Annotated in this window: 184 protein-coding genes, 2 tRNA genes, 1 pseudogene and 1 riboswitch (2 of these 188 running past the window's edge); of the genes and pseudogenes, 104 read left to right on the top strand and 83 right to left on the bottom strand. The window is 73.0% G+C overall.

The features are described from left to right. From ACFY0D_RS12050 to ACFY0D_RS12115, 14 genes are all read left to right on the top strand, one after another. On the top strand, positions 1–102 hold the end of the coding sequence (locus ACFY0D_RS12050) for a sugar phosphate nucleotidyltransferase (RefSeq protein WP_390798226.1). 651 nt of this gene lie to the left of the window's left edge; only the last 102 of its 753 coding nucleotides appear in the window; its start codon lies beyond the left edge, outside the window; its stop codon occupies positions 100–102. Further along, complete coding sequence (locus ACFY0D_RS12055) at positions 90–1,151, top strand: iron-containing alcohol dehydrogenase family protein (RefSeq protein ID WP_314246495.1); 1,062 nt, start codon at positions 90–92, stop codon at positions 1,149–1,151. The genes ACFY0D_RS12050 and ACFY0D_RS12055 overlap by 13 nt, the downstream gene beginning before the upstream one ends. Further along, positions 1,129–1,908, top strand: coding sequence for a CDP-alcohol phosphatidyltransferase family protein (locus tag ACFY0D_RS12060; RefSeq protein ID WP_390798227.1), 780 nt, complete (start codon positions 1,129–1,131; stop codon positions 1,906–1,908). Before ACFY0D_RS12055 ends, ACFY0D_RS12060 begins: the two co-directional genes overlap by 23 nt. Then, the gene (locus tag ACFY0D_RS12065; RefSeq protein WP_352040460.1) at positions 1,905–2,789 is read left to right on the top strand and encodes a glycosyltransferase; all 885 of its coding nucleotides are present in this window, start codon (positions 1,905–1,907) and stop codon (positions 2,787–2,789) included. The genes ACFY0D_RS12060 and ACFY0D_RS12065 overlap by 4 nt, the downstream gene beginning before the upstream one ends. 94 nt (positions 2,790–2,883) lie before the next feature. Then, the gene (locus ACFY0D_RS12070; RefSeq protein WP_390798228.1) at positions 2,884–3,813 is read left to right on the top strand and encodes an ABC transporter permease; all 930 of its coding nucleotides are present in this window, start codon (positions 2,884–2,886) and stop codon (positions 3,811–3,813) included. Further along, positions 3,806–4,588, top strand: a complete 783-nt coding sequence (locus ACFY0D_RS12075) for an ABC transporter ATP-binding protein (RefSeq protein ID WP_390798229.1) — start codon at positions 3,806–3,808, stop codon at positions 4,586–4,588. The genes ACFY0D_RS12070 and ACFY0D_RS12075 overlap by 8 nt, the downstream gene beginning before the upstream one ends. Before the next feature lie 409 nt (positions 4,589–4,997). Further along, the gene (gene hpnC, locus ACFY0D_RS12080) at positions 4,998–5,891 is read left to right on the top strand and encodes a squalene synthase HpnC (protein WP_390798230.1); all 894 of its coding nucleotides are present in this window, start codon (positions 4,998–5,000) and stop codon (positions 5,889–5,891) included. After that, a complete protein-coding gene (gene hpnD / locus ACFY0D_RS12085; RefSeq protein WP_390798231.1) occupies positions 5,888–6,850 on the top strand; it encodes a presqualene diphosphate synthase HpnD in 963 nt (320 codons plus the stop codon). The genes hpnC and hpnD overlap by 4 nt, the downstream gene beginning before the upstream one ends. 244 nt (positions 6,851–7,094) lie before the next feature. Then, a complete protein-coding gene (hpnE, locus tag ACFY0D_RS12090) occupies positions 7,095–8,474 on the top strand; it encodes a hydroxysqualene dehydroxylase HpnE (RefSeq protein WP_390798232.1) in 1,380 nt (459 codons plus the stop codon). After that, positions 8,471–9,637 carry a polyprenyl synthetase family protein gene (locus ACFY0D_RS12095; protein ID WP_301364800.1) on the top strand — a complete coding sequence of 389 codons (1,167 nt, stop codon included), beginning with the start codon at positions 8,471–8,473 and terminating at the stop codon, positions 9,635–9,637. The genes hpnE and ACFY0D_RS12095 overlap by 4 nt, the downstream gene beginning before the upstream one ends. Positions 9,638–9,997: 360 nt before the next feature. Further along, positions 9,998–12,004 (top strand): squalene--hopene cyclase, encoded by a 2,007-nt coding sequence (gene shc, locus ACFY0D_RS12100; protein WP_390798508.1) that lies wholly within the window; start codon positions 9,998–10,000, stop codon positions 12,002–12,004. Next, positions 12,004–12,669 carry a 1-hydroxy-2-methyl-2-butenyl 4-diphosphate reductase gene (locus ACFY0D_RS12105; protein WP_390798233.1) on the top strand — a complete coding sequence of 222 codons (666 nt, stop codon included), beginning with the start codon at positions 12,004–12,006 and terminating at the stop codon, positions 12,667–12,669. Before shc ends, ACFY0D_RS12105 begins: the two co-directional genes overlap by 1 nt. 5 nt (positions 12,670–12,674) lie before the next feature. Beyond that, a complete protein-coding gene (gene hpnH, locus ACFY0D_RS12110; protein ID WP_390798234.1) occupies positions 12,675–13,706 on the top strand; it encodes an adenosyl-hopene transferase HpnH in 1,032 nt (343 codons plus the stop codon). Then, the gene (locus ACFY0D_RS12115; protein ID WP_390798235.1) at positions 13,703–15,121 is read left to right on the top strand and encodes an aspartate aminotransferase family protein; all 1,419 of its coding nucleotides are present in this window, start codon (positions 13,703–13,705) and stop codon (positions 15,119–15,121) included. Before hpnH ends, ACFY0D_RS12115 begins: the two co-directional genes overlap by 4 nt. Before the next feature lie 63 nt (positions 15,122–15,184). Here ACFY0D_RS12115 and ACFY0D_RS12120 read toward each other — a convergent pair whose 3' ends face one another. Then, entirely contained in the window at positions 15,185–15,976 is a 792-nt protein-coding gene (locus ACFY0D_RS12120; RefSeq protein ID WP_390798236.1) for a tyrosine-protein phosphatase, read from the bottom strand. Between the two features lie 292 nt (positions 15,977–16,268). Then, positions 16,269–16,465: riboswitch (cyclic di-AMP (ydaO/yuaA leader) on the top strand. Between the two features lie 4 nt (positions 16,466–16,469). Between ACFY0D_RS12120 and ACFY0D_RS12125 the strand changes: the two genes are divergently transcribed. From ACFY0D_RS12125 to ACFY0D_RS12135, 3 genes are all read left to right on the top strand, one after another. Continuing rightward, positions 16,470–17,450: a LysM peptidoglycan-binding domain-containing M23 family metallopeptidase gene (locus ACFY0D_RS12125; RefSeq protein ID WP_390798237.1), complete on the top strand. Its 981-nt coding sequence runs from the start codon at positions 16,470–16,472 to the stop codon at positions 17,448–17,450. A gap of 163 nt (positions 17,451–17,613) precedes the next feature. Next, on the top strand, positions 17,614–18,399 hold the full coding sequence (locus tag ACFY0D_RS12130) for an SGNH/GDSL hydrolase family protein (protein WP_351148926.1): 786 nt from the start codon (positions 17,614–17,616) through the stop codon (positions 18,397–18,399). A 98-nt stretch (positions 18,400–18,497) separates the two neighbouring features. Further along, on the top strand, positions 18,498–19,739 hold the full coding sequence (locus ACFY0D_RS12135) for an MBL fold metallo-hydrolase (protein WP_390798238.1): 1,242 nt from the start codon (positions 18,498–18,500) through the stop codon (positions 19,737–19,739). Positions 19,740–19,978: 239 nt separating this feature from the next. Here the strand turns inward: ACFY0D_RS12135 and ACFY0D_RS12140 are convergent, their stop codons facing one another. Next, entirely contained in the window at positions 19,979–20,338 is a 360-nt protein-coding gene (locus tag ACFY0D_RS12140; protein ID WP_390798239.1) for a hypothetical protein, read from the bottom strand. A 547-nt stretch (positions 20,339–20,885) separates the two neighbouring features. Between ACFY0D_RS12140 and ACFY0D_RS12145 the strand changes: the two genes are divergently transcribed. The 7 genes from ACFY0D_RS12145 to ACFY0D_RS12175 all read left to right on the top strand — a co-directional run bounded on the left by ACFY0D_RS12145 (position 20,886) and on the right by ACFY0D_RS12175 (position 25,469). Then, a complete protein-coding gene (locus tag ACFY0D_RS12145; protein ID WP_390798240.1) occupies positions 20,886–22,802 on the top strand; it encodes an ATP-binding protein in 1,917 nt (638 codons plus the stop codon). Between the two features lie 38 nt (positions 22,803–22,840). Beyond that, a complete protein-coding gene (locus ACFY0D_RS12150; protein WP_314246967.1) occupies positions 22,841–23,275 on the top strand; it encodes a roadblock/LC7 domain-containing protein in 435 nt (144 codons plus the stop codon). After that, positions 23,272–23,685, top strand: a complete 414-nt coding sequence (locus ACFY0D_RS12155) for a DUF742 domain-containing protein (protein ID WP_390798241.1) — start codon at positions 23,272–23,274, stop codon at positions 23,683–23,685. The genes ACFY0D_RS12150 and ACFY0D_RS12155 overlap by 4 nt, the downstream gene beginning before the upstream one ends. After that, a complete protein-coding gene (locus ACFY0D_RS12160) occupies positions 23,663–24,307 on the top strand; it encodes an ATP/GTP-binding protein (protein WP_390798242.1) in 645 nt (214 codons plus the stop codon). The genes ACFY0D_RS12155 and ACFY0D_RS12160 overlap by 23 nt, the downstream gene beginning before the upstream one ends. Next, positions 24,304–24,849, top strand: coding sequence for a GAF domain-containing protein (locus tag ACFY0D_RS12165; RefSeq protein WP_390798243.1), 546 nt, complete (start codon positions 24,304–24,306; stop codon positions 24,847–24,849). The genes ACFY0D_RS12160 and ACFY0D_RS12165 overlap by 4 nt, the downstream gene beginning before the upstream one ends. A gap of 67 nt (positions 24,850–24,916) precedes the next feature. After that, positions 24,917–25,279 carry an MmcQ/YjbR family DNA-binding protein gene (locus tag ACFY0D_RS12170; protein WP_390798244.1) on the top strand — a complete coding sequence of 121 codons (363 nt, stop codon included), beginning with the start codon at positions 24,917–24,919 and terminating at the stop codon, positions 25,277–25,279. Positions 25,280–25,395: 116 nt separating this feature from the next. Continuing rightward, positions 25,396–25,469 (top strand) — tRNA-Pro (locus ACFY0D_RS12175). 118 nt (positions 25,470–25,587) lie between these two features. Here ACFY0D_RS12175 and ACFY0D_RS12180 read toward each other — a convergent pair. From ACFY0D_RS12180 to ACFY0D_RS12195, 4 genes are all read right to left on the bottom strand, one after another. Continuing rightward, entirely contained in the window at positions 25,588–25,740 is a 153-nt protein-coding gene (locus tag ACFY0D_RS12180; RefSeq protein ID WP_390798245.1) for a hypothetical protein, read from the bottom strand. Next, positions 25,741–25,869, bottom strand: a complete 129-nt coding sequence (locus ACFY0D_RS12185; protein WP_390798246.1) for a hypothetical protein — start codon at positions 25,867–25,869, stop codon at positions 25,741–25,743. It lies immediately after the preceding gene. A 318-nt stretch (positions 25,870–26,187) separates the two neighbouring features. After that, entirely contained in the window at positions 26,188–26,685 is a 498-nt protein-coding gene (locus tag ACFY0D_RS12190; protein ID WP_390798247.1) for an SLATT domain-containing protein, read from the bottom strand. A gap of 107 nt (positions 26,686–26,792) precedes the next feature. Further along, the gene (locus tag ACFY0D_RS12195) at positions 26,793–27,095 is read right to left on the bottom strand and encodes a hypothetical protein (RefSeq protein WP_390798248.1); all 303 of its coding nucleotides are present in this window, start codon (positions 27,093–27,095) and stop codon (positions 26,793–26,795) included. A gap of 946 nt (positions 27,096–28,041) precedes the next feature. On the opposite strand from ACFY0D_RS12195, the gene ACFY0D_RS12200 reads away from it, so the two are divergent. Next, positions 28,042–28,527 (top strand): hypothetical protein, encoded by a 486-nt coding sequence (locus ACFY0D_RS12200; protein WP_390798249.1) that lies wholly within the window; start codon positions 28,042–28,044, stop codon positions 28,525–28,527. On the opposite strand, the pseudogene ACFY0D_RS12205 reads toward ACFY0D_RS12200, so the two are convergent. The 3 genes and pseudogenes from ACFY0D_RS12205 to ACFY0D_RS12215 all read right to left on the bottom strand — a co-directional run bounded on the left by ACFY0D_RS12205 (position 28,520) and on the right by ACFY0D_RS12215 (position 30,996). Further along, positions 28,520–29,335: pseudogene (locus ACFY0D_RS12205) on the bottom strand (transposase). The gene ACFY0D_RS12200 and the pseudogene ACFY0D_RS12205 overlap by 8 nt on opposite strands. Positions 29,336–29,600: 265 nt before the next feature. Next, positions 29,601–30,047, bottom strand: coding sequence for a hypothetical protein (locus ACFY0D_RS12210; RefSeq protein ID WP_390798250.1), 447 nt, complete (start codon positions 30,045–30,047; stop codon positions 29,601–29,603). Positions 30,048–30,201: 154 nt separating this feature from the next. After that, positions 30,202–30,996: an IclR family transcriptional regulator gene (locus ACFY0D_RS12215; protein ID WP_390798251.1), complete on the bottom strand. Its 795-nt coding sequence runs from the start codon at positions 30,994–30,996 to the stop codon at positions 30,202–30,204. A 395-nt stretch (positions 30,997–31,391) separates the two neighbouring features. Between ACFY0D_RS12215 and ACFY0D_RS12220 the strand changes: the two genes are divergently transcribed. The 4 genes from ACFY0D_RS12220 to ACFY0D_RS12235 all read left to right on the top strand — a co-directional run bounded on the left by ACFY0D_RS12220 (position 31,392) and on the right by ACFY0D_RS12235 (position 36,999). Beyond that, entirely contained in the window at positions 31,392–32,807 is a 1,416-nt protein-coding gene (locus ACFY0D_RS12220) for a phenylacetate--CoA ligase family protein (protein ID WP_390798252.1), read from the top strand. After that, complete coding sequence (locus ACFY0D_RS12225; RefSeq protein WP_390798253.1) at positions 32,804–33,727, top strand: hypothetical protein; 924 nt, start codon at positions 32,804–32,806, stop codon at positions 33,725–33,727. Before ACFY0D_RS12220 ends, ACFY0D_RS12225 begins: the two co-directional genes overlap by 4 nt. An 84-nt stretch (positions 33,728–33,811) precedes the next feature. Beyond that, positions 33,812–35,410 carry a phospholipase D family protein gene (locus ACFY0D_RS12230; RefSeq protein WP_390798254.1) on the top strand — a complete coding sequence of 533 codons (1,599 nt, stop codon included), beginning with the start codon at positions 33,812–33,814 and terminating at the stop codon, positions 35,408–35,410. A 143-nt stretch (positions 35,411–35,553) separates the two neighbouring features. Then, the gene (locus tag ACFY0D_RS12235) at positions 35,554–36,999 is read left to right on the top strand and encodes a glyceraldehyde-3-phosphate dehydrogenase (protein WP_351148961.1); all 1,446 of its coding nucleotides are present in this window, start codon (positions 35,554–35,556) and stop codon (positions 36,997–36,999) included. 15 nt (positions 37,000–37,014) lie between these two features. On the opposite strand, the gene ACFY0D_RS12240 is transcribed toward ACFY0D_RS12235, so the two are convergent. Next, positions 37,015–38,277 (bottom strand): MFS transporter, encoded by a 1,263-nt coding sequence (locus ACFY0D_RS12240; RefSeq protein WP_390798509.1) that lies wholly within the window; start codon positions 38,275–38,277, stop codon positions 37,015–37,017. Positions 38,278–38,377: 100 nt separating this feature from the next. Between ACFY0D_RS12240 and ACFY0D_RS12245 the strand changes: the two genes are divergently transcribed. After that, the gene (locus ACFY0D_RS12245; RefSeq protein ID WP_390798255.1) at positions 38,378–39,376 is read left to right on the top strand and encodes an ArsR/SmtB family transcription factor; all 999 of its coding nucleotides are present in this window, start codon (positions 38,378–38,380) and stop codon (positions 39,374–39,376) included. Positions 39,377–39,421: 45 nt separating this feature from the next. On the opposite strand, the gene ACFY0D_RS12250 is transcribed toward ACFY0D_RS12245, so the two are convergent. The 3 genes from ACFY0D_RS12250 to ACFY0D_RS12260 form a co-directional block, all read right to left on the bottom strand. Next, positions 39,422–40,612: an MFS transporter gene (locus tag ACFY0D_RS12250; RefSeq protein WP_390798256.1), complete on the bottom strand. Its 1,191-nt coding sequence runs from the start codon at positions 40,610–40,612 to the stop codon at positions 39,422–39,424. Positions 40,613–40,669: 57 nt separating this feature from the next. Then, positions 40,670–41,674, bottom strand: coding sequence for an NUDIX domain-containing protein (locus ACFY0D_RS12255; RefSeq protein WP_390798257.1), 1,005 nt, complete (start codon positions 41,672–41,674; stop codon positions 40,670–40,672). Between the two features lie 122 nt (positions 41,675–41,796). Continuing rightward, positions 41,797–42,420 (bottom strand): LysE/ArgO family amino acid transporter, encoded by a 624-nt coding sequence (locus ACFY0D_RS12260; protein ID WP_390798258.1) that lies wholly within the window; start codon positions 42,418–42,420, stop codon positions 41,797–41,799. A gap of 69 nt (positions 42,421–42,489) precedes the next feature. Between ACFY0D_RS12260 and ACFY0D_RS12265 the strand changes: the two genes are divergently transcribed. The 7 genes from ACFY0D_RS12265 (at position 42,490) to ACFY0D_RS12295 (ending at position 50,176) form a co-directional block, all read left to right on the top strand. Then, complete coding sequence (locus ACFY0D_RS12265; protein WP_390798259.1) at positions 42,490–43,398, top strand: LysR family transcriptional regulator ArgP; 909 nt, start codon at positions 42,490–42,492, stop codon at positions 43,396–43,398. A gap of 67 nt (positions 43,399–43,465) precedes the next feature. Continuing rightward, positions 43,466–43,858: a molybdopterin-binding protein gene (locus ACFY0D_RS12270; protein ID WP_301364775.1), complete on the top strand. Its 393-nt coding sequence runs from the start codon at positions 43,466–43,468 to the stop codon at positions 43,856–43,858. Positions 43,859–43,961: 103 nt separating this feature from the next. After that, positions 43,962–45,044, top strand: a complete 1,083-nt coding sequence (gene corA, locus ACFY0D_RS12275; protein ID WP_351148980.1) for a magnesium/cobalt transporter CorA — start codon at positions 43,962–43,964, stop codon at positions 45,042–45,044. A 130-nt stretch (positions 45,045–45,174) separates the two neighbouring features. Beyond that, positions 45,175–45,990 carry a chitosanase gene (locus ACFY0D_RS12280; RefSeq protein WP_390798510.1) on the top strand — a complete coding sequence of 272 codons (816 nt, stop codon included), beginning with the start codon at positions 45,175–45,177 and terminating at the stop codon, positions 45,988–45,990. 413 nt (positions 45,991–46,403) lie between these two features. Continuing rightward, the gene (locus ACFY0D_RS12285; protein WP_390798260.1) at positions 46,404–46,757 is read left to right on the top strand and encodes a DUF805 domain-containing protein; all 354 of its coding nucleotides are present in this window, start codon (positions 46,404–46,406) and stop codon (positions 46,755–46,757) included. A 224-nt stretch (positions 46,758–46,981) separates the two neighbouring features. Next, positions 46,982–49,201 (top strand): NADP-dependent isocitrate dehydrogenase, encoded by a 2,220-nt coding sequence (locus ACFY0D_RS12290; RefSeq protein ID WP_390798261.1) that lies wholly within the window; start codon positions 46,982–46,984, stop codon positions 49,199–49,201. Positions 49,202–49,399: 198 nt separating this feature from the next. Beyond that, the gene (locus ACFY0D_RS12295; RefSeq protein WP_390798262.1) at positions 49,400–50,176 is read left to right on the top strand and encodes a hypothetical protein; all 777 of its coding nucleotides are present in this window, start codon (positions 49,400–49,402) and stop codon (positions 50,174–50,176) included. On the opposite strand, the gene ACFY0D_RS12300 is transcribed toward ACFY0D_RS12295, so the two are convergent. Next, positions 50,157–51,137: a formylglycine-generating enzyme family protein gene (locus ACFY0D_RS12300; RefSeq protein WP_390798263.1), complete on the bottom strand. Its 981-nt coding sequence runs from the start codon at positions 51,135–51,137 to the stop codon at positions 50,157–50,159. The genes ACFY0D_RS12295 and ACFY0D_RS12300 overlap by 20 nt on opposite strands. Positions 51,138–51,436: 299 nt before the next feature. Beyond that, positions 51,437–51,850 (bottom strand): hypothetical protein, encoded by a 414-nt coding sequence (locus ACFY0D_RS12305; RefSeq protein ID WP_390798264.1) that lies wholly within the window; start codon positions 51,848–51,850, stop codon positions 51,437–51,439. 469 nt (positions 51,851–52,319) lie between these two features. Here ACFY0D_RS12305 and ACFY0D_RS12310 point away from each other — a divergent pair, with 469 nt between their 5' ends. After that, on the top strand, positions 52,320–53,987 hold the full coding sequence (locus tag ACFY0D_RS12310; RefSeq protein ID WP_390798265.1) for a glycoside hydrolase family 71 protein: 1,668 nt from the start codon (positions 52,320–52,322) through the stop codon (positions 53,985–53,987). 15 nt (positions 53,988–54,002) lie between these two features. On the opposite strand, the gene ACFY0D_RS12315 is transcribed toward ACFY0D_RS12310, so the two are convergent. Then, a complete protein-coding gene (locus ACFY0D_RS12315) occupies positions 54,003–54,344 on the bottom strand; it encodes an SgcJ/EcaC family oxidoreductase (RefSeq protein ID WP_351149222.1) in 342 nt (113 codons plus the stop codon). 124 nt (positions 54,345–54,468) lie between these two features. Between ACFY0D_RS12315 and ACFY0D_RS12320 the strand changes: the two genes are divergently transcribed. Together ACFY0D_RS12320 and ACFY0D_RS12325 are read left to right on the top strand one after the other, a co-directional pair. Then, entirely contained in the window at positions 54,469–55,416 is a 948-nt protein-coding gene (locus tag ACFY0D_RS12320) for a LysR family transcriptional regulator (RefSeq protein ID WP_390798266.1), read from the top strand. Further along, positions 55,413–56,573, top strand: coding sequence for an aminotransferase class V-fold PLP-dependent enzyme (locus tag ACFY0D_RS12325; protein WP_390798267.1), 1,161 nt, complete (start codon positions 55,413–55,415; stop codon positions 56,571–56,573). Before ACFY0D_RS12320 ends, ACFY0D_RS12325 begins: the two co-directional genes overlap by 4 nt. On the opposite strand, the gene cobF is transcribed toward ACFY0D_RS12325, so the two are convergent. Continuing rightward, positions 56,560–57,312: a precorrin-6A synthase (deacetylating) gene (gene cobF, locus ACFY0D_RS12330; protein WP_301364766.1), complete on the bottom strand. Its 753-nt coding sequence runs from the start codon at positions 57,310–57,312 to the stop codon at positions 56,560–56,562. The genes ACFY0D_RS12325 and cobF overlap by 14 nt on opposite strands. 18 nt (positions 57,313–57,330) lie before the next feature. On the opposite strand from cobF, the gene ACFY0D_RS12335 reads away from it, so the two are divergent. Genes ACFY0D_RS12335 through ACFY0D_RS12350 form a run of 4 tightly spaced genes read left to right on the top strand, consistent with a single transcriptional unit; the run spans position 57,331 to position 60,602 of the window. After that, positions 57,331–58,086, top strand: coding sequence for a (Fe-S)-binding protein (locus tag ACFY0D_RS12335; protein WP_390798268.1), 756 nt, complete (start codon positions 57,331–57,333; stop codon positions 58,084–58,086). 17 nt (positions 58,087–58,103) lie between these two features. Beyond that, positions 58,104–59,576: a lactate utilization protein B gene (locus ACFY0D_RS12340; protein ID WP_390798511.1), complete on the top strand. Its 1,473-nt coding sequence runs from the start codon at positions 58,104–58,106 to the stop codon at positions 59,574–59,576. Continuing rightward, positions 59,573–60,205 carry a lactate utilization protein C gene (locus ACFY0D_RS12345; protein ID WP_390798269.1) on the top strand — a complete coding sequence of 211 codons (633 nt, stop codon included), beginning with the start codon at positions 59,573–59,575 and terminating at the stop codon, positions 60,203–60,205. Before ACFY0D_RS12340 ends, ACFY0D_RS12345 begins: the two co-directional genes overlap by 4 nt. 4 nt (positions 60,206–60,209) lie before the next feature. Continuing rightward, a complete protein-coding gene (locus ACFY0D_RS12350) occupies positions 60,210–60,602 on the top strand; it encodes a VOC family protein (RefSeq protein ID WP_314246601.1) in 393 nt (130 codons plus the stop codon). Here ACFY0D_RS12350 and ACFY0D_RS12355 read toward each other — a convergent pair. Then, positions 60,599–61,072, bottom strand: a complete 474-nt coding sequence (locus ACFY0D_RS12355) for a DUF309 domain-containing protein (RefSeq protein WP_390798270.1) — start codon at positions 61,070–61,072, stop codon at positions 60,599–60,601. The two genes, ACFY0D_RS12350 and ACFY0D_RS12355, sit on opposite strands and share 4 nt — an antisense overlap. A 108-nt stretch (positions 61,073–61,180) precedes the next feature. Here ACFY0D_RS12355 and ACFY0D_RS12360 point away from each other — a divergent pair. Together ACFY0D_RS12360 and ACFY0D_RS12365 are read left to right on the top strand one after the other, a co-directional pair. Further along, positions 61,181–61,254: transfer RNA gene (locus tag ACFY0D_RS12360), tRNA-Pro, on the top strand. A gap of 290 nt (positions 61,255–61,544) precedes the next feature. Then, entirely contained in the window at positions 61,545–61,880 is a 336-nt protein-coding gene (locus ACFY0D_RS12365) for a hypothetical protein (RefSeq protein WP_390798271.1), read from the top strand. Between the two features lie 181 nt (positions 61,881–62,061). On the opposite strand, the gene ACFY0D_RS12370 is transcribed toward ACFY0D_RS12365, so the two are convergent. Continuing rightward, on the bottom strand, positions 62,062–62,418 hold the full coding sequence (locus ACFY0D_RS12370) for a hypothetical protein (protein WP_390798272.1): 357 nt from the start codon (positions 62,416–62,418) through the stop codon (positions 62,062–62,064). Positions 62,419–62,637: 219 nt separating this feature from the next. Between ACFY0D_RS12370 and ACFY0D_RS12375 the strand changes: the two genes are divergently transcribed. The 6 genes from ACFY0D_RS12375 to ACFY0D_RS12400 all read left to right on the top strand — a co-directional run bounded on the left by ACFY0D_RS12375 (position 62,638) and on the right by ACFY0D_RS12400 (position 68,549). Continuing rightward, entirely contained in the window at positions 62,638–62,865 is a 228-nt protein-coding gene (locus ACFY0D_RS12375) for a hypothetical protein (RefSeq protein WP_390798273.1), read from the top strand. Between the two features lie 114 nt (positions 62,866–62,979). Continuing rightward, positions 62,980–63,981: a PucR family transcriptional regulator gene (locus ACFY0D_RS12380; protein ID WP_390798274.1), complete on the top strand. Its 1,002-nt coding sequence runs from the start codon at positions 62,980–62,982 to the stop codon at positions 63,979–63,981. A 133-nt stretch (positions 63,982–64,114) separates the two neighbouring features. Further along, a complete protein-coding gene (locus ACFY0D_RS12385) occupies positions 64,115–64,624 on the top strand; it encodes a hypothetical protein (RefSeq protein ID WP_390798275.1) in 510 nt (169 codons plus the stop codon). A 91-nt stretch (positions 64,625–64,715) separates the two neighbouring features. Next, entirely contained in the window at positions 64,716–66,239 is a 1,524-nt protein-coding gene (locus tag ACFY0D_RS12390) for a flotillin family protein (protein ID WP_390798276.1), read from the top strand. A gap of 266 nt (positions 66,240–66,505) precedes the next feature. Continuing rightward, on the top strand, positions 66,506–67,795 hold the full coding sequence (locus tag ACFY0D_RS12395; protein ID WP_390798277.1) for a DUF5933 domain-containing protein: 1,290 nt from the start codon (positions 66,506–66,508) through the stop codon (positions 67,793–67,795). 124 nt (positions 67,796–67,919) lie between these two features. Then, positions 67,920–68,549 (top strand): GNAT family N-acetyltransferase, encoded by a 630-nt coding sequence (locus tag ACFY0D_RS12400; RefSeq protein ID WP_390798278.1) that lies wholly within the window; start codon positions 67,920–67,922, stop codon positions 68,547–68,549. A 78-nt stretch (positions 68,550–68,627) separates the two neighbouring features. On the opposite strand, the gene ACFY0D_RS12405 is transcribed toward ACFY0D_RS12400, so the two are convergent. The 3 genes from ACFY0D_RS12405 to ACFY0D_RS12415 form a co-directional block, all read right to left on the bottom strand. Beyond that, positions 68,628–69,509 (bottom strand): DUF4436 family protein, encoded by an 882-nt coding sequence (locus ACFY0D_RS12405; RefSeq protein ID WP_390798279.1) that lies wholly within the window; start codon positions 69,507–69,509, stop codon positions 68,628–68,630. Between the two features lie 56 nt (positions 69,510–69,565). Next, positions 69,566–70,729 (bottom strand): agmatine deiminase family protein, encoded by a 1,164-nt coding sequence (locus ACFY0D_RS12410; RefSeq protein WP_390798280.1) that lies wholly within the window; start codon positions 70,727–70,729, stop codon positions 69,566–69,568. 184 nt (positions 70,730–70,913) lie between these two features. Further along, on the bottom strand, positions 70,914–71,519 hold the full coding sequence (locus ACFY0D_RS12415) for a TetR/AcrR family transcriptional regulator (RefSeq protein WP_390798281.1): 606 nt from the start codon (positions 71,517–71,519) through the stop codon (positions 70,914–70,916). Positions 71,520–71,634: 115 nt separating this feature from the next. Here ACFY0D_RS12415 and ACFY0D_RS12420 point away from each other — a divergent pair, with 115 nt between their 5' ends. The 11 genes from ACFY0D_RS12420 to ACFY0D_RS12470 all read left to right on the top strand — a co-directional run bounded on the left by ACFY0D_RS12420 (position 71,635) and on the right by ACFY0D_RS12470 (position 84,804). After that, positions 71,635–73,341 (top strand): serine/threonine-protein kinase, encoded by a 1,707-nt coding sequence (locus tag ACFY0D_RS12420; protein ID WP_390798282.1) that lies wholly within the window; start codon positions 71,635–71,637, stop codon positions 73,339–73,341. Positions 73,342–73,455: 114 nt separating this feature from the next. Then, on the top strand, positions 73,456–74,625 hold the full coding sequence (locus ACFY0D_RS12425) for an agmatine deiminase family protein (RefSeq protein WP_390798283.1): 1,170 nt from the start codon (positions 73,456–73,458) through the stop codon (positions 74,623–74,625). Between the two features lie 122 nt (positions 74,626–74,747). Then, the gene (locus tag ACFY0D_RS12430) at positions 74,748–75,329 is read left to right on the top strand and encodes a TetR/AcrR family transcriptional regulator (protein WP_202198696.1); all 582 of its coding nucleotides are present in this window, start codon (positions 74,748–74,750) and stop codon (positions 75,327–75,329) included. Positions 75,330–75,843: 514 nt separating this feature from the next. Continuing rightward, positions 75,844–76,557, top strand: coding sequence for an urease subunit gamma (gene ureA, locus ACFY0D_RS12435; RefSeq protein ID WP_390798284.1), 714 nt, complete (start codon positions 75,844–75,846; stop codon positions 76,555–76,557). 47 nt (positions 76,558–76,604) lie between these two features. Beyond that, a complete protein-coding gene (locus ACFY0D_RS12440; RefSeq protein ID WP_390798512.1) occupies positions 76,605–78,290 on the top strand; it encodes an urease subunit alpha in 1,686 nt (561 codons plus the stop codon). A gap of 108 nt (positions 78,291–78,398) precedes the next feature. After that, positions 78,399–79,412: an agmatine/peptidylarginine deiminase gene (locus ACFY0D_RS12445; protein WP_390798285.1), complete on the top strand. Its 1,014-nt coding sequence runs from the start codon at positions 78,399–78,401 to the stop codon at positions 79,410–79,412. Between the two features lie 87 nt (positions 79,413–79,499). After that, positions 79,500–81,173 (top strand): ABC transporter substrate-binding protein, encoded by a 1,674-nt coding sequence (locus ACFY0D_RS12450; RefSeq protein WP_390798286.1) that lies wholly within the window; start codon positions 79,500–79,502, stop codon positions 81,171–81,173. After that, positions 81,170–82,132, top strand: a complete 963-nt coding sequence (locus tag ACFY0D_RS12455; RefSeq protein ID WP_390798287.1) for an ABC transporter permease — start codon at positions 81,170–81,172, stop codon at positions 82,130–82,132. The genes ACFY0D_RS12450 and ACFY0D_RS12455 overlap by 4 nt, the downstream gene beginning before the upstream one ends. Further along, positions 82,129–82,983: an ABC transporter permease gene (locus ACFY0D_RS12460; protein ID WP_390798288.1), complete on the top strand. Its 855-nt coding sequence runs from the start codon at positions 82,129–82,131 to the stop codon at positions 82,981–82,983. Before ACFY0D_RS12455 ends, ACFY0D_RS12460 begins: the two co-directional genes overlap by 4 nt. Then, positions 82,980–83,996, top strand: coding sequence for an ABC transporter ATP-binding protein (locus tag ACFY0D_RS12465; protein WP_390798289.1), 1,017 nt, complete (start codon positions 82,980–82,982; stop codon positions 83,994–83,996). The genes ACFY0D_RS12460 and ACFY0D_RS12465 overlap by 4 nt, the downstream gene beginning before the upstream one ends. Beyond that, complete coding sequence (locus tag ACFY0D_RS12470; protein ID WP_390798290.1) at positions 83,986–84,804, top strand: ABC transporter ATP-binding protein; 819 nt, start codon at positions 83,986–83,988, stop codon at positions 84,802–84,804. Before ACFY0D_RS12465 ends, ACFY0D_RS12470 begins: the two co-directional genes overlap by 11 nt. 10 nt (positions 84,805–84,814) lie before the next feature. Here the strand turns inward: ACFY0D_RS12470 and ACFY0D_RS12475 are convergent, their stop codons facing one another. Next, on the bottom strand, positions 84,815–85,489 hold the full coding sequence (locus tag ACFY0D_RS12475; protein WP_390798291.1) for a TetR/AcrR family transcriptional regulator: 675 nt from the start codon (positions 85,487–85,489) through the stop codon (positions 84,815–84,817). Between the two features lie 157 nt (positions 85,490–85,646). On the opposite strand from ACFY0D_RS12475, the gene ACFY0D_RS12480 reads away from it, so the two are divergent. From ACFY0D_RS12480 to ACFY0D_RS12495, 4 genes are all read left to right on the top strand, one after another. After that, positions 85,647–86,804, top strand: coding sequence for an agmatine/peptidylarginine deiminase (locus ACFY0D_RS12480; RefSeq protein WP_390798292.1), 1,158 nt, complete (start codon positions 85,647–85,649; stop codon positions 86,802–86,804). Between the two features lie 200 nt (positions 86,805–87,004). Next, a complete protein-coding gene (locus ACFY0D_RS12485) occupies positions 87,005–88,822 on the top strand; it encodes an ABC transporter ATP-binding protein (protein ID WP_390798293.1) in 1,818 nt (605 codons plus the stop codon). A 302-nt stretch (positions 88,823–89,124) separates the two neighbouring features. Beyond that, positions 89,125–89,862: a carbonic anhydrase gene (locus ACFY0D_RS12490; RefSeq protein WP_390798294.1), complete on the top strand. Its 738-nt coding sequence runs from the start codon at positions 89,125–89,127 to the stop codon at positions 89,860–89,862. Positions 89,863–90,021: 159 nt separating this feature from the next. Beyond that, positions 90,022–91,983 carry a flavin monoamine oxidase family protein gene (locus tag ACFY0D_RS12495; protein ID WP_390798295.1) on the top strand — a complete coding sequence of 654 codons (1,962 nt, stop codon included), beginning with the start codon at positions 90,022–90,024 and terminating at the stop codon, positions 91,981–91,983. A 45-nt stretch (positions 91,984–92,028) separates the two neighbouring features. Here ACFY0D_RS12495 and ACFY0D_RS12500 read toward each other — a convergent pair whose 3' ends face one another. Both ACFY0D_RS12500 and ACFY0D_RS12505 read right to left on the bottom strand, forming a co-directional pair. Further along, positions 92,029–93,996: an NAD-binding lipoprotein gene (locus ACFY0D_RS12500; protein WP_390798296.1), complete on the bottom strand. Its 1,968-nt coding sequence runs from the start codon at positions 93,994–93,996 to the stop codon at positions 92,029–92,031. Positions 93,997–94,076: 80 nt separating this feature from the next. Continuing rightward, positions 94,077–94,658: a hydrolase gene (locus ACFY0D_RS12505; RefSeq protein ID WP_390798297.1), complete on the bottom strand. Its 582-nt coding sequence runs from the start codon at positions 94,656–94,658 to the stop codon at positions 94,077–94,079. 69 nt (positions 94,659–94,727) lie between these two features. Between ACFY0D_RS12505 and ACFY0D_RS12510 the strand changes: the two genes are divergently transcribed. Further along, positions 94,728–95,288, top strand: a complete 561-nt coding sequence (locus ACFY0D_RS12510) for a DUF6434 domain-containing protein (protein WP_390798298.1) — start codon at positions 94,728–94,730, stop codon at positions 95,286–95,288. A 21-nt stretch (positions 95,289–95,309) separates the two neighbouring features. On the opposite strand, the gene ACFY0D_RS12515 is transcribed toward ACFY0D_RS12510, so the two are convergent. Beyond that, on the bottom strand, positions 95,310–95,873 hold the full coding sequence (locus ACFY0D_RS12515; protein ID WP_390798299.1) for a dihydrofolate reductase family protein: 564 nt from the start codon (positions 95,871–95,873) through the stop codon (positions 95,310–95,312). Between ACFY0D_RS12515 and ACFY0D_RS12520 the strand changes: the two genes are divergently transcribed. Continuing rightward, positions 95,872–97,032, top strand: coding sequence for an enoyl-CoA hydratase/isomerase family protein (locus tag ACFY0D_RS12520; RefSeq protein WP_390798300.1), 1,161 nt, complete (start codon positions 95,872–95,874; stop codon positions 97,030–97,032). The genes ACFY0D_RS12515 and ACFY0D_RS12520 overlap by 2 nt on opposite strands. Here the strand turns inward: ACFY0D_RS12520 and ACFY0D_RS12525 are convergent. Beyond that, positions 97,019–97,660 carry a TetR/AcrR family transcriptional regulator gene (locus tag ACFY0D_RS12525; protein WP_390798301.1) on the bottom strand — a complete coding sequence of 214 codons (642 nt, stop codon included), beginning with the start codon at positions 97,658–97,660 and terminating at the stop codon, positions 97,019–97,021. The two genes, ACFY0D_RS12520 and ACFY0D_RS12525, sit on opposite strands and share 14 nt — an antisense overlap. 100 nt (positions 97,661–97,760) lie before the next feature. Further along, positions 97,761–100,022 (bottom strand): ATP-binding cassette domain-containing protein, encoded by a 2,262-nt coding sequence (locus ACFY0D_RS12530; protein ID WP_390798302.1) that lies wholly within the window; start codon positions 100,020–100,022, stop codon positions 97,761–97,763. A gap of 108 nt (positions 100,023–100,130) precedes the next feature. Between ACFY0D_RS12530 and ACFY0D_RS12535 the strand changes: the two genes are divergently transcribed. Beyond that, entirely contained in the window at positions 100,131–100,892 is a 762-nt protein-coding gene (locus tag ACFY0D_RS12535; RefSeq protein WP_390798303.1) for a TetR/AcrR family transcriptional regulator, read from the top strand. Between the two features lie 40 nt (positions 100,893–100,932). Next, positions 100,933–101,724, top strand: a complete 792-nt coding sequence (locus tag ACFY0D_RS12540; protein ID WP_390798304.1) for an ATP-grasp domain-containing protein — start codon at positions 100,933–100,935, stop codon at positions 101,722–101,724. Here ACFY0D_RS12540 and ACFY0D_RS12545 read toward each other — a convergent pair. From ACFY0D_RS12545 to ACFY0D_RS12590, 10 genes are all read right to left on the bottom strand, one after another. Further along, positions 101,715–102,638 carry an SDR family oxidoreductase gene (locus tag ACFY0D_RS12545; RefSeq protein ID WP_390798305.1) on the bottom strand — a complete coding sequence of 308 codons (924 nt, stop codon included), beginning with the start codon at positions 102,636–102,638 and terminating at the stop codon, positions 101,715–101,717. The two genes, ACFY0D_RS12540 and ACFY0D_RS12545, sit on opposite strands and share 10 nt — an antisense overlap. Next, positions 102,613–103,875, bottom strand: a complete 1,263-nt coding sequence (locus tag ACFY0D_RS12550; RefSeq protein WP_390798306.1) for an MFS transporter — start codon at positions 103,873–103,875, stop codon at positions 102,613–102,615. Before ACFY0D_RS12550 ends, ACFY0D_RS12545 begins: the two co-directional genes overlap by 26 nt. Before the next feature lie 25 nt (positions 103,876–103,900). Next, entirely contained in the window at positions 103,901–105,187 is a 1,287-nt protein-coding gene (locus ACFY0D_RS12555; RefSeq protein WP_390798307.1) for an alkaline phosphatase family protein, read from the bottom strand. 56 nt (positions 105,188–105,243) lie between these two features. Next, positions 105,244–106,158, bottom strand: a complete 915-nt coding sequence (locus tag ACFY0D_RS12560) for a galactokinase (protein WP_390798308.1) — start codon at positions 106,156–106,158, stop codon at positions 105,244–105,246. 158 nt (positions 106,159–106,316) lie between these two features. Further along, positions 106,317–108,182, bottom strand: a complete 1,866-nt coding sequence (locus ACFY0D_RS12565) for a methyltransferase domain-containing protein (RefSeq protein ID WP_390798309.1) — start codon at positions 108,180–108,182, stop codon at positions 106,317–106,319. Next, the gene (locus tag ACFY0D_RS12570; RefSeq protein WP_390798513.1) at positions 108,179–109,354 is read right to left on the bottom strand and encodes a glycosyltransferase; all 1,176 of its coding nucleotides are present in this window, start codon (positions 109,352–109,354) and stop codon (positions 108,179–108,181) included. Before ACFY0D_RS12570 ends, ACFY0D_RS12565 begins: the two co-directional genes overlap by 4 nt. A gap of 2 nt (positions 109,355–109,356) precedes the next feature. After that, on the bottom strand, positions 109,357–110,193 hold the full coding sequence (locus ACFY0D_RS12575; RefSeq protein WP_390798310.1) for an alpha/beta fold hydrolase: 837 nt from the start codon (positions 110,191–110,193) through the stop codon (positions 109,357–109,359). A gap of 7 nt (positions 110,194–110,200) precedes the next feature. Further along, positions 110,201–110,521: an acyl carrier protein gene (locus tag ACFY0D_RS12580; protein ID WP_386127622.1), complete on the bottom strand. Its 321-nt coding sequence runs from the start codon at positions 110,519–110,521 to the stop codon at positions 110,201–110,203. Then, positions 110,511–115,100: a beta-ketoacyl synthase N-terminal-like domain-containing protein gene (locus tag ACFY0D_RS12585; RefSeq protein ID WP_390798311.1), complete on the bottom strand. Its 4,590-nt coding sequence runs from the start codon at positions 115,098–115,100 to the stop codon at positions 110,511–110,513. The genes ACFY0D_RS12580 and ACFY0D_RS12585 overlap by 11 nt, the downstream gene beginning before the upstream one ends. Next, a complete protein-coding gene (locus tag ACFY0D_RS12590) occupies positions 115,093–121,920 on the bottom strand; it encodes an SDR family NAD(P)-dependent oxidoreductase (RefSeq protein ID WP_390798312.1) in 6,828 nt (2,275 codons plus the stop codon). The genes ACFY0D_RS12585 and ACFY0D_RS12590 overlap by 8 nt, the downstream gene beginning before the upstream one ends. A 561-nt stretch (positions 121,921–122,481) precedes the next feature. On the opposite strand from ACFY0D_RS12590, the gene ACFY0D_RS12595 reads away from it, so the two are divergent. The 3 genes from ACFY0D_RS12595 to ACFY0D_RS12605 all read left to right on the top strand — a co-directional run bounded on the left by ACFY0D_RS12595 (position 122,482) and on the right by ACFY0D_RS12605 (position 126,079). Then, positions 122,482–123,375, top strand: coding sequence for a LysR family transcriptional regulator (locus ACFY0D_RS12595; protein ID WP_390798313.1), 894 nt, complete (start codon positions 122,482–122,484; stop codon positions 123,373–123,375). A gap of 88 nt (positions 123,376–123,463) precedes the next feature. Further along, complete coding sequence (locus tag ACFY0D_RS12600) at positions 123,464–124,717, top strand: putative Ig domain-containing protein (RefSeq protein WP_390798314.1); 1,254 nt, start codon at positions 123,464–123,466, stop codon at positions 124,715–124,717. An 84-nt stretch (positions 124,718–124,801) separates the two neighbouring features. Beyond that, on the top strand, positions 124,802–126,079 hold the full coding sequence (locus ACFY0D_RS12605; protein WP_390798315.1) for a cytochrome P450: 1,278 nt from the start codon (positions 124,802–124,804) through the stop codon (positions 126,077–126,079). On the opposite strand, the gene ACFY0D_RS12610 is transcribed toward ACFY0D_RS12605, so the two are convergent. Further along, on the bottom strand, positions 126,041–127,660 hold the full coding sequence (locus ACFY0D_RS12610; RefSeq protein WP_390798316.1) for a molybdopterin-dependent oxidoreductase: 1,620 nt from the start codon (positions 127,658–127,660) through the stop codon (positions 126,041–126,043). The two genes, ACFY0D_RS12605 and ACFY0D_RS12610, sit on opposite strands and share 39 nt — an antisense overlap. A 186-nt stretch (positions 127,661–127,846) precedes the next feature. Between ACFY0D_RS12610 and ACFY0D_RS12615 the strand changes: the two genes are divergently transcribed. Then, positions 127,847–129,085: an MFS transporter gene (locus tag ACFY0D_RS12615; RefSeq protein WP_390798317.1), complete on the top strand. Its 1,239-nt coding sequence runs from the start codon at positions 127,847–127,849 to the stop codon at positions 129,083–129,085. 58 nt (positions 129,086–129,143) lie between these two features. Here the strand turns inward: ACFY0D_RS12615 and ACFY0D_RS12620 are convergent, their stop codons facing one another. Together ACFY0D_RS12620 and ACFY0D_RS12625 are read right to left on the bottom strand one after the other, a co-directional pair. Continuing rightward, complete coding sequence (locus ACFY0D_RS12620; protein WP_390798318.1) at positions 129,144–131,438, bottom strand: alpha-N-acetylglucosaminidase; 2,295 nt, start codon at positions 131,436–131,438, stop codon at positions 129,144–129,146. 15 nt (positions 131,439–131,453) lie between these two features. Next, a complete protein-coding gene (locus ACFY0D_RS12625) occupies positions 131,454–133,130 on the bottom strand; it encodes a ricin-type beta-trefoil lectin domain protein (protein ID WP_390798319.1) in 1,677 nt (558 codons plus the stop codon). 156 nt (positions 133,131–133,286) lie between these two features. On the opposite strand from ACFY0D_RS12625, the gene ACFY0D_RS12630 reads away from it, so the two are divergent. Further along, positions 133,287–133,970 carry a TetR/AcrR family transcriptional regulator gene (locus ACFY0D_RS12630; protein ID WP_390798320.1) on the top strand — a complete coding sequence of 228 codons (684 nt, stop codon included), beginning with the start codon at positions 133,287–133,289 and terminating at the stop codon, positions 133,968–133,970. 14 nt (positions 133,971–133,984) lie between these two features. After that, positions 133,985–134,932: a serine/threonine dehydratase gene (locus ACFY0D_RS12635; protein WP_390798321.1), complete on the top strand. Its 948-nt coding sequence runs from the start codon at positions 133,985–133,987 to the stop codon at positions 134,930–134,932. Between the two features lie 195 nt (positions 134,933–135,127). On the opposite strand, the gene ACFY0D_RS12640 is transcribed toward ACFY0D_RS12635, so the two are convergent. Further along, on the bottom strand, positions 135,128–135,328 hold the full coding sequence (locus ACFY0D_RS12640) for a hypothetical protein (RefSeq protein WP_390798322.1): 201 nt from the start codon (positions 135,326–135,328) through the stop codon (positions 135,128–135,130). A gap of 93 nt (positions 135,329–135,421) precedes the next feature. Beyond that, positions 135,422–136,057 carry a hypothetical protein gene (locus ACFY0D_RS12645; RefSeq protein ID WP_390798323.1) on the bottom strand — a complete coding sequence of 212 codons (636 nt, stop codon included), beginning with the start codon at positions 136,055–136,057 and terminating at the stop codon, positions 135,422–135,424. A 363-nt stretch (positions 136,058–136,420) separates the two neighbouring features. Here ACFY0D_RS12645 and ACFY0D_RS12650 point away from each other — a divergent pair, with 363 nt between their 5' ends. Together ACFY0D_RS12650 and ACFY0D_RS12655 are read left to right on the top strand one after the other, a co-directional pair. After that, a complete protein-coding gene (locus tag ACFY0D_RS12650) occupies positions 136,421–136,981 on the top strand; it encodes a hypothetical protein (RefSeq protein WP_390798324.1) in 561 nt (186 codons plus the stop codon). 340 nt (positions 136,982–137,321) lie between these two features. Next, positions 137,322–137,798, top strand: coding sequence for a hypothetical protein (locus tag ACFY0D_RS12655; protein ID WP_390798519.1), 477 nt, complete (start codon positions 137,322–137,324; stop codon positions 137,796–137,798). A gap of 278 nt (positions 137,799–138,076) precedes the next feature. Here the strand turns inward: ACFY0D_RS12655 and ACFY0D_RS12660 are convergent, their stop codons facing one another. Continuing rightward, positions 138,077–138,547, bottom strand: a complete 471-nt coding sequence (locus ACFY0D_RS12660) for a universal stress protein (RefSeq protein WP_390798325.1) — start codon at positions 138,545–138,547, stop codon at positions 138,077–138,079. A 189-nt stretch (positions 138,548–138,736) separates the two neighbouring features. Here ACFY0D_RS12660 and ACFY0D_RS12665 point away from each other — a divergent pair, with 189 nt between their 5' ends. Beyond that, complete coding sequence (locus ACFY0D_RS12665) at positions 138,737–139,102, top strand: hypothetical protein (RefSeq protein WP_390798326.1); 366 nt, start codon at positions 138,737–138,739, stop codon at positions 139,100–139,102. 82 nt (positions 139,103–139,184) lie between these two features. On the opposite strand, the gene ACFY0D_RS12670 is transcribed toward ACFY0D_RS12665, so the two are convergent. Next, entirely contained in the window at positions 139,185–140,249 is a 1,065-nt protein-coding gene (locus ACFY0D_RS12670) for an AraC family transcriptional regulator ligand-binding domain-containing protein (RefSeq protein ID WP_390798327.1), read from the bottom strand. A 256-nt stretch (positions 140,250–140,505) separates the two neighbouring features. Here ACFY0D_RS12670 and ACFY0D_RS12675 point away from each other — a divergent pair, with 256 nt between their 5' ends. Further along, the gene (locus ACFY0D_RS12675; protein ID WP_390798328.1) at positions 140,506–141,891 is read left to right on the top strand and encodes a serine hydrolase domain-containing protein; all 1,386 of its coding nucleotides are present in this window, start codon (positions 140,506–140,508) and stop codon (positions 141,889–141,891) included. Positions 141,892–142,110: 219 nt separating this feature from the next. Here the strand turns inward: ACFY0D_RS12675 and ACFY0D_RS12680 are convergent, their stop codons facing one another. Beyond that, the gene (locus ACFY0D_RS12680; protein WP_390798329.1) at positions 142,111–142,401 is read right to left on the bottom strand and encodes a hypothetical protein; all 291 of its coding nucleotides are present in this window, start codon (positions 142,399–142,401) and stop codon (positions 142,111–142,113) included. A 222-nt stretch (positions 142,402–142,623) separates the two neighbouring features. On the opposite strand from ACFY0D_RS12680, the gene ACFY0D_RS12685 reads away from it, so the two are divergent. Next, positions 142,624–143,412, top strand: a complete 789-nt coding sequence (locus ACFY0D_RS12685; protein ID WP_390798330.1) for a hypothetical protein — start codon at positions 142,624–142,626, stop codon at positions 143,410–143,412. On the opposite strand, the gene ACFY0D_RS12690 is transcribed toward ACFY0D_RS12685, so the two are convergent. Further along, entirely contained in the window at positions 143,391–143,648 is a 258-nt protein-coding gene (locus ACFY0D_RS12690) for a hypothetical protein (protein WP_390798331.1), read from the bottom strand. The genes ACFY0D_RS12685 and ACFY0D_RS12690 overlap by 22 nt on opposite strands. Positions 143,649–144,274: 626 nt before the next feature. On the opposite strand from ACFY0D_RS12690, the gene ACFY0D_RS12695 reads away from it, so the two are divergent. The 4 genes from ACFY0D_RS12695 to ACFY0D_RS12710 all read left to right on the top strand — a co-directional run bounded on the left by ACFY0D_RS12695 (position 144,275) and on the right by ACFY0D_RS12710 (position 150,573). Continuing rightward, a complete protein-coding gene (locus tag ACFY0D_RS12695) occupies positions 144,275–145,609 on the top strand; it encodes an ABC transporter substrate-binding protein (RefSeq protein WP_390798332.1) in 1,335 nt (444 codons plus the stop codon). A 92-nt stretch (positions 145,610–145,701) separates the two neighbouring features. Next, positions 145,702–146,595, top strand: coding sequence for a carbohydrate ABC transporter permease (locus ACFY0D_RS12700; protein ID WP_390798333.1), 894 nt, complete (start codon positions 145,702–145,704; stop codon positions 146,593–146,595). Beyond that, positions 146,592–147,470, top strand: coding sequence for a carbohydrate ABC transporter permease (locus ACFY0D_RS12705; RefSeq protein WP_390798334.1), 879 nt, complete (start codon positions 146,592–146,594; stop codon positions 147,468–147,470). Before ACFY0D_RS12700 ends, ACFY0D_RS12705 begins: the two co-directional genes overlap by 4 nt. 79 nt (positions 147,471–147,549) lie before the next feature. Next, entirely contained in the window at positions 147,550–150,573 is a 3,024-nt protein-coding gene (locus ACFY0D_RS12710) for an alpha-mannosidase (protein ID WP_390798335.1), read from the top strand. A gap of 36 nt (positions 150,574–150,609) precedes the next feature. Here ACFY0D_RS12710 and ACFY0D_RS12715 read toward each other — a convergent pair whose 3' ends face one another. Beyond that, the gene (locus tag ACFY0D_RS12715; RefSeq protein ID WP_390798336.1) at positions 150,610–151,944 is read right to left on the bottom strand and encodes an alpha/beta fold hydrolase; all 1,335 of its coding nucleotides are present in this window, start codon (positions 151,942–151,944) and stop codon (positions 150,610–150,612) included. A 218-nt stretch (positions 151,945–152,162) separates the two neighbouring features. Here ACFY0D_RS12715 and ACFY0D_RS12720 point away from each other — a divergent pair, with 218 nt between their 5' ends. Then, positions 152,163–154,187, top strand: coding sequence for an FAD-dependent oxidoreductase (locus tag ACFY0D_RS12720; RefSeq protein WP_390798337.1), 2,025 nt, complete (start codon positions 152,163–152,165; stop codon positions 154,185–154,187). Between the two features lie 46 nt (positions 154,188–154,233). After that, on the top strand, positions 154,234–154,647 hold the full coding sequence (locus ACFY0D_RS12725; protein ID WP_189741936.1) for a PaaI family thioesterase: 414 nt from the start codon (positions 154,234–154,236) through the stop codon (positions 154,645–154,647). Positions 154,648–154,696: 49 nt separating this feature from the next. Here the strand turns inward: ACFY0D_RS12725 and ACFY0D_RS12730 are convergent, their stop codons facing one another. After that, the gene (locus ACFY0D_RS12730) at positions 154,697–155,038 is read right to left on the bottom strand and encodes a hypothetical protein (RefSeq protein ID WP_390798338.1); all 342 of its coding nucleotides are present in this window, start codon (positions 155,036–155,038) and stop codon (positions 154,697–154,699) included. Positions 155,039–155,336: 298 nt separating this feature from the next. Between ACFY0D_RS12730 and ACFY0D_RS12735 the strand changes: the two genes are divergently transcribed. Further along, complete coding sequence (locus ACFY0D_RS12735) at positions 155,337–156,644, top strand: MFS transporter (RefSeq protein ID WP_390798339.1); 1,308 nt, start codon at positions 155,337–155,339, stop codon at positions 156,642–156,644. Positions 156,645–156,697: 53 nt separating this feature from the next. Beyond that, positions 156,698–157,150, top strand: a complete 453-nt coding sequence (locus ACFY0D_RS12740) for an SRPBCC family protein (protein WP_390798340.1) — start codon at positions 156,698–156,700, stop codon at positions 157,148–157,150. Between the two features lie 157 nt (positions 157,151–157,307). Here the strand turns inward: ACFY0D_RS12740 and ACFY0D_RS12745 are convergent, their stop codons facing one another. The 5 genes from ACFY0D_RS12745 to ACFY0D_RS12765 form a co-directional block, all read right to left on the bottom strand. Next, a complete protein-coding gene (locus ACFY0D_RS12745) occupies positions 157,308–158,882 on the bottom strand; it encodes an alpha/beta hydrolase (protein ID WP_390798341.1) in 1,575 nt (524 codons plus the stop codon). A 193-nt stretch (positions 158,883–159,075) separates the two neighbouring features. Then, positions 159,076–159,690 (bottom strand): hypothetical protein, encoded by a 615-nt coding sequence (locus tag ACFY0D_RS12750; RefSeq protein WP_390798342.1) that lies wholly within the window; start codon positions 159,688–159,690, stop codon positions 159,076–159,078. A gap of 102 nt (positions 159,691–159,792) precedes the next feature. After that, the gene (locus ACFY0D_RS12755; RefSeq protein WP_390798343.1) at positions 159,793–160,908 is read right to left on the bottom strand and encodes an SCO0930 family lipoprotein; all 1,116 of its coding nucleotides are present in this window, start codon (positions 160,906–160,908) and stop codon (positions 159,793–159,795) included. A gap of 4 nt (positions 160,909–160,912) precedes the next feature. Further along, entirely contained in the window at positions 160,913–162,364 is a 1,452-nt protein-coding gene (locus ACFY0D_RS12760; RefSeq protein ID WP_390798344.1) for an NADH-ubiquinone oxidoreductase-F iron-sulfur binding region domain-containing protein, read from the bottom strand. Continuing rightward, the gene (locus ACFY0D_RS12765; RefSeq protein ID WP_390798345.1) at positions 162,361–163,212 is read right to left on the bottom strand and encodes a hypothetical protein; all 852 of its coding nucleotides are present in this window, start codon (positions 163,210–163,212) and stop codon (positions 162,361–162,363) included. The genes ACFY0D_RS12760 and ACFY0D_RS12765 overlap by 4 nt, the downstream gene beginning before the upstream one ends. Before the next feature lie 600 nt (positions 163,213–163,812). On the opposite strand from ACFY0D_RS12765, the gene ACFY0D_RS12770 reads away from it, so the two are divergent. Continuing rightward, complete coding sequence (locus tag ACFY0D_RS12770; protein ID WP_390798346.1) at positions 163,813–165,168, top strand: PucR family transcriptional regulator; 1,356 nt, start codon at positions 163,813–163,815, stop codon at positions 165,166–165,168. Positions 165,169–165,636: 468 nt separating this feature from the next. Here ACFY0D_RS12770 and ACFY0D_RS12775 read toward each other — a convergent pair whose 3' ends face one another. From ACFY0D_RS12775 to ACFY0D_RS12820, 10 genes are all read right to left on the bottom strand, one after another. Beyond that, positions 165,637–167,013, bottom strand: coding sequence for a DUF1996 domain-containing protein (locus tag ACFY0D_RS12775; RefSeq protein ID WP_390798347.1), 1,377 nt, complete (start codon positions 167,011–167,013; stop codon positions 165,637–165,639). Between the two features lie 9 nt (positions 167,014–167,022). Further along, a complete protein-coding gene (locus ACFY0D_RS12780) occupies positions 167,023–167,664 on the bottom strand; it encodes a DUF4142 domain-containing protein (protein ID WP_390798348.1) in 642 nt (213 codons plus the stop codon). Positions 167,665–167,986: 322 nt separating this feature from the next. Next, on the bottom strand, positions 167,987–169,816 hold the full coding sequence (locus ACFY0D_RS12785; protein ID WP_390798349.1) for a hypothetical protein: 1,830 nt from the start codon (positions 169,814–169,816) through the stop codon (positions 167,987–167,989). Then, the gene (locus tag ACFY0D_RS12790) at positions 169,809–175,193 is read right to left on the bottom strand and encodes a hypothetical protein (RefSeq protein WP_390798350.1); all 5,385 of its coding nucleotides are present in this window, start codon (positions 175,191–175,193) and stop codon (positions 169,809–169,811) included. The genes ACFY0D_RS12785 and ACFY0D_RS12790 overlap by 8 nt, the downstream gene beginning before the upstream one ends. Then, a complete protein-coding gene (locus ACFY0D_RS12795; RefSeq protein WP_390798351.1) occupies positions 175,186–178,536 on the bottom strand; it encodes a hypothetical protein in 3,351 nt (1,116 codons plus the stop codon). Before ACFY0D_RS12795 ends, ACFY0D_RS12790 begins: the two co-directional genes overlap by 8 nt. Next, entirely contained in the window at positions 178,533–179,735 is a 1,203-nt protein-coding gene (locus tag ACFY0D_RS12800; protein ID WP_390798352.1) for a Kelch repeat-containing protein, read from the bottom strand. Before ACFY0D_RS12800 ends, ACFY0D_RS12795 begins: the two co-directional genes overlap by 4 nt. A gap of 23 nt (positions 179,736–179,758) precedes the next feature. Further along, positions 179,759–184,393, bottom strand: a complete 4,635-nt coding sequence (locus tag ACFY0D_RS12805; protein ID WP_390798353.1) for a DUF6603 domain-containing protein — start codon at positions 184,391–184,393, stop codon at positions 179,759–179,761. Position 184,394: 1 nt separating this feature from the next. After that, positions 184,395–187,031, bottom strand: coding sequence for a S8 family serine peptidase (locus ACFY0D_RS12810; protein ID WP_390798354.1), 2,637 nt, complete (start codon positions 187,029–187,031; stop codon positions 184,395–184,397). A 185-nt stretch (positions 187,032–187,216) separates the two neighbouring features. Next, positions 187,217–187,906, bottom strand: a complete 690-nt coding sequence (locus ACFY0D_RS12815) for a sigma-70 family RNA polymerase sigma factor (protein ID WP_390798355.1) — start codon at positions 187,904–187,906, stop codon at positions 187,217–187,219. Between the two features lie 149 nt (positions 187,907–188,055). Further along, complete coding sequence (locus ACFY0D_RS12820) at positions 188,056–188,814, bottom strand: hypothetical protein (RefSeq protein ID WP_390798356.1); 759 nt, start codon at positions 188,812–188,814, stop codon at positions 188,056–188,058. Positions 188,815–189,018: 204 nt separating this feature from the next. Here ACFY0D_RS12820 and ACFY0D_RS12825 point away from each other — a divergent pair, with 204 nt between their 5' ends. Together ACFY0D_RS12825 and ACFY0D_RS12830 are read left to right on the top strand one after the other, a co-directional pair. Continuing rightward, positions 189,019–190,224: an MFS transporter gene (locus ACFY0D_RS12825; RefSeq protein ID WP_390798357.1), complete on the top strand. Its 1,206-nt coding sequence runs from the start codon at positions 189,019–189,021 to the stop codon at positions 190,222–190,224. Continuing rightward, entirely contained in the window at positions 190,221–191,327 is a 1,107-nt protein-coding gene (locus ACFY0D_RS12830) for a sugar ABC transporter permease (protein ID WP_390798358.1), read from the top strand. The genes ACFY0D_RS12825 and ACFY0D_RS12830 overlap by 4 nt, the downstream gene beginning before the upstream one ends. 172 nt (positions 191,328–191,499) lie before the next feature. Here ACFY0D_RS12830 and ACFY0D_RS12835 read toward each other — a convergent pair whose 3' ends face one another. Continuing rightward, the gene (locus ACFY0D_RS12835) at positions 191,500–192,708 is read right to left on the bottom strand and encodes an acyl-CoA dehydrogenase family protein (protein ID WP_390798359.1); all 1,209 of its coding nucleotides are present in this window, start codon (positions 192,706–192,708) and stop codon (positions 191,500–191,502) included. A 144-nt stretch (positions 192,709–192,852) separates the two neighbouring features. Here ACFY0D_RS12835 and ACFY0D_RS12840 point away from each other — a divergent pair, with 144 nt between their 5' ends. Both ACFY0D_RS12840 and ACFY0D_RS12845 read left to right on the top strand, forming a co-directional pair. After that, positions 192,853–194,670, top strand: coding sequence for a CoA transferase (locus ACFY0D_RS12840; protein ID WP_390798360.1), 1,818 nt, complete (start codon positions 192,853–192,855; stop codon positions 194,668–194,670). Then, the gene (locus tag ACFY0D_RS12845; RefSeq protein ID WP_390798361.1) at positions 194,667–196,343 is read left to right on the top strand and encodes a class I adenylate-forming enzyme family protein; all 1,677 of its coding nucleotides are present in this window, start codon (positions 194,667–194,669) and stop codon (positions 196,341–196,343) included. Before ACFY0D_RS12840 ends, ACFY0D_RS12845 begins: the two co-directional genes overlap by 4 nt. Before the next feature lie 488 nt (positions 196,344–196,831). Here ACFY0D_RS12845 and ACFY0D_RS12850 read toward each other — a convergent pair whose 3' ends face one another. The 4 genes from ACFY0D_RS12850 to ACFY0D_RS12865 form a co-directional block, all read right to left on the bottom strand. Next, the gene (locus ACFY0D_RS12850) at positions 196,832–197,644 is read right to left on the bottom strand and encodes a metal ABC transporter solute-binding protein, Zn/Mn family (RefSeq protein WP_390798362.1); all 813 of its coding nucleotides are present in this window, start codon (positions 197,642–197,644) and stop codon (positions 196,832–196,834) included. Next, positions 197,602–198,468, bottom strand: a complete 867-nt coding sequence (locus tag ACFY0D_RS12855) for a metal ABC transporter permease (protein WP_390798363.1) — start codon at positions 198,466–198,468, stop codon at positions 197,602–197,604. The genes ACFY0D_RS12850 and ACFY0D_RS12855 overlap by 43 nt, the downstream gene beginning before the upstream one ends. After that, entirely contained in the window at positions 198,465–199,100 is a 636-nt protein-coding gene (locus ACFY0D_RS12860) for an ATP-binding cassette domain-containing protein (protein ID WP_390798364.1), read from the bottom strand. Before ACFY0D_RS12860 ends, ACFY0D_RS12855 begins: the two co-directional genes overlap by 4 nt. A 164-nt stretch (positions 199,101–199,264) precedes the next feature. Next, entirely contained in the window at positions 199,265–199,921 is a 657-nt protein-coding gene (locus tag ACFY0D_RS12865) for a DUF2278 family protein (protein ID WP_390798365.1), read from the bottom strand. Positions 199,922–200,073: 152 nt separating this feature from the next. Between ACFY0D_RS12865 and ACFY0D_RS12870 the strand changes: the two genes are divergently transcribed. Continuing rightward, on the top strand, positions 200,074–200,493 hold the full coding sequence (locus ACFY0D_RS12870; protein ID WP_390798366.1) for a molybdopterin-binding protein: 420 nt from the start codon (positions 200,074–200,076) through the stop codon (positions 200,491–200,493). A gap of 68 nt (positions 200,494–200,561) precedes the next feature. On the opposite strand, the gene ACFY0D_RS12875 is transcribed toward ACFY0D_RS12870, so the two are convergent. From ACFY0D_RS12875 to ACFY0D_RS12885, 3 genes are all read right to left on the bottom strand, one after another. Beyond that, positions 200,562–201,002 (bottom strand): molybdopterin-dependent oxidoreductase, encoded by a 441-nt coding sequence (locus tag ACFY0D_RS12875; RefSeq protein ID WP_390798367.1) that lies wholly within the window; start codon positions 201,000–201,002, stop codon positions 200,562–200,564. Positions 201,003–201,085: 83 nt separating this feature from the next. Beyond that, complete coding sequence (locus ACFY0D_RS12880) at positions 201,086–203,854, bottom strand: molybdopterin-dependent oxidoreductase (protein ID WP_390798368.1); 2,769 nt, start codon at positions 203,852–203,854, stop codon at positions 201,086–201,088. Continuing rightward, positions 203,851–204,675 carry an FAD binding domain-containing protein gene (locus tag ACFY0D_RS12885; RefSeq protein WP_390798369.1) on the bottom strand — a complete coding sequence of 275 codons (825 nt, stop codon included), beginning with the start codon at positions 204,673–204,675 and terminating at the stop codon, positions 203,851–203,853. Before ACFY0D_RS12885 ends, ACFY0D_RS12880 begins: the two co-directional genes overlap by 4 nt. Positions 204,676–204,955: 280 nt before the next feature. Here ACFY0D_RS12885 and ACFY0D_RS12890 point away from each other — a divergent pair, with 280 nt between their 5' ends. Then, positions 204,956–206,440 (top strand): PucR family transcriptional regulator, encoded by a 1,485-nt coding sequence (locus tag ACFY0D_RS12890; RefSeq protein WP_390798370.1) that lies wholly within the window; start codon positions 204,956–204,958, stop codon positions 206,438–206,440. Here ACFY0D_RS12890 and ACFY0D_RS12895 read toward each other — a convergent pair. The 3 genes from ACFY0D_RS12895 to ACFY0D_RS12905 form a co-directional block, all read right to left on the bottom strand. After that, a complete protein-coding gene (locus ACFY0D_RS12895) occupies positions 206,432–206,830 on the bottom strand; it encodes a molybdopterin-binding protein (RefSeq protein WP_390798371.1) in 399 nt (132 codons plus the stop codon). The two genes, ACFY0D_RS12890 and ACFY0D_RS12895, sit on opposite strands and share 9 nt — an antisense overlap. 163 nt (positions 206,831–206,993) lie before the next feature. Then, a complete protein-coding gene (locus ACFY0D_RS12900; RefSeq protein ID WP_390798372.1) occupies positions 206,994–208,793 on the bottom strand; it encodes an Ig-like domain-containing protein in 1,800 nt (599 codons plus the stop codon). Positions 208,794–208,843: 50 nt separating this feature from the next. Continuing rightward, positions 208,844–209,923 carry a hypothetical protein gene (locus ACFY0D_RS12905; protein ID WP_390798373.1) on the bottom strand — a complete coding sequence of 360 codons (1,080 nt, stop codon included), beginning with the start codon at positions 209,921–209,923 and terminating at the stop codon, positions 208,844–208,846. 396 nt (positions 209,924–210,319) lie between these two features. On the opposite strand from ACFY0D_RS12905, the gene ACFY0D_RS12910 reads away from it, so the two are divergent. The 4 genes from ACFY0D_RS12910 (at position 210,320) to ACFY0D_RS12925 (ending at position 212,868) form a co-directional block, all read left to right on the top strand. Next, positions 210,320–210,700: a hypothetical protein gene (locus ACFY0D_RS12910; protein ID WP_390798374.1), complete on the top strand. Its 381-nt coding sequence runs from the start codon at positions 210,320–210,322 to the stop codon at positions 210,698–210,700. 158 nt (positions 210,701–210,858) lie between these two features. Beyond that, the gene (locus ACFY0D_RS12915) at positions 210,859–211,278 is read left to right on the top strand and encodes an ATP-binding protein (RefSeq protein WP_390798375.1); all 420 of its coding nucleotides are present in this window, start codon (positions 210,859–210,861) and stop codon (positions 211,276–211,278) included. A 244-nt stretch (positions 211,279–211,522) separates the two neighbouring features. Beyond that, positions 211,523–212,119, top strand: coding sequence for an ECF RNA polymerase sigma factor SigK (gene sigK / locus ACFY0D_RS12920; protein WP_390798514.1), 597 nt, complete (start codon positions 211,523–211,525; stop codon positions 212,117–212,119). Next, positions 212,116–212,868: an anti-sigma factor domain-containing protein gene (locus ACFY0D_RS12925; protein ID WP_390798376.1), complete on the top strand. Its 753-nt coding sequence runs from the start codon at positions 212,116–212,118 to the stop codon at positions 212,866–212,868. Before sigK ends, ACFY0D_RS12925 begins: the two co-directional genes overlap by 4 nt. A 183-nt stretch (positions 212,869–213,051) precedes the next feature. Here ACFY0D_RS12925 and ACFY0D_RS12930 read toward each other — a convergent pair whose 3' ends face one another. Then, entirely contained in the window at positions 213,052–213,510 is a 459-nt protein-coding gene (locus ACFY0D_RS12930; protein WP_390798377.1) for a GNAT family N-acetyltransferase, read from the bottom strand. 588 nt (positions 213,511–214,098) lie between these two features. On the opposite strand from ACFY0D_RS12930, the gene ACFY0D_RS12935 reads away from it, so the two are divergent. Continuing rightward, a complete protein-coding gene (locus ACFY0D_RS12935; RefSeq protein WP_390798378.1) occupies positions 214,099–216,180 on the top strand; it encodes a SpoIIE family protein phosphatase in 2,082 nt (693 codons plus the stop codon). Between the two features lie 7 nt (positions 216,181–216,187). Here ACFY0D_RS12935 and ACFY0D_RS12940 read toward each other — a convergent pair whose 3' ends face one another. From ACFY0D_RS12940 to ACFY0D_RS12960, 5 genes are all read right to left on the bottom strand, one after another. Beyond that, positions 216,188–216,943, bottom strand: coding sequence for a DUF4118 domain-containing protein (locus ACFY0D_RS12940; protein ID WP_390798379.1), 756 nt, complete (start codon positions 216,941–216,943; stop codon positions 216,188–216,190). A 226-nt stretch (positions 216,944–217,169) separates the two neighbouring features. Further along, the gene (locus ACFY0D_RS12945) at positions 217,170–218,282 is read right to left on the bottom strand and encodes a mechanosensitive ion channel family protein (RefSeq protein ID WP_390798380.1); all 1,113 of its coding nucleotides are present in this window, start codon (positions 218,280–218,282) and stop codon (positions 217,170–217,172) included. A gap of 463 nt (positions 218,283–218,745) precedes the next feature. Continuing rightward, on the bottom strand, positions 218,746–220,020 hold the full coding sequence (locus ACFY0D_RS12950; RefSeq protein ID WP_390798381.1) for a pyroglutamyl peptidase: 1,275 nt from the start codon (positions 220,018–220,020) through the stop codon (positions 218,746–218,748). 139 nt (positions 220,021–220,159) lie between these two features. Beyond that, positions 220,160–221,575, bottom strand: a complete 1,416-nt coding sequence (locus ACFY0D_RS12955; RefSeq protein WP_390798382.1) for an amidase — start codon at positions 221,573–221,575, stop codon at positions 220,160–220,162. Further along, positions 221,562–221,771, bottom strand: coding sequence for a hypothetical protein (locus ACFY0D_RS12960; protein WP_390798383.1), 210 nt, complete (start codon positions 221,769–221,771; stop codon positions 221,562–221,564). The genes ACFY0D_RS12955 and ACFY0D_RS12960 overlap by 14 nt, the downstream gene beginning before the upstream one ends. Before the next feature lie 150 nt (positions 221,772–221,921). On the opposite strand from ACFY0D_RS12960, the gene ACFY0D_RS12965 reads away from it, so the two are divergent. Continuing rightward, entirely contained in the window at positions 221,922–222,851 is a 930-nt protein-coding gene (locus ACFY0D_RS12965; RefSeq protein ID WP_390798384.1) for an MBL fold metallo-hydrolase, read from the top strand. A 72-nt stretch (positions 222,852–222,923) separates the two neighbouring features. Here ACFY0D_RS12965 and ACFY0D_RS12970 read toward each other — a convergent pair whose 3' ends face one another. Together ACFY0D_RS12970 and ACFY0D_RS12975 are read right to left on the bottom strand one after the other, a co-directional pair. Beyond that, a complete protein-coding gene (locus ACFY0D_RS12970; protein ID WP_390798385.1) occupies positions 222,924–223,496 on the bottom strand; it encodes a TetR/AcrR family transcriptional regulator C-terminal ligand-binding domain-containing protein in 573 nt (190 codons plus the stop codon). A gap of 122 nt (positions 223,497–223,618) precedes the next feature. Next, positions 223,619–224,452: an alpha/beta fold hydrolase gene (locus tag ACFY0D_RS12975; protein ID WP_390798386.1), complete on the bottom strand. Its 834-nt coding sequence runs from the start codon at positions 224,450–224,452 to the stop codon at positions 223,619–223,621. A 246-nt stretch (positions 224,453–224,698) separates the two neighbouring features. Here ACFY0D_RS12975 and ACFY0D_RS12980 point away from each other — a divergent pair, with 246 nt between their 5' ends. Beyond that, positions 224,699–230,686: the 5' portion of an amino acid adenylation domain-containing protein gene (locus tag ACFY0D_RS12980; protein ID WP_390798387.1), read on the top strand. 1,371 nt of this gene lie beyond the right edge of the window; 5,988 of the gene's 7,359 nt are visible here — the first part of the coding sequence; its start codon is at positions 224,699–224,701; its stop codon lies off the right edge, out of view.

The following is a 230,686-nucleotide window of genomic DNA, read 5'->3' on the forward strand; positions in this document are numbered from 1 at the left end:
GGCTTCACCATCGACGTGGCCCCCATCGGCGACGTCAAGTGGGTCGAGATCGACAACCACGACGACCTCGCCAAGGGCCGGACGATCGCATGCCAGTACTGACGAGGCTCATCCCCTCGCCCGTCGTCGTCGACATCAGTCGCGGGGCGATGGACGACTTGGCCGGCCTCCTGGCCGACCAGCGGATCTCCGCCTCCGGCAAGCTGGCCATCGCGATCAGCGGCGGCTCCGGCGTGGCGCTGCGCGCCAAGCTGGAGCCGGTGCTGCCGCACGCCGACTGGTACGCGGTCGTCGACGGCACCATCGACTCCGCGGTCAAGCTGGCCGACGACATAAAGGGCCGCCGCTACGACGCCGTCGTGGGCCTGGGCGGCGGCAAGATCATCGACGTGGCCAAGTACGCCGCGGCGCGGGTCGGGCTGCCCATGGTGGCCGTCGCCACCAACCTCTCGCACGACGGCATCTGCTCGCCGGTGTCCATCCTGGACAACGACAACGGCCGCGGTTCCTACGGTGTGCCGACGCCGATCGCCATGGTGATCGACCTCGACGTGATCAAGGAAGCCCCGGTCCGGTTCATCCGCGCGGGCATCGGTGACGCGATCTCCAACATCTCGGCGATCGCCGACTGGGAGCTCTCGCACAAGATCAACGGTGAGCCCGTCGACGGCCTGGCCGCCGCCATGGCCCGTACCGCCGGCGAGTCCGTGCTGCGCCACCCCGGCGGATGCGGCGACGACGAGTTCCTCACCGTGCTCTCCGAAGCGCTGGTGCTCTCCGGCATCGCGATGTCGATCAGCGGGGACTCCCGCCCGTCGTCCGGCGCCTGCCACGAGATCAGCCACGCCTTCGACCTGCTCCACCCGGGACGCTCCGCGCTCCACGGCGAGCAGGTCGGCATCGGCGCAGCCTTCGCGATGCACCTGCGCGGGGCCGCCGAACAGTCGGGCCTCTTCGTCGAGGTGCTGCGCCGGCACGGCCTGCCGGTCGGACCCGAGGAGATCGGCTTCAGCGTCGACGAGTTCGTCGCGGCCGTCGAGTACGCCCCCCAGACCCGCCCGGGACGCTTCACGATCCTGGAGCACCTCAACCTGTCCGCCGCCGAGATCAGGGACGCTTACGCCGACTATGTCAAGACCATCCGTAGCTGAACTGAGGCCCGTCGTCCACCCTGCGGGCGTCAAGGACCGGGTCAGCGGCGAGCACTGGGGCGGGCGCCTCTACATGCGCGAGATCTCCCTGCGCATCACCCGCTTCCTGGTCACCACCAAGGTCACGCCGAACCAGCTGACCTACCTGATGACCCTGGCCGGCGTCCTCGCCCTCCCGGCCCTGCTGGTGCCGGGCATCTGGGGTGCCGTCCTCGGCGTGATCGCGGTCCAGATGTACCTGCTGCTCGACTGCGTCGACGGCGAGGTCGCCCGCTGGAAGAAGCAGTTCTCGCTCTCCGGCGTGTACCTGGACCGGGTCGGCGCCTACCTGTGCGACGCCGCGGTCCTGGTCGGCTTCGGCCTGCGCGCCGCCGACCTGTGGGGCCCCGGCGGCGCCGACTGGCTGTGGGCCTTCCTGGGCACCCTGGCCGCGCTCGGCGCCATCCTGATCAAGGCCGAGACCGACCTGGTCGGCGTCGCCCGCCACCAGGCCGGCAAGCCCGTGGTCAAGGACGCGGCCGCCGAGCCGCGCGCGAAGGGCATGGCGCTCGCCCGCCGGGCCGCCGCCGCGCTCAAGTTCCACCGCCTGATCCTCGGCATCGAGGCCTCGCTGCTCATCCTGGTGCTGGCCGTCGTGGACCAGCTGCAGGGCGACCTGTACTGGTCCCGGGTCGGGGTCGCCGTGCTGGCCGCCATCGCGATGCTCCAGACCGTGCTGCACCTGGTGTCCATCCTCGCCTCCAGCAGGCTCAAGTGAGTGCCCCGCTGCGGCTGGGCGCCGTGATCATCACCATGGGCAACCGGCCCGACGAGCTCAAGGCTCTCCTCGACTCGGTGGCCCGCCAGGACGGGGCCCCCGTCGACGTGGTCGTCGTGGGCCAGGGCGTGCAGGTCACCGGCCTGCCCGAGGGCGTCCGCAGCATCGACCTGCCCGAGAACCTGGGCATCCCGGGCGGGCGCAACGTCGGCATCGAGGCCTTCGGACCCGGCGGCGGCGACGTGGACGTGCTGCTCTTCCTGGACGACGACGGTCTGCTGGAGCGCACCGACACCGCCGAGCTGTGCCGGCAGGCCTTCGCCGAGGACCCCGCGCTCGGGATCATCAGCTTCCGGATCGCCGATCCGGAGACCGGTGTGACCCAGCGCCGGCACGTGCCGCGGCTGCGCGCCTCCGACCCGATGCGCTCCTCCCGCGTGACCACCTTCCTGGGCGGCGCCAACGCCGTCCGCACGACGGTGTTCGAGCAGGTCGGAGCGCTGCCGGGGGAGTTCTTCTACGCGCACGAGGAGACCGATCTGGCCTGGCGGGCGCTCGACGCAGGGTGGCTGATCGACTACCGGTCGGACATGGTGCTGCTGCACCCGACAACTGCCCCCTCCCGGCACGCGGTCTACCACCGTATGGTGGCTCGTAACCGGGTGTGGCTCGCCCGCCGCAACCTGCCCGCCCCGCTGGTCCCGGTCTACCTGGGCGTCTGGCTCCTGCTGACGCTCGTACGCAGGCCGTCGGCACCGGCGCTCAAGGCCTGGTTCGGCGGTTTCCGGGAGGGGTGGACCACTCCCTGCGGACCCCGCCGCCCGATGAGATGGCGAACGGTCTGGCGGTTGACCCGGCTGGGCCGACCTCCTGTCATCTGACCAGCCCGCGTCTGGGAACATGACGCGATCACGGGCCTCGAGCCACCAGCCTGATGCCCACCTGGCCGCATCTTGAAGACGAAAGTTTCAACTTGTGAGTGACACAACCCACGACGGCGCCCTCGCCACGAGCAGGCCGCTGTCCGACGACGCGGGGCTGAGCGCCGCGGAGCTCGCCAGGAAGTACGGCCTCTCGGTCAGCGGCGCCAGGCCCGGCCTGGGTGAGTACGTACGGCAGCTCTGGGGCCGGCGCCACTTCATCATGGCCTTCTCCAGGGCCAAGCTGGTCGCGCAGTACAGCCAGGCGAAGCTCGGCCAGGTCTGGCAGGTGGCGACCCCGCTGCTGAACGCGGTCGTCTACTGGCTGATCTTCGGCCTGATCCTCAAAGCGGGCCGGGAGATGCCGAAGGACGTCTACATCCCGTTCCTGGTGATGGGCATCTTCGTCTTCACCTTCACCCAGAGCTCGCTGATGGCGGGCGTCCGGGCGATCTCGGGCAACCTCGGGCTGGTCCGGGCGCTGCACTTCCCGCGCGCCGCCCTGCCGGTGTCCTTCTCGCTCCAGCAGCTCCAGCAGCTGCTGTACTCGATGATCGTCGTCTTCGTGATCGCCGTCTGCTTCGGCAACTATCCACAGCTCTCCTGGCTGCTGGTGATCCCGACCCTGGCGCTCCAGTTCGTCTTCAACACCGGCCTCGCCATGATCTTCGCGCGGGCGGGTTCCAAGACCCCCGACCTCGCGCAGCTGATGCCGTTCGTGATGCGTACCTGGATGTACGCCTCCGGCGTCATGTTCCCGATCGGGATCTACCTCAAGGAACAGCCCGAGTGGATCAGTGACCTGCTGCTGTGGAACCCGGTCGCGATCTACATGGACCTCATCCGGTTCGCGCTGATCGACGACTACGCGGCGAGCAACCTGCCTCCGCACGTGTGGGCCTTCGCGGTGGGCTGGGCCGCGGTGATCGGCATCGGTGGCTTCGTGTACTTCTGGAAGTCTGAGGAGCGTTACGGCCGTGGCTGACAACACTCAGGGGCGCGTCCCCACCGTGATCGCGGACGGCGTCCACATCGTCTACCGGGTCAACACCGGCAGCAGCGGCAAGGGTGCGGCCACCGCCGCGCTCAGCAAGATAGTCCGCCGGAAGAAGGTCGACGCCCCGGGCGTCCGGCGGGTCCACGCCGTGCGCGGCGTCTCCTTCACCGCCTACCGCGGCGAGGCCATCGGCCTCATCGGGTCCAACGGCTCCGGCAAGTCGACCCTGCTGCGCGCCATCGCGGGCCTGCTGCCCTGCGAGGAGGGCAAGGTCTACACCGACGGCCAGCCCTCGCTGCTGGGTGTCAACGCGGCCCTGATGAACGACCTCACCGGTGAGCGGAACGTCGTTCTCGGCGGCCTCGCGATGGGTATGAGCCGCGAGCAGATCAAGCAGCGTTACCAGAGCATCGTCGACTTCTCGGGCATCAACGAGAAGGGCGACTTCATCTCCCTGCCGATGCGTACCTATTCCTCCGGCATGGCGGCGCGTCTGCGCTTCTCCATCGCGGCGGCCAAGGACCACGACGTTCTGATGATCGACGAGGCCCTGGCCACCGGTGACCGCAGCTTCCAGGTGCGTTCGGAGGACCGGATCCGCGAACTGCGGCAGAAGGCCGGCACGGTCTTCCTGGTGAGCCACAACAACAAGTCCATCCGCGACACCTGTGACCGGGTGCTGTGGCTGGAGAAGGGTGAGCTCCTGATGGACGGGCCCACCGAGGAAGTCGTCTCGGCATACGAGAAGGCAACCAACGGCTGACCTCCGGGTCGCGCGGTGCCCTCTTCCGGCGCTTTTCCGCTTCACCCGAAGGCCCCCGCCGCTCAGCGCGGCGGGGGCCTCAATCGTGTTCTCGCATTTCGCGGCGACATTCGGTGGCGGAGCGAATACCCGAGAGGGCTCCGCGACGTTCTACAGCGTAAGCTGAGGCGGTCCTCAATCGCGGCAAGAGGGGACGATTCCCCGCAGTTGAAGGGCCTTGGGGCAGCCCGGGGAATCCCCCGGCGGCGTGTCCGAAATAGGATGTAATGGGTCGGCAGTGTAGAACGGGAGATGTGACGGCAATGGCTACGGGAATTCTCCGGCCCCCAGGCACGACGGCCGTCCCCGCCCCGGGCGGCGGGCGGTGAACCCGGGGCACGGCATCCGACCCCTGGCCGACACGGTCCACGTGAGCGCCACCCTCGACAAAGCGGCGGCGGAGAACTTCCCCGTCGCCCCCGTCTTCCTGCCCCGCGCCTGGCGCGACGGGCTGACGGCCGTCTACGGGTACGCCCGCCTCGTCGACGACATCGGCGACGGCGACCTCGCCCCCGGCGGACACGACGCCGTCCTCCTCGGTCTCGACCCCGCCGCGGCCGACGACCGGCCCGCCATGCTCGACGCCCTCGAAGCCGACCTGCACCGCGTCTTCAACGGTGCCGCCGGCCCCGCCGGCCCGCCGCGGCACCCGCTGCTGCAGGCTCTGCAGCCCGTCGTCCGCGCCCACGGCCTGACCCCCGAGCCGTTCCTCGCCCTGATCGAGGCCAACCGCCAGGACCAGCGGGTCGCGCGCTACGGGACGTACGCCGACCTGGTCGGTTACTGCGAGCTGTCCGCGAACCCGGTCGGCCGCCTCGTGCTCTCCCTCACCGGCACCAGCACCCCCGAACGGATCCGCCGCTCCGACGCCGTCTGCACCGCCCTGCAGATCGTCGAGCACATCCAGGACGTCGCCGAGGACCTCGGCCGCGACCGGATCTACCTGCCCGCCGAGGACCTGCGCCGCTTCCACGTGACCGAGGCGGAGCTCGCGGCCCCGTCGGCCGGCGCGGCCGTACGCTCCCTGGTCGCATTCGAAACCGAGCGCGCACGCGAACTGCTGAACGAAGGCACCCCGCTCGTGGGCAGCGTGCACGGCAGACTCCGGCTGCTGCTCGCGGGCTTCGTGGGAGGGGGGCGTGCGGCTCTGCGAGCCGTCACCGCCGCCGGTTTCGACGTACTCCCCGGCCCGCCCAAGCCCACCAAGAGCGGCCTGCTCCGCGAGGTGGCCGCCGTCCTGCGCACAGCGCCGAGAAAGGGGTGAGCCCGACCGTGGAGGGCCCCACACACGTGTCCGCACCGGTCCAGGCCGCCTACAGCTACTGCGAGGCCGTCACCGGTTCACAGGCGCGCAACTTCGCCTACGGCATCCGGCTGCTGCCGAACGACAAGCGGCAGGCGATGTCCGCGCTGTACGCCTTCTCGCGTCGGGTCGACGACATCGGCGACGGCACGCTGGCGCCCGAGGCCAAGTTCGCCCGGCTGGAGGAGACCCGCGCCCTGCTCGGGCGGATCCTCGCCGAGGAGGTCGACGAGGACGACACCGACCCGGTCGCCGTCGCCCTCACGCACGCCGCGCGCCGCTTCCCGATCCCGCTCGGCGGCCTCGACGAGCTCATCGACGGGGTCCTGATGGACGTCCGCGGCGAGACGTACGAGACCTGGGACGACCTCAAGATCTACTGCCGCTGCGTGGCCGGGGCCATCGGGCGGCTCTCGCTCGGCGTGTTCGGCACGGTGAACGGCTCGGGCCTCGCAGCGGACGACGCCGCGCGCGCCGGGGAGTACGCCGACACCCTCGGCCTTGCCCTGCAACTCACCAACATTCTCCGGGACGTCCGCGAGGACGCCGGCAACGGGCGTACCTACCTGCCCGCCGAGGACCTCGCCAAGTTCGGCTGCTCGGAAGGCTTCCACAGCGACCGGATGCCCGCCGGCGCCGACTTCGCCGGGCTCGTCCACCACGAAGTCCGGCGCGCCCGCGCCCTGTTCGCCGAGGGATACCGGCTGCTGCCGATGCTCGACCGGCGCAGCGGCGCCTGCGTGGCCGCCATGGCCGGCATCTACCGGCGCCTGCTGGACCGCATCGAGCGGGAGCCGGAGGCGGTGCTGCGGGGCCGCGTGTCGCTGCCGCCGCACGAGAAGGCGTACGTCGCCGTGCGCGGCCTGTCCGGACTCGACGCGCGGACCGTCACCCGCCAGAACACCCGGAGGCGAGCCTGATGACCGCGATCACCCCGCTTCCGGAGGCGGCAGCCGGTCCGGCCGCCGTCGCCGCGGCGCGCACACGCCCGCGCCCGTCGGGCCGTCCCGGCCGGGGCGCCGCCCGGGCAACCGCCCCGGCGGCGGGTGCGTCTCTTCCGGCGGACCGCGGCCACGCGGGCCGGGCCGCCGCACACCGGGCGGCCCCGCCCGCGCAGCACCGACCGGCCGGCCCGGAGGGCCACCGCACCACGGGGGAGGGCGCATGACCGGCTTCGAACAGCACGCCGTCGTCGTGGGCGGCGGACTCGCAGGGGTCACCACCGCCCTCGAACTCGCCGACGCCGGGCTCCGCGTCACCCTGCTGGAGGGCCGCCCCCGGCTCGGCGGGCTCGCCTTCTCCTTCAAGCGCGGCGACCTTGAGGTCGACAACGGCCAGCACGTCTACCTGCGCTGCTGCACCGCCTACCGGTGGTTCCTCGACCGCGTCGACGGCGCCGCCCTCGCGCCCCTGCAGGACCGGCTCGACGTACCCGTCCTGGACGTCGCCCACCCCGGCGGACCGCGCCTGGGCCGGCTGCGCCGCAGCGCCCTGCCCGTGCCCCTGCACCTGGCCGGATCGCTCGCCCGCTACCGGCACCTCTCCCTCGCCGAACGTCTGAGCGTCGGCCGCGCCGCCCTCGCGCTGCGCCGCCTGGACCCCACCGACCCGGCGCTGGACGGCCTGGACTTCGCGACCTGGCTCGGCCGCTACGGGCAGTCCGCCCGCACGATCGAGGCCCTGTGGGACCTGGTCGGCATCGCCACCCTGAACGCCACCGCCGAGCAGTCCTCGCTGGGCCTGGCCGCCATGGTCTTCAAGACCGGCCTGCTCTCCGAGAACGGCGCCGCCGACATCGGCTGGGCCCGGGTACCGCTGGGCGAACTGCACGACACCCTCGCCCGCAAGGCGCTCGACGCCGCCGGCGTACGGACCGAGCTGCGCACCCGCGTCACGGACATCTCCCGTATGTCCGAGGGGGCGTGGCGGATCGACACCGAGGAAGAGTCCCTGGAGGCGGGCACCGTCGTCCTCGCCGTCCCGCAGCGCGAGGCGCACGGACTGCTGCCCGCCGGCGCCCTTCCCGACCCCGACAAGCTCCTGGACATCGGCACCGCGCCCATCCTCAACGTCCACGTGGTCTACGACCGCAAGGTGCTCAAGCAGCCCTTCTTCGCCGCTCTCGGCTCCCCGGTGCAGTGGGTCTTCGACCGCACCGAATCCTCCGGACTCCCCGACGGCGGCCAGTACCTGGCCCTGTCCCAGTCCGTCGCCCAGGACGACATCGACGAGCCCGTCTCGGTCCTGCGCGCCAAGTACCTGCCCGAGCTGGAGCGGCTGCTGCCCGCCGCGCGCGGCGCCAAGGTACGGGACTTCTTCGTCACCCGGGAGCGGACGGCCACCTTCGCCCCCACCCCCGGCGTCGGCCGGCTGCGCCCCGGGGCGCGCACCGACACGCCGGGGCTCTACCTCGCCGGTGCGTGGACTGCCACGGGCTGGCCCGCGACCATGGAGAGCGCCGTCCGGAGCGGACTGAGCGCGGCCCACGCCGCACTCGCCGCGCTCGGCCGCCACCGCGAACACCCTCTGCAGGAGGCGGCATGACGAGCACCATCAGCAGCACCGGCACCACCAGCACCGCAAGTACAGGAACAAGAGGAGAGCCAGTGAACCCGGGGAACCCGGCTGTCGAGAACACGGATGCCAGTGTGGGCACAGCCGGAGGGGGCGTGGAGAAGGCGGACACGATCGCGCTCCTGGAACGCGGCCGTACGCTCTCGACCCCCGCGCTCCGCGCCGCCGTCGACCGGCTCGCGGCGCCCATGGACACCGTCGCCGCCTACCACTTCGGCTGGATCGACGCCCAGGGCAACGTGGCGGACGGCGACGGCGGCAAGGCCGTGCGCCCCGCGCTCGCGCTGCTCTCCGCCGAGGCGGCGGGCGCCGCGGCCGAGGTCGGCATCCCGGGCGCCGTCGCGGTCGAGCTCGTGCACAACTTCTCGCTGCTGCACGACGACCTGATGGACGGCGACGAGCAGCGCCGCCACCGCGACACGGTGTGGAAGGTGCACGGACCGGCCCTCGCGATCCTGGTCGGCGACGCCCTGTTCGCCCTCGCCAACGAGGTGCTGCTGGAGCTCGGCACCGTGGAGGCGGGCCGCGCGACCCGCCGGCTGACCACCGCCAGCCGCAAGCTCATCGACGGCCAGGCGCAGGACATCTCCTACGAGCACCGCGAGCGCGTCAGCGTCGAGGAGTGCCTGGAGATGGAGGGCAACAAGACCGGTGCGCTCCTCGCCTGCGCGGTCTCCATCGGCGCGGTGCTCGGCGGCGCGGACGACCGTACCGCCGACAAGCTGGAGGAGTACGGCTACCACCTGGGCCTCGCCTTCCAGGCCGTCGACGACCTGCTCGGCATCTGGGGCGACCCGGAGGCGACCGGCAAGCAGACCTGGAGCGACCTGCGCCAGCGCAAGAAGTCCCTGCCGGTGGTCGCCGCCCTCGCCGCCGGCGGGGAGGCCTCCGAGCAGCTCGCCGAACTTCTCGCCGCCGACGCCAAGAGCAGCGACTTCGAGAACTTCTCGGAGGAGGAGTTCGCGGCCCGCGCCGCCCTCATCGAGGAGGCCGGCGGCCGCCGGTGGACCGCCGACGAGGCGCGCCGCCAGCACGCCGTCGCGATCCGGGCCCTGGACGACGTCGACATGCCGCAGCGCGTGCGCGACCAGCTCGTGGCCCTCGCGGACTTCGTCGTCGTGCGCAAGAGGTGATCGCCACCCGACAGCGGATATGAATCGCGAGTCGCCGGCCGGCGCCGCCACCTGAGCGTGGCGCGCACCGGCCGACGGCAGACCCCAGCACAGCAGAGGACACTGTTCTAAGGGGAAGCCATGACAGCGACGACCGACGGCAGCGCCGAGAGCGCCGGCGCCGGCAGCGAATCCACCCCGGGCGCTCTGCCGCCCGGCCCCGCGGGCCGCACCGCGGGCCTGGCCGCCGGGCCCCCGGCGCCGCCCCCGGTCCCGCCGGCGCCGGCCCGGCCCGGCCGGGCGGGCCCGCGCGCCGAGTACGCCCCACCGGGCGTGCCCGGTCTGCTCGGCCGCCCCTCGCGCCCCGCGGCGGGGCGGGCCATGGACCGGGACCCGATCCGCGACACGGTCCGGGACACGGCGCGTGACACGGTCCGGACCACCGCGGACCTGCCCCGGCCGCCGGACGGCACCCGGCCGGGGGTGTACGAGGCCGCCGCGCGCGCCACCACGAACCTGCTGGACCGCCAGGACCCCGAGGGCTGGTGGAAGGGCGACCTGGAGACCAACGTCACCATGGACGCGGAGGACCTGCTGCTGCGGCAGTTCCTCGGGATCCGGGACGAGGCCACCACCCAGGCCACCGCCCTCTTCATCCGCGGCGAACAGCGCGAGGACGGCACCTGGGCCACCTTCCACGGCGGACCGCCCGAACTGTCCGCCACCATCGAGGCCTACGTCGCGCTGCGCCTCGCCGGGGACGCGCCGGACGCCCCGCACATGACCCGCGCCTCGGCGTGGATCCGGGCCCACGGAGGGATCGCCGCCGCCCGCGTCTTCACCCGGATCTGGCTGGCCCTCTTCGGCTGGTGGAACTGGGAACACCTGCCCGAACTCCCGCCCGAGCTGGTCTTCCTGCCGCCCTGGGTGCCCCTGAACATCTACGACTTCGGCTGCTGGGCCCGCCAGACCATCGTCCCGCTCACCGTGGTCTCCGCACTGCGCCCGGTCCGCCCGGCCCCCTTCGCCCTCGACGAGCTGCACGCCGACGCGCGCACGCCCAACCCCGCCCGCGGACTCGCCCCGCTGACCAGCTGGGACGGCGCCTTCCAGCGGATGGACAAAGCCCTGCACGTCTACCGCCGGTTCGCCCCGCGCCGGCTGCGCAAGGCGGCGATGGCCACCGCCGGCCGCTGGATCGTCGAACGCCAGGAGAACGACGGCTGCTGGGGCGGGATCCAGCCGCCCGCCGTGTACTCGGTCATCGCCCTGCACCTGCTCGGCTACGACCTCGGGCATCCGGTGATGCGTGCCGGACTGGAGTCCCTGGAGCGGTTCGCGGTGTGGCGCGCGGACGGCGCCCGGATGATCGAGGCCTGCCAGTCCCCGGTGTGGGACACCTGCCTCGCCGCGATCGCCCTGGCCGATGCGGGCCTGCGCCCCGACCACCCCGCACTGGTCAAGGCGGCCGACTGGATGCTCGGCGAGGAGATCGTCCGCACCGGCGACTGGGCCGTGCGCCGGCCCGGGCTCGCCCCCGGCGGCTGGGCGTTCGAGTTCCACAACGACACCTACCCCGACATCGACGACACGGCCGAGGTGGTCCTCGCCCTGCGCCGGATCAAGCACCCGGACCCGGCCCGGGTCGAGGCGGCCATCGCCCGCGGGGTGTCCTGGAACCTCGGCATGCAGTCGAGGAACGGGGCGTGGGGCGCCTTCGACGCCGACAACACCAGCCCTCTTCCGAACAAGCTGCCCTTCTGCGACTTCGGGGAGGTCATCGATCCGCCCTCGGCCGACGTCACCGCCCACGTGGTGGAGATGCTCGCCTTCGAGGGCCGCGGGGGAGACGCCCGGACCCGGCGCGGCATCGCCTGGCTGCTGGCCGAACAGGAGCCGAACGGAGGCTGGTTCGGCCGCTGGGGCACCAACTACGTCTACGGCACCGGCTCGGTGGTCCCGGCCCTCGCCGCCGCCGGGATCTCCCCGGGGCATCCCGCGATCCGGCGGGCCGTGCGCTGGCTGGAATCCGTACAGAACGAGGACGGCGGATGGGGCGAGGACCAGCGCTCCTACAAGGACCCGTCCTGGGCCGGGAAGGGCGCTTCCACCGCCTCGCAGACCGCCTGGGCGCTCATGGCCCTGCTGTCGGCCGGCGAGCGTGACGGCAAGGCCGTGGAGCGGGGCATCGCCCACCTGGTGGAGACCCAGAAGGAGGACGGCACCTGGGACGAGCCGTACTTCACCGGCACCGGCTTCCCCTGGGACTTCTCCATCAACTACCACCTGTACCGGCAGGTGTTCCCGCTCACCGCGCTCGGCCGCTACTTGTACGGGGAACCGTTCGTCCCGGCCGGAGCGCACCCGGCAGCGGCCGGGGAGGCGTGATGTCCGCCGCCGGCGGGGACCGGGCCCGCAGGCCCGGCCCGCTGCTGGTGGCCTGTGCGCTGCGGATCGAGCAGGCGGCACTGCGCAGCGCCTGCCGCGGCCCGGGACGCGGCCCGGCCGGCGGGCACGTCCTGCTGCGCACCGGGATGGGCCCGCGCGCGGCCGAGCGGGCCGTCGGCCGGGCACTGGACCGGCCGGGAATGGACCTCGCCGCCGTCCTCGCGACGGGGTTCTGCGCCGGGCTGGTCCCCGGCATGCACCCCGGAGACCTGGTCGTCGCCGAGGAGACCCGGGACCCGCAGGGAACCGTCACCTGCACCGGCAGCGCCCTGCTCGCCGAGGCACTGGCCCGGGCCGCCCCGGGCCGGACCGTGCACACCGGCGCCCTGACCGGATCCGACCACGTCGTCCGCGGCCAGGAGCGCGCGCAGCTGCGCGCCACCGGCGCCATCGCGGTCGACATGGAGTCCGCGGCCACCCTGTGGGCCGCCACCCGCGGCGGCGGCCGTCCGGTTGCGGCCGTCCGGGTGATCGTGGACGCTCCGGAGCACGAGCTCGTCCGTATCGGCACGGTTCGCGGGGGAATATCGGCCTTCCGTGTCCTGCGTGCCGTACTGCCCGCGTTTCATGAATGGCACCGTTCGTTGCTGCTCCCCAGGAGGTGAGCCAGATGGCCATGCCGCTGCGCCAGTCCATCAGGGTCGGGACGTATCTTCTCGAACAGAAGCTCCGCAAGCGCGAGAAGTTCCCCCTGATCGTCGAACTGGAACCGCTCTACGCCTGCAACCTGGCCTGTGAGGGGTGCGGGAAGATCCAGCACCCGGCCGGGGTGCTCAAGCAGCGCATGCCGGTCGCCCAGGCGGTCGGCGCCGTACTGGAGTCCGGTGCGCCCATGGTGTCCATCGCGGGCGGCGAGCCCTTGATGCACCCGCAGATCCACGAGATCGTCCGGCAGTTGGTGGCGAGGCGGAAGTACGTGTTCCTCTGCACCAACGCGATGCTGCTGCGCAAGAAGATCGAGAAGTTCACCCCTTCCCCCTATTTCGCCTTCGCCGTGCACATCGACGGTCTGCGCGAACGCCACGACGAGTCGGTGGCCAAGGAAGGCGTCTTCGACGAGGCGGTCGCCGCCATCAAGGAGGCGAAGAAGCGCGGGTTCCGGGTGACCACCAACTCCACCTTCTTCAACACCGACACCCCGCAGACGATCATCGAGGTACTCAACTACCTGAATGACGACCTCCAGGTCGACGAAATGATGATCTCGCCCGCCTATGCCTACGAAAAGGCTCCCGACCAGGAGCACTTCCTGGGCGTCGAACAGACCCGAGAACTCTTCAGGAAGGCCTTCGCGGGCGGCAACCGCCGACGCTGGCGGCTCAACCACTCCCCGCTCTTCCTGGACTTCCTGGAAGGGAAAGCCGATTTCCCCTGCACGGCCTGGGCCATTCCGAATTACTCCCTCTTCGGCTGGCAGCGCCCCTGCTATCTGATGAGCGACGGCTACGTACCGACGTACCGCGAGCTCATCAACGACACCGACTGGGACAAGTACGGCCGCGGAAAGGACCCGCGCTGCGCGAACTGCATGGCGCACTGCGGCTACGAGCCCACCGCCGTCCTCGCCACCATGGGCTCCCTCAAGGAATCCCTGCGCGCGGCCCGGGAAACGATCGCCAGCAACCGGGACAAGCCGGCATGACCGGGCGGCCACAGGAGGAAGGGGGCGGCCGGGGCAAGGGCTTCGACCTCGGCGCCCTGCTGGCCGAGCGCGGCGCGGAGCGGTACGAGCTGCACGCCCGGCACCTCAACCACCAGCTGCCCCGCATGCTGCACACCATCGGCTTCGACAAGGTCTACGAGCGGGCCGAGGGCGCCCACTTCTGGGACGCGGAGGGGAACGACTACCTGGACATGCTGGCCGGGTTCGGGGTGATGGGCCTGGGCCGGCACCACCCGGTCGTCCGCCGCGCCCTGCACGACGTCCTGGACGCCCAGCTCGCCGACCTGACCCGGTTCGACTGCCAGCCGCTGCCCGGGCTGCTGGCCGAGAAGCTGCTCTCGTACAGCCCGCACCTGGACCGGGTCTTCTTCGGCAACAGCGGCACCGAGGCGGTGGAGACGGCCCTGAAGTTCGCCCGGTACGCCACCGGGCGCCCCAGGATCCTCTACTGCGACCACGCCTTCCACGGGCTGACCACCGGCTCCCTCTCGGTGAACGGGGAGGGCGGCTTCCGCGACGGCTTCGCACCGCTGCTCCCCGACACGAAGATCGCGCTCGGGGACCTCGCAGCCCTGGAGCGGGAGCTGAAGCGCGGGGACGTGGCCGCCTTCGTCGTCGAGCCGATCCAGGGCAAGGGGGTCCTCGCCGCCCCGCCCGGATTCCTGCTCGCCGCGCAGGAGCTGCTGCACCGGCGGGGGGCGCTGCTGATCGCGGACGAGGTGCAGACCGGCCTCGGACGTACCGGGGACTTCTACGCGTACCAGCACGAGCCGGGCGTGGAACCGGATCTGGTGTGCGTGGCGAAGGCGCTGTCGGGCGGATACGTCCCGGTCGGCGCGACCCTGGGCAAGGACTGGATCTTCAAGAAGGTCTACTCGTCCATGGACCGGGTGCTCGTGCACTCCGCGAGCTTCGGTTCCAACGCCCAGGCCATGGCGGCGGGCCTCGCGGTCCTGTCCGTCATGGAGGACGAGGAGGTCGTGGCGAACGCCCGGGCCATGGGCGACCTGCTGCGCGGGCGGCTCGCCGCGCTGGTGGACGGGTACGAGCTGCTGCACGAGGTGCGGGGGCGCGGGCTGATGATCGGCATCGAGTTCGGCCGGCCGTCCTCGCTGGGCCTGCGCAGCCGGTGGACCATGCTGCAGGCGGCCCGCAAGGGGCTCTTCGCGCAGATGGTCGTGGTGCCGCTGCTGCAGAAGCACCGGATCCTCACCCAGGTCTCCGGGGACCACCTGGAGGTGATCAAGCTGATCCCGCCGCTGATCGTGGACGAGGCGGACGTGGACCGGTTCGTCGGGGCCTTCCGCGAGGTCATGGACGAGGCGCACGGCGGGTCCGGGCTGATCTGGGACTTCGGCCGGACGCTGGTGAAGCAGGCCGTCGCCACGCGCTGACGGCCCGCCCACCCCGTGGGGGAACCGGTCTCCACCCCGTGGGGGAACCGGTCCCCGCCCCGGTCAGGCGAGGAGCCGGTCCCGCAGCCGGTCGAGGGTCTCGGGCGTCAGCCCGAGGCCCTCCGCCAGGTAGCGGTCCACCCCGCCCCAGATCTCGCCGATGGTGTCGAAGGCGGCCACCAGGTACTCGGCGCGGGCGTCGAAGAGCGGCGCGAGCAGCTCCATCACCTCGGGGGAGCGGGCGCCCTCCGACTCGTCGGTGCGGCGCACGCGGTAGCGGCGGTGCGGGGCGTTCGACTCCAGGTAGTCCGCCACGATCGCCTCGCGCTCGACGCCCAGCGCGAGCAGGGTGACGGCGATCGACAGGCCGGCCCGGTCCTTGCCGGCCGCGCAGTGCATCAGCGCGGGGACGCTGTCCTCGGCGAGGGCGTGCACGACCCGGCTGTGCTCGGCGGTGCGCTGCCGGATGATCCCGCGGTACGAGTTCGACATCCGGGCCGCGGCCTTGCCGTCGCCCAGGAGCTCGCGCAGCTGGACGAGGTCGCCGTCGCGGACCAGCCGCCAGAACTCCCGGCCGTCGGCCGGGTCGGAGAGCGGGATGTTGACGTTCCGCACGCCCGGCAGCTCGACGTCCGGCCCCTCCAGCGCGTGGTCGGCGACGTTGCGGAAGTCGAAGATGGTGTGGAGGCCGAGCGAGGCGAGGAACTCTGCGTCGCTTTCGGTGGCATGCGCGAGATGTCCGCTTCGGAACAGTCGTCCCGTCCTGACCGTTCGGCCGTCAGAAGTCGGCAATCCGCCCACATCGCGGAAATTGCGCACTCCGGACAGCTCCGGCTCCTGTATCTGCTGGGTCAAAGCAACTCCTCCGCCACGTTGTGGGCCCTCTGTCCGAATTACACTACTTGGCGCCAACTTGCCATATCCGGAGGCGAGATCGGGCACGTCCCCGTGAGCCAGATCATACGGTGACCGTGAGTGCCTGATCGTTAAAGGCGAATGGCCGCGTCGGGGCGGCTGTTGGCGGTGCGGAATGGACGGAGTGTGACGGTAATTCCGTCGGTCCCTCATGCCTGTTATTCCGTCAGGGAATTCACGGCTTGTTCCGTGCCGCCGCAAGGGATTACCTTCGCGATCGATCCGGGTGGACCGCCAAATCCTGCCGCCTCCCGGAAACCGCACCCGACCTATTCGCGCGGCAGGAGCGGGGGAACCAGGTAAGCCGCCGGCCCGGAGATCCTTTCTCCGGGACGGCTCGGGGTGAAGCCGTCCATGTCCCGTACATGTACGGCCGGACATCTCCAGTCCGAACCCGACAGCTCACCTCGCAGGCGCCGGAGAGGAATTCGTCATGCCTGCAAAGGGTAAGCACCGCCGCCCCAAGTCCCTTTCCCTTTCCCGCGGTTTCGCCGTCGCCGGAACCGGTGGCGCGGCCCTCGCACTGCCGCTGATCGGCGCCGCCGGCGCCCACGCGGCCGGCGCCCCGGCCGCCGCGACCGCGGTGACCCCCGCCGTGGCGTCGCAGGCCCCCGTCGCCCTGCAGGCGGCACCCGTCGCCGCCGTGCAGGCCGCGCCGACCGTCTACACCGTCGTGCCGGGCGACTACCTCTCCAAGATCGCCGCCGAGCGCCACCTGTCCGGCGGCTGGGAGCAGCTGTACGCCGACAACCGCGAGGCCGTCGGTGGCAACCCGTCGCTGATCCACCCGGGCCTGAAGCTGAACCTCGGCGGCCTGGCCGAGGCGGCTCCGGCCGAGGCGGAGGCTGAGGCGGAGGCCGAGGCCGCCCCGGCCCCCGAGGCCGACGCGAAGCCGGCCGCGCAGGCCGCGCCGAAGCCGGTCCGCAAGCAGGCCGAGCAGGCCGCCCCGGCGCAGCGGGGAGGCGCCGAGTCCCAGGCCGAGGCACCCGCCGCCGCGCCGCAGTCGGCCGCCGGCTTCGTGGCCCCGGTCAGCGGCGGCATCTCCACCCAGTACAAGGTCGCGGGCAGCATGTGGTCCTCCGGCTACCACACCGGCGTCGACTTCATCGCGAGCTCCGGCACCACCGTCAAGGCCGTCGGCGCGGGCACCGTGGTCTCCGCCGGCTGGAGCGGCTCGTACGGCAACGAGGTCGTCATCCGGCACGCGGACGGCATGTACTCCCAGTACGCCCACCTGTCCCAGCTCTCCGTCTCCTCCGGCCAGAGCGTCACCGCCGGGCAGGCCATCGGCCTCTCCGGCTCCACCGGCAACTCGACCGGACCCCACCTCCACTTCGAGATCCGTACGACCCCGTCCTACGGCTCGGACATGGACCCGATCGCCTACCTCCGCTCCAAGGGCGCGAGCCTCTGACGGCACCCGCCGCCGGAGCACCGACACGCGTGAGGCCGGGACCCGAGGGGGGTCCCGGCCTCACGTGTACTTATTCCTTATCCCTCGCGTGGTATAGATCACGGTCCGTCAACCCCTCATTACGTTGGCGTAGGTTGGTTACGGGAGTGAAGGATGGGTTCTCGTGGCAGCGACGACGACGAAACTCAAGACCATCGGCTCGTACGCGGCGATCGGGGACAGCTTCACCGAGGGCGTGGGGGACCCGGGACCCGGGGATTCTTTTCTCGGCTGGGCGGACCGGCTCGCCGTGCTCCTGGCCGATCAGCGCGAAGAGCATGACTTCCGGTATGCGAATCTGGCGGTGCGGGGGAAGCTCCTCGACCAGATCGTGGCCGACCAGCTCCCGAGAGCCAAGGCCCTCGCACCGGACCTGGTGACCTTCTGTGCGGGCGGCAACGACATCATCCGGCCCGGCACCGACCCGGACGACGTGGCCGAGCGGTTCGAGGCGGCGGTGGCCGACCTCACCGGGTCCGTGGGCCAGGTCATGATCACCACGGGCTTCGACACCCGCGGCGTACCGGTGCTCAAGCACCTCCGCGGCAAGGTGGCGACGTACAGCGCGCACGTCCGCGCCATCGCCGACCGCTACGACTGCCCGGTGCTCGACCTCTGGTCGCTGAAGTCCGTACAGGACCGGCGGGCCTGGGACACGGACCGGCTGCACCTCTCGCCCGAAGGACACACGCGGGTCGCGCTGCGCGCCGCGCAGGTGCTCGGGCTGGACGTGCCGGCCGACCCCGACCAGCCGTGGCCCCCGCAGCGGCCGCGCGGCTCGGTGGACGTGACCCGGGACAACATCCAGTGGGCGCGCGAGCACCTCGCGCCGTGGATCGGCCGACGGCTGCGCGGGGAGTCCTCCGGGGACCACGTGGAGGCGAAGCGGCCGGACCTGCTGCCGCTCTAGCGGGCGCGGGAGCCGGAAGCGGAATCCTTCGGGGCCGGTGTGCGTTGGGATGGTCGTAGAGCGACGACCATCCTGACCCCATCCTCCCTGGAGGCGCTTTGACCGGCTCCCGTCCCCTGCGTCCGCGGCTGCGTGCCCTGCGGCCCGAAGCCTTCGGTGCGGACCCGTCCGGTGCCCGCCTGGAGCGGATCCGGCGCTCGCCGAACTTTGCCGACGGCGTCTTCCAGAACCCGGTCGGGGCCCGGAACAGGCCCTCGGGGTCGATGGCCGAGTTCGCCAAGATCTACTTCCACCGGGAGCAGCGGATGCGGCGCAGCCCCGCCGCGCCGATCCCGGTCCACCCGACGACCCTCGCGGACCTGGCGAAGCCGCCCGCGAGCGGCCTGCGGCTGACCTGGATGGGGCACTCCAGCGTGCTCGCGGAGATCGACGGGCGCCGCGTGCTGTTCGATCCGGTGTGGGGTGAGCGGTGCTCCCCCTTCCCCTTCGCCGGTCCCAAACGGCTGCACCCGGTACCGGTCCCGCTGGCCTCGCTGGGCACGGTCGACGTCGTGGTCATCTCGCACGACCACTACGACCACCTCGACCTGCCGACGATCAAGGCGCTGGCCGGTACGGACACGGTCTTCGCCGTCCCGCTGGGCGTCGGCGCGCACCTGGAACGCTGGGGCGTACCGGCCGACCGGCTGCGCGAGCTGGACTGGAACGAGAGCACCAAGATCGCCGGTCTCTCGCTCACGGCCACCCCCGCCCGGCACTTCTGCGGCCGCGGCCTGCGCAACCAGCAGCACACCCTGTGGGCGTCCTGGGTCGTCGCGGGCGACGAGCACCGGATCTACCACAGCGGGGACACCGGCTACTTCCCGGGCTTCGAGGAGATCGGCGCCGAGCACGGCCCCTTCGACGCCACCATGATCCAGATCGGCGCCTACTCGGAGTACTGGCCCGACATCCACATGACGCCCGAGGAGGGCATGCGCGCCCACCTCGACCTGCAGGGCGGCACCCCCCACGGAACGATGCTGCCGATCCACTGGGGCACCTTCAACCTGGCCCTGCACCCGTGGGACGAGCCCGGCGAGGGCACGCTGACCGCGTCGGAGAACGCGGACGCCGCCATCGCGCTCCCCATCCCGGGACAGCCCTTCGAGCCCGGCTCGGCGGACGCACCCACCGCACCGTGGTGGCGGCCGTTCGTCGGCGGAAAGGCGGCGGGCGGTCCTGCCGACGGCCGTCCGACCGTGCCGCAGCGCGAGGCGGGCGGAGCGCCGGCGACACCCGCCCGGGTGGCGTCGGCGGCTGTCGACGGACAGGAGAAGCCGGAGTCCGTCGGCTCGTAACGCACGGCATCGGGGCGGGAACGGGCCCTCCCGGCACATCGGGGCGGCCGACAGCCCACGAAAGGACCCCCACGGACGTACCCCAGGGGACGTACCCCACGGGGGTCCTTCGTGCTGCTCAGAGCCTGCGGCGCTCCCTGCCTCCCCGTCGGACGCGCCTGATCCAATCCTTGACGGCCTCGGACGTGGTCACCAGGCCGAACAGTGCGGAGGCCATGGCCGTCACGACGGCAACCCATTCATCCATCACGGCGTGCGGCCTCCTTCGCACAGATCCACGTGCTGCGTCCGGACGACACCAGAGCCGCGATGAAGAGACACAGGGACTGATACCCGACCACTGTCTTGAGTGCGTCGTTGCTGTCCGCGGTGGACGCCAGGAAGATCGCCGCGGCCAGGATGATGAGATTCATCAGGGACAGGTTGATCAGCTTGCCGTTGCCGCTCTTGCGCAGCTCCATCAGTGCCTGGACGAGGGCCTGGATCGTGACGCCGATGGAGACGAGGTACAGCTGGGCCTTGCTCGCCATCTCCAGGAACTCGGGCTGGACGTAGCCCGCCGTCTGCCGGCCGGCGAGGAACTGGATGAGCGTCGGCATCAGCGCGAACAGGACCGAGGAGACGAGCCAGCCCCGGAGCTGCGCCAGCGCCTCCTTCTTGGCGCGCTTCTAAGGCCGCCTCCGCGGCCACGGCCGCCGGATCAGGTGCGGCCGGAGCCGCGGCGGTCGTTCCCGCGGGGGCTGGTGCCGGGGTGACACCTTCGCCCGAAGGGGGAACCGTTGTGGTCATTCGTCATGCTCCAGGGTGTGGACCCAACTGCCGGCAGCCACAGTTCTACCCCAAGTCACCGACAGGGGGAGCCAGTTCCCGTCCGGCCTGTACGGAGCCCCGCGCGGGCCGTGGCGGCACCGACGTCCGGCCGGCCGGTGCTCCCGGCCGCCGTGGGGCGCCTCCGGGGCGGTCCGCAGGGCCCGACCGGCGCATTCGGGCTGCTGTACGAGCGCTCCACCGGGAGCGGGAAGCACCCCGGCGAAGTTCGCCAACTGGCGCTCCGGGGTGCAGCGATGGGGTCTAGCGTGGGTATTCGGTGATCAACACCGGGCCCCGGGAACGCTGGGGGCCGGGCCCCACGTACCGAGGACGCAGATGTCCGGACTCCGCGCCGCCCGCCATGCCCCGTCGAGACACGCCGTCACGGGTCCCGGCCGGCAGATACGCCCCCTGCTGGTGCGCGCCGCCGTACTGCCCACACTTGCCGCGGGGCTCAGCGGCGCGGCCGCGGTGATCTTCACCCTCCAGCTCGGCGGGGGAGCCGGCGACCGCGACGCCCGGCTGTGGCCGGTGCTCACCGGCTGCGCCCTCCTCGTGGTCGGCGCGCTCGCCGCGGCCCTGCTCGGCGCCCAGCGCGCCGCCAAGGCCGTACGGGACCGGTGCGAGGCGCTGCGCCGCTCCAGCGTGCGCGGCCGGGGCGAGCTGCGGACGGCCGCCGACCGGCTGGAACGGGGCGAGACCCCGCCCCGCCCGGTGCGCGGAGGGCCGAGCTCGCCGCTGTCCGGCGGGGATCCGGCCGGGGTGGACGAGTTCTGGCTGCTCTCCCAGGAGCTGCGGGGCGCCCGCGAAGAGGCGCACACGACCCTCCTGCGGCTGGCCGGACCGGCCGCCCCGACCGACAGCGAGCGCAAGGTCGAGGTCTTCGTCAACCTCGCGCGCCGGCTCCAGTCCCTCGTGCACCGCGAGATCTCGCTGCTGGACGATCTGGAGGACACGGTCGAGGACCCGGACCTGCTCAAGGAGCTCTTCCACGTCGACCACCTCGCCACCCGCATCCGCCGGCACGCCGAGAACCTCGCCGTGCTGGGCGGCGCCGCGTCCCGCCGCCAGTGGACCAGGCCCATCGACCTGAGCGAGGTGCTCCGCTCCTCGGTCGCGGAGGTCGAGCAGTACACCCGGGTCAAGGTCGTGCCCCCGGCCGGCGGCAGTGTCCGCGGGCACGCCGTCGCGGACGTGGTGCACCTGCTGGCCGAACTCGTCGAGAACGCCACGGTCTTCTCCGCCCCCGACACCGATGTGGTGCTGCGCGCCGAGCGGGTCACCGCCGGGATCGCGGTCGAGGTGGAGGACCGGGGACTCGGCATGCCGGCCGAGGAGCAGCACCGGATGAACGCCCTGCTCGGCGACCCCGACCAGATCAGCGTCCGGCACCTGCTGGCGGACGGCCGGATCGGCCTGTTCGTGGTGTCGGCGCTGGCCCGTCGGCACGGGATCGCCGTCGAGCTCAAGTCCAACATCTACGGCGGTGTGCTCGCCGTGCTGGTGCTGCCGCAGGAGCTGCTGGGCGCGGAGGCGCCCACCGCGGCCGACGCGGCGGGCGGCTCGCGGGCCACCTCGTGGGGGACCGGTCACGGGACGGCGATGCCGCCGCTGGAGCCGGCACGGATGCCCCTGCCGACGCCCATGCCGGAGGCCTGGCAGGGCGCCGGCGGCCGGGGCGCCGCGGCCCCGCACGACCCCGAGCCGCATCCCGCACCGCCTCCCGCTACAGCTCCCGGACCCACCTCCCCGTCCCACGCCCCGCCCGCCCCCGTGCCCGCGACGGGCACCGGCTCCCGGCCGGGTCCGGGAGCCGCGACCCCGTCGGAACCCGCGCCCCAGCCCGTGCCCCGGCCCCGGACGGAGCCCCGGCCCCAGCCCCGGCCCGCGCCTTTGCCCTCGCCCCGGTCCGGGGCGGCGACGGACGTGCCCGGTGCGGTGGCCTGGTCGGCGCCCGCGGCCGATCCCCGGGTCGGGCCCGCGCCGGGTGCGCCGGCCGGAGCGGTGGCCTGGTCGGCGCCCGCGCCCGCGCCCGAAACGGTGCCGGCGGCCGATCCCGTACCCGGCGCGCCCGCCGGGGGTGACCGGCCACGGCTGCCCCGGCGCCGCGCCCAGGAGCACCTCGCGCCCCAGCTGCGCGAGGCTCCCGCTCCCCGGCGAGCGGCGGACCCCGAGCAGCCGGTGCACGACCCGGGCCTGATGGCCGCCTTCCAACGGGGCTTCGGCCTGGCCCAGTCGGAGAACCAGGCATGACCCCGACCCCTCACCCCCTCAGCAAGGAGCGCACCCCCATGGGCGGCGAAGTGGCGACGAAGACCGGCGGCCGGCTCTCCGACCTCGACTGGCTGCTCAGCGGCCTGGTGCAGCGCGTGCCGTACACGCGAAGCGCCGTGATCCTCACCGCCGACGGGCTCGTGACCTGTGTGCACGGGCTGGACGCCGACAGCGCCGACCACCTGGCCGCGCTCGCCTCCGGGCTGTACTCCCTGGGCCGCAGCGCGGGCTCCCGCTTCGCGGACGGCGCCGAGGTGCGGCAGGTCGTGGTCGAACTCGACAGCGCGCTCGTCTTTGTCTCCGCGGCCGGATCCGGAACCTGCCTGGCCGTCCTCGCCGACCGGGAGGCCGACGCCGGGGTGCTCGGCTACGAGATGGCGATGCTGGTCAAGAGCGTACGTCCGTACCTCGCGGCCCCGCCGCGGCGGCCCGTCGCCGACGTGGAGCGATGAGGGCCCGCGGGACGGGGGCGTACGCGAAGGGGCGGGACACACCATGGCTCGACGACTCGGCGGGCCGCGTGATGCGCCCGTACACCGCCAGCGGGGGGCGGACCAGGCCGGGCTTCACGCTCGACCTGCTCTCGCTGGTGAGCGCGACCGGGGTGCGGCCGCACGTCCCGCTCGGGGCGGAGCACACGCTCGCACTGCGGATGTGCGCGGGCGCCACCACCGTCACCGTCGCCGAGGTGGCCGGGCAGCTGCGGCTGCCCGCCGTCGTGGTGAAGGTGCTGCTGTCCGATCTGATGGAACACGGGGCCGTCATGGCGCAGGCGCCGCGGTTCCCGGGCGGGTGCTCGTTCGCCGCCGACGACCGGTCCCTGCTCCTGGCGGTGCTCGATGGCCTGCGTAAACGACTGTGACGCCCCGGCTCCCGCCCCGGCCCCGGCCCCGGCTGTCGGAGCCCCGCCCGCGACCTTGAAGATCCTGGTCGCGGGCGGGTTCGGGGCGGGCAAGACCACCTTCGTGGGCGCGGTCAGCGAGATCGAACCGCTGAGCACGGAGGAACTCCTCAGCGGACTCGGCGCGGGCTCCGACCCGCTGAACGGCGTCGAGGAGAAGACCACGACGACCGTCGCGCTCGACTTCGGCCGGATCACCCTGGACGAGCGCCACGTGCTCTACCTCTTCGGCACCCCGGGTCAGCACCGCTTCTGGTTCCTCTGGGAGGAGCTCTGCGCGGGCGCGCTCGGGGCGGTGGTGCTCGCCGACACCCGCCGCCTGGCCGACTGCTTCCCCGCCGTGGACTTCTTCGAGCGGCGGCGGATCGCCTTCATCGTCGCCGTCAACGAGTTCGACGGCGGCCACCGCTACGGGCCCGAAGAGGTCCGCGAGGCGGTGGGGATCGGGCCCGAGGTGCCCGTCGTACGGTGCGACGCGCGCCTCGCGAGCTCCGGGACGGGGGCGCTGGCCGCCCTCGTCCGCCACCTGCTCTGCACGTCCACAGCCAGCTCTTCGTCTTCGGAGTCGGGGGAACCGCCATGACGTACTACGAATCGACCGGACACCTGCTGCTCACGCCGGTGGACCGGGAGGCACCCGCACGAGCCGTCCGGCTGCGCGAGCTGGGCCTGGGGGAGCGTACGGACGCCGAACTGGACGCCTTCGCGCGGCGCGTCGCCGACGTGCTCGGCGCACCCTACGCGGGGGTCAACTTCATCGGCGAGGAACGGCAGTTCTTCGCCGGGCTGCACCACGCCGCCGAGGCCCCGGCGAGCGGATACCCGGCGCGGGTGCTGGCCCGCGACCACGGCTACTGCCCGCACGTGGTGGTGCGGCGGCGGGCGCTGGTGCTGGAGGACGTACGGGACTTCGCGCGCTTCGCGGGCAACGCGGTGGTGGACGAGAGCGGGGTGCGGTCGTACATGGGCGCTCCGCTGACGGACCGGCGCGGCATCGTCCTGGGCACGGTGTGCGCCGTGGACGTGGTGCCCCGGCGCTGGGGGACGGAGGGACTCGCCACCGTGAAGGCGCTCGCGGCGGAACTGGTGGCGCTGGTGCACGAACGGGAGGACCGGCGGGGGTGAGCGGCACTGGACACCCCCTAGGGTCGTCGGACAAGGGTTCACCGGTGGCTGGAGAGGAGTCTCGGGGATGGCCACGACCGCGCAGGACGTCCGCTTGATCGCGCTGTCACTTCCGGACAGCAGTGAGAAGCTCGCTTGGGGCATGCCGACCTTCCGGGTGGGCGGGAAGATCTTCGTCTCGCTCGCCGACGACGACACCTCGATCGGGGTGAAGTGCCCCAAGGAGGACCGGGCCGAGCTGATCGCGGCGGAGCCCGGGAAGTTCTTCCTGCGGGCGGGCCACGACGACAACTACGCCTGGATCCGGGTCCGGCTCGCGGCCGTGCGCAACACGGCCGAGCTGCGCTCCATCCTCACCGATTCCTGGCTCCAGGCGGCCCCCAAGCGCCTGATCGCCGCGCATCCGGAGCTGACCGTGGACACGGGCTGACGGCGGCGACACGGCCGCGCGGACCCGAGACGGAAAAGGTGCGCGCAACCACCCCGCGAAGTGCGGTATCGTTCTCCTGCGCGTTCAACCAGGGGAAACCCCAGGTCAGCGCGCATCGGGACGTGGCGCAGCTTGGTAGCGCACTTGACTGGGGGTCAAGGGGTCGCAGGTTCAAATCCTGTCGTCCCGACTAGAGGTTCGCCTCGTAGTCGCAGTTCAGAGCCCTGTCTCACTTCGGTGAGGCAGGGCTCTTGTGCGTTCTCGTTCTCTGGAGCTGTCGTGTCACATTTCGTCACAGACGCTGACGATCACGCCGCACCGGCCAGCAGCTCGCTCAGCTTGTCCGAGCCGGCCTTGAGACTCTGAGGGTCAGGGTGAACGTAGACGCGCTTGGTGAATGACATGTCGCTCTGCCCCGCCCACGCGGAGACGACGGTGTCAGGGGCGCCGTTGTTGGCCATCTATGAGAGACACGCGTGGCGGGCGTCGTACAGACGCACCTTGCGCACGCCGGTCTCGGCCATCAGCCGGTGGGCCTCGCGACGCAGCTTGTCGGTCTTGAAGGGGCGGCCCAGTTCGTCAACGACCACGTAGCCGCTGGCTTCATACGCAGCCCGACGGCATGTGTGGCTGAGGACCCTTCAACACAACAGGTTTGATCCTGTAGTTGAGCACTGCCCCCCACTCCAGCGAATTCTGACACTTCGCCTGTTCTTTGCAGTTAGCCAGGATTCTGGGGGAGCGATCCTCCGAAGAGCTCGATCCTCGCGCTCTTGGTCGTAATGCGGGAGACGCCGGCCTCGGGGAAGGAATCGAGGCTCAGGAACGCCTTGTCCGATCGGACTTGGTCCAAGTTGGTGCCCCCAAAAAACCCTCCAGGGTCGACGCCAGGCCAGCGCTATTGTTCACTATGAGGACGCTTCGCGTGCAGCTGCTCTCTGCCTTGCACGCCTATTCTGAGCCCAGGGTTCGGTCATGGGTGAATTCTCTTCGAGTTCGGCTTTACGTGCCGTAAGATCGTCCAGCTTCGTGCGTGCTTCTTCGGCTGTTGGCGTAGTGAGATGCGCCAAGTCGTAATAGGCGGTGCGCAGAGTCCAGAATCCTGTCGCAGCGCGTCTGTGTGCCTCAGCTTGCGCCTTGAGCCCGAGCTGTGCGTCTAGGGCAATTGCGGCAGCGCCCAACGCGCCAAGCGCTCCAGCGACATAGGACCAAGCGGTTCCCGTTTCAGCCGCTGCCAGAAGAGTTCCGCCGGCAAGAGCACCGAAAACTGCTCCCAACCCAGTGAGAATTGCTGACCAGAATCGCCACCTGTGGTGCGAAAGCTGATGTTCGCGTGCTCTTTCCCCGCACCCGAGAACGTGCTGACGTGCGCGTTTTTGGTTTTCTTCAACGGCAGACTCGCTCATGGCGGCTCACCGGCCTTCTCGCTGACCATGGCTGGAACGGCTAGTGGCCGTACTGTAAGCCACGCGGCGGTGGCGTTCCTGGCTCGAATTGTACAGATTCGGCTCCATCACGCCTTTGACGGGTCGTCTGAGCCTAGAGTCTTGTCGCCGCGATCCTGGCCGTCATGGGAGATTGCGGATACAGCACTCTGCGCTGTATTCGCAGCAGCCCGAATGCCGAAGTATGCGGTAGTTATCGATGCGATAGCGGTGAACGCGCTGGTAAGAATGGCGACCGCCTCTGTGCCCAAATTGGTGCGCGTGGCTACAAGGATGGCGGCTACTGCAATTCCGAGATCGCCGATAAGGACTACTAGCAAACCAGCCCATGCCCGAGTCGTCTGAACAGCCTTGATGTCTTTGCTGAGCATTGGTTTCTCCCGTGCCCGCTGGAAACAGCCTTCATGGCTTCTTGGCTTCAGAGAACCCCCGCGAAGTTACGACGCGCCACTTCCAGGCTTGCACATCAAGGGACGAATCACATCTCGGCACAGGGTCATCGACCTAAAGTGTGGCGGATGCCTTTGATTGTTTGAAATAGCCACTAATCTTGCTGCCGGCCAGTACCGGCATGGAGTGTGCGGGACAGGCTCTAGTGCCCCAGTGGGGACGCAGTACGACGAGAGCCGCACTGCCCCGGGCGGCACGCATGGTCATCCTGGGCGCACCCTCGGCTGGCAGGAGGAAGGAGGGGTAGGAGGTCAGAGCGTCACCTGATACGGCTTCACTCTTGCCGATGAAGCAACTTCCGCATGGATTCCCATGTGCAGCGTCAAGCTCGCGCTGGGTCGCTGCACGCCCCCTAGCTGCTGCCTTGGCCGGCCACTGCTCGGCGTTGCCTTGCCCCTGCTTCTTGTATGACAGCCCAAGGGCATAGCAGGCATCTCCCGCGAGGAGGCCGTTGGAGTCCGCCATTACCTGGTGCAGCTGACGTGACTGCTCTTCGTCGCCACGGGCACTGTGCAGGGAGCCGCGGTTGAAGATCGCGGCAGGGTCGCCGGCGCGGCTGCCAGCCAATGCCAATGCTCTGCCTCATCGTGCCCGCCTTACGTCAACGCGAGGGACTCCCTCCTTCCAGTCGACGCCTTGGGCCGGTCAGACGTCAAAGGGCGGCCAGTCCGTCGGCGATGCTGCTGTGACATGCCTTACCTGGCGTCGTGTAGATCCACTAGGCAGGTGGTTGTCCCCCGCTGATCAACGATCCGGTTGCGGGGACGCGAAGCCTCCTGGAGGCTCTGGTGACGCGTGGGGGCCGCTGTCTCTTTGGCCAAGGGAAACGGGGCTGCGTCGGATCGGGTAGCCGGGCAGCATGGCGGTGTGGCTGATCTTCTGTGGGATGACGTGAGCTGTTTCTTCGACCCGGACCTGATGGGGTCGCTGCCGGACGTGCGCGTCCCGGATTGTTCGGTGGAGGGCTGGCAGGCGGTTCTCGATCTTGTCGAGGCGAGGGGCTGGAAGTGCCAGTACTCCGAAGGCGAGACGGTGCTGCCGGTGCCTCGGGCGAAGACCGTGCTGTCCGGCCCGGCGGACGCCGAGTGCCCGGAGCTGCGGGTCTGGCCGACTCCCGATGTTCTGGCGATCTTCCGTTTCAAGGACGACGAGGTCATCGACTTCGACGTTGACCTGCGGGAATTGCAGGGGCAGGAGCGACTTGATGTGTTCTGCGGTTTCTTCCGGGAGATCGGGCGATGCTTGGGCAGGCCGGTTCTGATGGATCCGGAGGGTGATTATGGCCATCCTGTGCTCGGCTTCGATGTCGAGGCCGATCGGGTCGTACTCCTGGCTGAGCCGCTTGTCATGTGACCGCGGCCGTAGGCCTGGATTCGTAGAAGGTTCCGTCGCGGAGCATCGCGAAGAGGACGTCTGCCCGACGTCTGGCGAGGCAGAGCAGGGCCTGGATGCGGGCTCCGGTCCTGACGCCGACTCCCGGCGTGGACGTCAGGACCTTCGAAAGAGGGTGAGCCTCCAGGAGTTCCTCGATTCGTCCGGCCAGGAGTTTGCGCCGGTCAAGGACTGCGGCCAGGGATCCGGCCAGGCTCGGGACGATCAGCGCTGCCGCCTCGGTGTCCGGAACGACGACGGTCTGCTCGTCCAGGGCGGTGAAGATCTCCTCGGCCAGCCGCTCAGCCATCCTCGGTGCCTTCGGCCGTAACCGCGTGACCAGCCGCCGCCGGCCTGCCTTGCGGATCTGGGCCGGTGCCCCGCACCGCTCCAGCAGCGTCAGGACGGCCGGGTGCTGTAACCGTGGCCCCAGCACCCGCTCCAACGACGGATGGATCTGCGTCAGCAGGCCGTGCAGCCGGTTGGCAACTCGGGTAGCTTCGCCGGCCAGGTCGTCGTCGAACCCGACGATCATCTGCAGCTCCGCGATGGTCTCGTCCTCGCCGTCGATGGCCCGCAGAGTGTGGGGCATCGCGCCCTCCGCGTCGTCAGCCCGGGAAGGTAGGCAACCGGGCAGCCCATGTCCCTCGCAACCGCCAGCGGCAGGGCGCCGATTGGGTAACCGTTTGTCGAAAGCCTTCTTGCCGGCCGGAGTGACGGCGGTGGCGTGGTGTTCGCCCTTGCCGACGTCCAGGCCGAGGAAGACGTCGATGTCGCCAGTGTCGATCACGTGCAGGCCCCTCCATCACGCTTTCGTCCGGCCTTGCCTCGGCACCGAGCTGCCACATCCACGCGCACATGCCGGGACACAGAACCCCTGACCTGGAACTCGACGGACAGGCAGGACTGGGCGTCAGCTTCCGGGCGTCAAGGGGTCGCAGGTTCAAATCCTGTCGTCCCGACTCGTGAGAGTCGTAGGTCGAAGGGCCGCTTCGGAGCAATCCGAAGCGGCCCTTCGCTCGTTTTCCGACCTTCCCGGGGTGTTGCGGCCGAGGTCAGGTGGTCATGCTCGCGTCGGCCTCCCGTTGCATGCCCGCGCACAGCGCCCAGACCACGAAGAGGTTGACGGCGATCAGGATCGCGGCCCACCACGGGTAGTACGGCAGCCACAGGAAATTGGCGATCGCGCCGAGACCGGCGATGGCCACGCCGAAGAAGCGCGCCCACAGGGCTCCGGTGAAAACGGCGCAGCCGCCGAGGACGAGGGCGATGCCCACGATCAGGTGAACCCAGCCCCAGCCCGTCACGCTGAACTCGAACACGTAGTGCCGCGTCACGACGAACAGGTCGTCCCTGGCGAGGGCCGCGATCCCTTCGAAGATCGCCATGGCACCCGCGAAGACCATCAGAGCACCTGCCGTGATGGTCGTACCCGATGTGGGCGCAGACCAGGCGCTGGGCTGCGATGGACTGGTCCGGGCCCTGCCGGCGTCACTGGCCATGTCGGTCTCCTCGGTGGCAGAGCCGATCCGGCGCACCGGAGTCGGCGTTCCCCCGATTCAGCGTGGCACGATCACCCTCCGTCGGCACTCCGGCCGCAGGAGGGGGCCGTTCCGGAGGAATCCGGAACGGCCGCCCTCGTCGCCCGGGGGCGCCCTAGCGCGGACCCGCCAGGGCGGGGTGCGCGGCCCGGGGGCCCGGAGGGAGGGCGGGCCACTCGCGCTGCGGCCGGGCACCGGTGGCCGGCCGTCGGGCCAGGTTTGCGCTGATCATCGCCGCCGCCCGGGCCACGGACCCGCCCAGCGGGGCGATCTGCCCGGCGTCCGGGCTGGTCGCCGCCACGGCGGCGACCACCTGCCCGGACGCGGAGAGTACCGGCGCCGACACGCACGAGAGCGAGCTCACGCACTCCCCGTACCGGAAGGCGAGCCCCTGCTCCCTGGCCTGGGCGACCTCACGGGCCCAGGAGGCCGCCGTCCGCCCCCCGGGCGGCTCCGCCACCGGGGCGGAAGCCGCCAGGATCAGCTCGGCCGCGCTCCCGGGCGGCAGCACGACGCCCGGTCTCAGCGCGAAGACCTCGTCCGCCTCGCCGCGCAGACCCGCGACGACGATCGTCTGTCCCGCCTCCGCGACCGACAGGCTGAGGGTCAGCCGGCCGTTCGCCGAGGCGAGCTCACGCAGCGGCCGGGCCGAGGCCGCGCGCAGAGCCCGCGCCGGGTGCCATGCCTGTCCCAGGCGGAAGGCCCTCGCCCCGAGCCGGTAGCGGCCGGAGCGGCTCTGCACCGCGCCCAGGGCCACCAGCTGGCCCAGCAGCCGGTGGGCGGTGGCCTTCGGCAGCTCCGCGTCCGTCGCCAGGCGGGTCAGCCCGACTTCCTCGCCCTCGGCGAGCACCTCCATCAACGCGAACGCACCTTCCAGTACGCCCCGCCCCTCTGCGCCGGATCTGGCCATGGGCGGTCCCCCTTTCACGCCTGGCCCCATCGGTCGGACGGAACCAGAACTCCCCGTTCGTACCGGCTCGTCGGAGGTATCGGTGGTGCCTTCCCCCGTTCACCGGTCCGTTGAATGGACCAGATCATTGCCCGTGCGATGCGATCGCGCCATTGTGTTCTCGTCCAAGTGACGGAACGTTACGGCGACTTCGGAGGAGCCTGAGGGACCGTCCGCCCGGAACGAACAAGGAGGATCCGATGAGCGCGATCAAGACGAGCGCCAAGCAGTTCAAGTACGTCATGGGCGCCATGACGGCGGTCTTCTTCGCCACCTGTTCCGCCAGCTGACGAAGAAGTGAGGGGTGGGAGCGGCGCGTCGCTCCCACCCCTCCGCCACGCCCCAGGGAGGTATGAGTGCTGGAGACCGGTGTCCGCCAGGTACGGGTGGCCATGGCGATGGTGTTCGGCCGGCGGCTGAACGTACGGGCCGTCGAGCGACTGGTCGCCGACGCCCTCCTCACCCTGGAGGAGTTCGGCTCGCTCGGCGACGACGTCGACGAACTGGCCGACGGACCGTTCGCGGATCCCGAGGAGCGCAGGGACCTGCAGGACCGTGCGCTCCGGCGGACCGTACGCAGGCTCGCCAGGCACTCCCCCTTCTACCGGGAGCGGCTCGCCGGCATCGACCTCGACGGCGTGAGCGCCGCGACGCTCACCGGGATCCCGGTGACCCGCAAGGCCGACCTCGTCGAACGCCCCGCCGACTTCCTGTGCGGTACCCCTTACCTCGCGACCCAGACGACCGGTACCACCGGCCGCCCCGTGCAGATCTGGCTCTCCCGCTACGAGATGGAACTGTGGCCCGCGCTGATCGCGCTGTCCCTGGTGCTGCGCGGCGATCTCGGGCCCGGCGACCGGATGCAGATCAACCTCAGCTCCAGGGCGACGGCCGCCGTGCAGGAGGACGTCGAGGTGTGCCGGCTCGCCAACGCCTCGTGCCACGTCGTGGGACAGATCCCGCCGGACGAGTCCGTCGAGCACCTGCTCACCGCGGTCGGTGGCACCCGGCCCACCATCCTCACCGGCAACCCCAGCTACCTCGGGCAGATGGTCACCGCCGCCCGGCAACGCGGCTGCGGACCCGGCGACTTCGCGCTGCGCGCGATCTACGCCGGCGGGGAGATGCTGTCGCGGAGCCTGTCGGACGCCCTGCGCGAGACCTTCGGCGCCCCGACCGTCGGCGACGCCTTCGGCATGACCGAACTGCTGCCGGTCGGCGGCCGCACCTGCAGCGCTCGGCACCTGCACATCGACCCCAACATGGGCTACACCGAGGTGCTCGACCTGGTGACCGGTGAGCCCGCCGGCCCCGGCCGGCTCGGCGAACTGACGGTCACCCCCTACTTCCCCTACCGGGAGTGCATGCCGGTCCTGCGGTACAACACCGGTGACGTGGTCCGCACCCTGGACGGCGAACCGGACTGCGAGCTGGCGGCCGTGCCCGCCGTCTCCCACATCCTCGGCAAGGCGGGCACACTGCACCGCACCGTCGACGGCATCGTGACCCCGCGCGACATCCTGGAGGCGCTGGACGGCACCCCCGGCCTGCCGTTCCCGCTGCGCCACCGGGCTGGGACCGGGGCCGACGGCCGGCTCCACGTGGAGGTCGCCTCCAAGGAGGTCACCGAGGCGGAGGTGACCGAGCGGCTGCGGGCCCGGGACATCGACGCCCGCGTCACGGTCCTGCCGGTGGACGCGGAGGAGGCCGCGCGCCTCTTCCCCCTCCGCTGCGACCTGTCGGAGCACACCTTCACCCGGAGCCACGCATGAGCGTCTTCTTCCAGCTCGCGGTCACCATCGCCCTGGCGGTCGGGGTGTGCGCCGGTGCGATCGCCTACTTCCGTGCCGTACGCACCCCGAGGCCGCCCGTCGGCGTCTTCAACGGCAGCGACATCTTCATGATGATGGGCTTCGTCCTGGCGCTGCCGTACATCTACCTGACGCTGCCCGGAGCGGTCCTCCCGGTGGTGCTCGCCCTCGTCTTCGCGGGCGGACTGTCCGTCGGCTACCAGCCCGTGATCGGGAACGGCCGGCTGCGCTGGGCGCTGATCGCCGTCCTGATCACGAGCGTCCTCGTCTCGCACCTGGCCTTCGGCGAGACCGCGCCGCCGTACTGGGTGGCGAACAGCGTCGTCGTCGCCCTGATCGTCGTCTCCGCCACGAACCTCAACGTGCAGGGCGGTATGCGGCTGAAGAACGTCGCGTGGTTCCTGCTCGCGCTCACCGCGTACGACGCCTTCTTCGCCTGGGTCGTACCGCTCACCCAGCAGCTGTCCGACGCCATCCAGGGGTATCCGTACGCCCCCGCCGCGGGCCTGCGCATCGGCGAGGACCTGGGGGCGGTGGTGGGCATGGGCGACCTGCTGGCGTACGCCCTGTTCACCACCACCGCCTACAAGGCGTACGGGAAGCCGGGGCTGCGGACCGGCATCGCGCTCGTCACCCTCTTCGGCGCGGTGGCCCCGGTCGCCACGCTGCACGTCCTCGCCGCGGTCACCGACCATGCGCCGGCCCTCATCCCGGCCCAGGTGTTCTTCGGACCGGCGGCCTTCCTCGGCTACCGCTACCTGCGCCGGAGCGGCCCCGAGCGGCGGATGGCCGACGTGGTCCTCCGCGGGACCGGCCGGCCCCGCGAGGCCGCCGCCCGGCCGGGCCCGGCCCGCGGGGCCGCGGCCGAACCCGTGCGCTGAGCGCGTCCCGGCCCGGGGGCCGTGCCCCGCGGATACGGCTAGCCTGGGACTGCGGTACTCCAGCGCGATCGGAGGGCCGGAGAGATGACGCGCGCCGACTGGCTTCTGGATTCCGGTGAACGGGGCAACCCGGCGACACGCCTGGACCGGCGCCGCCCGGACGGCGCGGCCTGGTCCCGGGGGAACCACGTACGGCCCCTGGTCCACGGAGCCGTGTACTTCGCGGAGCTCCTGGCGGCCGTCCGCGCGATGGGCCCGGGCGATCTGCTCCTGTTCACCGACTGGCGCGGTGATCCCGACGAGCGGCTCGACGGACCCGGCACGGAGGTCGGCTCCGTCCTGTGCCGGGCGGCCGAGCGAGGCGTCATCGTCAAGGGCCTGCTGTGGCGGTCCCACCTGGACAGCCTTCACTTCAGCGAAAAGGAGAACCTCCGCTTCGGCAAGGAACTTGCGCGGGCCGGCGGTGAGTGCCTGCTCGACATGAGGGTGCGGCCCGGCGGCTCCCACCACCAGAAACTGGTGGTGCTGCGCCACCCCGGCCGTCCGGAGTCGGACATCGCCTACGTCGGCGGGATCGACCTCTGTCACAACCGCAACGACGACGCCTCGCACCAGGGCGACCGCCAGTCGCTCTCCCTCGCCGCCGCCTACGGGCCACACCCGCCGTGGCACGACGTCCAGCTCGCCCTGCGCGGGCCGGTCGTGGGCGACGTCGAGGCCGTCTTCCGCGAGCGCTGGGAGGATCCGGCCCCGCTCAGCCGCAGCCCGCTCACCCGCCTGCGGGAGCTGATGCACCGCGAGGACGTCAGCGCGGACCGGCTGCCGCCGCAGACACCCGATCCGGCGTCCTGCGGCCCCCACACCGTCCAACTGCTGCGGACCTATCCGAACCGGCTGCTGTCCGGCTACCCCTTCGCCCCCGACGGCGAGCGCAGCATCGCCCGCGGGTACACCAAGGCCGTACGGCGGGCCCGGGCGCTGATCTACCTGGAGGACCAGTACCTGTGGTCGCCCAAGGTGGTGGACCGCTTCGCCCGGGCACTGGGCGATCACCCGGGGCTGCGGCTGATCGGGGTCGTCCCCACCGTCCCGGAGGAGGACGGCCCGCTCACCGGGCCGATGAACCTGATCGGGCGGATCACGGCCCTGGACGAGCTGCGCCGGGCCGGCGGCGACCGGGTCGCGGTGTACGGCCTGGAGAACCGGGCGGGAACACCGGTCTACGTCCACGCCAAGGTGTGCGTGATCGACGACGTGTGGGCCTCGGTCGGCTCCGACAACATCAACCTCCGTTCGTGGACGCACGATTCCGAGCTGGGCTGCGCCGTGTACGACGAGCGGCCGGACCCGCGGCCGCCGGCCGATCCGGGAGGGCTGGGGGACGGCGCGCGGGCCTTCGCCCGCGAGCTGCGCCTGGAGCTCATGTGCGAGCACACCGAGGCCGGGGCGGCGGACGAGCTGTGCGACCCGGTGTCCGCTTTCGATGCCTTCGCCGCGAGCGCGGCAGCTCTGGACGCCTGGTACGCGGGCGGCCGGCCCGGTCCGCGGCCGCCCGGACGGCTGCGCCGCTACGTGTCCCCGGACCTGCCCGCGACCCGGCGGATGCTCGCGACCCCGCTGCACCACCTGCTCGTCGACCCGGACGGCCGCCCGCTCGGCATGAGGCTCCGCGGCAGGTTCTGAGGCACGTTCCGGCGGCAAACCATTGAAAAAACGTACAAATTCATGTCACATAGTGCCCGTTCCCGGCACGGTGGGTACCGCTTAAGTGACCAAAATGGCGGCGGGTTAGCATATGAGCACCGCCTAGCTCGAAAGATAATCCTGTGACTGTCAATGAGGACTCGTTCACCAGCTGGAAGAACCGCGAGGAGATCGCGGAGTCGATGATCCCGATCATCGGGAAGCTGCACCGGGAGCGGGACGTCACGATCCTGCTCCACAGCCGTTCCCTGGTGAACAAGTCGGTGGTCAGCATCCTCAAGACCCACCGATTCGCCCGGCAGATCGACGGTGAGGAGCTCTCGGTCACCGAGACGCTGCCGTTCCTGCAGGTGCTCACCACCCTCGATCTCGGCCCGTCCCAGATCGACATCGGCATGCTCGCCGCGGAGTACAAGAGCGACGACCGCGGCCTCTCGGTGGCCGAGTTCACCGCCGAGGCCGTCGCCGGCGCCACCGGCGCGAACAAGATCGAGCGTGGCGACGGCCGCGACGTCGTCCTGTACGGCTTCGGCCGTATCGGCCGCCTCGTCGCCCGCCTGCTGATCGAGAAGGCCGGCTCCGGCAACGGTCTGCGCCTGCGCGCCATCGTCGTCCGCCAGGGCGGCGACCAGGACATCGTCAAGCGCGCCTCGCTGCTGCGCCGCGACTCGATCCACGGCCAGTTCCAGGGCACGATCACCGTCGACGAGGCGAACAGCACGATCATCGCCAACGGCAACGCCATCAAGGTGATCTACGCGAACGACCCGTCCGAGGTGGACTACACCGAGCACGGCATCAAGGACGCCATCCTCATCGACAACACGGGCAAGTGGCGCGACCGCGAGGGTCTGTCCAAGCACCTGCGCCCCGGCATCGACAAGGTCGTGCTGACCGCCCCGGGCAAGGGCGACGTCCCGAACATCGTCCACGGCGTCAACCACGACACCATCAAGCCGGACGAGCAGATCCTGTCCTGCGCCTCCTGCACCACCAACGCGATCGTCCCGCCGCTCAAGGCCATGGACGACGAGTACGGTGTCCTGCGCGGTCACGTGGAGACCGTCCACTCGTTCACGAACGACCAGAACCTGCTGGACAACTACCACAAGGCCGACCGTCGTGGCCGCTCCGCGCCGCTGAACATGGTCATCACCGAGACCGGTGCCGCCTCCGCCGTCGCCAAGGCGCTGCCGGACCTCAAGGCGCCGATCACCGGCAGCTCGATCCGCGTCCCCGTCCCGGACGTCTCGATCGCCATCCTGAGCCTGCGCCTGGGCCGTGAGACCACCCGCGAAGAGGTCCTCGACTACCTCCGCGACGTCTCGCTGCACTCGCCGCTCAAGCGCCAGATCGACTTCACCACGGCTCCCGACGCGGTCTCCATGGACTTCGTCGGTTCGCGCCACTCCTCGATCGTCGACGCGGGCGCCACCAAGGTGGACGGCGACAACGCCATCCTCTACCTCTGGTACGACAACGAGTTCGGCTACTCCTGCCAGGTCATCCGTGTGGTCCAGCACGTGTCCGGCGTCGAGTACCCGACCTACCCGGTTCCGGCGGTCTGATCCGTCGCACCACCGTCACACCGTTCGACCGGCTGATCCGACAGGCGGGGCGGCGGTGGGCGGGCCACCGATGCCGACCGGCACCGAGAGGCCCCGCCCATCGCCCCCCGCCTGTCGTGCGCTCGGCGGCGCCGCGAGATGCCGGGCCAGGGCGATCACGGCGAGCAGGGCCACGAGCGCGCACACGCCCTGCCAGCCGGCCCGGCCGTAGATCCGCACGCCCAGCCAGGACCCGCCGCTGCCGCCCAGGTACGCGCAGGTCATGTACGCGGTGTTGAGCCGGCTGCGGGCACCGGGCCGAACGGCGTACACCCGGGCCAGGTTGGCGACCGTGCCGGACTGCATCGAGACGTCGAGCAGCAGCGTGCCGCCCGCCAGCGCGGCCAGTCCCGCCGCCCCGCCGCCGGCGCCCGCCGCGAGGACCGCGGCCGAGACGAGGACCCCGAGCAGGCAGCCGAGATTCACCCGGTCCGCTCCCGTGCGGTCCACCAGACGCCCTGCGTACGGGGTGCACAGCATGGTCACCGCGCCCACCAGGGCGAGCATCCCCACCGCGTCGGCGCCCAGGCCGTAGGCCGGGCCGGTGAGCAGCAGCGCCAGGCACGTCCAGACCGCCGAGAAGGCGCCGAAGACCGCCGCCTGGTAGAGGCAGGAGCGGCGCAGTTCCGGCTCGGTGCGCAGCAGGCGCAGCGGCTCGGCCAGCAGCGCCGCGTACGGCCGGCGCGAGGTCGGGGTCGTGACCGGCAGGGCACGGGCCAGGACGACAGCCAGCAGCAGGGCCACGGCCCCGGCCGCCAGGTAGGGGGCCCGCCACCCCAGCCGTTCACCGAGCGTCCCGCCGAAGGTGCGGGCCAGCAGCATGCCGCCGGTCGAACCGCTCAGCAAGGTGCCCAGTACGGCTCCCCGGCGGTCGGCGGCCACCAGCCCGGCCGCCAGCGGACCGATGACCTGCGCGGCCACGGTCGTCACACCGACGACGGCCGAGGCGGCCAGGAGCGGTGCCAGCCCCGGCGCGCAGCCCGCGGCCAGCAGGCCGGCGCCGGTCAGGGCGAGCAGGGAGACGAGGAACGGGCGGTGCGGGAGCCGGTCGCCGAGCGGCACCAGCAGGAAGATCCCGGCCGTGTAGCCGATCTGGACCACGGTCACCACGAGGCCGGCGGAGCCGGGCGACACGTGCAGGGCCGTGACGACCAGCGGGCTGACCGCCTGCGGGAAGTAGACGGTGCCCACGCCGACGGCGCAGGTCAGGGTGAGGAGCAGGAGCAGCCGGCGGCTCATCCCGGACCCCCGGTGAACGGCGTCCGTCATGCGGGGAGTTGTCATGAGGGGAGTTCACGGCACGTCACCGCCCGCGACAATCGATGTAGCGTATGCCTTGATGATCAGCTTCGAGCTCGGCGTCGAGGACCTCGCCGACACCCGGTTCGCGCTCTCCCCCCTGTACGAGACCGTGCTCAGCCTGCGCGTGCTGCGCGAGCCGGGGCTCTCCGCCCTGCACCTCCCGTGGCGCAGGTCCGTCCTCGGCGCACTGGACGCACTCGACGGGCTCGACACCGAGCTGCTGATGTCCGTGGTCGCGGTACGGCGCACCCTGCCCGACTTCCTCACCCCGCGGCCCGCGAGCTTCGCCCCCTCCTTCGAGGAGGAACTGGCCACCGTCGGCCGGACGCCCCCCGGCCTGGTCCGCCGCGACCTCCTGGCCGCGCACGCCCCGGACCCGCTCCCCGCCCCGCTGCTCGCCGCCCTCGCCCCCGACGACGGGCCCGTCGTCGCACTCCGCGACGACCTCTGCGCGCTGCTGCGCCGGTACTGGGAGGCCGCCGTCCGGCCGATGTGGCCGCGGATGCGCCTCCTGCTGGAGGCCGACATGACCTACCGCGCGCGGCAGCTGGCCATGGGCGGAGCCCGCCTCCTCTTCGCCGACATCCACCCGAACCTGCGGTGGCACGACGGCGTGCTGCACATCGGACAGATGGTCAGCCGGCACCGCGTCGTGGCGTCCGGCCGCGGGCTGCTCCTCGTACCGTCGGTGTTCGCGCACAAGCCCGCACCCCCGGTCAGTCCCGAGGAGGCGCCGACGCTGGCGTACCCGAGCCGCGGCGTGGCGACCCTCTGGGTGCGCGAGCCCGTCGCCGGGACGGCCGCTTTGGTGTCCCTGCTGGGCGCGCCCAAGGCGAGACTGCTCGGCCTGCTCGACGAGCCACTGCCCACCGTCGAGCTGGCCCGCCGTCTCGGGGTCACCGCGAGCGCCGTGTCCCAGCACCTGGGCGTGCTGTACGCCACCGGCCTCGTCTCCCGCGCGCGCGACGGGCGGCAGGTCCTCTACCGCCGCAGCCCGCTCGGCGACGAGCTGAGCGGCCGGGGCCGGCCGGGGTGACGCGCGGCGGTCGCCGTACGGGGCCCCGCGTACGCGGGTACGCGCTCAGGCGCTCGCCCGCGCGGGCCTGCGCAGCAGATAGCCGGCCGCGGCCGTGACCAGGACGGCCATGCAGGCGATGAACACCAGCCCGGCACCCTCCAGACCGATCGGGCCCACCAGCAGCCCCACCCCGATCACCGGCAGCGAGATGCCCGTGTACGCCACCACGAACAGCATCGAGATCACCGCCGCGCGCCGGTCCGGCGGCGAGGCCGCGGCCACCGTGGCCAGCGCCCCGCGGAACGCCAGCCCCTGCCCGACCCCGCCGACGACGGCGCTCGCCACCACCAGCGCCAGCAGGTCCCACCACAGCGCGCCCGCGAGCAGCGCCAGCCCGGCGAGCAGCCCCGCGCAGCCCAGCGGCAGCGACCGGCTCACCCCCACCCGGCCGACCGCCAGTTGCCCGGCGGTCGAGGCGAAGAAGGCCAGCGCGACGATCAGCCCGCTCACCGCGCGGTTGTGCACGTCCAGGGACTGCGCGAGGAAGGCCGGGCTGACCGAGGTGAACACCCCGAACAGCGCGAAGCCCACGAACGAGGCGATCGCCGCGGGCGCGAACACCGACCGCACCTGCGCGGGCAGGCCGGGCCGCTGCGGTCGCACCGCACTCAGCGGCTGCCGGTCGCGCACGGTCTCGGGGAGCCGCGCCAGGACGACGGCCGAGACCGCCACCAGCGCGAGGTGCACGGCGAACGGCAGGTACAGCGGCCAGGCGGCGTACTGCGCGAGCACCCCGGCGAGCAGCGGGCCGCAGCCCAGCCCGCCCATGTTGGCGGCCGTCGCCACGAACGTGGCCCGCGAGGCACCGCCGCCCGGCGCCAGTTCCATCACGTAGGCCGTGGCGGCCCCGGTGAACAGTCCGGCGGACAGTCCCGACAGCAGCCGGCCCGCGTACAGCCAGCCCATGCCGGTGGCGCACAGGAAACAGACGGCGCTCGCCGCCGAGAAGGCCAGGCCGGCCAGCAGTACGGGCCGCCTGCCGACGGTGTCCGAGGCGTTGCCCGCCAGCAGCAGTACGCCGATCACCCCGAAGGCGTACACGGCGTACACGACGGTCACCACCAGCTCGGAGAACCCGAACTTCTCCTGGTAGAGCCCGTACAGGGGGGTGGGCAGCGTGGTGCCCGCCATGCACACGGCGAACACCGCCCCGCCGAGCAAGCACTGGCGCCACCGTCGGCGATCACCGTCCATGCCGCCGACGGTAACCCCGCCGCCGCGGCCCGGCGCGGCGGCGTCCGGGCCCGCGGTTCAGGGGCGGCCCGCGTGGAGTTCCAGCGGGCCGGTGCCCGCGGCGCGGGCGGCCAGGCAGGCGGTGATCTGGCGCCGCAGGGCGGGTTTGACCAGGCCGGGGAGTTCTGCGGAGGTGACGGTGCGCCACTGGAGCAGCTCGGCCCGGTCCAGCCGGATCCGGGCGAGGGCGGGGGCGTCGAGGACGCCGCCGTCGTAGAGGAACCGGATACGGGCCGGACGGCCGGGCTTGTGGGACCAGTTCACGGCGAGCAGCCGGCCCGGGGCGAGGTCGAGGCCGAGCTCCTCGTGGACCTCCCGCCGGGCGGCGGCGCGCGGGATCTCGCCGAGGTCGCTGTCGATGCCGCCGCCGGGCAGGTTCCAGCGGTCGGATCTGCCGTACGCGGGCTGCACCAGCAGGATCCGGCCGTCGGAGCCGGTGAACAGCACGCTCGCCGCGGTCACCGCCTTGGGACGGCTGGCCCGGTGGCTGGCCGGGTCGAGGGTGCCCGCGTGCTCCAGGGCCACCCGCCGGGCCGGGTCCAGACCGGCCGGGGAGCCCGGCTGGGGCACCCCGTCGACCAGGTGGGCGAAGGAGCCGGTGTGCAGGGCGGCCAGTGCGGCGCGCAGCCGGGGCGCGGTACGGGCGGGCAACAGCGCACAGGCCGCCTCCGGCGGGAGCCAGCGGGCCTCGGTCGTCGCCCCGGCGGGGAAGGAGATCGCCGCGGCCTCCGACGGCGGGAGCGGGCCGACGAGGTGGACGTGCACGACCAGGGAGCGGCCGGGCGGGCCGGCCGGGCCCGGCGGCCGGGAGTCCACCGCCAGCAGCCGCCCGGCCGGCCGGGCGAGGCCCAGCCCTTCCCGCAGCGCGCGGGCCAGCCCTTCCTCCGGGGTCTCCGTGTCCTGGACCGCGCCGCCCGGAAGCTCCGGGTCCGTCCGGCCCGGGGCGGTCAGTACGAGGACCCGCCCACGCGTGTCCAGGACGACCCCGGTGGCGGACACGAGCGGGGAGGGACGGTCGGGCACGGCGGTCTCCAGGGGATCGGGTCGGCGGCACCAGCACTATGCCCGGGCCGCGGCGGGTGCCCGGCGCCGACATGCGAGCCGGGGGGCGTCCTGCCGATCCGGCCCGACCGACAAGACAGCCCTCAGGCGCGGGCCAGGAGCAGGCCGCCCATGGTGACCATGGTCGCAGCGACGAGCCCGTCCAGAACCCGCCAGGCGGCCGGGCGGGCGAGCAGGCCGCTCAGCAGCCGGGCCCCGTAGCCCAGACCGGCGAACCAGGTCAGGCTGGCCAGCACGGCCCCGATGGCGAAGGCCCACCGCAGGTCGCCGCGGTCGGCGGCGAGGGAACCGAGGAGCAGCACGGTGTCCAGGTAGACGTGCGGGTTGAGCCAGGTCATGGCCAGAGCGGTCAGCACGGCCCGGCGGGCGGACCCGCTCGTCGCCCCCTCCGTGGTGAGGGCGGCGCCGGGGGTGGGCCGCAGCACCCGGCGGGCGGCCAGGACTCCGTAGCAGATCAGGAACCCGCCTCCGGCCAGCCCGACCACCGTCAGCGCGGTCGGCCAGGCGGTGACGAAGGCGCCGACGCCGGCGACGCCGAGGGAGATGAGGACCGCGTCGGACACGGCGCAGATGGCGACCACGGCGAGGACCGCGTGGCGGCGCGCGCCCTGGCGGAGGACGAAGGCGTTCTGCGCGCCGATGGCGACGATGAGGGAGAGTCCGCTGCCGAAGCCGGCCAGGGCCGCGGTGACGATGCCGTAGTTCATGACCCCGACGGTAGGCAGGCAGGCCGATTCAGTACAGCTAAAGATTTTTACGTACCCTTAGCGATTGTGATGGACGAGCTTCCGCTGGACCAGGTACGCACGCTGCTCGCCGTGGTGGACGAGGGCACCTTCGACGCGGCGGCGGCCGCCCTGCACGTGACCCCCTCCGCCGTCAGCCAACGGGTCAAGGCGCTGGAGCAGCGGACCGGGCGGGTGCTGCTGATGCGGACGAAGCCGGTGCGGGCGACCGAATCCGGGGAGGTGGTGATCCGCTTCGCCCGGCAGCTGGCGCGCCTGGAGCGCGACGCGCGCGCCGAGCTGGGGATGTCCGACGGGACGGGCCCGGTGCGGCTGCCGATCGCGGTGAACGCGGACTCCCTCGCCACCTGGTTCCTGCCCGCGCTCGCGCGGGTGCCGCAGGATCCGCCGGTCTGCATCGAGCTCCACCGCGAGGACGAGTCCCATACGACGGCGCTGCTGCGGGAGGGTCAGGTGATGGCGGCGGTGACCTCCTCGCCCGACCCGGTGGCCGGGTGCAGCGTACGGATGCTGGGACTGGTCCGGTACCTGCCGACGGCGAGCCCCGCGTTCGCGGCCCGGTACCTGACGGGGGAGCCGGAGCGGGACCTGCGCGAGGCGCCGACGATCGTGTTCGACCGGAAGGACGACCTCCAGGACGCCTTCGTCCGCGCGCTGACGGGGGACCCGGCGGCCGGGGCAGGGCCGGTACGGCACTACATACCGACATCGGAGGGGTTCCGGGACGCGGTGGTCGCGGGGCTGGGGTGGGGGCTGGTGCCGGAGCAGCAGTCGAGACCGCTGGTGCGGACGGGACAGCTGGTGCTGCTGGAGCCGTTGCGGCCGATGGACGTCCCCCTCTACTGGCAACAGTGGAGGCTCGACTCGCCCGCGCTGTCGACGGTCGCGGAAGTGATCGCGGCGGCGGCCCGCGAGTCGCTCCGCCACCCGGCCGCGTGACCCGCCCCTGTGGCCCGGCCCGGCCCGATCCGTAATGATCCGCAACACACCCCCTAAGCTGCGGCCCATGGAGTCCTACACGATCGGCCAGGCGGCCCGGCTGCTCGGCGTCAGCGTCGACACGGCCCGGCGCTGGGCGGATGCCGACCGGTTCCCGACCCACCGCGAGGGCACACGGCGGATGGTGGACGGGCCCGACCTGGCCGCCTTCTGCGTCGAGGCCGCACAGGAGGGCGCCGAGGGCGAGGAGGCCCCGTACACCTCGGCCCGCAACGCCTTCCCCGGCATCGTCACCGGGGTGAAGCTCGGCACGGTCGACGCGCAGGTGGAGATCCAGGCGGGACCTCACCGGATCGTGTCACTGCTGACGCGCGAGGCGGTGGAGGAGCTCGGGCTGGAAGTGGGCGCGCGGGCCACGGCGCGGGTGAAGTCGACGAGCGTGTTCATCGACAAGGTCTGACGCGGACGGCGGAGTTCCCCCGGGGCGGTGAGCCCGGACGCAGGCGTTCCGGTGGCGATGGCAGACTGGCCGCTGATCCGCCGAAGGGGAGTACGCCTTGTCCATGTTCAGCAACCTGCGCCGGGTCGTGCGGCGCAGCTACCGGCGGGCCGTCGACCTCAGCCACCCGGCCCGCTCCCCGCTCGGCAGTGCGGTGGTCAACTGCGTGATCTACCGGGACGGTGTCCGGCAGGAGGACTGCGCGGAGGTCGAGGAGGCGCTGCGCCGGGTCCGCAAGACGGGTGACGGTTTCGTCTGGATCGGCCTGCACGAGCCGGCGCGGTCGGAGCTGGCCGGGCTCGCCGAGCTGTTCGGCCTGCACCCCCTCGCGGTCGAGGACGCCGTGAACGCGCACCAGCGCCCCAAAGTGGAGCGCTACGACGACACCCTGTTCTCCGTCTTCAAGACCGTGCGCTACGTGGAGCACGAGGAGCTGACCGCGACCAGCGAGGTGGTGGAGACCGGCGAGCTGATGGCCTTCACCGGCCAGGACTTCATCATCACCATCCGGCACGGCGGCCGTGGCACGCTGGGCCCGGTCCGCGAGGAGCTGGAGGCCGCCCCGGACCAACTGGCCAACGGGCCCGCGGCCGTTCTGCACGCCATGGCCGACCATGTGGTCGACGACTACGTCGCCGTGACGGACGCGGTGCAGAACGACATCGACGCCGTCGAGACCGCGGTGTTCAGCGAGGACGGCGGCCGCGGCGACGCGGGGCGGATCTACCAGCTCAAGCGCGAACTCCTCGAACTCAGGCGGGCGGTGGCACCGCTGAGCCGCCCGCTCCAGCAGCTGGCCACGCAGCCGATACCGGTCATCCCGCCGGAGACCCGCGCGTACTTCCGGAACGTGGCGGACCACCTGACCCGGGCCACGGAGCAGATCGGCGCCTACGACAACCTCCTCGACTCCATCCTGCAGGCCCACTTGGCGCAGGTGACCGTCGCCCAGAACGAGGACATGCGCAAGATCACGGCATGGGCGGCGATCGTCGCCGTCCCGACCATGGTCTGCGGCGTGTACGGCATGAACTTCGACCACATGCCCGAACTGCACTGGACGTACGGCTACCCGCTGGTCCTCGGCGTCATGGTGCTCGCCTGCTTCGTCATCCACCGGGGCTTCAGGCGTAACGGCTGGCTCTGACCGGACGGGGCCATTCCCTGGGGTGCGCCCGGGTATTGAGCTGCCGTCAGCTCTGGTAGTAAAGTTTCCTAACGAAACTGGGACGCCTCAACTACCAGATGGAGGCCTTGTGTTCACCCCCCGCCGCAAGATGCTGGCGATCGGCGCACTGCTCGGCAGTGCGCTGATCGCCGTCCCCGTCACCGCCCACGCCACCGCGGCCCCCGCCCCCACGGCGGAAACCGCGGCGGCGGCAGCCGCAGGACTCGACGATCCGGCGAAGAAGGAGATCGCCATGAAGATCGTCTCCAGTGCGGAGAACTCCTCGCTGGACTGGAAGGCGCAGTACAAGTACATAGAGGACATAGACGACGGCCGCGGCTACACGGCCGGCATCATCGGATTCTGTTCCGGCACCGGCGACATGCTCGACCTCGTCGAGTACTACACGCAGATCAAGCCGGGCAACGTCCTCGCCAAGTACCTCCCCGCCCTGCGCAAGGTCGACGGCAGCGACTCGCACGCCGGCCTCGATCCGAACTTCACCAAGGACTGGGCGAAGGCGGCCCAGGACGCCGACTTCAGGAAGGCCCAGGACCGAGAGCGCGACCGGGTCTACTTCAACCCGTCGGTGAACCAGGGCAAGGCCGACGGGATCGGCGTGCTGGGCCAGTTCATCTACTACGACGCCATCGTCATGCACGGCGACGGCGGTGACTCCACCAGCTTCCGCAACATCCGCAAGCGGGCCCTGTCCAAGGCCAAGCCCCCGTCCCAGGGCGGCAACGAGACCACGTACCTGAACGCCTTCCTCGACGCCCGGGTCTGGGCGATGAAGCAGGAGGAGGCGCACAGCGACACCAGCCGGGTCGACACCGCGCAGCGGGTCTTCCTGAAGAAGGGCAATCTGAACCTCAATACGCCGCTCGACTGGAAGGTCTACGGGGACTCCTTCCACATCGGCTGACGGTGTGCGCCGCCGCGACCCGGGGATGGAATCCTCCTTTCCGCCCCGGTTCGCGTCGGCTCAGGCTGCAGGAAGGTAACGATCTGTGAGCCGACCTGGCCGCCTCCCGTGCCACAGGTCCGTGAACACCCCGGACATTGCGGGCTTCTTGCCGCCTGTGAGTGGCCCTGCACCCCAGGACGGGACTTCCGTCCCTCCCGAACACGGCCCATTTCGTCACGCCTTGTGGTCAATGACGCTCCGTGGGTGTCAAGTGAAGCCAGGTACCAGCGCGTTTGGCCGGAGAAGCGAAGGAAAGTTCCCATTATGGCGTCTTGTGAACTCGCTTGACCGCGCCGTAAAGGGGGCATAAGTTCTGCCCCGGCTTGCTCCAGCAGGACGGGCCGAACACACCGTCCTCTGGGGGGACCCTCATGAACCACTACACCGACGTCCTGAAGAAGTACGCCGTCTTCTCCGGCCGCGCGCGCCGCCAGGAGTACTGGATGTTCGCCCTCTTCCAGGTGGCCGCCGTGATCGTCCTCGCGATCCTGGACGCCGTCATCGGCGCCGGCATGATCATCGTGGCCCTGTACATCCTCGGTACCATCGTCCCGACGCTGGCGGTCACCGTCCGTCGTCTGCACGACCTCGGCAAGTCCGGTGCCTGGTACTTCATCATGTTCGTCCCCTTCATCGGTGGCATCTGGCTGCTCGTCCTGACCGCCACCGCCGGTCAGCCGCAGCCGAACCAGTACGGCCCGGACCCGAAGGCCTACGCCGCCTGATCTGCCGTACGGGCCTGATCAAGGCCTGAATGCCTGAGCGCCGCCCCTGGCCGGGAACAAGCCGGGGGCGGCGCTTTCGCCTTTTCCCGGGCCCGCCGGAGCCCGCGTGACATGCGTCTCCCGGACTGGCGGCAGGGGGCTGTCCAGAGCGGCCCGATCACGAGATATCTTGATGTCGAGCAATGTTGCAGACGAGAGACGCAGACTGTGGAGCGGAGCATCCGGTGACTGACTCGACCATCATCTACACGCACACTGACGAGGCCCCGGCCCTCGCGACGTATTCCTTCCTGCCTGTGATCCAGGCATACGCGTCGACGGCCGGTGTGAATGTCGAGACCCGTGACATCTCCCTGGCCGGTCGGATCATCGCCGTCTTCCCGGAGTACCTCCAGGAGAGCCAGCGGATCGCCGACGCCCTCGCCGAGCTCGGCGAGCTGGCGAAGACCCCGGAAGCCAACATCATCAAGCTTCCGAACATCTCGGCCTCGATCCCGCAGCTCAAGGCCGCGGTCGCCGAGCTCCAGGGCCAGGGCTACGCCCTCCCGGACTACCCGGACGACCCGAAGACCGACGAGGAGCGCGACATCCGCGCCCGCTACGACAAGGTCAAGGGCAGCGCCGTCAACCCGGTCCTGCGCGAGGGCAACTCCGACCGCCGCGCCCCCGCCTCGGTCAAGAACTACGCCAAGACGCACCCGCACCGCATGGGCGCCTGGACCACCGAGTCGAAGACGAACGTCGCCACCATGGGCGAGAACGACTTCCGCTCCACCGAGAAGTCCACCGTCATCGCCGAGGCCGGCACCCTGCGCATCGAGCACGTCGCCGCCGACGGCGCCACCACGGTGCTGCGCGAGTCCGTACCGGTTCTCGCCGGTGAGGTCGTGGACGCGTCCGTCCTGCACGTCGACGCGCTGCGCACCTTCCTGAACGACCAGATCGAGCGCGCCAAGGCCGAGGGCGTGCTGTTCTCCGTGCACCTCAAGGCCACGATGATGAAGGTCTCCGACCCGATCGTCTTCGGCCACGTGGTCCGCGCCTTCCTCCCGAAGACCTTCGCCCGCTACGGCGAGACCCTGGCCGCCGCCGGCCTGTCGCCCAACGACGGTCTGGGCGCCATCCTGAACGGCCTGGGCGCGCTGCCCGACGGCGACGCGATCAAGGCCTCGATCGACGCCGAGATCGCCGAGGGCCCGGCCCTCGCGATGGTCGACTCCGACAAGGGCATCACCAACCTGCACGTGCCGTCCGACGTCATTGTCGACGCCTCGATGCCGGCCATGATCCGCACCTCCGGCCACATGTGGGGCCCGGACGGCGCCGAGGCCGACACCCTCGCCGTCCTCCCGGACAGCAGCTACGCCGGCGTCTACCAGGTCGTCGTCGACGACTGCCGCACCCACGGCGCCTTCGACCCGTCCACCATGGGCTCGGTCCCGAACGTCGGCCTCATGGCGCAGAAGGCCGAGGAGTACGGCAGCCACGACAAGACCTTCGAGATCGCCACCGCGGGCACCGTCCGCCTGGTCGACGCCGCGGGCAACACGGTCCTGGAGCAGGACGTCGCCGCCGGCGACATCTTCCGCGCCTGCCAGACCAAGGACCTGCCGATCCAGGACTGGGTCAAGCTCGCCGTCACCCGCGCCCGCGCCACCGGCGTCCCGGCCGTCTTCTGGCTGGACGAGACCCGCGCCCACGACGCGCAGCTGATCACCAAGGTCAAGACCTACCTCGCCGAGCACGACACCGAGGGCCTGACCATCAAGATCCTCTCCCCGGTCGAGGCCACCGCCTTCTCCCTGGAGCGCATCCGCCGCGGCGAGGACACCATCTCGGTGACCGGCAACGTGCTGCGCGACTACCTGACCGACCTCTTCCCCATCCTGGAGCTGGGCACCAGCGCCAAGATGCTGTCGGTCGTCCCGCTGATGAACGGCGGCGGCCTCTTCGAGACCGGCGCCGGCGGCTCCGCCCCGAAGCACGTCCAGCAGCTGGTCAAGGAGAACTACCTGCGCTGGGACAGCCTGGGCGAGTTCTTCGCGCTGGCCGCCAGCTTCGAGCACCTCGCGACCACCACCGGCAACGCCCGCGCCCAGGTGCTGGCCGACACCCTGGACCGCGCGACCGGCACCTTCCTCAACGAGGACAAGTCGCCGAGCCGCAAGCTGGGCGGCATCGACAACCGCGGCAGCCACTTCTACCTCGCCACCTACTGGGCGCAGGAGCTGGCCAGGCAGACCGACGACGCCGAGCTGGCCACGGCCTTCGAGCCGGTCGCCAAGACGCTGTCGGAGCAGGAGGAGACCATCGTCGCCGAGCTCGTCGCGGTGCAGGGCTCCCCGGCCGACATCGGCGGCTACTACCAGCCCGACGCCACGAAGGCCGCGGCGATCATGCGCCCGTCCGCGACCCTCAACCAGGCACTCGCCCTCCTGGGCTGATGCCGACAGCCGTACCCACGCGTCTCTGACGACGTGACCCGCTCCGCCCCGGCCGGCCCCGTGCCCGCCGGGGCGGAGCCGTGTCCGGCGCCTTCGGGGACGAGGTCGTCATGGGACTCCTGGCCGAGGAGTGGGCCCTGCGCTAGCGTTCGGGGTCGGTGCCCCGGGGGGCTTCACCGCAAAGGCTCTGGGGGTTCTGTGGCACGTCGTTCCGACACGTCCTGCGGCGGTATCGGCTGCCTGGCGCTCCTGCTCGTGCTGTTCGTCCTGCCCACCGTCGGCTATCTGCTGGCGGTGCCGCTTGCGCTGCCCGATCTGCTCGCCGAGCAGTCACCGCCGCAGCAGCTCCACGGCTTCGGCCAGTACCTCGTCGTCTACGCCATCCCGGCCGCCGTGGCCCTGCTGCTGGCCCTGTTCGCGTCGCGCCGACGGACCGGCGGCTGGTGGCTGGTACCGGTCCGGGCGGCGGCGCTGCTCGCGCTCGTCGCCGGGGTGCTGTGGTGGACGGAGAGCAGGGTCGGGGAGTACCCGGTGTGGAACGTCCGGGCCACGGCCGAGAGCATGGCCGCGGGACTGGTGGCGCTCGCCTTCGTCGTGGTGGTCCGCCGGTGGGACGCCTCGCGGGGCGGCCCGCGCGTCGCCGCCGGCACCCGCCGGCCGGCGCCGGGGGAGATCTGGCTGGCCATGGTGCCGCTGCGCGAGGACCCGGCGCGGCAGCTGCGGCACTACTGCGTGGTGCTGGCCGTCCATCCCGGCCACGTGGAGGTCGCCCAGATCACCACCAAGGACAAGGACGGGCGCGCCGACCACATCCGGATGCCCAACGACGGCTGGGACAAGGCCTCCGGCCGTGCGCACTGGGTGGAGTTCGGCCGTCCGCCGCGCGTGGTCGACTACGGGATGTTCCTCAAGTCCCGGCCGCAGGGGCGCTGCCCGGCCCCGGTGTGGCGGCAGCTCAGCCGACAGCTCGGCTGATGGCGGCGGCCCCGTCCGGAGCCACGTTCGGGCCCACGTCCGCGACCACCCGGAAGCCGATGTTCCCAGCGGAGCTGTCCGGGGTGTTGCGGGTGCGCGCCGCGACCCGGTAGCGGTTGCAGTACGAGTCGTGGCACATGTGGGAGCCGCCGCGCATGGTCCGTTCCGGGCCGGCGGGCGAGAAGCGGTCGGCGGACCACTCCCACACGTTGCCGACCGTCTGGTAGAGGCCGTATCCGTTGGGCCGGAAGGCCTTCGCCGGGGCCGTACCCGCGTACCCGTCGGCCCGGGTGTTGTGGACCGGGAAGTCACCGTTCCAGATGTTGCACATGTACCGCCCGCCGGGGCGCAGTTCGTCCCCCCACGGGTAGCGCTTCCGCTCCAGCCCGCCGCGCGCGGCGAACTCCCACTCCGGCTCCGTGGGCAGCCGGGTCCCGGACCAGGCGCAGTACGCCCGGGCATCGTGCCAGGAGACGTGGACCACGGGGTGGTTCTGGCGGTCGGCGAAGGAGGAGCCGGGTCCCTCCGGACGGCGCCAGTCGGCCCCGGAGACGGCCCGCCACCACGGGGTCCCGGCCACCGCGGGCGAGGCGGCCGCGAGTTCACCGGTCAGGAAGCCCGCGAAGACGAAGCTGAAGCCGAAGGACTCCGCCTCCGTGACATGGCCGGTGGCCTTCACGAAGGAGGCGAACTGCGCGTTGGTGACGGTGGTCGGGGCGATGCGGAACGCCCCGACCGCCTCCTGGCGTACCGGACCCTCGCCGTCCGCCGGAAACCCGTCCGGGTCCTCCGTCCCCATCAGGAACCGGCCGCCCGCGAGGCCGACGAGGTCGCGTACGGCCCGGGCCGCCGCCGGGTCCGCCGCCGGGGCCCCCACGGGCGCGGGTTCCGGCCGCCGGGCGAGGGTCAGGACCTCGGCGGCGGGCTCGCGTGCGGGGGTGCAGCAGGGCTCGGGCGGCATGGATCTCTCCTGGGGGACGGTGCGGGGCGCGTTCCGGGGCGTGCTGGTGTGCTCGCTCAGAAGGGTCTCCTGTACGTGCGGGGACGGGAACGTACGCACGGGGGTTCGCGGCGCTGCGCGCGCACCGTCGAACCCGCAGGTCAGACCCTAGAACCGGGGTGTGGCAGCACCGTGGCAGGGCTGTGGCGGCTCCATGGCGGCGCTGTGCCGCGCGCGTAACGGGGCTCGGCGGAGCCGAAGCCGGAGCCGGTGGAGCCCGAAGCCGGTGGAGCCGAAGCCGGCGGATCAGGGACGGTGGATCAGAGCCGGTGGATCCGCTCCTGCTCGAAGGCCAGCGGGGACCGCCCGGCCGCCAGGATCCGCAGTCCCGGCGCCACGGCCAGCAGGTTCCGCAGCCAGGCCAGGGCGTCCGGGCCGAGCTGCTCCGCGCCGTCCAGGACGAGCAGCATGTCCCGTTCGGCCAGCCACGAGGTGGTGTTGGCCGTCCCGCAGGCCGGGGCGGGCATGCCGGGTACGGAGCCCAGTTCGGCCGTCAGCTCGCGGACTCCGTAGCCACCGTGCTGCGGATTCATGGCGACGACGGCGACCCCGTCGTAGAAGTTGGACGAGATCCGCCGCGCGATCTCCCGTACCAGCAGGCTCCGCGGCTCGCGGAAGGCTCCCGCCACGGTCAGCACGCGCCCCCGCCGGACGGCGGTGAGCAGCCGGGACATTTCGGCGGACGTCGCCGGCAGCGTTCCGGATAAGCCGTTTTCCCTCATCGACCCGGCTTCCCCCATGGCCCCGGATTCCCTCATCGGCACGATGCCCCCCGTTGCATGCGTGACCAAGTGCGGCAAGAGGGTTTGTTCGAGCCGCGTGTCGACGATTATGCGCCACTTGCGCCGTAAGGCTAGGGGAATGTCGCATTCCGAAGGACGCGTTCGCTGCGGCCCAGGTGGGGACATCGTCCGCGCGCCGGACGGGCGGCGTAGTTCCCGTGGTCCGTGTGACGTACGTACCCGAACTCCGGCTCCTGGGAACGGTTGTCCGGAAGCCGGGATTGGGCTCTACTGCTGTGCAGCCCCTGCGAGGGGCATATTCGCGGGAGGGACCAGAATGACAGCGGACCGGCGAACGGACCGGCGAGCACAGCATCGTGCGGGCCGGCGGGCACCACGCGCGGGCCGGGCGGCCGGACCCGTGTCGCACCGGCGCCGGCCGGCCTTCCGGGGCCGCAGGCCGCTGCTCGCCACGCTGCTCTCCGCCTTCTTCCTGGTCGGTGTCTGCGCGGCCACGGGAATCGCCTGGGACCCCCGCGACGCGGCTTCCGTACAGGAGGCCGCCGCCCGCGGAGGCGGACTCCCGGCCGCCACCGGGACCGGCGGCGCGACCGGCACTCCCGGCGAGGCCACCCCGTCCCCCACCGAGCCCCCGGAGCCCACCAAGGACGCGGCCGCCAAGGGCAACCCCAAGGGCGCGGTGGACTCCGGAGCCGAACGCCCCACCGGAGCACTGCCCTTCGACATGCCCTCGCCGGCCGCCCTGCGCTCCGGCGGCGCGGGCAAGAAGCTGGTGTTCGCCCACTACTTCACCCCCTACCCGCTCTCCCTCGACAACGCGGCCGCGGACCGGGACTACTACACCCGCAACTACCTCGATCCCGACGGCGAGAGCGGGAAGCACGGCCGGTACGGCGGCCTGCTGCGCGACCGGCCGCTGCCCGTGGCCCCCAAGAGCGGTGACTGGGAGTACGCCAACCTCCAGCAGGAGGTGCGCACGGCCCGTGCGGCGGGCATCGACGGCTTCACCCTCGACCTGCTCTCCCTCTCCGGCAGGAACTGGGACCGCTGCAACCTGCTGATGGCGGCCGCCCGCTCGGTGGACCCGACCTTCAAGATCATGCTGATGCCGGACATGACCTCGCTGAAGACCGACGACCCCGGCGTACTCGCCGGCGCGATCGCCACGCTCGCCGACGCCTCCGCCGCACACCGGCTCCCCGACGGCCGCCTCGTCGTCTCGCCCTTCAAGGCGGAGGAGAAGAGCGTCGCCTGGTGGACCGAGGTCATCGCCCTCCTGAAGTCCGAGCACGACATCCGCACCGCCTTCGTCCCGCTCTTCCTCGACTTCGGCGCCCACAGCGGCGAGTTCGCCCCGATCAGCCACGGCTTCTCCGAGTGGGGCAGTCGCAGCTACGTCGGCCAGGAGAGCTCCACGCGCGACGTCCGGCGGGCCCACGACATGGGCAAGATCTGGATGCAGCCGGTGTCGGTCCAGGACGCGCGCCCCAACCAGGGCATCTACGACGAGGCGGGCAACACCGCGACCCTGCGCTCGACCTGGACGCACGCCATCGAGGACGGCGCCGACTGGGTGCAGCTCACCACCTGGAACGACTACTCGGAGGGCAGCCAGTTCGCCCCCTCCCTGCACAACGGCTACGCGTACCTGGACCTGACCTCGTACTACCTGACCAAGTTCAAGACGGGCAGCTGGCCGAAGATCGTCCGGGACACCCTCTACCTCTCCGCGCGCACACAGTTCGCGGACGCCGACCCGACGGGCGACCAGTCGCTGGTGATGTCGCTCCGCAAGGGGAGCGCCCCGGCCCGGGACAGGGTGGAGGTGCTCAGCTTCCTCACCGGGGCCGGAGCGGTCCGGACGAGCGTCGGCACCACGGACGGCAGTTACGAGGCCCCCGCCGGGATCCACTCGCAGCTGCTCCCGCTGAAGGCGGGCACCAGCTCGGCGCAGGTCGTCCGGGACGGCAAGGCCGGAGTGAGGGTCGACCTGCCGTACCGGGTGGACCACAAGGTGGAGGTGCAGGACCTCCAGTACTACGCGGCGACCAGCGGCCGCGATGCGTAGGGAGCGTCCTGCCGATCAGGCCGGAGGGGTGAATTCCGGCTGGTCGAGCAGGCGCAGCCAGCTGCCGTCGCTCTGGCGCCGTACGACCTGCGCACGAGCCCCGGAGCCGTCCTTCGGCGGGGTCGAGGTGAGCGCGATGTCACCGCTGACCAGCGTCGGCAGCGGGGCCTCCGGCTCGAAGACCGGGCGGTGGGCCAGCACCTTCTCCCACAGTGCCCGGATCGCCTCGCGGCCCACCGTCCGCTCCCCGGGCGGGTACGCCATCACCGCGTCCTCCTCGTAGAGCGCGGCGACCCCCGCCGCGTCCCCGGCGTTGGAACGCTCGACGAACAGGCGGGTGATGTCCTCGGGCCGCATCGCCTTCTCGTACACGACTTCCTCCCTGGGGTGTGCGCGTCCGCCGCGCTTCGTACCTCCAGCCTGATCTCCCCGCGACCAGAAGTCCAACAGATGGATCTTCTGGCAACTAGAATCCCCAGTCATGGAACTGAGGCAGCTCGCCTACTTCGTCGCCGTCGCCGAGGAACAGAACTTCACCCGGGCGGCCGAGCGGGTGCACATCAGCCAGTCCGGGGTCAGCGCCCAGATCCGCCAACTGGAACGGGAGCTCGGCGCCGAGCTGTTCGACCGCTCGGCCCGCACCGCCACCCTGACCGCGGCCGGAGCGGCCGCGCTCGCACCCGCCCGGGCCGCGCTCGCCGCCGCCGAGGCGGTCGGCCAGGCGGTGGGGGACGTGGCCGGCGTGATCCGGGGCCGGATCACGGTCGGCATGGTCGTCGGCTGCACCGTCACCCCGCTGTTCGACGCCCTCGCCGCCTTCCACCGGGCCCACCCCGGCGTGGAGATCGCCCTGCTGGAGGACAACTCCGACCGGCTCGTCCAAGGGGTCCGCGCCGGCACGGTCGACGTGGCCCTCATCGGGACCGCGGCCGCCGCACCGGCCGGACTGGAAGCCCTCACGCTCGTCAGCGAGCGGCTCGTCGCCGCCGTCCCGCCCGATCACCCGCTGGCCCACCGGCGCCGGGTCACCCTGCGCGACCTCGCCCACCACCCGGTCATCTGCATGCCCGCCGGCACCGGCCTGCGCACGGTCTTCGACCAGGCCTGCGCCGCACAGCGGGTCCGGCCCGTGATCGCCCTGCAGGCCGGGGCCGCGGACGCCATGGCCGACCTCGCCGCCCGCGGCCTGGGCGTCGCCGTCCTCAGCGAGTCCATGGCCGAGAGCTACCGCGACCGGCTCAGCGCCCGCGTCCTCGACGACGCCGACATCCCCGCCCTGCTCTGCCTGGTCTGGCGCCCCGCGCACGGCCCCGCCGTGCGCGAGCTGCTCGCGTACGGGCGCCGGGCCTTCGGCGGCGGTCTACCGGAGCCGGCGGCCGCGGGAGATGATCCGCAGGACAGCCGCGCCGCATCCCCGGAGGAGCAGTGACCGAGCCGATACGTCCCGCCGGGTCCGCCCACGCGTTCCCCGGCGGACCCGCCCTGTTCCGCCTCGACCCCCGCGTCGCCCACCTCAACCACGGATCCTTCGGCGCGGTGCCCGTCCCCGTCCAGGAGGCCCAGGCCGCGCTCCGCGCCGAGGTCCACGCCGACCCCGACGCCTTCTTCATCGCCGTCCCGGACCGCCTCGCCGAGGCCCGCACCCGGATCGCCGCCCACCTCGGCGCCGACCCCGACGGGATCGCCTTCATCGCCAACGCCACCGAGGGCGCCAACCTCGCCCTGGACGCCGTCCCGCTCGCCGACGGCGACGAGATCCTGGTCACCGACCACGGCTACGGCACCGTCGTCGCGGCCGCCGCCCGCCGCGCCCCGGTCACCACCGTGGCCCTGGACCCCCACCTGCCCGACGAGGACGCCGTACGCGAGAGCGTGCTGGCCGCGCTGACACCCCGAACGAGGGTGGCCGTACTCGACCACGTCAGCTCGCCCACCGCCCGGATCATCGCCTCCCCCCGGCTCCTCGCGGACCTGCGCGAACGCGGGGTCACCACCGTCGTCGACGGCGCCCACGCCCTGGGCATGCTCCCCGACCCCCTCGCGGGCGGCGCCGACTTCTGGTTCGGCAACCTGCACAAATGGGGCTACGCCCCCTCCGGCAGCGCGGTCCTGGCCGTCGCCCCGCAGCACCGCCGCCGGATCAGGGCCCTCGTACCGTCCTGGGAGGACCAGCACGGATTCCCGCGGTCCGTCGAGAACCGCGCCACCGCCGACTACACCGGCTGGCTCGCCGCCCCCGAGGGGCTGGACCTGCTCGAACGCCTCGACGCGGCCAAGGTCCGGGCCCACAACAGCGCACTGGCCGCCCACGGAGCGGCCCTGCTCGCCGAGCTCCCCGGGCTCACCCCGCTCCCGCACGGCGAGGCCCTCGCCATGCGCACCCTGCGCCTGCCGGCCGGGGTCGCCGACACACCGGACCGGGCCCGCGCGCTGCGCGAGCGGATCGCGGCCGAGCAGGGCATCCGGGTGCTGATCTGGCCCTGGCCGGGCGGCGGCGGCATCCGCGTCTGCGGCCAGATCTACAACCGGCCCGAGGAGTACGAACGCCTCGCCGCGGTCCTCCCGTCCTACCTCAGCCGCGCCTGAGCAGGTACGTGTCCATGATCCACCCCTTGCGGGCGCGGGCCTCGGTGCGCAGCTCCTCGATCCGCCCGGCGACCTCCGCGAGCTTGCCCGAGACCAGGATCTCGTCCGGGGTGCCCACGTAGGCCCCCCAGTAGATGAAGAGGTCCTGGTCCAGGTGGGCGGTGAAGGCGTGCCGAGCGTCCAGCATCACCACCACGTCGTCCACGTCGTCCGGCCAGCCCTCGGCCAGCCTGCGGCCGGTGGTGATCTGGACCGGGCGCCCGACCCGGTTCAGGTTCGTCCGGTGCCGTGCCAGCAGCGCCGAGATGCTGCTGATGCCGGGCACGACCTCGTGCTCGAAGGTCACCCGGCCGCGCTCCAGCACCTCGTCGAGGATCGCGAGCGTGGAGTCGTAGAGGGAGGGATCGCCCCAGACCAGGAACGCCCCGGTCTCGCCGTCCGCCAGATCCTCCGCGATGAAGCGCTCGAAGAGCCCGGCCCGCGCGCTGCGCCAGCCGTCCACCGTCGGGGTGTAGTCGGCGGGCGTCCGGTCCCGGTCCGGGTCGCGGCCCTCCACCAGCCGGTGGCCCGGACGGGCGTGGGCGTCGAGCATCGCGCGCCGCAGCCCGGTCAGATCCGCCTTCTCCTCGCCCTTCTCCAGGATGAGGAATGCGTCCGCCGCGCCGATCGCCCTGACCGCCTGGAGGGTCAGATGGTCCGGGTCGCCCGCGCCTATGCCGATCACTGAGAACTTCTTCACCGGGCTATTGTGCCCATCATGCGAGCCGCCCTGTTCGTCACCTGCGTCAATGACGCGCTCTACCCGCGGACCGGCATCGCCGTCGTACGCCTCCTGGAGCGGCTCGGGGTCGGCGTGGACTTCCCGGCGGCCCAGAGCTGCTGCGGGCAGCCGCAGTACAACACCGGCTACCGGTACGAGAGCGAACCGCTGATGCGGCGCACCGCGCGGGCCTTCGCGGGACACCCGTACGTGGTCACCCCCTCCGGATCCTGCGCCGCCATGATCCGCGAGCACTACCCGCGCATCGGCCGGAAGGCGGAGGCCGAGGGGCGAGGCAGCGAGCTCGCCGAGGCGGCCGCCGCGCTCGCGCCGCGCGTGTACGAGCTGACCGAGTTCCTGGTCGACGTGCTCGGGGTGACCGACGTCGGCGCGTACTTCCCGCACACCGTCACCTACCACCCCTCCTGTCACGGCCTGCGCGGCCTGGGCCTCGGAGACCGGCCGCGGCGGCTGCTGTCCGCCGTCAAAGGCCTGAACCTGGTCGAGCTGCCGGGCGCCGAGGAGTGCTGCGGCTTCGGCGGCACCTTCGCCGTCAAGAACCCGGACGTCTCGACCGCCATGGGCACCGACAAGATCACGGCAGCGGCCGGCACCGGCGCCCGGGTGCTGTGCGGTGCCGACAACTCCTGCCTCGCCCACCTGGACGGCCTGCTGCGCCGCGCGGACAGCCCGCTGCGGACCCTGCACCTCGCCGAGATCCTGGCCGCGACCGAGGAGGAACCGCCGTCGTGACCCGTACCCACCTGGGCATGCCCGCCTTTCCCGCCTTCCCCGCTGCCGCCCGCGAGGCCGTCCGGGACGGGGTGCTGCGCGCCAACCTCCGGCACGCCACGCACACCATCCGCGACAAACGCGCGCGGGCCGTCGCCGAACTCGCCGACTGGGACCGGCTGCGCGCCGCGGGCAAGGCCGTCAAGGACCACACCCTCCGCCATCTCGACCGCTACCTGCTGCAGTTGGAGGAAGCCGTCACGGCCGCCGGCGGCACCGTCCACTGGGCCGCCGACGCGGACGAGGCCAACCGGATCGTCACGGAACTGGTCCGCGCGACCGGCGAGCGCGAGGTCGTCAAGGTCAAGTCCATGGCCACCCAGGAGATCGGGCTCAACGAGGCCCTGGAGGCCGCCGGGATCGCCGCGTACGAGACCGACCTCGCCGAACTCATCGTGCAGCTCGGCCACGACCGCCCCTCCCACATCCTGGTCCCGGCCATCCACCGCAACCGGGCCGAGATCCGCGACATCTTCCGCGCCGAGATGGGCGGCTGGGGCCGGCCGGCGCCCGAACCGCTCGGCGACGACCCGCGGGAACTGGCCGAGGCGGCCCGCCTGCACCTGCGCGAAAAGTTCCTGCGCGCCAAGGTCGCCGTGTCCGGGGCCAACTTCATGGTCGCCGAGACCGGCACGATGGTCGTCCTGGAGTCCGAGGGGAACGGCCGGATGTGCCTGACCCTGCCCGAGACCCTCATCTCCGTCGTCGGCATCGAGAAGGTCGTCCCGACCTTCCGAGACCTGGAGATCTTCCTCCAGACGCTGCCGCGCTCCTCGACGGCCGAGCGGATGAACCCGTACACGACGATGTGGACCGGCCTGGGCCCTTCAAGAGGGGCGGACGGCGACGGGCCCGCCGCCTTCCACCTCGTCCTCCTCGACAACGGCCGCACCGACACCCTCGCCGACGAGACCGGCCGCCAGGCCCTGCGCTGCATCCGCTGCTCCGCCTGCCTCAACGTCTGCCCGGTCTACGAGCGCGCCGGCGGCCACGCCTACGGCTCCGTCTACCCGGGCCCCATCGGCGCGATCCTCAGCCCCCAACTCCGCGGCACCGGCGGCGCGATCGACGCCTCGCTGCCCTACGCGTCCACCCTGTGCGGAGCCTGCTACGAGGTCTGCCCGGTCGCCATCGACATCCCCGAGGTCCTCGTCCACCTCCGCGAACGCGTCGCCCAAGGCGGCCCGGTGACCCGCGACGGCGTCCGCGTCACCCTCCGCCCCGCCGACGGGCACACCGCCGAACGGGCCGCCATGCGCGCCGCCCGGCTGCTCCTGGACCACCCGGGCGCCCTGCGCGCGGGGGAGCGCCTGCTGGCCAGGGCCCGGCGGCTGGCCCCCCGCCGGCTTCCCGGAGCCGGGCGGGCCTGGACCGACAGCCGCGAACTGCCCACCGTGGCGGCGCAGTCCTTCCGCGACTGGTGGGCCCGGGAACGGAGCAACCCGCAATGAGCAGCAAGGACCGCATCCTGGGCCGGATCCGCCGGGCGCTGCGCGACGACGCGCCCGCGGTGGAGATCCCCCGCGACTACCTCCCCGTCCACGGCGCCCGGACCCCGGCGGAGCGGGTGGACCTGCTCGCCGCCCACCTCGCCGAGTACCGGGCCGTGGTCCACCGCACGGACGAGGAGGCGCTGCCCGCGCTGCTGACGCGGCTCCTCGACGCGCGGGGCGCCAGGTCGGTGCTCGTCCCGCCCGGCCTGCCTCCGCACTGGCTCCCGGCCGGGGGCCCCACCCGGGTACCCGACCGGGCGGCCTCCACCCCGTACGAACTGGACCGGGTCGACAGCGTGGTCACCGGCTGCGCGCTGGCCGTCGCCGAGACGGGCACGATCGTCCTCGACGGCGGCCCCGACCAGGGCCGGCGGCGGATCACCCTGGTCCCGGACCACCACATCTGCGTGGTCCGGGTCCCGGACCAGGTGGTGGACTCCGTCCCGCAGGCCCTGCCGCTCCTCGACCCGGCCCGCCCCCTGACCTGGATCTCCGGCCCCTCCGCCACCAGCGACATCGAACTCGACCGGGTGGAGGGCGTCCACGGCCCCCGCACCCTGGAAGTGGTCCTCGTAGGCACACAATGAGGGCATGCCCTCGCACATCGCCCTCACGGCCCTCCTCGTCCACGACTACGACGAGGCCATCGACTTCTACACCCGCGCCCTCGGCTTCGACCTCGCCGAGGACACCGCCCGCCCGGACGGCTCCCGCTGGGTCGTGGTCCGCCCGCCCGGCGCCACCGAATCCGCGCTCCTCCTGGCCCGGGCCAAGGACGAGGCCCAGCGCTCCCGCGTCGGCGACCAGACCGGCGGCCGAGTGGGCCACTTCCTGTACACCGACGACTTCACCCGCGACCACGCCCGGATGACCGCCGAGGGCGTCCGTTTCCTGGAGGAGCCGCGCCACGAGCCGTACGGCTCCGTCGCCGTGTTCGAAGACCTGTACGGCAACCGCTGGGACCTCCTCCAGCCCGCGGCCTAGCCGCCCAGCCTCGGCGCCTCCCGTGCCGCATCGACGGCCGGGCCACCGTCCCCCACCCGGTCGGCCAGGTCCCCGGCCCACCGGACCAGGCCCGGCACGTCGACCCCGTACGGGCTCCCGTCCAGCCCCTCGATCCCGGCGGCCCCGCGCAGCAGCAGCCGCGCCCCGCCCACCGCGTTGCCGCGCGCGGCGTGCGTCAACCCGACGGCGAGCTGCGCGAGTCCCCGCCAGAGCGGGGCCGCAGCCGCGGGCCCGGACTTCCAGGCATCCTCGAACACCTCGTGCGCGTGGAACGGCATCCCGGCGTCCAGGAGCCGCTGCGCCTCCCGCACGGTCTCCCCGGGGGAGCGCACCACGCCCTCGGGCTGCCGCTCCACCCCGGACACCCCGTAGGCGAGCGGCCGCCCCAGCCCATCCCTCGGCCGCGCACTGCGCGCCCGCCCGTCGACGTCCCGATCCCGTGCGTTCACCACCCCATCCTCCCCTTCGCCGATTACCCGTGCATGCACACCCCTCGGCGTGGGGTAATGTTCTGCATGTGCCGCCGGGCAGGGGGAAACCCCAGATCACAGGCACAACGGGACGTGGCGCAGCTTGGTAGCGCACTTGACTGGGGGTCAAGGGGTCGCAGGTTCAAATCCTGTCGTCCCGACTAGAGGTTCGCCTCGTAGTCGTAGTTCGGAGCCTTGTCTCACTTCGGTGAGGCAGGGCTCTTGTGCATTCTCCGGGGCCGGCTGGTCGCATTTCGCCGAAGACCTGGTGGCTCTTCCTCGGCCGGCGAGCAGTTCCCCGCGTTCGTCCTTAGCGCAGTCCGAAGACTTCCACACGATATGCGCAGCCATATGAATGAACGCCTCCCCTCCGATTGTGGCAGCGGGTAAACGCGCCGATACTGAATGCGCTGTGTGAACTGTCACGCAATGAGGCGTCGAGGGAGTCCGCATGTCCAAGTCTGCAAACGGCTTCGCCTGTGAAGCTCAGGGTGGAGACTTCACCGCTACGGCGTACCAGAACAGCAAGGGTGAACGCCGGGTCACGGTGGAGGGCACGTGCGCATGCAACACCGAGGGCTTCGAGCTGACGTTGGAACTCGCGTCCCCACCGATTGTTCCGGTTCCTGAAGAACTTCATCTGGAACTGGTGGAACACGCCCCCGGCGGGCGAGTTGCTCAAGTCATCACGACGACGCCGGTCAAGGAAGAGTTCCTCATCGACGGAAAAGTGGAACGAGTGGTGATCCGCAACAGGAACATCACCGTACCGATCAAAAAGGAATGAAAGCCGCGGTTCATTCGCTAGGCGCCGGGGCGAGGGAAACATTCCAGAATTCGGCGTAACGGCCGCCACGGCGCATCAGCGCGTCGTGGCGGCCTTCCTCCACGATCCGCCCGCGGTCCGGGAAGACGATGCGATCGGCTCGTTCCTCAGCAGCGCTCGCGCGATCGAGACGCGCCGGCGTTCACCGCCCGGCAGCCTTGCGCCGCCCTCGCCGACATCCGTCGCCCATTCCGTCGGGCAGCCGCTCGATCACCTCGTCGAGCCGCGCCGCAGTGGCTGCCGCCCGCACCTCGGCTTCGTCGGCGTCGGGGCGGCCGAGCCGTATGTTCTCCTCGATCGTGCCGTCGACGAGGCAGACGTCCTGGAAGGCGATGGCGATCTCGGCCGGTTCCGGCAGCGGCTCGGTGCGCAATTCGGTGCGCAATACCGCGTGGAGCCGCGCCAGTTCGTACCGTGCGCCGCGGAGCCGGCCGCCGATGTCCGACAGCGCCGGCAGCGCCGACAGCGGATCCGCGCAGCGGGCGGCCAGGACGAGCATCGCCAGGACCTCGGCCGCACCGATGCTCCCGTCGAGCGCGAGGCAGGCGCAGGGCCGACACGACGGTGGACACCGTCTGCACCGTGAGTGCCAGACCGGCCACGCCGGGCAGTGCCGTCAGGGCGGTCCGGCGGGAGGCGCGCAACACCGGCTGGGCCTGCAGGTATTCGACGACTCGCCCGGCGGCCTCGTGGTCCGCGTTCGTGGCGTTCGGCGTCCGTGGCGGTCATCGAGCGTCCCGGCCATGTCCGGATCGCCGCCACCGCGATGCACGACGCCCTCGCGGCCTGGCCCTGGGCCGCGGAGGTTCTCCCGGCCGACGGTTTCGTCGGCCTCTTCCGCAGCACCGGTCCTACGCCGTGGGCGAGGTCCTCGTCCGCGCCCACTCCGCCCGCCGGAGCGGAGGCCGCGCGGACACCCGCAGGTCCTGGTGCCGGCGCGCCCTGATGCACATGTCACCCTGGTCCCCAGTCAAGGACGGGTGAGGGTGCGCGTCGGGATCGGGGGAGGAACGTGGGGGACCGGGAAGCGCCGGAGGATCGTCTCGGCGGGTATGTCGGCATGCTGCGGGACGCGTGTGCCACGGGGCGTCGCCTCACCCGTGCCGAGGTCGAGTCCCGCCGTGCCGAGGGGCAGCGGGCGGCGGAAGCTGGTCTGCCGCTGCGCGGGCTCATACGGAACCACCTGGCCGCCGCCCAGAGCGTCCTGACGCGATCTCCGGCGCCGCTGCTGGCCGCTGTCGAGCAGGCGGTGGACGCCTTCGTCGAGGGGTACGAGCGGTCCCAGCGCCAGGCGGTCCGTCAGGAGGAGGCGGCCCGGCGCGAGTTCATCGACGACCTGCTGCACGGGCGCAGTGGGCTGGGCCTGCTGGCGGAGCGGGCCGAACGGTTCGGGCTGCGCCTGTCACAGGACCACGCCGTGGCCGTGGCGGCCGGCCCCGAACCCTACGGCGACGGCTACCCCGTGGCGCGCCGTATCGAGGAGGCGGTCCTCGGCCGATTCGGAAAGCGGCAGATCCTGCTGGCCACCAAGGACGGCAGCCTCATCTGCGTGGCGCCCGGCGATCAGCCCGATGTCCTGGCCTACTTCGCCAAGCAGGCGCACGCGGTGACGGATGGCGGGCGGGTCGCCGTCGGCCGCTCCCACCCGGGCCCGGGCGGGGTCGTCCACTCGTACGAAGAGGCCCTCAACGCCCTGGACATCGCTGAGCGGATGGGGCTGGAGGGGCCGCTGCTGTACGCCTCCGACCTTCTGGTCTACCCGGTCCTCAGCCGCGACCGGCAGGCCATGGCCGACCTCGTGGAGAGTGTCCTGGGCCCGCTCCGCCAGGCGCGCGGCGGCCCTCAGCCCCTGCTGGACACCCTCACCGCCTATTTCGACAGCGGCTGCGTGGCGACGGAGACCGCCCGGCGCCTGTCGCTGAGCGTGCGCGCCCTGACGTACCGGCTGGGGCGCATCCACACCCTCACCGGTTCGGACCCGGCGGACCCGGCCGACCGCTACACACTCCAGACCGCGGTGATCGGATCACGGCTGCTGGACTGGCCCGGCGCCACGGCGTGACCCGGGGCACCCTGCCGTACTCCTGCGTCAAGAAGTCGTAAAGATTGCCGAAGGCGGGCAATGTACGGCACGTTCGCGCGCTGGCACGATGCCGTTGTCCGGCGGAAACACCGGCCGATCGGGGGAGGTGCTCATGGACTTGTTTCTGGGTCTCGGCATCGGGGGAATCGTCCTGCTGGCCGGCTCGCTGGTGTTCGACGGGGTCCTCGAAGGTGTCTTCGACGGTGCCCTGGACGGATTGTTCGACGGGTGGCTGTCGCTTCCGGTGGTCGCGGGCTTCGTCTCGATGCTCGGCTTCACGGGGGCGATCGTGCTCGGGACCACGGGTCTCGGGCCGGGAGCGGCAGCCGCCGCCGGTGCCGCGGCCGGTGCCGTGGCCGGCTGGTCCACGTACCGGCTGAGCCGGGCCCTCGCCCGGGACACCGGCGGGGCCGCCCCGCGCCACGGCGAGCTCCTCGGGTCGGCCGGGACCGTGGTCACCGCCATTCCGGCGGACGGGTACGGCGAGGTCCTGCTGAGGCTGGGCGGCCAGCCGGTCAAGTACGCAGCGACCGCCGACGGCCCGGTGGCCCTCGGCGCCGAGGTGTGGGTGACGGCGACGCCCTCATCCACGTCGGTCGGCGTGCGCGCCGTCGAACGCTGACCCGGGCGCCGACCCGAACGCCGACCCGGGCGCTTCACCTTCTCATCCATCACCGATCTGCCCCCGCGAGAGCGGGCAGGGGGGATCCGCCATGAGTTCAGTCGTCGTTCCGGTCGTGGGAGTGGTCGTACTCCTCGTGCTGCTCGCACTGGTCGTCGTCACCCGATACAAGGTCGCCGGTCCCAGTGAGGCGTTCCTCATCACCGGCCGGCGCGGCAAGAAGTCCACCGATCCGGCCACCGGACAGGTCTTCACCGACACCAGCGGCCAGAAGGTCGTGGTCGGCGGCGGAGTGTTCGTCGTGCCCTTCGTCCAGCAGCGCTACACCCTCGACCTGTCCAGCCGGCACATCCCCATAGCCGTCCGCGGAGCGGTCACCCTGCGCGGCATCAAGGCGAACCTCGAAGGCGTGGCGATCGTCAAGGTCGGCGGCAACGAGGACGCCATCCGGGCCGCCGCCCAGCGCTTCCTCCAGCAGCAGGAGGGCATCGTCGGCTTCACCCAGGAGGTGCTGTCCGGCGCGCTGCGGGCCATCGTCGGCCGGATGTCGGTCGAGGACATCATCCGCGACCGGGCCGCCTTCGCCGGGCAGGTCGCGGAGGAGGCCGAGGCCAGCCTCTCCGGCCAGGGCCTCGTCCTGGACGCCTTCCAGATCCAGGACATCACCACCGAGGGCTCCTACCTGGAGGATCTCGGCCGCCCCGAGGCCGCCCGCGCCAAGCAGGAGGCCGACATCGCCGAAGCCAACGCCCGCCGGGCCGCCGAACAGGCACGGCTGAAGGCCGAGGAGGAGATCGCGGTCGCGCAGCGCACCCTGTACCTGCGCCAGGCCGAGATCAAGGCCGAGACCGACGCCGCCGCCGCCCAGGCGAACGCCGCCGGACCGCTGGCCGACGCCGACCGGCAGCAGCAGATCCTGGCCGAGCAGGAAAAGGTGGCCGAGCGGCAGGCCGCGCTGACCGACCGACAGCTCGACACCGAGGTCCGCAAGCCCGCCGATGCCCGCCGCTACCAGGCGGAGCAGGAGGCCGAGGCGCTGCGGGTGGCCCGGGTCAAGCAGGCCGAGGCCGAGCGCCTTGCCGCCATCGCCGCCGCGCAGGGGGAGGCCGAGCGGGCCCGCCTGACGGGTGAGGGCGAGAAGCAGCGCCGCTCCGCCCTCGCCGAGGCCGAGGCCATCGAGGGAGCCAAGCGCGGTGAGGCGGAGCTCGCCCGCCGTGCGGCCGTCGCCGACGCGGTGCGCCTGGAGGGCGAGGCGGAAGCGGCGGCGATCGCCGTCAAGGGCGCGGCCGAGGCCGAGGCGATGCAGAAGAAGGCCGACGCCTTCGAGAGCTACGGCGATGCGGCGATGGTCCAGATGCTGGTCGAGGTGCTCCCGCAGGTGGTCGCCAAGGCGGCCGAACCGCTCAGCGCCATCGACAAGATGACCGTCATCTCCACCGACGGCGCGAACAAGCTGTCCCGCACCGTCGCCGAGAACGTCGCCCAGGGCATGGAGCTGCTCGGCTCCACCACGGGAGTCGACCTCGCCCAGCTCCTCAAGGGCCTCACCGCGACCCGGTCGGCGACGCCCCCCGAAGCCGTCCCGGTCAACGGCAAGATCGCGATCACCGACTGAGCTCCGGTGCCGTCCCCGCCGGTTCGCTTCGGCATCCGGCGGGGCCGAATTTTCCGGTCAGGCCATTCCGGCCACGGCAGGCAGCCGGGTGAACCGTTCGGTACACCCACGCTCAATCAAACCTGCCCACTCCGTTAACATGTTCGACCTGACAATGTTCACGTTGGACCACGATAAGCGGCCGGAAATTGACATCTACGATATCGCGGGTTCTTTCTCGAATAGGCGACGGCGCCAGGTCCGCCGCGCGGCCCCGACCCCGGGTCGTGCTGTGGGCCGCGGTGGGTGTCATCGGCCTCGGATTCCTCGTCGCACTGGAGCTGGCCGCGCGCCGGTACGGCGTGCCGGGTCCGATCACCGTCCAGACGCGAGAGGTGCTCTTCGCCCCCCAGTCGGGGACGGTGCTGTACGCCAGCATGGCACTGATGATGGTGGTGCTCACCTGGCGGCAGCGCTTCATCGGGCTCGCCGCCGCGATCGGCATCGACCTCGTCTTCTGGCTCGTGCGCTGGCTGGTCGGCGCCGAGATGATGTTCGGCAACGGCGCGTTGCTGGTGACCTTGGCCTGGGCCGTCATCGCCGTCACGCGCCGCACCGGCCGTGAGCGTCTCCTGCTGCTGAAGGGCGTGGGACTTGCGCTGCTGCTGGTGGCCGGCCGCAAGACCGGCTACACCTGGCTGCTGATCACCTCGAAATCCCGCCCGATGGTGCTCGACCAGTACGTGGCGACCGCCGATCACGCGCTGGGCAACCCGTCGTGGGTGGCGGGCCGGATCGTCGAGGCCACCGGCACGGTCGGCTTCCGCGTTCTCGAATTCGTCTACATCCAGCTCGCGGTGGCCGCGGTCGCCGTCGCGCTGTACCAGCTGCGCCACGTGGCGGCCCTGCGCCGCTTCCCGAGCCACCACCTGGTGCGCACCTTCCTGGTCATCGGTCTCCTCGGACCGGGCATCTACATGATCTTCCCGGTGGTCGGCCCGATCTTCGCCTACGGCGCGGACGGCGCGCACTGGGCGGTGGCCGACCTGTGGCCGAACACGTCGCCGCCGGTCGGTGCCCCCGGCCCGATGCCCTTCGACGAGTTCACCCCGCGCAACTGCATGCCCAGCCTGCACACGGCGTGGGCCACCGCGATCTTCATCCATTCCCGTAAGGCCCCGCGGGCGCTGCGCTACGCGGGCACCTTCTGGCTGATCGCCACGCTCGGCGCCACGCTGGGCTTCGGCTACCACTACGGCGCGGACATCATCGCCGGCGTGGTGTTCACGGTCACGATCGAGACGGGGCTGCGTTCGCTCGCCCGCGGCTGGGACCGGCCGGGCGTCCTGCTGACCGCCTATGGCGCGACGGTATTCGTCGCGTACCTGGCCTCGTACCGCTATCTGTCGATGCAGCTGGCGACGTACCCGTGGGTGTTCGGGCCGCTGCTCCTCCTCGCGATGGGCTCGGTGATCTACGGCTACGTACGGATCACCAGGACGTGGGAACGGGAAACCGCGGCGACAGCGGTGCGGGTGCCGGAACAGCGACGCGAACCGCAGCCCGAACTGGTGTGAGTGCGCCCGGTGCCGTGGCCGCCCGACCGCGCCGCCCCGGCGGGCGAAATCCGGTGGGGCCGATGATCGGCGCCGCGTAGGGTCGCCCTGTCGTGACGGACGCGGGGGGACGGGCAGGTCGGGCATGGAACAGGCGAAGGCGTCGGCAGCGGCGGAGCCGGCGGTACTCGTGGGGGAGCGGGTCCGGCTGGAGCCGCTGGAGCCGCGGCACCACGACGGGCTGTGCGCGGCGGTTCGCGACGGCAGCCTGTGGGAGCTCGCCGTGACGCTCGTACCGCACCCGGATGACGTCCGCGGTTTCATCGAAGAGGCGATGGCGGCCCGTGCCGAGGGTACGCAGATCCCGTACGCGACGGTGGACGCGGCGACGGGGCAGGTCCTCGGCTCGACCCGGCTGATGGTGATCAACACCGTGCAGCGGCGGCTGGAGATCGGCTGGACCTTCCTCGCGGAGTCCCGTCAGCGGACCGGTGTGAACACCGAGGCGAAGCTGCTGATGCTGACGCATGCCTTCGAGGCCCTGGGGATGAACCGGGTCGAGCTGCTGACGGACGTACGGAACACCAAGTCACGGGCGGCGATCGCCGGGCTGGGCGCGACGCACGAAGGCGTGCTGCGCCACCACATGGTGATGCGGGACGGCTGGATCCGCGACACGGCGGTGTACAGCATCACCCGGCCGGAATGGCCGGAGGCGAAGCGCGCGCTGGAGGCACGCCGGGCCGGCCGCCCCGCGGCGCGCTCCGGAGGATGAGCGCCGGAGAGTGAGCCGCCGGGGAGCGGGCCGCCGGTGGGTGACCGTGACGACGTCCGTGCGGGACTTCGCGGACCCCTACGGCGCGTCCGCGGGCGCAGTGGCCGGGGGTTCGGCGCGGATGCCCGTGATGACCACCGTGATGAGGCAGAAGGCGATGACCGTCTCCGCCCAGAGGAAGGCGATGTAGTCGAGCAGGCAGCCGATCGGCGGGGAGCCCGGGGCCGTGTTGCGGAAGGCGGCCAGCGCGAAGAGGGTCGCGGCCATCCAGCCGAGGGCGGGCCACGTCAGGCCCTTGCGGCGGGTGACCAGGTACCAGCCGCCGATCAGGACCGAGACGGCGAGCGCCCACATGGCGAGCATCATGAAGATCGCGAAGATGAAGACGCTGTTGGACCGGGCCAGGTCGATGCCGAGGACCGCGATGCCCTGCGTCGTCGAGGCGTCGACCGTCGCCGAGAAGAGGACGTCGTTGTTGGAGAGCGTCACGCGGACGGGGACCTGCTCGCCGCCGAGCACCGCACCGAATTCGACGTCCGCCCCGTAGGCGTCGAACGGGTAGTCCGTGATCGAGCCGCCCGTCAGGGCCACGGGGACGTCCATCGTGGCGATGCGCTGGTGCGCCTTGAAGGTCAGGTCGCCCCGGGTGGCCGTCGAAGTCTGGACGGTGAGGTCCTCGGTGGGGGAGACCCCGTCGGCCTCCGCCAGGGCGCCCCGGGGGGTGACCAGGACGCGCAGGGTCATCTCGCGGCCCGCGGCGTCGACGCGCTGGATCGTGGCGCTCACGTCGATGCGGTCCCGGTCGGCGCGCCCCGCCGTGTACACCGTGTCCAGGGCCTGGCGTTCCCCGAACTGCAGCCACGCCCCCACGGTGACCGCCGCGACGATGGCGATCAGGACCAGGCCCGGCAGCAGCGGGACGCGGCGCGCGGGTCGTGCGGGGCGGGGGGAGTTCGACACGGTGGCTCCGGTGGTGCGGGGTGCAGGTGCAGGGTGCGGGGCGTGCGCGGGGTGGATCAGGCGGCGGGCTTGCCGGGCTGGTCGTGGGTCGAGCAGTGGATGCCGCCGCCGCCCGAGGCGATGGTGTCGATCTTCACCATGACGACGTCCCGCTTGGGGAAGTGCTCCCGCAGGATGCCGCGTGCACGGTCGTCCGCCTTGCGGTCCCCGAACTGGGGCATGAACACCGAGTCGTTGGCGACGTAGAAGTTGGCGTAGGTGGAGACGAAGTCGTCCCCCTCGCCCGTGATCCGGTTCAGGTCGGGCTGCGGCAGGTCGATGACCTCGAAACGGCGGCCGCGGGCGTCCGTCGCCTTCGACAGGACGGACTTCGCCTGGTCGGCGGAGCGGGACCAGGAGTCCGGCGGGGTGCCGGCGTGGGCTCGGTCCAACAGGACCACACCGGGGGCGGTGAAGCGTACGAGGCTGTCCACGTGCGCGTCGGTGATGTCCTCGCCGCGTACGCCGGCCAGCCAGATGACCTTCTGGACGCCCAGGGTCTGCTTGAGCTCGGCCTCGATGGTGTCCCGGGACTTCCCCTTGTTGCGGTTGTCGTTGACGATCGAGCTCTCGGTGACCATCAGGGTGCCCTCGCCGTCGGTCTCGAAGGAACCGCCCTCGGCGACGAGCGGGGCCTGGACCCTGGGGATCCGGTACTTCTGCAGCAGCAGGCGCCCGACCTGGGCGTCGTTCGTGTGCTCCTGCTTGTTGCCCCAGCCGTTGAAGTTGAAGTCGACGCCGACGACCTCGGCGCCCTCCTCGACGAACACCGGGACGGTGTCGCGGGCCCACAGGTCGTCGACGGCCAGGGGGATCACCTCGACCTGGGAGCCGCAGGCCTTCTGGGCCGCGTCCGCCTGGTCGGGCCGGGCCATCATGACCACTTCTTCGTAGCCGCCGACGGCCCGGGCGATCCGCGCGATGTCCTCGCGCACGTAGGGCAGGTCCCGCTCCCAGACCGAGGCGAGGGCCGGCCAGGACATGAACGTGCGGGTGTGGCTCTCCCACTCGGCACCGAACCGGCGCTTTCCGTCCGCGGTGGGCTGAGGGGAGCCCGAGCCCGCGGCGCCTGGCCGGGTGCCGGACTCGGCGGGACCACAGGCCGCCGCACCGAAGACGGCGGCGCCGATCCCGGCGAAGGTACGGAGGACGGACCGGCGGGTGGGGGGAGTGAACGACACGGGGGACTCCGATCGTGTGCTGGCGGAGCGAGGGGCGTCCGGCCAGGGCGCGGGCACGGGAGGCGTGGCACAGGCCATCGGGCCGGGCCCTATCCACAGGGTGCACGCTTTGCACCGAGAACATCCGGTACGCACGGGAATATGGTGCGGCCGGATGTCGTCCACTGTTGCACTGACTGGAATTTCAGTCAATTTTCGTGGCGAGGGAACCGAGCCGACCGATCTCGACCCCGATCGCCCCGCGCATCAGGTCACGGGCGTGCCCCACGGGCAGCAGGCCGCTCAGCCAGCGGCTGCTCAGGCCCTCCAGGAGGGCGGTCAGCCGCTCGGCGGCGGCGGTGACGGCGGCACCCGGCGCGGCCGGACATACGGCGGCCAGCAGGCCGGCGACCTCCTCCACCCAGGCCGCGCCGGCCGCGGTGAGCTCGTCGCGCAGTTCCGGGTCGAAGATCGTATGGGCCCGCAGCTCCCCCCAGGCCGTACTGTTCTCGCGCACCTCGGGCAGGTCCTGGAATTCGAGCAGCAGGATCCGCTCCAGGAGCCGGCGCGGGTCCGCGGCGGGAGGTGCGGCGCCCACCTCGTCGGCGGCCCCCGTATAGCGGTCGGCCCGGTCGCTGATGAAGGCCAGGGCGTGCCGCAGGATGCCGGTCCGGTCCTTGAAGTGGTAGTAGATCAAGGCCGTCGACACGCCGGCCTCGGCCGCCAGGTCGCTCACCCGCAGCCCGCGGACCCCGCGCCTGGCGATGACCCGCGCGGCGCCCTCCAGGATGGCCCTTCTTCGATCCGACACCGGGTGATCCTCCCTTCTGGCGGTGTGCGTCTCGCATTGTCACACATTGACTGAAACTTTAGTTAGCGGCACGATGCGCCCCAGGTCATTGCCGCATCGTTGAAAGAGCCACCGCATGTTCGCTCAGCTTCCCGGCGTACAGTCCGCCCTCACGGCCCTGTCCGCCGACGACCCCCACGAGATCGGTGGCTACCGCCTCCACGCCCGGCTCGGCTCCGGCGGCATGGGGGTGGTCTACCTGGCGTACACGCCGGGCGGCCGGCCCATCGCACTGAAGGCCGTCCGGCGGGAGTTCGCCGCGGACCCGGAGTTCCGCGAGCGCTTCGCCCAGGAGGTGGCGAGCGCCCGCCGGATCCACGGCCTCTTCACGGCGCAGGTCGTCGACTCCGGTGAGGACGACCACACCCCGTGGCTGGCCACGGCCTACGTGCCCGGCCCCTCGCTGCACCAGGTCGTGCAGCGGCACGGACCGCTGCCGGTCCGTACGGTGCTGCTGCTCGTCGCCGGCATCGCCGAGGCCCTCCAGGAGATCCACCGGGTGGGCGTCGTCCACCGGGACCTCAAACCGGCGAACGTGCTCGTCGCGGGGGACGGGCCGCGGGTGATCGACTTCGGTATCGCGCGCGCCGCCGACGCCGCCGCCCTGACCGGCGTCGGCCTGCGGATCGGCACCGCCGCCTTCATGGCGCCGGAGCAGGCGCTGGGCCACCCGGTGACGCCGGCGACCGATGTGTTCGCGCTCGGGGCGCTCGCCGGGTTCGTGGCGGGCGGGGTCCCGCCCTTCGGGAACGGGCCGGAGTCCGGCGCCCTGTACCGGGTGGTCCACGAGCAGCCGGACCTGGTCCGGATCCCCCGCGAGCTGCACGACCTGCTGTCGTGGTGCCTGGCAAAGTCTCCGCGGGACCGTCCCACGACCGCCGACCTGATCACGGCCGTCCACGCGCACCCGCTCGTGGGTCCGCGGCCGGAGTTCACCGACGGCTGGCTGCCCCGGCCGGTGCTGGAGGAGGTCGGGGGCCGGACGGACGCCGGGCCGGCCGGGGACCCCGCGGGCTCCCCGGCCGGCCCGTCCGCGGGTTCCGGCCGACCGGGGCCGCCCGTACCGGAGCACCTCCAGGCGACCATGGCGGCGGCCGCGTACCCCGCCCCCGGGCCGGGCGGGACCATGCCGTACGCCCCGAGCCCGAGCCCGAGCCCGAGCCCCGACGCGGCGCCGGCTCCGGACCCGACTCCGATCCCGGCCCCGGCGGCCCCCGTGCCCCCGGCGGCCCCCGTGCCCCCGGCGCGCCGTGACCGGCGGCGCGACCGGAGCCGGCTGCCCGTGGTCGCCCTGGCCGCCGCGGCCCTGCTGGCCTGCGGAGGCGGTGCCTACTGGTTCGGCCTCCCCCCGGAGGAGGGCGAGACCCCCGCCGCGGAACCGACCGCCGGCCCGCCCCGGTCGACGGCATCCGCGTACGTGCCGGGATACTCCCAGGCCGAGCTCACCGCCCCGGATTCCGGTTACGAGTTCGACCTGCGCGCCGGGAAGGTGGTTCCCGTCGAGACGGCCGCCTGGTACCTCGCCCGCGGCTCCGACGCCTTCCTGCTCTCGGAGGAGTCCGACGCGTTCGTCGCCGACGGAAGCGGAGAGCTGACCCCGGACGACTGCGCGCGGGGCATCGAGACCCGGCCCGTGACGACCCTGCCCTTCAAGACGCTCACGAACGAGCGCCCCTTCTGCGTGCGAAGCCCTGACCAGCGGGAAGTCGCGATCGTACGGCTCGTCGAGGCGACCTCCGCAGGGGCCGTGACGATCGCCGTCGACCACTTCCGCAGCAGCTGACCCCCGGAAGCGGAACCGGTCCCGCGCGCCGGGGTGACACGCGCAAAGGTTGACTGAATTTTCAGTTAAGGCGAGGATGCCGTCCATCCCGCCCCTCCTCATCAGGGAGTCACCATGGATATGAACCCCCGCACCTCTCGCCGCCGAGTGCTCCAGTTCGGCGCGGCGGCCCTGCCGCTGGCAGCCCTCGGCTCCGCCCTCCCCTCGCTGGTGCAGACGGCCTCGGCCGCCCCGAACGGCTCCGGCACGCTCCGCATGCCCGCCGAGACCGACCGGCACATCCGTACGTACATGGCCTGGCCGGCCCTCTCCTCGGTGTGGGGCGGCGGCCTCGGAGCGGTGCGCAGGGACATCGCCGAGGTGGCCCACGCGATATCGCGCTACGAGCCGGTCGTGGTGCTGGCCCGCCCCGGCCAGGCCGCCGAGGCCCGCTACCAGTGCGGACTGGGCGCCTACTACGGCATCCAGGTCCTCGACATCCCCAACGACGACCTCTGGATCCGCGACTTCGGCCCCACTTTCGTCGTCGCCCCGGGTGCCGTCGCCGGTGTGGACACCAACTTCAACGGCTGGGGCAAAGCCGGTACGAAGTACGCACAGCCCTTCGCCAACGACGCGGCGGCGGCCCGCACGCTCCTCGCCGAGTACGAGGTGAACCGGATCCGGGCCGGCTTCGTCGGGGAGGGCGGCTCGCTGGAGACCGACGGCGACGGAACCCTGCTGGCCACGGTCAGTTCGATGGTGAACGCCAACCGGAACCCGGGCATGAGCCAGGCCCAGGTCGAGCAGGCCATGAAGACGGCGCTCGGCATCGACAAGGTGATCTGGGTGCCGGGCCTCGCCGGCGAGGACATCACCGACTGCCACATCGACTGTCTGGCCCGCTTCATCGCTCCCGGCCGCGTCATCCTCGACAAGCCCGGCCCCGTCGCGGACAAGAAGTGGGTGGCCGTCTACGAGGAGACCAAGCGGGCCCTGCAGAGCGCCACCGACGCCCGGGGCCGCCGCCTCGCCATCACCGAGCTGCCCGGCCCGGACCGGCGCGAGATCAGCGGCCGGGGCGACGAGTTCCTGTCCAGCTACACCAACTACTACACGGCGAACGGCGCGGTGATCGCGCCGCAGTTCGGCGACGGCCATGCCGACGGCGTCGCCTACGCCATCCTCCAGGCCGCCTACCCGGGTTACCGCGTCGAGCAGCTCCGGATCGACGGCATCGCCTCCGGCGGCGGCGGAATCCACTGCGCCACCCAGTCCCACCCGGCCGTGCCGCCGGCCGCCTGATGGCCGGGCCGCCCCGGCCGGCGCGGACGGCCCCGCCCGCCGGGGCGGCCCGCGCGCCGTCCGGCACTCCTGGTGACGGGCCGCGTACGTACGCACCCGATCATCCCGGTAGGGTGCGGAGCATGTCGTCTCGTAGTACTCAGATCCTCGAAGCCGCCGCCCGGGTGATCGCCCGGCGCGGTGTGCGCGGGCTGCGCGTGGAGGAACTCGCGGCCGAGGCCGGCGTCTCCACCGCCCTGATCTACTACCACTTCAAGGACCGTACGGGCGTCCTGCGCCAGACGCTGGAGTTCATCAACGACCGCGCCGAGCGCTACACCACCGACCGCGATCCGGACGACCCGCCGCTGACCCCGCGCGAAGAGCTGGAGGAGACCCTCCTGCTGGAGCTCCAGGACACCGTGGAGGTACGCGAGAACAGCTCGGCCTGGGGCGAACTGCGGGCGAGCGCCGTCTTCGACGAGGTCCTGCGCGAGGACCTGGCGCGGGCGACCCTGGTGTGGGTCCAGGAGGTGGCCGCGCTGCTGGGCCAGGTCCAGCCCATGGTGCCGGCCTCCGCGCTCGCCGCGGCCGCGGAGCGGCTCACCGCCCTGCTGGAGGGGCTGAGCATGCGCTGGCTGAGCGGCGGCATCAAGATCGGCCACGCCCGCGAGCTGATGCGGGGCGCCATCGACGCCGAGCTTTCGGGGCTCGGGCAGGGCTGACGTCCGTCGGCCGGGGCCGTTCCGCGACCCCGGCCCGCCCCGGAAACGCCCTGATACCGCCCCCGCCCTACCCCTGGCCGTGGGCCCCGCGTGCCTCCCGCGGGGCTCCCACCGGTCTCCCACCGGTCTTCCGCTCGCCTTCCCCTCGACTCCTGCCCGACTCCCGTGATTCCTTGCGGACCCGGGTCTGTTCAGCCTCTTGACTGAATTTTCAGTCAATGCCAGAGTGAGGATTCCGAGCAGGGCGGACCGAACCTCCCGCCTCTTCGGACCGCCGGCCGGCCCGTGCAACCTCACGCGCCCGCGCCCGGCCCGTACTCCTCGACGTACTCCTCGACGCACCCCTTGAGGCGTCCCCCGGCGCGCCACCGGCCCTCGGCCGCCGCCTCGCGCACCACACATCCGGACGGCGATGTCCCGGCCCCGGCCGTACCCTCGCCCGCCTTCCGGAGGAAGGAATGATCATGATGGTTTCGACCGGCTCCGACGCCGGGCGGGACGACCGGGGGACGTCATGCCCCTGACCCCCACCGAACGTGACCGGCTGCTGCTCTTCACCGCCGCCGAACTGGCCCGCGCCCGGCACGCCCGAGGCCTGCGGCTCAACGTCCCCGAGGCGACCGCGCTGATCGCGGACACGGTCTGCGAGGCGGCGCGCGACGGGCTGCGCCTGGCCGACGCCCTCAAGCGGGGCCGTAGCGTCCTCGGCCCGGACGACGTGCTCCCCGGGGTCGTCGACATCGTCACCGAGATCCAGGTCGAGGCCGTCTTCGAGGACGGCACCCGGCTGGCCGCGATCAGCGAGCCGTTCGGCGCGCAGGAGCGCGACGACTGCGCCCCGGGCGCGGTCCTGCCCGCCTCGGACACGGTGGCCGCGCCGGATCCGGCAGTGACCCTCACCGTCCGCAACACCGCGGCCGTGCCGGTGAGCGTGACCTCGCACTTCCACTTCTTCGAGGCGAACCCGCGGCTCGACTTCGACCGGGCCGCGGCCTACGGGATGCGGCTGGCGGTGGCCGCCGGTTCCTCCACCCGGTTCGACTCGGGCGCCACCGTCGAGGTCGGCCTGGTCCCCGTGGGCGGGGACCGGATCGCGATCGGCTTCGCGGGCCTGGTCGACGGGCCCCTGGACGCACCCGGGGCCAAGGCGCTCGCGCTGGCGAAGGCGGCGGCCTGCGGGTATCTGGGCGCGGCCGCCGCCGAACACGAGGACGGAGACCGGGCGTGAGCAAGAAGATCCCGCACAGTGACCACTGCGCGCCGGGCAGCCGGCACATCGATCCGCACGAGTACGCGTCGGTTTTCGGTCCGAGGGCCGGGGACCGGGTGCGGCTCGGTGACTCCGGGCTGACGGTCCGGGTGGAATTCGACGCGCAGAAGCCGGGCGACGAGTTCCTGGCGGGTTTCGGCAAGACGGCCCGTGACGGTCTGCATCTGAAGGCCGCCGCCGTCCGGGAGACGTGCGACGTGGTGATCAGCAATGTGCTGGTCATCGATGCCGTTCTCGGTATCCGCAAGGTGTCGATCGGTATCCGCGAGGGCCGGATCCATTCGATCGGCCGGGCCGGCAACCCCGACACCCTCGACGGCGTCGACGTGGTCGTCGGCACGGGGACGACGATCGTGTCGGGGGAGGGGCTGATCGCCACCGCCGGAGCGGTCGACACCCACGTCCACCTGCTCTCCCCGCGGATCATGGAAGCCTCGCTCGCGAGCGGCGTGACCACGATCATCGGCCAGGAGATCGGGCCGAGCTGGGGCGTCGGCGTCAACTCGCCCTGGGCCCTCAATCACGGGTTCAGTGCCTTCGACGCCTGGCCGGTCAACATCGGCTTCCTCGCCCGAGGCTCGTCCTCGAACGACGCTCCCCTCGTGGAGGCGCTCGCGGAGGGCGGCGCCTGCGGGTTCAAGGTGCACGAGGACCTCGGGGCCCATACCCGGGCCCTGGACACGGCGCTGCGGGTGGCCGAGGAGCATGACGTGCAGGTGGCTCTGCACAGTGACGGCCTGAACGAGTGTCTTTCCGTCGAGGACACCCTGCGGGTCCTGGACGGGCGGACCATCCACGCCTTCCACATCGAGGGCTGTGGCGGCGGACACGTCCCCAACGTCCTGAAGATGGCGGGCGTGCCGAACGTCATCGGCTCCTCCACCAATCCCACGCTGCCCTTCGGCCGGGACGCGGTGGCCGAGCACTACGGCATGATCGTCTCCGTCCACGACCTCAAGCCCGACCTGCCCGGCGACGCCGCCATGGCCCGCGACCGCATCCGGGCCGGGACGATGGGGGCCGAAGACGTCCTCCACGACCTCGGCGCGATCGGCATCACCTCCTCCGACGCCCAGGGCATGGGCCGGGCCGGCGAGACCATCCGCCGGACCTTCGCCATGGCCGCCAAGATGAAGGGCGAGCTCGGCCCGATGGACGGCGACGGCGAGGGCGACGACAACGCCCGCGTCCTGCGCTACATCGCCAAACTCACCATCAACCCGGCCATCGCCCACGGACTCGCCCACGAGATCGGCTCCATCGAAGTCGGCAAACTCGCCGACATCGTCCTGTGGCGTCCCCCGTTCTTCGGTGCCAAGCCGCAGATGGTGCTGAAGTCCGGCTTCCCCGCCTACGGCGTCACCGGCGACCCGAACGCCGCCACCGACACCTGCGAGCCGCTGGTCCTCGGCCCCCTGTTCGGCGCCCACGGCGCGGCGCCCGCAGACCTCTCGGTCGCCTTCGTCAGCCGCGCCGCCGCCGAGTCGGGCTCCTCCGGGGGCCTGACCACCCGGCGCCGCCGGGTCGCCGTACGCGGCACGCGCGGTATCGGGCCGAAGGACATGGTCGGCAACGCCCGCCTCGGCGATGTCGACGTGAACGCCCGGACCGGGCTCGTGACGCTCGACGGCGAGCCCCTGCACTCCGAGCCGGCCCAGCAGGTCTCCCTGAACCGCCTCTACTTCCTCTAGTCGCTTCCTCCAGTCCTCCCGCGCTCCCTTCCTTGCCTCACACCTTCACTCTTGACTGAATTTTCAGTCGAGTGGAAGACTCCACCCACGCAAGAAATGAGACACCTGATGACCGAATTCCGTATGCCCGCCGAGTGGTCCCAGCACGACGGCTGTCTGATGGCCTGGCCCACCCGCGAGGAGCTGTGGGGCAGCGTGCTCGCCGAGGTGAAGGAGGAGTACGCGAACGTCGCCCGCGCCATCGCCGCGTTCGAGCCCGTCACGATGGTTGCCCCGCCCGGCTTCGGCGAGGACGCCCGTGCGCTGTGCGGCGAGGGCGTCACCGTCATCGAGCTGCCGCTCGACGACTCCTGGTTCCGCGACTCCGCCCCGCTCTTCGTCCTCGACGGCGACGGCAACCGCGCCGGAGTGGACTTCCGCTTCAACGCCTGGGGCCGCAAGCACCACCCGTTCGACGCCGACGACCGGATCAGCGGCCTGCTGCTGGAGCACCTCGGGGTCGACCGCATCCCCTCCGGCATGATCCTCGAAGGCGGAGCCATCACCGTCGACGGCGAGGGCACGCTGATCACCACCGAGCAGTGCCTCCTGCACCCCAACCGCAACCCCGGCATGAACCGCGACCAGATCGAGGCCGAGCTGAAGTCCCGGCTCGGTGTCACCAAGGTCATCTGGCTCCCGTACGGCGGCCTGCTCGACACCGAGACCGACGGTCACGTCGACGGCGTCTGCGCGTTCGCCGCCCCCGGCACGGTCGTCATCTCCCTGCCCTCCGACCCGGACCACCCCGACCACGCCCGGATGCGCGCCAACCGCGCCGTGCTGGAGGCCACCACCGACGCCCGCGGCCGCCGCCTGGAGATCATCGAGGTGCCGCAGACCGCCTTCGCCGATGTGGCCGACGGCGAGATCGAGGTGTCGTACCTCAACTACTACGTCGCCAACGGCGGCGTCGTCGTCCCGGTGGCCGGCGTGCCCCAGGACGAGGAGGCCCTCTCCGTGATCGCCACGGCCTACCCGGGCCGCAAGGTCGTCGGGGTACGGGCGCTCGCCATCGCGTTCGGCGGCGGCGGCGTCCACTGCATCACCCAGCAGATCCCCGCAGCGCGGACCACCGTCTGACCCGGGAAACCGGCCGCTCCCGGCGGACCGCTCCGGCGGTCCGCCCGCTCCTCCCCCCGCATCCCTCACGGAATAGAGAGCGCGACGATGACCACCACCCCGCCCCGTACCGGCAGACGCTTCCGCGGCCGGCGCGGCCGGCTCAGCCCCGTTGCCGCGGCCGCGACCGCCGCCCTGACGGCCGTCTCCCTGCTCGCGGCCTGCTCCGGCCCGCCGAAGGAGAAGGCCGGCGGTGTCACCGACGTCAGGCTGTCGGTCTCCACACCCGAGGCACGCGGCGAGATCGACTCCTTCACCTGGGCCGTCTACGCCGAACCGCCCACCCTCGACTACACGGTGGCCTTCGACTACCCGCAGAACACCGTCCTGTCCAATGTGTGCGAGAGCCTGATGCGCTGGACCCCGGGCCTCACCACGGAGCCCGGTCTCGCCCAGAAGGCATCCAACCCGGACCCCACCACCTGGGTCTACGACCTGCGCCCCGGCGTGCGCTTCCACGACGGCAAGGAGATGACAGCCGACGACGTGGTCTTCAGCCTCGGCCGCCAGACGGACCCCGACAACGCCGCCGCCTGGGCCCAGGTGTTCCAGAACGTCGCCTCGATCACCAAGAGCGGCCCGCTGCAGGTCACCGTCAAGCTCAACAAGCCCGACTCGCAGTTCCCCCAGTACATGGCCACCGCCGCCGGAGTGGTCGCCTCCAAGGCCGCCGTCGAGGCGGCCGGCAAGGACTACGGCACCACGGGCGGCCTCGGCTGCAGCGGCCCCTTCAAGCTCGGCACGTGGAACAAGGGCCAGTCGATCGAGCTGGAGCGCTTCGACAACTACTGGGGCACCAAGGCCAAGTCGAAGAAGGCCGTCTTCCGCGTCCTGACCGATCCCTCCGCCCGGACGAACGCCATGCTCAGCGGGGAGGCCGACGGCGGTTACCTGATCCCCACCGAGAGCTACGCCCGCCTGAAGAACAGCGGCACCGGCACCCTCTACTTCGGCGAGGGCCTGAGCACGGTCAACGTCAACGTCACCAACATGCAGGGCCCCCTCGGTGACATCCGCGTCCGCCGGGCGCTGTCCCTGGCGCTGGACCGCTCCGGCTTCGTCAAGGCCGGCCTCGGCGGGGCGGGCACCGTCACCAACTCCCTCACCACGCGCGCCGCCTGGGCCGCCGCCCCCGAGCGCACCCTGAAGACCGCCTTCGACAGCCTGCCGCCCACCGGCCAGGACATCGAGAAGGCCAAGGCCCTGGTCAAGGAGGCCGGCGCCACCGGCAAGACGCTGACCGTGGCCACCAGCTCCATAGGCCAGGACGTCTCCCTCCTCGCCACCGCCGTCCAGGCGGCCGGCACTCGGATCGGCCTGGACATCCAGCTGAAGACGATCGCCCCGAACGCCTTCACCGCGCTGTTCACCGACCCCCAGGCGCGCGAGGGCATCGACATGTTCCCGCTCACCTACTACGACTCGATCACCGACCCGCTCGACCTGCTGCAGAACTTCAAGACCGGCGCGTACATGAACTTCGCCGGCTACAGCGACCCCGGGTACGACAAGCTCGTCGACCAGGCGAGCGCCGTCTACCCGGTCGAGCAGCGGATGGACATCGAGGCGAAGCTCCAGCACCACGCCTCGGAACAACTGCTCTGGATCCCGGTCGCCGAGTGGCCCACCGCGCTGTTCATGAACAAGCGCATCACCGGCGCCCCCACCACCATCTCGTACATGTACTACCCGTGGGCCGCCGACGTGGGGGCCGCGCAGTGAGTTTCGTCAGATTCGCGCTCCGGCGGGTGGCGGAGATGGCCGCCACCCTCCTGACCGCCTCGTTCGTGGTCTTCGGGGCCATGTACCTGGCACCGGGCAACCCGGCGAGCTTCCTGCTCGCCGGCCGCTCGGCCTCCCCGGAGGCCCTCGCCTCGATCAACGCCCAGTACCACCTGGACGACCCCTTCCTCATGCGGTACTTCCGGTGGCTGGGCGACGTGCTGCAGGGCGACTTCGGGCGGTCGATCACCTACCGCACCGATGTCTCGCGGCTGCTGGCGGACCGCCTGCCCACCACCCTGCTGCTCATCGTGATGTCGCTCGTCGTGGTCGTCGCCGTCGGCCTCTTCCTCGGCCGGATCGCCGCCGTCCGCGGCGGGGCCACCGACTCCGCCATCCTCGTCACCACGACGTTCGCCGTCGGCACCCCGTCCTTCGTCGCGGCGGTCCTGCTCCAGGGCCTCTTCGCCGTCAACCTCGGCTGGTTTCCCAGCAGCGGGGCGGGGGACGGCGGCCTCGGCGACATGCTCTGGCACCTCACGCTCCCCGCCATCGCCCTCGCGCTCTACCTGATCGGCATGCTCGCCCGGGTCACCCGCTCCGCCATGCTCGAAGCCCTCGACAGCGACCACGTCACCGTCGCCCGCAGCCGGGGCGTCCCCGAACGCCAGGTCATCAAGCGCCACGTGTTCCGCAACTCGCTCGGCACCGTCCTGACCACCGGCGGCCTCATCGTCTCCACGCTGCTGGTGTGCACCATCCTGGTGGAGACGGCCTTCAGCATCGGCGGCATCGGCCAGCTCCTCGAACTGTCCACCACCACCAAGGACTTCCCGACCGTCCAGGCGATCTCCCTGATCATCGTCGCCCTCTTCATGATCGTGAACCTGATCGTGGACCTGCTGCTGCCCCTGGTCGACCCCAGGGTCACCCTCGGATCGAGGAGCGCCGCCGTATGACCGCCGTCCTCACCCGCCGGCCCGGCCTCTCCCGGATCCGCGCCGCCGGCTCCCCGCTCCACCTGGTCTGCCTGGTGCTCGTCGCCGTCGTCGTCCTGGCCGCCCTGCTCGCACCCTGGGTCGTACCCCACGACCCCAACGCCGTCGACCTCGGCAACGCGCTGGCCGCACCGTCGGCCGCGCACCCGTTCGGCGTGGACGCGGCCGGCCGTGACACCCTCTCCCGGCTGCTGCTCGGCGCCCGCACCTCGCTGCTCGGACCGCTCGGCGTCGTCGCCTTCTCCACCGTCGCCGGCATCGCCATCGGCACGGCGGCGGCCTGGCGGGGCGGCTGGATCGACTCCGTGCTCTCCCGCAGCACCGAGCTCGTCTTCGCCTTCCCCGGCATGCTGCTGGCCATCCTGATCATCTCGGTCTACGGAGAGGGCCTGCTCGCCCCGGTCATCGCCCTCGCCGTGGCCTACCTGCCCTACGTCAGCCGCCTCACCCGCTCCCTGGTCCTGGCCGAACGGGTCCGCCCGTACGTCAGCGCCTACCAGGTCCAGGGCCACTCGGCGCTGCAGATCTGCCTGCGCCACATCCTGCCCAACATCGCCCCCGTCGTCCTCGCCCAGTCCACCATCAACTTCGGCTACGCCCTGATGGACCTGGCCGGACTGTCCTTCCTCGGGCTCGGCGTTCCCGCCCTCACCCCCGACTGGGGCCGCATGGTCTTCGACGGCCAGACCGCCATCCAGCACGGCTACCCGCTGTCCGCGATCCTGCCCTGCGCCTTCATCGTGCTGACCGTGGTCGCCTTCAACGTGGTCGGCGAACGCTGGGCCGACCGTACCGCCAGGAGGGCCCGATGAGACCGCCGCAACCACCGCACCCCACGCCACCGGTGCACACCCTCGACATCCAGGGGCTGCGGATCACCCTGCCCGGCACCGCCCGGCCCGTCCTCGACGGCGTCGACCTCACCGTCTCCACCGGTGAGACCGTCGCCCTCGTCGGTGAGTCCGGCTCCGGCAAGAGCCTCACCTCGCGCAGCGCGCTGAACCTGCTGCCACCCGGCGCCGTCGTCGAAGGAGCCGTACGGGTCGGCGGGGAGGACGTCCTCACCATGACCGCCGACCGGCTGCGCACGGTACGCGCCTCCGCCGTGGCCATGGTCTTCCAGGACCCGCGCGCCGCCGTCAACCCGCTGCGCCGCATCGGGGACTTCCTCACCGAGAGCGCCACCCTGACCCGGGCCATGAGCCGGGCCGAGGCGACCGCGCGCGCCACCGAGCTCCTGGAGGCCGTGGGCCTGGACCCGGCGGTGCTGCGCAAGTACCCCGGCCAGGTCTCCGGCGGCATGCTCCAGCGCGTGGTGATCGCGGCAGCCCTCATGGGGGACCCCTCCCTCCTGCTGGCCGACGAGCCCACCACCGCGCTGGACGTCACCTCCCAGGCCGAGGTCATCTCCCTGCTGGCCGCGCTCCGCGCCCGCTTCGGCACCGGCCTGCTGTTCGTCACGCACGACCTCGACCTCGCCGCGGCCATCAGCGACCGCGTCTACGTCATGTACGCCGGCCGGATCGCCGAGAGCGGGCCCGCCGAGGCCCTCTTCGCGCGCCCCCGGCACCCGTACACGGCCGCCCTGCTGGCCTCCACCCCGCGGATGGACGGCCCGCGCGGCCGGCTCGCCGCCATCGAGGGCCAGCCGCCGGACCTGCGCCAGGCCCTCCACGGCTGTGCCTTCGCCGCCCGCTGCCCGCTCGCCACGGAGGTCTGCGACCAGCAGGTGCCCCTGCCGGTGGCCGCCCCGGGCCGGCCGGGGCACCTGGCCGCCTGCCACCACAGCGACCGGCTCGAAGGGAGCACCGTCGATGCCCGATAGCGGACTTCCCGACAACGTCCTGGAGGTCACGGGGCTGCACCGCTCCTACGGAGCCGTGCGCGCCGTGGACGACGTGTCCTTCGTGCTCCCCGAGGGCGGTTCGCTGGGGATCGTGGGGGAGTCCGGCTCCGGCAAGACCACCACCGCGCGGATCATCGTCGGACTGGAGCGTGCCGACGAGGGCGAGGTCCTGGTCGGCGGCCGGAACCGGACCGCGCGCGGCGAGGGCCGCGGCCGTGCGCGGCGCCTGGCCCGCGCCCGCGAGGTCCAGATGGTCTTCCAGGACCCGTACCTCTCCCTCGATCCCCGGACCAGTGTGGAGGCGGCTCTGCGCGAGACCCTGCGCCTGCACTTCCCGGGCCGGGACCACGCGGGCCGGATACGGGAGTTGCTCGATCAGGTGGGTCTGGGCACCCGGGCCGCCGACGCCCTGCCGCGCCAGCTGTCCGGCGGCCAGCGTCAGCGCGTCGCCATCGCCCGGGCCCTGGCCGTCGAGCCGTCCGTCCTCGTCCTGGACGAGGCGGTCGCCGCGCTCGACGTCTCCGTACAGGCGCAGATCCTCAACCTGCTCGCGGACATCAGGGAACAGACCCGTATCGGGTACCTCTTCATCACCCACGACCTGGGCGTCGTACGGTGCGTCACCGACGAGATCGTCGTGATGCGCCGCGGCCGGATCGTGGAGGCGGGCGCCACGGCCGAGGTGCTGGCCGCGCCCCGGCACCCCTACACCCGGCTGCTCCTGGAGTCGGTGCCCCGCCCGGGGTGGGACCCGGAGGCGATCGCCGCGGCCCGCCGGGCGCTGTAGCCCGTGCCGGTCACGGCCCGGATCCGGCTCCCGATCCGGCTCCCGCTCCCGCTCCCGCGGCGAGGGTACGGATCAAGGTCCGCAGGACCGGCCCCGTACCGCCGTCGGCGCCCAGGGAGTCCATGGCCGCCAGGCCGTCCACGGCGGCGGCCACGGCCAGTCCCAGGGGGCGCGGGTCGAGGTTCCCGCCGCGTTCGTCGGCCAGGACCTGGAAGAGGGCGACGAAGCAGGCGCGCCAGCGCCGGTACTCGGCTTCCAGGCTCTCCCGGACCCGGGCGTCGTTCAACGCCTGCCAGTGCAGGGCGGAATGGAGGTGGGAGAGCTCGGCGCCCTCGGGCCGGCCGAGCAGCTCGACGACCCGTTCGGCGCGCTCTGCGAAGGGTCCGGGGCCGGACACCGCCGCTTCCAGCGGCGTGATCCATTCCGGGCGGATGTCCTCGATGACCGCGAGGACGAGATCCGTCCGGTCCTGGAAGTGGTAGTGGCACATTCCGTGCGAAACGCCCGACAGTGCGGCGACGTTGCGGGTGGTGAAGCCCTCGCTCATCTCGCCCGCGAGCAGGGTCCGCGCGGCGGCGATCAGTCGCGCCCGCGTCTGTTCGCCCTTCGCCGAGGCCCGAGGCCGGCCGGCCCTTGCAGGGGGAGCGGCCGGCCGGCCCCCGGAGTCCTTCGCGACAGCTGCCATGGCGTCACTCTAACCAGCCTTCGGTCCGCGACCTGGGGCTTTCCGTGATCCACCGGAATGACCTCGTCCAAACTATTGACCGAGCGCTTGGCCAGTTTTAGCTTTCCGGTCAACCCCGCTGTCCCCGCGGGGAGTTGATCCATCGGAGGACCCCCACATGAACGATCACGCAGTGAACCGGCCCGCAGGCGAGGGCATGGGCAGACGCAGGTTCCTGGCAGCGGCGGGACTCACCGCCGCCGCGGCCGCACTGGCGGCGACCGAAGGGCGGGCCGGGGCCGCGTCCGCGCTCCGTCCGGCCGCGGCGGGCGCCTTCCGCGTGCCCGTCGAGGACGTCCGGCACACCCGCACCTGGATGGCCTGGCCGGACTCCACCTCCATCTGGGGCAACACGCTCGGCGGCGTCCAGCAGGACATCGCGCTGATCGCACGCACCATCGCCAAGTACGAGCCGGTCTACATCTGTGCCAACTCCGCCGGCGCGGCCAAGGCCCGCTCGATGTGCGGCTCCACCGTCACCGTCATCAGCACCATCCCCGTCGACGACTGCTGGATGCGCGACACGGGGCCCGTCTTCCGCACGAACGGATCCGGCGGCCTGGACGCCGTCGGCCTCAACTTCAACGGCTGGGGCAAGAAGCAGGCCCACTCGCGGGACAACCTGGTCGCCGGCCGGATCGCCTCCTACGTCGGGGTCCCCTTCACCGCCGCCGCCCTGGTCGGCGAGGGCGGCGCGGTCGAACAGGACGGCGCCGGCACCCTGATGGCCACCCGCAGCAGCCTGATCAACAAGAACCGCAACCCCAACAAGTCGCAGGCGCAGATCGAATCCGCCCTGCTCGCCGCCTACGGCGCCACCAAGGTCATCTGGTTCGACGGGGTCAAGGGCCAGGACATCACCGACGACCACGTCGACGCGACCTCGCGCTTCCTCGCCCCCGGCAGGGCCGCCGTCCAGATGCCCCTGGCCTCGGACAACGACGTGTACGCCAAGGACGCCCGCCAGCAGTACCAGATCCTCTCCGCGGCCACCGCCGCCGACGGCACGCGCATGACGGTCGACCAGATCCAGGGCCCCGACTACAACAAGATCCGCTCCTCCAACCCGGACTTCCTCGCCTCCTACGCCAACTACTACCTGTGCAACGGCGCCGTCATCAGCGCCCACTTCGGCGACACCCGCGCCGACACCGCGGCGAAGGCCACCCTGGCCCGGCTCTACCCCGGCCGCACCATCGAGCAGCTCAACATCGACCGGCTCGGCACCGGCGGCGGCGGCATCCACTGCGTCACCCAGCAGCAGCCCGTCCCGTAACCGACACCCACCCCACACCCACCGCAGAGCGCCAAGGACCACGGGGCCGTTCCGGAGCGATCCGGAACGGCCCTCCACCGTTTCCGGGCACGAACAGGTACGAGATACCGCCATCCGGGAAAATCCTTGGACCACGCGGACACCGCCACGGGACACTTCGGTTCCCGCAAGCCGTCCGCACACGAACGCACAGGGTTGTCATGGGAACGCCTGAACCACCCGAAAAACGACCGGGCAAGGGCCCGGTACTCCTCGCACTTCGCTACTACGGACGGGAGTTGGCCCGCCTCAAACGGCTGACCGCACCCGCGATGCTGCTCCCGGCGCTGGGCAACATCGGCATCAACTACATCGCTCCGCTGATCGTCGCCAAGCTCGTCGGCCGCATCGCCGGAGGCGGCAGCGCCACCGTCGACGCGATGCTGCCGTACGTCCTCTCCTTCGCCGGGGTCCTGCTCCTCGCGGAGGCGCTGTGGCGCCTCGGCCTGCACTGCCTCAACCGCCTCGACGCCCGCGGCATCGAGCACCTGTACGTGGTCGGCATGGACGAACTGTTCGCCAAGGACGCCGCGTTCTTCCACGACAACTTCGCCGGGTCGCTGACCAAGAGGGTGCTGAGCTTCGCCTCCCGCTTCGAGGAGTTCGTCGACACCCTCACCTTCTCCGTCATGGGCAGCTTCGTACCGCTGGTGTTCGCCTCCGTGGTGCTGTGGCAGTACGACCCGCTGCTCGTGGCCGGACTCCTGGTCCTGATCGCCGTGACGGCGCTGGGCGTGGCGCCGCTGATCCGGCGCCGCCAAGGCCTCGTCGCCCAGCGCGAGGAGGCGATCGCCCGGGTGTCGGGCCACGTCGCCGACAGCCTGATGAACATGGACACCGTCCGGGCCTTCGCCGCCGAGGACCGCGAGGCGGCCGAACACCGCTCGCGCGTCGCCGAGTCGCGCCGGCTCACCCTGCGCTCCTGGGACTACGGCAACCTGCGCATCGACACGCTGGTCGCACCGATGTCCGTACTGACCAACGCGCTGGGCCTGCTGCTCGCCGTCACGCTCGGCGGGGGAGAGCACGGCGTGGAGGCGATCATCGTCGCCTTCACCTACTACGCCAGCGCGACGCGGATCATGTTCGAGTTCAACCAGATCTACCGCCGGCTGGAGAGCTCCATGACGGAGGCCGCGCAGTTCACCGAACTGCTGCTCACGCCGCCGACCGTACTCGACCCGGCCGTCCCCGAGCCGCTGCGGCCCGGTTCCTCCGACGTCCGCTTCGAGCGGGTCACCTTCGCCCACGGCGGTGGCAAGCCGCTCTTCGACGGCCTCGACCTGAACGTGCCCGGCGGGACGAAGATCGGCCTCGTCGGCCGGTCCGGGGGCGGCAAGACCACGCTCACCCGGCTGCTGATGCGGATGACGGACATCGAATCCGGCCGGATCCTGATCGGCGGCCAGGACATCACCCGGCTGCGCCAGGCCGACCTGCGCAGCCTGATCGCCTACGTCCCGCAGGACCCGGCGATGTTCCACCGCACCCTGCGGGAGAACATCGCCTTCGCCCGGCCGGACGCCACCGAGGCCGAGATCCGCCGTGCGGCCGAGGCGGCGCACGTCACGGAGTTCACCGACGCGCTGCCCGACGGCTTCGACACGATGGTCGGCGAGCGCGGCGTCAAGCTGTCCGGCGGGCAGCGCCAGCGCGTCGCGCTCGCCCGGGCGATCCTGCGCGACGCGCCGATCCTGCTCCTCGACGAGGCGACCAGTGCCCTGGACTCGGAGAGCGAGGTCCTCGTCCAGGAGGCGCTGTGGCGGCTCATGGAGGGCCGGACTGCCCTCGTGGTGGCGCACAGGCTGAGTACGGTCGCGAACATGGACCGGCTCGTCGTCCTCGACCGCGGACGCATCGTCGAGCACGGCACGCACCAGGAACTGCTCACCTCGGAGGGCGCCTACGCGAAGCTGTGGCAGCACCAGTCGGGGGGCTTCCTCGACGACACCTCCGCCGCGCGCTCCGACCTGCACTGACCGCGGGCCCGGCCTGCCGGCCCGCCCCGTGATCCGCCGTCCTCGTCGCGCGGCGGGTCACGGGGCGGGTCACGGGGCGGGTCAACGCGGCCGCCGCCGGCCGGGGGCGGGGCGCGGAGGCCACGCTGCGGACGGTGCCGGGCTACACCGGCGCGGACGGGGTCATCACCGACGAAGGGGTGCGCGAGCGGCCCGGCACGGTGCTCGCACGGCTGCCGGCGCCCCGCTGAGAGGTCCCACCCGGGTCCCGCCCGAGAGCGGCACCCACCCTTCGGGGGTGGATATGCGTATTTTGTCCTGATATGAGCATCCCTGCTGAAAGCCGCGGCGTCCCGGGGCGGCGCCGGCTGCTCCGGGTGGTACTGACCGGCACGGTGGCCCTGGGAGCCGGCCTGGTGGCCGGTTCCCCCCGCACTCCCGAGGCCCCCGTCACCGGGGGCCCCGGAAGGGTCCGGCCCGCCACCCCCGCGTCCGCGCTGCGGGAGCTGGAGACGGGCAACGCGCGCTGGCGGACCCTGCACGAGCGGCACCCCGACGAGACGCGGACCGTGCGCCAGACGCTGGTCGGCGGCCAGCACCCCTTCGCCGTCGTCCTCGGCTGCGTCGACTCCCGCGTCCCCCCGGAGCTGGTCTTCGACCAGGGCCTGGGCGATCTGCTGACCGTACGGTCGGCGGGCGAGGTCCTGGACGAGGCGGTGCTCGGCAGCATCGCCTACGGAGTCCTCGAACTGGGGATCCCGCTGGTCGTCGTCCTGGGCCACCAGTCGTGCGGGGCGGTCGCCGCGGCCGTCCGGGCCGACGAGGGCGGGGCCCCGCTGCCGGGTCACATGCAGTACCTGGTCGACCAGATCCACCCGGCGATCGACCGCACGCTGCGCGGGGCCGCGCGGATCGACGCGGCGATCACCGCGAACGTACGGCTGGTGCAGGCGCGGCTCGCCGCGGAACCGGAGCTCGCCGCCAAGGTCACGGCCGGGCACCTGGCCGTCGTCGGAGCCCGGTACGAACTCACCAGCCAGCGGGTGCGCCGGATCGGCTGACCCGCCGGGGCCGGCGGATCCGGCGGGACGGTCCGGTCCGGCGCGGTACGAATCCCAGTTCGTCAGCGCCGGGAGGCCCGCACCGCACGTGCGGGTGATTGTTTCCCGTCCGGGTGCCTTTGGGCGCTCAAGGCGCCTGGGGGCCGGGAGAGTTGATACATGATCATCGAACCCGTGCCCGCGCCCGATCCCACGCCCGGCCCCTCCGGCGAGCCCGCGCCGGCGCCCTCCCGCCGCCCCTCCCGCCGTACCGTCATCGGCGGTGCGGCCGCCGTCGCGGGAGTCGGCGCCCTGTCGGTCGCCGCCGCCTCCGCCGGGACCCCGCAGGCCCCGTCCGGCTCGGCGCGCCCCGACTGGGAGACCTGCCTCACCATCGCCCGGGCCGTCCTCGTACGCGATGACGACGACGAGCCCCTGGTGCCCCGTTACTCCGACATCCTGCTGAAGAACGGCCTGCCCCGGTCCCGTACCCGCAAGAAGGTACTGATCGTCGGCGCCGGGCCCGCCGGCCTCGCCGCCGCCCACCTGCTGCGCGAGGCCGGACACCAGGTCACCGTCATCGAGGCCAACGGCAACCGGGTGGGCGGCCGGATCAAGACCTTCCGTGCCGGCGGCCACGAGAAGTCCGCCGCCCCCTTCGCCGACCCGAAGCAGTACGCCGAGGCCGGCGCGATGCGGATTCCCGACAGCCACCCCCTGGTCACCGGGCTGATCGACAGTCTCGGCCTGAAGCGGCGGCGCTTCCACCTGGTCGATGTCGACGGGTCCGGCCGCCCCGCCTACCGTACGTGGATCTTCGTCAACGGCATCCGCGTCCGCCGCGCCGACTACGCGCGCAGCCCGCAGGCCCTCAACAAGTCCTTCGGGGTCCCGGCGGCCTATGAGGCCCTGCCCGCCGCGCAGATCGTCCGCAACGCCTTCGCCCCCGTGCGCAAGGAGATCGAGGGCAAGAAGGACAAGCAGCTCGTCGAGGGCTGGGCCCGCGTGATCCAGCGCTACGGCCACATGTCGATGTACCGCTACCTGACCGAGGAGGCGAAGCTCGACGAGCGGACGATCGACCTGATCGGCACCGTCGAGAACCTCACCTCCCGCCTGCACCTCGCCTTCGTGCACAGCTTCATCGGAGCCTCGCTGATCAGCCCGGACACCGCCTTCTTCGAACTGCCCGGCGGCACCGCCACCCTGGCCGACGCCCTCTACGCCCGCGTCGACGACCTCGTCCGGCTCGACCGCCGCGCCACCCGGATCACCCACGGGGAGGGCGGGGTCAGCATCGAGACCGTCTCCGAGGGCCGCGGCGGCAGCCCCGTGCGGCGCGAGACCTTCACCGGCGACACCGCGATCATCACCGTGCCCTTCTCCGGGCTGCGCCACATCCCGGTCGCGCCCGCGCTCTCGTACGGCAAGCGGCGCGCGATCACCGAGCTGCACTACGACGCGGCGACCAAGGTCCTGCTCGAATTCAGCCGCCGCTGGTGGGAGTTCGACGAGGCCGACTGGAAGCGCGAGCTGGAGGCGGTCCAGCCCGGCCTGTACCGCAAGTACCAGCTCGGGCAGACCCCGGCGGACGGCACCCTGCTCGGCGCGCACGCGTCCGTGTCCGACCGCGGCATCTCCAGCGGGCAGCGGGCGCACTACGCGGCCTGCCGAGCGGTCACGCGGGACCAGCCCGAGGCGGCCCACGTCATCGGCGGCGGCTCGGCCACCGACAACCCCAACCGCTTCATGTTCCAGCCCTCCTACCCCGTCGAGGGCAGCGCGGGCGGCGTCGTGCTCGCCTCCTACAGCTGGTCGGACGACGCCCTGAAGTGGGACTCCCTGGACGACGAGGAGCGCTACCCGCGCGCGCTCGCCGGGGTGCAGGAGGTGTTCGGGCAGCGGATCGAGGTGTTCTACACCGGCGTCGGGCGCACCCAGTCCTGGATGCGTGACCCGTACGCCTACGGCGAGGCCTCCGTGCTGCTGCCCGGCCAGCACACCGAACTCTTCCCCCACGTCCGCAAGGCCGAAGGGAACCTGCACTTCGCCGGGTGCCACACCTCCATCAAGCCGGCGTGGATCGAGGGAGCCCTGGAGTCCGCGGTACGCACCGCCCTGGAGGTCCACTCGACCCTCTGACGGCCACGGCCACGGCCACGGCCACGGCCACGGCCGGCGGCCGTCTCAGCTCTCGGCGAGCACGATCAGCCAGTCGTGCTCGCCGAAGCGGACCCGCTGCCCCTTGTCCGGATTGAGCCGCACCCCGTACGCGGGGCCCACGGCGGCCTCGGCGCGCAGCCGGTAGCCGACCGCGCATTCGCGGCGCCGGCGGGCCGACTCGACGAGGGTCGCGAACGCCACCTCGCGATCGGTGCGCACATAGTCCGCGACCGGCTTCAGGTGGAGTTCGTTCCCCTCCGCCTCGAACAACTCCTCGAAGACGTCGGCGAGATAGGGGCTCTCCGAGATCTGGGTCATGAGGAGACTGATCAGCCGGCCGCTGACGATGAAATCGGCACCCTCCCGGGCGGGCGCCAGCAGCCGGTTGCCGTCGTCGGACATCTCCGTGGTGAGCGACAGCTCCCGCCCCGCCGCCTCCCCGATGGCCCGCAGATGCAGCAGGGTGACCAGGGTCCGGTCGTCCGTCTGCGCCCCGGTCTCCGGAGCGAGGCCGAGGTCGATCGCGCGGGCGGGCGCCAGCGCCGCCGCGTGGGGCACGGGCTCGTGGCCCGTCTCGCCGATGACGATCACGCTGTCGTAGGAGGGCACGTCCAGCTTGGCCAGCAGCTCGGGATCGGTGATGTCCCCGCTGCGGAAGGACACTTCGAGGCGGCTGCGCGCCCCCGCGACGCCGGCGGCGGCGCGCGTTCTCACGTCGTCGGCGAGCGATACGACGTCCAGCGTGGTCCCGGGGCCGACGAACTGGTCGAGCTGCTCCACGAGGAGCGGCGCGCGGCGGTTCCAGCCGAGGAGGAGCAGCCGTTCGGCCTCGGGCGTCCCGGGGCGGGCCGTGACGATCGCGTCCTCGTCGACCCACGCGGACGCGTCCGCCGGTACGGCCGTGTCGTCGTCCTCGGAGATGAGGACGATCCGGTCTCCCGCGCCGATCACCGTACCGGGGTCCGGATTGAGCGCGGCGCGGCCGTCGGCGTGCAGCAGACCGACCACCGAGGAGGTGGTGAACGCCAGCAGGGCCTCGCCGAAGGTGCGTCCGGCGAGGTCCTGGGCGGCGGCGGTGTAGAACTCGTCGCCCGCGAAGTCGAGGAGTTCCTGGTAGACGAGCGACAGACCGGGCTCGCGGGCGGTCTGGACGAGGAGCCGGGCGATGATGTCGTCGACGCACAGGACGTGCCCGCCGGGTCCGGCGGCCAGGCGGGCGGTGAGATGGTTGCGGGTGTCGCGCACGGCGGCGACCACCACCGCCCCGCCGGGCTCGGGGACCGCGGCGCCGAGGGCGAGCAGTGTCTTCACCACCTGGGCGTCACCGGTGTCCCCCTCGGGGGGCAGGACGAGCACGGCCTTGGCGGTCCGCGGACTCACCCGGGCCAGCTCCGTGGGGTCGGTGGTGCGGCCGTTGCGGCAGATGATCCGCGTCGTGCCGGTACGGGTGCCGGTGCCCGCGACGGAGGTGGAGATCTCCTCCTCCATCTCCACCTTGTCCTTCGGAGCGAGGACGGCGACGGCCGACCTGCGCCGGTTGGCGTTCGCGGCCACCAGTTCCCCGACCACCGGGAAGATCTGGTCCGACCAGCCCAGCAGGACGGTGTGCCCGGATTCCAGCACGGTGGAGTGGCCGCGGCGCAGCAGCATGATGCGCCGGTTGATGCCGGTGGTGATCAGACCGACCAGCGTGGACACGAACAGCAGGGCGGTCAGGGCGAGGGCCACGGAGGCCGTGACGTAGAGGGGGGACCCGACCGCGCCCCCGATCTTGAGCGTCTGCCCGACACTGACCCAGACGGCGGTGAGCCGGCCGGAGAGGGTCGCCGGGGCGGCCCGGTCGGCCCAGACGAGCACCGTGCTCGCCGGGACCACGACGGCGAGACAGGCCAGGGCGAACCAGCCGATGAGCGCGGTGGTCCCCCCTGCGACCAGATGGTCGAACCGGTACCGAAGACGCAGCCGTAAGGACGTCGTGTGCCGCTGCGCCATGAGAACTCCCTCGCCTTCCGCGCTGCTAACCCGCGGGCGCCCGCCCGGTTACGGGTGAACCGCCCCCGGAGCGCGCCCGGTCAGGAGTCCAGGGCCGCGATGATCTCGTCCGTGGTGCTGACCTTGCCGATGCGGGGGAAGATCTTGCCGAAGGTATGGGCGTGCGAGTCGGGGTCGACGTCGGCGGTCGCGTCCTCCGCGAAGACCAGGTCGTAGCTGAGCTCCCACGCCGTACGGGCCGTGGACTCGACGCCGACGCTGGTGGAGATGCCGGCCAGCACGATGCGGTGGATCCCGCGGCGGCGCAGCTGGAGGTCGAGTTCGGTACCGGTGAAGGCGCCCCAGTGGCGTTTGGTGACGACCACGTCCCCGAGGGCCGCCAGCTCGGCCGGGATCTTGGAGAAGGCTGCGGGCGGGGCGGCGGCCGGGCCGGGGCGGTCCACGTTCGCAGTGGGCAGGTCACCGCCGTCCGGGGACCACGCCACCTTGACCAGGACCACGGGCAGCCGGTGGGCGCGGAACGCCTCGGCGAGCGCGATCCCCTTCCCCAGGATCTCGGGGGCGGGCTTGGCGGCGGGCCGGTCGAGGATGCCCGTCTGGAGGTCGATGAGGACGAGGGCGGTGTCCCCGCCGAGGGCGAGGCGGTGGGGTTCTGCGGTCATGGGTTCTCTCCTCGGGAGGCGGTGGGGGAGTACGGGCCGGCGGGTCGGCGCCGCACATAGAATAGGAACATGAGTACGAATACGGGGGAATCCCGGCCCGCCCCGACGGCCGCGCTGACCGGGGCCGAGCTGCTGCGCTGGTACTGGACGCTGGCCGAACTGAGCGCGCTCGCACGGGAGACGGGGATCCCGGCCGGCGGCGGCAAGGCGGCCGTCACCGCGCGGCTCGCCGCCGCCCTCGACGGACTTCCCGCGCCCGCCGCCCCGGCGGCCCCCGCACCCCGCCGCGCCGGGCGCCAGCTGGCCGCCCCCGTCACCGGCGCGACCGTGATCCCGCCGGGCCAGCGCTGCAGCCAGGTGCTGCGCGCGTACTTCGTCCACGAGATCGGACCCGGCTTCCACTTCGACGGCTTCATGCGCGACTACGTCGCCGGGCACGCGGGGCACACCCTCGCCGAGGCCGTCGCCCACTGGCACGCGACCCGCGCGCGGGCGGCCGAACCCCAGGAGGTGGGCGCGCAGTTCGAGTTCAACCGGTTCCTGCGCGCCTGGCACGCCCGGCACCCGGACGGCACCCGTGCGGAGGCCCTGGCCGCGTGGCAGGCCCACCGGGCCCGCCCCCGCGACTGAGCCAGGACACGCCCCGGCACGTCACGCGCGCTCGTAGCGCAGCAGGACGACGCCGTTGCCGAAGGTGTGGGTGTCCGTGTGCCGCAGGGCCGCCGGAGCGTAGTCGAGGGTGGGGAAGAGCGGCGTGCCGCGCCCGATCCGCATCGGGTGCACGTAGATCCGGTACGCGTCCACGAGGTCCCGGCGCAGGAAGGAGGCGGCCAGATCCGCCCCGCTCAGCGTCAGGTCGCCGCCCGGAGCCGCCTTGAGCGCGGCTACCTCCTCGGGCACGACGTCCCGCACGACCGTGGTGTTCCACTCGGCCGACCGCAGGGTGCGCGAGTACACGTACTTGGGCATGGACCGCCAGATCTCGGCGAACTCGGCCACCGTGCCGGCGTTCGCGGGATCGGCGTCGGCGGTCGGCCAGTAGTCCGCCATCAGCTCGTGCGTGACGCGTCCGCTGAGGAAACCGCCCATCGGGCGGAGTACGTCGTTCATGTGCTGGTGCAGCTCGTCGTCGACGCAGTGCCAGTCGATCTGCCGCTCCGGCCCCTCGATGTACCCGTCGAGCGACACCCCTGCCATCAGCACGATCTTCCGCATGACAGCCCACGGTACGCCCCGGGAGCGCCCGGCGGCGGGAGCGGCGCGGGCCGCGGTGATACTGGCCGGTGTGAAGACCGAAGACGTGAAGCCGGAAGACGCGGACACCGTGCTGTTCCACACCGACGGCAGGACCGGGGTGGTCACCCTCAACCGCCCCAGGGCCCTCAACGCCCTCACCCACCCCATGGTGATCCGCATCGACGAAACCCTCGCCGCATGGGCGTCCGACCCCGCCGTCCAGCAGGTGCTGATCCGCGGCGCCGGTGAACGCGGCCTGTGCGCGGGCGGGGACATCCGGGCCATCCACGACGACGCCAAGGCCGGGAACACCGCCTCCGCCGGCTTCTGGCGCGACGAGTACCGGCTCAACGCCCGCATCGCCCGCTACCCCAAGCCGTACGTCGCCCTCATGGACGGCATCACCATGGGCGGCGGAGTCGGCGTCTCCGCCCACGGCTCGGTCCGGGTCGTCACCGAGCGCTCCCGCGTCGCCATGCCCGAGACCGGCATCGGCTTCGTCCCCGACGTCGGCGGCACTTACCTGCTCGGCCGCGCGCCCGGCCACCTCGGCACCCACCTCGCCCTCACCGGCACCGCGGTCGGCGCCGCCGACGCGCTGCTGTGCGGGCTCGCCGACCACTTCGTACCGGCCGAGCGGCTCCCGGAGCTGGCCGCCGCCCTCGCCGGCGCACCCGCCCACGAGGTGTTGCCGCGGTACGCAGGCACCCCCGGGCCCGGGGAACTCGCCGACCGGCGCGGCTGGATCGACCGCTGCTACGCGGCCGACACGGTCGAGGAGATCGTGGAGCGGCTGCTCGGCCAGGGGGAACCCGCCGCCAAGGAGGCCGCCGAGACGATCCTCGCCAAGTCCCCGACCGCCCTCAAGGTCACCCTCGCCGCGCTGCGCCGGGCCGCAGAGCTCGGCCCGCTGGAGCGGGTGCTGGCCCAGGAGTTCCGGGTCTCCTGCAACGGGCTGACCGCGCCCGACCTGGTCGAGGGAATCCGGGCGCAGGTCGTCGACAAGGACCGCACCCCGCGCTGGTCCCCGGCGACCCTGGCCGAGGTGACCGACGCGGACGTGGAGCGCTTCTTCGCCCCGCTCGGGGAGGACCGCGAACTGCGCCTGCCGCCGCCGGACGGCCTCAGCCGCGGCTGAGCCGCATCTCCAGGCCGTCCAGGACCCGCTGGAGTCCGTAGTCGAAGTTCTCCTCGCGCAGCTTCCGCGGGTCCCGGCCCTCCACCCACTCCTGCTCGCTGCGCCCGCTGCGGGCGAGCCGCGAGAGGTGGGCGGCCTCGCCGGACATGGCGCCGACCACGTAGGAGACGACCGCCTTCATGGCCCGGTCCGCCTCGTCCGCCGGGAAGCCGGCCGTCCGGAAGAGCGCCAGCATCCGCTCCCCCACGCGCATCAGGTTCGGGCCGAGGTGCGCCGGCCCCACCCGGCCGAGCACGGAAGCCACCCAGGGGTGGCGCAGGGCCATCGCGCGCAGGCCGTGGCCGCCGCGCGAGACGGCATCACGCCACTCGGCGGGGCTCGCCGCGCCGGGCACCTCCAGCTCGCCGTAGACCTCGTCCACGACCAGCCCGATCAGCTCGTCCTTGCCGGTCACGTGCCGGTACAGGGAGGTGGCGGCGGCGCCCATCCCCGTGCCGAGCCTGCGCATGCTCAGCGCGTCGATGCCCTCGGCGTCGAGCAGCCGGACGGCCGCCGCGACGATCTGGGCCCGGCTGAGCGCGGGCTGCTCGTCCTTGCGGCGCGGGCGCGTCCGCTCGTCTGCTGACATGGCGCCAGCCTAGTGCTGTGACCGGCAAGGTTTGCCGGTCACAGCACCGGCCGACGGTGCGAACGCCGTACGCGGCCCGCGTACGGCGTCCGGCGCCGTGCTACGAGCCCAGGTACTCGCGCAGGTGACGGGCGGTCAGGGTGTCCGCCCCGGCCACCAGGTCCGCCGGAGTTCCCTCGAAGACGACCTCGCCGCCCGCGTGGCCGCCGCCCGGGCCGATGTCGATCAGCCAGTCGGCGTGCGCCATCACCGCCTGGTGGTGCTCGATGACGATCACCGAGTTCCCGTCGTCGACGAGCCGGTCCAGCAGGGCCAGCAGCTTGTCCACATCGGCCATGTGCAGGCCGGTCGTCGGCTCGTCCAGGATGTACGTCGAGGACTTCTCGGCCATGCTGATGGCGAGCTTGAGGCGCTGCCGCTCACCGCCCGACAGGGTGTTGAGCGGCTGCCCGAGCCGCAGGTACGAGAGGCCGACGTCGGCCAGCCGACCGAGCACCGCGCGCGCCTGCCCGGTGGGGAAGAACGCGTGAGCCTCCGCGACCGGCATGTTCAGCACCTCGCTGATGTTCTTGCCGCGCAGCCGGTACGTCAGCACCTCGGGCGTGAACCGCCGGCCCTCGCACTCCTCGCAGACCGAGGCCACCGCGGCCATCATCGCCAGGTCCGTGTAGACCAGCCCGAGGCCGTTGCACTTCGGGCAGGCACCCTCCGAATTCGCGCTGAACAGGGCCGCTTTGACCCCGTTGGCCTTGGCGAACGCCGTCCGGATCGGCCCCAGCAGCCCGGTGTAGGTTGCCGGATTGGACCGGCGCGAGCCGCGGATCGGCGACTGGTCGGCCACCACCACCCCGTCCCGCCGGGCCAGGTACCCGTGGATCAGCGAGCTCTTGCCCGACCCGGCGACCCCGGTCACCACCGTCAGCACCCCCAGTGGCACCTCCACGCTGACGTCCTTCAGGTTGTGCAGATCGGCGTCCTTGACCGACAGGTGCCCGCGCGGGGTGCGCACCGACTCCCGCAGCCGTGCCCGGTGTCCGAGATGGCGCCCGGTGAGGGTGTCGCAGGCGCGCAGCCCGGCCACGTCTCCGGTGTAGCACAGCCGCCCGCCGGCCGTGCCCGCGCCGGGGCCGAGATCGACGACGTGGTCGGCGATCGCGATGACCTCGGGCTTGTGCTCCACCACCAGCACGGTGTTGCCCTTGTCGCGCAGCTGCAGCAGGAGGTCGTTCATGCGCCGGATGTCGTGCGGGTGCAGACCGGTGGTCGGCTCGTCGAAGACGTAGGTGACGTCCGTGAGCGAGGAGCCCAGGTGCCGCACCATCTTGACCCGCTGGGCCTCGCCGCCGGACAGGGTTCCGGAGGGCCGGTCCAGGCTGAGGTATCCCAGGCCGATCTCCACGAGGGAGTCGAGCAGGTCCCGCAGGCCGGCGAGCAGCGGGGCGACGCCCGGGTCCTCGATCCGGCGGACGAACGAGGCCAGGTCGCTGATCTGCATCGCCGAGCACTCGGCGATGTTCACCCCGTCGATGCGCGAGGACAGCGCCGCCGCTGACAGGCGCGTGCCGCCGCAGTCGGGGCAGTCGGTGAACACCACGGCGCGGTCGACGAAGGCCCTGATGTGGGGCTGCATCCCCTCGCGGTCCTTGGACAGGTACGTCCGCTGGATCTTCGCGATCAGACCCTCGTAGGTGAAGTTGTTGGAGCCGGACTTCACCTTCACCGGGCTCATGTGCAGGAAGTCGGCCCACTCCCGCTCCGTGAAGTCCTTGAGTCTGGTGTCGGCGGAGTAGAAGCCGGAGTTGGCCATGATCTGCCAGTACCAGGTGTCGACGGCGAAGCCGGGGACGGTGATCGCGCCCTCGTTGATCGAGAGCTCGCGGTCCACCAGCTGGTCCACGTCGATGTCGGAGACCTGCCCTATGCCCTCGCAGTGCGGGCACATGCCGTCCGGGGCGTTGAAGCTGAAGGCGCCGGCCGCGCCGATCTGCGGGACGCCGAGGCGGGAGAAGACGATCCGCAGCATGGTCGAGGCGTCCGTGGCGGTACCGACCGTGGAGCGGGAGTTCGCGCCCATCCGCTCCTGGTCGACGACGATGGCGGCGCTCAGGTTGTGCAGCCCGTCCACGTCGGGCCGGCCCGAACTCGGCATGAAGGACTGGAGGAACGCCGTGTACGTCTCGTTGATCATCCGCTGCGACTCGGCGGCGATGGTGCCGAAGACGAGCGAGGACTTGCCGGAGCCGGAGACACCGGTGAAGACGGTGAGCCGGCGCTTGGGGATGTCGAGGGAGATGTCCGCCAGGTTGTTCTCCCGCGCTCCGCGGACCTGGATGACCTGATGACTGTCGGCGGCGATCTGCACGGAACTCCTCGCGGTTGCGGTGGTGCGATAGCGGCGTTTCGAGCTTACTTTATACGCTGTATTCTGTACGGTGTAGTGAATTATTGGCACGCACTCGGAGGACCGGACATGGCGAAGGACCGCAGTGGGGCGGGCGACCCCGCCCGCACGCTGGAGCTGCTGTGGCGCGGGTCCGGACAGCCCGCCCCGCCCGGCCGGCGCGGCCCGCGGCAGGGCCTCACCGTCGACGCCGTGGTCCGGGCCGCGACCGAACTCGCCGACGAGGCCGGACTGGCCGCGCTCACCATGCGCGCCCTGGCCCAGCGCCTGGGCGTGACCCCGATGACCCTCTACACGTACGTCCCCGGCAAGGCCGAACTCCTCGACCTCATGCTGGACGAGGCCTACGGACGCATGGAACGCCCGGCACCGGCCGCGGGGGAGCCCTGGCGGACCAGGGTCGCCCGCGTGGCCGAGGACAACCGGGACCTGCTCACCCGGCACCCCTGGATCGCGGATCTGCCCGTCACCCGCCCGCCGCTGGGCCCGGGAGTGATCGGGAAGTACGAGTACGAACTGGCCGCCTTCGAGGGCATCGGCCTCACCGACACCGAGATGGACGCGGCCCTGACCCATCTCCTCGGCTTCGTCCACGCGAACGCCCTGGCCGCCGCCGACGACGCCGCGCACAACAGCCGCCAGAGCCAGGACGAGTGGTGGGCCGTGACGGCCCCGCTGCTGGAGCAGGCCCTGGACCCCGAGCGCTACCCGCTCGCCGGCCGCGTAGGCAGCGCGGTCGGCGGCTACCACCCGCAGGCCCTCTGGACCTTCGGCCTCCGGTGCGTCCTGGACGGCCTGGCCCACCTGATCGACTCCCGTCCCGCGCGGTAATCCGATAGGCCGTCCGCGCGGTCCGGGGCATCATGGCCGCATGACCGGTGATCGTGTTCTGCTCTTCGCCCCCCGCGCCTCCGACACGCGGCTCCGCCTCGCCGAGGCGGCCACGGGGCGCGGGCTGCGTGCGGTGACGGCGGAGGGCTGGAGCTCGCCCGACGGCGCACAGGGCGCCGGGCGCACCCACCTCTACGGCGGGCCGCTGCTGGCCGACAAGGTGGCCCGCGAACTGGACGTCACCGCGCTGGAACCGCCCGCCGACTGGCTCGCACGGCTGCCGCTCGCGCTGACCGGGCGCAGGATCGAGGCGGTCACCCTGGCCGAGGCCCGGCGACTGCGCCGGCCGGCCTTCGTCAAACCGCCGACCGACAAGTTCTTCCCGGCCCGGATCTACCCGGACGGCTCGCGGCTGCCCGGCCCGGACGCCTTCGACGACGACCTGCCGGTGCTGGTCAGCGACATCGTCCGGTTCGACCGCGAGTACCGGCTGTTCGTCCTGGACGCAGCCGTGCACGACGGCAGCCGCTACGCGGTGGGGCCCAGGCTCGACCCGGCGCCGCTCGCCCTGGACCCGTACGCGGCGGAGGTCCGCGCCTTCGCCGCCGACCTGCTCGCGGCGGCCGACGGCTCACTGCCGTCGGCCGCGGTGGTGGACGTCGGCCTGCCGGACGGCGGCGGATGGGCGGTCATCGAGGCCAACCCGGCCTGGTCCAGCGGAGGGTACGCCTGCGACCCCGAGCGGGTGCTCGACGTCGTACTGCGGGCCGCCGGACCCACGGCCGAAACCGCCCCGGCGGACCTGCCGTTCGCCCGGTCCGCTCAGCGGTAGCCCGTGGTGTCCGCGGGGCGGTCCGGGTCCTGGACCTCGACCATGTAGCGCCAGGCGTCCGGGCGGCTCCCGTCGAGGTCCGTGAAGCCGTACTCCCGGGCCAGCTGCCCGCTGGAGAGGGACCGGCCGTTCCAGCGGGCCACCTCCGGGTCCGCGGCGAGGGCCGCGACCGCCCGGCCCACGTACGACGGGGTCTCGGAGATCCCGAAGTGCGGGACCTTGGCCAGCGCGTCCCGCCAGTTCGCCTCCGTCACCCCGAAGGTGTCGAGCATCATCTCCGAGCGCAGCCAGCCCGGCGTCAGCGCCACCGCCGTCGCCCCCCGCGGCCCCAGCTCGTGCCCCAGCGCGAACGCCATCCGCAGCACCGAGGACTTGGCGATGTCGTAGAAGAAGGACACCCGGTAGCGGCTCGCGTTGTACTCGGCGGTTCCGTCCGTCATCTCCACCACCAGAGCGCCCGGCTCACGCAGCAGCAACGGCACCGCGAAATGGCTGGTGATGGCATGGGTCTCCACGGCCAGCCGCATCAGCCGCAACCCCTTGTCCAGGTCGTGCTCCCAGACCGTGCTGTCCCACTCGAAGAGCAGCTCCCCGCCCCAGATGTCGTTGACCAGGACGTCCAGGCGGCCCTGTTCCGCGTCGATCCGACCGACCAGGGCCTCGACCTCCGCCGGCACCAGATGGTCGGCGACCACCGGGATCCCCCGCCCGCCCGCCGCGGTGACCAGCTCTGCCGTCTCCTCGATCGTCTCGGGCCGGTCGTACTCCGACCGCCTGCCCCGGGTGCTGCGCCCCGACACGTACACGGTCGCACCCTGCGCGCCCAGCTGGACGGCGATGCCCCGGCCCGCGCCGCGCGTCGCCCCGGCCACCAGGGCCACCCTGCCCTCAAGAGTTCGCTGTGTTTCCGGCATGCCCCGACCCTACGACGGCGACCGCCGCCAGCGACAGCAACAGCCCGGCCGCCGCCAGAGCGAGCGCCGGGCCCGGCCCCCACAGCGTCCAGACCGCCCCGAACAGCAGGGAACCCGCGAACCGGGCCAGCGCCTGGGCCGTCTGGAGCACCGCGAGCCCGGTCGTACGCAGCTCGGCGGGCAGCAGCGGCCCGGCGGCCGCCATCAGCACCCCGTCGGTGGCCGCGTAGAACAGGCCGAGCGGCGCGAGCACACCGACGACCAGCAGCGCCCCGGCCGGCAGCGGGGCCAGGAGCAGCAGGCAGGCACCGAGCAGCAGCACGTGCCCGCCGAGGAAGACCCGGCGCCGGCCCAGCCGGTCGGCGAGCCGGCCCACGGGCAGCGCGGCCAGCAGGAAGACGGCCGCCGTGCCGACGGGCAGCAGCGGGAAGTACGCGGCCGACAGGTCGAGCCGGCGCTGGAGCAGCAGGTAGAGGAAGGCATCGCCGACGGTGAACAGGCCGAGCACGACGGCGGTCAGGCAGAGCCCCCGCAGGCCGGGCAGGCGCAGCAGGGTGCGTACCGGGGGCAGCGGAGGACGGGCCCGGGCCGGCACGGGAATCCGCGCCGGTGCCTCCCGGACGAAGAGCGCGAGCAGCACCACGCCCAGGACGGCGACGCAGCAGCTCACGGTGAACACGGCCTCGTACCCGTCCACCGCCACCCACAGCACCCCGAACGCGGCCAGCGGCCCCAGCAGGGCGCCCGCCGTGTCCAGCGCGCGGTGCACCCCGAAGGCGCGGCCCTGCTCCCCGGGCGGAACGGACAGCGAGATCAGCGCATCGCGCGGCGCGGTGCGCAGCCCCTTGCCGGTCCGGTCGGCGGCGAGCACCGCCGCCACCGACCAGGGGGTGGCGACGGCGAGCAGGGCCGCCTTGCAGGCGGCGGAGAGCGCGTAGCCGGTGCCCGCGACGAGCTTGTGGCGCCGGGTGCGGTCGGCGATCCGCCCGCCCGCGAGGCGCAGGACCGCGGTGGCGCCCTGGTGCAGACCGTCCAGGGCGCCGAACGCGAGCGGGGACATGCCGAGTCCGGCCATCAGGTACAACGGCAGGACGGCGGTGACCATTTCCGCGGAGACGTCCGTGACCAGGCTGACCAGCCCGAGCGCGAACACCGTGCCGGGGACGGCCCGCAGGGGGCCCTTGGGGGCCGGGGTGTCCCCGGCGATGTCCGAGGCCCGGCTGGTCGACAGGTACACGGATGCCTCCAGAACAGACCGGGGTCTAGAACCAGTTGACGGTGAGCGGGAACGCGGCGGTGACGGTGGTGCCCGTGGAGTCGGTGGCGGTCGCGGTGATCTGGACCGTGCCGCTGCCCCACGGTTTGCCGCTGATCCGGCCGGAGCCGGCGTCGACGGTCAGCCCCCAGGGCAGGCCGGTGGCCGCGTACCGGACCGGAGGTCTGCCGCCGGTGGCGCTCAGCTGGATGGTGCAGGACTGGTTGAACTTGCAGGTCTGGGGGCCCGGGTTGGCCAGTTGCAGGCCGCCCGAGGTGGGCGTCGGGGTCGGGGTCGGAGTCGGCGTGGACGTCGGAGTGGGCGTGGGGGTGGGTGTCGGTGTGGGTGTCGGGTTCGTGGAGGTGTCGAACACCTCGGTGATCGGCTGGACGCTGGCCGCGTTGCCCGCATGCGTCGCCGTGCCGAAGAGATCCTCGAACGTCCGCAGCAGATGGTGGTGGTTGAAGGCCGTGGCGTACTTGCCCGTCTTGACCTTCGCGCCGTAGAAGACGGTGGCGATCTGGTTCGAGCCCAGATAGTTGTCCTCGTCCCAGGTCAGGACCAGGAGGCTGTTGTTGGCCTTCGCCCACTGCGCGTAGGCGTCGATGTTGTTCCTGGTCCAGGTGTCTCCCGTGCCGACCGAGCACGAGTGCATGTCGTTGCACTGGTTGGGGACCACGAAGGACAGGCTCGGCAGCGCCGCGAAGTTGTTCTGCGGGAACTGCGCCCAGGTCTTGCCCGTGTTCAGCGGCACGTTCTTGAAGGCGAACCACGGGTTGTGCTTCTGCGCGTACTGGCCGTTCGTGCAGGCCGTGGACCCCTCGCTCGGCAGGTCCTCGTTGTACGTCGCGAAGGTCCTGCCGGCCGCGATCAGCTCCTGGCCGAGGTTCGCCGCCGTCATCGACTGCGGGGTGTAGCAGCCGTCGCCCGTGATGCCCTGCGTGGCGCCGGAGAAGAGGTTGAAGTAGTTCGGCTGGCTGGGGTGGGTCAGCGCCTTCATACCGGTCAGGCTCGCGCCGCCGTTCGCCAGCTGGTTGACGTACGGGGCGTTCGCGCTGCCGATGATCTCCCCGTACTGCTTGTTCTCGTACACGACGACCACCACGTGGTCGTACGCCGGCAGCGCGGCGGCCGCGGCCGCCGCGGAGACGGAGGCCGAACCGGGCACGGCGGCCTCGGAGTTGGCCACGGTGAACGCGCCCAGCAGGCCGAGCGCGCCGATCCCGGCCACGAGCGCCGGCCATCGGGCCCCGCGTCTCGCGCGCGCCGTCGGTGAGGGTCGAAGGGTGGGCATGGGTGTTCTCCTCCTCGGTGTCGCCCGGGTCCGGCCCCGGGTCGTGGTCGTTGCGGTCATTCCTCGCGCCGGGCCGCACCGGCCACGGCGATGTTCAGGAACCGCGGTACGGGCCGCCCCCGGTCGCGGAAGTCCTCCGCCACCGCGGCCCGCACCGCCGCCAGACGCGCCTGGGGCAGCAGCACCAGTACGCTCCGCCCCGGCTCCCGCCCCTGCCCGGGCGGCCAGGCGCTCAGTGCTCCGGCCCGGCGGGCGCAGGCCACGGCCCGCGCCAGCTCCCGCGGCCGGTCCGCGGCCTCCCCGCGGACGGCGACCAGCACCAGCCGCGCCCCCGACGCCGCCGGGTCGAAGGCGACGTAGCGACGGCACCGCCGGGGCTCCGCGCTCAGCAGCAGGGCTCTGCCCGACCGGGCGAACAGCACCGCCCGGCGCAGTCCGTCGTCCCCGTCCGGCAGCGCCCCGGCCAGCAGCCGGGCCAGCTGCTCACGGTCCGGCCCCTCACCCGCCCCCGTGTGGACGTCGGCCACCGCCAGCGCCACCGCGCACTCCGCGGGCTCCGCCGTGGCCAGCCCGGCGGCCCCCGTGAGCGAGCCCTGGACGTGCAGGTCGGTCCCGCCGGCGCCGTATCCGGCCCGGGCCAGCGCCCGCAGCACGGCGTACGGCCGGGCCGCCCAGGCGGGGGCGGCGGGCGGCGGCCCGGACAGGGTCAGCGGCAGATCGCAGCTGTCCGCGGGATGACCGAGGGAGCTGAGCCGCACCAGGCCGTCGGCGCGCGGGGCCGCCGCCGCGGCCGTCGGCCAGCCGGCCGCCGCGACCAGCCCGGGGGAGCCCAGGTGGAAGGCGTACGGGGCGCTCCACACGGCGGCCGGGGGCCGACCGTGCGCGGCCTCCAGGGCGTAGGCGACGAGCCGGAACAGCGGATCGGCCGTCGCCCGCCGGGCCAGGTCGCCCCCGGCACGGTCAGCGGTCACGGCGGCGCCGGCCGTGGCGGCGGACCCCTGGGGCGGTACCGCGGCGGGGGACCCCTGGGGCGGTTCCGCGGCGGCGGACGCTCCTGCCGTGTCGCGGCGGGCCGCCGCAGAAGAGGACCGCTTTCCCGTGTGCGCTCCGACGTGGCCGGCCGCGCCCGTCACGGCGTGTCCTTGCGGGCCAGCATCCGGTAGGCGTTCCCGCCGTCCGTGCGCCGGGCCGCCACCGTGCGCAGCGTGTCGAGCACCGCCGCGGCGGCGAAGCACGGCAGCGCCACCCCCCGTACGGCGTGGGCGAGGAGCCGGGCGCGCGGCGTGGGCCCCGGGCCCCACGGCCGGTCCGGATCCGGGGCCAGCCGCGTCGCCGCGAGGGCCACCGCACCGAAGAAGTCATTGCCCTGATGGGCCGGTCCGTGCTCCTCGGCCACGACGGTGAACCCCCGGTCGGCCAGCGCCTCGCGCAGATTGGCGGCGGGCATCAGGTGCTGGTGCTGGGGCTGGAACCACGGCAGCCAGAGGGGGCCGAGGAGCCGGGCCATCCGCGACTGAGGGTCGGGCAGCTCGATGGCCAGGAACCCGCCGGGGGCGAGCACGGTGGCCGCCGCGTCCAGCTCGGCGAGCGGCTCCCGGGTGTGCTCCAGGTAGTGGTACATGCTGACCACCTCGTACTGGCCCGCCAGCTTCGCGGCGAACTCCGGGAACTGGCCCAGGTATCCGGTCTCCACCCAGCCGCGGCGCTCGGCCTCGCGCACCCCGTCACCCATGTCGAGCCCGTCGAACCGGGTCCGCGGCCAGACGTCCCGCGCCGCGTTGCAGAAGTGGCCGTGCCCGGTTCCGACATCGAGCCAGGACGCCGGGTCGGCGTGCGGGAGGAGCATCTCCGCGCGACCCCGGTAGGCGGCGCCCAGCCTGCCGAAGACCGTGCCCGCGCCCTCGCCGCCGCGCCCGTCGTAGAAGTCCCGGTAGTAGAACTCCAGCCCCTCCGCGGTCAGCCGGGGGTTCTGGAAGACGTGCCGGCACTCCCCGCACCGCTCCAGGGTGAAACGGCCCGGCTTGCCCTGGAGCAGGTCGGGCACTTGGACCTGGACCGTGAGCCGGCCGGAGCCGCACCACGGGCAGGCCGTGCGGCGCGGTTCGAGGAACCGCCCCGTCCCCGCCGCCAGGTCCTCCCGGTACGCGGCGGCCCGCGCGGCCTCCGCCGCGCCGTCCGCCGGGGTGTCCCGGCCGGCCGCCGCGGCCGTACGCAGGCCCGCGCCGAGGGAGCGCACCGGCCGGGCCGCCGTGGCCCGGCCCAGACCGGCGGGGCGCAGCGCGGAGCCCGGCCCGCCGAGGACCAGGTACGGCTGGAGCCAGTACAGCCCGGCCGCGGCCGCGCCCCACCGGCCCTGGCGTACGGCGACCCCCGCGAGCAGCGCCAGCCCGCCGAGCTGTGCGGCGGCCAGCGCCCCCGGCGGCAGCCCCTGGGCCCGCAGCTCGGCGGCCCGCGTCGGCCCGCCGGGCTCCCCGGCCCCGCCGCAGCGCAGTCCGGGGGCGATGGCCAGCCCCGTGGCGTCGGCGGCGTACTCCTTCAACCGGCGGGTCAGCGCGAGGAGTTCCGCCGGATCCCGGCGCGGCCCGCCCGGATCCACCCCGGCCCGGGCCAGCACCTCCTCGGTGACGAGCACGGCGAACCCGGCCCCGCGGCCCTCGCCGAGCCGGTCCTGCCGGTACCGGACCGGGTCGACCAGGCGCAGCAGCCCCAGCGCCCGCTCGGCGGCCAGGTCCACGGGCAGCAGGTCCAGGACCCGCAGGCCCTCCCCTTCGGCGTACGCGCAGGCCGCGAGGAAGGTGGCCGGATCCGGCTCGACCCCCCGGGCGGTGAGCAGCCGCCACCCGGCGGCGCGCGGCACCCCGGCCGCCGAGGGCGGGGTCACCGGCAGCACCGGGATCGCCCGCAGCCGGCGCCTGGCGCGTACGGTGCCCGCGCCGAGGGCGGCCAGCAACAGGGCGGAGGTCCACGGGACCCGGGAGAGCGGAGGTGGCGTCATAGCAGTTTCTCCAACCGGTCGGCCGCGGCGGCGGCCCCGCCCGCCGCGGCGAATGAGGCCTGGATCCGCCGGGCGGCCCGGCGGGGGCCGGGGTCGTCCAGCACGGCGGTGAGCGCGTCACGCAGTTCCTCGGCCCGGGTCCGGCCGAACCGCACCCGGACGCCGGCCCCGGCCAGGGCCACCTGCCGGGCCACGATCGGCTGGTCGTCCCGGATCGGGGCGACGACCAGCGGCAGCCCGTGCGCGAGGGCCTCGCAGACGGTGTTGTGGCCCGCGTGGCAGACCACCGCGTCCAGGTGCGGCAGCAGCTCCAGTTGCGGGACGCTCTCCTGGAGCAGCAGGTGATCCGGCGCCGCCCCGATCAGGGCGGAGGGCGCCGCCAGGACGAACTGGACCTCCCCGGCGAGCCGTTCGGCGGCGCCCAGCACCGCACCGTAGAACCGGGCCCCGGCCGCCTGATTGAGGGTGCCCAGGGACACCAGCACCCGCCGCCGCGCCGGGTCCAGCCGCTGCCAGGGGAATCCGGGCGCCGGCGGACGGGCCCCGAAGGCCGGCCCCACGAAGGCGTAATGGGGCGGGAAGTCCTGCCCCGCGCCGACGAGTTCGGGGGTGGAGAAGACCAGCACCAGCCGCTCGGAGAACCGCGGGTCCCAGTCCGCGCGGCCCCCCGCGTCCCGCGCCGCGCCGAACTCCGCGAGCAGGCCCGAGATCTGCCCGGACACCCACTCCCCGACCTTCGGGAAGTCCGCGAAGGGCCGGGTCAGCTCGGCCGAGGTACTGGCCGACGTCACCCACGGGACCCCGAGCCGCCGGGCCACCAGCGGCCCGGCCAGGGCCTGCTGGTCCGCCACCAGCACATCCGGCCCGAAGGCGCGCACGGCCCGGGCCACCCCCGGAACCATCGCCCGGGCCAGCGGCACCAGCGCCTCCTCCCACAGGAACCGCAGCGCACCGACCCCGCGCAGATCGCGCCAGCTCTCGTGCAGCGCCGCGTACCCGCCGGCGCCCAGTTCCTCCCCGGCGGGCAGGATCCGGGCCTGCGCGGGCAGCAGCCGGGCCAGCGCCGAGGCCGGTCCCGTCCAGGCGATCTCGTGCCCCCGGGCGGCCAGTTCGGCCCCGACGGCCACGGTCGGATTGACGTGCCCCGCCAGCGGCGGCACGGTGAACAGCACCCTCACGGGACCAGCGCTCCCACCCGCGGCCCCGCCGCCGTCGCAGCGTCGGCCGTCGCGTCGATATGGGCGAGCACGGTCTCCCGCAGGACCCCGCTGCTCTCCTTCAGGACGTCGTGCCCCAGATCCGGCAGGATCCGCAGGGCCCCCTGCGGGGCGTGGCGCGCCAGCTCCCTCCCGCCCGCGAGCAGTTCGGAATGCTCGCCGCAGACCACCAGGACCGGGCAGCGCAGCCGGGCGTGGTCCGCCGGGGTGAACACGCGGCTCGCCGCGATGTCGTCGATGAGCGTGGTGCGGTTGAGGAGGGCGTCGGCGATGGCCGTCAGGTTGGCGGCCTTGCGCAGGCGCAGGGCGGCCAGCTCGGTGGGGACCGTGCTGTCCTCCAGGCTCAGCGCGGCGGCCGACAGGGTGTCCACCATGTTCTCCACCCAGGCGCCGCCGAGCGGCGGTTCGAGGAGGGTGAGCCCGGTGACCAGGTCCGGCCGGGCCAGGGCGGCGTGCAGGGCGAGGGTCCCGCCGTAGCTGTTGCCGACCAGGTGGACCGGGCGCTGCCCGAGGTCCAGTGCGCCGAGCAGGGCGAAGAGGTCCCGTACGGCGGTGCGGCTGTCGTATCCGGAACCCGGACGCTCGGTGCGGCCGTGGCCGCGCAGGTCGTAGAGCACGGCCTCGTGGCCGGCCCGGGCCACGGGCAGGGCCAGGGGGCAGTAGAAGGAGGACAGGTTGTCGACGACCAGCCCGTGCAGGAACACCACGACGGGCCGGTCGGGGGCGTCGGCGCCGGCGGTGGCCGGGAGCCGCTGGACGTGAAAGCGCAGGGAGCCCGCGCGGACGAAGGCCATGGCCGGCTCAGCCGGCCGACGCGGGGGAGGACCCCGCCGCGGCCCGGGCCAGGGAGGAGTGGGTGATCCGGCCGATGTGGGTGACGAGCTCGCCGACGGACATGGCCAGGATGGCGTCCATGTCCTTCTCGGCCAGGAAGCCCATCAGGTCCACGTCGGCCCCGTAGCGGTGGTGGAGCAGCTCCGCGAGGGCGACGAACTCGATGCTCTCCAGAGCGAGATCCTCGTTGAAGGTCGTCTTCATCGTGACCTCCTCGGCGAGCAGGTACTCGTCGCCGACGATCTCCACGAGCATGCCGGTGATCTCGGCGAGGATGTCAGTTGCCATGACGGGCCTCCGTGAGGGGAAAGGGGACGGGTACGGGGGAGGGCGCCGCGAGGTGCGCGGTCCAGGCGACGACGTGGTCGGGCACGGTGTCGGTGAGCGGTGTGGTGCGGATCGGGTACGGGTCCCCCTCGGGGGAGGTCACGAGCAGCGCGCCGGAATCCGGGTCCCCGGCCACCCGCCAGTCCCGCGGCCGGCCGCCCAGCCCGCCCCCGGCCGCCTTGGCCGCCGCCTCCTTGGCGCACCACAGGGCGGTGAGCGCGGCGGGCAGACCGGTGCCCTCGCGGGCGGCCAGCCCCTCGGCGAGGCGGAGTTCGGCCGGCCCGAGGGCGATCCGGATCAGCGCGTCCGGGTCCGCGGTCACCTGCTCCACATCGATGCCGACCGGCCGGGCCGGGTGGGCCAGGGCGACGGCGATCCGGTCCTTGTGGGCGATCGACAGCCGGTAGCCGCGGGTCAGCGGGGACCCGGCCACCGGCCGGCCCGCCGCGTCGTTGCCGATCGGCACCTCCGCGGGGAACACCGGCCCGGCCCCGCCGTCCCACAAAAGCTGCCGCAGGGCGTCCTTGGCCGCGATCCGGCCCAGCAGCCAGGGCGCCCGGGCGCGCGGCGACAGCCGCTCGTAGGCCGCCCGTTCGGCGGCACCGAGGTAGCGGCGCATCACCAGTTCCTGCGAGGCCGGATCGTTCCAGCGGCGCCGGGCCAGGCACCAGCCCTCGGGCCGGGGTTCGCCGATCCCGCACACCTCCGGGGTGAACTTCATCGGCCAGACCCGCTCGTCGGCGCCGAACCGGCGGTACGTCCACCCCTCGATCCGGGCCCAGACCCCGCCGCCCGGCCCGCGCAGCTCGATGTCACCGCGCACGGTCACGTCCTGCACCGCGCGGATCCGGGCCGTGGCGCTCACCAGCTCCCCCGGAGCGGGCGGGGGCCCGTAGAACCGGATGCGGTCCACGGTGGCCGGGAACACCAGCCGGTCGACCGGCAGGCGCAGCTGCATCCAGTGCCCGAAGAGCTGCCCGGCGGCGTCGAGCAGCGCGCCCGGGTCGGGCAGTGCCCGCAGGACCCCCTGGATGCCGTCCGGGCCGACCGACCGCACCTCGTGCACCCCGGCGAAGCGCGGGCCGTGGAACATCCACCGGTCCCGGTACAGGGCCTCGGCGCTGACCGGGGCCGGTCCGGGGTCGCGCAGGGGCGTGCCGTCGGGCGCGGGCGGCTCCCCGTACCGCTCGCCGAACAGCACGACCACCGAGGCGTACTCCCCGAGGCCGACCCGCATCCGGCCCGGCCCGTCACCGCGGACCGTGACCTCGACGTCGACGGGCGGCTCGACCGCCAGCCACCGCAGGGCCCGTACGTCCTCGTAGCCGATGACGGCGAGGCCGGGCGGGGCGTGCCGCCGGGCGGCCTCGGCCGCCAGCTCCAGCATGGTGGTCATGGGGACGACGGGGAACCGGTCGGAGTCCTCCGGCCAGCCGTCGGGCTGGAGGTACACGCAGTGGTCCCGTACGTAGGGGAGCGCGGCCAGGGACAGCCGCAGGAGCTGCTTCCCCGCGGCCCTTCCCGAACCGTCGGTGTCCGGCGCCGGTGCCGGCGCCTTCGGCGGTCCTACGGCAGACCAGGCCTCGGTGACGGCCCGGGCGGCCGAGCCCGCGTCGGCCAGCACCGCGTCCAGGGCGGACAGCAGCACCGGGCGGGCCGCTCCGGCCGCCGCGGACAAGGGCGCCTGGGCCGGAACGGCGGCCGGGGCCGGGGTGAGGAGGCCGCTCAGGGAGGTGCGGGCCGTCTCGCTCAGGCGGACCAGCGGGGACCCCAGGTGCAGGGGCACGCGGAGTTCCGGTCCGGCGGGTGCCGGCTGCGGCGCGGCCGGGCCGGGCCGCAGCGCCGAACCGGCCGCCGGGGCCGCCTCGCCCAGGAGCTCCCACCGGGGCGCGTACCCCTCCGTCCAGAGCGCCGCGCAAGTGCGGCGCAGGGCCGCCAGGCCCGGCAGGCGCGGCGAGGAGGTGGAGACCGACAGATGCGGGCGCTCGCGCAGGGTGTCCTCCACGAAGCCCGGCAGGCTGCCCGGGCCCAGCGTGACGAAGCCGCGCACCCCCTCGTCCTCGTACAGCCGCAGGGTCAGCTCGCGGAAGCGGACCGGCTCCAGAAGGTGCCGTACGACCAGGCCGCGTACGTCCTGCGGTGCGGACGGGAACGGCGCGCACGTGGTGGCCGACCACACCGGCAGCCTCCCGGGCAGCAGCGGCAGCCGGTCGAAGGCGGCCCGGACCTGCCCGAGGTACGGCTCCCACATCGGTGTGTGGAAACCCGAACGGAACGGCAGCTCCTGACCGAGCACCCCGTCACCGCGCAACCGCGCCACGGCGGCCGCCACCTGCTCCGGATCCCCGCAGATCACCGACTGGTGCGGGCAGTTGTCGTGGCTGACCACCACCCGGTCCAGGTCGTGGAGCGCGGCCCGGGCCCGCGCCGCGCCGCAGCCCAGCGCCGCGTACACGAGGTCCGGGACCCGGAGATCACCCGGGCGCAGTGAGCCGAGGAAGGTGTCGGCCGCCTCCCGCGGGTACATGCCGGCGGCCACCATCGCCGCCCACTCGCCCAGGCTGTGACCCGCCAGCACATCGGCCTCGACGCCCAGTCCGGGCAGGACGCGGGCGAAGAACCGGCCCGTCGCGATCGCGTCGAGGGCCCGCTCCACCAGGGACTCGCCGCGGGTCAGCCGGGGCGCCGGCAGCGCGAACCGCTCCGCCACGTCGTCCACCACCGGGGCGAACTCCGGCTCCAGGCCCGGGAACAGGAACGCCAACCGGCCGCCCAGCGGCTCCGGGGCGAACCACACGTCCCCGCGCCCCCGCCACGGCCGGCCGCGCGCCACCACCTTGGCGGCCAGCGCGAGCCGCTGGGGCGTGGGCCCGACCACCGCGACCCGGCAGGGGCCGTCGCCGCCGGACACCGGGACGGCGGCCGCCAGCCGGGCCGACAGCTGCGCCGGAGTGTCGGCGCCGAGGAGGAGTACGTCGCCTCCCGCGGCCGGCCCCACCGGCGCGGCCGGGGCGTCCAGCGGCAGGAAGCGGCGCACCGGAGCCACCCGGGCCGGGCCGGGGACCACTGCGGGAGCCGCTGCGGGAGCCGGGCGCGAGGCCGTCGGAGCCTCCTCCAGCACCACATGGGCGTTGATCCCGCCGAAGCCGAACGCGTTGACCCCGGCCCGGCGCGGCTGCGGCCCGCGCTCCCACGGCTCTGCCGCGCTCACCGGCCGCATCCGCGTCCGGGTCAGGTCCGGGTGCGGCTCCTCGATGTGCAGCGTCGGCGGCAGCACCCCCTCGTACACGGCGAGCGCGGCCTTGATCAGCCCGGCCATGCCCGAGGCCTGCATGGTGTGCCCGAGCATCGACTTGACCGAGCCGAAGCCGATCCCGCGTCCGTTCCCCGGCTCCGGCGGGCCGAACACCTGAGCCAGGGTGTCCAGTTCGGCCGCGTCCCCGACCGGGGTGCCCGTGCCGTGCGCCTCCAGCAGCCCCAGCGCACCCGGCGCCCGCGGATCCAGCCCGGCCTCCCGCCAGGCCCGCTCCAGAGCCTGCACCTGGCCCGCGACCAGCGGGCTCATCAGGCTCGCGGCACGGCCGTCCCCGGCCACGCCCGTGCCGCGGATCACCGCGTACACGCGGTCACCGTCGCGCTCCGCGTCCGCCAGCCGCTTCAGCAGCACCACCCCGGTGCCCTCGGACAGCAGGGTTCCGTCGGCCCGGCGGTCGAAGGGCCGGATCCGCTCGCTCGGGCTGAGCGCCCGCAGCTGCGTGAACACGCTCCACAGCGTCGCGATGTGACAGTGGTGGACCGCCCCCGCGACCACCGCGTCGCAGCGCCCGGCGGCCAGCAGCCCCACCGCCTGGTCCACCGCCAGCAGGGAGGAGGCGCACGCCGCGTCCAGGGTGTAGGCGGGCCCGCGGAAGTCCAGCCGGTTCGCGGTCCGGGCGGCGGTGAAACTCGGCACCAGGCCGATCGACGCGTCCGGCCGCTCCGGCCCCAGCGCATCCTGGAACGCGGAGCGCACCGCCGCGATCCGCCGCTCACCCAGCTCCGGCGCCAGCTCCCGCAGGGTCTGCGCCAACTGGTGTGCCGTACGAACCCGTTGGTCGAGCCGGGCGGTCGCCACCCCCATGAACCCGCCGCGCCCGAGCACCACCCCGATCCGCGACCGGTCGGCGGGCAGCCGGGCCTCGCCGCCCGCGTCGGCGATCGCCTCGGCCGTCGCGTGCAGGGCCAGCATCTGGTCCGGCTCGGCCCCCTCCACGGCGGCCGGCATGATCCCGAACCGGGTCGGGTCGAAGGCGGCGAGACCGTCGACGAAGCCGCCCCGCCGACAGTAGAAACGGTCGCCCGCCACCGGTCCGGTCGCGGCCCGCGGGTCGTAGTACACCTCGGGGTCCCAGCGCTCCGGCGGGACCTCGCCGATGCAGTCCGTACCGGCGAGCAGATTGCGCCGGTACGCGGCCAGATCGGCGGCCCCCGGGAACACCGCACCCATCCCGACGATCGCGGCATCGGCCGGGCGCGGGCCGCGCCGCTCTCCGTCACGCATCGCCCCGGCCCTCCTCCGCCATCAGGACCACCTGTACGTCGCTCCCGTACGCCAGTTCGTCGAGGAACGCGGCGGTCCCCGCCTCCGGCGCGATGAGCGGGATCCCGCGCCGGACGTACGCACGCTCCAGCTCGGGGCTGACCATCCCGCCCGCCTCCGCCGCCCAGGGGCCCCAGTCGACGGACAGCACCCGGCCCGGGAAGGACTCCGCCCAGGTGTGCGCGAGGCCGTCGAGGGCGTCGTTGGCCGCCGCGTAGTCGCACTGGCCGCGGTTGCCGTACACCCCGGCGACGCTGCCGAACAGCGCCAGGAATCGGGGTGCGGGCCAGGACCCGTGCTCGGCCGCCGCGGCGGCCAGGTGGCGGGCCCCGTCGACCTTGGTGGTGAACACCGCGGCGAAGTCGCCCGGTTGTTTGTCCCGCAGCAGCCCGTCCCGCAGCACCCCGGCGCCGTGCACGATGCCGTCGAGGCGGCCGTGGCGTTCCCGTATGCCGGTCACGACCGCCCGGACGGCCCGCTCGTCGGTGACGTCCGCGCAGTGGTAGCGGACGGAAGCGGCCGCCGCGTCGAGGGCGGCCAGGGTGGCCCGCACCTCGCGCTCGGCGAGGATCCGCGAGGCCGCCGCCTCGATCTCCGCCGGCGTGCGCAGCCCTGCCGCGATCAGTGCGGCGCGCAGCGCGACCCGGTCCTGTGCCTGGGCGAATTCGTCGGGGGCGGCGGCGGGTTCGGGGGTGCGGCCGACGAGTTCCACGTGGCATCCGGTGGCGCGGGCCAGCGCGAGCGCGGTCCGGGCGGTGATGCCACGGGCCCCGCCGGTGAGCAGGACCACGGCGTTCCGGTCCAGGAGAGGGGGGCCGTCGGGGCCGGCCGGCAGGGGGGCGGGCACCGGGAGGCGGGCCACTCGGGCGCCCTCGGCCGTGTAGCCGACGGAGGTGCCGCTGCCGCTGCCGCTGCCGCTTCCGCCGTCGCCGTCGCTGCTGAGTTCCGCGACCAGTTGGGTCGCGATGCGTTCCGGGTCCTCCTTGGGGTGGATGTGCACGGCGCGCACCAGCGCGTCGGGGTATTCGAGGGCCGCGCTGCGGGCGAAGCCGTGCAGGCCGGCGCCGGGGGTGCCGGGCCCGGTGACGAGCAGCAGCCGTGGAGTGCCGGTGGTCAGGGCCTCCCGCAGCCCCGGGAAGGCGTCGGGCAGTACGGGGTCGGCGGTGGTGCGCAGCGCGGAGAGGTCGACGAGGCCGTCGAAGCCGGGCTGGGCCGAGGGCAGGACGGTCGGCACGGCGCCGTGCGCGTCCAGGGCCGCGACGAGTGCGGGCGCGATGGCCTGGCCGTCCTCGACGACGCCGATGCGCAGGCCGCGCAGGCTCTCGGGGCCGCCGTCGGCCGCCGGCACGGGCAGCAGGTCCACCCGGAGCCGGCTGACGGGGGGTGCCACGCGTCCGCCGCCGGGCGTGGCGGCCGTGGCGGCCGTGGCGGGTCCGGTGGGTGCTGCTGGTGTGCGGGAGGTGATCCAGGCGACGATGCCGCGCAGGGTCTTGATCCGGGACAGCTCCTCGACCGCGGACTCGGCGGAGCCGCCGCCCGGGTCCTGGGGGAGTCCGATCCGGTCGGCGAGGGCGCCGATGATCTCCACCCGCTTGATGGAGTCGATGGAGAGGTCCGCCTCCAGGTCCAGTTCGGGGTCGAGCATGTCCCGGGGGTATCCGGTCCGGGTGTGGACGATCTCCAGGACGAGGTCCATGACCTCCTCGGCGGTGCGGGGACCCGGCTGTGCGGGGGCGGGGTCGGCGGGGTGGGCGGTTCCGGCGGGGCCGGGCGCGCGCCGGGGCGTCTCCTCGGGCGCCGAACGTGGCGAGGGGTCGCAAGGCGCGGCGGCAGTGCGTTCGGCGCCCTGCGGGGATCGCCCCGGCACACTCCCGGCCCCACCGGCCCCGCCCTGGGGGTCCGCCGGCACGGAGCCGAGGTAGCTGAGGAGGACGTTCCGTTGGGCCTCGACCAGTTCGCGGGTGCCTCGGAGGTACTCCAGCACTGCCTCCTCCCGCCGGTCGGATCCGGAGACCGCCGCCGTGTCCGCCGGAGCCACCCGGCGGGCCGGGCGGAGGCCGCCCGGGACCGGTGCGCCGTCCGCGGTGCGGACCAGATGGCCGTCGACCAGCCAGCCCGGTCGCCGCGGGGCGTGCTCCGGGAGGCGGGAGGTGCGGCCGCGGAAGAGGGCTTGTGGTGTCACCGCAACGCCTGCCGCCATGAGTTCGGCCACCGCCGTGACCAGCCTGAGCAGGCCGTGCTCGCCGGGGACGTCCAGCGGGACCACCGTGTGCGGCCGGCCGTGGAGGATCCGGCCGACCAGACCGGAGAGGACCCGGCCGGGCCCCGCTTCCACGAACGTCCGGACACCGGCCGCGTACATGGCCTCCACCTGCTCGACGAACCGGACCGGCTCCGCGACCTGGCGTGCGGCAAGGCTTCGTATGTCTTCGGGTGTTGCCGGATACCGGTCGGCCGTTGTGTTCGACCAGACCGGGGTGTGGGGACTCGACACCGGTGTCGTCGTCAGTTCCGCTGCGAGGGTCCCGGCTGCCTCGGCGACCACGGAGCTGTGGAACGCGCAGGCCACGGGGAGGGGTTCGGCCGACAGACCGGCCTCGCGCAGGGCCGTCAGCGCCCTGGACACGGCCGGCGTCGGGCCCGAGATCACGCACTGCCGGGGCGCGTTGTGGTTCGCCACCACGCATCCGGCGCGGGCCGCGATCTCCCGTACCTCCTGCGGCGCGGCCGACACCGCCGCCATCGATCCCGGATCCGCGCCGGCGGCCGCCACGATCGCCTCGGCCCGGCGTGCGCTCAGCCGCAGCAGGCTCTCCGTGTCATAGGCCCCGGCTGCCCACAGCGCGGTGAGCTCCCCGTACGAGTGCCCGGCCACACAGTCCGGCCGTACGCCGAGCTCGCCGAGCAGCAGGTGCGCCGCCGCCCCGGCGAGGCCGAGGGCCGGCTGCGCCACGCGGGTGTCGGTGACCGCCGCCCGCTGCGCGGCCCGCCCCTGCGCGGTGAACGCCGCCGGCGGGAACATCGTCGACACCACCGGGGCCGGGGCCGAGTCCAGCAGGGCGCGCAGGGCGGGGAACGCCGTGAAGAGGTCGGCGAGCATGCGCGGGCGCTGGCTGCCCTGGCCGGGGAAGAGGAACGCCACCTTGCCCGGATCGGCCGTCTCCTCCCGTACGTGGACCCCCGCGCCCGGGGTGAAGGCGCGGGCCTGCTCCAGGCGGGCCGCGAGTTCGTCCAGACCGGTTGCCACCACCGACACCATGACCGGGCCGGGGGCTGCGGCGGAGGTCTCCGCCGCGAGGTCCCGCAGGGCCCAGGGCCGCCCGGCCGCGTCGTTCTCCTCCAGCCGCGCCGCGAGCCGGGCCATCGCCCGGCCCGCCGCCCGCCGGTCCTCGCCGCGGAAGCAGAACAGCTCCGCCGGCCATTCCTCCAGCCCGTGCCGGGGCTCCGCCGAACCCCCGTGACCGGCCAGCACGGCGTGGTAGTTGGTGCCGCCGAAGCCGAAGGCGCTGACCCCGGCGAACCGCTGTTCCGCGGGCACCGGCCAGGGCCGGGCCTCGCTGTCGAAGGAGAACGGGCTGGTCTCCGCCCGCCAGGCCGGGTTGGGCGTGTCGATGTGCAGGGTCGGGGGCCGCACGCCCGTATGGACCGCCCGGGCCGCCTTGATCAGGCCGGCCAGCCCGGCCGCGCACTTCGTGTGCCCGAGCTGCGATTTCACGGAGCCCAGCGCGCAGGACCCGGGCTCGGCCCCGGAGGCGGTGAACAGCTCGGTCAGCACGGCGAGTTCGGTGCTGTCCCCGACGACCGTGCCCGTGCCGTGCGCCTCGATCAGGCCCACCTCGTCCGCCGCGATGCCGGCCCGGGCGTACGCCCGCTCCAGGGCCCGCCGCTGTCCTTCCGGCCGGGGCGCGGTCAGGCCGAGGGAGCGGCCGTCGCTGGCGGCGCCCACCGCCTTGATCACGGCGTACACGCGGTCGCCGTCGCGTTCCGCGTCCGCGAGCCGCTTCAGGACGAGCGCGCCGACGCCCTCGCCGAGCGCGATCCCGTCGGCGGCCGCGTCGAAGGGCCGGCAGCGGCCGCCGGGCGACAGCGCGCGGACGGAGGCGAACATCAGGTAGTCGTTGATGCCGTTGTGCACATCGGCGCCACCGCACAGCACCATGTCGCTGTCGTGGTCGCGCAGTTGGCGGCAGGCGAGGTCCAGCGCGGCGAGCGAGGAGGCGCAGGCGGCGTCGACCGTGCAGTTCGCGCCGCCCAGGTCGAGGCGGTTGGCGACCCGCCCGGCGATGACGTTGGCGAGGATCCCGGGGAAGGAGTCCTCGGTGAGGCGCGGCAGCTGCTCGTCCAGCTCGGCCGGGAGCTCCCCCAGGTAGGCGGGGTGCAGGGCGCGCAGCCCGTAGGCGCCGGCGAGTTCCGTGCCGGCCTCCGCGCCGAAGACCACCGAGGTACGGGACCGGTCGAAGGTGCGGTCCTTGCCGTAGCCCGCGTCCCCGAGGGCCCGCGCCGAGATCTCCAGGGCCAGCAGCTGCACCGGCTCGATCCCGGCGAGCGAGGCGGGCGGGATGCCGTGCGCGAGGGCGTCGAAGGGCACCGGGCCGAGGAAGCCGCCCCAGCGGGAGGGGGTGCGCTCACCGGCCCGCGCCGGGTCGGCGTCGTAGTAGAGCGCCGGGTCCCAGCGTTCGGCAGGCACCTCGGTGACGGCGTCGGTCCCGGCGAGGACCATGGCCCAGTAGGCGGCGAGGTCGGGGGCGCCCGGGTAGGCGCAGGCCATTCCGACGATGGCGATGTCGAGCGGGTCGGCCGCCTGCGGCGCCCGCTCCGCGGACGGCCCGGAGGCGGCGAGTTCGCGGGCCCGCCGTTCCAGCAGGGCGGTGGCCCCGTCGGTGACCTGCGCGTGCAGCGCGGCGATCGTGGTGGTGCCCGTGCGCAGGGCGGCGGCCTGGCCCAGCATGAACAGGCCGTCGGTCTGCTGCTGTTCCTCGGTGACCGGTTCGAGGCCGGTTCCGTCGGGGTTTCGGCGCAGGCCCTTGCTGGCGATCCGCAGCCGCCCCAGGTTCAGCCGCTCCAGCTCCTCCCACATCGTGCGCGGCTCGATGCCGCTCTCCGCGAGCCGGTGGCGGGTCGCCTCGAAGGTCGCGGCGTACGGGGTGGCCGCGCACCGGGTGGCGTGGCCGGGCGCGGTGCGCAGCAGGACGGTGTCCGCGCACTCCACCGCCGCCCGCTGGAAGCCCGGCCGGATGGCGCCCGCCGCCACGGCCTCCTCGGTGAACAGGTAGGCGGTGCCCATGAGTACGCCGATGCGGGCGCCCCGCGCGGCCAGCGGGGCGGCGGCGGCCACCGCCATCGCGGCGGACCGTTCGTCGTGGATGCCGCCCGCGAACAGCACGTCCAGGGCCTCGGGTTCGGGGCAGGAGAGCAGGCGTTCGATCTGCTCCTCCCACAGCGGGAAGGAAGCGCGCGGCCCGACGTGTCCGCCGCATTCCAGCCCCTCGAAGACGAACCGCCGCGCTCCCTCGGCGAGGTACCGCTCCAGCAGGCCGGGGGAGGGCACGTGGAGGTGGGTGCGGATGCCGGCGGCCTCCAGCGGGGCCGCCTGCGCCGGGGTGCCGCCGGCGATGATCGCGTAGGGCGGGGCCGCCTCGTTCACGGCTGCCAGCTGCTCCCGGCGCAGCTCGGGCGGGGCGAAGCCGAGCAGGCCCACGCCCCAGGGGAGGTCCCCGAGCCGCTCGGCCGTCTCCGCCAGCAGCCGGCGTACGTCGGGGCCCTCCATCACCGCGAGCGCGAGGTACGGGACCCCGCCCGCCGCGGCCACCGCCGCGGCGAAGGCCGCCTGGTCGCTCACCCGGGTCATAGGCCCCTGCGCGACGGGGAGCGGCCGCCCCAGGGGCCGGGCCCGTACGGCGGCCTCCAGATGCCCGGCGACGGCCGCCCGCACGGCCTGCAGGACGCCGCCCGTGGTCCGGTACCGAGCGGCCAGCCGGGCCGCCGAGGCGCCGTCCTGCCCGACCGGCAGCAGCTGGGTCCGCAGGTCGCGGGCGCCGAGCAGGGTGGGTACGAGCCCGTCGGGCGGGGTCAGGTCGGGCCGTGCGAACACGCGGTGCCCGTCGGCCGTCCGGGTCTCGGAGCCGTCCATCGCCCGTAGCGCGGCGGCGACTTCCTCCGGGAGCCCGGCCTCGCCCTCCGTGGTCAGGGCCAGTTGTACGTCGAGCAGTACCCCGGCGGCTCCGCCCGCGACGGCCGCGGCCGCCGTGTGCGGACCGATCCCGCCGAATGCCCGTACGGGTACCCGGACCGCGGGGTCGCCGAGGAGCTGCTGGAGCAGGACGAAGGTGGTGGCCGGGCCCACCCGGCCGCCTCCCTCGTGGCCCTTGGCCACCAGCGCCTCCACCCCGGCGGCCACGGCCGTCCTGGCCTCGGCCGCGCCGGTGACCTCGGCCCACACCCGGGGCCGCCCGGCCGCCGCGGCCCACGCGGCCACCCGCTCGGGGGTGTGCGAGGCGGGGTCGGCGAGCAGCACGGTGTCCACCGCGGCGGGCAGCTCCCCGGGGCCGAGCGGGCAGCCGGCCGGCACCCGCACCCCGTACCGGGCGCCCGCGCCGAGCCGGCGGCCCAGCTCCGCGACACCGCGCCGCGCGGCGTCGGCGTCCCGGCCGAGGTCGAGCAGGCCGAGGGCCCCGGCGCGTTGGGCGGCGATCACGACGGCCGGGTGGGGTTCCTCGAAGGGGGTGACCGCGACGACCAGGTCGCGGGTGGTGGCGGCGGGCTGCGGGTGATGGGGGGTCACGGGCGCTCCTCTTCCAATGCTGTGTGACATGGCGCAGTGCGGGACGGAAGGAAGGACGAACGACGGGCGGGCGAACCGACGTTCCGACGTACCGGCGAGCTGGCGTACCGACGTGCCGACGAGCCGTGCAACGGCAGTGCGGGGCAGGGCGGAAGAAGGGGGAGCGCGGCGGTCACGCGCACACCGGCCGGGGCACCCGCCGCGGGTACGGCGGGATTGAACCGTGGTCAAACACCCGCATGCCGCGATGCATCGTGCGGGGGCCGCCCTGCACTGTCAACAGCCATGCGGAATACGGTGCTTCGCTCCATCGGCATACACGTGCCACCCGGATTCCCGCCCGGGGGGACCCACGACACGCCCCGGCCGAGCCGGTGGCCTGCGGCGTTCTCCGCCAGGCGGGGCCGCCCCCGCCGCGCGGGCCGGCATGCCCGCGTCCTCGCGGGCATGCCGCGCCGGCATGCCTACTCACCGACCGGGCATGACCGTCACGCCGGACCCGGTCAGTTGTTCACCCGACGAGCCCTTACAGGTACAGCCTCACGCGGTTACCGTCCGGTCATGACCCCCACCCTCGCGCAGCTCCGCTACCTCGTCGCCGTCGCCGACTGCAGGTCCATCACCGGGGCCGCCGCCTCGGTCTTCGTCGCCCAGTCCGCGCTCTCCCGGGCCGTGCAGGCCATGGAGCGCGATCTCGGCGTCGAGCTCCTGGCCCGCCGGGGAAGGGGGGTGGACCTCACGCCGGAGGGGGCCCGGGTCGTCCGGCTGGCCCGGACCGTGCTCAACGCGGTGGAGGCCATCGACGACATCGGGACCCCACACGGCGGGGGCGCCGGGGCGGTCCTGACCCTGGTCACCACCCCCACCCTCGCCCTCGACCTGGCCACCGACCTGATCGCGGCCTTCACCGGACGGCACCCGGCCGTCGACGTCCGGCTCCAGCAGCACGACAGCAGGGAGGCCCTGGTCGAGGAGGTGACCCAGGGGCGCTCGGAACTGGCCCTGGTCGACCTGCCCGTCGACAAGGAGCTCTCCACCCACTTCATCCAGGAGCGGGAGGTGGTGCTGATATCGCCGCCGGGCTCCCGGCTGCCCCACCCGATGCCCCTGCGCATGCTCGACGGGCTGCCGATGGTGCTGCCCACACCGGGGACCGGCCGCCGCACCGAGATGGAGGCCATGTTCAGCTGCCTCGGAGTGCGGCCCGTCCCCACCCTGGAGGTCGACGAACGGCTCGCGTGGGTGACGGGTGTGACGGACGGCCGGGGTTCCCTCATCTGGTACCGGGACGTGGTGCTGAGGGCCTTCGGGAGCCGGGCGGAGATCCGCTCCTTCACACCCCCGCTGCTGCGCCCGGTGGGCATCGCCCATGCCCGGCGGCCGCTCAGCCGGGCGGCCCGCGCGTTCATCGCGCAGGCCGGGCACAAGGCACCCGTCCGGGAGCCGGTGCGCTGACCGGACATGCCGCCGCGGCATTGAACGATGCTCGAACGGGAGGGGGTGGGGTCTGGCACCGCGACTGATGGCCCCTCACATTGTGCGCATGTCCCGACTCCTGACACCCCCACGGACCGCCGCCCTCGCGACCGCGGCCCTCGCCACGATCCTGCCCGCGCTGGCCTGGATGGCCACGGCCACCGCCTCCACCCTCTCCACCGGCTCCGCCGCCCCGCCGGCCGCAGCCGTGGCCCTGGCGCCGGAGAAGAAGTGCACCCTCCCCGACGGCCTCGCCGAGCTCAGCGGCCTCGCCATGAGCCGCAGACATCCCGGGGTCTTCTACGCCGTCAACGACAGCGGGAACACCAACCAGGTCTTCGCCGTCGACTGCAACAGCGCCACCGGCCGGCTGCTGGCCACCCTCACCGTCGCCGGCGTCGGCAACACCGACTGGGAAGGCCTCGCGCTCGGCACGGACGCGGGCGGCGGCCCGGCGATCCTGGTCGGCGACATCGGGGACAACCTCAGCGGGCGCGCGGAGATCACCGTGCACCGGTTCGCCGAGCCCGATCAGCTCACGAACGCCACGGTCACGCCCGTGACCTACCGCTTCGCCTACGCCGACGGCAAGCACGATGCCGAGTCCCTGCTCGCCGATCCCGTGACCGGCCGGCTCTACGTCGCCAGCAAGCTCATCGGCGCCGCCGGCCGGCTGTACCAGGCCCCGCTGCCGCCGGTGACCGGTCAGGTCAACACCCTCACCGCGGTCCGGCCCGGCCCCGTGTTCGCCACCGACGGCGCCTTCTCGCCGACGGGTGCCTCGTACACCCTGCGCAGTGGCGGGCCGCTGGGCGCCAACACGGCCTCCGTGTACGACACGGCCGGGGTCAAGCTCGCGGACGTCGCCCTCCCGGCACAGTCGCAGGGGGAGACGGTGACGTACGCCGACTGCGCGAACCTGCTCGTCGGTTCGGAGAACGACACGCAGATCTGGCGGGTCCCGCTGCCACCGGAGGCCGCCCCGGGCTGCGGCGCCACTCCTACCCCCACCCCCACACCCACCCCGACGCCCACACCGACCCCCACTCCCACCCCCGGCGGGCTGAAGTTCACCGACCCCGGTCCGCAGACGTGCAAGTTCAACCAGTCCTGCACCGTCCAGCTCACCACCACCGGGGCGAAGCCCCCCGTCCGGTACGCCGCCACCGGCCTGCCCTGGGGCCTCACCCTCGACAGTGCCTCCGGCCGGATCACCGGCAAGCCCTGGGGCAGCGGCGTCTTCCAGGTCACCGCCACCGCGAGCGATGCCACCGGAGCCACCGCCGGCACCACCTTCACCCTGACCCTCAACTGGTTCTGAGACAGGACGGGAACGGGCTTGTCCAACCCGCCCCCGAGGCCGCACTGTTGTCCGAGTTTCGTCCATCAGGTCAGGAGAACCGGCTTGTCGTCCCACATCTCACCCGTCCCGCAGGGCCCGGCCGCCCCGCACGTGATCGACCCCGCCGGAGGCTGCCCGCACGCCCTCAACGCCCGGCTGCGCGCCGAGCACGGCGCGGTGGCGGAGGTCGTGCTCCCCGGTGGGGTCCCCGGGGCGGTCGTCCTGGGGCACGACGCGCTGAAGGAGTTCCTCGCCCACCCCGACGTCGCCAAGGGCGCCCGGCACTTCCCCGCCCTGCACGACGGCACCATCCCCGCCGACTGGCCGCTGCGGGTCTTCGCCAACGCCCAGGGCATGCACACCGCGGACGACGCCGACCACCGCCGCCTGCGCGCGCTGGTCGGCAAGGCCTTCACCATCCGCCAGGTGGAACGGCTGCGGCCGCGCATCGAGGAGCTGACCGCCGAGCTCCTCGACGACCTCGGGCGGGCCGCGGCCGGGTCCCCCGACGGGACCGCCGACCTGTACGAGCACTTCGCCCTCCCGCTCCCGATGAACGTCATCTGCGAGCTGCTCGGCGTGGACCCCGAACACCGGGGCCGACTGCACGAACTGACCAACACGGTCGTCATCGCCACCGACATCACCCCGGCCGAGAAGATGGCCGCCCTGCAGGAACTCATGGCCCTGACCGGCACGATCGCGGCCGCCCGCGCCGCGAACCCCGGCGAGGACCTCACCAGCGCCCTGATAGCGGCCCGCGAGGACGACGGGGACCGGCTCACCGAGGCCGAACTCATCGGCACCATGCGGCTGATGCTCGTCGCCGGCCACGAGACCACCCTCAACCTCATCGTCAACGCGGTCCGCGCGCTGTGCGCCCACCGCGACCAGCTCGCACTGGTCCTGGAGGCCAAGGCCACCTGGTCGGACGTGGTGGACGAGACCCTGCGCTGGGACACCCCGGTCAGCTGGTTCCCGTTCCGCTACCCCACCCGCGACCTGACCGTCGACGGGACCGTGATCCCGCAGGGCACCCCGGTGCTCGCCGGATACAGCGCGGCGGGCCGCGACGAGTCCTTCCACGGTCCGGACGCCGACCGCTTCGACCTCACCCGCCCCACCGCCGCCCGCAGCCTCGCCTTCGGTCACGGTGCCCACTACTGCACCGGAGCCCCGCTCGCCCGGCTGGAGGCGACGATCGCCCTGGAGCGCCTCTTCACCCGCTTCCCCGACCTCGACCTCGCGGTCCCGGACGCCGACCTCCCGTACCAGAACAGCTTCATCAGCAACAACGTCCGCTCACTCCCGGTCCGCCCCGGCCGGCAGGCCACTTCCTAGAGCCCGGACGCGTACGTTCACCGTGTGCCACCCCGTCGCCCCGTCCGGCACGGTCCCGGTGCGGACCCCCGTCTGCACCGCGCCCGTGCCGTCCGTGGCGCGGACCTCCAGGGTGTGCGGCCCGGGGGTCGCCTCCCATGGCCAGACCCACTGGCGCCAGGTGTCGACGCCGTCCGCCGCCCCGAGCCGCGCCTCCTGCCAGGGGCCGCCGTCCACCCGTACCTGGACCCGGTCGATCCCGCGGTGCTGGGCCCACGCCACCCCGGCGACCGGCACCCGGCCCGGTGCGAGGTCGGCGTACGGGCGCGGGGTGTCGATCCGCGACTGCGTCTTGACCGTGGCCTGCTGGGCCCAGGACCGGCGCACCCAGTAGGCGTCGTAGGCGGCGAAGGTGGTCAGCCGCAGCTCGGTGAGCCACTTGCAGGCGGAGACGTACCCGTACAGGCCCGGTACGACCATCCGCACCGGGAACCCGTGGGCGAAGGGCAGCGGCCGGCCGTTCATGCCGACGGCCAGCAGCGCCGCCCGGCCGTCCATGACGGCCTCGACCGGCGTCCCGATGGTCATGCCGTCCACCGAACGCGCCACCAGCTGGTCGGCGGGACCGCCCTCGGACGGCGGCCTCACCCCCGCCTCCCGGAGCAGGTCCCCGAGACGTACGCCGAGCCAGCGGGCGTTGCCCGCGTACGGGCCGCCGACCTCGTTGGACACGCAGGTGAGGGTGATGTCCTCCTCGACCACCGGGCGGGCGAGGAGCCGGCGCAGATCCAGGGTCAGGGGCCGGGCCACCCCCTCCCCGTGGATGCGCAGCCGCCAGGTGTCCGCGTCCACGCGCGGGACGACCAGCGCGGTGTCCACCCGGTAGAAGTCCTGGTTCGGCGTGAGGAACGGGCCGAGCCCGGGCACCCGCAGGTCCGCCCCGGCGGGCACCGGCGGCGCGGGCACGGTGGGCCGGGGGAGGACGAAGCGGGCCCGGGAGGCGGTGGCGTCGGCGCTGCCGTGCGCCCCCAGACGCCGTGCCCCGAGTCCGACGCCGGCCGACGCCGCCAGGACGGCGACCACCAGCCGGCCGAAGCGACGCCGGTCCATCGCCCCGGCCCCGCCCTGCGAGGCGCCGGCCGGGCGGGTCCGTCTCCCGGCCGTGACCAGCAGGTACAGCACCCCGGCCGAGACCAGGGCGCCCACCAGCGAGGGCAGCGCGTCCCGCCAGGAAGCCTCCGGCCGGCTGAGCGCGGCCAGCGCCCCCACCAGCCCGAATCCGCCCGTGACGGCGATCGCGGCCGGGAGGTGGCGGACGGCGAGCAGCCCGGTGCCGACGGCGACCGCGGCCAGGACGGCGAGGATGCCGAGACCCAGCACCAGCTTGTCGGAGGTGCCGAACAGCCGGATGGCCCATTCCCGGACGGCCACCGGCGTCAGGTCGATCACGGCCCCGCCGACGGCCGTGACCGGCGAGGCCTCGGGACGGCCGGCCGCCGCGGCCAGCTGCGCGGACGCCAGTCCGGCCACGGCCGCGACGATCCCGCTGACGGCACCCGTCGTGCGCCGCAGCCGCACGGAACGGCTCGGGTCTGACTCCACACGGCCAGTGTCCCGCGCCCGGGCACTCCCGTGGCGGCGCCGTGCCGCCGCACCGGCCCCGCACCGGCCCGCGTCCTGCGCCCAGGGCGAAAGGAGCACGCCCCGAGTGAACGGACGTGGCGACGGCGGGGTGCGTGGCAACGATGACGGCATGATCTCCTTTCCCTCCACGCAAGCGTGGATACCGTGCCCCTGAAACCCGCGCGGATCCTCCGCACCTCGCCCTACCGGCCCGTCCTCACCCACTCGACGCTGCGCCGCCTGTTACCGGGGTTTGCCGTCTCCTCCCTCGGCGACGGCATGGCCGTGGTCGCCGTGAGCTGGCTGACGATCGAGATCGCACCGGCGGCTGAGCGCGCCCTGTGGGTCGCGCTGGCGGCCGCTGCCCACACCCTCTCGGGCGCCGTGGGCGCGGTCCTCCTCGGACCGCTCCTGCGACACCGTTCCCCGGCCCGGCTGGTCGCCTGCGACGCCCTGCTGCGCGCCGCCGCCCTCGGCGCGATCCCCGTGTGTCACGCGCTCGGGACCCTGAGCATCGAGCTGTACGTGGTGCTGCTCGCCGCCTCCTCCGTCCTCCACTCGTGGGGCCGGGCCGGCATCCACACCCTCCTGGCCCGCCTGCTGCCGGAACGCGACCACCTGGCCGGCAACGCCGTCCTGTCCGGCATCGGCTCGCTCTCCACCGTCTTCGGCCCGCCGCTCGCCGGAGCCCTGATCCTGTGGGGCGGCGCCGCCACCGTGATCGCCGTCGACGCGGCGACCTTCCTCGTCCTGGCCGCCACCTTCCTCTTCGGCGTGCCGCACGACGACGCGCCCGTGCCCGGGGAGGGCGGCTCCCGTGCGGCGGGCTTCGCCGTCATCCGGCACGCCCCCGCCCTGCAGGGCCTGCTCGCCCTGAGCTTCGCCTTCTTCTGCCTCTTCGGTCCCGTGTACGTGGCGCTGCCGCTGTACGTGTCGGACGGGCCGGGCGCTCCCGCCGCTGTGCTGGCCGCCTTCTACACGGCGTTCGGCGTCGGCGCGGTCCTCGGCTCCGTGCTGACCGGATACCTGGGCCGGCTGCCGATCCGGCCGGCCATGACCGGCATCGTCGTCGCCTTCGGCGTCTGCATGCTGCCGACGGGCCTGGGAGCGCCGACGGCCGTCGCCGTCGCCGGGTTCGCGGCCGCCGGGCTGCTCTGGCCCCCGTACGCCTCGCTCTCCACGACCCTCTTCCAGCGTTCGGCCCCGCGGGACCTCCTTCCCCAGACCCTCGCCGCGAGCTCCGCGGTCCAGGTGCTCGCGGTGCCGCTCGGCACCGCGCTGGGCGGCCCGCTGGTGGCCGGGCTCGGCGCCCGGGGGACCCTGCTGGCCTCGGCCGTCTCGATCGCCGTCCTCGGTCTGGTGGCCGCCGCAGCCGCACGGGCGGGGCGGAAACGGGGTACGTGACCCCGCACCACGGGCCTGCCCGTGGTCCGGGCAGGCCCGTGGTGCGGGTCAGCGGGCCCTACGGCAGGGCCGCCGCGATCTCGGCGGCCAGCCGGTACGGGTCGCCGTTCGGCCGGTCCGGATGGCGGGTGGTGCGCTCCGCCCACTCCGCCTCGAAGGCGTGCCAGTCGATCTCCCGCGGCGCGGCCTTCTTCACCAGCGCCTCGTCCAGCGAAGCGAAGTAGCGCGCCCACCGGGGTGCGTACAACTCCGAGATCAGGCCGCTCCATTCACGGTTCGCGTAGTCGTGCAGGAAACCGCCCTCGCTGGTGCTGCGGCGGCCCCACACGCTCAGCAGCGAGCGGGCGTCGTACTCGTACCGGTCCTGCTCGGCCCGGTCCGCGCCCCAGGAGCGCGCCGCGGAGAGCCGGCTGCCGAGGAGGAAGGCCGGGTCGGATCCGGTCACCGCCTCCAGCTTCCGCTCCCCGTCCTGCCATTCGGCCGTCAGAGCCCGGAAGCGGGCCAGGTCCTTGGCCTCGTAGGCCGCCTTGAGCTTCGGCAGCAGCACCCGCGAGTGGTTGGCGAGGGCCTGCCGGGCGGTGTCCACCAGGTCGAAGCGGTAGGCGCTGGAGCCGCGCAGCGCCGGATCCACCCTCAGCAGGTGGTCCAGGGCCCTGCGCACCGAACCGGCCGGATAGCGCATGGACCTGGGGCTCCAGTAGGCCGCCCCCGCCGCGGTCAGGCTCGGCCGGGCGGTGAACAGGCTGTCCTGCGACTCCGACCACAGACCCGAGGAGGTGCTGTACGGCCCCTTGCGGAGCTCCTCCCAGGCGGCGGCGGCCGCGGCGTCCGGGCGGCCGTAGCGGCGGGCCGCGAAGTCGGCGAACCACGTGCGCTGGTCGACCGGCCCGCGCTCCCACGCCAGATCGGTGAAGAGGTCGAAGGCGGCCGGGTTGGTACCCGTGGCCTCCGGCAGGTAGGCGATCCCGGCGAGCGCGCTGTTCGCCTTGTCCCGCCAGGGGCCGAACCGCTCGATCCACACGGAGCTGTTCGCGCCGACCGTGGTGTGCCCGCCGAAGTTGTAGATGGTGCCCATCGCGTACGGGGCCCCGCCCCAACGGGACTCGCGGTCGAGCCGGTTGTACCGGTCGGACAGCCCGTCCAGGATCAGCAGCTTCGAGGTGTCCACCCCGGCCAGCAGCTCCGGGGTGGGGTCGTCCTGCCAGCCCAGCACCGCCCACAGCGCACCCGGGCGGGCGGCGTGCAGGGCGCCCTGGATGGCGCCCGCGGCGGCGCCGACGTCGACGGAGCCGGTCTGGCCGCCCTCGTGCAGCGGGCTCATCCGGTACATCGTGCTGTCCCCGAACACCTCGCGCTGCTCGGCGTAGTACGCGGCGGCCAGCCTCCCGAACACGGGCGAGGCGGGGTCCAGCCAGTCCGGGCGGTCGAAGCCCGCCCAGTCGCCCTGCGCCACCGTCGCCGCCCCCGGGTTGCGCGCGGCGAACCCGGGCGGCACGGTGCCGAAGTAGCCCGGCAGCACCGGGGTCATGCCGAGCCCGCGCAGCTGCTCGGCGATCCGCCCGCCCAGCTCGGCACGCTCGCCCATCAGCCGCTCGGTGACCGGGCCGCCGAATCCGCTCAGGTTCTGCAGCAGCCACCAGCTCTGGTGGCCGGGGCCGGGGATCCACTCCCGCAGCTCCCCGGCGGAGTAGCCGAACCCCTGGAGCGCCCGGTAGTACGGGTACTCGGCGCCGACCTGCACGAACACCTCGTTGATGCCGTGCAGGGCGAGCAGGTCGATCTGCCGCTGGTGCTCCTCGAAGGAGCGGTACGGGCCGGAGTACCCGTCGTCGGTGTCGTTCAGCGCGTACCGGTGCGGGACCTGTGCGCTGCGGGTGACCGGTGCGGGAACCGCCGGCAGCCGACCGGGCAGCATGCCGATGCTGTCGCCGGGCCAGCCGATGTCGACCCCGGCGACGTGCTGGAGGTACCAGCCGACGCCGGTGAGCAAGGTGGCCCCGGTACTGCCGCGCACGGTGATCGCGCCGGCGGTGCCGGACACGGTGAAGGTGTCGGACGCGGCGGTGGTGTCGGGCACCAGGGTGAACTGCCCCCAGTGGCGCGGAAGCAGCCGCCGCAGGGCGGCCCGCGCGGGTGCGACGTCGAAGGTGCGGGCCCGGCCCGGACTCCGGGCGGCGCCCGGGTGCGCGTCCGCCGTCACGTCGGCACGTGCGGGCGCCCCCGCGCCCGGGGCGGTGGCCCCGGGCGCGGGGCCCGCGCAGATCAGCGCCAGCAGCGCCGCGGGAAGAGCGGCGAGGGCGAGCGGGCGCCGGGTCTTCGGCCTGCGCCCGCTGCGATGCGTCGGGTTCCTCATCCGTTCGACCGGCCGTCAGACCGGCAGGGCCCAGGCCTGGTCGACCCGGTGGTCGCCGCAGTCGGTCAGCCGCAGCCGCTCGGCCGGGGCGGCGGCCGCGGGAGCCGTCAGACACATCCCGCTGACCTCCTCCACGAGGGCTCCGTCGCGGCGCTGCGACCAGCTCTGGCCGGGCTGCTCCTCGGGACGGTTCGAGCAGTCGGCCAGTTCCACGATGCGGTCCTGACCCGCAGACAGGCACTCGCCGGCCAGCCGCAGGGTCGCGTCCTTGCCCACGGTCCAGCGCTGGTCGGGGGCTCCGGTGCAGGCGGCCATCACCACGGCGCCGACGCCGGTGGTGTTGGCACCGTCGGCGCAACGGGCACCGTCACCGACGATCTGCCCGGTCGGCACGGCCTCGGCGCAGCCGCGCGGGCTGAGCCGCCAGACCCCGGTGTCGTGCCCGGCCACCTTGCCGGTCAGCGTCTCGGTGACGTCGCGGCTCGTGCCGGTCCACAGGTCCTGGGCACCGGCGGTGCAGTCGCTCAGGCCGATCTCGTCGAGCGGCACGTTGATGTCCCGGGCGGCGGCGGAGCGGTTGAGCACGGCCACCGCGCGGTCGCCGTTCGCGAGCGGCCGCACCAGGATCTCGAAGGTGGCGTTGGAGGAGACCACGGAGCCCTGCCGGCCCATCGGGTCCTGGTCCAGTGCGATCATCCGCGTGTTGCCGAGGGCCGTGAGGCCCGCCGGGGTCAGCTTCGAGACGTCGGACGACAGGATGAAGGGGGACGCCATCATGGCCCACAGGGCGACCTGGCTGCGGCTCTCGGTGGCGGTGAGCCCGGGGGCGCCCGCGATCAGGAAGTCGGGGTCGTTCCAGTTGCCGGGGCCCGCGTACCGCCCGAGCCAGCGGTTGTAGCCGTAGTTGCCCAGCACCGCGCTCCACCGCGAGGTGGCGGGTGCGGCCGGGTTGTAGACCTTGATGTCCTTGCCCTCGCGCCACAGCTGGCCGGTCTCGCCGACCCAGCCGAGGACCTTGTGCCAGTCGGAGCCGCCCCACTCGCCCTGCTGGAAGTAGGCGGGCGCGGAGGCCGACAGGACCATGTCCCGGCCGCTCTCCCGCAGGGCCTTCGCGACGGCGTTGTAGGCGTCGCGGTACGCCTCCTCCTTGGACACGCCCTCCGGGACCCAGAGGTTGCAGCCGTCCATCTTGACGTAGTCCACCTCCCAGGAGGCGAACTGGCGGGCGTCCTGCGCGTAGTGGTCCGCGCCGCCGCCCTGGGGGGCGCCGCTGCCCGGGTACTTCTCGCAGGTGAGGGAGCCCGCGTCCTGGTAGATGCCGAACTTCAGGCCCTTGGCGTGCAGATACTCGCCGAGCCAGGCCATGCCGTGCGGGAACTTCGCCGTGTCGACGACCAGACTGCCCTGCGCGTCACGGCTCTTGGTCATCCAGCAGTCGTCGACGGTCACCGTGTCGTAGCCCTTGGCGGCGAGCCCGGTGGACACGAGCGCGTCGGCGTTGGCCACCACCTTGGCCTCGTTGATGTCGCACATGTAGTGCGCCCAGTTGTTCCAGCCCATGGGAGGGGTGAGCGCGAGCGGGGTGTCCGAGGTCGCCCGGGGCTCGGCCGCCACCGGGGCGGGGGAGAGCGCGAGGGCGAACAGGGCGGCCGCGGTCAGGCAGGGGAGCGTTGCACGCAGGCGAGGCGGCACGGAGTCTCCTTGACGTGGGGGCAGTCGTGCGCCCAGTGCAGCGAGGTGACTACCCACTGTCAACACAAGTCGCTGATTGTCGGCCGATGACCAGCAATATGGCTGCAATCGGTGTCACACGAAAGTGAAGATACATCGTATGTTACGGTGTATCTCATGCCGCGAAGATCAGCCGCCCTGGACCGTGCGACCCCGGAGGCCATCGCCGTCGCCGCCCTGCGGATCCTCGACGAGCAAGGGCCCGGCCAGTTGAGCTTCCGCACCCTCGCCGACCGGCTGGAGGTCTCCCACGCCACCGTGCAGCGCCGCTGCACCGACCTCGCCGGCCTGCTCGACCTCTGCACCGAACACCTCGCCGGGCAGCTCCCCGAGATCCCCGCCGGCACGGACTGGGCGCAGGCCACCGAACAGCGGTTCCGCGCCCTGTACCTGCTGCTCACCGCCCACCCCGGACTGCTGGTGCTGCGCGGCAGCCGGCCCTGGCTCGGGCGTCAGCTGCTGGCCCGGCTCGTCGAGCCCGCCCTCGCCGACAGCGTGGCCGCCGGGATGACCGCCGCCGAGGCCATGACCGTCTACCGCCGCATGTACCTGCTCACCCTGGGCAGCGCGGCCTTCGTCGACCACCGGGATCCGGCCGCGGCCACCGCCGCCTCGCGGGCGGCTCTGGCCGCGCTGGATCCAGGGGAGTTCCCCGTGCTCGCGGGCGGGCTGCCCGACGTACTGCCCGCCCTGACGGACCACGAGGTCTACTACGGGGCCCTGCGCCAGCTGATCGAAGCCGCGCGGCCCCCGCGGCCCGCCCGGTCCACCCGGCCCGCCCGGTCCACCACCCGCACCTGATGGGGAGACAGCCCATGCACGCAGCACCGGCCCAGCAGCTCGACCACGCGGCCGTCCGCGCCGCCGCCGCCCGGATCGCGGGCGGGATACGCCCCGTCACGGTGGCGCCCGCGGCCGAACCGGGGGTCTGGTACGCGCTGGAGTACCTCCAGCACACCGGCTCCTTCAAGGCGCGCGGCGCCCGCAACTTCCTCGCCGCCCACCACGAGGCCGGCGCCCTCCCGGACGCCGGAGTCACCATCGCCTCCGGCGGCAACGCCGGGCTCGCCTGCGCCTGGGCGGCCCGCGCGCTGTCCGTGCCCGCGACCGTGTTCCTGCCCGCCAACGCCCCGCGGGTGAAGGTGGAACGGCTGCGCGGGTACGGGGCCGAGGTGCGGCTCGTCGGCGACCGGTACGCCCAGGCGCTGGCCGCCTGCGAGGAGTTCGCCGCCGAGAGCGGGGCGCTGAGCAGCCACGCCTACGACCACCCGCTCATCGCGGCGGGCGCCGGAACCCTGCTGGAGGAGATCCGGTCCGCCCTGCCCGGGCTGGACACGGTGGTCGTCGCGGTCGGCGGCGGCGGACTGTTCGCCGGGGTCGCCACGGCCGCGCGCGAACACGGCGTACGGGTGGTCGCGGTCGAGCCGGAGAACTGCCGGGCCCTGAACGCGGCCCTGGAGGCGGGCCGGGTCGTGGACGTGGCCGTGGAATCCGTCGCCGCCGATTCCCTGGGGGCCACCCGGGTCTCGGCGGACGCGCTGGCCGCCGCGCAGGAGAAGAACGTGACGTCGGTCCTCGTGTCCGACACGGAGATCACGGCCGCCCGGCGCGCGCTCTGGGAGGAGCACCGGATCGTGGTCGAGGCGGGCGCGGCCACCGCCGCGGCGGCCCTGCGCGCTGCGCCCCGGCCGCTGGGCGACCGCGTCGCCGTCATCCTCTGCGGCGCCAACACGGACCCCCGGGACCTGGTGGAACAGGCATAACAGCCGCTGTCGGCGGCGGTCTGATCGAATCAGGGGTATGACGACCACCGAGCTGATCCCCGTCGCCGGCGGCAGCCACATCCGGGCCGGGAGGGCCGGGGACGGCCTGCCGTCCTGCGACGCCGGTCCACGAATGGGCCGCGAGTCCTGCCGCCCCCTCCCGTGGTCGGTGACAGCTACAGGTGGAACGCGTCCTCAGAGCTCGATTCGCTCTCTCGCCACGTTGCCAGCAGGCTCCCCGTATCGCAGCACGACGTGCGCCGGCATGGTCCGCTCGGCTTCACAGACCAGCGACCACTGGTCAGGTTCGCCGAGGTCGTCACCGCCCAGCCTGCAGCGGGCCAGCACAGCGTGCTCCGGGTCTGGCTCCGGCAAGTGAAAGAGTGCGTCCTGCATGGCAGCACCATCCCACTCGGCTCTGACACTCAGGCCTCTCGACCGGGTGACGGGTGTGCATGCCTGAGGAGACACCCGCTTCGGCCCACGAGGTCAGCGCGGGGATTCGACCAGGCCCGTCGCGATGAGTTCCCTGGTCCGGGCGACCGCCTCCGAAATCTCGGTATGCCGGCCGGCAGGCGGGAAGAAGTCGACCGCGCCGACCGCACCGTGGTTCGCCCACAGGCAGGTGGTCATGGGGAAGGTCTCCCAGACGTTCTGCTGACAGGTGATCGCGGCCGTCTTGGTGGTGACCGTCACCGCCTCGCCGACCAGGGTGCGTTCGTCTTCCTCAGCCAAGGACTCGCTGTACACGGACTTGACGGTCTTGAGCGGATCCGGAACGGCCCCGTAGAGGTCGTACTCGGCCGCGATGTGCGGTACCGCCACCGTCCGCCCTTCGACGGCGACACTGATCCGGTCCGGCCCGTGGCAGACGTAGTCCTCGGAGTCGTTCTCCCCTTCGTGCTCGGGCAGGGAATCGTCCTTGTGGACGCTGAGCCCGTACCGGATCGAGCCGCGCTTGCGGTCACAGGCCATGTTCCGGACCGTCGGCACCCGGGACTTGTCGTACCGGATCCCGGTGTCCTTGCCGAGCAGCTCCGACTCTGGCTCCGAAGCGTCACCGCCGCACCCCGCAAGCAGCAGAGCCAGTCCGACGGCCCACACGGCGCCCTTCAATCCGCGCACGTTCGCGCCCCCTTGCTGCTCACACCATCTGATGATCGACTTCAAACCATAGGCGAGCAACGCCGATGGTCCGGCATCCGGTAGGGGCGGTCGGAGCGTCTGCCCGGAGCCGGGTCGGCGGCCGGAAGGGGACATCTGCTGTGCAGGGCTCGCCCGAAAGCCGGGCTCGACCGGCCCTGCCATCCATGGACGTCGGCCACTGCCCATGCGCGGCCTGTGCACCCGTGCCCTCCTGCCGCCCTCTTGCACGTCCCACCCAGCGCCCTCACCGTGGCCAGGATGAGCTCGCGTTCTTACAACGCAGGGGGAGGGCTACACAGAGTGACTTCAGTGACGCCTTGGGCCGTAGAGACCTTCGGAGCCGTGGCAAGCCGACTGGCCAAGACGATCCCGGCCTGCCTCGTGGAAGCCCATGCCAGGGCTCGCCACGCTCATGAGCAGGTCCGCACGCAGACCAAAGAAGCGTACGGCCATGGTCTCCACGCGGCCCAGTACGAGACGCTTGCCGCCGGCCTGGCACCATTCGACGGCTCGTCCTCCCGACGCGTACAGGGCAGGACGGTGATGGTCATCGGTATCCATGCCATCCTGCCGATTCTCTACGCGAAGAGGGATGTCCCGGTCACTGCCGCGCGCCTCGCCAAGGCCTACGGCCCCCGGGCGGACCTGATCCGGCGTCACGGCCCGGAGCCGATGCAACTGAAACTCGACCTCGGCTTGGAGGAGCTCGACGAGCAGCACATCCATCCGGACGTGGCGCTCCTCCCACCAGAGCTGCGGCTGGTCATCGTGGCGTACGCCTGCTCGGTCGAACAGGGCGTGATGCGGGTCGAATGGGGCTCGGCAGAACTGCGTGACGACCGCTACCTCGTTTGGCACCACCACGAATCACTCCTCCCGCCGGCCAGGCCACGCGCTGCCTGATCGCTTGGGTCGGAGCACCCCCGGCTGGGGCCCCGGAGGTCCTCCTCGGTCGGTACGCCACGTGTCTGAGGAACTGCTCCGCGAGTACGAGGGAGAGCGGAGCGAGCCGCTGCGGTCCGAGGCCCTCGGGAGAATCCCGGGAGCCTTCGCATTTGCCGGGGTTGACCTGCGGTGTCCTGGCGGTGCCTGGGCCGCGAACAGGCCGCGCGGTCTGTCATACGGCTGCACAGCACGGCAGTCGGCTGCGCACACGGCTCCGAAAGCCCCCTGCGTCTCACCTGTGTGCGCGAGGTCTGGGATTTGAGGGTCGCGTGCACCCGGCCGTGGATACCGTCGGACCATGCAGTGGGTCACCCTGATCAGCACCGTAGTCGGTGCTGCGATTGCTACTGGTTCTGCCATGCTGCTCGACAGGCGCCGATGGCAGCGCGAGCGGATGGACCGTGAAACGCAGACGCGGCGCACCTTGTACGGGGAATACCTGGCATGCCTCTCCGAGGCGCGACACACCTCTGGCAACGTGGCTCGGGATCCGGACATGCCGATACCTGTACGACGAGCCACCGCCCGAGCGGCGTTCGGACCGTGCATCGGGTTGCGGTACCAGATGACCATCACGGCACCTACCCGGGTCGTAGATGCCTCCGAAGACGCGTTCCGTCAGCTGCGTGACCTCCGCGACCTCGTGATGGAGGGCGTATCGGTCACCGAGCCGGCCTACATGGCGGGGCGCCGCGGCCACGACGATGCCCTCGCCGTACTGCGCCTCCGCATGCGTGAAGACCTCCGTAGCGGTGGAGGTGGCACTGCGCCCTGAGTTTGGTGGTGTGGCGCCGTCTGTGACTGCCGACGCCCTCGGTTCCCCGCCGCGACGGGCTCGACCAGGAGATCATCGGGGCAGAGCTCGTAGTGGTCGCCCCACCATCGCCGCCCCTTGTTGTCCCAGATGCGGTAACCCCCAGGTACGCCCCTGGCTACGTACCGCCTCCTGCTCACGCTGCTCCCCCTCCTGTCGCGATGGCCTCCGGCACGGTACATCGCCGGTGGCAATGAGCAGCCGGAGGCAGGAGGCAGGAGGCAGGAGGCCGGCGGCCGTCAGTCGTTCTCGTCCGCGCCCTCGCGGACGATCACGACCGTGCCGGCGGAGTACTGCACGACCTGCTGGCTCACCGACCCCAGCAGCGCGCCCTTGAAGCCCCCGTACCCGCGGGTGCCGACCACCGTCAGGTCCGCCTCCTTCGAGGCGTCGACCAGGACCTGCGCCGGGGACCCCTGCTCGACGCGCCGGAACACCGGTACGCCGGGCGAGGTGCCGACGGCCGCGGCGACCGTGTCCGCCAGCTTCCGGCGGGCGGCCTCCTCGGCCGTCACCGCCTCCGCGTCGGCGGTCTCGGAGGCCATCGGGTTGATGGCGAACGGGTTGCGGTTCCACTCCCAGGCCATGACGGCGTGCACCCGGCCGCTCGTCATCGCGGCCTGCGCGACCGCCCAGCGCAGCGCCTCCTTGGAATGGTTCGACCCGTCCACGCCGACGACGATCAGCGGCTCGATGGTGGGCTCGCTCACGGTGGTTCCTCTCGCTTCGTCCGGATGGTCGATCTCCTCCCTGTATACACGCAGCAGTGGGTCCGACCTCGAACGACGATCGTTGCGAGGACCGACGACTTTCGAGGACAGCCCGCGGCCCCCGCCCCTTGCGAGGGTGTGAGTGTCCAGGCGACCGCCGCCGGACACGAACGGCATGGAGGAACGGGCGTGGCTCAGCGCAAGGGTTGTCTGATCGGGTGCGGGGTGGCGCTGGTGCTCGGCGTGGGCCTCCTCATGGCACTGGTCTTCGGCATGGGGAAGGTCCTTGAGATGGCCGACAAGACCTTGGTCGACCCCGCGGTCTACGAGGCGGTGAAGACCGGGGACGCGGAGAGCGAGGTCCGCGACAAGCTCCCGTCCGGCGACAGCTTCGTCAAGAGCGCCCTCAAGGAGGGCGGACCGGCCGAGCCCGAGGGCAGCACCTGCTCCTGGTACATATCCAGCGGCGAGGCCAAGAACGGCGAAGAGACCGTGCTCCGCTTCTGCTTCAAGGACGGCAAGCTCGCGGAGAAGACCCAGTACCCCATGAAGTGACCGGACCGGCCGTCGAGGCGGGCCGTCGAGGCGGTCCGCCGACGCGGGCCGTCGACGCGGGCCGTCGGGCGCCGGGCGCGGGTCAGTTGCCCGCGTCGGCGCCCATCGGCGCTGCCGCGACGCCCGCTTCGTTGCGGATGTCGCGCGGGGCCCGCCCCTCCCACCGGCGCACCGCCCGGCGCAGCGCGCGCATATCGCTGTACCCGACCCGGGCCGCGACCGAGCGGAGCGGCAGATCGGTGGCGCGCAGGAGCTCCATGGTGTGCTCCTGGCGCACGGCCTCGACCTCCTCGCGCCAGGTCGTGCCGTGCTCGCCCAGGCGTCGCTGGAGGGTGCGCGGGCTCATCGCCAGCCGCTGCGCCACATGCTCCAGGCTCACGGTGTCCTCCCGGAAGGCGGAGTCGAGGACCATGCGGAAGCGGTCCTGCCAGAGCAGGGCCGGCTGCGCGGACGCGATCGTCAGCGCCGCTTGCTGCGCCAGGATGCGGTCCAGCCCCGGCTGCGCCTTGGGCAGTGGTGCGCGCACGTCGTCGTCGTGGAAGGTGATCGAGTTGTACGCGGCGCCGAAGTCGATGCGGGTGGTCCCGAAGAAGTCCGCCAGCTGCCGGAAGCGGCCGGACGCGCCGTGCGTCACGGAGACGCGCAGCGGTACGACGGGCCGCCCGGTGGCGGCCCGGGCCCGGGTCAGGAACACGCCCAGGGCGAAGAAGTCGATCGCCTCCACCACGTCGGGACCCCAACTGCCCGTCGCATGACGGATGGTGAGGGACCGTCCGTCCTCCTCGACGAGGAGCTTCTCCTGGGCCGCGTCACCGATGACGGCGTTGTACTCCACCGCCCGCTTCAGGGTCTCCCGAAGACTGGGCCCGGTGGTCACCAGGTAGTCCCACAGGCCGAACGTACCGATCGGCGCCTCGGCGGTGATCAGCGCGCCGATGGCCGTACCCGGCTCCGCGAGCGTCAGCTGCTCCCACACGGCGAGCGCGGACGCGGTCGAGACCCGGGCCAGATCGTTGCCCAGCACCTCGGGTCCGAGGTCGGGTAACCGGGCGACCCTGCCCAGGCCCACGCCCGATCGGTGCAAGGCGTCGACGACGAACCGCGCGAGGTGGACGGAGACGGTGCCGTCGGTGCCAGGAGAGCGCATAGGACGGACGACGCTACCAGCCGATCTCTCGAACTGGCGTGTCAAGTTCCCTCTTCGGCGCGTCGGGTCCCCTGGTGGCGCGAACGTTTCCCTCCCGGTGCGGCGGTGTTCCCCGGTGGCGCCGGGAGTCCCCTCGTTGGCGCGTGCGGGTCCTTATCAACGCCTTGGGGACCGGCCTACGTTGGCGTGGATCCCGGTATGTGGATCAAGGAGCGTGCGGCGATCCGTACGGGACCACCGAGTCGAAGGAACCGATGTGACGTTCTCCCCGGCCCACTGGCAGAGCCGCCTCGACGCACTGCGCGCCGCCCATCACGTTCCCGGCGCCACCCTCGCCGTGTTCGCCGACGGGCGGATCCATGAGCTGGCGAGCGGCATCCTGCACCGTGGCACCGGGGTGGAGGCGACCACCGATTCGGTGTTCCAGCTCGGATCGATAGCGAAGCTCTACACGGCGACCCTGGTCATGCAGCTCGCCGCCGCGGGCGAACTGGACCTCGACGCGCCCGTGATCGAGGTGCTCCCGGAGTTCTCCGTCGCCGACCCGGAGGCCGCCAAGACGATCACCACCCGCCAACTCCTCAGCCACACCGGCGGTCTGACGTGTGACTTCACCTACGACAGCGGCCGCGGGGACGACTGTCTGGCCAAGTACGTGGCGGCCGCCCGGAACGTGGCACTGGACTGCCCGCCCGGCACCGCGGTCTCCTACAGCAGCATCGGCTACAACGTCCTCGGCCGCGTCGTCGAGGTCCTCACCGGACGCACCTGGGACCAGGCCCTCAAGGAGCGGCTCGTCGCCCCCCTGAGCCTGACCCACACCATGACCCTGCCCGAGGAGGCGCTGGCCTTCCGTACCGCGATGGGGCACCTTCCGGGCGAGGGGCCGGACCCGGAGCCGGCGCCGGTCTGGGACATGATGCCCCGTTCGGCCGGGCCGTACGGACGCGTCCTGGCCACCGCCGCGGACGTGCTCCGGCTGGCCAAGCTGCACCTCGACGGCGGCTCCGCCCCGGACGGCACCCAGATCCTCGGCGCCCGGGCCGTCGCGGAGATGCAGCGGTGGGCGGTCGACGTACCCGACAAGTGGACGGTGAGCGCGGACGGCTGGGGGCTGGGCTGGTCGCTCTACGACTGGAACGGGGTCCCCGGGTACGGCCACGACGGCGCCTCGATCGGCCAGTACGGCTACGTGCGCGTGGTTCCCGGCGCCGATCTCATCGTCGTCCTGCTCACCAACGGGGGCGCCTCCCGCTTCCTCTACGCCGACCTGATGCGGGAACTGCTCCGCGACCTCGGCGGGGTCCACATGCCGCCCGCCTTCGCGCCGCCCGCGCGGGCCCCGGTCGTCGACATGGTCCCGCTGGTCGGCACCTACCGCCGGGAAGGGGTGGTCATCACCGTCAGCGTGCGGCCCGACGGCGTCCCCCACCTGCTGTACGAGTTCGCCGACGGAATGCGGGACTTCTCGCCGCCGCTGGAGATGGATCTGACGCCGCTCAGCGCCACGGTCTTCGCCGCCTCCGGCGCGGGCCCCTCCTTCAGCGGGGACTGGATGCCCGTCGTGTTCGCCACCCTCGTGGACGGCACCCCCTGCTGCTACATCGGCATGCGCTGCGCACCCAAGGTGGACGCCGGCTGACTCGGCACCCCCGTACGGGTACGTGGGCATGCCCGCCGCCCCGAAAGCCGTCTGACGTCCGACCAGGGTCAGGCGGAACGGGCGCCCGGCCGGGTCGGTGACGACCCGCTACCTGTCACCGCCCGGCCGCCGGCCGCCGGCCGCCGGCCGGTACTCCGGCCTGCCCGCGTCGAGGGTGATCGTGGTGCGCCTCAGCAGAAGGGGGACGGCAACAACTCCTCACTTCCCCTTGAGCAGTTGGTCGACCCGGGGCACGGACAGGCCTATCAGTTCCGACACTTCCCTGAGGGTGCGCCCCTGGCGCAGCTCGCCCACGGCGGCGGTGCGGATGTCCTTGACCGTCTTCGCCACAGCGGGCAGCAGCTGATCGGTGAACAGCCGTGCGGCCCGTTCCCGCGCGACGGGAGTCTCGATGCCGGCCAGGCGCGCCCGGACCGCGGTCAGGTACTCGACGGTCAGGATGCGCAGGTCATCGTGCACGTGCTGGTCGGCAGGGATGGTGTCGGTCATGAGGACAGCGTACGCAGACGTGGTAGGAATTTAAGATGACCTTCCCTGTCGGCGCGTGTCGCGCCGGACGGGAGGAGGCCCAAGTGGGCGCCCAGGGCAAGGCGTTCGGGCTGTCGCGCATCACCGCGGCCGTCAAGTGCCCCAGGCGGTCACTGCGTTGCGAGGAGCGGGTCGAGGAGGACGACCGCCGGCCCGCAGTCATCACACACCAGGAGCGCCAGCATGATCCTCGAACTCGCCGTGATCTACACGACCCGGCTCGACGCCTGCCGCGACTTCTACCGGGGTATCGGCCTCGACCTCGTGCACGAGCGGCACGGCAACGGGCCGGAGCACTACGCGGCGACGCTCGCCGACGGCGGCGTCCTGGAGCTCTACCCTGCCACGGGCCGCCCGGAGACCGGGTACCTGCGCCTCGGCCTCACCGCCCCGCCGAACGGCGCCGGGTTCCTGCCGCCGGGCCGGCACACGCTGACCGACCCGGACGGCCGTACGGTCGTCCTCACCGTCGGGGAGGATCGCTCGGGCCGGGTCCCGCCGGAGCCGCACACCGGCGAGCGGACCCGGTCGGCCGGTGGAACCTCCCGCACGCCGAACGGTGGCCCCGTACCTCCCGAGGGCCGCACGGGAGTCACGTACACGGAGATAGCCCAGCACTACGGCATGAGCGCCCGCTACCTGTCGGAGAATCCCCGGTGGGGACGGCACCCAGGGTGGCCGGCCGCCATCGGCAAGCGCGGCAGGACCATCGAGTTCGACCCGGAGGCCATCGCCCGGTTCTTCGGCGAGCACCACACCCGGGAAGCCACCGCGCTCGAACCGTCCCGCCGTTACACCGTCGTCGAGATCGCCGAGGCGTCCGGCCTGCAGCCGGACAGCATCCGGTCGGACATCAGCCGCGGCCGGTGGCCCGCCCCGGACGAGATGGACGGCGACCGGAAGCTGTGGCGGGGCGAGACGGTCGCCACGCACCTGGCCGGCCGCCGCATCTACCGCAACAAGCCCAAGTAGCGGCCCTTTGCGGGACGGCGGCGAACGCGCCTTGGCCCGCGCCGTCCCCAGCCGCCCTGCGGGGCGATGCGCGCCGCGGTGACCACCGCCCGTACCGGCGCCGGGACGACGGTTCCGGCGGGCAGCCCGGACGTCCCGGCCTCCTCGGCGGTCACCGGGCCGGTCAGCGGTCCGGCGTCCTCCAGCCCCCGGCTCACATCGAAGGGGGCGAGCCGGCGCAGTACGAGGGCGGCCACGGCGTGGTGCGGGGGCCGGTCCGCCTGCCGGGCCGGCCGCGCTTGGCGGCCATCGCGGCGACGGCATGGCGCAGCGGTCCGGCGAGGCGGGGGGACAGTTCGCGCCCGGCGACCCGGTCCTCCAGCGCGCGGCGCAGGACGGCCGGATTGGACTCGGGGTCGAGGTGCTGGGTGCAGCGCGTGTGCGTGGCCGCGAGTTGCCGGTACCGCGCGCGCCAGGGCGGTGCCCTCGACGGCGCCCGCCCCGGCGCGCAGCCAGTGGTCGAGCGGTACCCGGCTCCGTGCGGGTCTCCGAGGGCACCTGCTAAAGCGGTTTCGCGGCGTGCGGGTAAAGCGCATTAGTGGAGACCTGTCATGAACCATCGATAAGAAGTCAAACTTTGACGCACCAGCAGCTTCGTTACGGAATCGACACCAGCTCCAACCGTCTTTGTACTAAAGCGCATCAGTCCAGGTCGGAGTGGTGGTGATCGAGGCTTCCGCGAAGTGTTCCGGCCGGTCGCGCCATTCCGCACCAATGCGTCACCGGCCAGCCCTCCTCCTGCCTCATTGACGAGGTCTTGCTTTCGGACGACCGTGGGCACCGCCTCCGGCGATGAGGCCGGACTTCTGCAAAGGCGGCGACGATGACCCGTTCGAACCCGACCCGTATCGCTGTTGCCCTGCTCGCGACGGGAACCCTCCTCTCGACCGCCGCGTGCGGCCTCGACGGCGGAGCCGCCGACGCGAAGGAGGCACAGCGGACGGGCAGGGTGGCCGGCGAGATCACCTTCCGGACCCTCCAGCTGAAGCCCACCTTCACGGCCTACGTACAGGGGGTCATCGACGCCTTCGAGCAGCGCCACCCCGAGGTCAAGGTCACCTGGGAGGACGTCCCCGGCGACGGCTACAACGAAAAACTCGTCGCGGACGCCCAGGCCGGAGCCCTCCCCGACGTGGTCAACCTCTCCACCGACTCCTTCCAGCTCCTCGGCGACCGGGGCATGCTCGCCGACGTGGCCGCCCTGGACGGCGCGTCGGCCAAGGAGTACGTGCCGGGCGCCTGGGAGCAGTTCAAACTGCCCGGCAAGGGCGACAGCGTGTACGCGTACCCCTGGTACGTGACCCCGGAGATCCTCACCTACAACAGAGAGCTCTTCGAGAAGGCCGGCCTGGACCCGGCCGCGCCGCCGACCGGCGTCGAGCAGTTCTTCGACTACGCCGAGCGGATCGCCGCCTCGTCCGGCGGCCAGTACTCCGCCTTCATGGCCGACCCCAAGGGCCGGCTGCCCGGGGACTGGCAGAAGATGGGCATCCCGATCCTCAGCGAGAAGCGCGACCGCTTCACCTTCGACACGGACCAGGCCGTCCGGTGGGTGGAACGGATGAAGGACCTGTACGCCAAGGGCGCCATGCCCAAGGAGTCCCTCCTCAAGTCCGACGACATCAACCAGCTCTACGGCAGCGGCAAGCTCGTCTTCGGTCCGGGATCCCCGGGCTTCGTCAAGGACATCAAGCAGAACGCCCCGCAGATCTACGCCAAGACCCAGGTCGCCGGAGCCGTCACCGGCGAGCTCGGCCACATCGGCATCTACGCCCAGTCGCTCGGCATCAGGAAGGACACCAAGCACGTCGACGCGGCGGCCGAGTTCGCCAAGTGGGTCACCAACGGCCCCAACCAGGTGGAGTTCTCCAGGAAGGCCACCATCTACCCGTCCAACGCCCAGGGCCTCGCCGACCCGTTCTTCTCCGACAAGGGCGACGGCAAGGACGCGGAGACCCTCGCCCGCGCAGTCGGCGCCGACCAGCTGAGGACCGCCGCGCTCGACGCCAACACCCCCGTCCAGTGGACCAACCAGGTCGGCGACGCCGTCGTACGGGAGATGCAGAAGGCCATCAAGGGCGAACAGGACCCCCGGACAGCCGTGCAGAAGGCGCAGGAAGCGGCGAACAAGCTCCTCGCCGCCGCGGCCGAGAAGTGACCGGCGGCGCCGCCGCCGGCGAGCCGCGGGGCGGTGGTACGGCACACGAACGGCGTCGCGGAGCGGCGCGCAGGCGGCGCGCCCTGCGGGCCATGGAGACCGAGACCGGACTGCCCCACCGCAGGTGGTGGACCCCCTACCTGTTCCTCGCGCCCGGCCTGGCGATGGTGACGCTGTTCAGCCTCTGGCCGTTCGTCAACACCGTCGTCCTCTCCCTCACCGACGCCCAGATCCTGCGCGGCGGCGGCTTCGTCGGCCTCGACAACTACCGGCGCGCCTTCGCCGACCCCGACTTCTGGGTCGCGACCGGCAACAGCGTGCTGTACCTCGTGGTCGTCGTCCCCTGCCTGGTCCTCCTGCCGCTGGCCCTGGCGGTCCTCGTACAGGCGAAGATCCCCGGTATCGGCTTCTTCCGTTCCGCCTTCTACACCCCGGTGATCGCCTCCGCCGTGGTCGTCGGGCTGATCTGGCAGTGGGTGCTGCGCAGCGACGGGCTCGTCAACACCGTCTTCCAGCGGCTGCACCTGGTCTCCGAGCCGGTCCCGTTCCTGACGGACTCGGCGATGCTGCTGGTCTCCGCGATGATCGTGACCGTGTGGAAGGGCCTCGGCTACTACATGGTCTTCTACCTGGCGGCCCTCGGGAACGTCCCCGCCACCCTCCACGAGGCGGCCGCGATCGACGGCGCCGGCCCGGTCCGCCGCTTCTTCAGCATCACCGTGCCCCAGGTGAAGCCGATGATGCTGCTGGTCGGCACCCTCTCCGCCATCTCGGCGCTGCGCGTGTTCACCGAGATCTACATACTCGGCGGCGAGAGCGGCGGTCCCGGCGGCGGCGCCCGCACCCTGCCCTTCCTGATCCGGCAGGTCGGCCTCGGCTTCTCCGGCGAGACCGGCTACGCCTCCGCCATCTCCATCCTGCTGTTCCTCCTGACCCTGGTCTTCAGCCTGCTGGGCCGCCGCCTGTCGAAGGGGGACGAGCGATGAGCGCACCCTCCTCCGCCGGGAGCGGGCGGCCGCCCCGGCGCACCGCCGCCGCCCGCAGACGCCACCGGATCGGCCTGGCCGGGCGGTACGCCACGCTCGTGCTGATGCTCGTGGTCATGCTGGGCCCGATCGTCTGGCAGTTCCTGACCTCGATACGCGGCCGCACCGAGAACGTGTACGACGGCGTGCTGCCCGCGCAGCCCACCCTCGACAACTACGTCCGGGTCGCCGAGTCCTTCCCGCTGCTGCAGTACGCCGGCAACACCCTCACCGTCGCCGCCCTCGCGATCACCTCGAACATGCTCTTCGCGGCGATGGGCGGCTACGCCCTCTCCCGGGCCGGCTGGAAGGGCCGGCAGGTCGTCTTCACCGTGCTGGTGGCGACGCTGATGTTCCCCTTCGAGTCCGTGATGATCTCGATGTTCCTCACCGTCCGCGAGATGGGCCTGGTCGACACCCTCATCGGCGTCTGGCTGCCCGGCGCGGTCTCCGTGCTCAACATCATGGTCATGCGGGCGGCCTTCCTCGCCGTGCCCCGGGAGGTGGAGGAAGCCGCGGTCCTGGACGGGGCGGGCGAATGGACCCGCTTCACCCGGGTCTTCCTCCCCGCCGCCAAGGGCGCCCTCGCCGTCGTCTGCATCACCAGCTTCATGGGCGCCTGGGACGACTTCCTCTGGCCCCTGCTGGTTCTCACCAACAGCGACCACTACACCCTCCAGCTCGGCCTGAAGACCCTGGCCGGCGCCACCACCGTCAACGACCAGCGGCTCGTGGCCGCCGGCGCGATGGCCGCCCTCCTCCCGATGATGCTGCTCTTCTTCGCCCTCCAGCGTTTCTTCTTCAAGGGCGTGGGCGAGGGAGCCGTCAAGACCTGAGCCGGCCCGCCCGCCGTCCGTCCCGAGACACGTCCGTACCGATACCTCCGCACCGACCACCCTCCCTGGAGCAGCAGTCATGCATGACGACCGCAGCATCACCGAGCACCGCCTCCGCCGGGTTCTCAAGGAGCGCGTCAAGCCCGCCGTCCACTCCCGCGCGGTCCCGCTGACCGTCGAGCGCTGGGAGGCCCCCGGCGAGCCCGTCCCCGTCGCCGAAGGACTCGCGGCGGGCTACGAGCCCTGCGCGATCGGCGACCCGTGGGGGCCGGCCTGGGGCACCACCTGGTTCAGGGTCACCGGCACGGTCCCCGAGGACTGGGCCGGCCGCACGGTGGAAGCCGTCCTCGACCTCGGCTTCGACCGGATGATGCCCGGGTTCCAGTGCGAGGGCCTGGTCCACCGGGCCGACGGCGGCGAGGTCAAGGCCCTCAACCCGTACAACGACTGGGTGCGCGTCGCCGACCGCGCCGAGGGCGGCGAGCAGGTCGAGTGGTACGTCGAGGCCGCCTCCAACCCGGTCCTGGTCGACCACGCGGCCACGTACGAGGGGGACCTGCCGACCAGCGGCGACCAGCCCCTGTACCGGCTCGCCCGGATGGAGCTCACCGTCTTCGAGACGGAGGTCTGGGAGCTGGTCCAGGACCTGGAGGTGCTCTACGACCTGATGACCCAGCTCGACACCGCCGACGCCCGCCGGCACGGGATCCTGCGGGCCCTCGGCGCGGCGCTGGACGCCCTCGACCTCGCCGACGTGCCCGGCACGGCGGCCGCCGCCCGCGGGTGTCTGGCCCGGGTGCTCGCCGTCCCGGCCAACGCCTCCGCGCACCGGATCAGCGCGGTCGGCCACGCCCACATCGACTCCGCGTGGCTGTGGCCGCTGCGCGAGACGGTCCGCAAGGTCGCGCGCACGGCCTCCAACATGGTCAACCTGATGGACCAGCACCCCGAGTTCGTCTTCGCGATGTCGCAGGCGCAGCAGCTCGACTGGATCAAGACGTACCGGCCCGAGCTCTTCGAGCGGGTCAAGAAGAAGATCGCCGACGGGCAGTTCGTGCCGGTCGGCGGCATGTGGGTGGAGTCCGACACCAACATGGTCGGCGGCGAGGCCATGGCCCGCCAGTTCCTCTACGGCAAGAAGTTCTTCCTCGACGAGTTCGGCATCGAGACGCAGAACGTCTGGCTCCCCGACTCCTTCGGCTACACCGCCGCGATGCCGCAGATCGTCAAGCTCTCCGGCTCCAAGTGGTTCCTGACCCAGAAGATCTCCTGGTCCCAGATCAACAGGTTCCCGCACCACACCTTCTGGTGGGAGGGCATCGACGGCACCCGCGTCTTCACGCACTTCCCGCCCGTCGACACCTACAACTCCGACCTCGGCGGCGCCCAACTGGCCCACGCCGCCCGCAACTACCGGGAGAAGGGCACCGGTTCGCGCTCGCTCGTCCCCTTCGGCTGGGGTGACGGCGGTGGTGGCCCCACCCGCGAACACCTCGCCCGCGCCCGCCGCCAGCGGGATCTCGAAGGTTCCCCGAGGGTCCGGATCGAGCGCCCGGACGCCTTCTTCGAGAAGGCCCACGCCGAGTACGCGGACGCGCCCGTCTGGGCCGGCGAGCTCTACCTGGAGCTGCACCGCGGCACCTACACCTCCCAGGCCAAGACCAAGCAGGGCAACCGGCGCAGCGAATCCCTGCTGCGCGAGGCCGAGCTGTGGGCAGCGACCGCCGCGGTGCGGGTCGCGGGGTACGCGTACCCGTACGAGGACCTGGAGCGGATCTGGAAGACGGTGCTGCTCCACCAGTTCCACGACATCCTGCCGGGCTCGTCCATCGCCTGGGTGCACCGCGAGGCGCGCGAGACGTACGCGGCGGTCCGCGAGGAACTCCAGGGGATCACCCTCGCCGCGCAGCAGGCGCTGGCGGGTCAGGGCACGGAGGAGCTCGTCTTCAACTGCGCCCCGCACGCCCGCCGCGGCGTTCCGGCCGGCGGGGCCGGCCGCCCGGCCCGGGCGGGGGAGCCGGTCACGGTGGAGGAGCGGCACGGCGGCGGGCACATCCTGGCCAACGGCCGGCTGCTGGTGGAGATCGACCGCCGCGGCCTGATCGTCTCCGTCTACGACCTGGAGGCGCGCCGCGAGACGGTCGCCCCGGGCGCCGCGGCGAACCTGCTCCAGATCCACCCCGACTTCCCGAACATGTGGGACGCCTGGGACATCGACGCGTTCTACCGCAACCGGGTCACCGACCTCGTGGAGCTGGACCGGCTGGAGGTGACCGGGAGCGGCCCGCGGGCGGCGACCGTACGCGTGACCCGGTCCTTCGGCCGGTCGGAGGCGGTCCAGCAGATCACCCTGCGGGCCGGCGCCAAGACGGTCGACATCGTCACGGAGGTGGACTGGCACGAGACGGAGAAGTTCCTCAAGGCCGCCTTCCCGCTGGACGTGAAGGCCGAACGGACCGCCTCCGAGACCCAGTTCGGGCACGTCCACCGGGCCACCCACACCAACACCTCGTGGGAGGCGGCCAAGTTCGAGATCTGCGCCCACCGCTGGATCCACGCGGAAGAGCCCGGCTGGGGGGTGGCGCTGCTCAACGACTCCACGTACGGGCACGACGTGACCCGGGACGTACGGGCCGACGGCGGCCAGACCACCACGGTCCGGCTCTCCCTGCTGCGCGCCCCGCGCTACCCCGACCCGGAGACCGACCAGGGCTCCCACACCCTGCGCTTCTCGCTCGCGCCCGGCGCCGGGATCGGGGACGCGGTCCGCGAGGGCCACGCGCTGAACCTGCCCGAGCGGGTGGTCCGCGGCGCGGGCCCGGTCGCCCCGCTGGTCGCCGTCGACGAGGACGCGGTGGTGGTCGAGGCGGTCAAGCTGGCCGAGGACCGCAGCGGTGACGTGATCGTCCGCGTCTACGAGTCCCGCGGCGGTCGCGCCCGGGCCACCCTCACCGCGTACTTCCCCGTGGCGGCGGCGGTCGAGAGCGATCTGCTCGAACGGCCTCTGGCGGGCACGGCGGTGGGGGTGCCCACCCCGGAGGGCCGGGTCCCGCTCACCCTGCGCCCGTTCCAGATCGTGACGGTCCGCCTGCACCGCGCCTGACCGCCGCCCGGGTGGGCCCCGGCGCCGGCCCGACCGTCAGGGCCGGCGCCCGCTCTCCAGTGCACTGCGCAGCTCGGCGAGGTGCTCGGTGTCCTCGGGGAGTCTCATCTGGCCGAGGACGGCGAGTGCCTCGGCGGGGTCGAGGTCGCCGTACACGTCGTGGTGGCTGTGCAGGATGCCCCGGAAGACCGCCTCGGCCAGCTCCGGGACCCGGGCCGCGGTCCGGTAGACCAGCTCCTTGGCCCGCCAGGGCACCGGTCCGGAGGATTCCAGCACGCGCCGGGCACGGCGCAGCATGGGCTCCGGGGAGTCCGGCCGCAGCTGCGTGAGGTCCTTGCCGAGGACCTCGGCGAAGACCCGCTCCGCGGTGTCGCCGTCCTCGAACCAGTCGACCCAGAGGGAGTAGACGATCGCCTCGCAGTGCGCCGGCGCGTCCAGCCGGCTGCGGTAGCCGTTCCAGAGCACGCGGGCCGTGTCCGGATCCGTGATGCCCTGGACGGCGGAGGCGATCTCGACGGTCACCCAGTACTCGTCGAGAAGGTCCACCAGACCGAAGCCGAGCCGCAGCCGCTGCCCGATGTCGAGGGAGTCGTCCCCGAGGGCAGCCGCGGCCCACCGGTGGGCGACCTCGTTCGAGGTGAGGCGGCCCTCCTCGGACTCCCCGTCCGTCCAGGTGTCCTCGCCGGTCCGGACCACGCCCCGCTCGGCCAGCCAGAGCCGGGCCGACTCGCTGTCGGGCAGCTCGTCGAGGAACTCCACGACCGCCCGCACGAACTCCTCCGGCTCGGCCGCGTGGACGGGTCGTCCCACGGGGAACGGGGTCAGCCGAGCGTCGGGTATCCGGCGGGCCATCTCCGCGATGCGGTCCTGCCAGAAGGGGCTCGTGGGGCCGCCCGACAGCACCAGGGTCCGTGCGGTGATCCGCCGGAACCTGTCCAGCTCGTCGGGAGCGGGCTCGCCCTCCACCGTGTACCAGTCCATTTCCGAATGCTCGGGCCGTACCAGCCCAGGGGGGCTCGGGGGATCCACCTCCTCCAGGATCAGCCGGGCCACCCGCCAGGGCTGGGCCTGCGCGACCAGGTAGGCCACTTCGCCGTCGATCCTGTACCCGGCGAGGTCCACCCGGTCGAGGCCGAGGGCGTCCAGGAGGCCGAGCACTTCGTCGCGCATCACCGTCGGCCACTCGCGGGCCGCCGGGCCGCGGCTGTTCACGTCAGGGGTGTACACCCGGCGCTTGCGCGCGAGTTCGTCCCGCAGCGGCGCCCAGTCGCCCTGCGCGGGCAGCAGCACCAGCGGATCGCCGTCCGCGGGCCCTGCCACCTGGTACTCGAACGGGAGGCCGTTCACGATCACGGAGCGGTTTTCGATCATCCGGCCGACGGTACCGGCCCCGGCCGTCCGCCGGCCGAGGCCCGGGCCGCGCCGCCGGCGTGAACTCCGCCACAAGGTTGCGGGCTGTCCGCGCCCCGGCCCTGGGATTTCGGGGGCGGATGGTCCCCGACCGCCCTCTTTGGTTATGCACTTAGTTGCAAAACCTGCCTCCCCTCGCTAGAACAGGTTCATCACCCCCGCGCGAGGAGGCGCCCCTCATGAGTTCCCAGAGCCGGTACCCGCACCTGCTGAGCCCCCTGGACCTCGGCTTCACCACCCTGCCGAACCGCGTGATCATGGGCTCGATGCACACCGGCCTCGAAGAGCACCAGGGCGGTTTCGAGCGGCTCGCCGCCTTCTACGCCGAGCGCGCCCGCGGTGGCGCCGGCCTGATCGTCACCGGCGGCATCTCCCCGAACGACGCCGGCCGCCCCTTCGAGGGAGGCTCCCGCCTCACCACCGAGGACGAGGCCGCCGAGCACCGGGTGATCACCGAGGCCGTACACGCCGAGGGCGGGAAGATCGCGATGCAGATCCTCCACTTCGGCCGCTACGCCTACCACAAGGACCTGGTGGCCCCCAGCGCCATCCAGGCCCCCATCAGCCCCTTCGTCCCGAACGAGCTCACCGACATCGAGGTCGAGCGCACCGTCGAGGACTTCGTGCGCGCCGCCCGCCTCGCCAAGCTCGCGGGCTACGACGGCGTCGAGATCATGGGCTCCGAGGGCTACCTGGTCAACGAGTTCATCGCCGCCGCGACGAACAAGCGCACCGACCGCTGGGGCGGCGCGTACGAGAACCGCGTCCGCTTCCCGCTGGAGATCGTCCGGCGCACCCGCGCGGCCGTCGGTGAGGACTTCATCCTCATCTACCGCCTCTCCATGCTCGACCTCATCCCCGGCGGCTCCACCCTCGACGAGGTCGTCCACCTCGCCAAGGAGATCGAGGCGGCCGGCGCCACCATCATCAACACCGGCATCGGCTGGCACGAGGCCCGCATCCCCACCATCGCCACCTCCGTCCCGCGCGGCGCCTACACCTGGGTCACCAAGCGGCTGATGGGCGCGGTGTCCGTCCCCCTCGTCACCAGCAACCGCATCAACACCCCGGAGATCGCCGAGGAGCTGCTCGCCGACGGCCGCGCCGACCTGGTCTCCCTGGCCCGCCCCTTCCTGGCCGACGCCGACTTCGTCGCCAAGGCCGCGGCCGGCCGCTCCGAGACCATCAACACCTGCATCGGCTGCAACCAGGCCTGCCTCGACCACACCTTCAGCGGCAAGATCACCAGCTGCCTGGTCAACCCGCGCGCCTGCCACGAGACCGAGCTCGTCCTGTCCCCGACGCGGACCAAGAAGCGCGTCGCCGTCGTCGGAGCCGGTCCCGCCGGTCTCGCCTGCTCGGTCTCCGCCGCCGGCCGCGGCCACGCCGTCACCCTCTTCGAGGCCTCCGGCCACATCGGCGGCCAGCTCGACGTCGCCCGCCGCATCCCCGGCAAGGAGGAGTTCGAGGAGACCATCCGCTACTTCGGCACCCAGCTCGTGGAGTCCGGCGTCGAGGTCCGCCTGAACACCCGCGCCGACGTGGAGACCCTCCAGGGCTACGACGAGGTCGTCATCGCCACCGGCGTCACCCCGCGCACCCCGGACATCGAGGGCGTCGACCACGCCAACGTCGTCAACTACCTCGACGTGCTGCGCGACGGAGCCCCCGTCGGCGAGCGCGTCGCCGTCGTCGGCGCCGGCGGCATCGGCTTCGATGTCGCCGAGTTCCTCACCGACAGCGGCGAGGGCGCCTCCCAGGACCCCGACGTCTACTTCCGCCACTGGGGCGTGGACACCACGTACGCCGGCCCCGGCGGGCTCACCGCCCCCGAGCGCCCCGCGACGCCGCGCCAGGTCCACCTCCTCCAGCGCAAGGCCACCAAGGTCGGCGCGGGGCTCGGCACCACCACCGGGTGGATCCACCGCGCGGAGCTCAAGCACCGGGGCGTCGTCTCGGTCGCGGGAGCCACGTACGACCGCATCGACGACCAGGGCCTGCACATCACCGTCGGCGGCGAACAGCACCTCGTGCCCGCCGACACGGTGGTCCTGTGCACGGGCCAGGAGCCGCGCCGCGACCTGTACGAGGCCCTGCGCGCGGCGGGCGTCGAAGCCCACCTGATCGGCGGCGCAGACGTGGCGGCCGAGCTCGACGCCAAGCGGGCCATCCGGCAGGGCACGGAACTGGCCGCCGGCCTCTGACCGGAAGGGGATTGTGGCGGTCCGGCCGGACCGCCACAATCTCCCGGTGACGATCTCACCGGCAGACGCAGACAAGATCCTTACCGACAACTTCGCCCCCTGGGTGCTCGCCCTCGGACTGACCGTCCAGGAGACCGGGGAGCGGCACGCCGTACTGCGGCTGCCCTGGTCCGACGAGCTCGCCCGGGACGGCGGCGGCCTCTCGGGCCAGGCCATGATGGCGGCCGCCGACACGGCCACCGTCATCGCGATCTCCGCCGCCCGCGGCACCTACGGTCCGATGACCACCGTCCAGCAGTCCACCAGCTTCCAGCGGCCGGTGGTCGGGGCCGACGTACTGATCCACGTACGGGTGACCAAGCTCGGCAAGCGGATGGCCTTCGCCGACATCACCCTGACCCCCGAAGGCGCCGAGGACCCGGCGGCCACGGCCTCCACCGTGTACGCCCTGCTCGGCTAGCACCTTCACGGCGAAGCCCCCGTCGGCCGCGCGCCGGCGGGGGCTTCGCTCAGATCTGCCCGTGCACACCCTTCCCGTGCCCGCAGCGCACCCGAGGGGATCCCGAGCCGAGATCAGGACCGGTGTGATCGATGAAGGTGTTCACGCAGGGCTCGTGGTTGTTGCCCCGGTAGCGCATACAGAGGCAGAAGTGCGGAGTCGGCGGCGGATCCAGCTCACCCATGCAGCGGTCCGCCGAGAACAGGGCGCGCTCCTCGGGCAGCAGCTCCGTACCGGCCCTCCGCAGGATCGCCACCGCCTCACGCTGGGCGCCGACGATCAGCGCCGCCGCTTGCGCCAGCGCCTTCGTATCCGCTTCGGTCCGCTGCTTCGGCTGCGCGTCGTCGGACACCCAGGGCCCTCCTTCGAGTGGTCGAGGCCAACGTCGTACCAGACCGCCGACGGGCGGCGGGGCGGCGCGCGCGGGCCCGGGTCGCACGGCCGCCCCGACTTCCGCCGGTCGGAGCAGCCGGAGGGTGGCCGCTGTCGGCGGCCACCGCCGGGACCAGGGGTGTCGGGGGAAAACACGTTGGCGGGCGGCGGACCGGCTCGCCTACGCTCGCGCCATCGGCCGTCCACCAAGGCGGCCGGCGGGAACGGGGGAGCAGGACATCTCGGCGGAATCCAGGACCTACGACGCGGTACCGCCGTTGCGGCGGAACAGGGACTTCACCGTCTTCTGGCTCGGCCAGGCGCTGTCCGTGCTCGGCGGGTCCGTCTCGATGCTCGCGCTTCCCCTGCTCGTCCTCGACGCCACCGGATCCATCGTCCAGATGGGCCTGGTCACGGTCGTCTCCGCCGCCACCGCCATCGGCACGGGGGTCTTCGCCGGATACGTGGTGGACCGGGTGGACCGCCGCAGGCTCATGATCGTCTGCGATCTGGTGCGGGCCGTGCTGCTCGGCGCGGTCCCGCTCGTCTGGTGGGTCGCCGGGCCGCAGATCTGGCTGCTGTACGTGCTGACCGCGCTCACCGCAGTACTGCGGACGCTCTTCGACGTCGCGTACGTGACGGCCATCCCCAATCTGGTGCGTACGCAGGACCTCACGGCCGCGAACGGACGGCTGATGGGCACCTTCGCCCTCGGGAGCCTGCTCGGGCCGGTGGTGGCCGGCTTCCTGACGGCCGGAGTGGGCGCGGACTGGGCACTGGCCCTGGACGGGGCGACCTTCCTGGTCTCCGCCGCGAGCCTGGGGTGGGTGCGGTTCACCGCGCGCCCGGCCGGGGAAGGCGCGGACAGGGCGACGGACGAGCCCGGGGACAGGGCGGGAGCCGGGGGCGGGGCCGGGGTGTTCCGGGAGATGTTCGTGGTCGGCTTCCGTTTCCTGTGGAGCCACCCGCTGCTGCGCCCGCTCACCGTAGGGCTCACCCTGCTGACCTTCGTCACCATGGGCGCCACCGACCTGCTGATCTACCGGGTCCAGCACGACCTCGGCCGGGACGCGGCCACCCTCGGCTACGTGATCGCCGCCGGCGGGGCCGGGTCGGTCGCCGCGGCCCTGAGCGCGGGGCGGCTGCGCCGGCTCTTCGGGTTCGGCACGTGCTGGCTCGCCTCGATCGCGATGATCGCCGTCGGGGTGACGGTGACGGGCGTCAGCCGCAGCGTGCCGGTGATCGCCGTACTGAGCGCCGTCTCCATGTTCGGGATGACCCTGGGCGGGATCTGCAGCATGACCCTGCGCCAGGAAGTGACCCCGGACCACCTGCTCGGCCGAGTCACGTCCGCCTTCTGGACCGTGCACAACGCCTCGGGCCCGGTGGGCGCGGCCGTGCTCACTCTGCTGGCCGCCCGGCACGGGGTCCCGGCGGTCAGCCTGGCGGGCGGGGCGCTGTGCCTGCTGATCCTCGGCGGCGGGCTGCTGACCCCGCTGCGCGGCAGCCGGGCGGGCGCTGCGCCTGCCGGGCCCGCCGCCGCCCCGGACCAGGAGCCGGCCGCCGGGCCGTCGGCGCGCGCGTAGGGTGCCGGTCTGGGATCGTGGATCAGAGGTAGTAGCCGCACCGAGGAGCCCATATGTCCGGACAGTTCGAGGCGAGTGTCGAGATCGACCGACCGGTGGAGGCGGTGTTCGCCTACCTCGCGGACGGTCGGCACGACCCCGAGTTCAGCCCGCGCGTCCAGGAGATCACCAAGACCCCGGACGGCCCCACGGCCCTCGGCACGGTCTTCCGGAGCACGGTCAAGGACGCCGGGATGAAGACCGGCCGTGAGTTCCGCATCGTCGGCCTGGAACCGCCGCACCTGGTCCGCTGGACGGAGCAGAGCCGCAACCTCGTCACGGCGGAGGGCGGCTACGACCTCGAATCCCTCCCCGGCGGCCGCACCCGCGTCCGCATCTTCAACACACTCGAAGGCCACGGCCTCGGCAAGCTGCTCGTCGGCCTCGCGGCCGGTGCGGCCCGCAAGGACGCCCCCGACTTCGGCCGCCGCATCAAGGCGGCCGCCGAGGCATCCATCGCTCCCTGAGGGCTGTCCGGCCCCCCACCCCTGACGCGTTCCTCGTCTCCTCCCGCCGTCGGAACCGGCTGCGGAACCTGCCCGGGCCGAGGCCTCGGGCAGGTTCCGCAGGTCGATGCGTGGTGCTACGTGCGGGGCACGCCCCGGAGTCCGTGTCCGGGTGGTGTCAGAACCGGCCGGGGGAGGACGGGAACGGCAGCGGCTTCGCGGGCGCCGCCGATTCGCGCCGCTCGGCAGCGGCCGGCGGGTTCTGGCAGGTCACGTCCTGGGCGGGCAGCTTGCCCGTGACCAGGTACGCGCTCACCAGGGCGTTGGCACAGGAGGTGGGGTCGGACAGGTACACGCCGTGGCCCTCACCGCCCGCCGCCAGCACCATCCGCGAGCCCCTGAGGGCCTTGTGCAGGCCCTGGCCGCTCACCAGCGGCGTCTGGGAGTCCCACTCGTTCTGCACCGTCAGCACGTTCGCCCGCTTGTGCATCGGCGTGGCCGCCTCGACCGGCCGGTCCCAGAAGGCGCACGGCTTGATGTTGGACGCGAAGTCCCCGTAGAGCGGGTACTTGGCCTTGTCCTTCACCGCGTCGCGCTCGTACTGCTCGGTGTAGCGCGGCCAGCTGCCGGTGTCCCCGCACGCCACGGCCCAGAACACGGCGGTGCCGTTGTCCGACGCGGGCTCGGCCGTCGCGCCGCCCGTCAGCAGCCCCTTGAGCTCCGCCGGGGTCGTGCCCGCGGGCAGCGGCCCGCCCTCGGCCGCTGCCTTCAGGGCCACGATCATCGGGGTGGCCTGCGCCGGGTAGAAGAACACCCCGCGCGTGGAGCGGATCATGTCCCCGTCGACCTTCATGCCCTCGAACTCGAACGGCTCCTTGTCGGCGCGCGCCACCAGTTCCCAGAACGTCTCGGACACGGCCTTCGGGGTGTCGCCCAGCTTGTACTCCGCCGACCGCTGCGCCGCCCACTGCGTCCACCGCGCGAAGGCGGGCTCGGCCTCGGTGGCCCAGACCTGGATCATGCCGCGCCAGATCCGCTGCGGGTCCACGCCGCTGTCGAGCACGAAGCGGTCCGTGCGGTCCGGGAACATCTGCGAGTAGACCGCGCCGAGGTAGGTCCCGTACGAGTAGCCCAGGTAGGAGAGCTTGCGCTCGCCGAGGACCGCACGGATCGTGTCCATGTCCCGCGCCGTGTTGCGGGTGGTGATGTACGGAAGCACCGAACCGGCCTTCTCGCGGCACTTGTCGGCGACGGTGCGCGCCCAGGTCACGTCGGAGCCGAAGGTCTCCGGACGGTAGGCGCGGTTGAAGTTCTGCTCGGTGTCGGTCAGTCCGCAGGTGATCGGGCTGCTGGCGCCCACCCCGCGCGGGTCGAAGCCGATGAGGTCGTAGCTCTCCCGTACGTCCTTCGGCATCGCCGGGCTCATCAGCAGCGGCAGGTCGAGGCCGGAACCGCCCGGGCCCCCGGGGTTCAGCAGCATGGCGCCGTGCCGCTTGGCCGGGTTCTCGCTCTTGATCCGGGATATGGCGAGGTCGATCGTGCGCCCGTCGGGACGCCGGTAGTCGAGCGGGACCTTGAGCGTCGCGCACTCGTACGAGGCCGGCTGCTCGGGGCTGCAGCGGTGCCATGCGGGTTTCTGCCGAAGGTGGTCGGCGGCCGGGGCGGCGGAGGCCTGGGCCGCGGACAGCAGGGGCACGGTGGTGGCGATGAGTCCGGCGGCGGCGAGCAGCGGTGCGAGGCGTTTCAGGCGCACTGACCCGTTCCTTTCGGTGAAGTCGCTTACGCGTCCACCTTGTTGCACCCGGCGCCCGGCCGAATCATCCCGAGGGTTCGTGCCCTGTGCTCCTCACGAACGAGCCGACAACCGGACAGGTGGCCGACACGCCGCAGTCGGCCCCCGGTCGTGCGTGCCGGGGGCCGACGTGTGCGCGGTTTCAGGAGCGGCCTCAGTGGCCGCCACCCTGGCCGCCGTCGTGCCCGCCCTCGTGGCTGCCACCGTGTGTCTCGCCGGGCGTCGCACCGGGTGTCGCACCGGGTGTCCCGCCGACTGCTGCTCCCGGCGTCCCGCCGGGCGTTGCCCCCGGCGTCCCGCGGTGTGCGTCGCCGTGCGTGTCGCCGGCTTCCAGGTTGCCGCCGAGTCGTCCGCGCAGCGTGGTCAGGGCTTCCTCCGTCGGCGCGGTGACGACCCATCGGTCGCCGACCAGATAGAGGCCGCCGTACATCCGGGCCTCGGTCAGCCAGGAGCGCAGTCCCTGCTCGGCGGTGAAGGTGACCATGCGGTAGACGACCTGCCCGGCCTGGCACCCGCCTTGGCGCAACTCCTCGGCCTCCACGTTCACTTCGGCGGTACAGCCGATAGCCGTGGCGATCTGCTCCAGGGAGGTCCCGGGCGCCGCCGCCGCGGGCGCCGCGGTCGGCGAGGCCCCGGCCGAGGTGTGCTGCGCCGCCGCCTTCGAGGAGCAGCCCCCGCACAGCAGCGCGGCGACACACACCGCCGCGACGGCCGGAAGTGACGGGCGGATCCGCCGGATCCGGCGGGTGCTGCGGTCGGTGGACGGCATGGTGACCTCTCTGGCTGATCGGGGAGGAGCCGTGGCGCCCGGGCGGGGAGGTACCCGGGCACCACGCGTTTCAGGGGCGGATCGGCGGGCCGCGGACAGGTGCTAGCCGACGACCTTCGCTTTCTTGCCCTTGTCGGTGATGGCGAACCAGAGGCCCTTGTTGTTGTGCCCGGTGGTGTCCCCGGGTTCCTTGTCACCGGTGAAGGTGTAGACCGGCCAGCAGTCGATCGTCAATTGCTCGCTTCCGTCAGGCCGCTTCACCTTTCCAATCAATTCCGGGGCGATTCCGTTTACCTTGTCCTTTTCGACGGGCTTGGCAGGCTTCCAGGTGTCCGTGCAGGCGTCCACGCAGCCGATCTTCATCGGCCAGGCGCTGTCCTTGTCGAACCGGTAGAGCGTCTTGCCCTCCCCGTCCTCGACGAGGGTTCCGAGCTGGGGGTTCTGCACGGCGGTGAGTTCGCCGCCCTTCGCCGCCGCGTCCGCCTTCTCCTCCTTCTCCTTCTCCGCCCCGGCGCCCGTGCCCTTGCTCGCCCCGGCCGGCTTGCCGCCCGGGCCCAGTACGTGCCAGGTGCCGCCGACCCCCTCGCCGAGCGCGTCGCCTGCCTTGGCGTCCTTGGAGTAGCGGTACACGGGCCATCCGGCGAGCGTGAGCTGCTTGGTGCCGTCGGCCCGTTCGACGGAGCCGAGGAGCGCCGCGTCGATGCCCGCGCTGACCGAGGCGTCGTCCGCGGACACCGCGGGCCAGGCCGCGGCGCAGTCCCCCTCGCAGTTGGACTTGGGCGGCTTCGGCGTGTCCTTGTCGAACCGGTAGAGCGTGAAGCCCTCGCTGTCGGTGACCCCGGGTCCCAGGCCCTGGACCTCGCTCACCTTCAGCTGTCCGGCCGGGCCGCTCTTGCCGGCGGCGCCCGCCGGGGCGGCCCCCGAACCGCTTCCGTACGGGTCGCCGTAGCCGGATCCGGCCTGTTTGCTGTCACCCACCGGCTGTACTGCCGGCGCCTTTCCCCCGTAATTGTCGGAGCTTCCGCATGCGGCTGTCGTCATCATCAGTACCGCGACCGCTGACCCGGCGAATATCTCACGACGCTTTATCTTCACGATCTCTCCTTCAGGTTCGGTTCCGCGTTTCCTTGCCCCCGGTAATTGATACGGGGCCGGGAGGGTTGGGAGCGGATATCCCCGGGAATTTGTCAGATCGCGCCAACATTGAACCCGGGGCATTGGTTCAGTCCTGGATGCGCAGCGCGAGGGCCGGGCAGCGCCGTACCGCGCGCTGCGCCTTCTGCCGCAACTGGCGGGGCACGGCCATGGACGCCTCCGCCGGGAAGCCGTCCAGGTCGAGGCGGACCACATCGGGCAGGACGTCCACGCACAGCCCGTGGCCTCTGCAGAGGGTCCAGTCGACCAAGAGCCGCTCCGGACTCTCGTCGTCCTCAAGCAGCGGAAGGGCGCCCAGCACCCGTCTGCCGCAACCGCTGCCGAGCGCGTGGTCGCGGAACTCGTCCGGGAAGGTCCTGAGCGCCGAGGCGACGAAGGCCGAGGTGCCGTCTGGATGGCTGCACGCGCCGCGTTTCAGCACCGCCTTCATCCGGAGCTCCAGCATCTCCAGGGCGGGTCTGCCCCCGCCCCGGATGGCTTCGTCCAGTACGTCGGCGATGGCGGGTAGCCCGCGTACGCAGGGGCCGCACTGGCCGGCCGACTCCTTGGCCAACCAACGGGTCACGCGCGCCACTTCGCCGGCCGGGCAGGTGTCCATGGGCAGCGGCAGCACCGCCCCCGCCCCCAGCCGCGCGCCGAGCCGGTCGAGGGACTCGCGTGAGATCTCGGCGGCACGCGCGGATGCCGGATCGAGCCATTTGCCGTGATAGCCGCCGACCAGGACACCCTGACCCGGATCGGTGCCGCACAGTTCCAGGATGTAGGAGAGCGCGGCCCCGCTCGGCGTCTCGACGACCGTGTTGCCCGCGACCGTCAGCATGATGGTGCCCGGCTCGCTGGGCAGGCCGGTCGCACGGAAGTCCAGCGCGCCGAGCCGGGCGGCGACGGCGAGCTGCGCGAAGGTCTCGGTGTTGGAGAAGAGAGTCGGCACGCCGTTCAGGCCCCGGTCACTGGTGCGCACCTTCTGGCCGGAGGGCAGCGTCGGCCCGCCGTTGAGGCCGTTCACGTGCGCCGTGCTCTCGCCGGTCACGAAGCGCTCGGGGAGCAGTTTGATCTGCACCCGGCGCCCTGCCGGGCCGCGTTCGGCAACGGCCTCCCGCAGTGACTGCTCCACGTCCCTCCGGGTGACGCCCACCACGACGTCCTCGGAGTTCAGCGCGGCGGCGGCCAGCAGGGCCCCGTCGAGCACCAGATGGGGGGTGTGCAGCAGCAGCGCGGTGTCTTTGAGGCAACTCGGCTCGCCCTCACTGCCGTTGACGACGACGGCGGTCTGTCCGTCCCCGGCGCGGGCCGACCGCATCACGGAGCGCAGTTTCTTGGCGAACGGGAAGCCCGCGCCGCCGCGACCGCGGAGGTCGATGTTCTCGGCGAGGTCGACGAGTTCCTCCGGCCGGTAGCGGGGCATTTGGCCGTGTGTCGTCAGATGGGCCACGCGGTCGAGCCGCGCGGCCTGGTCGAGCCCGGCCAGCAGCCGGGGAGCGCCCACGCAGCCGAGGCTGGGGCGCGTCTCACCGCTCACAGCCACTGATCCCGGCTGATGAGCGTCTCGGCGTCAGCTGCTGTGCCGGCGCGGCTCGGCGCGTAGACGGCGGTGCGCGGAGGTTCGTTGTTCAGGGGCGGTCGGTCGCTCAGGGCCGGCCGGTCGGGCCGGGGCGGCTGGGCCTGGTTCGCGGTCACGGCTGCCGCTGCCGGACGCGAGCCGCGCCTCTGTCGGGGCACGCCGCCCTTGACGGGCTCCTGCGCCACGGGCTGGGGGACAGGCGGCACGAAGACGGCCGCTTCGCGCATCCGGCTCCTGACCCGGAACACGAGTACACCCACGATGCCGAGCAGGGCCAGCGCGTACGCGGACGTGACCCAGGGGGCGGCCGCGCGGCCCGACTTCAGGCCGTGCACCAGTGAGGCGCCCCAGGCCGGATAGGCGCCGAAGTGCAGGACCCGCCACCACGCCGAGCCGCTCCTGGTGTTGAACACGCTGCGCACCGCGCCGGAGATGGCCACCGCAATGAAGAGGTATCCGGCCAGACTGCCGAGCCCGACCAGGACGGGCCTGGTGGCGTCAGTGAACGGCACGGCCGCGGACGCCGCGGTCGTCCGCTGCCCCGCGACCTTGATCCAGATGTGCAGGGCGAGGAAAAGGAGCCCTGCGACGGCGAGCCCGCGGTGCGCACCCTGGGCGAGCAGCCGGTGCCCCGAACCGAGGATGACCCGGTCGGTCGCGGCCAGTCCCCAAAGGACGGTAGCGGTGAGCGAGACGAGCGAGAGCACGCCTGCTCCGAAATCGAGGAAGGCCCATAGTTGGGTGAAGGCGCCCGCTCGGGCAGCCACGGTGACGAGCACGATGGCCGCGCCGACGGCGCAGAGCACGCCGGGGCTCAGCCTGCCGTCCTTGGGAAGGAGGGAGGGCCGCCGGACGGCCCTCCGTCCGGCAGCCGCAGCCGCAGCCGAGGCATGGCGGTTCTTGCGGCGTGCCCTGTGTGAGCTGGGCATTCGAGGCTGGGGCAGGGGCATCCAGGTCTCCTGTGCGCCTGGGCATCCGAGCACTCCACCTGGCGCTCGGTACCCGGGGGTCGTTGTCGTCGTACCCGGCAGCGCTGTGAAACTCCGCGCCGGCCGAGGGAACTTGGGGCCGGAGTGCAGCAGCATCGTGGAGCTGCACAGCAGCTCCACAGGTTTTATCGAAACGTGATAATTTCTCGCACCGCGTCTCCGGCGCGTCGAACAACACCGGAAGATTCCCCTCCAGCGGGGGTTGCGACAGGCCACCGCGCCGACCGTCACCTACGCGTCCCCGACGGTAAAAGAACGGCAAAACAACGGGACCGTAAGTGGTCGGACCTCTCCAGGAGGGAGTACGAGGGCCGCAACTCTCGCGTCAGACACGGATGTTGACGTGAGGGGCAACCTCGGCGGGCTTGTCGCTCTTCCCCCCTGACAAGCCTCACCCCGGCACGAACGAGGAAAACGATGTGTGAACTTCTGAACCGCATCTGGTCCCGCCCGCGTGGCGAGTGGACGCGCGTCCTGCGCAGGGAACTCCCCTCGCTGGCCGCCGAGATAGTGGAGGAGCTTCTGCATGGAATTCCGGAATTTTCCGCACTTATCGATGACAACGATGCCATTGATGACGAGTTGTTCCGGCAGCGGGTGGAAGAGGCACTCCTCACCGTCCTCGGCTACCAGGAACAGCCCCGGGAACAAGCACCGGACGAGCACGATGAACAGGCCGAGAGCGAGGACGAGATCGAGAACCAGATCGAGGTCGAGAGCCAGTTCGACAGCAAGGTCGAGCACGGGATCGAGGTCGGGATCGCGGCCAGGGCCGAGTACGAGGTCACACACGAGGGCCGGCACGAAGGTCTCCGCGAGGCTCCCAACGAGGCCCGCAACGAGGGTCTTCGCGAAGGCCACCGCGAAGGTCTCCGCGAGGTCCGCAACGAAGGTCTGCGCGAGGTCCGTAATGAAGGTCTGCGCGAGGCCCGGCGCGGAAGCCGGCACGAGGCCCGGCAGGAAGGCATCCGCGAGATGGACCGGGCGCGGCATGACCTCTTCAAGACGCTCACCGATGACAGGGACGCATCCGAGATGTCCCTCAGCGAGCTCGCGGAGGCGGCCGGCTGGCCCCTCCCGCTCGCCGTACGGGCCATCGTGCCCGCCACGCCCGGCGAGACCCAGCAACTCGCCGCCGTACTGGACCACTGCCTCGTCGGCATGTTCGCGGGCCGTCCGTGCCTGCTCGTCCCCAGCCCCGAGCCGGACACCCGCGCCCCGCTGGAACACCTGCTGCGCGGCCGGTTCGCGGCCGTGGGCCATGCCGTCCCGCTCCGCGACACCGCCTCCTCACTGCGCTGGGCGCTGCGCCTGGCCGCACTGACGCCCGCCCGTCCCGGCCAAGAGGTCCGGCCCGTCTTCGTCGACGACCACCTCTCGACCCTGTTGCTCCTTCAGGACGAGCCCCTGGCCCACGCGCTGGCCGCCCGGTGGCTGCGTCCGCTGGCCGACCTGACCCCCCGCCAGAGCGAGCGGCTGGAGGTGACGCTGCTCGCCTGGCTGGAGGGCGGCGGAGCCCCCGAGGCCGCCAAGGCGCTGAGTGTGCACCCGCAGACCGTGCGTTACCGCATGCGTCAGCTGGAGAAGCTCTTCGGGACCGGCCTGCGGGACCCCCGTACACGATTCGAACTGGAGATGGCCCTGCGCAGCCGCCGGCTGATGGCCCAGGTCCGGCGTCAGCACTCCCGGGTCGGCCGCCGGGCCGCCCGCGTGATCCAGGCGGACTTCACCCCCCTGGTCGTCGGACGGATGGCTCGCGTCAACGGCCTCTGACAACAACCGCGAACAGCCCGGCCCGGCCCCGAATCACGGGGCCGGGCCGGGCTGTTTCGTGTGTGCGCCACCGGGCGGGGGTGCGTGTCCTGGGGTGTGCGCCGCCGGGCCGGGCTATGTCATGTCAAGCGGTGCGCGACCGGTGCGTGATCGGTGCGGGCCGCGGTGGTGCCGTGCGGTGCGCGAGCCGTCCGGGCCGGCCGGGTGTCGCGCGATGTGCGACCGGTGCGGGCCGGTCTCGTGCCGTGGGTGCTGGGGGAATGGGGTGCTGGGGGTGCTGGGGGTGCGTGACCGGTGGGGCCGGCCCGTGACATGCGTACGCCGCCGGGACTCGGCGGCGGCGTACACACACGTGCGGTGTTGGCCCGAAGTCGGCTTCGGGCCAACACCTGTCCCGGGCCGGACGCCGGGGGTGGGGGTGAGGGGCGTCCGGCCCGGGAGTGGAGGGGGAGCCTCCCGCTGCGGGGGTCAGCGGCAGTTCTGCCCGTTGTTGATGCAGTTCACGGCCTTGTTCATCAGGCCGTTCGACATCACGTTGATGAAGTCGTCGTGGTCGGTCGCCGGCTTGTGGAGCTGCTCGGGGAAGCTGTCCACGGCGAACCGGGAACCCGGCGCCACCCCGTAGGTGAGGCGCATCACCAGCTGGGGAATGGCCTTGAAGCCGTTCTGGCACTTGCCGTTCTTGTCCGCGAAGGCCACGTGCGTCCGGTGGTTGGCGCTGTCGACGTTCTTGCCGTCCCAGCAGCTCTGGAAGTTGAAGGTGCGCACCACGTCACTGCCCTTCGGGCAGACCGGGTACTTGTCCTTCAGCTGACGGTTCTCGAATCCCGTGCAGCTCCACGAGGCGTTGGCGTTGCCGTTGCCGTTGGTGAAGGCCTTGGCGTCACCGGTGATGATGCGCATGAAGCGGGGCATCGCCGTGACCTTGCCCACCGGGCTGCCCTTGAAGGTGATCGACACCTGCTTCGGCTTGAGGATGGTGCCGACATTGCCGTCCTGGCCGCCGCCGGGCGCCTTGGCGTCCTTCTCCACCTTGCCGTCGCGCAAGCGCAGCACGGGCCAGTAGTACGCGGACTGGTCCCCGTTGCCGCAGGTGGTGCCTGACGCGGCGAGGCTGCCGTTCGTGGAGAAGGCGTCGGTGGTCAGGTTGCCCACGTAGTCGTGCATGTGGTGGGCGCCGTTGGAGACACCGGGGGCGACGATCACGTTGTCGGGGTTGAAGTGACCGTTCTCGTTGCGGCCGCACTGCGAGGTGAAGGAGCCCTTCGAGGCGTTTCCGGCCTGGGCGGGATTCTTCACGTTCGGCTTGATCTTGGTGATGTTGACGAAGTCGTTCTTCGCCGGACCGCCCTTCTGCGCGGCCGCCTGGGCGGCCGCTCCCTGCTCGCCCTTGCTCGCGGCCGCCGCCGCGCCGTCATCCGCGGCTGCCGCCTGCTTCATCGTGCACGCGCTCAAGGCCTGGATGTCCTTGGGCTTTTCGCCGCCGCGGCCGATCGCGTCGGCCATGCCCGCGATGGTCTGGTCCCGCTTCTGCTTCAGGTCACCGAGGAGGGCGGCGTCGCCCTTCGCCTTCCCGGCGGCGAGCTGCTTGTAGGCGTCGGCGACCTGGTCGTCCAGCTTGGCGAGGTTCGCGTCGACCTCGGGCTTGGCCTGTTCGGGGACCGCGGTGAGCTTCTCTCCCACGTCGGGGCAGTCGATGGTGGACGTCATCTGCCCCGCCTTGTCCTGGCCGGCGGACGCGTTCCCGGCGACGACGGCGACCCCGCCACCGCCCAGTACGAGCGCGGATATCACGCCCAGGACCTTGTTCGACAGGCGTGAGCGTTTGTGGCCCTTTTTACTCATGCGATCACTTCACTTCGTCGGTTGGACATTGTCGGAAAGCGCGTCGAAGTCGACGAGTCCGGTGTCTTCGAGGACCGTGATGTGGTCCAGAACCGTGGTGTTGGCGGACGTGGCGAGGGCCCGGACCATCGAGTTCTTGGTCGTTGACCGGATTCCGGCCAGCAGGGCGAACACCTTTCCGTGAGCTCGGCGCAGCAGTTGGACGAACAGTCGTTCGTATTCCTCTCCGCGTGCACGGTTCATCTGGCCCAACCAGTCCTGCTGCTGTGCGGACGGCTGGTTGGGCAGATCGACACCGAGGGCCTGGCCGACCTGGATGACCTGCCGGTCCAGCTCGGTGTGGCCGTCGATGAGGTGCTGGCCGGCCGTCTTGATCGCGGGTCGGGACCCGCGCTGCTGGGCTTGGCGGCCCGCGGGCAGCTCCCAGAGTCCGGCGAGCCGGACCTTGCGGACGAAGTCCCGGTCCGCGGCGGTCAGTGGTCCGTAGGCCGTGCTCAACGTTCCGCCGCCGTCGTCGTCGCCGGCCGCCGGACCCGCCACGGCGGCCGCGGGCCGGCTGCCGAAACCGTCCACGGGTATCAGAAGGGCGATCAGGGTGAGCGCAAGGGCGGTGATGACCAGGCCGCTTCCGATCGTGTATCGCGTGGCCAACGACAAGCTGCTGATGGATCTCCGCCGCAATGACGGCACTGTGCCTCCTCGCTCCAAGGGCCGGGAGGGGGTGGCGGGGCAGGAGGGCCGCACATGCAGTGCGGAGCGCACCCGCATTCCCGGGGTGTCACGGGACGCTAGTGCCGGGCGTGCCGCCGAGGCCGTAGGACATCACCATCGGACAAACATCCTGGCGTCTCCGCGGAAGGCTGATATCTTGCGGCGCGCCCGGAGATTCGGCCGGGTGGCGCCGCCGTGCCCTGTCATGCCCGGGTGCCGTCCGGCCGTGCCCGCGTGCCGCCGGCCCGGCACGGGACCCGGATCAGGCGTCGGACGTGTCCACGAGGTGGTCGAAGGCCAGGCCGCTCGCGGCCTCCCCGCGCCCCGCGCCACGGCGCGCGCTGAGCCAGACGACCACCTGGCCGTCCCGGCCCCGGGTGCGGTTGTACGCCACCGTCAGCCGGGAGCCGGCCTGCGGGACCTCCTCCTCGTTCACGTAGTAGGCCTGCCGCCGGTCCGGTGCCACCGGGTCCAGGCCCGGCCGCAACAGCTCCGTCCGAGGCTCCACCGCCCGGCCGTCGACGGGATGCGGCATGGCCGCGCGCCGCAACCGCACCGACCGCCCGCGCTCGCCGGAGTGGACCGCGATGAAGGGGATCCAGTTCTCGGGCACGGAGTTCATCGCCTCGTACGCGACCGCCGCGCGCGGATCCGTCCGCGGGGGCCGCGGGTCCAGGCGCGACCGGTGCGCCAGGCTCTCCGTGGAGAGCTCGCTGCCGCGCCGCGGCTCACCGGTCGCCGTACGGGCCGTCCGCTCCAGCCCCCACACCAGGTTGGCCTGCTCGTCGCGGACGAGCAGCACCTCCTCCAGCACCGGACCGTCGGCGATCTTCGACGCGCCCGGCGGCAGCAGCAGGACCGGCCGCGCGCCGGTCCGCTGCCCGCCCACCGGGTCCAGGGTGAACATCGACCAGCGGTCCCGGTCCCCGCCCGGTCCCGAGCCGGCCGGCTCGATCCACCGCTGCTCGCCGAACACGTCCGTCACGCTCAGCCCGTACACCGACGCCAGGGTCCCGGCGGGCAGGTCGCACGGCAGCTGGTACCAGTCGTTGCTGTAGACCAGCGCGAACTCCAGGAAGATCAGCCGGGCGAGGTCGGTGCTGTCCGGCCGGACCGCCGCGAAATTGGTCTTCCCGTCCTCCACCGCCCACCAGCGCGGCAGCGGCATCCCGGAGAACCGGACCGGCGCCGGGAACACGGTGCGGTGCAGCGGCTCGGGCGCGGGCGCCGTCCCGCCCAGCGGCCCGCCGCGGTCCACCGAGAAGGCGTGCCACTCCAGTTCACCGCCCGGGTACTCGGGCGCCGTGAGGACCTGCTCCCCGTCGGCGGTACCGGCGGCCACCGAGAAGCGGTGCTCCAGCCGGCCCGGATCCCAGGCCGGGGCGCCCTGCGGCTGGTCGATGAGCGCGTCGAACCAGGCGACCAGCTCCCGGCCCCGCCGGTTCAGGTCCTCGTAGTGGATGTGCAGCACGTTGACGATGCCGTCGGAGGCCAGGCCGTGCTCGTACTTGAGGCGGTGGTACAGCAGGTACCCGTCCATGTGCCGCCCCGCGACGGCCTGCATCGTCGCCCACACCTGCGGATGGGCCACCCGGGGACTGTCGCGGACCTCCTCGGGATCCGGCAGGGCGATCGGGTACGCGGCGACGTACTGGCCCCGGAAGTCCTCCACCGGGGACATCGGCAGGTCGCGGATCAGCTTCAGCCAGCGGTGGCCCAGCGCCAGCCGCAGATCGAAGCAGACCGGATCCGCGCCGAACCGGAACTGCAGCGGACGGCGTTCGGCCACGGACTCCAGCGGCCGGTCCGTGGCCAGCTCCTCCACCGGGCCGGCCGGCGGACGGAACCGGGTGGGCGGGGCCCCGGCCACCGAGTACGTGGCGGTCACCGGCGATCCGCCGTCCGAGGCACGGAACTCGCCGAGCTGCCACTGCCGGGTGAGCAGCCACAGCGGGTCGCGGACCTCGGCCCGCAGGGCCCTGCCGAAGTCGGCGGTACGCGGCCGCCCCTCCAGCCGGTTCCACACCCCGACGGTCGGCTCCAGGCGCCGGTCGAGGGCCAGCGGGAACTCGATGCGAGCCGGTTCAGTCATGGGCGCTCGCCTTCCGGCGCAGATGGGCGATCGCGAGATCGGTGCTGACGGTGATCGGTTTCCGGGTCGCGGACATGACCGTGGCCGGGAGCAGCTGGGCGTACGCGGTGCCGTCCAGGTGCACGGGTTCCACGGCCCGGGCCCTGGCCAGCTCGAACGTGTCGAAGATCGCGTCGAGCAGCTCGCCGGTGGTCCAGTCGCCGTCGGGCGCGGCCGGCGCGACCAGCAGCATGGCCTGCGGCGGCTCCGAGTCCGGGCGGTCGTAGTGCACGGCGATCCCGGTGGTCTCCCGCTCGGCGGGGATGACCTCGGTCCACTCGTCGAGGAGCAGACCGCAGACCTCGGGGGCACCGGGCAGCGGCCCGGCGGCCGGGCCCGCGTAGTGCGCGGTGAACAGCACCCGGTCCTCGTCGAGGGGCCGGCGCCGGTCGCGGTCCTGGGGAAAGTCCATGGCCAGCCAGTGGTCGTCCGCCCGGTGGGGCAGCTGTACCGGGGTCAGCCGGGGCTCCTCCTGGGTGACGAGCAGGCCGCCGTAGCCGATCAGGGCGTCCGCGAGGATCACCGTCTTCTCCCACAGCCGCGGCTTCTCGCGGACCCGGGCGATCCCGTGCAGCCAGTCCTCCACGGGGAAGGTGCGGGGTGCGGGCGGATCGGTGCGCAGGTGGGCGGTCAGCCGGTCGCTGTCCCGCAGCGCGGCCCGCCAGTCGCGGGCGAGCCCGTCGGGCGGGGTGAACTCGGGTACGGCCAGGACGTCTTCACCGAGCATCGCCTTCAGGGCGTCGGTCCCCGCCCGGACCCGGTCCGGCCCGGTGACCGCCGCGTCGTACACGCCGAGGGCCCCCTCGGCCGCGGCGACGCGTCCCTCGGTCTCCTTCAGCAGGGACCGGACGCGGGCGAGCAGGTCCGCGCCGTAGCCCACCACCCGGTCCTCGTACGGGGCCAGGTCCAGCCCGGTCGGATCGAAGGCGGTGAGCGGCAGCAGCGCGGACACCTCGGCGAGCAGCCCGGACAGGGTGGTGCGCGGAGTCCGGGCGACCGCACGCAGGCCCGCCAGCCGGCCGGCGAACTTCCGGCGGCGTGTGACGAGCACGGCCCGCAGCAGCTCCGGCTGCTCGGGGCGCGGGCTGGTCAGGGCCGTGGAGATCAGCCGTTCGGCCTGTTGCAGGAGCCGGAACCGCTCCTCCTCCGGGGCCGACGCCGGGAGTTCGTCGTACTGATGGAGGAGTACGTCGGCCTCCTCCAGCGAACGCTCCATCCGGGTGGCGGCCTGTGCGACCGCCGCGAGCACGGCGGTGAACTCGCCGCGCCGCCATCCGGTGAGCTCGGCCCAGCCGCTGCGGGCCGCTCCGAACCGGCCGGCACCGGCGGCGAGTTCGGCATAGGAGGTGAGGAACTCGTCGATCCTGCCCAGGATCTCCGCCCGGGCGGGCGCGGCGGGCGCGGCGGGGGCCGCCGGCGCGGCAGGGGCGGCAGGCGCGGCCGGGGACGCGTCGGCCGCCGGTCCTGGCGACACCGGGAAGAGCGGCTCCAGCTCCGCCAGGAAGCCGGCTGCCTCCTCCCGCAGGTCCACCAGCGATTCGAGGACCTTGGCGACACGCTCCCGGGGCAGGGACACGGCCTCGTCGGCCGCGCGGTCGACCGGCGCGACCCCGGCACCCGGCACCAGATCGGTGGACCGCAGCGGCCGCGAGGTGGTCAGCAGCGACCGCAGCGCGCCGATCAGCGGCGACAGTTCGAAGAAGCTGATCTTCTCCGGGACCCGCCGGGTGTAGTGGATGACGGGCAGCACGTCCGGCCGCGGCGGCGCCGAGCCGAAGACCGCGCCGGTGATCCGGTCGTCGAGATCACTCATCGCGGCCTCGCCGGCCGGCCGCACCGCCCAGAGCAGCTCGATCGCCCGCAACCCCAGATCCGCCTGCGTGACCACCCGGCTGCGCGGCTCCGCCGTGACCGGATCCACCCAGGTCACCAGGGCCGCCACCGACTCCGCCGCGGGCAGCAGACCGGTCAGCCAGTCGTCGACGGCCGGCTCCGCGCGGGCTCGCGGGGTGCTGCGGCCCGCAGCTCCGGCGCCGTGGTCGGGACGCAGCCCCGGGGTGAACTGGATCGCCAGCCGGTGGGTGAGCGTGGTCCCGCTCCGCGGCGACCTGATCACCTCCGGGTCCGGCGGGAAGCCCTCCTTCGCGTAGGCGTCCAGCGTGGCCGCCGCGCGTTCGGTGTTGCCGAGCAGCGTCTGGTGGGTGCTCTCGGCCACGGCGAGATCGGCCAGCGCGTCGTGCAGGTCGAGGAGGTGCGCCACCTCCGCGTCCATGGCCTCCCGCTCCGTCCGGCCGACGTTCTCCGGCAGGCCCTCGGCTCCGTACGGATAGCCGGTCAGACCCTGCCGGGTGGCCCGGCGGACCAGCTCCAGGCCGTCCACCACATTGCGGGCCTCGACCAGTCCCACCTCGTCCGGCGGGACGTCTCCGCCCGAGAGTTTTCCGGCCCGCAGCGGGAACGCCCCGCGCAGCGGCTGGATGAAGCGGTCCAGCTCCACCCCGGGATGCCCCTCGTGCAGTCCGCGCTCGAAGCGGCGGCCGAGCACCGCGCCGAGCGACTGCCCCTCGCGGAGCGCGTCCAGCAGGGACAGCGCCGCCCGGACGCGGCCCGAGCCCAGATCGACCGCGAAGGCGCTGGAGCCCTCCCGGCCGCCGTTGGCCAGATATCCGGCGCGCAGTACGGCCGCCGTCCTGGCCTGAGCCGGCGACGGTGCGTGGATCCAGCCCCCGCTGCGCGGATCCTGCGGCAGTTCCGGCGCCCCGAAGACGTGGTGGAGCTGCTCCGGCACCGCCGCCGCAGGTACGGGTGCGGCGCAGCTCGGTGTCACGTCCTCCAGCCAGCCGTACGCCCCCAGGTGCAGGCCCCGGGCGGGCGCGCCCATGCCGTCCGGGCCGTACCTCAGCTCGGCCAGCTTCTCGTTGGCCAGGCCCAGCCGCCAGGCGTCCAGCCGGTGGGACGCACAGTCCAGGTGCTCGGTGAAGACGCGCTCCAGCCGGGCGGTGGGCAGGTCGGCGAGCAGCTCCAGCGCCCGCACCTGCTCGGCGAGTCCGGCGGTGGCCGGGTCCCCGGCCCGCAGGGCCCGCGGGACGAACCGGTGCAGGAGCTCCTCGTTCCCGGTGATCGCGGGTGCCTTCGCGTAGAGCTGGCGGTACCGGCTCTCGCTGGGCAGCAGCACCTCCGGGTGCTCGGGGTCGTCCGCGACATGCACGAACGGCGGGTCGGCGGGCGAGGGCACCGGCAGCCCCCTGGCGCGGGCGAGCCGGCGGCCCGTCTCCACCCAGCCCAGCAGCACGGCGTGCCGCAGCATCAGATGGAGCAGGGCGGCCGGGCGGGCGTCGTCGGCGAAGCCCGTCTCCTGCCGGACCGTCTCCAGATCCGTCCCCGCGTACTCCGCGAGCCACCACAGGTAGTTCCGGGCGGGTGCCGTGGTGGAGGGGCGGACCGGATCCGTCTCGGACAGTGGCCGGTCGTCGACCAGCGGACCGTCCAGCCGGTGCTGTCCGTCCACGAACAGACGGCCGAGCAGATCCGGATCGCCGCCGGGCGCCCCGAACCGGGCGAGGAGTTCCCTGACCGGCTCCGCCATCCGAAGCCGCTCCAGCGCGGACACCACCAGATGGCCCCGGCCGTCGAGATTCTCCCGGTTGAAGAGGTCGTCGACGCTCTGCGCGTACCGCTGGTGGAACTCGGCCGAGGACGGGTGCAGGGCGAGGATGTCGAGCAGCCGGCGGTGCGCGTCGCCGCTGTCCGTTCCGAGCCGCGCGACCTTTCCGGTTGCCCGGCCCCAGTCGACCGCGGCCTCGGTGAGCAACCGGTGCAGGGCCCGGCGGTGGGTGGCCGCGGCGGGCCAGGCCAGCCGCTCGAAAGCGGTCGTGACCAGGATCCCGTAGGGCTGCCGGCCGATCTTCACCACGGGGAGCGGGCCCCGGCCGCTGACGTACCGGAGGAAGAACTCCCGGGTCTGCTCCACCGCCTCCTCCGGCAGGATCGGACACAGCGTGGTGCGCAGGAAGTTTCCCCAGGTGGCGGGCCACAGCGCGGTGTTCGCGGCACGCGCGTCCCGCAGATCGGTCCGGTCGGCGTTCGGTACCGCCGTCAGGGCCGCGGGGTCGATGCCGAGAAGCTCGGCGAACCACTGGCCGTCGGTCCTCGCCGTCCAGTCGACCGGCGCCGCTGCGGCTGCGGCTGCCGCTCCCGATGACGCTGCCGCTTCCGCTGCGGCGAAGCGGTACGCCGCCCTGCGCGCGGCCTCGGCCTCCTGGCGCGGGTCCTGGCCGGCCGGCGCCTGCTCGGTGTTGTTCGTCGGCGTGCCCTGCGGCAGCAGGGCGAACCCGGCCGGGCTCCGCACCTGGTGGGTGATCAGAGTGGCCAGGTCGGCCGCGGACCGCTCGGCGGTGACCCCTTCGCGCAGCCCGAGCACGACCAGCCGGTGCAGCCCCTTGCAGATGTCCTCGTTGTCGAGGGGGATCCGTACGCCCATCCCCGCGGCCACCGCCGCGTCGAAATCGGTCAGCCACCTCAGGTCCGGCGGCACCCGCAGCGCGCCGGTCCGCTCGTCCACCCGGAGCTGCTCCTCGGACGCCGTACCGGGGTCCGGGCTCACCGCGAGCGAGCCCGGCACCGGCTCCCCGAGGGCCTCGCAGACGAGCCGGCCGTCGCGGTAGCCGAAGACCCGGAACCGGTCGGGCAGCAGGGTGGCCCGGGCCGCCTGCGTCCACGCGTTCGGGGCGACCTCCGAGTCCGGCGGCTGCGGGAGCACGAGGAAGGCCACCGCCACGGCGTCGCCGGGCCCGCCGGCGTCGCCGGAGACGAGCGGGGCGGCGTCCACCCCGGTGGGCCGGCGGTTGCGGACGGCCGCCGCGCGGCGTGGCCCGACGGCCGCGAGCAGCGCGACGTCGGCGTCCCGGAGCCGCCCGGCGTCGCCGTGTGCCCGCCAGACGGCACTCCAGTACGTGACGGTGGGCTGCCGGTCCTCGGCGGGCAGCGCCTGCCCGGTGGCGACCACCAGCACGGTCGTGCCCGCGGGGAGCCCGGCCGGCCGGTCGGCGGGGTTGACGGGCCGGTGCGTGACCAGCAGGTACGCCGCCCGGCCCTGCTGCACCCGCCCGGTCAGCTCGTGCCAGGCGGCCCGCTCACCGGCCGGATCGCCGGCCGACCTCCACACGGCGGTCCAGTAGGCGTCCATCGCACTCAACTCGGCGCGGGTCGGGCGGGGTTCGAAGCTGTCCACCGACCACTCGTCCGGGAAGATCCGCACCAGCAGGTGGGTCGTGGTGAACCGGGTCTCCAGCCGGACGGGTCCGAGCAGCACCGGGTGGGCGCGGGTGAGGTCAGCCACGGGGCAGCATCTCCTGTGCGTGCACGGCCATCAGGACCGGTGCCTGGAACAGCATGTACGCGACCTCGGCGGAGTCGAGCCCGCCGTGCCACCGGCCCAGCTCGGTGTCCTCACCGTGCTGGGCCACCTTCTCGGCGTCGTCCACCGTGCTCGACAGATCCACCAGGTCGACCGGGGCGGTGGTCGCGTCGAGCGCGATGAAGCCGCGGCGGCCGCCCGGATCCACATCGCCCCAGGTGAGGTCGTTCCAGACCTCCACGGATCCGGGTGTCTCGTCGTCCGCGCCGAACCGGGGATCGCCCGGCCGCTCCTGGAACACGAAGAACCAGCCCGGGTCCACGGCGTCGCCACGGGCCATGGCCGCCGTCAGGTCGAAGCCGAGGAGGTGGAGGTCGGGCTCCACCTTCGCCTCGTAGATCGGCAGCAGGATCTCGTCGGAGCCGGGCCGGTGCGGGTCGCGCAAGGTCACCGGCTGGCGTTCCAGCGTCGGATCGGGGTGCTCGTCGCTCGGATTCCAGCGGGCGCGATGGGCGTACACGGCGGTGTTGGGGTACTTCTTGAGGAGCTCGCCGCGGATCACCAGGACGAGTTCCTCGCGCGGCTTGCCCGGTTCCGGCTGACGGTGGTCGTGTGCGCCGAGCGCGCTGTCCGGGGCCCAGGTGTGGACCGGCGGGATGTCGTACAGCCGCTCGCGCCGCCGCGCGTCGCTCTCGCCCGGCGGGGAGGCGGCCGGGCGCGGGTCCCAGAACTGCCGGAAGGGCGTGCCCCGCTGGTCGGCCGGGTACTCCCGCCACAGCAGCTCGCGGGCCAGCTCGTGGTTGAGACCGACCATGAACGCCTCGATGAACTCCTGGTCGGTGTCCAGGAGCGTGACCGTGTTCGCGGGGAGCAGGCCGAGGCCCGGCACGAAGGAGTCCACCGACAGGCCCAGCAGCGCCTCGTACATCGGCAGGTCGATGACCGGGTACGCCATCACCTCCAGGAACCGCTCGGCGAAGGGAGCCAGATGCCCGGCCTCCAGCCGGACCGCGCTGAGCAGGGCCTTGGGTACGGTCTCGGTGGCGTCCAGCCTGCCCAGTACCTGCTCGGCGGTGCCCGCGACGTCGAGCGGATCGGGCACCGGGGCGCGCGCGGCGGCCGCGGCCGAGGCCCAGCCCTCGTACAGATCGGTCAGGCCCAGCTTGAAGCGCCGCGCCTGTTCGCTGTCGACCGGCTCCGTCGGCTCCGCCAGGTCCGCCCGGTCCGCGGCGGGCGGGTCCGTCCGGGGGCGCGGGCCCGGGTCGTGGCCGGGTCGCCGGAGTACGAAGCCGTCACCGATCGGCAGGGACTTCACCGGATCGGGCAGGGGGGTGGACCGGATCTCCCGGTCCACGCGGGCCGGCGTGACCACGGCGGGCGGAGTGCCCTTCGGCGGCGCCGCGGTGACCAGTTCCGGTTCCTCGTCCATCCGCGTCAGCAGCGCCTCGGCAGGCTCTCCGGGGAACCGCAGCGTCTGCATCAGCCGCGACCCCGGCCGGGTGATGCGGCGCATGGCCGCGGAGACGGGCGCGGCCGCGACCCGGCTCGTGGCCACCTTGAAACCGGCCGCGACCAGCTCCGTCCCACCCGTCCCGCCCGTCCCGCCCGCCCCGTCCACCAGGCCGGCGGTCCGGACCACGGGGACGGTCACCCGGGCGTGGGCGGGCGCCGTCAGCGCCAGGGAACGGCCGGCCGGGCGGGCCGTCGCCCGCATCGCCCGCGCCGACGCGGCCGCGAGACCGGGCGGCGCGGGCGGCGCGGGCGGTGGCCCGAGGTGCTTGTCCTGGAGCCGGAGCCCGACCTCGCAGGCCAGCTGCGCCGCCCGGATCCGGTGGTTGACCTCCACCACGTCGCCCACCTGCGCCCAGGCGGCGGCCATGAACTCCTCCTGCCGGGCCTGCACGATCTGCGTGCCGAAGTTCGCGGCGATCCGGAAGCGCGGATCGAGGTTGAGCCGGTGCACCCAGTTGCGGTCGTGGGCGGCCGGGGTGCCGTCCGCCTCGGTCAGCAGCCGTGAGGTGAGCGCGGGCCAACGCCCGTACAGCGGCGGGGTGATCACCGGGTCCGCCTCGTCCGCCGGCACCGTCGCGGCCGGGCCCAGGACGGCGGCGAGTTCGGCGTGCGCCTCGGCGGGGGGCCGTGTGAGGTAGTCGTCGGCCAGGTTGACCAGCGCGGCCAGCGCCTTCTGGAAGGGATGCGGATAGCTGCCGGCCGGCCGTGGATACCCCTCGGCCTCGGTGAAGCGGCTGTCCCAGTTGTCCCAGACGTCCTTGTCGCGGACGGCCTGCAGGGCGCCGCCGAGCTTCAGCACCCCGCCGATGGCCGCCGGGGTGTCGATGCCGGGCAGCGCCGGACCCGGCTTCTCGTGGACGTCGATGTCCCGGCGGGCCACGTGCGGTCCGGCCTCGCCCGGTACGAGCAGCCGCACCAGGTGCTCGAAGTCCCCGGCCGTGCCCGTGCCGAAGGACCAGCGGTGGTAGTAGGGCATCCGGCCGTCCGCGTGACCGGGCCCCCAGCTGAGGTCACCGGCCTCCACCCCGGTCGGGTCGAGGCCCAGCCCGGCCCGTCGGCCCGCCTCGAAGGCCGGGACGAGGAAGGCGTGGTAGCCGGTCAGCGGACTCAGCCTGCGGGGGCAGATCAGCCGTGCGCAGGCATCGTCGGGGCTGGTGCGCAGCAGGTTCCCCAGCGCGTCCAGGGGCCCGTCCATGTCGTCGGTGCGGACGCTCCCGGTGCCCGCGAGGTCCCCGTTGACGTGGACGTGCGCCCAGGCGCCGAGCTGTTCGGCCGGCGGCAGCTTCCGCGTGTCCTTGACGAGGACGTACGGCAGCGGCCCCTCGGGCGGGCCTCCTTCGCGGAACTCGCCGCCGTCCGCGTCCCGCGGGTCCGCCGGACCGGCGAGCACGATCAGCGCGAGCCAGGGCAGCAGCCGGCCGGCCGCGTCGGGCGCGGCCGGACTGTAGCGCCACAGGAGATCCTCCTCGTAGAACTCGATGTGTGCGAGGAAGTTCGGCTCCGCATTGGTGACCGAGGGCTGCGGCTCGGTTCGGGAGATCGCTCGCGGGTCCAGCCCGACGACGTCCCCCGGGCCGTAGAGCTGCACCGACCGGGTCACGGCGCGGTCCGGCACCGGATGCTCCGGGTGCTGTCCGGTCAGCCGCAGGGTCACGGGGATGCGCGGGCGGGCCCCGGAACCGGCCGGGGGAGCCTGCGTGATCTTCGTGCTCAGGCCCGTCCGCAGCCAGGGCAGGAAGGAGTAGGAGCTGGACTCGGCGTCGGCGGTGGAGCCGGCGCCGGCGGTCGAGTTGCTGTCGGTGTCGGAGGTCACGGGGCGTCCCCGATGCGGAAGAGCTCGGTGCTCCGGGTCAGGTCCTCGCTCTGCGGATCGGCGGCGGCCAGCCCGGACCGCACCGTCCCGCCCGCCACCAGCACCTCCGTGGCGGACAGCGCGACCGCGGCGAAGGCCCACCGGCCGACGGTCAGGCCCGCCGCGGGCGTCCAGGTGTCGAGGGCGGTGTCGTAGACCAGCACGCTCTGGTACCCGGCCGCGTCGTCGATCCCGCCCGTACCGCCGATCACCAGCACCTTCCCCGGCCCCAGGGGCACCGCGCGGTGGTGGCCGCGGCCGCCCGGCCGGGGGGTGATCGGCTTCCACCTCTGTGTGCCCAGGTCGTACAGCTCGCCGCCGAGCGCGGCGTACGGGTCGTACCTGCCGTCCCCGGGCACGCCCGGCGTGCCGCCCCCGATCAGCAGGGCCGAGGTGTCGGACAGCGGCAACAGCTGATGGCGGGCGCGCGGCTCGGCCAGGTTCCCGGTGGCCGACCAGGTTCCGGTGTCCGGGGTGCCGCCCGGCGTGTACAGCTCGCAGAAGCCGAGGGCCGCCTCATGGCCCGGCGCGATCGGCGCGGATCCACCGCACACCAGTACCCGGCCGTCCTTGAAGCGCACCGCCGTGTGTCCGCCGCGGGCATCGGTCATCGGCTTGACGGTGGTCCACTTCCGCTCCACCGGGTGGTAGAGCTCGGCGGAGGCCAGCGCCCTGGCCGAGTCGGCCGACCGGACCGCGTAACCCCCGCTGACCAGCACCTGGTTGTCGCCCGTCAGCACCGCGGCATGTCCCCACCTGCCCTCGTTCATGTCCGTGGTGGCACTCCACGTACCGGTCTTGGCGTGGAAGACCGCGGCGGACCTCAGCGCGGGGGAGAGGCCCGGCCCGCTCGTGCCTCCGGTGACCAGGACATCGCCGTCGGCCAGCAGGGTCGCCGTGTGCAGCCGGCGCGGCGCCCCCGGCACCTGGCCGGCCGCGCTCCACGTACCGGTGGCCGGCGCGTCGGCGCCCGGGGTGTACAGCCAGGCCTTGGCGAGACCGGCGGACCTGCCGTCGGCCCCGGCCACCACCAGCACCTGTTTCTTCTCGTTCCGCAGTTGCAGGGCCGTGTCGTACCGGCCGTACCAGCAGGCCGCTTCGGGCAGTTCGCCCTGGGGCGTCCACCGCCCGATGGCGGCCGCGAGGGTGGTCGTGGTCATGGCGTCCTCCGTAGTCGCCCGGTTCACGGCGTGAACAGTTCGGTGCCGGCGGTGGTCACACCGCGATCCGGACCGGGGGCCGCGGGGCCCGCCGCCACCAGACCGCCGGCCGCCAGCACCCGGCCGTCCGCCAGGACGACCGCCGCGAAGTCGGCCCGGCCCTCGGCCGTCGCACCCGTGCCGGTCCACCGGTCGGCGCCCGGGTCGTACCGCAGCGCGCCCCGATGGCCCGCGGCGAACGAGGGCCCTCCGGTGCCGCCGACGACCAGGACCTCGCCGGTGCGCAGCAGGAACGCCCGGTGCCTGCCGCGCCCGGCCGGCATGTCCGCCGTCGGCGTCCACGCGTCCCGGACCGGGTCGTACACCTCGGCGGAGGCCAGGCTCAGCCCGCTCACCGCGCCGCCCCTGGGCAGCAGGGTGGGATCCCCGCCCGTGACCAGGATCCGGCCGTCGGCGAGGACCGTCGCCTGGTGTCCGGCGCGCGGGGTGTGCAGGCTCGCCACGGGTGTCCACGCGTCGGCGTCCGGGTCGTACCGCTCGCACCAGGCCAGCGGGACCGCCGCGCCCCCGGTCTCCAGGGCCCCGCCGACGACGAGCACCGTGCCGCCGGGCAGGGGCACGATCCGGTGCCCGGACCGGGCCGCCGTCATCGGGGCCACTGCCCGCCACCGGTCCTTGTCCGGGGCGTACACCTCGGCGGACGCCAGCGCGTGACCGTCACGCGTGCCACCGGTGACCAGCAGGCCGCCCGCAGGGAGCCTCAGCGCCGCGTGACCGCAACGCCCCTCCAGCAGAACGGTGTCCGTGGACCGCCAGGTGCCGGCCACCGGATCGTAGAGCTCGGCCGAGGCGAGCGCGGCGCCGTCGGCGCCCACCCCGCCCGCCACCAGCACGCGGCCGTCGCCCAGCCGGGTGGCCGAGTGTCCCCGGCGCGCGGTGGCCGGCGGATTCGCGGGCGACCAGACGGTGTTCACCGGATCGAACAGCCCCGCCGCGGCCACCGGCGCGCCGGAGCCGTCGGCGCCCCCGGTGAGCAGCACCGTGCCCCCGGCCAGGAGCACCGCCTGTGCTCCCGAGACCGCGGTGGGCGCGGGCGTCGCCGCGGCCGTCCACGTACCCGGCGACAGCACACCGCCCTGCGCGTCGGAGACCGGGATGACGTGCAGCTTCCCGGCCAGGGAGGCATCGGCCCCGACCCACAGGGCGAGGGCGTCGGCCGCCGTCGCGGGACTGCGGAAGCCCGTGGCTCCGGCCGAGGTGGTGTCCGCGCCGTCCGGCGGGAGGGCCTGGACGTTGTTCCGGGTGTACGCCACCACGTACCGCTGTCCACCGGCCCGCACCGTGTCCTGCTCGGGGACGGGACGGCGGCGCCGCGCGTCCGTGTGCGACAGCGGGGAGCGGCTGGTGCTGCTGCCCTTCGAGAGGCGGCCGAACACGGCCGGGCTGACACTGACGAGCCGCTTGACCGCAGGTGCGGCAGGTGCGGCGGGTGCGGCGGGCGCCCCGGCGGCGCGGCGCAGACCGGGCGGCGAGGCCTGCCGCGCCTTCTCGTCGACCACGATCTGCTCGTACCGGGCGCTGCGCCGGACGATCCTCGGCGCGGCGAGCACGCCCTCGACCGCCGCCAGTTCGACCCCGGCGTCCTGATCCTCATACGCCGGCCGGGACAGCTTCGCCGCGTCGTCCATGTCCTGGAACTGGGCCATCGCGAACTTCTCGCCCGTGGCCGACACCCGTACGAAACCGCTCTCCCGCGCGGGCTCCACACCGAACCGCACACCGTCGCTGGGGCGCTGGGTGCCCACCCGGTCGATCCGGACGTCCAGCGGGATCGCCCGCTGCCGGACGAACAGGGTCCCCATCGGGTGCAGGACCAGCTCCTCGGCGCCGGCCGGGTCCCGGAGGGTGACCAGGGCCCGGCCCGCCCCGCCACCGGGCAGCCGGGTCGTCCAGCCCTCGGTCTTGCGGAACTCGTTCTCCAGCAGGGCCAGCACCTCGACGGGCGGCAGGGTCGTCTCGTGCGCCTGGCCCCACTCGATGTCGAAGTCGGCGGAGATCTCGAAGAACAGCAGGGAGATCGAGCCGCGGCCGTGGGCCCGCCAGGGGGCCACGCCCTCCAGCCTGAAGTCCAGGTCGATGCCGAACAGCCCGACGCCGAACGCCTTGAGCGAGACATGGGCGGAGATCACGATGACGAACGCGAAAGGGGAGAAGCGGAACAGGGCGTCGAAGCTCAGCGAGCCCTCGATGCCGAAGTCCTCGAAGCCGAGCCGCAGTTCGGCGCGGGCGCCGAACTGGACCGTGTTGCTGGTCACGGCGAAATAGCCGGAGACCCGCAGGAGGCGGCCGGGCTGGTTCAGGATGTCCACCGAGATCCGCTCCGGCACCGGGAACGGCAGGGGCGGCGGCCGGAAGGAGGGATGGAACCCGCCCACGGTCAGCACGAAATCGGGGTGGTCCCCCCAGGTGACGAGCAGCCCCATCCCGCCGTCGATGGTGATCGTCAGGATCCGCGAATCGAAGAGCTCGGCATAGAACCACAGCCGGGACCTGTCCACCTGCAGCGCCCCGACGAACTGGACCTGAATGACCAGCAGGGCCAGCTGCTCGGTGGGCAGTACGCAGCTCAGCACACCGAGCACGGCCACATTGCCGGGCGGGATCTCCACGACGACCCCGAGGGAGATCTTGATCAGGGCCGGCGTGCCCCAGCCGATCTTCGCCATGGGCCCGACGAGGAAGGTGCCGTCCTCCGGAGGGAAGAAGGTCCGCAGATCACTCAGGATCCGGGGCGCGTTCGCGACGACGTCCTTCGGGAACATCACCGACTCCATGGACCCCGAGCGCACGCCCAGGCACAGCGCGTCCAGGTCCATCCCGCGGTTCAGCCCGATCAGGCCGCCGACGGCGAGCAGGGTGAACCCGTAACCGAGCTGGATCCCGCCGCCGCCGAACTCGGTGGTGATGACGATCAGCAGCGAGAAGCCGCGGGCGTCGCCGGGCATCCGGGTACTGATCAGCCCGATCGCCTGGAGGGCGAGGAAGCCCGCGAACTCCAGGCTGAGCGCCCCCGCGTACTCGCCGCGCTCGCCGTCCACGGACAGGTAGCCGCCGCCGGAGATCAGCCCGGCGTCCAGCTGGAGCCCCACACCGGTGGGCGGTTTGAAGCCGAACCCGATGTCGACCGGTCCGAGACCCCCGCCGTCCTTCACCCTCAGCTCGGCCAGCAGACCGACCCGTTCCACCGAGGCCTGGAGCGGGCCCAGCGCCGCCTTGAAGCTTCCGGACACCTCCACCGGGACGGCCCCGTCACCCGCGAGGGCGGCCCGCACGTACAGCGCGGTGACCTCGACCGGGCCGAGCGAGAAGTGCGCGGGCAGCGAGAGCTCCAGCCCGCCGCTGCCCTCGAACCGCAGACCGGCCGAGGGGGACCAGAGCGCCCTCAGGTCGAGCCGGGACTCGATCCGCCCGCCGCCGGTGAGGGTCCCGATGAACCCGTCCCCGGCGGACAGGTCGATGAGCACGTGCCCGTCGGCCAGTTCCATCAGGAAGGCCGGCTCCACACTCACGGCGCCGCCCGCGGCCGCGTCCGCGCGCACCCCGATCCCGAGCGCGAACCGTCCGATCTCCACCCGGGAGCCGCCCGCCTGGCCGAGCAGCAGCATGGGCTCGCCGTCGGCCCGTACGACTTCCAGCCGTGCGGACGCCTCCAGGTGCAGCGGCGAGGCGCCGGGCCGCAGTTCGAGGTCGAACGGCGGCGAGATCCGGCCTTCCAGCCCGCCGTCGAACCGTGAGGCGGCGCCCAGGACCAGCTTTCCCGACGTGCCGAGCAGGACGGTCCGGCCGACCTCCGTGTCCGCGCCCACCCGTACCCGTGCGACCAGGTGCGGCGGGGAGGCGGTCCGGTCCACGCCGAGCCGGAGCACGTGGGCGTCGAGGGCCTCGGGCCCGTCCGGTGGCGCGTGGTGGACGAAGGGGAGCCCGTGGTCGGTGAGGTACGCACCGAGGCGCCGCAGCAGCTTCGCGCCGTCGAACCCGGGCCGGCCGAAGTCGAAGACCTCCGCGAGATAGTCGGCCGGCGAGGTGAGCAGCGACAGCAGCCGGTCCAGCCGAAGGGTGCGCAGCGGCACGGCCACCACGCCGGGGTCGGCCGGGTCGACACCTCCGCCGGTGGTGTCGAAGATCCCGGCGACGCCCAGCAGCGCGGCCGCGCCCCGGCTCCTGCCCTCGACGTAGGACATCAAAGTGAAGGAGATCAGCCGCTGCGGCAGTTGCGCCGCCTCGGCCCGCAACCGGGCCCGCTGGGCGTCGCTCAGGCCGCCGGAGCCGGTGACCGCGCCGTCGAGGGCGGGGCCGATGTCGGCGACGGCGTCGAGCAGCCGGCCGAGGACACCCAGCAGCCGGACGCCCGCCTCGACGATCCGGGCCGGCTTCGTGCTCTCGATGGCGGCGGTCAGTTCGGCGACGGCGGAGGCCAGCCCGCCCGCCTGGACGGCCGCCGTGCCCAGCGCCCCGGCGGCGGGGCCGAGACCGCCGGGCACCCAGAACCCGAGCTCCAGCAGGAACCGGTCGCGGTTCTCCGGGGCCAGCTGGACCTCCAGCGGCTGGAGGGCCCGGGCGATCTCCCGGGCGAGCAGTTCGAGGGTTCCGGCGGCCATGTCAGGTCCCCTGTCCGTGGTCGTCGTACGCCGTGAGATCCGCCAGCGGTACGCCCGGCAGGGCGAGCAGCAGCGCACGGAAGGCCGTCGCGTCGGCGCGCAGTGCGGGGCTCCCGGCCAGGGCGAGTTCGTCGAGCAGCCGTCCGATCCCCGCGGCCAGGGATTTTCCGCCGAGCATCCGCGGGACCGGGATCTCACGGTGCGCATCGGCCAGCAGCCAGCCCAGCAGCGCGGGCCCGTGCATGCGGTGCCAGGCCGCGGTGACCCGCCGTTCGGTGCCCACCAGGTGGCTCACCTCCGCCGCGTGCCGGGTGGCCAGCGCGGCGAGGGTCCGGCCCGCCGGGCTGGTCTCGGCCTGGCGGCGCAGTTCGGCGGCCCGTGCGTGGAGGGGGGCCGACCAGGCCGGATAGGCGGCGGTGGGCAGCACGACCGGGCCGGTGCGGGCGACGGCCGGCTCCCTCGCCCGCTCGACCGCCTTCGCCGGATTCACCCGGCCGGCGCCCCAGCCGGCGAGGTCCTCGGGCGGGACGGGCTGGTGGGGTGAGACCGGCGGATCGCAGGATGCGATGAGACGCTTCTTGATCTCGGCATGGGTCAGGTGCGGAGCGGCCTCCAGCATCAGCGCGACGACCCCCGCGACGTAGGGGGCAGCGAAACTCGTGCCGTTCTCCGGCGCGTAGCTGAAGGTGTCCCACTTCCTGGCCTGGGCCACCCACACGCCGATCCCGGGGGCGCACACCTCGGGCTTCGGTGTGCGGCCGGGATCGCACAGCGGTCCTCGGCTGGAGGACCGGGCCAGTTCTCGGTCCTCCTCGTCGTGGCCCCCGACGGTGATGGCGAGCAGGGCGCAGCCGGGCGAGGACAGGGTGCGGGTGCGGTCCTGCTCGGCGAAGCGGAACCGGCTGAGGCGGTGCTCTCCCGCGCTGTCGACCCAGATGTCGAAATCGGCGGCGGTCCCGGAGGTTTCCTGGAGGGTGATCGTCCACACGCCCATGGTGATCATGTCGGCCGCGGGGACGGGATCGATGCTGAAGGTGATGCGGTTCTTGCCGTAGGGCGGGACGCCGAGCACCGAGGAGACCTCCACCGGGTGGTGCGCGACGTCGGCCTTCACCTCGGCCGGTGGTGCGACGGGGGAGGGCAGTGACTCGCTGTTCGCGATGAACGGCGCCGTCAGGTCGAAGGTGAGCCGCGCCGGGCCCGAGTACCAGATCTCGAATCCGTCCGACCGCCTGTCGCGGTAGGCGACGAAGATGCCGCGCGTCGCCCGGCCGTTCGCCGCAACGGTGCCGCTGGTGTGCCAGCCGCGGGTGGGCAGGCCACCGGGCGGGGGAAGCAGGGTGCCGCTCGGCGGCTCGGGGTCGGCCGCCCCCTCGTTGCCCGCGGCGACGGCGACCGCGCGGACCGATCCGTTGCCGATGACGCCGGAGAGGTACAACTCCATGTGGTCGGTGCCGTCATGGGGGCCGGTGTACCGGCCATAGCTGATGCTGATCACGAGCGGCTCGTTCCGCCGCGCCGCCAGGCCGATCATGTGCGTGACCGCCACGATCTTGCTGTCGTCGCCGTTGGAGCAGCGGGCCATGACCAGACCGGCGCCGGGGGCCATCCCGCCCGTGAAGTACGGCTGTTTCATCCCGCACTTCGCGTGGGAGCGGGGCGCGCCGACCGCGACGGAGGCGGTCGCGGTGCCGTGACCGTCCGCGTCGCGGAAGGCGAAGTCCACCCCGTCCGGGTCCTGCAGGGCCGCGTCGATCTCCGCCTGATCGTAGATCAGGGGCGCGCGGTCGACGAGGAACTGGGCCGGGCCCTGCTGGTAGGGGAAGGGGTAGCAGACGACGTCGGGGATGTTCCGGCTGTCGACCACGTCGCTGTTGTACTGGCCGCCGAAGGTGACCACGAGCGGGTGGTCGGGGAACGGTCCGCCCTCCACCTGGACATCGCCGGGCTGGATCTCCGGGGTCCACGGGGTCCAGACGGCTCGGAAGTCGTCCAGGGTGACGGGGAAGGGCAGGACGGCGGTGATCGTCCTCGGCGTGGGGCTGAGACGGGTGGGAGGGGGAGTCCAACGTAAGTCCAGGGCCGTGGTGTTGAGGTGGGGGGAGGCCCTGATCTCCTGCCGCAGGGTGACGTCGACGAGCTGGGTGATCAGCGTGCGCCCGTCCTCCTGGAAGGCGGGGTGGTAGATGTCGATGCCGGAGTCGAGCATGCCGAGCAGCACTCCACGGCCAGTGACCTCGGAGACGGCCGGAGCGGACGCCCCCTGCGGGCCAGGGGCAGGGCCCGGGCCCGCAGGGGGCGTCTGTCCGGAATGCGTCGCGGCCCCGACGGGGGCCGCGGTGTCCAGCCGATCACTGCGCCGGTTGGCCTGGACGGACACCACCTCGTCCAGCTCCGCGATCCGCTCCAGGTCGCCGAGGGCGGCGGTTCCGAAGAGGATCCTCCCCGCACGGATCCGGGTGACGAACCCGGCCGCCTCGACCGCGGCCGCCTCGACCGCATCGTTGCCGGTGAGCAGGACCGACACCTTGGCCGTGTCCGGCACCGGAGGAGCGGACCGCGCCGAAGTCCGGCTCCGCGCCCACGCCGTGAACGCCTGCACCCGTGCGACGAGTTCCCCGTCCAGCTTGCTCCTCATCGGCCCCCCTCGATTACCCAAAAGGCTAGAAGCTCGACAAAGAACAAGTAAATGGAAAATCGTTTCGATACCGGGACAGTCCACTCGTTCGAGGGGAGTATCCGCGCGGAGGTTTGGCGCGGCTACGCGGGAGGGCTGCGGGGGCACACGCCGCCCGCGGCCCTCCCGCCGGCCCTCCCGCAGGATCAGGCGAGCGCCGCGGCCGCCGTGAGCATCCGCTCTGCGGACCGGTCGAGCCGCGGCGCCGGGGGCTCCGGCGCCGGCTCGGCCGTACGCGTGTCCGTCAGGAGCGCGATCAGAGAGGTACGGGCGCGGGCGACGCGGGAGCGGACCGTACCGATCGGGCAGCCGACGGCCGTTGCCGCCTCGGCGTAGGACAGGCCCAGCAACTGGGTCAGGACCAGGGCCTCCCGCCGCTCGGACGGGATCACGGCGAGCAGTTCCGCCAGGGCGATGCCGTCCTCGAAGCCCGGCACGTCGTACGGCTGGGCCTGCTCGGCGGCCGTCTGCCAGTCGCAGCGGTCCGAGAGTCTCGGCCGGGCGGCCGCGTGGCGCAGGCTGTCCACGACCGTGCGGCGGGCTATGGACAGCAGCCAGGTGCGCGCGGAGGAACGGCCCTCGAACCGGTGCAGGCTCGCCAGCGCGCGGAGGAAGACGTCCTGCGTGAGGTCGTCGGCCGCCTGGGTGTCGGCGCTGAGGTAGGCCACGTAACGCCAGACGTCGCGGTGGAGGGCGCGCACGAACCGGTCGGTCTTCGCGGGATCCCCGTCGCGGGCGTCCAGCGCCAGCCGGGTCACCGCCGCGTCGGAGTCGGGGGTGCGCCGGGCCGGCCGGTCGCCGGCGGTACAGGAAGTGGTCGTCAGGGCAGCAGTCATCGCCACAAGGTCCTTACGGGCAAGGGGAGTCCGGCGCCGCGAGCGGCGGGGCCGGTGAGGGGTACGGCCTGCCGGAAGGCATGGCCGAGGCCCGAGGCGCGGAGTGCGGGTGCGAGAGCGGTCGCGGACGCGGCTCGGGGAACCAGCTGTCAGAGGACAGCGGTTCCCGCCGGCGGACCCCGTGAGGTGATGGCATGGACGAGGAAGAGCCGGCGCGGCGCGCGGTGCCGGCGCCGGCTGCGGACCCGGACGGGCGGCCGGTGTACGGGTGCCGCCGTACGCAGCAGCAGGCGCAGCGGAGTCCACAGGCGCCCGGCGACGGCGCGCACCACACGGAAGACGGCCCGCTCGCCGTGGGCGAGCCACAGCCCGCACAGCACGGCGGCCAGCAGGTGCGCGGCCAGCATGCCCGCCGGGGACATGGCGACCGCCTCGTGCACGCCGCCCGGCAGCGGCCCGCCGGTCGCAGCACCATGCGCGCCGGTCACGCCGGTCACGCCGGTCACGGTGGACGCGGCGTCCACCGTCCCGTGCATCGCGTGGTGCAGGTGGGCAGGCGCCCCCGGCATCCCGGCGCCGGGCGGCTGCGACATTCGCATCATCGTCGACATCGACGACATCTGCCCGGATCCGGTCGTCGCGGCCGCCCCGGCGAGGGACTGGGACAGGGTGAAACCGGCGTGGAGCACCGCCTGGACGGCGACGGCCGCCGTCGTCACGGCGAGCAGCCCGCGTTCCCGGCCCGCGAGGGCCCAGGCCGTCGCCGCCGTGCCCGGAAAGGCGACGGACAAGGCCCACCAGGGCACGGCCACACCCGACATGAGCAGGTGTCCGGTGGCCGCGAGCAGCACACAGAGGGCTGCGAACATCGCAGCCCGTAGGGCGCGTAGAAAGCGGACCGGGTTCATGGAGGGCTCATCCTTGCACCGGCCTCCCGAGCCGCACATCAGGGTGCGCACTTCCGGACAAGTTCCCGCGTCCCGGCCTGTCATGGCCGGGCCGCCCGCCTCGTGTGGTGCAGGGCACAGCGGAGGGAGGGAACCTGCCCGCCGCTCCATCCGACTGCCTACCCGCTCGGTCGAAGAGTTCAACGTCCTGGGAAGGGAGACTTCGTGACGGCGGAGGGGACGGCGACCGCATCGCCGGCGGAGAAGGACGGCGCGGCGGGGCGGCAGTTGACCGCGCTGCTGACCTGCGCCATGGCGTTCTCGATGCTGCAGCTGTTCCTCCTCGGGGCGCTGGGCCCACGCCTGGTGACCGAACTCGGCGTATCCCCGGCCGTGCTGGGACTGACGACCACGATCGGCTTCGGGACCGCCGCCGTCCTGTCCCCGGCGGGCGGCCGGATCGTGGACCGGATCGGTCCGCGGCGCTCACTGGTGATCCTGCTGCTGGTCTCCGCGGCGGCCCTCGCCCTGATCGGCGCCGCGCCCGGAGCCGGTCTGCTGCTCGGCGCCGTCGCACTGGGCGGCGTACCCCAGGCGCTGGCCAACCCGGCCACCAACAAGGCCGTGCTGCGCGCCGTCCCGCCGGCCCGGCGGGGCGCGGTGACCGGCCTCAAGCAGTCCGGAGTCCAGCTCGGAGCCTTCGCGGCCGGACTGCCGCTCGCCCTGCTCGCGGGCGGCATCGGCTGGCGGGGCGCGGTCTGGACCGGCGCCGGCGCCGCCCTGCTCGCCGGGCTGTGGGCCCTGCGCGTCCTGCCCGCCGACCCCGCCGCGCCGCCCGCGGGGCCCCGTACGGCTCTCGTGCCGCGGGGGATGGTGGCCTGGCTGGCGGTCTTCTCGCTGTTCCTCGGCTCCGGAATCGCCTCGGTCAACACCTACCTCGCCCTCTTCGGAGCGCAGCGGCTGGACCTGGGCCCGACGGCGGCGGCCGCGCTGGTCGCCGTACTGGGCGTGGCGGGGATCGCGGGCCGGGTCGGATGGTCGAAGGCGGCCCGGCCCGGGCGGGCCGAATGGCTCCCGGGGTGGCTGGCCTGCGGGGCGCTGGGCGCGGCGGTCCTGCTGGCGGCCGCCCTGGTGGTGGGCCCGCTGGTGTGGGCCGGGGCGATCGCCGTCGGCGTCTTCGCCGTCTCCGGCAATGCCGTCTCGATGGTGCTGGTCATGCAGCGGGCCGCCCCCGGCCGCGCCGGACAGGACTCGGCGCTGGTCGCGGCCGGGTTCTTCGGCGGATTCGCGGTGGGCCCGCCCCTGTTCGGCCTGCTCGCGCAGAGCGGACGGTACGGGCCGGGCTGGCTGCTGGTGGGCGCGGAGTTCGCGGCCGCGGCGGCCGTCGCGTTCCTGTGGGCCGTACGGGACCGGCGGGAGGCCGCGGCATGAGCGCGGGCGTCTTCGGGCCGGGCCCGGCCCTCGCGGCCGTCATGGCACGCGTGGCGGTGACCGCCGAGGCGGTCGGCCCCCGCTTCCCGCTGTACGCCGACCCGGCCGACGGGCGGTGGACGACCACCGGCCGCGGCTCGTGGACCGGCGGGTTCTGGGCCGGGCTGCTCTGGCTGCGGGCACGGTACACCGGCGCCGCGGCCGACCGGCGCGCCGCCGCCGCGTGCACGGCCCGGCTCGAACCGTGGGCAGCGGCCGACACCGCCACCCGCGGCCTGATCCTCTGGTACGGGACCGCTTGCGCCGGGGACGACGCCCAGGCCGCCGAGCTCCGAGGCCGCGGCGCCCGGGCCGTGCTGTCGGCCTACGACCGCGAACTCGGGCTCGTGCCCTGGGGGGACGCGCTCGGCGGGCCCCGCAGGCTCGCCCGCGTGGACGGGGTGCCGGGGACCGTGCCCCTGCTGGCCGGGGCCGGACCGCAGGGCGCCGCCGCCGCGGCGGCCCACCTCCACCGCCACCTCGACCTCTGTCTCGGCGCGAGCCGGGGCCGGGACCTCTTGCTGCGGCCCGCCCTGCGCTTCGACGCGGTCGCGGGCTGGCAGCCCTGCGCGGACCCACCGCCGGGCTGGAGCCGGGGCCGCGCCTGGCTGCTCCTGGCGGTGGCCGACGCCTTGCTGCGCCCGGACCTCGCGATGCCCGGCCCGGCCGCCAGGCTCGCCGAGGCGGCCGAACTCCTGTCGGGCGAGGACGAGTTCCCGGCCGGAGGGCCCGCACGGCTCGTCCCGGCGGCCGACGCCGCCCGCCCGGACGGGCCGCTCGACACCTCGGCCGCCGCGATCACCGCGGTCGCCCTGCTGAAACTCGCCCGTGTGCCCGGCCCCCGGGCGGGCGCGTACGCGCACCGGGCCGAGGTGATCCTCCGCCGCCTCGCGGAGAGCCACCTCACCGGACCGGACTCCGGACGCCCGCCCGGGATGCTGCTGGACGGCTGCTACGACGCCGGGAAGGAGCTGGCCGTCCGGCACGAGCTCGTCTGGGGCGACTTCTTCCTCGCGCTCGGCCTCGCCGCCCTGCACGGGGTCGTCGACATCACCCGCGTCTAGGGCGTGCTGTAAAAGTCCCGCCTGGCTCGCGGCGCCTGGCACCGCGCCTCGCCGCGTTGTCGGAACGCCCGCTTACGTCCAGTAGGCGGGCGATCCTCCGCCTTGCGATGCACGGCACCAGACGCCGCGAGCCGCGCCCTTCGGGCGCCCGACGCTACTTTTGAGACACGCCCTAGGTGTATTGGCCGCCGTCCCGAGCGTAGCCGCGCAGGACCCGGCGGGCCACGGAGGTGATGTGCAGCTCGTCCGGCCCGTCGAGGATGCGGGCGGCCCGGCCGGTGCGCAGGAGCCCGGGCAGTGGTGTGTCCGGACCGAGCCCGGCGGCGCCGTGGACCTGGATGGCGGAGTCCGCGACCTGCTGGAGCATGCGCGCGGCGGCGACCTTGGCGAGCCCCACCTCCGTACGCGCGTCCCGCCCGGCGGCGATCAGTGCCACCGCCTCGTGCACCAGGGGGCGGGTGGTGCGCAGGGCGAGCAGGGCGTCGAAGACATGACTCTGGATCAGCTGCTGGTCGGCGAGGGGCCCACGGGACCCGCTGCGGGTGGCGGCCCGCTCACACATGAGGTCGAAGGCGCGCCGGGCCTGGCCGAGCCAGCGCAGGCAGCGCAGCGTACGGCCGAGCTGAAGCCGCTCACCGGCGATGGCGAGCGCGTCCCCGGGCTCGCCGAGGAGGTGGTCGGCCGGGACCCGGACCCGGTCGAGCTCGATCTCGTACTGGCCGCCCACACCGAGTACGGGCAGTTCGCGTACGACGCGGAAGCCGGCCGACGCGGTGGGCACGAGCAGCAACGACAGGCCCTCGCGGTCACCGGCGCTCCCGCCGGTGCGGGCCATGACCGTCACCAGGCCGGCGTCCGCGGCCCCGGAGGTGAACCACTTGCGGCCGGTGACGAGCCAGCTCCCGTCCGGCCCGCGCTCGGCCTGGGTGCCGGTCCGGAAGGGGTCGGTGCCGGGGACGTCAGGCTCGGTCATCGCGTAACAGGCCCGCATCTCCCCGGTGACCAGCGGCTTCAGGTATGCCTCGCGGACCGCGCTCCCCCCGTGCCGCGCCAGCATCGTCACGTCGAGCAGCGGGGCGGATCCCAGCGCGGCCGGACCGTGGTCACTGGCCCCCTCCGCCTCGGCCAGGGCGGCGTACGCCCGGAACCCCAGCCCGCCGCCGCCCAGCTCCGCCGGGAGCGGCAGCGCCCACAGGCCCTCCTCCTGCGCCTGGCGGCGCAGTTCGGCCAGCGCTTCGGCCGCCGCGGGCCCGCCGCCGTCCAGTTCCGCCTCCCGTGGGATCACCCGGGTCCCGATGAAGCGGTCGATCCGCTCCCTCAACTCATCCGTTCCCGCCACCTGTTGCGCGTCCGAGGTGTGGTCCGTGCCTGGATCCGTCACTTCTTTCCTCCTCATTCCCGGGAACTCGCGGGAACGGCCGACCGACTCCCTGTCCGTGGAACTGGTCGGGTGCGGACGCTCCCGGGTTCCCCAGATTCGGCAAGACCCGGGCGCCGGCCACCGCCGCGCCAGGAGAGGAGAGGCATGGCGTCACCAGCAACCACGCAGACGGTCCGGCCGCTCGACACACTGCGCTTCGACACCTCGGGGCCCCCGCAGATCACGAGCGTCATCGCCGACCACCTGCGGCTGCTCGGCGCACGGACGGACCGCCCCGCACAGGGGGATGCGTCCGCCGGCACCGCCACCCCAGGTGGCACCACGCTCATGGGCGGCGGTTTCGACCCGGCGCACGCGACGGCCACCTGGGCGGATCCCCTGAGCGGGCTCGCCGACGAGGCCACGGTGCAGGCCGCGACCGGCATCATGGCCGTACACGGCAGGCGCGACGGCAGCCCGCGCGGCCTCGCCGTCGACTACGCGGCCACCGCCACCGGAGTCCTGGCGGTACAGGGGCTGCTCGCGGCCCTCGTGGGCCAGGCCCGCGGCGGCGCCGCCCGCGCGCTCACCACCAGCGCGGACCGGGCGGGCCTGCTCGCGGTCTCCCAGTACCTGGCCGCCGCCGGAGCCGACGAGGGCGAGGCCGCCGAACTCGCCGCCGGAGGACCTCCGTTCACCTCCGCCGACGGCGTCCTCTTCGAACTGGAGACCCTCGATCCGGGCGCCTGGGCGGCCTTCTGGAAGGCCCTGGAGGCGCCCGCGGAGGCCCTGAGGGCCGGCTGGCGGCCCTTCCAGTTCCGCTACGCCACCGCCTGCGCCCCGTTCCCGGCGGCCCTCCACCTCACGGCCCGGTCCCACACCTGGGAGCGGATCCGCCGGGCCGCGGCCGCATACGGAACCGAGGTGTGCGCCCTGCACCCGCTCGCGGAACGGGCAGCGGAACGGGCCGCGGAACACGACGGCGCCGCCCCCTGGTCCCTGTCACGGTCGGCCACCGGACGTCTCACCGCCAGGTCGGCCCGGCTGCCCGGCGCGGCACCCTCCGGCGGCCCCCTGGCCGGGCTGACCGTGCTGGAGGCGGGCCGCCGCATCCAGGCCCCGCTCGCGGCGCATCTGCTCGGGCGCCTCGGCGCCGACGTGATCCGGATCGAACCGCCGGGCGGCGACCCGCTGCGCGGCATGCCCCCGGCCTGTTCCGGGATCTCGGCGCGCTGGCTCGCCCTCAACCGGGGCAAGCGGGCCGTGGAGATCGACATCAAGCAGGAGGCCGACCGCCGGCGGCTGCGGGAGCTGGCGGCCGGAGCCGACGTCTTCCTGCACAACTGGGCGCCGGGCAAGGCCGCCGAACTCGGCCTGGACTCCGGGGACCTCGCACGGGTCAATCCCGCGCTCGTCTACGCGTACACCAGCGGCTGGGCCGACCGGATCGAGCACGCCCCCATGGGCACCGACTTCATGGTCCAGGCCCGTACGGGCGTCGGCGAGGCCGTCCGCCCCGAGGGCGAGGCCCCGGCGCCCTCGCTGATGACCCTGCTCGACGTACTGGGCGGACTGCTCGGCGCCGAAGCCGTCCTCGCCGGGCTGCTGCTGCGCGAGCGCACCGGCCACGGCGTACGGGTGGACTCCTCCCTGCTCGGCGCGGCCGACACGCTGACCGCCCCCGCCCTGCGCCGGGCGGCCCGCGGGGAGAACCCCCGCCGGCCGGCCGGATTCCGGCTCCCGCGGCCGACGGCGGACGGCTGGATCGCGCCGGCCGACGCCGACGCCGGTGCCGTGGCCGCCCACGACCTGGGCGGCCTGTCCACGGCCGAGGCCCTGGCCCGGCTGCACGAGCACGGGCTGACCGCGACCGCGGTCACCACCGAGCTGTCCGACCTGCACCACGATCCGCGCTTCGCCGGCTCGATCAGCCGCGACGCGCACGGCGCCCCCGCAGTCCCCGACCCCTGGAGCTTCGCATGACCGCCGACAGGCTCGTACTGCACGACCTGCTGCCCGCCGAACTCCGCCGTTCCTGGGTGGTCGACGGGACCTGCCCCGACCTCGACCTCTACAGCCTCTTCCGGGCACGCCAGATCGCCGACCTGCACCGCACGGCCGTCCTCGACGCCAAGGGCAAGCTCTGCTACACCGCGCTCGACCGCAAGGTGCGATGTCTGGCCACCGGTCTGCGGGAACTCGGGATCGGCCCGGGCGACGTGGTCGGCGTACAACTCCCCAACAACCGCTTCGCCGTCATCGCCGATCTCGCGCTCGCCGCGCTCGGCGCGATCGCGCTCCCGTTCCCGGTGGGCCGGGGCGTCCTCGAAGCCGAGTGCCTGCTGCGCCGTGCCGAGGCAGTCGCCGTCATCGCGGCCACCGAGCACCGGGAATTGCGGCACGCGGCGGATCTGAGCACGCTCGCCGGGGCGCTCCCGGCCCTGCGCCACGTCATTGCCGCAGGCCCCGGAGCCGCGCCTGAAGGAACGATTCAGCTGTCGGGGCTGCTGCGTTCCGACCCCAGCGGATTCGTCCCCGCCCGGCCCGATCCCGACAGCGCGGCACGCATCCTCGTGTCCTCCGGCTCCGAGGCCGAGCCGAAGATGATCGCGTACTCGCACAACGCGCTGGCCGGCGGACGCGGGAACTTCCTCGCCTCCCTCATCCCGGACCGCACCCCGCCGAGCTGCCTGTTCCTCGTACCGCTGGCGTCCGCCTTCGGGTCCAACGGCACCGCCGTCACCCTCGCCCGGCACGGCGGCACCCTCGTCCTGCTCGACCACTTCACCCCGGAAGCGGCCATCGAGGCGGTACGCGAACACCGGCCGACGCACATCCTCGGCGTGCCCACCATGGTCCGCATGATGCTCGAACGTCTCGACGGGACGGACGAGAAGCTGCCCGCGCCCACCGCACTGGTCCTCGGCGGGGCGCCGCTCGACGAGACCACCGCGGCCGCCGCGGCCGAGGCCTTCGGCTGTCCCGTGGTGAACCTCTACGGCTCCGCCGACGGCGTCAACTGTCACACCGGACTGGGCAACACGGTGCCGCCCACCGACGGATCCGGGGTCGTCGCCGGCCATCCCGACCCCCGGGTCGCCGAGATCCGCATCGCCGACCCCGACACGCACGAACCGCTGCCCGACGGCGCCGTCGGCGAGATCATCTCGCGCGGCCCGATGACCCCGCTGTGCTACGTGGGCGCGCCCGACCTGGACGCCCGCTACCGTACGCCCGACGGCTGGGTCCGCACCGGTGACCTCGGGTACCTCGACTCCGACAGCGTCCTGCACATCGTGGGCCGCCTCAAGGACATCGTCATCCGCGGCGGCGCCAACATCAGCCCGGCGGAGGTGGAACGCGAACTCACCGCGCACCCGCAGATCCGGGACGTGGCCTGTGTCGGAGTGCCGGACCCGCTGATGGGGGAGCGGCTGGCGGCCTGCGTGGTGCCGCGCGGCGGACAGCCCCTCACCCTCGCCTCCCTCGGCGAACACCTCACGCGGCGCGGGCTGGAACGGAGCAAACACCCCGAGCGGCTGCTCCTGATCGCCGAACTGCCCCTGACGGCGGCCGGAAAACCGGACCGCGCGGCCCTGCGCGAGCGCCTCGCGGCGACCTCCACGACGGCTCCGCCGCTCGCGCAGGCGGGCTGAGGCACGGGGCCCGGCGGCACACACCGCCCGCCGGGCCCTCGCCGGCCGGACGAAGTCCGCCCGCAGGGGAGCCTTGTGCTACGGGCAGACCGCGTCACCGTCGTACCGCGGCCGGGTCCGGCACGTCGCTTCTACCGCCCTACGCTGCTCCAATCCGCCGGGGCCGGTGCCACCGAGCGGCCTGCGGCGTGCTCATGGAGACGGCGCGTCAGTTCCTGGAGGTCGTACCCGGGGAAGTTCACCTGGAGCAGCCGCCGCTCGAACCGGCGAGCGCCTTCGGTGGGTGCGGCGCCGGGCACGTCCAGTGGTACGGCTCGGTGAGGAGTCCTCGCTCGCCGGGCGGTACGGCCTCGCACCCCGGGGCCCGTTCGGAGTGCGGGCCCGACGGCTGAGGTGCGGCGGAGCGCCCCGCGGGGTGGCGAGTCGGTACCCCCGGCACTGGCCGGCCGGTTCCCGCGGGGCTGCTCGGGGCTGCTCGGGGCAGTCGGTCAGGAGGCGCCCATGGCCTTCTTCAGTTCAGCCGCGGCGTTGCGGTAGACCGGCAGGAGGTCGAGGTCCTCGCCGGGGTAGTTGACGATCTTGACCTGCTTGGCGCCGGAGTCGGGCAGTACCGTGCCGGTGGACATGTGCGCGTTGTCCAGCACCAGCTCCGGCTTCTTCGCCGCGAGTTCGGCCAGCTGCGCCGGGGTCACGGCCTCGGGTCCGTACATGCCCACCGGGGTGGCGCCCGCGAGCTTCGCCGACCACGCGGTGAAGACCTGGGTGACGACCGAGGGGCTCTTGCCGCCGGGCCACCCGGCCTGGACCTCCTTGTTCAGCTTCGCGTACTCGGTCTCGAAGCCGGTCTTCCACTTCGTCGCGGCGTCCGCCGTGCCGAAGAGGGCTCCCAGCTTGTCGACCTCGGCCTTGACCTTGTCGGGATCGTTGTCGAGGTTGACCTCGACCAGCTTCGCCTTGGAGCCCGCAGCCTCCTTGATCTTCGCGGCGTACGGCTCGAACGGCGCGTAGAGCACGAAGTCGGCCTTGGCCACGGCGGCGAGGTCCGACGGCTTGGGGTCGTAGTCCGGGGCGTGGTGGACGGACTGCGGCACGATGACCTTGACGTCCTCGGCGCCCGCAGCCTTCGCGAAGGCGCCCTCCCAGGTGGTCGTGACGACCACGACCGGCTTCTTGGCCTGCGGCTGCGTGCCGTCCTGGGACTTCGCGTCCTGGGGTGAGGGAGTGTTCCCGCAGGCGGCGGTCAGGGCGAGCGCCGCGCTCAGTGCGAGGAGGGAAGAGATACGGACGCGGGTGCGCGCCATGAGCTGATTCTCCGTTCGGGTATGAAATGCACCGCGAGGACCAGTGCCCCCGCGGTCAGGACGAGGACCGGGCCGGGCGGCCAGTCCAGCCACAGGGCCAGCAGGAACCCCGTCAGATTCACCGCCACGCCGATGCCGACCGCCCAGAGGGTGATCGACTTCAGCGAGCTGCCCAGGCGGCGGGCGGCGAGTGCGGGCAGCAGGGTCAGGGCGTCGACGAGCAGGGCGCCGGTCAGTTTGATCGCCCCGGCGACCGCGATGGCGACCAGTACCAGCAGGGCGGCCGTCAGCGCCCGTACCGGTACGCCGGAACACTGGGCGAGCTCGCGGTCGTAGAGGAGGAGGCCGATCTCGCGGCGCCGCCACCAGAACAGGCCCGGTACGGCGACGGCCAGTACGCCGAGGACGACGAGATCCGGTGTCCCGACCGACAGGATCGACCCCCAGAGCAGGGCGAAGGCGCCGGAGGCGTTGACCCCCGACACGGCCAGCAGAAGCAGCGCCGCCGCGATGGCCAGGCTCATGAGCAGGCCCATCGCCCCCGACAGACCGTCCGGGGTCCGGGCGAGCGGAGCCACGCCCGCGCCGGCCAGCGCACAGGCCACCAGCGCGCACAGCATGGGGTCGAGTCCGGTGAGGAGTCCGACGGCGATGCCCAGCAGGGCCACGTGCATCATCGCGAACCGCACCGGCATGATGTCGAGCCCGACGATGACCACGCCGACGACCGGCAGGCCGATCGCGGCCAGCAGCAGGGCCACGCCCGCCCGTTGTACGGGCAGCAGCTGCAGGAGTTCGCCGAGGTCGGCGGTGGCCAGGTTCACCGGACCTCCCGCAGGTGGCCCGCGGCCATCTCCAGCACGCGGTCGCAGCGGTCCGCGAGGGCCCGGTCGTGCGTCACCACGATGAGGGTCACCGGCAGGGAGGTGAGGACGTCCGCGGCCTCCGACTGCCCGTCGAAGTCGAGCGCGGCGGTCGGCTCGTCCGCCAGGAGCAACTCGGCTCCCGCAGCGATGCATCCGATCGCCCGGGCGAGGTACATGCGCTGCAACTGGCCGCCGGAGAGGGTGTGCAGGGGCCGCCCGACGAGCGGACCCACACCGAGCCGCGCCGCGGCCTCGGCCGCCTCCGCCGGAGCGTTGCTGGCGGCCAGCAGTTCGGCGCCGAGCAGCGGGAAGCGGCCGGCGGCCGGCTTCTGCGGGATCCAGGCGCAGGCCCGGCGCCGCCAGGCCCACTCGGCGGGCGAGCGGCCCTCCCGGCCGCCGACCAGGATCGAGCCCGTCGTCTGACGGTGCAGACCGAGGACGGCGCGCAGCAGCGTCGTCTTGCCCGAGCCGTTGGTACCGGTCAGGGCCACGCGCTCACCGGCGGCGATCTCCAGATCGACGTCCGAGACGGCCTCCACCCGGCCGTGCCGGCACACGACCTCCCGCATGCGCACATCCAGCCCGCCCATCACACGCCTCCTCCGCCGCCGCGCGGGAAGGCGAGGATCCGCCTCCCACGCGGCAGTAGTCGGATGGGGGGCGCCCGGGGTTCCCGGTGGTCCGGGGCCGATTCCGTGGAGGGCCGCAACGCCGAGCCGGACGGAGGCGGATCCAGAGCCGACTCCGGCCGTGTTCAGATCGGGTGGCCCTCGGCGTCCGTGTGGTCCTTCTGGCTGGAGAACTTGTTCAGGAACACGTCGAAACGGCCGTCGGGGCGGCGGGTCATGGTCGCGCCGTCCTGCCAGATGCCGTTCTCGGGCCACCACTGGCTGCCGTACGCGTCGCCCTGGTTCTGGTGGATGTTGTGGACGCCCAGCCCGGTGTCGAACGGTTCGCCGAACACCAGGATCGGCCGTCCCACGGCGAGGATCGGCTCGAAGGCGTTGGCGGCTTCGACGTTGGAGCCCGAGGTCCAGGGCGGGGACGACTTCAGCAGCCGGTCGAGGAGGTCGCGCAGCGGGCCGGGCAGCCACCCGGGCCACTCCTGGAGCCTGCGCAGGGCCGGATGGCGGAGGTAGTCGAGGGCTCCGGACCTGGGCACGCGGTCGAGGTCGTGGAACCCGGGCGCCAGTGCGGCCACCGGGCCGAGCGCCGCCGCGTCCACGGTGAAGACCTTCCACTGCACACCGGTCTCCGAGTCGTGGCTGTCCACGTCGACGGCGCACTTGTACCGCCCGTCCGGGGCGTCGACCCGGAGGTTGACGTGGAACCAGGCGCCCTCCGTGTCGGGGGTGTCGCGGAAGGACTTGTGCAGGGTCCCGGCCAGCACGCCGTAGCGGTCGAATGGCATGTTCCCCAGTGAAGCACCGGGCCAGCCGGTCGGGTGGTTCTGGCGCGCGGGCGTGAGGGGGATAAGGGCGGACCGGACCGGGTGGCCCTACGGTCGGTCCCGTGCGGCCCCTCCGGACCGCGCGAGGCGCCTACGCAAGAGGTCGAACCTTCATGAGTCTGAGCATCCGCAACCAGCTCGCGGGCACCGTCACCGCCGTCACCGTCGGCGAGGCCATGGCGACGGTCAAGGTCCGCCTGGAGGGAGGCCAGGAGATCACCGCGGCCATCACCGCCGACGCCGTCAAGGACCTCGGCATCGCCCCGGGCTCCGCGGTGAAGGCGCTCGTCAAGGCCACCGAGGTGGCTCTGGCCACCGGCCCGGTCGAGAACATCTCCATCCGGAACCAGATCACGGGCACGGTGTCCGAGGTCGCCGTCGGTCCGGCCATGGCCGCCGTGAAGGTCAACGTGAACGGGGGCGGGCTGACCGCGGCCGTCACCGCCGACGGTGTCCAGGCGCTGGGCCTGGTCCCCGGCTCCTCCGTCGTGGCGCTGATCAAGTCGACCGAGATCTCCCTCGCAGGCGCCTGAACCGTCCGTGCCGTCGGCATCGTTCGTACCGTCCGTTCGGTTCCGGCCTCGTACGGTCCCGGCCGGGCTCAGATGCCCGGCGCCGCCAGGGCCCCGAACCACACGTGCGTGACCGCACTGACATAGCGCGCCCCGCACCGGTCCGAGGGCACCACGAGCTGGGCCCCGGACTCGTCCAGGTCCTCCCCGTCCAGCCGGGTGGCCAGCAGCACCGGACTGCCGCCGAAGTCGGCGTCCAGTTCGGCCCAGGCGAGGACGCTGTGGTGGCCGTCCCCGCCGCTGACCGCCAGCAGGAAGCGCGACCGGTCCTTGCGGCGCCGGGCGTCGAAGGCAGGCCCCGCGCTCGCGACCACGTCACGCAGCAGCACGCCCTCGAAGACGTGGTGCTGCGGGCCGTTCGTCGCGCAGTCGAACACCACCTTGGCCCGGCGCTGCTCCCACGCGCGCAGGTCGGCGACGCTGAGCAGGGCCGGGCGGTCGAGGTCGCCGTGCAGCATGAGTTTGGCCATACGAGCCCGATTCCCAGATCCCCTCGCCCGGGAAACGTATCTGCCACTCTCATCTCACTATGTGAGTTGCATCTGAGTGCGTTCTACGCCCTTGCGGCTTGCATCTTCTGCCAGACGACGTCCCTGGTCACCGGCATCTCCGTGAACCGCACCCCGGTCGCGTCCCGCAGGGCGTTGGCGAAGGCCGGGCCCACCGGGTTGAAGGGGCTCTCACTCATCGACTTGGCGCCGAGCGGGCCGATCGCGTCCGAGGTCTCCATGAAGTGGACCTCCGTGCGCGGGACGTCCGCGTACTGAGGGAGCCGGTAACGGCGGAACGCCGCCGTGGTCACCTCCCCGCGCTCGTCCACCCGTACCGTCTCGAAGAGGGTCGCGCCCAGGGCCTGGGCCACACCGCCCTCCACCTGGCCGCGGCACTGCATCGGGTTCATGACCTTGCCCGCGTCGGCCGCGTGCACACTGCGCAGGATCTTCATCTCACCGGTGTGCGGGTCGACGGCGAGGCGGAACCACTGGGCGTTGAAGGCCACCGAACGGGGGGAGCCGGTCCAGTGGCCGTCCGCGGCCATCTCCTCCAGCTTGCCCTTGTCGTACGCGGCCTCGTACAGCTCCTTGAGGGTGACGGTCCGGCCCGCGCAGTCGAAGGCCTCGGGTCCCAGCCTGCACAGGTGCCGGGCCACGCCCGTGTGGCGGGCCGCGAAGGTCTGCAGGCGCTCCGCGAGCGAGTTCGCCGCCAGCATCACCGCCTTGCCCGCCACCACCGTGCCGGCCGAGCCGAACGCGCCGGTGTCGTGGCGGACGACGTCGGTGTCCGACTGGCGGACCGCGATCCGGTCCACCGTCGTGTTCAGCGCGCCGGCCGTGATCTGCTTGTGGACGGTGGTCGTGCCGTTGCCGAACTCCGCGGTGCCGACCGCGATGTCGTACGTACCGTCGCGCAGCAGACTGATCCGGGCGTCGGCGAAGTGGCCGCCCGGCGGGCCGGTCGCGATCATGGCGACCGCCGCTCCCGTGCCGGTGAGCCAGCCCTCCGGGACGTCCTCGTGACTGCGGTCCTCGGCGATGGCCTTGCGCACCACGTCCATGCACTGCTTCATCCCGTACGAGGCGATGAAGAGGTCCTCCTCGTGACCGATCGGGGTGACCATGTGGTCGCCGGCGCCTATGACGTTCTTCTCGCGCAGTTCGAGCGGGTCCATGCCGAGCCGGATGGCGAGCTCGTCCATCACCGATTCGAGGGCGAAGAGGACCTGGCCCAGGCCGTAACCGCGGAAGGCGCCGGCCGGGACACCGTTGGTGTAGACGGAGTACGCCTCCACCTCCTTGTTCGGCGCCTTGTAGACGGCGAAGGACTCGCCCACGCTGTGGAACATGACCGCCGGGCCGTGGTTTCCGTAGGCGCCGGTGTTGGAGACCACGCGGATGCGCAGGGCGGTGAGAGTGCCGTCGGCCTTGGCCCCGATCTTGATGGTGATCTTGAAGGGGTGTCGGGTGGTGGCCCCGTAGAACTGCTCGGCCCGGGTGAATTCGAGTTTCACCGGTCGGCGCAGCTTCAGGGCGGCGAGGACCACGATGTCCTCGGTCAGCATCTCCTGCTTGCCGCCGAACCCGCCGCCCACGCGGCCCGCGACGACGCGGACCTCGTCCTCGTTCAGGTCGTAGAGGGCGCACAGCGCCCGCCGGGTCAGGAACGGCGCCTGGGTGGAGGAGCGGACGGTGATGCGCTCACCGTCGCCCTCCTCCTTCGGTTCGAAGTACGCGACGCTGCCGTGGGTCTCCAGGCTGGCGTGCTGCACGCGCTGGGTCTGGAACGTTTCCTCGCAGACGACGTCCGCCTCCGCGTACCCCTTCTCCATGTCGCCGAGCGTGTTGTGGACCTCGCCGCACACGTTGTTCTCGGCGCGGAAGATCCCCGATTCGGGCCCCTTGGGGTGGAGGACGGGGGCACCCGGCAGCATGGCCTCCTCCGGGTCGATGACGTACGGGAGTTCCTCGTACGTGACGACCACCCGGCGGCAGCCCTCCTCGGCGGCCTGCTCGCTGTCGGCGACGACGGCCGCCACGCGCTGGCCGACGAAGCGCACCACGTCGTCCAGGACGCGGGTGTCCATGGGATCCTCGGTCGGGTGCTCGTGGCGGGCGGACGAGTACAGCCGGTCGGGGGCGTCGTGGTGGGTGAGGACCGCGTGGACGCCCGGGACCTGGAGGGCGTCCCTGGTGTCGATGTCGACGATGCGGGCGTGCGGGTGCGGGGAGCGCAGCAGCTTCATGTGCAGCAGCCCCGGCACCTCGACGTCGAAGGTGTAGCGGGCGGCGCCGGTGACGACGAGGGGGCCGGCGGGGGCGCCCAGGGACCTGCCCACGGCCTGCCCGGGCTCCGGGGCCTCGGTGTGCCTGACCCCGCGCACGGCGTCCTCGATGGCCCGGTAGCCCGTACAGCGGCAGATGTTGCCCTTGAAGGCGCGCGGGAGGTCCTGGAGCTTGCCGTCGTCGTGGGCGGTGCCCTCCTCGGCCTGGAGGGCGGCGGTGGTCATCAGGAAACCGGCGGTGCAGAAGCCGCACTGGAAGCCCTGGGCGTCCAGGAACTGCTGCTGCGCCGGGTGGAGCTCGCCGCCGGAGCAGGCCAGACCCTCCACGGTGGTGACGGAACGGCCCTCGGCGCGGACGGCCGGGTAGAGACAGCTGTGCACCGGCTGCCCGTCGACGTGGACCGTGCAGGCCCCGCAGTCGCCTTGGTCGCAGCCCTTCTTCACACCGAACCAGCCGCGTTCGCGCAGGTAGGTGCGCAGGCACTGGCCGGGCCGCGGCTCGGTGTCGAAACGCCGCTTGTTGATCTCGATCTCGTACGTCATCGGTGGTCCTCGGTGGTGAGCTCGCGGCGGATCTCCTCGGCCAGGCGCAGGGCCATGTGGCGCCGCCATGCGGGCAGCCCGTGGATGTCGTCGTACCACTCGTCGGGCCGGACGGTGCCGTCGATCGCCGCGCGCAGTTCGGCGGCCGTGGGCGGCAGCGCGAACCAGAAGCGGAAGGGGCGGGTGGTGGCGGCGGAGACCGTCACGGCGAGGGAGCCGTCGGCGGGGTCGCAGGCGCCGATGACCAGCGCGCCGGAGCGCCCGAGTCCGTAGAGGGACGCCTGGCGGAAGGCCGTACGGGAGGCCAGCGCGTTCGGGGGCAGGCGCACGGAGCGCAGCAGCTCGCCCTCCCGCAGGTTCTTCACGCCGGCGCCGAGGATGAACTCGGTGACGGCCATCCGGCGGGTGGCGCCGTCCTGACCCTGGAGGAAGACGGTGCCGTCGAGACCGGCGGTCAGGGAGACCATCGGGCCGGCGGGCAGGCCGTTGCAGAGGTTCCCGCCGACGGTCGCCATGTTCCAGATCTTGAAGCTGGCGAGGAAGGCCCGGCAGCACTGCTCGAAGAGCGGGGCGGCCGTGGTCGGCAGGGTCCGGGCGAACCGCGAGAGCTCGGTGATCGTGCAGGTCGCGGCGATGTCGAGGGAGCCGTCGGGCTGCCAGGACAGGGGCGGCCAGCCCATGCGGGAGAGGTCGACGAGGCGGCGGATGTGCGGCTGGGGCTCGGAGAAGAGGTACGTGCCGCCGCCGAGCCAGGCGTCGCCGGGACGCCAGGGTTCACGGCGGCGGGCGTCGCGCACGTCGAGCACCGTGTTGAGATCCAATTCGCGCCACCAGCCTTTCCGGCCTGACAGGGGGTTTCACCCAGGGGTCTCACCCACGGGGTGTCACGCAGGGGTTTCACCCGGGGGGTTTCAGCCAGTGAAGCAACGGAGGCGGGGGTGAAACGACTGGTCCCGGCCACGGAATCGGACGGGCCCGAAACCCTCCCTCCTGGATAATCAACCAAGAGGCATACCGAGTGCTTCTCCTGGCATTTACGATGGCTGAGCCTCTGTTCACCTCGCGAATGTGGGCGTCCGCCTGCCGCAAGGAGCCCCCGCCATGCACGTCCTCGACCTGCTCCAGCTCGACAGCCTCGGTCTCAGCCTGCTCTGGGGCGAGGAAGCCCTTCTCGGCCAGGAGGTCGCCGGCGTCACCGCCACCGACCTGGAGGAGCCCGGCCGCTTCCTGGGGCCGGGGGAGCTCGTGCTGAGCGGGCTGGTGTGGTGGGCCGAGGGGGACGTGACCAAGGCGGACCGCTTCGTCGGGGCGCTCGCCGACGCCGGAGCCACGGCGCTGCTGGCCGGGGAGGAGACCCACGGCAGGGTCCCCGACGAAGTCGTCGCCGCCTGCCGCAGCCACCGGGTGCCGCTCGTGGCCGTCCCCGCACGCACCAGCTTCCGGGCGGTGACCGAGGCCGTGTACCTGCGCCAGTGGGGCGACCTGAGCCGCCGCCCGACCCGGCTCTTCGCGCTGCCCGAGAACGTGCGCGGCGAGCTGAGCCGGCTCGTGGAGGCGGGGGCCGGCCCGGACGAACTCCTGGACCGGGCGTGCGCGCACCTCGGCCGGGTGTCCTGCTACCTGCTCACCGCCAGCGGCCGCACGGTGGCGCGTACGCCGTCGGCCCCCGAGCTGCCCGCCCGGCAGGCGTCGGCCGCCTCCGCGCGCGGCGGGGTCTGGCTGCGCATCGAGACCGAGAGCTCCCCGTACGACGCCTGGCAGCTGCACGTGCCCGAACCGGACGCGGCGCCCCCGCGGGTGCTCCACGAGATCGCCGAGGTGCTCGCCCAGAGCCGGAGCGGGCAGACCCGCCGGCTCGCCGCGGAGCGGCTGGCCGGGCAGGAGCTGATCGGTGTGCTGGAAGGGACGGTCGAGGGCCCCGCCCCGGCCGACACCGGAGCCCTGGAGGAGGCGCTCGCGGGCGCCGGGCTGCCCGTGGGAGGGGCGTACCGGGTCCTGGCGGCGACCTCGGGCGACGCCCTGGCGGAGGGCCTGCGCCATCTGGAGAACGCCACGTACGCCGTGGGGCGTTCGGTGGCGGTGCTGTACGAGGACCCGGCCGCCGCGACCGACGCGGCCGGCGCGCTGCGCGCGGTGTGGCCGATGCTCCGGCAGTGCGGGGGACCGCAGACGGAGCTCCGGCTGGGCCTCGGCACGCGGGCCGAGGGCCTGGAGGGGCTGCGGGCCTCCCTCAGCCAGGCCCGGTTCGCGCTGACCTCGGCGGACGAGGCGGTCCCGGTGCGCGGGGTCGAGCAGTTGGACACCCTCGGCGAGCTGATGGCGGGGATCCCGCCGGAGGTGCGGTCGGTGTACGGGGCGCGGATCCTGGGAGCGCTCGGGGACGGGATGCTGCGGGAGACCCTGGAGGTCTTCCTGGCCCACAACTGCTCCTGGGCCCGCACGGCGGAAGCGCTCCACCTGCACGTGAACACGGTGCACTACCGGATCGAGCGGGTGGAGGTCCTGACGGGCCGTGACCTCTCGCGCCTCGACCACAAGTTGGACCTGTACGCGGCGCTGCGCTGCGGCGCGCCGGGCCTACGGTAACGCGATGTGGACCTCGGTGGACTTCACCCGGGCCGTGACGGTCGAGCCGACCATGATGCCGAGCTGCTCGACCGACTCCCTGGTCACCACGGACACCACGTGGTGCGGCCCCGACTGGATCTCCACCCGGGCCGCCACGGCGTCGAGCCGTACGGCGGTGACGATTCCGGCGAAGGAGTTCCGTACGGAGGTCAGCGCGGTGCCCGGCGGCAACGGGTGCATTCCGGCGGCGCGTTCCTTGGCGAAGGCGGCGAGGACCACGCCGTCGACGGCGTGGGAACCGTCCGGGGCGCGGTCGGCCGGCAGCCGGCCCGTCCCGGTCCACCGGCGGACGGTTTCGGGGCTCACGCGCAGCAGTTGGGCGGCGAGGCCCACGGAGTACGACGGCACGCCCGCAGCATAGGCGGTGCCGCTCCGGCCGCGAACGGCGAGGCACCCGGGACCGATCGTCCCGGGTGCCTGTCCGTCAGCGCGCGCCGTCACCGCCCGCGGTCACCGCCCGCCGTGGCCGGCCGTGGCCGCGAGCCCGGTCGCGGCCACGGAGTGGGTCCGGCTACGGAGCCGGGCGGCACTGGCCCGAGCGGGGCCCCTGGACGAGGGTGCCCGTCTGCACCAGCTCCGGTGCGTTGCCCTCGCAACGCAGCGGTCCGGTGACCCGGTTGGCACGGAACGCCGGGACGTCCGCGCCGGGCAGCGGTCCGCTCCCGCTGTTGCGGTCGATCCGTACCGGTCCGGTGACCGTGTTGGCGGAGGCCTGGAGGCCACCGGTGTTGCCCTCGAAGGTCAGCGGACCCTGGAAGGTGTTGCCGCCGCAGGCGGTCGACGCGTCGTCCGAGCCGGCCAGGACGTAGCCGGCGCTGTCCGTCACGGAGACGGGGCCGGTGAGGCGCGAGCCGCAGAGGGCGAGGGCCAGGGCGCCTTCGGCGGACACGGGCCCGGTGACGCGGGCGTCCGTGATCGCCAGGGATCCGCCCGGAGCCACCTTGACCGGGCCCGTCTGGCTGCCTCCCGAGGCGATGCAGAGCGCCTGGCCGGCGGCCACCGTCAGGGCGCCGACGCGTGCCGTCGTGATGCACGGCAGGCTGAAACCGACCGTGACGGCGGACGGCCCGGCCGTCGCGCCCGGCGTGTGGCTCGCGTCCCCGCCGTACGTCGCGGTGATCGCGTGGGCGCCGGGCCGGAACGCGGTGGTGCGCAGCCGGGCCTGCCCGCCGTCGAGCGGTACGGTCGCCAGCGGAGCCGTCCCGTCGAAGAAGGTGACCGTCCCGCCCGCCGTGCCCGCGGCCGGATTCGCCGCGGTGGCGGTCGCGGTGAGGGTCACGGGATGCCCGAACAGTGGTGCGGCGGTGTCCGCGGCCACCGAGAGCGAGGTCCCGTACCGGAACGAGACGACCGCCTTGCCGTTGCCGCGGTTCACCCCCGGCAGGAGGGCGACGTCGGTGGCCGCGGGAGCCGCGAAGCCGCTGCCGCCCCCGCCGCCGGCCCCGTACAGGTTGTCCGGGTTCCCGCCGCCGGAACCGCCGCCTCCGCCGAAGTAGCCGCCGCCACCGCCTCCGCCGCCGTTGCCGCCGCGTGCGCCGTTGCCGCCGGGGCCGCCGCTGCCCGGGTTGGGCTGCCCGGTGTTGGGGTCGACGTCGCCTCCGGGTATGCCGGGGCCGCCGAGGGGGGAGGTGCGGCTGCCGGTCCCGTGCTCGGTCCGGGTCGCGCCACCGCCCCCGATACCGGATCCTTCCGGACCGCCGCCGTGGCCGCCGGCCTCACCGGCCGGGCCGCCGCCGTGGCCGCCGCGCAGCAGGGGCCCGCCGTTGCCCGCGCCCCCGCCGCCGCCGGCGACGAGGATCCGGTCGGCCGGTCCGAAGGCACCGGTGCGCACATCGGTGGCGCCGCCGCCGGAGCCGCCCCCGCCGTGCGCACCGCCGCCGCCGGCCCCGTGGCCGGTGCCGCCTGGCCGGGCGTACTCGCCGCGCCGCGAACTGCCGGAGCTGCCCGCCCCGCCCACCGTGATCTGAAGGTTCTGGCCCGCGCTCACGGCGAGGGCCGCGCGGGTCTCGCCGCCGAGTCCGCCGGGCGCCCCCTCGTTCGGGGGGTTGGGGGTGACGAAGCCGGCCGCGCTGCCGCCCTCGGCTCCGAACACGTCGATGGTGACCGCGTTCACGCCCTCGGGTACGGCGAAGGTGTCCGTACCGACCGCCGTGTAGGTGCAGGTGGGAGGCGAGGCGGTGAAGGTGCCGCCCGTGCCGCAGGGCGACGGCGCCCCGGCCGGGTCCGCGGTCGCGGGCACGGCCGCCAGTAGGGCCGCCAGCAGGCCGGTCACGCCGGCCGCCACTGCTGTCCTGGATCTGAAAATGCTCAATGAGAGTCCAAACGAGAGTACGTGGGAGGGGACGGGCAGCTGTCGGTGACTCAGACGCCGTCGTCGGCGCACAGTGCCCAGGCGTCGGAGTAGGTGCCCGGCGAGCTGACTCCGCCGGTGTGGGTGACGGCCGTCCAGTAGGCGGCGGTGGTGGTTCCGTCACCGACCGGGGTGCCGCCGGAGTTGCTCGGGTAGCTGCCGTTGAGGTGGTCGCCGACCGACCCGGGTCCGGTGAAGTTGGTGGTCGTGACGCTGCCACCGCTGATCGCGGCGCCTCCGCCGATCAGCTTTCCGTCGTTGCCGCCGCAGCCGACCGTGACCGTCTGGCCGCTGGTGGCCGCGGTCGGGCCGCTCACCTCGCTGTGGCGGACCTTGACGGTGGCACCGCTGATGTCGATGTTGTTGCCGCTGCAGATCGCGTAGGCGTACGTGGTGTTGTTGCTGTTGCCGCCGCCTCCGTTCCAGCCGACCGCGGTCCAGGAGTCGGGGTTGTTCTCGCCGTCGGCCGCGGCCTTCTGGCCGAAGCCGTGGGCGGAGTCGTTGAAGGTGGGGAAGCTCGCGATGGGCTTGAGGCTGCCGACGCTCGCCGGGGTGATGCGGGCGCCGCCGCCGATCAGGCGGGTGTTGGCCGGGCAGCTCGCGGTGACCAGGCCCACCGTCCCGCTGGTGGTGGGTCCGGCGATCTTGTTCATGACCACCTGGGTGTGGTTGATCAGGCTGCTGGTGAAGCACATGGCGTACGGCGTGCTGGAGAAGGAGGCGTTCACCGCGCCGCCGCTGCCGCCGATGCCGAGCCAGTAGGCCACGTCGGTCCCGACGACGCCGGTGGAGCCGGTGTACTCGGTGCTGCCGTCGGGGCTCGGCGAGGTGCCGTTGATCTTGTTGCCGTTCGACGAGGTGCCGGTGCCGATGGCCTGGGCGATCCCGCCACCGGAGATCAGGCCGCTGCTACAGGCGGCGTTGGTGGATATCTCGGAGAAGGCGGAGCCGGGCCCCATGGTGGCGCCCGGGGTCTTCACGGTCACACCGACCGTGTTGGCGTACGCGATTCCCGGTACGGCCAGGGCCAGCAGGGCGCTCACGACCAGCGCCTTTCCCGCGGCCGGGCGCCGCAGAAGCATCTTTCGCATCAGAATTTCCCCTTCGGAGGTGGATCTCGGCTGGAGGCGGCCATGGCCGCACGGCCTCCGACGCATCCGTTGTGGTTCTCGGGACTTCGGTCTGACCGAGGTGCTCGGCACGGCGTCCGACCAGGTCGGTGGACAGTCGTGACGGGATGGGGTGTGCGGATTGCGCCTGCGGAATGTATCAGTCAGATAAGGCGGCAGATATGGCGAATCTCAGGAATTCACCTAGCAGATGCTGTATTCGTCGGTAGCTGATTACCGCTTTCGCGTCGATGGCTTTTGTCCGGTGATGAGGATTTTCCAATCCCTCATCCCGTTCGTGGCGAATCCCTGATGAGGCTCCTGAGGTCGAAGGGGCCGCTGAACCGACCGTCCGAGGAAGGGAAGGAGGTGAGTGCGATGACCGGTTCGCTGCGCACACGGCGCCTGATCGTCGGAGCCGCGTCCGCCGGGCTGCTGGCCGGCGGGTCGCTGCTGGGCCTCTCCGGCACCGCGAACGCCGCCCCGGCGACGTCCGCCACGGTGAGCTCGACGCTCACCAGTGACCGAGACCGAGACCGCGATCGTGACCACCGCCATGACCGCCACGACCGCCACAACCGGTGGGACCGCCATGACCGGTGCACCTGGGTGAAGGGCCACTGGGAATCCAAGTGGCACCACGGCACCTGGCACCAGGGCCACCGCGACCACCACGGCAACTGGCACGACGGCTGGTGGGACAAGGGCCACTCGAAGCACTGGGTGCCCGGCCACTGGAACTGCCACAGCAAGTGGTAGCCCGTAGCGCCACGGCACCGTAGCGCCACAGCACCGTAGCGCCGTAGCGCCGACCTGGCACAAAGGGGTTCCGGGGTCACCGCCCCGGAACCCCGTCCGTTCCCGGCCCCTGGTCCGGCCCGGATCCACCGGGGCCGCTCGCACAGCGAGGAACCGTCATGGACACCGCAATCGCACCCCCGGCGCGGCCGAGGACCGTGCACCACCCACTCCCCTCAGGACCGCAGGCCGCCGGGGAAGCCCGCCGCAGCGCCGCGCGCACCCTGGCCCTGCACCCCGTGCGCTGCCCACAGGAGACCGCCTGCGACATTCTGCTGATCGCGTCCGAGCTCGCCACCAACGCGGTCCGGCACGCCATGCCCCCGTACGCGCTCACGATCAGCCTGGACCGGGGCCGGGCGGGCATCTGCGTCAGCGACGGCTCGCTTTCCCTGCCGCAGCGGGGCGACGGCCACGGGACCGACGCCACCCGGGGGCGAGGGCTGCAGATCGTCCGGGCGCTCGGCGCGGACCTCTTCGTCAGCCGCTCACCGCGCGGCAAGCAGGTCATCGCAGTGATCACCTGGCGGGACGGCTGACCGGACGGTTCCCTCGAACGAGGGAACCGCGCGCCGTCCCGGAGCGTGAACGCCCTCCCATCCGCGGGCACCTCCGCTACGAAGAACCATCAGACCCATCCCCTGGACCTGTGGCCGACACCGCCCTGCGCGGCGGTCCGGCCGCTGCTCTCCGGACAAGGACCACCATGCGATGGACACCCCGCCCCCGGCCGGACGCCACCGGCCGACCCTGCGTCTGGTCCCCACGGCCGGAGCCCGCACCGTGAATCAGCCGAGCCCCTTCGGTCCCGACCCCACCGATGGCCCCACCGACCGCACCGGCCTCCCCGAGGTCATGCGGCAGGTCGCCCACGGCGACAAAGAGGCGTTCTCCGTCCTGTACGACGCCCTCGCCCCCCTGATCTTCGGGATCGCGCTCAAAGTCGTACGCGACCGGGCCCAGTCCGAGGAGGTCGCCCAGGAGGTCATGATCGACCTGTGGCGGCAGGCCGCCCGCTACCGGCCCGACTCCGGCAGCGTCACCACCTGGGCGGCGACCATCGCCCACCGGCGGGCCGTGGACCGGGTCCGCTCCGCCCAGGCGTCCGCCGACCGCGAACGCGCGCAGGCCGCCCGCGAACACCGGACGGCCTTCGACGAGGTCGCCGAACAGGTCGAGACCCGCCTGGACAGCGAACAGGTCCGCCGCTGCCTGGGCGGCCTCACCGAACTCCAGCGCCAGGTGGTGACCATGGCCTACTACCAGGGCCTGACCTACCGCGAGGTCGCCGAAGTCCTCCACGCGCCGCTTCCCACCGTCAAGACGCGCATGCGCGACGGACTGATCCGGCTCCGCGACTGCATGGGGGTGACCACATGAACCGGCACCGGTCCGACAGCCACGCCCTCACCGCCGCCTACGCCCTGAACGCCCTGGACCCCGGCGAACGCGAGCCGTTCACCGACCACCTCTCCCGGTGCGAGGACTGCCGCCTGGAAGTGGCCGAGTTCCAGGCCACCGCAGCCCGGCTGGCCGCCGCCGTGGCCCGGCAACCCCCCGCCGCCATGAAGCAGCGGACCCTGGCGGCCGTCGACGGGGTGCGCCAACTCCCGCCCCGAAGCTCCACCACCCTCTCCCCGGTCCCGCTGCGCGGCACGCTGCGCCGCAAGGCCGGCCGGTTCGCCGTGGCCGCGAGCGTGGCCGCCGCGGCCCTGTTCGCGGGCCTGGCCGCCTGGCAGAGCCAGGAGAGCCGCCACTACGAACAGCAGGCCCGGCAGATCGAGCAGCGCCTCGACGACGTCAGCACGGTCCTGGCCGCTCCCGACGCCCGCGCGGCCCACGGCCGCACCAGCAACGGAGCCTCCGCCACCGTCGTCTCCTCGGCCCTGCGCAACAAGGCCGTCTTCACGGCCGGCGGACTGCCGGCGCCCGTCCCCGGCACCACCTACCAGCTGTGGCTGGACCACGACGGCACCATGCGCCCGGCCGGCTTCATCCAGCAGGACGGCACCGTCCTCGTCGACGGCGACGCCGCCGACGCCGCCGCGATCGGCCTCACCGTCGAACCCGCCGGAGGATCCACGCAACCCACCACGGCCCCCCTGCTCCTGATGGACCTTCCCGCCTGACCGCGCGCCGCCCAGGGCGGCGACGCACGGACGCGGTGCTGGACCGCATCCGTCCGCTGCTGGGTGAGGGCGATGTCGCCGTGGTTGCGCTCGGCCACCCGGCGCGCTTGCTCTCCGCGAGGAACGTCAGTAGGGCAAGGCCCGCCGCGTCACATCCGACGTGAGGGTCCTGGCGCCGTACCGTCAGGGGCTCAGGGGGGTCATGTCGTAGGTGACCCACATGGTGCGCGTGGCGACCCGGTCGTACTTGGACCGGGCCCGGTGGTTGTCGTCGGCGGTGATCCAGCGGACCACGCTCCAGCCGCGCTCGGCCGCGAGCTCGCGCAGTGCGCCGAGCAGCAGGTCGGCGGCGCCCGAACCGCGGTGCTGCGGGGCCACGAACAGGTCGTCGAGGAAGCAGCCGACCGTCGCGGAGAGCGGGCGCGCGAACGGGCGGTAGTGGGCGAGGCCCAGCAGCCGCCCCTCGGTGTCCTCGGCCACCAGGGCGCTGACCTCGTGGCCGGGGTCGGTCACCCAAGACCAGACCGTGGCGGCCGCCTCCTCGGTCTGCTCCACCCCGTAGAAGTCGGCGTAGCCGCGGTAGAGGGCGCGCCACTGGGCGAAATCGCCGGCCCGCACGGAACGCACGCTGATGTCGGACATAGGACCGGACTCCCGGGATCGAAGGAAAGCGGAGCGGAGCGGGGCGTGTGAGCCGCCGCTCCGGCGCAGAGCTTCGATCATGCTGGAGCCGGGCGGGCCCGGCAGGTGCCGGGGTGTCGAAAAAGCGGCCCGTCTCAGCGCCACGATGTACGGGTGCGGCCGACGGGCCGGCCGGCCGGCGAAGCCCTGCGCGCCGAACACCGCTGTCGGCGCGCAGGGGCTTCCGGCACCGGGTCCCTCCGTGGCCGCGAGAGCCGCCAAGCGGTCCGGAGGGTGGTGGCCACGGCCAGTCAACCAGGAGCGGCCCGGGACGGCACCTGGTGCAGGGCACGGAACCGGGCCGACCCACCCCGTGTCGTTACGGTGGATCATCCAAGAGGTGAACCGGTCATGGGCGTGGGCATATGACGCGGAGATCGCGCCATTTGCCTGGTGAATGCCGATCGATCTCCCTTCGGTGTCCCGCCCGCGATGACGAGCGCCCCCCCGCACGGCGCTCGTCCCGGGCCGCCGCGCGACGCCCGGCGTGCCCGCACGGCGTGTCCGCATGATGATGTGGAGAGGACGGCGTGCGGAAGGGGGCGTCTCGTGCCATCGGCCCGGCCGGGGGGCGAGGAGACCCACGGCCCGATCTGGGCCGAGCCGGGGTCGCTGCTGGAGCGCGTGCCCGTGGCCGTCCTCGGCATCGACGAACACGACCGCGTCTGCTTCTGGGGGCCCGGCGCCCGTGACCTCTTCGGGTACGAACCCGGCGCCGTCCTCACCCGGCCCGGTGCCGTCCTCTTCGCCGACGCCACCCGCGGCACGTCCGCATCGTGCGCCCGGCTGACGGAACAAGGCCGTACGCAGGGCTACTGGCGGGGCCGGCTGACGGCACGGCACCGGGACGGCACGGCCTTCGACTGCGGCTTCCGGTCCTTCTCCGTGACCGGGTCCGGCCCCTCGGTGGTGATGGTCCTGTCGAGCCGCAGCGACGAACTCGACCGGGTCAAGACCAACCTCGCCTTCCTCGACGCCCTGTTCGAGACCTGCCCCATCGGCCTGGTCATGATCGACCAGGACCTGCGGTACATCCACCTCAACCAGGCGCTCGCCGACATGGACGGCGTGCCGATCGAGGGTCATCTCGGGCGGCGCATGGACGAAATCATGATCATGTCCGACGGTGGCGAGTACGAGCGGATGCTCCGTGCCGTCGCCCGGGGCGGGGCGCCCGTCGTGGGGACGCTGGTCGGGGTGCGCCCCCGGGGGCATCCCGACCGCGACCAGGTGCGGTCCGTGAGCTTCTTCCCGCTGAGCCGGGCGGTGGGCACGCGCCCGGGGGTCGGCGGTCTGATGGTGGACGTGACGGACCGGGAGCGGGCCATCCTGGAGGCCACCGCCAGCCGCCGCCGGCTGGCGCTCCTGGACGGGGCCTCCACCCGGATCGGGACCACCCTGGACGTGAACCTCACCGCCCAGGAACTGGTCGACGCGTCGATGCCGGACTTCTGCGACGGCGCCGTGGTCGAGGTCGTCGAGTGGATGGACGAGTCGGAGGACTTCGACCCGGCGCGACCGCTGATCACCCGCCGGATCGCCTCCGGGACGACCCTGCCCGCGCCGGCCGTCGAACTCGTGAGCGGGGTGGAGAAGGTGCGCTACCCGCCCGGCTCCGTCATCCACGACATGCTGAGCACCGGTCGTGCCATCTCGGCCGTCGTGGACGAGCAGTTCCTGGCCCGCACCGTCGTCATCGAGTCCCGCGCCCGGCTCATGGCCGAGAGCGGGGTGGCCTGCATCCTCGTCGCCCCGCTCATCGCCAGGGGCACCGTCCAGGGGATCGCCATCTTCGGCCGGTCCGCCGCCCGGCCGCCCTTCAGTCCGGAGGACGTCAGCCTGGCCGGCGAGCTCGCCTCGCGCGCCGCGATCTGCCTGGACAACGCCCGCCTCTTCAGCCGGGTCCAGGACATCGCCCTCACCCTGCAGCGAGCCCTGCTGCCCAGCGCGCTCGCGGCCACCCCGTACGTGGACGTGGCCCACCGGTACGTGCCCGGCAGCCGGATCACCGAGGTCGGCGGCGACTGGTACGACGTGATCGACCTGCCCGACGGCCGGGTCGTCCTCGTCGTGGGCGACGTGATGGGGCACGGGGTGTCGGCGGCCGCCGCGATGGGGCGCCTGCGCATCACCGCCAACGCGCTGGCCGGCCACGTCAGCGAGCCCGCCGACCTGCTCACCGAACTCGACGCGTGCGCCCAGGAGGCCGGCATCGAGCTGGCGACCTGCCTGTACATCGTCTACGACCCGCGCGACGGGCGGGCCCGTATCGCCAGCGCGGGCCACCCCCCGCCCCTGGTGCTCCGGCCGGACGGCACGGTGCAGACCGTGGACGAGGTGCTGGGGGTCCCGCTCGGCGTGGGCGGCTGCGCGTTCCGGACGACCGAGATCGAACTGCCCGAGCACTCGACCCTCGCCCTGTACACCGACGGCCTCATCGAGGCGCGGGGTCGGGACATCGAGATCGGCCTGGACGCGTTGCGCGCCGAACTGGGAGGAGACGGGCGGCCGTTGGAGGAGATGGCGGACAGCATCCTCGGAAGCCTGCTGCCCGACCCGCCGACCGACGACACCGTGCTCGTCCTCGCCCGCGTCCACCGCTCCCACCGTTCCCGCCGCCCGCCGTCCTGAGGGCGGTTCAGCTGCGGTGGGACACCCCGGCCGTGTCCAGCGCTGCACCCGCCAGCGCGGCCAGCGCGACCGCCACCGAGCGGGCGTCCTCGGGCGGCAGGCGGCGACCGGGAGGGGGATCGAGGAGGAAACGGCCGTAGTAGTGGCCGCCCCCGACGACCCGCAGCTCGGTCTCGCCGTCCGGCCAGTCGGCGTACCCGGTGACCTCGTCGCCGCGGCGCAGCCACAGGCCGCCGTCGTGCTCCAGCCTCGGTCGGCGCCCGATCAGGGTCCCGTACTCGAAGCGGCAGCCGCGCAGACCCAGCAGACCGATGAGCTCCCGGCGGACGAACTCGACCACCGCGTCCGGTGAGCCGCCCCGCTCGGTCAGCCGAGCGGTGCCCTGGAGGCTGGACAGGTGTGCGGCGCCGGTGACCACGACCGCCTCCAGCCTGCGGGCACGGACGGCCAGTTGCGAGACGATCAGCCCGACGGCCAGCAGGAGGACGGCCGTCTGGAGCTCGTCCCGGTCGGCGATGGTGAACCGCTCGTAGGGCCGGGCGAGGAGGAAGAGGCCGAACCAGATGGCCGCGGAGAGCGCGGCCAGGGCCGCGGCGGCCCGGGTGCCGGAGGCGGCGATCACGACCACGGCGACGACCAGGACAAGGGCCTCGTTCGCCGGGGAGAGCCAGGTGCGCAAGGGGACGAGCGCGAGTGCCACGAGGAGGGGCACCACCAGGGCCCCGAACAGCGCCGCACGGTCGTGGAGTCGGTACCCGGGCATGTGATGCCTCCCACCGGATGTGACCGGAACCAGATGGCCGATCGGCTGTCGCCACGTGCAGCCTGCCCACGGCGGGGGGAGGAGGCACCCGCCGTGGTGAGGTCTTGACGTACCGCATACGGATTCCGCACCCGGGCCGCCGTCGCCCCTTCGCGTGCGCACCCTCGCGTGCGCGCCGGCCGACGTGCACGCGAGGGGGCGGGGTGCGGGGTGCGGGGTCCGCGGTCTACCGGCCGCTGTCCGCGAGCATCGACGGCGGCGCCTCGCGCTGGTGCGGGACCGGCGGGTGCGGTGCCGCCGGCGCCTGCACCTCGTCCCGGTGGAGCGCGACCGTACGCGTCGGAGCGGGGATCGAGATGCCCTCCGCCCGGAACCGCTCGTGCAGGCGCTTGATGAACTCGTGCTTGATCCGGTACTGGTCGCTGAACTCGCCGACGCCGAGGATCACCGTGAAGTTGATCCGGGAGTCCGCGAACGTGTGGAAGCGGACGGCCCCTTCGTGCGCGGGGTCCGCGCCGTCCACGTGCGCCATCACCTGGCCGACCACGTCGAGGGTCACCCGCTCGACGTGCTCCAGATCGCTCTCGTAGCCCACACCCACCTGGACCAGGATCGAGAACTGGGCCTCCGGCTGGGTGAAGTTGGTCATGTTGGTCCGGGCGAGACGGCCGTTGGGGATGATGACCAGGTTGTTCGACAGGTTGCGGACCACGGTGTTGCGCCAGTTGATGTCGACGACGTAGCCCTCCTCACCGCTGGTGAGCCGGATGTAGTCACCGGGCTGCACGGTCTTCGAGGCGAGGATGTGCACGCCGGCGAAGAGGTTGGCGAGGGTGTCCTGGAGGGCCAGGGCCACCGCCAGACCACCCACTCCGAGGGCGGTGACCAGCGGCGCGATGGACACGCCGAGGGTTTCCAGGGCGACGAGAACGCCCATCACGAGGACCACGATCCGCGTGATGTTCACGAAGATGGACGCCGACGCGGCCACGCCGGTGCGCGATGCCGCGACGGACTGGACGAGGCCCGCGACGACCCGCGCCGCGCTGAGCGTGGCGATGAGGATGAGCAGCGCGGTCAGCGACTGGTTCACGAACCCCGAGACGCGTGCGGTGAGCGGCAGGGTCGTGGCGGCCACGGCCGCGCCCGCGATCAGGGCGGCTCCGGGCGCGATGGTGCGCAGCGCGTCGACGATGATGTCGTCCCCCCGCCACCGGGTCCGCTCGGCGTGCCGGCCCAGCCAGCGCAGGAGGGCGCGCAACAGCAGCCCGGCCGCGGCGCCCGCCGCCAGTGCGATCCCGGCGACGAGCCAGTCGTGCAGGACGAGATCCCGGGTCAACGGACCCCCTCCGGTGCGCCGCGCCGGCCCGCGGGAGTGGCGACGGGCGCCGCCGGCCGTCGTATGGGGTGTGGGTGTGTCGTCACCTTGTCACCTGTCAGTTTGTCGTGCGTGAAGCCGCGTTCGGGCGTGTGTACGCATCCGGAACGGGCTGCCATCCTGCCCCATGGCAGCAGGCCGCACCGCAGGCGGGGCTGCCGCTAGGGCCTGTCTTTCGGATCATGCCGGGCCCGCGACGCCTGGCACCGCACCTCGCTGCGTTCTCGTCGGTCGTCGATGCTCCGCATGGACTCCCTCCTCGGCCTTGCGATGCACGGCACCAGACGCCGCGGGCTGACCCGGCCTGATCCAAAAGACAGGCCCTAGGCCGCCTTGTCGGCCAGGCCGGGCTCGCGTACCCGGCACGCACGCTCGCACGCACCGGGCACCGCTCCCTGATCCGGCCCGACCGGCAGGACACCCCCTAGCGCCGCGCGGCGGCGTGTTCGAGGACCGTACGGACCTCCGCGGCGATCGCGCTCTCGGTGCGTTCGAACTCGGGGCCGGTCAGCTGCCGGGGGTCGGCCGGCAGACCGGTGAGCACCGGGGTGTGGAGATGGCCGCCGGGCAGGTGCGGGGCGAGTTCGGCGCGCAGCCGGTTGGAGCGGTACGCCACCTCGTTGGACAGATAGCCGCCACCGCCGCCCGCCACGGCCCGCGAGCCCGGGGTCGGGCCGTCGGTCCGGTCGACGGGAGCCGTGCCGCCCGCCGGAATCTCGGTCACGTCGCTGTTGAGGAGCACGGGGTACGGGGTCTGCACGGCGCCGGTGACCGCGTCGGCGGGCAGCGTGGTGCGGATGAACTCCGGGCCCGGGCCGAGGCCGGGGGCGGTCACCGGGTGCTCACGGGTGCCGCCGGACAGGGCGCGCACGTTGTCGGGGTACGGGTCGGCGGACCGTGCCCGTCCCGCCCAGTCCTCCAGGGTGAAGATGCCGGGGTAGCCCTGGCTGACGGTGGTGATGACGTCGGCCGAGGCCGGTCCGCCGGCCATGCGCGGGGCGAACGCCCGCTCCACCATGCCGGCGTCGAAGTCGGCGTACCGTACGGGGAGGACCACGGCGCGGATCTCGGCGGGGCTGCCGTCGGCGAGGGTCACGCGCCGTCCGTTGAGCTGGAGGGCGGCCGATCCCGACGGGTTGGCGCGGCGTATCTCGGCGTCGAGCCCGAAGGGGTCGAACCCGCTGATGAAGACGCGCCGTACGCCCGGCGCGGTCCGGAAGGCATTGTTCGTCAGGCCCCGGGAGGCGTCCTCGAAGCGGGCGCGGAGCGCGGCCCGGTCGGCGGTGAACTCCGGCTGCCAGCGGGCGAGTGCGGCGGTCATGCCGAGCCGCGCCCAGTACAGCGGGCGGTCGTCCCCGGGGGCGAGGTCGCCGCCGGGCCGCTGTCCCTGGGCCCGCCGTACGGAGGCCTGCCAGAGGGCCTCGCCCCAGTCGGTGACCAGTCGGCCGGCCTCGGCGGGACCGCGGGTCGCGCACAGCGCGGCGGGGAACCGCCGGACGAAGTCCCCGAACCCGCCGCGCTCGACGAGGGCCGTGGTGCGGGCGTCCGAGAGCCGCGCCTGTTCGGCGTCCAGCGGTACGGACGCGTCGGCGCGGCAGGAGGACGAGCCGTCGGCCGCGTGCGCGGGCGAGGCGACGGCCAGGGGAAGGACGGTGGCGAGAAGGGCGGCGGCCGATGCCGCACGCCGTAAGAGCATCATGCGATGTGACATTACATAGCGGCCCCCACCCCCACCAGACGCACCGGCCGCGGCGGCCGTGACTGGCTCAACTCCACCTCTGCCACGGCTGGTTCACCGCGTGGCGGCGGTCCGCGCACCCCCGCCCCGCCCCGCCCCGCTACGCCGCCCGGTCCGGGGCCAGACCGCGTGCGGTGACGGTCCGCTCGAAGGCGTGTCCCGCGCGCAGCACCGCGGCTTCGCCGAAGGGCCTCCCCATGAGCTGCATGCCGATGGGCAGGCCTGCGGAGTCCAGGCCGACGGGCAGGCTCAGCGCCGGAACGCCCGTGAGGTTGGCCGGGGCCGACAGCCGTACGTACGCGTCGGCGACGCTCTCCACGCTGCCGTCACCCCAGGTCACGCTGGTCCGGCCGGACTCGACGGCGGTGAGCGGCACGGTCGGCGCGGCGATCAGGTCGACCGCCTCCATCATGTTCCGCCAGGCCTGCCCCATGAGGGTGCGGGCGCGCTGGGCCCGCAGGTAGTCGCCCGCGGTCGTGAGCTCGCCCGCCTCCAGGAGGACCCGGATGTCGGCCTCGTACAGGTCGGGAACCGCCCGCAGGGTCCGCTCGTGGTAGGCGGAGGCCTCGGGCACCATCAGGCCCCAGTGGGCCGCCCGGATGTAGCGCGTCATCGGGATCTCGACGTCGACGAGCCGGGCACCGAGCTCCTCCAGGCGCCCGATCGCCCGCCGGACGGCGGCCTCGACCTCCGGGTCCACCCGGTCGAAGTAGTAGTTGCCCGGCACCCCGACCCGCAGCCCCGTCAGATCCGCCGGATCCGCCGGATCCGTGCCGGGGTCCGGCCTGTGGTCCGCGGCCGGAGCCGCGACGGACGCCGGGTCGCGGGGGTCGTGCCCGACCAGGGCGGCCAGGACCAGCCCCGCGTCCTCCACGGTACGGGTGAGGGGGCCCACGTGGTCGAGCGACCAGGCCAGCGAGGTCACGCCGTGGCGCGGCACCAGCCCGTACGTCGGTTTCAGGCCGACGACCCCGTTCAGGGCGGCGGGCACCCGGATCGATCCGCCGGTGTCGGTCCCCAGGGCGAAGGCGGCCGCCCCCGCGGCGACGGCGACGGCGGACCCGCCGCTGGACCCGCCGGCCACCCGGTCCGGGTTCCAGGCGTTGGCCGTCTGAGGGGTGGTCAGGCCGTAGGCGAACTCGTGCGTGTGGGTCTTGCCCACCAAGGCCGCTCCGGCCGAGGCGAGCCGTGCCGCGACCGTGCTGTCGGCCTCCGCCCGGTGCCCCGTCCGTACCCGGGAGCTCGCCGTGGTCGCAATCCCGGCCACGTCGATGAGGTCCTTCAGGCCGACGGGCATGCCGTGCAGGGGTCCCCGGTGCGTGCCGCGGGCGATCTCGGTCTCCGCCCGGCGGGCCGCGTCGCGCGCACGGTCGGCCGTCACGGCGGTGAAGGCCTTCAGGCGCGGTTCGACCCGCGCGATGCGCGCCAGAGCCGAGTCCACGAGTTCGACCGGTGAGACCCGCCGGGTGCGTACGGCCTCGGCCGCTTCGGCCACGGTCAGCTCATACGGTTCCATCGTGCTGCTCCCCTCCCGCGCGGTACGCCGCGGAGGGCGGTGTCTCGCCGAAGTCCAGTTCCCGCAGGAGCGATACGACGGCGTGGATGTGGTCGGCGGTGGCCGCCACTCCCGCGTGGCGGTCCTGCGCCAGCGGAAGCCCTGACCGTGCGGCCCAGCGGGCGGCTTCGGGGGGAGTGAGGTCCGAGGCGGACATGTGCGGCCTTCCTTCCGGGAAACGGCGGAACGATCACCGCCGCGTTAAAGCTAACAACTTGCGTTAGCTCACGGTAGGACCTACCGTCACTTAAAGCGAATGAATCGCTTTTGTTGTTGGCCGGTCCTCTCCAGACGAAGGAACATGCGCATGCGCACCGCACAGTTCACCGAGCCGGCCCCGTCCGGAGCCCCTGCCCACTGGTCCGTCGGGGAGATCGCGGTCCACCGCGTCGACGAGGTGCCGCTGCCGCCCGCGACCGGACCGTGGCTGCTGCCGGCCGCCACCCCGGACGTGGTGGCCGAACACGACTGGCTGCGGCCCGACTTCGCCGGCCCGGACGGTGTCCTGCACCTCGACAGCCACAGCTTCGCGCTGGAGGTGGACGGTCTGCGCGTCCTCGTCGACACCGGGATCGGCAACGGCAAGACGAGGGCCAACCCGGCGTGGAACGACCTCCGTACCGACTACCTGGCGCGCCTCGCGGACATCGGATTCACCCCCGGGAACGTCGACCTGGTGATCCTCACCCATCTGCACACCGACCACGTCGGATGGAACACCCGCGAGGTGGACGGCGCATGGGTGCCGACCTTCCCGGGCGCCCGCTACCTGACGTCGAGGGCGGAGTACGAGTTCTGGGCCGCCTACGACATGGACGAGGCCCGGCGCGGCATGTTCCGCGACTCCGTCGTGCCGGTCGAGGAGGCGGGACTGCTCGACCTGGTCGACGTACCGGCCGAGGGGATCGACGTGGCCGAGGGGCTGCGCCTGCTGCCCGCACCGGGGCACACCCCCGGACAGATCGCCGTGGAGGTGCGCAGCGCGGGCGCGGCGGCCCTCGTCACCGGGGACGCCGTCCACCACCCCGTGCAGCTGGCCCGTCCGGAGATCGGCAGCTGCGTCGACATCGACCCGGTGCAGGCCGAGGCCACCCGCCGCGCGCTGCTCGCCCGGCTCGCCGGCACCGGTGCCCTGGTCCTCGGTACGCACTTCCCCGCGCCGACCGCCGGTCGCGTGGTGGTCGAGGGGGACGGTTACCGGCTCGAACCCGTGGCCGCCGCACCGGCGCGCCGCTGACCGGCGACGGTGCGTCCGACGACGGCGTGCCCGACGACGGCGTGCCCGGCGACGGTGCGTCCGGCGGGCCGGTCAGCGGGGTGTGCCGAAGCCTTCTACGGCCTCTCGCGCGAGCCGGTGCGCGTACGCGCCGGTGAGGCCGTCGGGGCGGAACAGGATGCGGTACATCATCGGCGCCACGACCCGGTCGAGCACGGTCTCGACGTCCGGGGCCTCCTCGCCGCGCTCCGCGGCGCGGGCGAGCACGATGGCGATCTGCTCCGCCGCGTAGGCCGAACACCGCCCCGCGTTGTCGCCGTCGGGGTCCCCCAGCAGCGCGTCACGGATGTACGCCCGTCCCGTGGGCGAGGCCATCTCCTCCTGGAACTGCTCGGCCCAGCCCCGCAGGTCCTCCAGCAGGTCTCCGTGGTCCTCCGGCGCAGCGTCCGGGCGCAGGCGCTCGACGGCGACGTCCGAGAGCAGCTCCTGCAGGTCGCCCCAGCGGCGGTAGATCGTCGACGGAGTGACGCCGGCCCGCGCCGCGACCATCGGGATGGTCAGCTCCGGACGCCCCGGCTCGGCCTGGAGCTCACGCACGGCGGTGTGGACCGCCTCCTGGACCCGCGCGCTGCGGCCTCCGGGGCGGACCATCGCTTTTCGGCTCATGCGGCCAGCTTAAAGCAAATTTCTTGCATCATGCTCGGCTGTGGCCGCCGCAGCCGCCGCCCCGGACTCGGCGGCGGTGCCGGCCGCGGAGTCCGGGGGGAGGCGGGCGGCCGCGCCGGACGCTACTTGCCGATGAAGGCGAGGAGGGCGCTCGTGACCTCTTCGGCGTGGGTCCACAGGAGACCGTGCGGGGCGCCGTCGACGGCGACGTAGTCGGCGTGCGGGAGGGCCTTGTGGAAGGGCTCCGCGGTGGCCCCGATCGGGAGGATGCGGTCCGCGGTGCCGTGGAGGATCAGGGCGGGAACGTCGATCTTGGGGATGTCGGCCCGGAAGTCGGTGGTCCACGTGAGGACGGCGGCGCGGGAGGCGTACGCGGACGCGCCGGCGGCGGTGACCCAGTTCGCCCGGACGGTTTCCTCGCTGATGCGCGTGCCGAGGTTCTCGTCGAGGTTGTAGAAGGCCTGGTAGAAGTCGGTGAAGTAGGCGTAACGGTCCTTCGTGACGGCGGCGAGGATGCCCTCGAAGACGCTGCCGTCGACACCGGTCGGGTTGTCGTCGGTCTTCAGGAGGTACGGCTCCAGGCCGGCGAGGAAGGCGGCCTTGGCCACGCGTCCGGAACCACGGGTGCCGAGGTAACGGCCGACCTCGCCGGAGCCCATGGAGAAGCCGACGAGGATCGTGTCGGTGAGGTCGAGGGTCTCCATCAGCGTGTGGAGGTCGGCGGCGAAGGTGTCGTAGTCGTAACCGGTGGTGGGCTGACTCGACTGCCCGAAGCCGCGCCGGTCGTACGTGATGACGCGGTGGCCGGCGTCGAGCAGGGCGGGGAGCTGCTTCTCCCAGGAATGCCCGTCCAGCGGGTAGCCGTGGATGAGGACGACGGGCTGACCGCTGCCGTGGTCCTCGTAGTAGAGGTCGATGTCGGTGGTGTTCTCCTGGCCGACGGTGATGAAGGGCATGGTGTGGTCTCCTGTGGCGATCTCGGTTCGGTCCGCGGCAGCAGTCTCCCGCCCCGGGGTCCCCGAACGGTGTCGGAACACGGCCTTCCGGCGGTACTTGTGCAGGTCGTCCACAGCCCCGGTCACGTGAACAGGGGACCGGAAACAGGCGACTTCACCCGAATCGCTGCGCTTCCTAGGCTGGACGGGCAAGCAAGCGGAGCATGCGCCGCGTACCGGCACCGGTGCGGCGCCGAGGGAGTTGTCTTGGCCAGTCACGATCCGATCGAACGCCCTGCGGAGCCGTCGTTCAGCGCGTTCCGCGCGTCGGGAGCGCAGCAGCGGATGTACTTCCTCCAGCAGATGGAGGAGGGCAGGCCGACCTACCACATGCCCGTCTTCTACGGTCTCGAAGGACCGGTGGACGAGGCCGCGCTCCGCACCTGCGCCCAGGGCCTGGTCGACCGGCACGAGGCGCTGCGCACCCGGTTCGTCCTGCGGGACGGCGAGCTGTGGCAGCACATCGACACCGAGGCCGCGCTCGCCTGGTCCTGCGCCGCGGCGCGCGGCGCGCAGGACGTCGAGGAGTGGATGGCCGCCGAGCACCACCGGCCCTTCGACCTGGAGGCCGGACCGCTCTTCCGGGCGGCGCTGCTGCACACCCCCGAGGGCGCTGTCCTCGCGCTCGCCATGCACCACATCGTCGCCGACGGCTGGTCCGTCGGCATCCTCGCCCGCGAGCTCCTCGCCGCGTACGTCCGGTGCGGCGACGGCCCCGGCGGGCCGCGGCCGGCCGCGGCCGAGGGGGCCCCCGAGTACCAGTACGCCGACTTCTCCGACTGGCAGGAGGAATGGCTCGACGGAGCCGCCGCCCAGCGCCAGCTCGCGTACTGGGAGAAGCAGTTGGGCGGCGAACTGCCCGACGCCCCCCTGCCCCGGGACGGCCGGCCCGGTGCCGGAGCGGCCCGCGGCGCGGCCGGGCTGCACTCCTTCGAGGTGCCCGCCCCGGTGGTCGCCCGGATGGAGCGCCTGTGCCGTGACACCCGCAGCACCCCCTACACGCTGATGCTGGCGGCCTTCCAGATCGTGCTGGGCCGCTACACGGGCACCGACGACGTGCTGGTCGGAAGCCCGGTGGCGGGCCGCAACCGCAAGGAGTTCCAGGACACCGTCGGCCTGTTCGTCAACACGCTGGTGATCCGCGCGGACCTGTCCGACGACCCCGCCTTCCGGGTCCACCTGGAGCGCGTACGGGACACCGTGCTCGACGCCCAGGACCACCAGGACCTGCCCTTCGAACGCGTCGTCGACCGCATCGCCCCCGGACGCACCGGCGAGGACGCGTCCCTCTTCCGGGTCATGTTCGGCCTGCACGACGAGGACGGCATGACCGACGGCCTGCCCGGCCCGCGGGCCAGGATGCTCGAAGGACCGGCCGGAACCGCCAAGTTCGACCTGACCTTCGACGTCGTACGCACCGGCGGTGCGCTGAGCTGCCGGCTGGAGTACCGGGCCGACCTGTTCGGGGCCACCACCATCGAGCAGTTCGGCCGGCACTTCGCCCGTCTCCTGGACGCCGCCACCGAGACGCCCGAACTGCCGCTCAGCAGGCTGCCGATGCTGACGGCCGGCGAACGCGGCGGCATCGGCTCGCCGCTGCCGCCCCGCGCCGCCCTGCCGCCCCGCGCCGCCCTCCCGCACGCTCCGGGCGAGCCCGCTTGCGTCCACGAGATCTTCGCCGGGCACGCCGCCCGCACCCCCGAGGCCGTCGCCCTCGTCCACGAGGGCACCTCCCTCACCTACCGCGAGCTCGACACCCGGGCCAACCGGCTCGCGCACCGGCTGCGCGCCCTCGGCGTGGGACCCGACACCCTCGTCGGACTGTGCCTGCCCCGCTCCGCCGACCTCGTCGTCGGGCTGCTCGGCATCCTCAAGGCCGGCGGCGCCTACCTGCCGCTCGACCCCGACAACCCGCCCGAGCGGCTGCGCCACATCGTCCAGGACGCCCGCCTGGAGCACGTCGTCGGCACCACCGGCACCCGGGCCCTGTGGGACGCCCCCGGCCTGCGCACCGTCGACCTGCAGGCCGACGCCCCGCTCCTGGCCGCCGAACCGGACACCGCCCCGGACACCGGCGTCACCCCGGACCACCTGGCCTACGTCATCTACACCTCCGGCTCCACCGGCCTCCCCAAGGGCACCCTCGTGCCCCACGCCAACGTCACCCGGCTGTTCTCCGCCACCGACCACTGGTTCGGCTTCGGCCCCGGGGACGTGTGGACCCTCTTCCACTCCATCGCCTTCGACTTCTCCGTATGGGAGCTCTGGGGCGCCCTCGCCCACGGCGGCCGCCTCGTCGTGGTGCCGTACGGGACCAGCCGCTCGCCCGAGGAATTCCACCGCCTGCTGCGCGCCGAGCGGGTCACCGTCCTCAACCAGACCCCCTCCGCCTTCTACCAGCTGGCCCGCGCCGACGAGGAGCACCACCGCACGGCCGGTCCGGCCGGGTCCGGGCTGAGCCTGCGCCACGTCGTCTTCGGCGGGGAGGCCCTCGACGTCGCCGCCCTCGCCGGATGGTTCGCCCGGCACGGCGACACCGCGCCCCGCCTGGTCAACATGTACGGCATCACCGAGACGACCGTGCACGTCACCTACCGCCCGCTGACCGCCCGCGACGCCGAGGAGGGCCGCGGCAGCGTCATCGGCGTGCCCATTCCCGACCTGCGGCTGCACCTGCTCGACGCGCGCGGCCGCACCGTCCCGCGCGGCGCCGTCGGCGAGCTGTACGTCGCCGGGGCGGGCCTGGCCCGCGGCTACCTGCGCCGGCCCGAGCTCACCGCCGAGCGCTTCCCCGCCGGCCTCGCCGCTCTCGCCGACCGCGGCGCCGACGGGCCCGCCGGGCTCGCGGCCGGCGAGCGGCTTTACCGCACCGGCGACCTGGCGCGCGCCCTGCCCGACGGGGACCTGGAGTACCTCGGCCGCATCGACCACCAGGTCAAACTGCGCGGCTTCCGGATAGAACTCGGCGAGGTCGAGGCGGCCCTGGCCGCCCACCCCCTCGTCGACGCCGCGGTCGCACTCGTCGCACCGGATCCCGCGGGGAGCGACGTCCTCGTCGGCTACCTGGCCGTGACCGGGGCCGAGGACGGCGCGGGCCCCACCGTGGAGGAGCTGCGCACCCACCTCGCGCGGCGGCTGCCCGGCTACATGATCCCCGGCGCCTTCGTCACCCTGCCCGCCTTCCCGCTGACCGCCAACGGCAAGACCGACCGGCGCCGCCTGCCCGCCCCCGGCTCGGCGCCCCGGACCCCCACGGCCGCCTACGAGGCGCCCCTCGGGCCGGTCGAGACCGCGCTCACCGAGGTCTTCGCCCAGGTCCTCGGGCACGAACGGGTCGGCGCCCTGGACAACTGGTTCGCCCTCGGCGGGGACTCCATCCGCTCCCTGCAGGTGCTCGCCCGGGTCCGGGAACGCGGCCTCGACCTCACCGTCGCCGACCTCATGCGCCGTCAGACGGCCCGCGCGCTGGCCCCCGTCGTGACCCGGCGGGAGGCGGCGGCCGGCGCCGAGGCCCCGTACGAGCCGTTCGCCCTGCTCACCCCCGAGGACCGCGCCGCCCTGCCCGAAGGGCTGGAGGACGCCTACCCGATGACCCGGCTCCAGGCCGGCATGCTCTACCACAGCGACCTGCCGTCGGCCGGCGGCCGCGTCTACCACAACGTGGCCTCCTACCTGGTCGAGGCGCCCTTCTCCGAGGACGCCTGGCGGACCACCGTCGAGGTGCTCGCGGCCCGGCACGAGATGCTGCGCACCTCCTTCGACCCGCACGGCTTCGGCGAGCCCCTCCAGCTCGTCCACCGCGGCGCCCGCCCGGAGATCACCTTCGAGGACCTGTACGGGCTCGGCCCCGAGGCACAGCGGACCGCCGTCGCCGCCCGCTACGCCGCCGAGCGCGAAAGGCCGTTCGCCTGGGACCGGCCCCCGCTGATCCGCTTCCACGTCCAGCGGCTCTCCGACACCCGGTTCCAACTGTTCGTCGCCGAACACCACGCCGTCCTCGACGGCTGGAGCGAACGCTCGCTCCTCACCGAACTGGCCTCCTGCTACACCGAGGCGCTCGCCGCCCGGACCCCCGCGGAGGGCCCCTCCCCGGACGCGGGCCCCCGTTCCCGGTTCGCCTCCTTCGTCGCCCTGGAACGGGCCGCGCTGGCCGACGCGGGCCAGCGCGCCTTCTGGACCGGCAAGGCCGCCGACGCCCCCGCGACGCTGCTGCCCCGCCCGGCGGCGACCGGCGGACCCGCCAGGATGTCCTGGTACCTCGCGCCGCTCCCCGAAGGGCTGCACGACCGGCTGACGGCTCTGGCCGCCGAGTGCGGCGTACCGCTGCGCACCGTACTGCTCGCCGCCCACCTGAGGGCCATGGCCCTGCTGGGCGGCGGGGACGCGGTCACCACCGGAGTGGTCCACAACGGCCGGGCCGAGGAGACCGACGGCGACAAGGTCGTCGGCGTCTTCCTGAACACCCTGCCGCTGAGCGTCGCCGTCACCGGCCTCAGCTGGCGCGGCCTCGTCGCGCACGTCGCCGCCGTGGAGGCGGACCTGCACGCGTACCGCCGCTTCCCGCTCGCCGAGATCCAGCGCCTGTCCGGCGGCGGCCCGCTCTTCGAGACCTTCTTCAACTACACCCACTTCCACGTGGAGCGGGAAGGGACGGCCGACGGCGCGTTCACCGTGCTGGAGGAGACCGGGGAGGCGGGCACCGACTTCGCCTTCGGAGCGGAGTTCTCCCGCAGCCCCGACGGCTCCCTGCTGGAACTCGGCCTGCGCTTCGACGCCGCCCAGTTCTCCGAGGAGCAGATGGAGAGCGCGCACGCCTCGTACACGGCCGCCCTGCGCGATCTGGCCGAGGCCCCGGACCGTGACTGCACGGCCGCCGACCTGCTGCCGGCGGCCGAACACCGCCGCTACGCCGCGTGGAACCGCACCGATGTCGACTATCCGCAGCCGCACGTCCTGACCCGGCTGATCGATGCGCAGCGCGACCGGACCCCCGACGCCCCCGCCGTGCGCTTCGAGGGCGCCGAGCTGACCTACCGCGCCCTCGACACCGAGGCCGAGCGGCTGTGCGCGGCCCTGCGGGAACGGGGCGCGGGCCCCGGCACCTTCGTCGGGCTGCTGCTGGAACGATCCCTGACCCTGCCCGTCGTCCTGCTCGCCGTCCTGAAGTCGGGCGCCGCCTACGTCCCGCTGGACCCGGAACACCCGGCGCCGCGGGTGCGCTCGCTGCTCGCCGAGTCCGGCATCGGCCTGGTGGTCACCGAGGGCGCGTGGGCGCAGCGGCTGGAGGGCTGTGGGGTCAGCCTCGTCCGGCCGGAGGACGCCGCGACCGCCGCCGCGGGTCCTGCCCGGGCGCCCGAGCCGTCCGACCCGGCGTACATGATCTTCACCTCGGGCTCCACCGGCAAGCCCAAGGGAGTCGTGGTCTCCCACCGGGCCATCGCCAACCGCCTGCTGTGGATGCAGGACGAGTACGGACTGACCCCGGGGGAGCGGGTGCTGCACAAGACGCCGTACACCTTCGACGTCTCCGTGTGGGAGCTGTTCTGGCCCCTGCTGACCGGCGCCACCCTGGTCCTCGCCCGCCCCGGCGGCCAGCGCGATCCCGACTACCTCGCCGGCCTGATCCACGACGAGGGCATCAGCACGGTGCACTTCGTCCCGTCGATGCTCAGCGTGTTCCTCGACGACCCCTCGGCAGCGGCCCGTTCGGGCGGCCTGACCCGGGTGGTGTGCAGCGGTGAGGCCCTGTCGTACGAGGTCCAGCGCAGGTTCTTCGAGCGGCTGCCCGGCGTCGCGCTGCACAACCTCTACGGGCCCACCGAGGCGGCCGTCGACGTCACGTACTGGCAGTGCCGCCCGGACGGCGGCGACACCGTGCCCATCGGCCGGCCCATCGCCAACATGCGCACCCACGTCCTGGACCGCCGCCTCGCCGAGGTCCCCCTCGGCGTCACCGGGGAACTCTTCCTCGAAGGCGTCGGCCTCGCCGACGGCTACCACGGACGGCCCGAACTGACGGCCGAGCGGTTCATCGAGCACACCGGCCCCGACGGCGTCACCCGCCGGCTCTACCGGACCGGCGACCTGGCCCGGCACCGCCCCGACGGAGCCCTGGAGTACGCGGGCCGCACCGACCACCAGCTCAAGATCCGCGGCTTCCGTGTCGAGCCGGGGGAGATCGAAGCGGTCCTCGCC

The sequence above is a fragment of the Streptomyces sp. NPDC001502 genome (assembly GCF_042894785.1).
Taxonomy (GTDB): domain Bacteria; phylum Actinomycetota; class Actinomycetes; order Streptomycetales; family Streptomycetaceae; genus Streptomyces; species Streptomyces kutzneri.

Bases quoted from the DNA above. Each gene is read 5' to 3' on its own strand.
- ACFY0D_RS12170 (WP_390798244.1), top strand. From the start codon at position 24,917: ATGGCCACGACCGCGCAGGACGTCCGCTTGATCGCGCTGTCACTTCCG.
- ACFY0D_RS12860 (WP_390798364.1), bottom strand. From the start codon at position 199,100: ATGGGCGGGCTGGATGTGCGCATGCGGGAGGTCGTGTGCCGGCACGGC.
- ACFY0D_RS12380 (WP_390798274.1), top strand. From the start codon at position 62,980: ATGCTGCGGGACGCGTGTGCCACGGGGCGTCGCCTCACCCGTGCCGAG.
- ACFY0D_RS12535 (WP_390798303.1), top strand. From the start codon at position 100,131: ATGGCGAAGGACCGCAGTGGGGCGGGCGACCCCGCCCGCACGCTGGAG.
- ACFY0D_RS12520 (WP_390798300.1), top strand. From the start codon at position 95,872: ATGACAGCCCACGGTACGCCCCGGGAGCGCCCGGCGGCGGGAGCGGCG.
- ACFY0D_RS12210 (WP_390798250.1), bottom strand. From the start codon at position 30,047: ATGGCCAGTGACGCCGGCAGGGCCCGGACCAGTCCATCGCAGCCCAGC.
- ACFY0D_RS12250 (WP_390798256.1), bottom strand. From the start codon at position 40,612: ATGGACGGTGATCGCCGACGGTGGCGCCAGTGCTTGCTCGGCGGGGCG.
- ACFY0D_RS12350 (WP_314246601.1), top strand. From the start codon at position 60,210: ATGCCCTCGCACATCGCCCTCACGGCCCTCCTCGTCCACGACTACGAC.
- ACFY0D_RS12830 (WP_390798358.1), top strand. From the start codon at position 190,221: ATGAGCGCGGGCGTCTTCGGGCCGGGCCCGGCCCTCGCGGCCGTCATG.
- ACFY0D_RS12540 (WP_390798304.1), top strand. From the start codon at position 100,933: ATGACCGGTGATCGTGTTCTGCTCTTCGCCCCCCGCGCCTCCGACACG.
- ACFY0D_RS12575 (WP_390798310.1), bottom strand. From the start codon at position 110,193: ATGGCCTTCGTCCGCGCGGGCTCCCTGCGCTTTCACGTCCAGCGGCTC.
- ACFY0D_RS12425 (WP_390798283.1), top strand. From the start codon at position 73,456: ATGGATATGAACCCCCGCACCTCTCGCCGCCGAGTGCTCCAGTTCGGC.
- ACFY0D_RS12630 (WP_390798320.1), top strand. From the start codon at position 133,287: ATGCCGCGAAGATCAGCCGCCCTGGACCGTGCGACCCCGGAGGCCATC.
- ACFY0D_RS12195 (WP_390798248.1), bottom strand. From the start codon at position 27,095: ATGCTCAGCAAAGACATCAAGGCTGTTCAGACGACTCGGGCATGGGCT.
- ACFY0D_RS12815 (WP_390798355.1), bottom strand. From the start codon at position 187,906: ATGACTGCTGCCCTGACGACCACTTCCTGTACCGCCGGCGACCGGCCG.
- ACFY0D_RS12710 (WP_390798335.1), top strand. From the start codon at position 147,550: ATGCATGACGACCGCAGCATCACCGAGCACCGCCTCCGCCGGGTTCTC.
- ACFY0D_RS12285 (WP_390798260.1), top strand. From the start codon at position 46,404: ATGAACCACTACACCGACGTCCTGAAGAAGTACGCCGTCTTCTCCGGC.
- ACFY0D_RS12800 (WP_390798352.1), bottom strand. From the start codon at position 179,735: ATGACCACGACCACCCTCGCGGCCGCCATCGGGCGGTGGACGCCCCAG.
- ACFY0D_RS12420 (WP_390798282.1), top strand. From the start codon at position 71,635: ATGTTCGCTCAGCTTCCCGGCGTACAGTCCGCCCTCACGGCCCTGTCC.
- ACFY0D_RS12880 (WP_390798368.1), bottom strand. From the start codon at position 203,854: ATGACGTACGAGATCGAGATCAACAAGCGGCGTTTCGACACCGAGCCG.
- ureA (WP_390798284.1), top strand. From the start codon at position 75,844: ATGCCCCTGACCCCCACCGAACGTGACCGGCTGCTGCTCTTCACCGCC.
- ACFY0D_RS12150 (WP_314246967.1), top strand. From the start codon at position 22,841: ATGGGCGGCGAAGTGGCGACGAAGACCGGCGGCCGGCTCTCCGACCTC.
- ACFY0D_RS12385 (WP_390798275.1), top strand. From the start codon at position 64,115: ATGGACTTGTTTCTGGGTCTCGGCATCGGGGGAATCGTCCTGCTGGCC.
- ACFY0D_RS12225 (WP_390798253.1), top strand. From the start codon at position 32,804: ATGAGCGTCTTCTTCCAGCTCGCGGTCACCATCGCCCTGGCGGTCGGG.
- ACFY0D_RS12270 (WP_301364775.1), top strand. From the start codon at position 43,466: ATGGAGTCCTACACGATCGGCCAGGCGGCCCGGCTGCTCGGCGTCAGC.
- ACFY0D_RS12820 (WP_390798356.1), bottom strand. From the start codon at position 188,814: ATGAACCCGGTCCGCTTTCTACGCGCCCTACGGGCTGCGATGTTCGCA.
- hpnH (WP_390798234.1), top strand. From the start codon at position 12,675: ATGGCCATGCCGCTGCGCCAGTCCATCAGGGTCGGGACGTATCTTCTC.
- ACFY0D_RS12155 (WP_390798241.1), top strand. From the start codon at position 23,272: ATGAGGGCCCGCGGGACGGGGGCGTACGCGAAGGGGCGGGACACACCA.
- ACFY0D_RS12565 (WP_390798309.1), bottom strand. From the start codon at position 108,182: ATGACGCCACCTCCGCTCTCCCGGGTCCCGTGGACCTCCGCCCTGTTG.
- ACFY0D_RS12680 (WP_390798329.1), bottom strand. From the start codon at position 142,401: ATGACCGACACCATCCCTGCCGACCAGCACGTGCACGATGACCTGCGC.
- ACFY0D_RS12595 (WP_390798313.1), top strand. From the start codon at position 122,482: ATGACCCCCACCCTCGCGCAGCTCCGCTACCTCGTCGCCGTCGCCGAC.
- ACFY0D_RS12915 (WP_390798375.1), top strand. From the start codon at position 210,859: ATGGACACCGCAATCGCACCCCCGGCGCGGCCGAGGACCGTGCACCAC.
- ACFY0D_RS12180 (WP_390798245.1), bottom strand. From the start codon at position 25,740: ATGGCCAACAACGGCGCCCCTGACACCGTCGTCTCCGCGTGGGCGGGG.
- ACFY0D_RS12115 (WP_390798235.1), top strand. From the start codon at position 13,703: ATGACCGGGCGGCCACAGGAGGAAGGGGGCGGCCGGGGCAAGGGCTTC.
- ACFY0D_RS12470 (WP_390798290.1), top strand. From the start codon at position 83,986: ATGCCCGATAGCGGACTTCCCGACAACGTCCTGGAGGTCACGGGGCTG.
- ACFY0D_RS12965 (WP_390798384.1), top strand. From the start codon at position 221,922: ATGCGCACCGCACAGTTCACCGAGCCGGCCCCGTCCGGAGCCCCTGCC.
- ACFY0D_RS12930 (WP_390798377.1), bottom strand. From the start codon at position 213,510: ATGTCCGACATCAGCGTGCGTTCCGTGCGGGCCGGCGATTTCGCCCAG.
- ACFY0D_RS12865 (WP_390798365.1), bottom strand. From the start codon at position 199,921: ATGCCATTCGACCGCTACGGCGTGCTGGCCGGGACCCTGCACAAGTCC.
- ACFY0D_RS12345 (WP_390798269.1), top strand. From the start codon at position 59,573: ATGAGCAGCAAGGACCGCATCCTGGGCCGGATCCGCCGGGCGCTGCGC.
- ACFY0D_RS12370 (WP_390798272.1), bottom strand. From the start codon at position 62,418: ATGCTCGTCCTGGCCGCCCGCTGCGCGGATCCGCTGTCGGCGCTGCCG.
- ACFY0D_RS12950 (WP_390798381.1), bottom strand. From the start codon at position 220,020: ATGATGCTCTTACGGCGTGCGGCATCGGCCGCCGCCCTTCTCGCCACC.
- ACFY0D_RS12055 (WP_314246495.1), top strand. From the start codon at position 90: ATGCCAGTACTGACGAGGCTCATCCCCTCGCCCGTCGTCGTCGACATC.
- ACFY0D_RS12365 (WP_390798271.1), top strand. From the start codon at position 61,545: ATGTCCAAGTCTGCAAACGGCTTCGCCTGTGAAGCTCAGGGTGGAGAC.
- ACFY0D_RS12450 (WP_390798286.1), top strand. From the start codon at position 79,500: ATGACCACCACCCCGCCCCGTACCGGCAGACGCTTCCGCGGCCGGCGC.
- ACFY0D_RS12320 (WP_390798266.1), top strand. From the start codon at position 54,469: ATGGAACTGAGGCAGCTCGCCTACTTCGTCGCCGTCGCCGAGGAACAG.
- ACFY0D_RS12715 (WP_390798336.1), bottom strand. From the start codon at position 151,944: ATGATCGAAAACCGCTCCGTGATCGTGAACGGCCTCCCGTTCGAGTAC.
- ACFY0D_RS12140 (WP_390798239.1), bottom strand. From the start codon at position 20,338: ATGCCGACGCTCATCCAGTTCCTCGCCGGCCGGCAGACGGCGGGCTAC.
- ACFY0D_RS12190 (WP_390798247.1), bottom strand. From the start codon at position 26,685: ATGAGCGAGTCTGCCGTTGAAGAAAACCAAAAACGCGCACGTCAGCAC.
- ACFY0D_RS12555 (WP_390798307.1), bottom strand. From the start codon at position 105,187: ATGCCCACCCTTCGACCCTCACCGACGGCGCGCGCGAGACGCGGGGCC.
- ACFY0D_RS12475 (WP_390798291.1), bottom strand. From the start codon at position 85,489: ATGGCAGCTGTCGCGAAGGACTCCGGGGGCCGGCCGGCCGCTCCCCCT.
- ACFY0D_RS12805 (WP_390798353.1), bottom strand. From the start codon at position 184,393: ATGGCCGCCGGAACCCTCGAACTGCTCGCCCGGGAGATCGCCCGGGCC.
- ACFY0D_RS12940 (WP_390798379.1), bottom strand. From the start codon at position 216,943: ATGCCCGGGTACCGACTCCACGACCGTGCGGCGCTGTTCGGGGCCCTG.
- ACFY0D_RS12775 (WP_390798347.1), bottom strand. From the start codon at position 167,013: ATGAGTAAAAAGGGCCACAAACGCTCACGCCTGTCGAACAAGGTCCTG.
- ACFY0D_RS12580 (WP_386127622.1), bottom strand. From the start codon at position 110,521: ATGGCAACTGACATCCTCGCCGAGATCACCGGCATGCTCGTGGAGATC.
- ACFY0D_RS12525 (WP_390798301.1), bottom strand. From the start codon at position 97,660: ATGTCAGCAGACGAGCGGACGCGCCCGCGCCGCAAGGACGAGCAGCCC.
- ACFY0D_RS12490 (WP_390798294.1), top strand. From the start codon at position 89,125: ATGAGCATCCCTGCTGAAAGCCGCGGCGTCCCGGGGCGGCGCCGGCTG.
- ACFY0D_RS12755 (WP_390798343.1), bottom strand. From the start codon at position 160,908: ATGCCCCGGGTTCAATGTTGGCGCGATCTGACAAATTCCCGGGGATAT.
- ACFY0D_RS12910 (WP_390798374.1), top strand. From the start codon at position 210,320: ATGACCGGTTCGCTGCGCACACGGCGCCTGATCGTCGGAGCCGCGTCC.
- ACFY0D_RS12740 (WP_390798340.1), top strand. From the start codon at position 156,698: ATGTCCGGACAGTTCGAGGCGAGTGTCGAGATCGACCGACCGGTGGAG.
- ACFY0D_RS12145 (WP_390798240.1), top strand. From the start codon at position 20,886: ATGTCCGGACTCCGCGCCGCCCGCCATGCCCCGTCGAGACACGCCGTC.
- ACFY0D_RS12700 (WP_390798333.1), top strand. From the start codon at position 145,702: ATGGAGACCGAGACCGGACTGCCCCACCGCAGGTGGTGGACCCCCTAC.
- ACFY0D_RS12315 (WP_351149222.1), bottom strand. From the start codon at position 54,344: ATGCGGCCCGAGGACATCACCCGCCTGTTCGTCGAGCGTTCCAACGCC.
- ACFY0D_RS12485 (WP_390798293.1), top strand. From the start codon at position 87,005: ATGGGAACGCCTGAACCACCCGAAAAACGACCGGGCAAGGGCCCGGTA.
- ACFY0D_RS12400 (WP_390798278.1), top strand. From the start codon at position 67,920: ATGGAACAGGCGAAGGCGTCGGCAGCGGCGGAGCCGGCGGTACTCGTG.
- ACFY0D_RS12620 (WP_390798318.1), bottom strand. From the start codon at position 131,438: ATGAGGAACCCGACGCATCGCAGCGGGCGCAGGCCGAAGACCCGGCGC.
- ACFY0D_RS12845 (WP_390798361.1), top strand. From the start codon at position 194,667: ATGACCGCCGACAGGCTCGTACTGCACGACCTGCTGCCCGCCGAACTC.
- ACFY0D_RS12240 (WP_390798509.1), bottom strand. From the start codon at position 38,277: ATGAGCCGCCGGCTGCTCCTGCTCCTCACCCTGACCTGCGCCGTCGGC.
- ACFY0D_RS12670 (WP_390798327.1), bottom strand. From the start codon at position 140,249: ATGCGCTCTCCTGGCACCGACGGCACCGTCTCCGTCCACCTCGCGCGG.
- ACFY0D_RS12500 (WP_390798296.1), bottom strand. From the start codon at position 93,996: ATGGCGCAGCGGCACACGACGTCCTTACGGCTGCGTCTTCGGTACCGG.
- ACFY0D_RS12095 (WP_301364800.1), top strand. From the start codon at position 8,471: ATGACGAGCACCATCAGCAGCACCGGCACCACCAGCACCGCAAGTACA.
- ACFY0D_RS12515 (WP_390798299.1), bottom strand. From the start codon at position 95,873: ATGCGGAAGATCGTGCTGATGGCAGGGGTGTCGCTCGACGGGTACATC.
- ACFY0D_RS12165 (WP_390798243.1), top strand. From the start codon at position 24,304: ATGACGTACTACGAATCGACCGGACACCTGCTGCTCACGCCGGTGGAC.
- ACFY0D_RS12750 (WP_390798342.1), bottom strand. From the start codon at position 159,690: ATGCCGTCCACCGACCGCAGCACCCGCCGGATCCGGCGGATCCGCCCG.
- ACFY0D_RS12260 (WP_390798258.1), bottom strand. From the start codon at position 42,420: ATGAACTACGGCATCGTCACCGCGGCCCTGGCCGGCTTCGGCAGCGGA.
- ACFY0D_RS12785 (WP_390798349.1), bottom strand. From the start codon at position 169,816: ATGACTGAACCGGCTCGCATCGAGTTCCCGCTGGCCCTCGACCGGCGC.
- ACFY0D_RS12510 (WP_390798298.1), top strand. From the start codon at position 94,728: ATGAGTACGAATACGGGGGAATCCCGGCCCGCCCCGACGGCCGCGCTG.
- hpnE (WP_390798232.1), top strand. From the start codon at position 7,095: ATGACCGGCTTCGAACAGCACGCCGTCGTCGTGGGCGGCGGACTCGCA.
- ACFY0D_RS12215 (WP_390798251.1), bottom strand. From the start codon at position 30,996: ATGGCCAGATCCGGCGCAGAGGGGCGGGGCGTACTGGAAGGTGCGTTC.
- ACFY0D_RS12105 (WP_390798233.1), top strand. From the start codon at position 12,004: ATGTCCGCCGCCGGCGGGGACCGGGCCCGCAGGCCCGGCCCGCTGCTG.
- ACFY0D_RS12480 (WP_390798292.1), top strand. From the start codon at position 85,647: ATGAACGATCACGCAGTGAACCGGCCCGCAGGCGAGGGCATGGGCAGA.
- ACFY0D_RS12955 (WP_390798382.1), bottom strand. From the start codon at position 221,575: ATGGAACCGTATGAGCTGACCGTGGCCGAAGCGGCCGAGGCCGTACGC.
- ACFY0D_RS12870 (WP_390798366.1), top strand. From the start codon at position 200,074: ATGAGTCTGAGCATCCGCAACCAGCTCGCGGGCACCGTCACCGCCGTC.
- ACFY0D_RS12970 (WP_390798385.1), bottom strand. From the start codon at position 223,496: ATGAGCCGAAAAGCGATGGTCCGCCCCGGAGGCCGCAGCGCGCGGGTC.
- corA (WP_351148980.1), top strand. From the start codon at position 43,962: ATGTTCAGCAACCTGCGCCGGGTCGTGCGGCGCAGCTACCGGCGGGCC.
- ACFY0D_RS12060 (WP_390798227.1), top strand. From the start codon at position 1,129: ATGTCAAGACCATCCGTAGCTGAACTGAGGCCCGTCGTCCACCCTGCG.
- ACFY0D_RS12840 (WP_390798360.1), top strand. From the start codon at position 192,853: ATGGCGTCACCAGCAACCACGCAGACGGTCCGGCCGCTCGACACACTG.
- ACFY0D_RS12720 (WP_390798337.1), top strand. From the start codon at position 152,163: ATGAGTTCCCAGAGCCGGTACCCGCACCTGCTGAGCCCCCTGGACCTC.
- ACFY0D_RS12505 (WP_390798297.1), bottom strand. From the start codon at position 94,658: ATGACCGCAGAACCCCACCGCCTCGCCCTCGGCGGGGACACCGCCCTC.
- ACFY0D_RS12445 (WP_390798285.1), top strand. From the start codon at position 78,399: ATGACCGAATTCCGTATGCCCGCCGAGTGGTCCCAGCACGACGGCTGT.
- ACFY0D_RS12265 (WP_390798259.1), top strand. From the start codon at position 42,490: ATGGACGAGCTTCCGCTGGACCAGGTACGCACGCTGCTCGCCGTGGTG.
- ACFY0D_RS12230 (WP_390798254.1), top strand. From the start codon at position 33,812: ATGACGCGCGCCGACTGGCTTCTGGATTCCGGTGAACGGGGCAACCCG.
- ACFY0D_RS12390 (WP_390798276.1), top strand. From the start codon at position 64,716: ATGAGTTCAGTCGTCGTTCCGGTCGTGGGAGTGGTCGTACTCCTCGTG.
- shc (WP_390798508.1), top strand. From the start codon at position 9,998: ATGGACCGGGACCCGATCCGCGACACGGTCCGGGACACGGCGCGTGAC.
- ACFY0D_RS12335 (WP_390798268.1), top strand. From the start codon at position 57,331: ATGCGAGCCGCCCTGTTCGTCACCTGCGTCAATGACGCGCTCTACCCG.
- ACFY0D_RS12850 (WP_390798362.1), bottom strand. From the start codon at position 197,644: ATGGCGCGCACCCGCGTCCGTATCTCTTCCCTCCTCGCACTGAGCGCG.
- ACFY0D_RS12905 (WP_390798373.1), bottom strand. From the start codon at position 209,923: ATGCGAAAGATGCTTCTGCGGCGCCCGGCCGCGGGAAAGGCGCTGGTC.
- ACFY0D_RS12695 (WP_390798332.1), top strand. From the start codon at position 144,275: ATGACCCGTTCGAACCCGACCCGTATCGCTGTTGCCCTGCTCGCGACG.
- ACFY0D_RS12160 (WP_390798242.1), top strand. From the start codon at position 23,663: ATGGCCTGCGTAAACGACTGTGACGCCCCGGCTCCCGCCCCGGCCCCG.
- ACFY0D_RS12635 (WP_390798321.1), top strand. From the start codon at position 133,985: ATGCACGCAGCACCGGCCCAGCAGCTCGACCACGCGGCCGTCCGCGCC.
- ACFY0D_RS12600 (WP_390798314.1), top strand. From the start codon at position 123,464: ATGTCCCGACTCCTGACACCCCCACGGACCGCCGCCCTCGCGACCGCG.
- ACFY0D_RS12340 (WP_390798511.1), top strand. From the start codon at position 58,104: ATGCCCGCCTTTCCCGCCTTCCCCGCTGCCGCCCGCGAGGCCGTCCGG.
- ACFY0D_RS12465 (WP_390798289.1), top strand. From the start codon at position 82,980: ATGAGACCGCCGCAACCACCGCACCCCACGCCACCGGTGCACACCCTC.
- ACFY0D_RS12460 (WP_390798288.1), top strand. From the start codon at position 82,129: ATGACCGCCGTCCTCACCCGCCGGCCCGGCCTCTCCCGGATCCGCGCC.
- ACFY0D_RS12655 (WP_390798519.1), top strand. From the start codon at position 137,322: ATGCAGTGGGTCACCCTGATCAGCACCGTAGTCGGTGCTGCGATTGCT.
- ACFY0D_RS12495 (WP_390798295.1), top strand. From the start codon at position 90,022: ATGATCATCGAACCCGTGCCCGCGCCCGATCCCACGCCCGGCCCCTCC.
- ACFY0D_RS12925 (WP_390798376.1), top strand. From the start codon at position 212,116: ATGAACCGGCACCGGTCCGACAGCCACGCCCTCACCGCCGCCTACGCC.
- ACFY0D_RS12545 (WP_390798305.1), bottom strand. From the start codon at position 102,638: ATGCCGGAAACACAGCGAACTCTTGAGGGCAGGGTGGCCCTGGTGGCC.
- ACFY0D_RS12770 (WP_390798346.1), top strand. From the start codon at position 163,813: ATGTGTGAACTTCTGAACCGCATCTGGTCCCGCCCGCGTGGCGAGTGG.
- ACFY0D_RS12245 (WP_390798255.1), top strand. From the start codon at position 38,378: ATGATCAGCTTCGAGCTCGGCGTCGAGGACCTCGCCGACACCCGGTTC.
- ACFY0D_RS12125 (WP_390798237.1), top strand. From the start codon at position 16,470: ATGCCTGCAAAGGGTAAGCACCGCCGCCCCAAGTCCCTTTCCCTTTCC.
- ACFY0D_RS12875 (WP_390798367.1), bottom strand. From the start codon at position 201,002: ATGGCCAAACTCATGCTGCACGGCGACCTCGACCGCCCGGCCCTGCTC.
- ACFY0D_RS12960 (WP_390798383.1), bottom strand. From the start codon at position 221,771: ATGTCCGCCTCGGACCTCACTCCCCCCGAAGCCGCCCGCTGGGCCGCA.
- ACFY0D_RS12305 (WP_390798264.1), bottom strand. From the start codon at position 51,850: ATGTCCCGGCTGCTCACCGCCGTCCGGCGGGGGCGCGTGCTGACCGTG.
- ACFY0D_RS12280 (WP_390798510.1), top strand. From the start codon at position 45,175: ATGCTGGCGATCGGCGCACTGCTCGGCAGTGCGCTGATCGCCGTCCCC.
- ACFY0D_RS12975 (WP_390798386.1), bottom strand. From the start codon at position 224,452: ATGCCCTTCATCACCGTCGGCCAGGAGAACACCACCGACATCGACCTC.
- ACFY0D_RS12890 (WP_390798370.1), top strand. From the start codon at position 204,956: ATGCACGTCCTCGACCTGCTCCAGCTCGACAGCCTCGGTCTCAGCCTG.
- ACFY0D_RS12300 (WP_390798263.1), bottom strand. From the start codon at position 51,137: ATGCCGCCCGAGCCCTGCTGCACCCCCGCACGCGAGCCCGCCGCCGAG.
- ACFY0D_RS12640 (WP_390798322.1), bottom strand. From the start codon at position 135,328: ATGCAGGACGCACTCTTTCACTTGCCGGAGCCAGACCCGGAGCACGCT.
- ACFY0D_RS12585 (WP_390798311.1), bottom strand. From the start codon at position 115,100: ATGCGTGACGGAGAGCGGCGCGGCCCGCGCCCGGCCGATGCCGCGATC.
- ACFY0D_RS12705 (WP_390798334.1), top strand. From the start codon at position 146,592: ATGAGCGCACCCTCCTCCGCCGGGAGCGGGCGGCCGCCCCGGCGCACC.
- ACFY0D_RS12430 (WP_202198696.1), top strand. From the start codon at position 74,748: ATGTCGTCTCGTAGTACTCAGATCCTCGAAGCCGCCGCCCGGGTGATC.
- ACFY0D_RS12810 (WP_390798354.1), bottom strand. From the start codon at position 187,031: ATGAGGAGCAAGCTGGACGGGGAACTCGTCGCACGGGTGCAGGCGTTC.
- ACFY0D_RS12685 (WP_390798330.1), top strand. From the start codon at position 142,624: ATGATCCTCGAACTCGCCGTGATCTACACGACCCGGCTCGACGCCTGC.